Origin of the sequence: Bauldia litoralis, assembly GCF_900104485.1 — a bacterium.
In the GTDB taxonomy this organism is placed as follows: Bacteria; Pseudomonadota; Alphaproteobacteria; order Rhizobiales; family Kaistiaceae; genus Bauldia; species Bauldia litoralis.
Map to the genome: position 1 here is coordinate 1 of NZ_FMXQ01000007.1, position 223,799 is coordinate 223,799.

The window sequence follows — 223,799 nt, forward strand, 5'->3', positions numbered from 1 at the left end:
CGCTTCAGAAGCACCCGCCGCGGTGGTTTGGGCGAACGCACCGTCTGGGCTGACGGAGGCGAGGCGGCTCCTCAAGGACGGCGCGCCTCTAGACCACCAGGGATGTCCGTCCGGGTTTCCCCTTTGCGGCCTGTCCCAGGCTGACCCCTGTCCGCCTTTAGCGCAGCCTTTGGAGCCTCGCGCGGCCGGCGCGTCTGACGGCGCCGGCTGACGGCTTACGAGCCTCCGTCGATCGCGTGCGAGACGACCGGCGGACACCGCACCCCGCTCCGCCACACGAACGCCTCCGGACGGCGCCCCTCGGTGAGCGGGGATGCGACGAGGATACGGGCGGATCGGACGAGGGGGATTTGTTTTTTGTTATGCCCGGTGGTGGGGCGGGCGCTGGCCGGGCCGACGAGCCCGGCCATGACCGGGAGACGCGACCGGAAGGCCAGGCTTCTGGCGCGGGCGAGCGCCCCCTCCACCACCCTTCGGGCGGTCCCCCTCCCCCGTGAACGGGGGAGGATCGCGGTGGCGACGGGAGGCGTATCCGGCGCTGACGGTTGGTGCGGCGGCGACGGGTTCGTCCTCCCCTGCGAAGCGGGGGAAGGGGACCGCCGCGAAGCGGTGGTGGAGGGGGCGCTCGGCGCTGACGGCGCACTGGAAACATTAACCGAGGGGATGGCGTTGACGTGTGCAAGGCACTCTGTCCATCCACCCGCCGTCATCCTCGGGCTTGACCCGAGGATCGGGTACCTGCTCCGCGACGTCAGGGCGGTTACGCCAGCGATATCGCCTTCGCCCTATCGGTCTCGGCTCGCGTGGCCCCGGCCGATCCTCGGGTCAAGCCCGAGGATGACGGTGGAGGGGGGGCGAATGGAGCTGCCAGCCACCCGCGCTTGAGCAGGGATGGCGCGGCCCGATCGCCGAGATCGACGTGAGCTACGACTCGGGCGCCAGCCTGGCGGAGCTTAGCGGGTGAGCGCGCCGTGCCCGGCCAGCCTGCCACATTGCGCGTCGCCTTTGTCGGATCACCCGGCTAGGCTGTCACCGACGCCATCGATGGAGGACGCCGCCATGCGGAACGCCGCACCGCAACTCATCCTCGGCCTTGCCGGGCTGCTCATGTTGTCCGGCGGCGCGGCGGCGCAGTCGCGGCAGTTTGATTGCGGCGGCGGCGCATTCGTTTCGGTGACGGTGTCCGGGCCGAACTCCGTCGTCGCCGGGCCGCTCGACGGGCAGATGATGACGCTGTTCCAGAGCCCCAATAACCCGATGCATTTCATCAATGGCGACTATGGCGTCGTCCTCTCGCCGGACCAGACTCGGGTCCAGGTCGAGGTGCCGGAGGATGCCGGGCGGATCTGCGTCTTCGGCGCCGCGGCCAACAACCAGCCGCCGCCCGCGCCGCCCCGTCCGCAGCCTCCGCCGCCGCCACAACAGCGACAGCAGCAGGCGACCGGGCAGGGGCCGTCGCGCCAGTTCTTCTGCGGCGAGGACAGCTTCGTCACCGTCACCGTGTCCGGCCCCAATACCATTCTCGCCGGGCCGATCGACGGGATGATGATGACGATGCAGCAGGATCCCAACCGGCCGATGGACTTCTTCTTCCAGGACTACGGGCTGACCATCTCGCCCGACCAGTTGCATATCGACATCGACATTCCCGACTTCGGCCGCATCGGCTGCCAGTTCGGCGCCGGGGCCGGCGTGCCACAACCGCCGCCGCCGACGGCGACACCCCAGCCCCAGCCGCCCGCCCAGGCCGCCGGTTTCCCGATTGCGGCGCGGTCGTGGGGCGGCACGGTGCGGGCCGGTCCCGGGGTCAACTTCCAGAAGATCGCCAGCCTGCCCGAGGGCGAGCAGATCACCGTTCTGGAGCAGGTGGATGCGCCCTTCTTCCAGGAGCGGCCGTGGTTCCGCATCTCGTTCCGGGGGCAAACCGGTTTTCACTGGGGCGGCATCATCTGCCCGATCGGACGGCCGGTGCCCGGCATGTACGAGGTGTGCAACTGAGGGAGCCGGGAGGGGCGAGAGGCCCGGCGTCGGCAGGGTGTAGCGGCCGCCGCGGCTATCGCACGATCCGGATGCGCTTCGCCGCGCGGGTGATGCCGGTATAGAGCCAGCGGGCGGCATTCTCGCGGAAGGCGAAGCTTTCGTCGAACAGGATGACGTCGTCCCATTGCGAGCCCTGCGCCTTGTGGACGGTGAGCACGTAACCGAAGTCGAAGGCGTCGGAGCGGCGGCGGGCGGGCGGCGCAAGCGCCTCGGCCGTGCCGTCGAAATAGGCGGGGTTGATTGTCGCGACAGTGTTGGCCCGGCCGGTGGCGCCGTCTTCCGGCGTCAGCGCGTAGCGAAGAAGGCCCTTGCGCGGCACCCGGACCTTGTCGACCCGCCACAGGCTGCCGTTGAGCAGGCCGCGCTTGCGATCGTTGCGCAGGCACACCAGCACGTCGTCGGCGACCGGCGTCGGGCTGTCGCGTCCGAGCAGTTCGCGAATGCGGGTGTTGTACTTCTGGCGGGTGACGTTGCGGCCGACCAGCACCTGGTCAGCGCCGGTCACGGCCTCCGGGTCGATCTCGTTGCGCGAGATGACGGCGCTTTCGCCGAACACGCCATATTCCAGCCGGCCCCCCTCGCGCACGATCATCGACAGGCGGACGATCGGGTCGCCGGCGGCCTGGCGGTGGACCTCGGTCAGCATCACGTCGGGCTCGGCATTGGTGAAATAGCCGCCGCCGGCGACCGGAGGAAGCTGCGCCGGATCGCCGAGCACCAGCACCGGCGTGCCGAAGGAGAGCAGGTCGCGGCCGATCTCCTCGTCGACCATCGAGCATTCGTCGATGACGATCAGCGATGCCTTGGCGGCGGCGCTGTCGTCGTTGAGCATGAAGGTCGGGCCCGACTCGTCCTCGCCGCGCATCCGGTAGATCAGGCTGTGGATCGTGCCGGCGCCCTTGCAGCCCTTGCCGCGCATGACATGGGCGGCCTTGCCGGTATAGGCGGCGAACAGGGTGTCGCCGCTGACGCTTTCGGCGAGGTGCCGCGCGAGGGTGGTCTTGCCGGTACCGGCATAGCCGAACAGCCTGAACAGCGGCTTGTCCGCCGCCTTCAGCCAGTCGGCCACCGCCTTGAGTGCCGAATCCTGCTCGCTCGACCATTGCATGGGCGTCGGTCTAGCGGAGGCGGCGCCATCCGGCCAGCCTCGCGGCCGGCCGGCGCGTTTGCCGGGCTCAGACGATCAGGAAATCGTCGGCGTCGAGCGTGTGATTGCCGCTGACCTTGGCGAAGAGAACCTTCGATTCGCCGCCGGCGCCGTCGGCGTCGTAGTAGAGCTTCTCCGGGCCCTTCTTGCTTTCCTTGAAGATCAGGAACTGGTCGTCGGTCTTGGCCTTCTTGCCGACAACGAAATTCTTGTCGGAGATGCCTTCGTCCTTCATGCCCTTGAAGGCCTTGAAGATGTCGGCATCGAGCCAGATCGAGTCGGTTCCGCCACCCTTGCCCTTCAGGTAGTTCCAGTCCTTGATCGTATCGACATTGTTCTTGGGATTGAGCTTGGTGTCGAAGACGAAGGCGTCGTCGCCGGCCGATCCCTTCAGCTTGTCGTGGCCTCGGCCGCCATGGATCTCGTCATTGCCGCCGTAGCCGACGATCTTGTCCTTGCCGTCGAAGCCGTAAAGCTTGTCGCCGCCTTCGTCGAAGGAGCCGAGGATGGTGTCATTGCCGTCGAACAGCTTGTTCTGGACATAATTCTTCCAGTTGCCGTCGTAGACCGCGTCGAGAAATTTCGTCGCGCTGATCTTCATGTTCGAGATCTTGTAGAAATCGTCCCCGCCAAACTCCTTGACGTTGATGATGAAGATCTTGCCCTTGTCGATCTTGCCATTCTTGTTGACGTGGACATTGCCGGTCAACCGGACTTCGATGCCGTCCCTTACGATAACGAGCTCGCCGTCGTCGTTGGCCAGCCCCTGGCCCTTCATCGTCTTCGGAATCTCGTTCAGCTTGCTGTTGTCGCTTGCTGCGGTAGCGTCAAATGTCGGCATCGGTTTGGAACTCTCCTCGGGCCTGCCCAGCGCGGCCGCGAACACTCGCGATGAAGCCCAATCGTGTCAAGATTTTGCCGTCGCCGGTATTAAATTTCATGTACGGCGGCCGAGGGCGAGCGCGGCAAAATAGACGAGTGCGCTGAGCACGGTGATGCAGAAGCTGACCGGCCAGTCGCTGTAATAGGCGATGGCGATTCCCAACCATGCCTGGACGAGGGCGAGACCGCAGGCGAGCGCCAGGCCCGGCCACAGGCGGGAGGTGAGGCGCTGGGCCGCGGCGGGCGGGCCGATCAGCAGCGTGAAGACCAGCAGCACGCCGACGATCTGGACCGACTGGGCCACCGCCAGCGCCGTGATCGCCAGAAACAGCGTGCCGATCAGCCTGAGCCGCACGCCGCGTGCTTCTGCCAGTTCCGGCTGCAGGCTGGCGAAGAGCAGTGGGCGGCCGATCGCCGCCAGCGCCGCCAGCGCCGCGGCGCCGAGCACGACCAGCCAGCCGAGCATCTCGGCCGAAACGGCAAGAACGTTGCCGAACAGGATCGCCGTCGCCTGCAGGGTTGTCGACGTATTGAGATTGAGGAACAGGAGGCCGAAGCCGAGCGCCAGGGTCAGGATGATGCCGACGGCGACATCGCGGCCGCTGAGCCGCTCGCCGAGAAGGCCCATGCCGGTGCCGGCGGCAAGGGTAAAGACGAGCATGCCCCAAAGCGGCGCAACGCCGACAAGAGCGGCGCCGGTGGCCCCGGCGAAACCGACATGCGAAAGCGCATGGCCGGCGAAGGTCTGGCCGCGCAGCACCAGGAAATAGCCAACCGCGCCGGCGACCAGCGCGACGATGCCGCTCGCCGCGAACGCCCGCAGCATGAAATCATAGGTGAGCATGGTCGTGATGGTGCTCGCGTTCGATATGCTCGCCACCCGACATGACGAAGATCCGCCCGCTGGCGCGGATCACATCGATCTTGGTGCCGTAGAGGCGGGAGAGGGTTTCCGGCGTCACCACCTCGTCGACCGTGCCGAGGACCGCCGCCCCGCCGCCAAGGTAGAGGACCTGGTCGATCGCGCCGAGGAGCTGGTTCAGTTCATGGGCGCTGAACAGCACGGTCAGCCCGAACTCCTTCGACAGGCGGCGGACGAGGGTGACGATCACATGCTGCTGATGCTGGTCGAGGCTGATCAGCGGTTCGTCGAGGAGGAGCAGGCGAGGCCGGCCGATCAGCGCCTCGGCGATGAGGAGCCGCTGGCGCTGGCCGCCGGACATCGCCGAAAAGGGACGCTCGGCCAATGCCACGCCGTCGACGGCCTCGAGCGCCCAGTCGATGTCGCGCCGCGCCGCGGCCGAGACGATCGGCAGGCCGAAGCGATGTCCAGCCACCGATGCGGCGAGAAAGGCCCGGCCGGAGAGGCCGACATCGGGCGGGGCGGCGTGGGTCTGGGGCAGGTAGCCGATCGCCGCATGACCCTGGCCGACGGGTTCTCCGAACACCGCGATCCGCCCGGCCTGCGGTCGCCTCAGGCCGAGGATGGCCCGCATCAGCGTCGTCTTGCCCGAGCCGTTGGGGCCGAGCAGGCCGACGAAGGCGCCTTCCGCGATATCGAGGCTGATATCGGAGAGCAGCGACCTGCCGCCGACCGACAGGGTCAGGTGGTCGAGGGAGATCGCACTCAAGACGAGGGCGCCGACAGGGCCTTTTCCGTTGCGTCGAGCTGGTCGAGCATCCAGCCGACATAGCTCCCGCCTTCCGGCATGGTCTCGGTTATCCCGACGACCGGCAGGCCGGATTCCTGCGCAACGGCGAGGAGGCGCTCGGTCAACGGGTCAACGACCTGGCTGTTGTAGAAGAGGACCTTGACCTCACCGTCGCGGATATCGGCTTCGAGGCCGGCGATCTGGCGGGCCGACGGCTCGCTCTCGTTGTGGATCGCCCGCTGGAAATCCTCGTTGCGCATGTCGAGGCCGAGGGCTTCGGCCATCAGCCCGAAGACCGGCTCCGTCGCCGTCACCGGCGCACCGGAATGACGCTCGCGGATCGTCTCGATCGTTTGATTCAATTCCTGAAGCGATGCGACGAAGGCATTGCTGCGGCTCCGGTATTCCGCCGCGCCTTCCGGATCCATGGATGTCAGCTCTTCGGCCAGCGCGGCGGCGAGCGCCGGCATGGCGCGCGGGTCGTACCAAAGGTGCGGATTGTCGCCCTCGACCGCGCCGACCAGTCCGGCGACGTCGATGACGACGCGGTCGGCTGGGTCGGAAGCGTCGACGAGGCGCTCCATCCAGTGGTCATACTCGGCGCCGTTCATGATCACGATCCGCGCGTCGGCGACCGCCCGGGCGACCGATGCCGGGGGCTCGAAGTCGTGCGGATCCGCCTCGGCGCTGACGACGACGCTTTCGACCGAGACACGGTCGCCACCGATCGCGACAGCGACCTCGCCATAGAAGTTCGCGGCGGCGACGACCGGGATCGGCACGTCGGCGGCCTGGACGGCGAGGGGAAAGGCAATGAGAGTTGCGGCGGCAAGCAGGGATTTCATTGAGTGCGCTCCTGAGAAGAACGCAACGTTATAACATTACATATTGCGTTGCAATGGAGATTTGGCCGCCAGATTCATATCGAGAGCCGGATCACGCAGAATCGCCAAGCGTCATGCGTGACAAGAAAAAAAATTCAAAGGTTCGGGGAGAGCGTAAATCCTCATCCCGGAGCGAGCAAAAAAAGCTTCAAGCCGCCAGGTTCAGTAACATTCCAGGGTCAGTCAAACAAGAAATGGTAGTAGGTGATGTCCAGGTCTTTGTCGAGTTTGGCCACTTCCGTGTGGCCGCCATCTTCGTTGGCGTTGTAGTCGTACCAGACAATACCCTTCTTTTTGTTGTATCCAAAGTAATCGTCCTCGTCCTTTGCGCGCTTTCCTATCCTGACAATGTCCTGCGGCATGTGGCCGATGGCCTCGAAGCCACTTGTGAAGATGGTGCGGCTGAAGTGAAGGAAGTCGGCATTCGGCTTGAAGTCGACGATCGTGTCGAGGTTGCCCTCGGAATAGGGGGTTGAGTTGAAGACGAAGTGATCGTTGCCCTTTCCGCCCTTGAGGCGGTCTTCGCCCAGGCCGCCGTAGAGCCGGTCGTCCCCCTTGTTTCCGATCAGGACATCGTCGCCGATCCCACCGTAAAGGGTATCATCTCCGGATTGGCCACGAAGCTTGGACTGACCAGCTCCGTAATAGTTGAGGATGTCGTCTCCGCCGCCGCCCTTGAACTTGACGTAGGGGGCATCTACCGTGTTCTTGCTGTTGCTCGTCAACTGATCGTCGCCGCCTTTACCGTACATTTCGGAATAGACGCCGAGTATTATGTTGTCTTTGTTGTTTCCTACGTAGATATCATCTGCCATTGGATTGGCTCAAACTCTTGCGTTTCGGCGAGGGCGGCGCGTCTCTTGTAACGGATTCGAACGGCATCTGACGAGGCCGGTTCGAAGCGGCAGATTGGGCCAATTCAGGCTCTCCGGCAAGCCTTCTCTAAGCGTTCGGGCGGGCGGCAAGCGTCACGACCCGATGAAGGGTGACCGACGGCGGCCGTTGCGGGCGGCGGACAGCCAGTATCGCAGCGGACCGAGAGAGCCTGAACCTGAATTCAAATGAAGAAGGTGAGGGCGTGTTCGCGCTGCAGCGCATCGCGCCTGCGGGAACCAATACCGGTGGCCACACGGTGGTGGGCCAGAAATCTTCCGGGCGCGCCGACTTAGGGCGCGCCCGGAGGAAGCAGGAAGCCGGAGCCTAGCGGCGCCGGAACTGCGGTCGGCGGGCGCCGCCGGCCGGGCCAGTGCCTTCCGACTTGTGCCGGAAGTTGATCCGGCCCTTGTCGAGGTCATACGGCGTCATCTCGACCCGGACCCGGTCGCCGGCGATGGTGCGGATGCGGAACTTGCGCATCTTGCCGGCGGCGTAGGCGAGGATCACGTGGTCATTGTCGAGCGTCACCCGGAAATTACCATCCGGGAGCACTTCGGTGACGGTGCCTTCGAATTCGAGGAGTTCTTCCTTTGCCATGTGTTTTCTCCTTTCCGGTCAGGCTTAGCTGGTGGGATCGGCCGCGGGGCGGTTCGAATCCCTGAGGAATGCCACGGCGCCGATTTCGTCGCCGCGGTGGGGCTGGCGCTGGGGCCGCTGGCCGCCATTGCCGCCATTATTGCCGCGCCGCCGGTTACGATTGCGCGAGGCGCGCTGCGGCTTGGCCTTGTCGGGTGCGGCACCGCGCGGTTCGACGCGGTGGCCGGTCGCCGGGATATCGACCTTGATCAGCCGCTCGATCGACTTGAGGAGCGGCGTCTCGTCCGGGCTGCACAGCGAGATGGCGATGCCGGTATTGCCGGCGCGGGCCGTGCGGCCGATGCGGTGGACGTAGGTTTCCGGCACTTCCGGCAGGTCATAGTTGATGACATGGGTGATGCCGGCGACATCAATGCCGCGCGCCGCGATATCCGTCGCGATCAGCGTCGTGACGCTGCCGCTGCGGAACTTGGCCAATGCGCGCTCGCGCTGGCCCTGGCTCTTGTTGCCATGGATGGCGTCGGCGCCGATGCCGGCCTTGGCCAGCACCCGGACGACGCGATCCGCGCCATGCTTGGTGCGGGTGAAGACGAGGGCGCGGTTGATCGGCTCCTCGACCAGCAGTTCCGCAAGGCGGTTCGGCTTGTCGGCGCGACCGATATGATAGACGCGCTGTTCGATCTTCGAGACCGTCGAGGCGGGCGGGGTGACGCTGACCTGCGCCGGGTCCGTCAGCATCTCGCCGGCCAGCCGCGCGATCTCCGGCGGCATCGTGGCCGAGAAGAACAGCGTCTGGCGATCCTTCGGCAGCATGGCGATGAGGCGACGGATGTCGTGGATGAAGCCCATGTCGAGCATGCGGTCGGCTTCGTCGAGGACCAGGTATTCGACCTCATCGAGCCTGACCGCCCGGCTCTTGGCAAGGTCGAGGAGGCGGCCGGGAGTGGCCACCAGCACGTCGACGCCGCCGCTGAGGTTGCGGATCTGCTTGCGGATCGGAACGCCGCCGATGGCAAGCCGGACGCTGAGGCGCAGGTGCTTGCCGTAGGTGGTGAAGGATTCGACGATCTGGCCGGAGAGTTCCCGGGTCGGGCTGAGGACCAGCACGCGGGCCGACTTCGGCGTCAGAGGCTTCGGCGCCGCGGCGAGCTTGTTGAGGATCGGCAGCGCGAAAGCCGCGGTCTTGCCGGTGCCCGTCTGCGCGATGCCAATGAGGTCGCGCCCTGACAGGACGACCGGAATGGCCTGCTGCTGGATCGGGGTGGGAGTGGTGTAGCCCGCTTCGGAAAGCGCGCGTGAGATCGGCTCGGCAAGGCCGAGCGCGTTGAATGACATTATCAGTACTTTCTATATGCGGATTCAGCCCGCGGTTCTCGTGAACCGGGAACGCAAATCGCCGTCTGTCGGGGACATCCCGCGCGGCCTGGGCTGTCGTTTCTTGGTGTGAAGAAGCAGGCAGAAGACCGTATTTCGGAATCCGTGCAACGCGGCCTGCTGGGCGTTATCCGACGTATATCGGGCGTCCGTTTCGAAATTGCAAACGATTTCTTCCCGCTAGGCACGCTGCCGGTCGACCATCGCACTCCCGGCCAGACGATCACGTCGGATCAATGGCAGCGTCTTTACGGTCCGGCCCCGGGAATCGAGCCAGACGGGCTCCGCGAGCAGCTTCAGGGCGCGGATGCCGGCGTCGGGGAAATCGAGGCCCATCGAATGGGCGAGGGCGACTCGCTCTCCCGGCTTGGGGTTGAGGCCGGGGCGAATCACCGGCTCGCCGAGCTTGAGATGGTGGGCGATGTCCCATTCGCGCACGACGCCCGCATGCCGGGTGGCCACCCAGCAATGCATGTCGTCGCAGCGGCCATGCTTCTCGGCCGGGAAGAAGTACCCGGTGACGTAGCCGGCCTCGAACCCGGCCGCGCGCAGGCAGGCGATCAGGTATGCGTTGATGTCGACGCAGGAGCCCTCGGCAACGCCGCAGGCGAGGTCGGGAATGTGGTCGTGGCCGTCGTAGAAGCGTGTTTCGGGATGGCCATAGGTGAATTTTGCCGCGACATCCTGGGCGATCGCCGCGATGCCGGCTTCGCCGTCATCGGCGGTGGCAATCCGGCGGGCGCCGTCGACGAGGCTGTCGGCGGCGATGGTGTAGCGGTTGGGGCGATGCCCGAACAGCGCGTCGGCATAGCCCGGCCCGCCGTCGATGTAGTCGTAATGCAGGGTCACCGGCGTGTCGGCGCACGGTGCGATCAACGCGGCCATCTGGCCGGTGCCGGCTTCGCCGACCAGCGAGAAGGGCGCGCCCTCGACTGTGAAACGGACCGGAGTCTGGTGCGGCGTCGCGATGCCGACCGGCGCCAGCAGCAGGCGGTCCGCCGCATCCTCGGTGGCGACTGTGACCGTGACAGATGTGCGCACCTCGGCTTCCCGGCTCAGACGGCAAGCTGGAAGGCGAGACCGGCAAGGATCGCACCGGAGAGGCCGAGACTGAGGTAGGTGGCGAAGACGCCCGGCTTGACCAGCGACCACACCGCCGCCATCGCCGGGATCGAACTGACCGCGCCGGCGACCATGAAGGCCATCGCCGCGCCGGCGCCCATGCCCTGGTCCATCAGGCCGGCGAGCAGCGGCGGGGCGACGTAGCTGTTGAGATAGGCCGGCATGCCGACAACCGCCGCGGTGACGATCGGCAGGACGCCGTCGCCGCCGACCAGTCCGGCGATCAGGGTTGCAGGGACGTAGGTGACGAGCAGGGCCTCGAGCACATAGGCGAGCGCCAGCCACTTGAGGAGGAAGAGCGCGTTGGCCGCCAGTTCCGAGCGGAAGGCGACGCGGCGCGGCTCCTCGGTCCAGAAGCGCCAGACAGGCTTGCCCCTGAAAGGCGAGGGACGGCAGCCGCAGCCGCCGGAGGAGACGGCGCGGACCGGGTCGGCGAAGAAGCCATTGGCGATCATCGCCTTGACCGAGAAGCCGCCGAACACGCCAAGCGCCACGGCGGCGAGCGCCTTGCCGATGGCGAAGGGCCAGCCCAGTGATGAACAGCGTCGGCGGGTCGATCAGCGGCGAGGCGAGCCAGAAGGCCATGACCGCCGACAGGGGCGCGCCGACGGCGAGCAGCCCGGCAATGAAGGGAATGACCTCGCAGGAACAGAAGGGCGCCAGCCCGCCAAAGGCGGCGGCGACGAAGATCATCCGTGTCTCGCGGCCCTTGAAGGCGCTGCCGACGACCGTCTCGGCCCCGGCCGCCTTGAGCCAGGCGATCAGCAGCACGGCGAAGACGATGTAGGGCAGGGTGCCGGCGAAGGCGGTCAGCGCGAAACCGACGACATGGGCAGCGTTGGCGGGATCGAGCAGGAGCACGGCAAGAGGTGCTGCGACCACTACGGTCCACGGTGTCGCCAGCCAAGTCTTCCAGTCGCGAAGCGGGGAAGCGGAGGTCTGAACGGCGTCGCTCATGCGGCGTCCTCGCAGGATCGGGTTTCGTCGGCGCAGCACTCCTTGAGGAGATAGCCGGCCAGCGCTTGCAGATGATCGTAGGCGGCGCGGTTGATGACCTGGCGGCCGACCTTCTCCTGCGTCACCAGGCCCGCCGAGGCGAGAAAGCGCAGGTGATGGGCAAGGGTCGAGGCAGCCATGCCGGTGCGGGTCTGGATGTCGCCGACGGGAAGCCCGCCCGATCCGGCCTTGACCAGCGTCAGCAGCACCTGGAGGCGCGCCTCCGACCCGACGGCGGCGAAACCCTGGGCGGCTTCCTCGATAGCGAGATCGTCATTCGATATAACCATATTTCTAGTTATTTGGTTATTTGTGGATGTGTCAATCGATAAAGACGGCCCCTGCATGGCCGCCATGCGCGGCAAGGCGTTGCCGGAAGGCGGCGACCCGGCTATCACCCTTCCCAAAGCCGGGAGACCGGCGAATCGCGCAGTGGTCGCCCCGGCGACGGCTCCCCTCACATCCCGACGCTGGATGCACGCCCGGCCTTGTTGCCGCGCCGGCTCTGCCGTCATTGCGGGCGAACAATGACCTCTCTCTCAGCTTACCGCGAACAATGGTTCGGCAACATTCGCGGCGACCTGCTTTCCGGGCTGGTCGTCGCTCTGGCGCTGATTCCCGAGGCCATCGCCTTTTCGATCATCGCCGGTGTCGACCCGAAGGTCGGGCTTTATGCCTCCTTCTCGATCGCGGTGATCGTCGCGATCACCGGCGGCCGGCCGGGGATGATCTCGGCGGCGACGGCGGCGACCGCGGTGCTGATGGTGACGCTGGTCAAGGAGCACGGGCTCCAGTACCTGCTGGCGGCGACGGTGCTTGCCGGTCTGATCCAGATCGGCGCCGGCCTGTTGCGGCTCGGCTATGTCATGCGCTTCGTCTCGCGGTCGGTGATGACCGGCTTCGTCAACGCGCTGGCGATCCTGATCTTCATGGCGCAACTGCCGGAACTGATCGGCGTGCCGTGGCTGACCTATGTGATGGTCGCCGCCGGCCTCGCCATCATCTACCTGTTTCCGCTGCTGACGAAATCGATCCCGTCGCCGCTGATCTGCATCCTGATCCTCACCGCTGTCGCCATCACCTTCGGCTTCGACGTCCGCACCGTCGGCGACATGGGCGAACTGCCCTCGACCTTCCCGATCTTCCTGCTCCCCGACATTCCGCTCAATCTCGAGACGCTGATGATCATCCTGCCCTATTCGGCGGCGGTGGCGGCGGTCGGCCTGCTCGAGTCGCTGATGACGGCGACCATCGTCGACGACCTGACCGACACGCCGAGCGACAAGAACCAGGAGTGCATCGGCCAAGGCATCGCCAACACCGCGACCGGCTTCATCGGCGGGATGGCCGGCTGCGCGATGATCGGCCAGTCGATGATCAACGTGAAATCGGGCGGCCGCGGCCGGCTCTCGACCTTCTGCGCCGGCATCTTCCTGCTCTTCATGATCGTCATCCTCGGCGACTGGGTGAAGCAGATCCCGATGGCGGCGCTGGTGGCGATCATGATCATGGTGTCGATCGGCACCTTCTCCTGGTCGTCGATCAAGAACCTCAAGGACCATCCGCGCTCGTCGTCGATCGTCATGCTGTCGACGGTGCTCTGCGTCGTCTTCACTCATAACCTGGCGATCGGCGTGCTGGTCGGCGTGCTGCTTTCCGGCATCTTCTTCGCGTGGAAGATCGCCCAGATCTTCCGGGTCACCTCGACGCTTTCCGAAGACGGCAAGGCGCGCACCTATCTGGTCGAGGGACAGGTGTTCTTCGCCTCGGCCGACGCCTTCACCGCCGCCTTCGATTTCAAGGAGGCGCTCGAAAAGGTGACCATCGACGTCAGCCGGGCCCACATCTGGGACATCTCCAGCGTTGCGGCGCTGGACATGGTCGTGCTCAAGTTCCGTCGTGAGGGCGCCGAGGTCGAGATCGTCGGAATCAACGAAGCGAGCGTGACAATCGTCGACAAGCTTGCCGTCCATGACCAGCCGGGCGCGCTCGAACGCCTGATGGGGCACTAGGGAGGTACGCCATGTCGAGATTCATCGCGCTGGTCGACGGCTCGATCTATTCCAAGAGCGTTTGCGAGCATGCCGCCTGGATCGCCGGGCGGACCGGATCGGCCGTCGAGGTGCTGCACGTCCTCGGCCGGCGGGAGATGGCAAGTGCACCCTCCAATCTCAGCGGCAGCATCGCACTCGGCGCGCGGACCTCGATCCTCGAGGAACTGAGCGCCCTCGACGAGCAGCGCGCCAAGCTCTCCCAGAAACGCGGCTGGGCAATCCTCGACGACGCCAAGGCGCTGATCGAGGCTGGTGGGGTCAGCAACGTCACGACCCGGCTGCGGATCGGCGACCTTGTCGAGGAAGTGGCCGAGTCCGAGACCGATTCCGACATGGTGGTCATCGGCAAGCGCGGCGAGGCGGCCGACTTCGCCAAGATGCATCTCGGCTCGAACCTCGAGCGCATCGTGCGCTCGGTCCAGAAGCCGGTCTTCGTCGCCGCGCGCGCCTTCAAGCCGATCGACAAGATCCTGATCGCCTTCGACGGCGGGCCGAGCAGCATGAAGGCGGTCGACCATGTCGCCCGCAGCACGCTCTATGCCGGGTTGAAGTGCCGGCTGGTGATGGTCGGCTCCGAGACCTCGGAAACGGCGAAGCAACTCGCCGGCGCCAAGACCATCCTCCAGGCCGGCGGCTACTCCGTCGATGCGGCGATCATTCCGGGACAGGCCGAAAAGGCGATCCTCGACACGATCGAGGCCGACGCCGTCGATCTTCTCGTCATGGGCGCCTATGGCCACTCGAAAATGCGCAACCTGATCATCGGTTCGACGACCACCGAGATGGTCCGGCTCTGCAAGATCCCGGTCGTCCTCTACCGCTGATCCCAAGGATCGCGCGGCAGCGTCGGCCCGGGCCGGCGCATCGCTGCTACGGGACGCAACGATAGGCGTTCATGATCACGCCAGCGGGCGTGGCCTTCGAACTGACGAGAGCGAGGTCGCGCGCGTCGGCGCCCTCCGGGAAGAAGCGCTTTCCCCGGCCGAGCAGGACCGGACTGACGAGCAGCAGAACGTCGTCGGCGAGCCGGTGTTGCAGCAGCACCGGCGTCAGCGTCGAACTTCCCCACACGATCAGGTCAGGACCGTCCTTCTGCCTGATGGCGCGAATGCCCTCGACGATGTCCGTGCCGAGGTCCTCGACCGGCCCCCATGCGAGGCTGTCCGGCCGGTGGGTCGCAACGTATTTCCCTGCCCCGTTCAGACTGTTCGCCATCGGCGTGTCCTCGATCTTCGGCCAGTAATCGCTCCAGATATCGTAGGTGCGTCGGCCCAGAAGCAGATCGAACACCTTGCCATGCGCCGCGACGATGGCCTCGCCAACCGCCGGATCGGCATGGCGCATGGACCATCCGCCAAGGCCGAAGCCGTTGTCCCGATCTTCGTCCGGCCCACCGGGGCCCTGGATCACGCCGTCGAGCGAGATGTGTTCGATGATCCTGATCGTTCTCATGCGTCCGTCTCCCGTGTCACTATCCGATACAGAGGAGACGAACGAAGGCCGGCCGTTTCGACACCTGTCGAACTGGAGTTCGGCCCAAGCCAGGGCGTGGCGCCCGCAGGCACGTGACCGGGGCGTCAGCGATGCCGGCTGATCAGTGGATGTTGCGGATCATCGCGGCGTCGGGGAGGCAGGTGACCTTGTCGCCGTTCTTGGCCTGCCACTGGCCGACGGCGATCCGGGTCTTGAACCCGATCAGGCCGTCGGAACCGCCGACATCGAGGCCCTGGGCCTCGAACTGGCGCTGCATTTTGGCGACCTCGGCGCGATTGAAGCCGCCGACCTTGCCCCAGCCGGCGGTGAAGGACGCGTTGTTGCCGAGGCGGTCGGCGAGGTGGCCGATATAGAGGGCGTATAGGTCCGAGTAGTTGTAGTCCTTGAGGACGTAGAAATTGCCGCTGACGATGAAGGCCGGGCCGAGACGGCCGGCCGGCATCAGCAGGAAGGCTTCGCGGTCCTGCTCGATCCGGGGCAGGGGACGGCCGTCGATCATGGTCAGGCCAAGGTCGCCCCACGCCATCATGCCGCGACCCTGCTCGGGGCCTTCGAGGTGGCAGGGGACGTTCGCCGGAACGGCGACCTCGACGCCCCAGCCGCGCTCCGGATCCCAACCCTTGTGCAGCAGGAAATTGGCGATCGAGGCGAGGGTGTCCGGCACCGAATTCCAGATGTCGCGCCGGCCGTCGCCATCGAAATCGACCGCATAGTCGAGGTAGAAGGACGGCAGGAACTGCGGCTGGCCAAGGGCGCCGGCCCATGAACTCTTCATCTGCGACGCCTTGATCTCGCCGGTCTGGACAATCTGCAGGGCAGCGATCAGCTCGGGCCGGAAGAACTCCTTGCGCCGGCCCATGAAAGCGCGGGTCGCCAGCGTCCGGATGGCCGAATAGGGGAGCTTGGCGTTGCCGAAGCTGGTCTCGCGCGCCCAGATCGCCAGCGTGATCTCGCCCGGCACGCCGAAGCGCTGCTCGATGCCGGTCAGCGTCTTCTGCCACTTGCCGATCAGCTTGCGGCCGATGGCGACCTGGGTGTTGAGGTTGTTCTGGTTGAAATAGGCGCCTGGACTGCGGAACTCTGCCTGGGACTCGACGGTGTGCGGCGCCGAGGTTCCCGGCGGCACAAGCTCGGGCAGATCCCAGTCGAGCGTCACCTTGCCCAGCGCCGACTGGAAGGTGGCGCGCGATACGCCGGCGGCCTGCGCCTCCGGCCAGATGTCGTTGGCGAGGAATGTCTGGAAGTCCCGCTCGATCGCGGCGCGATCGACGGCCTGGGCGAGGGGCGTTGTCAGCACCAGCGCGACGGCGATCAGGGCGAGTCGCCATGCACCGCGTAGCGAGGCGCGCGGCAATCGGGATGCGGACCGGGGCGAGGTAGGGCGGGGCTGTCTCTGCATGGAATCAGAATAACAGACCCATCCGGGCAATCGAAAGGCAGTGACGGCGCCTCGCAGAGCCTCAGTGGAACGAGGCGACCGAATAGCCGAAGAGCATGCCGGCCATGATCCAGCTCAGGAAGCCGAGGGTCGCGAAGGCAAAGAGGGTATTGGCCATGATGAAAGATCCGCCGGTTTGTGTGGTCGGCGGAGGTTTCGCATTGTCGGCCGGTACCTGCCCTGAACGGCCGGTTGTGTCCGGTTCAGGGTCCTTACCTGAAGGTTAACGGGCGGCGTCTCCGACCACCGCCATGGACTCCTCCTGCGACTGCGCCCCGACGACGGCGAGCGCCGTCATGTTGAGGACGCCGCGCGAGGTGACCGACGGCGTGACGATATGGGCGGGCTTGGCGGCGCCGAGCAGGATCGGTCCGACATGCAACGCGCCGGTCATCTCCTTGAGGAGGTTGAGCGCGATGTTGGCGGCGTCGAGGCTGGGGAAGACCAGGAGGTTGGCTTCGCCCTCCAGCCGCGAGTCCGGCATCACCCGCTGGCGAAAGGCCACCGAGAGGGCGGCGTCGCCGTGCATCTCGCCGTCGACATCAAGGTCGGGATCGGTGCGCCACAGGATCTCCACCGCCTTGCGCATCTTGGCGGCCGACTCGATCTCGCGGGTGCCGTAGTTCGACGTCGACAGCATCGCCGCCTTCGGATCGATGCCGAAGCGGCGGATCTCGGCGGCGGCGAGGCGGGTCATCTCGGCGATCTCGTCGGCATCCGGGTCGACGGTGACATGGGTGTCGGTGAGGAAGTAGCTGCCGCGGGTGTTGATCAAGAGGCTGAGGGCGGAGAAGGCCCGCGCCTCCGGCTTCAGGCCGATGATGTGGCCGATGTCGCGGAGGTGGCGGATGAAGCGGCCGCTGAGGCCGCAGATCAGCGCGTCGGCGTCGCCACGCTCGACGGCAAGCGCGGCGATGACGGTGGTGTTGGTGCGCACCACCGTGCGCGCCGCCTCGGGGTCGATGCCCTTGCGCCCGACCTTGGAGAAATAGAGGTCGGCATAGGCGCGGTAGCGCGGATCATCCTCGGGGTTGATGATCTCGCAGTCGTTTTCCAGCGAGAAGCGCAGGCCGTAGCGCCGGCAGCGGACGTCGATGACGCTGGGTCGGCCAATCAGGATCGGCCGGGCGATGCCTTCCTCGATGGCGATCTGCGCGGCGCGCAGCACGCGCTCGTCCTCGCCATCGGCATAGACCACCCGCTTCGGCGCCGAGCGGGCGGCGGTGATCATCGGCTTCATGATCAGGCCGGAGCGGAAGACGAAGCGGTTGAGCTGGTCGAGATAGGCGTCGAAATCCGCGATCGGCCGGGTCGCGACGCCGCTTTCGGTGGCAGCACGGGCGACCGCCGGGGCGATCTTGAGGATCAGCCGCTGGTCGAAGGGCGAAGGGATCAGGCTCAGCGGCCCGAAGGTCTCCGGCTCGCCGCCATAGGCGCGGGCGACGACGTCCGACGGTGGCTCGCGGGCGAGGTCGGCGATTGCCGCGACGGCTGCATGCTTCATCGCCTCGTTGATCGCCGTCGCGCCGACGTCGAGCGCGCCGCGGAAGATGTAGGGGAAGCAGAGGACGTTGTTGACCTGGTTCGGGAAGTCCGAACGCCCGGTGCAGATCATCGCGTCGGGGCGGACGGCGCGGGCGGCGTCGGGCATGATCTCGGGGACCGGGTTGGCGAGCGCCAGGATCAGCGGCTTGTCGGCCATCTGCGCCACCATCTCCGGCTTCAGGACGCCAGCCGCAGAGACGCCGAGGAAGATGTCCGCGCCGGCGATGACATCGGCCAGGACGCGGGCATCGGTTTCCTGCGCGTAGGCCGCCTTCCACGGGTCCATCAGCGCCTCGCGGCCCTTGTAGACGACGCCGTCGATATCGGTGACCCAGACGTTGTCCGGCCGTGCGCCGAGCGAGACCAGCATGTTGAGGCAGGCGATGGCCGCCGCGCCGGCGCCCGAGGCGACGATCTTGACGTCGCCGATCGCCTTGCCGGCGAGGAAGAGGGCATTGGTCACCGCCGCGCCGACGATGATCGCCGTGCCGTGCTGGTCGTCGTGGAAGACCGGGATATTCATCCGCTCGCGCAGCTTCGCCTCGATGGCGAAGCATTCCGGCGCCTTGATATCCTCGAGGTTGATGCCGCCGAAGGTCGGTTCGAGCGCCGCCACGACATCGACGAAGCGGTCGATGTCGCGCTCGTCGACCTCGATATCGAAGACATCGACGCCGGCGAATTTCTTGAAGAGCACGGCCTTGCCCTCCATCACCGGCTTGGAGGCCAGCGCCCCGATCGCGCCGAGGCCGAGGACGGCGGTTCCGTTCGAGATCACTCCGACGAGGTTCTGCCGCGAGGTGTAGTCGGCGACCAGCGCCGGGTTCTCGGCGATGGCGAGGCAGGGCGCGGCGACACCGGGCGAATAGGCGAGCGCCAGGTCGCGCTGGTTGCCGAGCGGCTTGGTCGCCTGGATCTCGAGTTTTCCCGGACGGGGAAACTTGTGAAAGTGGAGGGCATGCTGGTCGAGGTCGCTGCCCTCGGGACGCGGGTCTGACATGAAAACCGATCCGGGATTGTTGTGCTTCGGTAGGTGACGGAGGATAGCAGACCGACTCTGGCTATGGCGCGGCAAGAACGAAATTGATCGCACACGCATGACAGTGCGCCGGATCGGACGCAATGACCAGCGATCGGCAACGGCGACGACCCCGGCCTTCGGGGGCTCCGATGTTGGCGGGCTGGCAGGACTTTGATCGGGGTGGCGAGGCGGCTATCATCTTGCCGGATTTAAGCAATTGGCGGGAAAGTACGGAGCCTCATGTCGGTTGGAGCGGGCGCGCCGGGGTCGCGGGATGCGGAAACGGTCAGTCGGAGCGGCGGACCCGACTTCCTTTGCGTCGGTGCGCAGAAAGCCGGAACCCAGTGGCTCTACGACCAGCTTGCCCCGCACCCGGACTTCTGGCTGCCGCCGATCAAGGAATTCCACCACTTCGACCTGCCGGGCTCGCGTCGCGAACTGGCAGAGGGGATGCTTCGTCGCGCGGAGGCCGATCTCGACGCATTCAACGCGTTTCGCCAGCAGAACCGGCGGCGGGCGCTGGTGGAAAGGGATGTCGCCTTCCTCCGCAAGTTCGTTGCGATGCCGCCCGGCGTCGACATCGAGGCCTATGCGGCGCTCTTCGACGACAAGGGCGCGTCGATCGCCGGCGACGTGACGCCTGGCTATTCGATCCTCGAACCGGGGGTGATCGGGACGATCGTGGCGCGCTTTCCGGACCTGAAGGTGATCTTCATCGCCCGCGATCCGGTCGACCGCTTCTGGTCGGCCTTCAACATGCGGCTCCGCCGTGGCGACCTGAAGGGGCGGGCGGATATCCGCTCCGTCGAGCGGTTCGCGGCGCGGGAAGGGGTGATGTCGCGGTCGCGCCAGTCGGTCACGGTGCGGCGCTGGCGCGAGGCGATCCCGGCTGACCGCTTCGCGCTGTTCTTCTTCGACGACCTGGTCGCCGATCCGGCGACGCTGCGGCGGGAGGTGCTGACGTTTCTCGGCGGATCGCCGGATGCGGCAGCAACGGTCGAGGCCGGGTTCAACCGCAAGGGCGACAACGAGAAGGTGCCGATGGACGCGGCGATGCAGGCCGCCATCGCAAGAATCCTTGCCGACGAGCTCAAGGCCTGCGCGGCCGAATTCGGCGGGCGCGCGGTGGCCTGGGCGCGGCGAGGCTAGCTCAGTCGGAGACCTGGGCGATCAGCTGCTCGACGCTGGGCAGCATGCGGTTGGCGACGACCGCGTAGCCGTCGGCATTGAGATGGCCGGCGATGTCGCCGCCGCCGAGCCGGTATTTCCGCAGCTTGCGGTTCAGCACCATCGTGCCGTCGAAGAAGTCCGGGTAGTAGAGGACGCCGTACTTCTCGGCGACGTCCGAGAAGTCGTGCGGCTTGAAGCCGACCAGCAGCACCGGGATGCCGCGCTGGCGCATCTGGCCGATGATGATCTCGAGGTTGTGGCTGATCGCGCTGGGCGGGGTGTTGCGGCGCCAGTCGTTGCGGCCGAGGAAAAGGATCAGCGCGTCGGTTCCCTCCGGCACCGCCTTTTCGAGCCGGCCGAGCGCATCGAAGGTGGTGTCGCCGCTGACGCCGCGATTGACGATATCGACGTCATAGCCGCGCGCCTGGAGCAGGACCTCGAGTTGCGACGGGTAGGTGCCGGGCCGCTTGATGCCGTAGCCGTAGGTATTGCTGTCGCCGAGCGCGACGATGGAAATCGTCTTCGCCATCGCCGGGCCGACGGCGACGGCCAGCCAGCACGCGAGGCAGGCGACCATCGCGCCCGCCAATCGCGCGCGCGCCAGATCGGAGAGGGAAATCTTCAGGAAACGCACCAATACGCCACGCCTAACCGCATCATGAGACAGTGCCTCGACTCGTCGGTCGCGGCCGGCGCGGATCGTAGCAGCCTCGGACGAGAGGTCCAGATCGCCCGTCGCCACAGGGCGGCGAAAAACAGCCGACGCTTGACGTTTTCCGCCAAATGGGCGATTGCAACCGCCATGATGGCTCCGACGCGCTCACGCGCGATTTGCATCTGCGGGATTATTATTCGCTAGCGACAATCGCTGGCTGGAGCCGTCCTGTCCTTTACCATCTGAGACGAGACGCCCCCCGGCCAGCGGGCAAGGGACACGTTTGGCATGGGCTTGCGCCTCTACAACACACTGACGCGGACGAAGCAGGACTTCGTCCCGATCGATCCCGGCAACGTCCGCATGTATGTCTGCGGGCCGACCGTCTACGACTTCGCCCATATCGGCAACGCCCGTCCGCTGATCGTCTTCGACGTGCTCTATCGGCTGCTCCGGCATCTCTATCCGGGAGAGGGCGGGGCGCCTGACGGGTCCCGCGTCACCTATGTCCGCAACATCACCGACGTCGACGACAAGATCAACGCGCGGGCCGCCCGCGACTATCCCGACCTGCCGCTGAACGAGGCGATCCGCGAAGTCACCAGCCGGACGGAGGCGCAGTTCCACGCCGACGTCGCCGCGCTCGGCTGCCTGCCGCCGACGGTCGAGCCGCGGGCGACGGAATTCATCAGCAAGCCCGACGCCCCGACCGACATGATCCGGCTGATCGGCGACCTGATCGACCGGGGCCACGCCTATGCGGCGGAGGGGCATGTGCTCTTCGACGTCGGCTCGATGCCGGACTATGGCAAGCTGTCCAACCGCTCGCTCGACGACATGGTCGCCGGAGCCCGGGTCGAGGTCGCGCCCTACAAGAAAGACCCGATGGACTTCGTGCTGTGGAAGCCGTCGAAGCCCGGCGAGCCGGCATGGGACTCACCCTGGGGGCGGGGTCGGCCGGGCTGGCACCTCGAATGCTCGGCGATGGCCGGCGCGCTGCTCGGCGATGTCTTCGACATCCACGGCGGCGGCATCGACCTGGTGTTTCCCCACCACGAGAACGAGATCGCCCAGTCGCGCTGCGCCCATGGCACCGACGTCATGGCCAACTACTGGCTGCACAACGGCTTCCTGCAGGTCGAGGGCGAGAAGATGGCCAAGTCGGCCGGGAATTTCGTGACGATACGGGAGTTGCTGGAGACGGTGCCGGGAGACGTCATTCGTTTGCAGATGCTGATGACGCACTATCGGCAGCCAATCGACTGGACAGAGCGTGCGACCGCCGAGGTGACCCATAAGCTAAGCGATTGGGTTGAAGCGTGTCTCAGATCGCGCCCTAAAGACCGGCGAGCGAGCCCAGACAACGATCTCGTTGATGCGCTGAAAGACGATCTCAACTTTCCGGAAGCGATCTCCTATCTCGACAGACTGTCGAAGACGGCCAAGAAGAATACGGAAGACTCTCTTCGGTTCGCCAACAACGCGATTTTCCTTGGTGTGTTCCGAGATCATCAGACTGAGGTCGTTCCACTGATCAAAGCAGCTGCCGGGCTGGCCGAGTTGGACGGGGATTTTGATATCTTGTCAGAGGTCAACCAAGCTGAGTGGTTGAGGCGCGAAAAGTATGATCTTGAGAATATCGCCCGTGTTGCCCGCGAGAGAGATCTCTTCTCTTTGTTGGCACAAGGTGAAAGGTGGTCTCGCGCCGGGGGCGTGACCGATGTTGCGCGGATCAACGATGGCATTGAAGCCCGCGCCGCCGCCCGCGCGGAGAAGAACTGGGCCGAGGCGGACCGTATCCGCGACGAACTCGACGCGATGGGCATCGCTCTCAAGGATGCCAAGGATCCCGAGACCGGCGAACTGGTGACGACTTGGGAGGTGAAGCGGTGACGCGGCCCCCTCACCCGACCGCTTCGCGGCCACCCTCTCCCACGAGGGGAGAGGGAAGGGGCGCCTGCCAGTCGACGCGGTCGCTGTTCGCGAGGAGGCTCTTTTGATGGGCGATCGGAAGTCGGCTCTTGTCGATACCGGGGGGAAGGCCGCCATTCCCTCTCCCCTTGCGGGAGAGGGTGGCCCAGCGCGTTGCGCGGGGTCGGGTGAGGGGGACACGCCGGCGCGAAAGAAGAAGACGAAGCGCATCGTTTCCGAGCCAGTCGCCTTTGCGCGACGGTTGAGGCGCGACGCGACTCCGGCAGAGAAGAAGCTCTGGCTGCTTCTGCGACGGCCGCCTTTCGATGCTGCCAAGTTTCGGCGGCAGGTTCCGATAGGACCTTATGTGGCCGACTTCCTGTCCTTTTCGGCAAGGCTGGTGATCGAAGCCGATGGCAGCCAGCACGGGGCGGATTCGCGCGACAGCCGCCGCGATGCGTGGTTTGGCCGTCAGGGATGGCGCGTCCTGCGGTTTCCGAACCGGGATGTCCTGAACAATACCGACGGCGTCGCGACGGCCATCACGCTGGCGCTCAACGAGGGAGCAACACCATGACCCGGATCGTTCTCGACCACATCAGCCTCAGCGTCGGCGACATGGACCGCGCCAGGGCGTTTTACGAAAAGGCGCTGGCGCCGATTGGCTTCACGGTGCTGATGGAGTTTCCGGCGAGCATGACCGGGACCGCCGACGTCGCCGGCCTCGGCGTCGAGGGGAAGCCGTATTTCTGGCTGAGCGCATCCGGCCAGCAGACACCCGCCACCCACATCGCCTTTGGCGTTGAGACCCGCGCCGAGGTCGATGCCTTCTACGAGGCTGCGATCGCGGCCGGCGGGACCGACAACGGGGCGCCCGGCATTCGCGAGATCTATCACCCGACTTACTACGGCGCCTTCGTTCGCGACCCCGAGGGCCACAACATCGAGGCGGTGTGCCATGCGCCGGAATGAGACGACAGGAAAGGCGGTGCGCTGATGGCCGAGGCAAAACCGACATTCGGGCTGCGGCCGATGCTGCCGGAGGATGGGCCGGTGCTGGCGGAAGTGTTTCGCGAGAGCATCGACGTGCTGACCGCCGACGACTACGGACCGGGGCAGCGCGACGCCTGGGCCGAGGCCGCCGCCGACGAGGAGGGCTTCGCCGAGCGGCTTGGCGGACAACTGACGCTGGTCGCGACGCTGCGCCAGTCGCCGGTGGCCTTCGCTTCGCTCGAAGGCGCGGACCACGTCGACATGCTCTTCGTCCACCCGGCGGTGGCGCGGCAGGGCGTCGCCACCATGCTGGTCGACGCGCTGGAGAAGCTGGCGGCGGCGCGGGGCGCGGCCCGCCTGACCACCGAGGCGAGCGACACGGCGCGCGAGTTTTTCGCCGGCCGTGGCTATGTCGCCCTCGAGCGCCAGACGGTGATGCGCGGCAGCGAGTGGCTCGGCAACACGGTGATGGCCAAGCAACTGGTGGCGCCCGCTGGCGCTGGCGAAGGGTCGGAGCAATGACCGCAGCGACGCCCCCGCTGACCGGCGGCTGCCAGTGCGGCGCGGTGCGGTTTCGCGCCGGCGTGCTCGGCCGTCCGTCGATCTGCCATTGCCGGATGTGCCAGAAGGCGTTCGGCGCCTTCTACGGGCCGCTGGTCACCGGTCACGACGTGGTCTGGACACGCGGCAGCCCGAAGCGTTTTCGTAGCTCCAACAAGATCAGCCGCGGCTTCTGCGGCGATTGCGGCACGCCGCTGACCTATGAATACGAGGGCGGCATCGAGCTGGCCATCGGCGCCTTCGACGATCCGGCGGTCGCCGCGCCGGTGGTCCAGGTCAACCCGGCCGACAAGCTGCCCTTCGTCGATACGCTTGCCGACCTGCCGTGGCGCGACGATGCGGCCGAGCCGGCCGGCGCCGCCTTCATGGCGGATATCGTCAGCCACCAGCATCCCGATCACGACACCCCGGCCTGGCCGCCGGCCGGAGGACACCACGATGGTTGAGGAACGCTACAGCGGCGGCTGCCAGTGCGGCGCGGTGCGCTATGTCCTGCACCAGCGGCCCGACTTTCCGCATATCTGCCACTGCCGGATGTGCCAGAAGGCCTTCGGATCGATGTTCGCGCCGCTGACCGGCGTGCCGCTCACCGCCTTCGAATGCACCCGTGGCAACCTGGCGATCTTCAAGAGTTCGGAAGAGACCGAGCGCGGCTTCTGCCGCGACTGCGGTACGCCGCTGACCTTTCGCCACGTCGACAGCGACGACATCTCGGTGTCGATCGGCTCGCTCGACGACCCGGAAAAGATCGCGCCGACGATCCAGTGCGGGATTGAATCGCGGCTGTCGTGGTTCGCCGCGCTGGCCGGACTGCCCGAGGACGGGACTACGGAGGCGGGGATGCCGGACCTGGCCAGGAAGATCGCCGCGTCCAGCCGCCAGCACCCCGACCACGATACCGAGACCTGGCCGCCGGCCTGAATCGGATCGTCAAGACACTGCGCCAAGCCGTTGAGTTCATACGGCGCCGACCGGAAAGAATGCGATGAGCAAGGAACGCCTTTACCTGTTCGACACGACGCTGCGCGATGGCGCGCAGACCAACGGTGTCGACTTCTCGGTCGAGGACAAGGTGCAGGTCGCGCGCCTGCTCGACGGCCTGGGCGTCGATTATGTCGAGGGCGGCTATCCCGGCGCCAACCCGACCGACACCGCCTTCTTCGCCGAGAAGCGGACGAAGCGGGCGACCTTCACCGCCTTCGGCATGACCAAGCGGCCCGGCGTCAGCCTGTCCAACGATCCGGGCCTCAAGCTTCTCCTCGACGCCAAGGCCGATGCGATCTGCTTCGTCGCCAAGACGTGGGACTACCACGTCAAGGTGGCGCTCGGCACGACCAACGAGGCCAACCTCGAATCGATCAGCCAGTCGGTGTCCGCGGCCCGCGAGGCCGGCAAGGAAGTGCTGCTCGACTGCGAGCATTTCTTCGACGGCTACAAGGCCAATCCCGACTACGCGCTGGCATGCGCCAAAGCCGCCTATGACGCCGGCGCGCGGTGGGTGGTGCTCTGCGACACCAACGGTGGCACGCTGCCGGAGGAGATCGGGGCGATCGTCACGGAGGTTACGCGGGTCGTGCCCGGTGACCACCTTGGCATCCACGCCCATGACGATACCGAGCAGGCGGTGGCCAACTCGCTGGCCGCGGTGCGGGCCGGCGTCCGCCAGATCCAGGGGACGCTGAACGGCATCGGCGAGCGCTGCGGCAACGCCAACCTGACGTCGCTGATCCCGACGCTGATGCTCAAGCCGGTCTATGCCGACGCCTATGAGATCGGCGTCAGCGACGAGTCGCTCGCCGGCCTGACCAAACTCGCTCATCGCTTCGACGAACTGGTCAACCGTTCGCCCAATCGCCAGGCGGCCTATGTCGGCGCCAGCGCCTTCGCCACCAAGGCCGGCATCCACGCCTCGGCGATCGTCAAGGACCCGAAGACCTACGAGCATGTCGACCCGGCGCGGGTCGGCAACCGGCGGCACGTGCTGGTCTCCGACCAGGCGGGTAAGGCCAACCTCGTCTCGGAAATGGAACGGATGGGGATCGCGGTCGGTCGCGACGACCCGCGGCTGGAATCGCTGCTGCGCGAGGTCAAGCATCGCGAGTCGGTGGGCTATGCCTATGAGGCGGCGGGCGCTTCCTTCGAGCTGCTGGCACGGCGCAAGCTCGGCGGCGTGCCCGACTATTTCGACGTCGAGGGTTTCCACGTCACGGTCGAGCGCCGCCACAATGCGATCGGCGAACTGGTCACGGTTTCCGAGGCGGTGGTCAAGCTGATCGTCGGCGGCGAGCGGCTGCTGACGGTGGCGGAGGGCAACGGCCCTGTCAACGCGCTCGATACGGCGCTGCGCAAGGATCTCGGCGTCTATCGCGACGTCATCGCCGACCTCGAGCTGATCGATTTCAAGGTGCGTATCCTCAACGGCGGTACGGGCGCGGTGACCCGCGTCCTGATCGAAAGCGCCGACGGCACCGGCGACTCCTGGTTCACCGTCGGCGTGTCGGAAAACATCGTCGACGCCTCCTTCGAGGCGCTGCACGATTCGCTGATCTACAAGCTGCTGCGGTCCGGGGCGAAGGCAGTCGCCTGACCCTTCACGCCGGGCTACATCAGCCCGGCGCTCTCCTCGAGGGCCGGCTGGGGCAGGTCGGCGACGGCTTCCTTCAGCGTCGGGATGACGGCGTCGACGGTGTCGCAGAAGCGGACGGGCAGGGCGACATGCTCGCCGAGGAAGTCCTTGCGCAGGTACCCGTCGTCGGCCATCCGCTTGAATTGGGCGACGAGAGGATCCCAGAAGCCGTTGATGTTGGCGATGAGGATCGGCTTCTCGTGCTGGTCGAGCTGCGCCCAGGTCATCATCTCGACCACCTCCTCAAGGGTGCCGATGCCGCCGGGCAGGGCGACGAAGGCGTCGGCCCGCTCGAACATGATCCGCTTGCGCTCGTGCATGTCGTCGGTGACGACCAGCTCGCTGGCCTCGCCGAGCATCACCTCGCGGTCCTTGAGGAACTGGGGAATGATGCCGGTCACCTGACCGCCATTTTCCAGCACCGTGCGGGCGACGATCCCCATCAGGCCGATCGAGCCGCCACCGTAGATGAGGCGAATTCCCGCCTCGGCGATATCGCGGCCAAGCGTTGTCGCCGCCTCGGCATAGTCAGCCGAGGTGCCGTTGTTGGACCCGCAATAAACACAAACATTCCGTAGTTCTGCCATGGGACTCATGTGGCATTGGCGCGGGCCGGGCGTCAAGCGCCCGCGCCTTGTGGCGTCCACGGAACCGGGATTAAATGACAGAATCGGCTGGCACTGGAGAGACCATGGACGCGCGGCGGACGACCGTTTGGATCGGGGTGATCGTTTTACTGCTGGGAGTCGGCGTCCTCGTCTATTTCGACTACGGCCTGCCGCCGAAGACCGAACCGGTCCCCGCCACCGCCACGACCAGTGCGCCCGGCGATGTCGACGAGCCCGATGCCGCAGGCGAGGTCTCGCCCTCCGAAACCGCTGAAAGCGCGCCGTCACCGGCCGAACCGTCGCCCGCCGTGCCTGTCGACGAGGCGGATGTCGAGGTGGCCGAGGGTGCCCCGGCCGATGCCGGGACGCCGGACGAGGCGGTGGCCGAGACCGTTGCCGAGGCGGCTCCGGAAGACGCGCCGATGCCGGCCGAGGAAGCCGATGGCGCCATGGCCGAAGGCCCGCCGACCGAACTCCCCAGCATGATCGAGGAAGCCGACGACGGCATGGCCGCAGCGACGCCGGCCCCGGCCGACGAGGCAACCACGGATATCGCCGACGCAGCGCCGGAGACGGCGCCCGCACCGGCCGTCACCCCTGACGCCGAGGTCGCGGAAGAGGCCCCGGCCGACGCCGCCGAGCCCGCGACCGAAGTGGCCGCCGCCGCGCCGGGAGACGCTCTTACCCCTGAGGACGAGGCCGCCGAGGTCGTCGCCGATGTTCCGTCGGCCGGGACCGAACCGGAGATGGCGCCCGCGAGCGACACCGCGGTGCTGGCGCCCGACGCGGCTCCGGACGACGCGACGCCGCCGGACGATGCACCGATGGTGGCCCCCGATACCGCGATGGCTGCCGATACGCCGGAAGGCGTCGAGCCTGACGCCGCCGTCGGGCCGGCGGAGACCGCGATGGTCGCGCCTGAGGAGACCCCGGAGGATGAGACCCCGCCGGATCCAGCGGAAGTCGGTGTGCCCGACGCTGCGGTTGATGTGCCGGACGACGAGATGGTGGCGCCGAGCTTCGATATCGTCAGGGTCGAATCGACCGGCGACGCCGTGATCGCTGGCCTGGCGCAACCCGGCTCGACCGTCGAACTGATGAATGGCGGCGACGCCGTCGCCACGGCGGAGGCCAATGCCCGCGGCGAGTGGGCCATGGCGCTGCTCGATCCGCTGGAGCCAGGAGCGCATGACCTCGCGATCCGCACCACCTCGCCGGACAAGGCGTCGGTGATGATCTCCGACCAGCGGGTGGCGGTGATGGTGCCGGAGTCGCCGACCGAGGAACCGCTTGTCGTGCTCAATACGCTCGACGGTCCGAGCACGATCGTCCAGTTGCCGGAGGCGCCGGCCGCGCCGGAACCGGCGGAAACGGAGATCGCCGAAGCCCCGGCGGCGGAAACCGTCGTCGCGGAAGCAACGCCGGAAGAGCCGGACACGGCCGCAACGCCCGACGACGGCGGTGCACCGATGGTGGCTGCCGCCGAGCCGGCTGCGGCGCCGGAAGCGACGGCGGACGGGATCGAGACAGCCGAGGCAGCGCCCGAAGCATCACCGGATGACGTCGCGGTGGCGGACGTGACGCCGGAGTCACCGGCGGACGATACGAAGATGGCCGAGACGGCCCCGGTCGCACCGGCAACCGATGCCGGTGAGGCAGCCGAGGTCGATATCGCCGCGGCGCCCGCGCCCGAGACCGAGCCGTCGGCGGGCGCACCGGCCGATGGCGACGCCATGAAGACGAACGACGCCGACGAAGCGCCGCTCGCCGAAACGACGCCGGAGCCCGCCGGGACCCCGGAGGAACCGGCCGTGGTGGCGGTCGCCGAACCGGAGCCAGAGCCCGAGCCCGAACCCGAGCCGGTCATCGTGCCGGAAGTCGTGGTGACGGCGGTCGAGGCGGAAACCACCGGCGCGCTGTTCATCGCCGGGACGGCCGAGACGCCGGAGCCGGTGCGGGTCTACATGGACGACAAGCTGGTCGGCGAAGCAAAGCCGTCGCCCTCCGGCACGTGGCTGCTCGAGATCAGGCGCGACCTGCCGGCCGGCACCTATGCGGTCCGCGCCGACCAGGTCGAGGCCGGGACCGGCAATGTGCTGGCCCGCGCCGAAGTGCCCTTCGAGCGCGAGGTCGAGGTGGCGCTGCTCAAGCCGGTCGTCGAGTCCGGTGGCTCGGCCGGCGCCGAGATATCCGGTTCGGTCGGCGGTCCCCGGACCCTGATCATCAAGCGCCGCGACAACCTGTGGCGTATCTCGCGCGAGCTCTACGGCAAGGGCATCCGCTGGTCGACGATCTACCAGGCCAACAAGGACCAGATCCGCAACCCGCGCTGGATCTATCCCGGGCAGGTCTTCATCCTTCCGCAGGGCAATATCGCCTGGGAAGACGACCCCGACGCCAAGACCGCGGCGCAGTAGCTGGCGACACGCGCAGTACCGGTTCCGCTGCCCTGCTCCTTCAGCGGGCAAGTCGGATCTCAGCTTCCTGGACTTTGAGCTCTAGTCGCTCCCTGCGCCGGCTGTGTCCGGCGCCGCTTTCTCAAGCCATGTCTCCGACGCATCGATCGCCGGAACCGGAATGCCCCTCGAACATTGTGATTGCAACGGTTGGCGGGACGAGCCCGCTCGACCGGCAATCACGAAATTCGAGGTGGACATGGCGAAAGAGCTCAAGACCGCGGCGCTGGGCGAGCAGAAGATTTTGCGCGGCACCGGCGGGGAAACCCATCAGGTCGCCGGCGGCGAAGTGCCGACGCTGACGACGCAGGTGGGGATGCCGGTCGCCGACGACCAGAACTCCCTGAAGGCCGGCCGCCGCGGGCCGACCCTGATGGAAGACCAGCATTTTCGCGAGAAGATCTTCCATTTTGATCACGAGCGCATTCCCGAACGCGTCGTCCACGCCCGTGGCTTCGGCGCCCATGGGTATTTCGAGACCTACGACTCGCTGTCCGACATCACCGCGGCCGACCTCTTCCAGCGCGCCGGCGAGAAGACCGAGGTCTTCGTTCGTTTCTCGACGGTCGCCGGCAACAAGGGCTCGGCCGACCTGGCGCGGGACGTGCGCGGCTTCGCGGTCAAGTTCTACACCCAGCAGGGCAACTGGGACCTGGTCGGCAACAACATCCCGGTCTTCTTCATCCAGGACGCGATCAAGTTCCCCGACCTGATCCACGCCGCCAAGCAGGAGCCGGATCGCGGCTTCCCGCAGGCCCAGACCGCCCATGACAATTTCTGGGACTTCATCTCGCTGACCCCGGAATCGATCAACATGGCGCTGTGGATCATGTCCGATCGGACGATCCCGCGCTCCTTCCGCTTCATGGAAGGCTTCGGCGTCCACACCTTCCGGCTGGTCAACGCCAAGGGCAAATCCACCTTCGTCAAGTTCCACTGGAAGCCGAAGCAGGGCCTGCAGTCGGTCGCCTGGAACGAGGCGGTGAAGCTGAATGGCGCCGACCCGGATTTCCATCGCCGCGATCTCTGGGACGCGATCAAGATGGGCGACTTCCCGGAGTGGGAACTCGGACTCCAGCTCTTCGACCAGGACTACGCCGACCAATTCGATTTCGACGTGCTCGACGCCACCAAAATCATCCCCGAGGAAGAGGTCCCGATCCGGATCGTCGGGCGGATGGTGCTGGATCGCTGCGTCGACAACTTCTTCGCCGAGACCGAGCAGGTGGCGTTCCAGACCGGCAACATCGTGCCGGGCATTGACTTCACCAACGATCCGCTGCTGCAGGGCCGCAACTTTTCCTACCTCGATACCCAGCTCAAGCGGCTCGGCGGCCCCAACTTCAACCATCTGCCGGTCAACGCGCCGCGCTGTCCCTTCCACCATTTCCAGCAGGACGGGCACATGGCGTTTCACAACCCGAAGGGCCGGGCGAATTACGAACCGAATTCGTGGGACAGCGAGGCGGGTGGTCCGCGCGAGGATCCGGAGGCCGGCTTCAGGTCCTTCCCCGAGGAGGTCGAGGGGGCGAAGGGCCGGTACAGGTCCGAGACCTTCGCCGACCATTACAGCCAGGCCCGGCAATTCTACCTGTCGCAGACTCCGGTCGAGCAGGGGCATATCGCCGACGCCTTCACCTTCGAACTGTCGAAGGTCGAGACGCCGGCCATCCGGTCGCGGGTGGTGTCCCATCTCCTCAACGTCGATGAGGACCTTGCCCAGAAGGTCGCCGAGGCGCTGCGCCTGAAGGAGATGCCGAAGGCGGCCAAGCCGGCGATGCCGGTCAAGTCGCTGGCCGATTCGCCCAAGCTGTCGATCGTGCTGAATGGTCCGGAGAGCTTTGCCGGCCGCAAGGTCGGGGCGCTGGTTACCGATGGCTGCGACATCGACCTGGTCGAGGCGCTCAAGTCGGCGCTCGAGGCCGAAGGCGCGCTGATCGAATTCGTCGCGCCGCGGGTCGGCGGTGTCGAGGCGAGCGACGGCACATGGATCGAGGCCAAGCAGAAGATCGACGGCGGCCCCTCCGTGCTCTATGACGCGGTTGCGATCCTCGCCTCGGCCGATCAGGTCGTCCTTCTGACGAAGATGCCGCCGGCCAAGGACTTCGTCTCCGACGCCTTCGCCCATTGCAAGTTCATCGCCTATTCCGCCGAAGCAATGCCGCTTCTCGAAAAGGCGGGCATTGCCGACGACCTCGACGATGGGTGCGTCGCGGTCGGGCAGGGCAGCGACATGGCTGCCTTCGTCAAGCAATGCCGGGAGGTGCGGTTCTGGGACCGCGAGGCGTCGCTCAAGCCGGTGTAAACCCGGGCGGAAACCGGCAGTCTGGAATTTTTCGAGATCGAGGCTGGACCATTCATCGTAATTTTGCGATGAATGGTCCATGCAATTCTCGACTCAGGACATCCAGCTCGCCGGGCAGATCAAGGCGCTCGGCCATCCGGCACGACTTGCCATCATCAGGGCGCTGATCGCCGCAGGCGGCCGCCAGTGCTGTTGCGGCGAGATCGTCCGCAACCTGCCGCTCGCCCAGTCGACGGTGTCGCAGCACCTGAAGGTCCTGAAGGAAGCCGGCATCGTCCAGGGCAAGATCGACGGACCGCGCTGCGCCTATTGGCTGGACAGGACGGTGCTCGCCTCGATCGGCGAGGCGATGACCGGTTTCGAGCGCGCGGCCGGCGCCTGCTGCCAGATGGCGGAGGCGGAGTCATGAGCACGGTCGACGCGGCGGACGCCAAGCCGAAGGTCAAGGCGGAATCGGCCTTCGCCACCCTCTATAATCTGTGGCCCTACATGTGGCCGACGGACCGGCCCGACCTCAAGAAGCGGGTCGCGGTGGCGCTGCTGGTGCTGGTCGCCGCCAAGGTGGTGACGGTCCTCATCCCCTACACCTACAAGTGGGCGACGGACGCGCTCGTAACCCCGACGCCGGGCGATGCGGCGGCGGTCGGCATGGCGGCGATCCTGACCGTGCCGGTGATGCTGGTCATCGCCTATGGCGTCGGCCGCATCCTGATGAATGTCTTCAACAACCTTCGCGACGCGCTGTTCGCCAAGGTCGGGCAGCACGCGGTTCGCCAGCTTGCCTACAAGACCTTCGTCCACATGCATCAGTTGTCGCTTCGTTTTCACCTGCAGCGGCGCACCGGCGGCATGTCGCGGATCATCGAGCGCGGCACGCGCGGCATCGAGATCATCGTTCGCTTCACCATCCTCAACACCATCCCGACGGTGATCGAATTCCTGCTGGCGGCGGTGATCATCACCTGGCAGTTCGACTGGGTGTACCTGGTGGTGATCGCGGTGACGGTGGCGCTCTACACCTGGTTCACCGTCAAGGCCTCGGACTGGCGTATCAAGATCCGCCGGGCGATGAACGACTCCGATACCGACGCCAACGCCAAGGCGATCGACTCGCTGCTCAACTTCGAGACGGTCAAGTATTTCGGCAACGAGCCGATGGAGGCGCGGCGCTTCGATGGCTCGATGGAGCGCTACGAGGCATCCGCCATCCGCATCTGGACGTCGCTGGCCTGGCTGAATATCGGCCAGATCGTCATCTTCACCACCGGCATGACCATCTGCATGGCGATGTCGGCGGCCGCCGTCCTGCGTGGCGACCAAACGATCGGCGACTTCGTGCTGATCAACGCGCTGCTGATGCAGCTCTCGATCCCGCTGAACTTCATCGGCTTCGTCTATCGCGAGATCAAGCAGGGCCTGATCGACATCGAGGCGATGTTCGACCTCCTCGACGTCGCGCCGGAGATCGTCGACAAGCCGGACGCCAAGACCCTCGTCGTTGATGGCGCCACCGTGCGTTTCGACGATGTCGTCTTCCACTACGACGCCGATCGGCCGATCCTCAAGGGCGTCAGCTTCGAGGTGCCGGCCGGCCAGACCATCGCCATCGTCGGTCCCTCGGGCGCCGGCAAGTCGACCATCTCGCGGCTGCTCTTCCGTTTCTACGACGTGACCGGCGGGCGGATCACCATCGACGGCCAGGACGTCCGCGACGTCACCCAGGAATCGCTGCGCGCCGCGATCGGCATGGTCCCGCAGGATACGGTGCTGTTCAACGACACGGTCCGCTACAACATCGGCTACGGCCGGACCGAGGCCGACCAGGCGGAAATCGAGGAGGCGGCGCAGACCGCCCAGATCGGCGAATTCATCGCCACGCTGCCGAAGGGCTACGACACCGAGGTCGGCGAGCGGGGCCTGAAGCTTTCCGGCGGCGAGAAGCAGCGGGTGGCGATCGCCCGCACCGTGCTCAAGGCGCCGCCGATCCTGATCCTCGACGAGGCGACCTCGGCGCTCGACATCCACACCGAGCGCGAAATCCAGGCGGCCCTCGACCGGGTGTCGACTGGTCGCACGACGCTGGTCATCGCGCACCGGCTGTCGACCGTCATCAATGCCCACGAGATCATCGTTCTCGACAAGGGCATGATCGTCGAACGCGGCCGGCATGACGAATTGCTGGCGCAGGACGGCCTCTATGCCAGCATGTGGAACCGCCAGCGCCAGGCGGCCGAGGCGATCGAGCGCCTGCACGAGGTCGAGGAGACCGACGCGGAGGGCTTCGTCCGTCGCGTCCCGGCTCAGCAGCCGGCAGAATAGCTGGCTTCACTTCCGGCGCTTTCCGTGCTTTCTAGCGCCGGACGGGGCGGGGACGGGAAGGTTGCGTAAATATGGAATCCGTACTCGACTCGATCAGGTCGATGCTCGTGCCGATCCGCAAGGAGGGGTGGCCGTTCATCGCCATCTTCTTCGTCATCGCCCTGCTGCTCGGCCTGCTCTGGCAGCCGCTGTTCTGGATCGGCCTGGCGCTGACCGGCTGGTGCGTTTACTTCTTCCGCGATCCGCCGCGGGCGGTGCCGCAAGGGGCGGACCTGGTGATCAGCCCCGCTGACGGGCGGATTTCCTCGGTCGCCAACGTCGTGCCCCCGGACCAGCTTGGCCTCGGCAGCGAACCGCGCCGACGGGTCTCGGTCTTCATGAATGTCTTCAACTGCCACGTGAACCGGGCGCCGGTTGCAGGGACGGTGTCGAAGATCGTCTACACGCCGGGCAAGTTCCTCAACGCCGAACTCGACAAGGCGAGCGAGGACAACGAGCGCAATGCCGTGGTTCTCGACAGCGCCCACGGGCCGGTCGCGGTGATCCAGATCGCCGGGCTGGTGGCGCGACGGATCGTCTGCTGGACGGGCGAGGGGGACGTGCTGGCCCCGGGTGAGCGCTTCGGCATGATCCGCTTCGGCTCGCGGCTCGATGTCTACCTGCCGCTCGACGCCAGCGTGCTGGTCGCCGTGGGGCAGGTCGCGACGGCGGGGGAGACGGTTCTGGCCCGCTTCGACGGCGCCGGCGAGACGCGCCTCGCCAGGGTCGACTGACGCCGATGTCGCTTTTCCAGTCCTTCGATCCCGACGACGAGCCGAAATGGCGACGGTTGCGCCAGTTGCGCGCTGTGCCGATCCGCATGGTGCTGCCGAGCGTGGTGACGCTGCTGGCGCTTTGCGCCGGGCTGACCTCGATCCGCATGAGCATCGAGGCGCGCTTCGACTGGGCGATCGCCGCGGTCGCCATCGCCGCGGCACTCGATGGCATCGACGGTCGCGTCGCGCGCTTTCTCAAGTCGACCTCGCGCTTCGGCGCCGAGCTCGATTCGCTGACCGACTTCGTCAATTTCGGCGTCGCGCCGGCGATCCTGCTCTATGTCTGGGCGCTTGACGATGCCGGCTCGGTCGGCTGGATCGCCGCCCTGATCTTCGCCATCTGCTCGGCGCTGCGGCTGGCGCGCTTCAACGTCTCGCTGGGCGGGCCGAAAAAGCCGGAATGGCAGTCGAACTTCTTCGTCGGCGTGCCGGCGCCGGCCGGGGCGATGATCGTCTTCCTGCCGGTCTATCTCGAACTGCTGGGCGCGCCGCACGGCGTCCTGACCGCGCCGCTGGTGATCGTCTACACGCTGGCGATCGCGCTGCTCTTCGTCAGCCGGGTGCCGACCTGGTCGGGCAAGCTCGTCGGCCGCCAGATCCCGCGCGACATGGTGCTGCCGCTCTTCGTCGTCGTCGTGCTCGTCGTCGCCCTGCTGGTCAGCTTCCCCTGGGAAACCATGTCGGTGCTGACATTGATGTACCTGGGCGCCTTGCCGCTGAGCTGGCGCTCGTTCCACCGGCACATGGCGAAAGACGCCGGCCATCCGCCCGAGGCGAATGGCGACGCGATCCCGGAAGGTGGGGACGACCCGGAGTCAGGGCCGCCGCCGGCTCAATAGTCGAGGACGCCGACCTGGAAGACCGTGTGGTCTATCTTGGCGTCGTTGTTGGTCATGAAGAACGGGATGGCAGCCTGGGCCCCCGAACCATCCGGATCGTAATAGCCGGTACGGCTCGCCGCATCCCAGAGGATGTGGTCGTTTCCATCCTGCGCCATCATCCCCTTGTGGAACTCAGCCTTGCTGAGCTTGTTGCCGATCGCCGGGAAGATAGCCGAACTCAGATAGATCGTGTCGCCCCTGCCGAACTTCTGAATCGTGTCGACATTGTAGTCGGCGCTCAGCGTCGTCGAGAATTGAAAGAAGTCCTTGCCGCGGGTGTCCTTGAGGTAGTCGTTGCCGTAGCCGCCGTCATTGAGGTCGTTGCCCTTGAACCCGTCGAGCACGTCATGGCCGTCCTTCCCCATCAGGCTGTCGTCGCCCTTGCCGCCCCACAGGTCCGGATCAGATTTGTCCGAACCTATGATCTTGTCGTCGCCCTTCAGCAGCTTCGACAGTTTCTCGAACGGGTCGCCGATGGCGTACCACTTGGCCACCTTCTGAACCGAGAGGTCGAGCTTGGTGAATTTGTAGGCGAGTTCGCCATTGACGAAGATCAGGATCTTCTTGACGTTTCCTCCGGTCGGAACACCAAGCAAATCGTATTTGAAACCGCTGCCGCGAATTTCAAAATCGATATCGAAGGGAATCTTGTTGTCGGGGTCGTCGTTATTGTTGAACCCCTGACTGATGACCAATTTTTTCTTGCCGAACGGGCTGAACGACGCCGGTCCAGTGTCGTTATATTCGTTCCCCAGATCGTAGATGTGCGTCCGGTCGATTGGATGCCAGGCTCTGAGTTTGATGCCCTTACCCATATTCGTCTCCTCCGACTGCCGACTGACCTGATCGATCAGGAACGGGTTCGTGTTGAGGTGCCGTTGTTATGGTCGCGGCAAGAGTATGACAGAGGGTGGCAGCCAAGGCCAAATCCGGTTGGCCTCGAGGATCGACGCGCGATCAACTGTTGAGGCGGGAGATTTCCTGAATCCGCTGGCGCAGCGGTACGTCGGGAAAACGTTCGCGGAGCATTCTCAGCGTTTCAGACATGCTCGACTGCTTCATCGCAGACAGCACGATCCGCATCTCGGCGAGGCGTTCCTCAAGCGTCACGCGACCGCGCCAGGACGGGGCATTGGTGGAAAGTGCATTTGCCATTGTCATGCGCCAAGACCTCGGTTCGAATCGGCTCACGTTAATAGTCCGGCAACAAAGGTTAACGAGCAATGAATGATCTTGTTGGCAGATGCGTAGCCGATCCCTCGGATAGTCGATAAAGCCTCAGGACTGCCGATCGTTCCCGTCGGCCGGTGCACATCCGGCCTTGCCAAATGGCATGACGCCTGCATTGCTTCCGGCCTGAAATTCGAAACGGGAATCCCCGGACCATGGACGACGCCTATCCCCGCGACATGATCGGTTACGGCCGCAACCCGCCCGATCCGCAATGGCCCGACGACGCCCGCGTTGCCGTCCAGTTCGTCGTCAACTACGAGGAGGGTGGCGAGAACAATATCCTCCACGGCGACGCGGCCTCCGAGGCCTTCCTGTCGGAAATCGTCGGCGCGGCGGCATGGCCGGACCAGCGGCACATGAACATGGAGTCGATCTACGAATACGGCTCGCGCGCCGGGTTCTGGCGGCTTTGGCGGATGTTCTCCGGCCGCAACATCCCGGTGACGGTCTATGGCGTCGCGACCGCGCTGGCGCGAAACCCGCAGGCCGTCGCGGCGATGAAGGAGGCCAACTGGGAGATCGCCAGCCACGGTCTCAAGTGGATCGACTACAGGGATTACAGCGAGGCGGACGAGCGCGATCACATGCGCCAGGCCATCGCCATCCACACCGAGACGACCGGCGAGCGACCGCTCGGCTGGTACACCGGGCGGTCGTCGATCCATTCGATCAAGCTGGCAGCGGAAGAGGGCGGGCTGCTCTATTCGTCGGATTCCTATGCCGACGACCTGCCTTACTGGATCGAGGGACCGACCGGGCCGTTCCTGATCATCCCCTATACGCTCGATGCCAACGACATGCGCTTCGCCACCCCGCAGGGGTTCAACTCCGGCGATCAGTTCTTCGCCTATCTCAAGGACTCCTTCGACACGCTCTATGCCGAAGGCGAGGCGGGGGCCCCGAAGATGATGTCGGTCGGGCTGCACTGCCGGCTTGCCGGTCGCCCCGGACGCGCGGCCGCGCTGGCCCGTTTCCTCGATTATGTTGCCGAGAAGGACCGCGTCTGGCTGCCCCGGCGGATCGATATCGCCTGGCATTGGCACGCCCATCATCGACCGGAACAGGCCAAGGCATAAACCGGCTATGCTTGCCGGCCGTTTCGTCCGGCAACGAACGGCGCATCAGAACGTTAGCAGTGGCCATTGGCTGTTTCGCCGAGGTCTTGGGAGAACGCCATGCGCATTCGTCTGGGTTGCGAACTGAGCTACGATTTCCCGCAACCGACCCCGTTGGTCGCTATCCTCACGGTGCATTATTCGCACTTTGCCAGCCTTGAAACGCCGGACCATCTGGTCACCACGCCGGCCGTGCCGATCGAGAATTACCGCGACAGCTTCGGCAACTGGTGCAGCCGCCTCGTCGCGCCTGCGGGGCGTTTCACCCTTCGGACCGACGGCATGATCCGCGATGACGGGAACTTCGACCCGGTGGGGACGGACGCCGTCCAGCATCCTGTGGAGGACCTTCCCACCGATTCGCTCACCTTCCTGCTGTCCAGCCGCTATTGCGAAACCGACCTCCTGACCGAGGAGGCGTGGCGCCTGTTCGGGGACACGCCGCCAGGCTGGCCCCGGGTGCAGGCAATCTGCGACTACGTTCATCGTCACGTGACCTTCGGATACGAATATTCGAGCCCGACGCGGACCGCCGCGCAGACGTTTGCCGAAGGGCGCGGGGTCTGCCGCGACTTCACCCATCTCGCGGTCTCCTTCTGTCGCTGCATGAATATTCCGACCCGCTATTGCACGGGCTATGTGAGCGACATCGGCCAGCCGCCGCCCGAGTCTCCGAATGACTTCGCGGCGTGGATGGAGGTTTATCTCGGCGGTCAGTGGTGGGTGTTCGATCCTCGCAACAATGCGCCGCGGATCGGCCGGATTCTGGTCGCGCGCGGTCGCGATGCCGCTGACGTGCCGCTCACCCTGACCTTCGGAGCAAATACGTTGGTCGGGTTTCGGGTCTGGACCGACGAGCAGGCCGCCCCGGCACTCTGAGTGCCAACGTTGCATCGGGAACGAAATCGTGCCCTGTGGTGTTGCCTATCGCCGGTCCCAGCGCGCCTTCCCGATATCGACGCCGACTGTTCCCCGGACGTATCCCGAAACGGAGGATTCGCTATGGTTCAGTCCTACCTCTCCCTCTTCATGAAATCCGCATACCTGGCTTTCGAGGCCCAGCAGGTCATGGCTCTGCGGATGATGCGCATCGCCGGTGGCGGAAAGCTGGCCGAGCGCGAAATGCGCCGCATGGTGGCCGAGAAAGCGAGCGCCGGGACCGAAGTCGGGATGGAGATGGTCATGGGCCTCGCCACCGGCAAGTCCGGCACGGCCGTCACCCATCGCGCCATCCGCGATTATCGCAGCCGCGTCCACAAGAACCGGCGGCGGCTCTCCCCGTAAGCAGGACCGCCCCGGCTGTCGGCTTGCGCTAGGCCGGCACCGAGTCGAGCAGCTTGACGATCGCCGGGTCGGCCAGAAGGTCCTTCCGCGTTTCATCGGCGATCGGCAGGAGCGGCGGTCGCGTCGCCAGCCAGCCGGGATCGCCGTAGCGTTCGGCGAGCACGGCCTTGAGGGAGGGGATCATGCCCCGGCTCTCGACCGCCTTGCGGACGGCGTTCATTTCGTCCTGAATCTGCTCCGCACCGGGCTCCTGCCACCGATCGAGCATGCCCCGGATGCCCTGGGCGTTGATGTTGGCGCTGGCCGAGATGCACCCGGCGGCGCCGGCTTTGAGCGCCTTGAGCAGGTAGACCTCGGCGCCGGGGAAGACGGCGAAATCCGGGAAGGCATCGATCAGGGCGATCGTATGGTCGGCGTCGCCGGCCGAATCCTTGATGCCGGCGATGATCTCGGGGAAGGCGGCGCGCAGGCGGCCGATCAGGTCGATCGACCAGCCGATGCCGGCGCCCATTTGCGGGATATGGTAGAGCATGATCCGCGGCGCCTTGGCCCCGACCTGCTCGATCACCGTCGAGACGAAGGCGTAGATGCCTTCCTGCGTGGCGTTCTTGTAATAGAAGGGCGGCAGCAGCAGGACCGCCGCCGCCCCGAGTTCGCCGGCATGGCGGGTCAGGGCGACCGCGTCGCCGATCGCGCAGGCGCCGGTGCCGGGCATCAGCCGCGAGGCGTCGATCCCACCCTCGACATGGGCATCGATCACCCGCCGCCGCTCATCCAGGGTCAGGGAGTTGGCCTCGCTGGTGGTGCCGAGAACCGCCAGCCCGTGGGCGCCGTCGGCCAGAAGGGTGCGGCTGTGCCGCAACTGCCGCTGATCGTCGACGTCACCGTCGGGACCGAAAGGGGTGGCGACCGGGGGCCACAGTCCGGCAAGGGCTGTCGTCATGTTCGATGCTCGCAGACTTGGAGATGGGCAGGAAAGGCCTGACCATACCAGACTTCGACGGGATGGTAAGACCGCGGAGCCTGCCTTCGGCCGATCGCCAGCCTAGTCGACGAACGCCACGCCCATCCGTTTCCGGGCGCGCCACCGTGTCGAGCAGCGTCGGGAGGTTCCATCGAATTGCAACTCGAACTCGCGGGGGACGCCGAGGACGGAATCGATCTCGATCTGCGCGCCGCCGCCGGAGATGTCGCGAATCCGACAATCGAGCACCGCGAATCCGGCGTTGAACGTCACGCGCCCGCCTTTCAGGCAACGCAGCCGTCTTTCGCATCTTCGTTCGCTGCCTTGGGCCGGCAGCCCGGCGGGGAGGTCGCGTGTCATTTCCAGGGTCCTGCAAGGCGGACTCTGGTGTTCAGGTCTTGCCGACCCGTTACGACAATCGTTCGGTCTTTAACGATATGCCCCGGATTTCGGGGTTCAACGACAATCCGGGAGGCCGGTAGGCGACGTGGCTGTGGATAACCCGGCGCCACCGGGGCCAGTCACCTCTCCGTCATCGAACCGAAATCCTTCTGTCGCCGTCAGGCGGTACTCAGCCCTCGCACGGGCAGGGAGCGGCTCGCAGTTGCCGACTGAGTATCTGGCCAATCGCCTCAAGCATGGCCAGTCTCCCCGCGAGATGTCGACCCAAGCCGCCGCAGGGTGGCGTCTCGATTGCCGCCCGGGCATTCGAGGGGACAGCAAACGGAATACCAGGGCTGGGGTGTTCGCGTTTTCGATCAGCCCCTTGTCATCCCCACGGAGGATCTGCGGCGCCGAAGGCCCCCTCGGCGCCGCACCCTTTTCCGGCCCCCGATTTCCACGGACCCCGACCGCTGCCATCTGGTTCCCCGGCCGCTACGTGTGTTAACCAAAAGCGGTACGAGATGCGTCAAATGCGGCTCTTGCCGACGCCGCCGGATCCGGCGGTCGGTGGTGGGATTTTCTTGCGAGGAGAATGAAGTGGTGAAGACCAGGTGGATGTGCATGGCACCGGTGGCGGCAACGGTGCTGATCGGGGGCGTGGAGTTGGCGGCGGCCCAGTCCTACGAACTGATCGAGGCGGCCCGCGAAGAGGGGACGGTCACCACGGTGGCGCTCCCCCATGACTGGTGCGGCTATGGCGACATCATCCAGGCCTTCACCGACAAATACGGCATCGAAGTCCACGAGACCGCGCCCGAGGCGAGCTCGATGGAGCAACTCGACGCGATCCGCGCCAGCGCCACGAATGCCGGCGAGGACGCGCCCGACGTGGTCGACCTCGCCCTGTCCTTCGCCCAATCCGCCCAGGACGAGGGCCTGCTGGCGCCGTTCAAGGTCGGCACATGGGATTCCATTCCGGCCGCGGTCAAGGATGCGGAGGGACACTGGTATGGCGATTATTACGGCGTGATCGCCTTCGAGGTGAATACCGATGTCGTCAAGACGCTGCCCGAGGACTGGGCCGATCTTCTCGGCGAAGAATACAAGGGCGCCGTCGCGCTCTCCGGCGATCCACGGACCTCCGCCCAGGCCGCGCTCAGCGTCTACGCCGCTGGCCTGGCCACGGGGGCCGACGATGACGGGGAGGCTGTCGCCAAGGCCGGGCTCGGCTTCTTTGCCGACCTCAACGCCGCCGGCAATTTCGTTCCCGAGGCCGGTACCGCAGCGTCGCTGATCGAGGGCAAGACGCCCATCGTCATCCGCTGGGACTATGTCGCTCTCGCCGACCGCGACAGCGTCGACGAGCCGAAGATCGAGGTCGTCGTGCCGAAGAGCGGCGTCGTCGCCCGGCCGTATGTCCAGGCGATCAGCGCCCATGCGCCGCATCCCAACGCGGCGAAGCTGTGGATGGAGTATCTTTATTCCGACGACGGCCAGCTCGGCTGGCTGAAGGGAAGCTGCCACCCGATCCGGTTCGACGATCTGGTGAACCACGACAAGGTGCCCGACGCGATTGCCGACAAGCTGCCGCCGGCCGATGCCTATGCCGATGTCGTCTTTCCGTCGATCGAGGACCTCGGCGCCGCCAACCTGACGATCAGCGAGGAATGGGACGATACCGTCGGCGCCGGGGTGAACTGAGCAACAGGCGGGACATCGCATCGCGTTGCCGCTTTCGAGCGGCAGCGCTTTCATGGCCGTCATGACCGGCGAGCAGGAACCGGCGTCACCCCCGGGGTTTGGCGTCTGGTTGCTCCTTCGTCATAATGCGCGCGAACCTGCCCGCAGCGGCAGGCCTGATAACGGCCGGGCGAGTCCTTCGCCACGCGCCATCATCCCGGGAGGCAGCAGATGAACTCGAACGGTGGCCGCAAGCCGCTTGGCGTTGGCGTGATCGGTCTCGGCATGGCGGTGACGCCGCACGCCCGCTCGCTGCGCGATCTTTCCGACCGGGTCTCGGTGAAGGGCGTCTTTGCCCGCAGCCGCGACAAGCGCGAGGCGGTCGCCGCCGAGTTCGGCTTTCCCGCCGTGGAGTCGGTCGATGCGATCATCGACGATCCGGAGATCGGCGCGGTTCTGCTCCTGACCCCACCCAACGTCCGGACCGAACTGGTCGGGCGGCTGGCTGCCGCCGGCAAGCACATCCTGATGGAAAAGCCGGTCGAACGGACGACCGAGGCCGGCGAGGCGATCGTCGCCGCCTGTCACAAGGCCGGCGTGTCGCTCGGTATCGTCTTCCAGCATCGCTTCCGGCCGAACTCGCTGAAGCTCAAGGCGCTGCTGGCCGAGGGTACGCTCGGCGAGATCGCCTGCGTGCGACTCGCGGTGCCGTGGTGGCGGCCGCAGGTCGGCTATTACGACCAGCCCGGCCGCGGGTCGCTCGAACGCGACGGCGGCGGATTGCTGATCAGCCAGGCGATCCATTCGCTCGACCTGATGCTGTCGCTGACCGGACCGGTGAGCGAGGTACAGGCGGTCGCCGGCACCAGCCTCATCCACCAGATGGAGACGGAGGATTTCGTCGCCGGCGGCATGCGCTTCGCCAGCGGCGCGCTCGGCTCCTTCACCGGCACGACCGCCGCCTATCCCGGCGCTAGCGAGCAACTCGGCCTCGACTGTGTCAACGGCAACGTGGTCCTCGAGGCAGGCGAACTGACGGTCAACTGGCGGGACGGCCGGACCGAGACCTTCACCGAGGACTCCGGCTTCGGCGGCGGATCCGACCCGATGGCCTTCCCCCATGACTGGCACATGGCGCTGATCGCCGACTTCCTCGACGCGATCGAGGCCGGTCGCCAGCCGACGTCCTCCGGGCAGGAGGGGCTCAAGGTTCACCGGCTGATCGACGCCTTCCTCGCCTCGTCGCGCGAGCGCCGGGCGGTCACTGTCGCCGGCACGGCATAGGGCCTCAGGGCTCGACGTAGCCTTCGACACGCAGCGATAGCCGCGCGCTTTGCGGATCGTGCGCGAAGTAGAGACCGCCGCGTCTTGTCGATTGTTCCGGCACGAAGTCGAAGGTGACCGTGCTCTCCTCCAGGGTCTGGTCCCCATCGGTCAGCGCTCCCCGCACCCGGACATCGGCGCCGGTCGCCTGGCCCCGGTTGGCGACCACGATCTCGACCAGGTAGCGGTCGCCGGCGGCGATCGTCGCGGCCGGCGCGACGGTGATATCCGGCGGCCCTCCCGCGGAGCCGGCGATCGCGTCCCAGACGAGGTAGCCTACCATGCCGGAAAGGATCACGCCGCCGACGGCGGCGACCGCCCATTCCCAGGTCGACGTGCCGCGTTCCTTTGCCTCCCCCGGCGCCCGGTCCGGTGCCGGCGCCTTCTTTCTCCGGTTGGCGGTGGTCTTGCGCGGCGTTGTCATCAAAGCACCAGTCGGGCTGCCGCGGCGCCGATTGCGCCGGGGAAGGAGAGAACGATCACGGCGTTGACGATTTCTCCCGGCCCGAGGCCGTCGAGGCGTCCGAAGGTCCACAGCATGAACAGGCTGACCATCGCAACGACGGCATAGCCGACGACGGTGAAGCGGGCGAAGAGTTCCCGGAGGCTCGTGCCGGGAACCACCGGCACCCGACCGCGAAACTCCACGAAATAGACGAAGGCATGCATGATCAGCAGGCTCGCCGCGATCAGGGCCAGTTCGTGGGCCGCCGTCATGGTCCGCGAAATATCCATGACTTCCTGAGTCGGTGCGATACCGAGCGACAGGAACAGCGCGCCGACCGCCATGATGAAGAGCTCGCCGAGATAGTGGGGGCGCGACAGGCGACGGGACTTTTCCCGATCGCTCTCCTGTCCGAACTGGCTTCGCGACAGCATCGCTCCCATGCTGGCCGGGACGACCTGCAGGCCGACCATGCCGATCGCCTCGCCAGGCGCAACGCCGGCACCGATCAGTCCGAACAGAAACAGGAAGAGGGCGGCGCCAAAGGCTGCGACGGCGATCGCGACCAGGGCGTCGGCGAGATGATCGACCAGCCGGGGGCTCTCGCGGAACCCGATGTAATGAGCGAGGGTGAACAGGAGGATCGGCGTCAGCACGAGGAGCAGGGCGAGTCGCATGGGATGGATGGAAAACCCCAGCGCCCACATCTCGTTGGTCATCAGCATCGGCACGGCGAACATCAGCGCGCCGCCGCCGGCCCGTCCGAGGCCGACCAGGAAAGCTCTCTCCGGCGCGCGCATCATGCCAGTCCGACACTCCCGAGCCGGCGGGCGCCAAGCCTTGGCGACGGCGCGCAATCGCCCGTCCCGGCTCACCGTCCGCCCGGCGTCCATGACAATTCGCGTCGGCGAAGAGCGTTCCGCAACAGGATGCAGCGAAGACCATGTGGAACAGCGGACGCGGCCTGGCGCGGCATTGCGTTCGCTCGACACATCGCTTTGGCCGGGGCTACAGTCACGGAACAGCGACCACGGACACCCGCGGGGAGCGGGGGAGGGAACCCATGAGCGACACTGTCAAATACCTGCTGGACGAAACCCGTATTCCGAAGACCTGGTACAACATCGCGGCCGACCTGCCGGCCCCGCTGGCGCCGCCGCTGCATCCCGGCACCAAGCAGCCGATCGGCCCCGACGACCTGGCGCCGCTTTTCCCGATGGCGCTGATCGGACAGGAGGTCTCGACCGAGCGCGACATCGAGATTCCGGAACCGGTTCGCGAAGTTTATCGCCAGTGGCGTCCGGCGCCGCTCTTCCGCGCCCGGCGTCTGGAAAAGGCGCTGAATACGCCGGCCAAGATCTACTACAAGTACGAAGGCGTCTCGCCGGCCGGCAGCCACAAGCCGAACACCGCCGTGCCGCAGGCCTTCTACAACAAGGAAGCCGGGGTCAAGCGCCTGTCGACCGAGACCGGCGCCGGCCAGTGGGGCTCGTCGCTCGCCTTTGCCGGCGCTCTCTTCGACCTCGAGGTCGAGGTCTTCATGGTCCGCGTTTCCTACGACCAGAAGCCCTATCGCCGGGCGCTGATGGAAACCTATGGCGCCCGCTGCATTCCCTCGCCCTCGGGCGAGACCAATGCCGGCCGCACCGCGCTGGAGGCCAAGCCCGACCACATGGGGTCGCTGGGCCTTGCGATCTCCGAGGCGGTCGAGGTCGCAGCCCAGCGCGACGACACCAAGTATGCGCTGGGCTCGGTGCTCAATCACGTGCTTTTGCACCAGACCATCGTCGGCCAGGAGGCGATGGCGCAGCTCGAAATGGCCGGCGACTATCCCGACGTCATCGTCGGCTGCACCGGTGGCGGCTCGAACTTCGCCGGCATCGTCTTTCCGTTCCTCGGCGAGCAGTTGCGCGGCGGCAAGAATGTCCGCATCGTCGCCGTTGAGCCGGCGGCCTGCCCGAGCCTGACGCGCGGCCAGTTCGCCTATGACTTCGGCGATACCGGACACCTGACGCCGCTGGTCAAGATGCACACGCTGGGCTCGACCTTCATTCCGCCGGGCTTCCATGCCGGCGGGCTGCGCTATCACGGCATGGCGCCGATGGTCAGCCACATCATGGATCTCGGGCTGATGGAAGCGAAGGCCTACCACCAGTCGAAATGCTTCGAGGCCGGCGTCCAGTTCGCCCGCACCGAAGGGATCCTGCCGGCGCCGGAAGCCAACCACGCGGTCAAGGGCGCCATCGACGAGGCGATCCGCTGCCGCGAGGAGGGGAAGTCGGAGACCATCCTCTTCAACCTCTGCGGCCACGGCCATTTCGACATGCAGGCCTACATGGACTACTTCGCCGGCAAGCTTCAGGACCTCGACTACGACGAGGCCGACCTGGCGATGGCGCTGGCCGGCCTGCCGACCGAAACTGCCGCCTGAGGCCGCGGATCACGAAACACGCGCGCCGCCGGCCATGGCCGGCGGCGTAGCTTCGATAGGGGGAACCGACCACCTGCTCGACGGCGTGGTTGGCTCGATCACCTGGCGAAAGGGCGGGAGACGGCGCGCGCTGGCGCCCGTCTCCCGCGATCCTTCTGCAATGATCAGATGACGAAGAAGTCGTCGTGGCTCATGTCGAGGTCGGAATTGAGGATCGCGAATTTCTTCGCACTCTTCGAGCCGTTGCCGTCGGGGTCGTATTTCAGGACGCCGTTATCGTCGTTGTAGATGATGCGGTCCTTGGAATCCTTGGCCTTGTTGCCGACGACGAACTTGTTCGACTTCAGCGTGTGGTCGACCTTGCCGACCTTGGTGAAGATCGCCTTGTCGAGATCGATGAGGTCCTTGGACGTGTCGTAGTCTGTGATGGTGTCGAGGTTGTTCTTGCTGCTCAGCTGGGTGTCGAAGACGAAGATGTCGCGACCGCGTCCGCCCGACAACTCGTCGTTGCCGTAGCTGCCATACAGCATGTCGTTGCCGCTGCCGCCCTCGATATAGTCGTTTCCGTTCAGCCCGACGATGAGGTCCTTGCCGGAGCCGCCATAGAGTTCGTCGTTGAAGGAGAAGCCGTAGAGGTCGTCGTTGCCGTTGCCGCCGTAGAGGTAATAGGCCTTGTTGTCGCTACTGGGCGACAGGAAATCGGCGCCGTCGATACCGTACTGGTTCTGGGCGCTGCCGGTGTAGACGTCGTTGTAGATCGTGCCGATATAGGTAGCCATGGTCACTCCGTTGCCCGGCCGGCGGAGGGAGACTGCCGCGGCCATCGCGATGGACGATTGACGCCGGGTGCACCGGCGCCGCTTGGGGGACTCAAATGGCGATCAACGATGTCGGAACCGTGGCATCGCTCGTCCTCCTTCGTGACATTTGCCGGCGAAAAGGGCCTTGCCCCCGCGAAAGCCGGGGGGATACCTGCGCCGGATGATCGCGCCTTGCGCGCCATCGCCGCAGATCGATGGATGACAGGCGGTTCCTGCCCGGACTTCCTGTGCATCGGGGCCGTCGCTTCCCTCGTCACGCCGAAACGGAAATCGGATGCCCGTTTGGGAGTCGGCTCATCGGAAAGTCGCTCGGCCACAAATCCGGGGTCAGACGCGCGATGGCTCTTGGTTGCCCCCGGTTCGGGCCGGAGTCAGCGTGTGGCCTCGACCCGCAAATGGCGCGGTGCCTGGCCGGTCCAGCGGCGAACGGCCCGCGTCAGCGACGCCTGGCGGGCATAGCCAAGCTCTTCGGACAGCGCGCTGAGGGCGCCGCCACCTGCAGCAAGACTGTCGAGGGCGCGGGATTTGCGAACTTCGTCGAGGAGAATCGTGAAGTTCGTGCCTTCGGCGTCGAGGCGGCGCTGGAGGGTACGGATGCTCATGCCGGCATAGGCGGCGAGCCGATCGACCGACGGTGTCCCGTCATCAAGCATCAGTCCGATGAGAATCCGGGCCGACCCGGATAGGGTCGGGTCGTCGCGCAGCGTCTTGAAACCTGGCGGAACCCGGCCACCCGTGCGATCGCGCGCCCGGGAAGGGAACGGCTTGTCGAGGATCGCCTCGCTGACGAAGACGCTTACCGAGCGGCGTTCGGTCGGCACGAGTCGATCCCCGAACCAGACGCGAAGGTGTTCGAGGCCGAATTCGGGGTGCGGCACCATCTCGACGGTTCCCACGGGATCGGCCTCGCCGGTCATCCGGCACAGCGTTCTGGTCATCTCGGCGACATACTGATGAACCAGGTGCAGCGTCGTCGGGGGAAGGTCCATCGCGTAGAACTGGCTGACGACGGCACCATTGACGGCAGGGTCGATCGTCAGATGCTCATGCGAGCAGAAAAAGGGGATCGCGGCCGAGATCCTCATCACCGCTTCACGCGGCGTCCGGGTGCCGAGCGCGACTTTTCCCAAAAGCAGCAATTCCAGCGCACTCGTCTCTGAGACGACACGGCAGCAGATGTCCGGGCCTTCAAGTTCGCTCGCCCGCCGAAGAAGGTCGAGGGCGGCGAGAAGGGGAATCGGTTGCATCGGGTCGCAGTAGGGCAGCGCCGGCAGGTCCACTTCGGCCGCCAGGCTATCGGGGCGGTGACCGTTCTGGTGAAGCCAGCGAAGAAGCGGCATGGCCGCGGCCGCCCGGATCATCGGCACGACTGAACTCAAGCGACTTCCTCCCCAGACACCTTGCCATCTTCCATAGATTTTTTGGCACGCAAAGAGAAATCGGCCCGGCGAGGATGGCCTAAGAAATGCGGAACGACGCCACTTGATGCCGATCATCTCGTCGATTGCAGTGGGGAACTGAATGAACGACGGTGTCAATTCCATTGTCGCAGACACGGCGACCCGTCTTCGCCGGGTCGGCGGAGCACGAGTGTTCCGGGCAGCCCCGAGCGGCCCCGCTGGTTCCACGGCCGGACCGCGCCGCCGCGGACTGCCGGCCGTCCGGCCAATGTGTCTTGTCGGTTTTGCGCTGGCGCTGAACGTTGCTGGCCTGGGGGCGAGCGCCTCGTTCGCTGACACCAGCACCGTCGATTCCGATGCGTTTCGGGCGATCGCCGAGGAAGCCTACGTCTACGCCTTTCCGATGATCGTCGCCTACAAGGTGCTCCACGACTACAACGTCGACACGGACTCCGGCGCCTACCTCGCGCCCTTCAACCAGATCGCCAACGAGGCGCGGGTCTACACGCCGAAGGACACGGCTGTCAGCACGCCCAACAGCGACACCCCATATTCCTTCGTCCAGCTCGACCTTCGGGCGGAGCCCATGGTGATCTGCCTGCCGGCGATCGAGCAGGATCGATATTACGACGTCCAGCTCACCGACATGTACACCAACAATCTCGGCTACATGGGCAGTCGCGCCACGGGCAATGGCGCGGGGTGCTATCTGGTGGCCGGGCCGGGCTGGTCGGGCGAAACGCCCGCACGTATCGGCGCAGTTTTCCAGAGCGACACGGATTTCGCCTTCACCATCTTTCGCACGCAGCTCTTCGACCCCGACGACATGCCCAATGTCGAAAAGGTCCAGGCGGGCTACAGGGTGGAGCCGCTCTCGTCATTCCTCGGCGTATCCGCCCCCGCAGCGGCGGCGCCCATCGATTGGCCGGCATTCAGCCCGGCGGCTTTCTCCACCGATTTTCCGTCATACCTGAACTTCCTGCTGCAGTTCGCGCCGGCCACGGCGCTGCCCGAGTCCGAAAAGGCGCTCCGGGCAAGGTTCGCCGGGATCGGCATTGGTCCGGGCGAGACCTTCGACGCGCAAACGCTGTCGTCGGACAAGCAGGCCGCGCTCGCCGATGCGATCAAGGCGGCGACGGCGAAGATCGCGGCGACCGCCGGGAGCGTGGGAACCACCATCAACGGCTGGCAGATCGGCGCGGCCGCTGGCGACCGGGAATTCTTCGGCGGCGACTGGGCGCTGCGCGCCGCCGGATCGAAGCTCGGCATCTACGGCAACTCCTCAGAAGAGGCGGCCTATCCGTTCACGCGCACGGACATCAACACCGTGCCGCTGGACGGTAGCCAGCATAATTACACGCTGACCTTTCCGCCCGGCGAGCTGCCGCCGGTCAACGCCTTCTGGTCGGTGACGATGTATGACGGGCAGACCCAGCTCCTCATCGACAACCCGATCAACCGCTACCTGATCAATTCGCCGATGCTGCCGGGACTGAAGACGAACCCGGACGGTTCGCTGACGCTCCATATCCAGCATGAAAGCCCCGGCAAGGATCGTGAATCCAACTGGCTGCCGGCGCCGGCGGGGCCGATGTTCGTCGTCATGCGGCTCTACTGGCCGAAGGCTGAAGCGCCGTCGGTGCTGCCGCTTGGCAAGGGCAGTTGGGCGCCGCCCGGCATCGTACCGGTGACCAACGCCCGCGCACTGGACGCGACGCGACCCGGGGACAAGTCGCTGGAGACGGTGATCCGCACCGACCAGCGTTATGGCGGCGATCTGTTCTTCCAGGGCCCGCGCGGCTGGGCCTACTGGAACCTGCTAGAATACCCCAAGCCGATCCAGAATCCGAACCTCTGGCCGGATACCCAATCGACCTACTTCATCTCTCAATTCTCGCTGCCGGCCGGCGCCACGCTGACGATGCGAGGCGCTTACCCCCGGGCACGGTACTTCAAGTTCGCCCTTTACAAGGCCAGGGGCGGGACGTTTGTCTCGACCGGCGAGGACATCGCGGGATGGGACATCGCTGCCGATCCAGGCTCGATCAATCCCTTCGTCGTCGGCAACGACCGCCTGGCCGAACCGCGCGACTATACGGTCAGCATTGTCGCCCGGGATGCACCGGAGAACGCAAGCGATCGCGCCGCGAATACGCTCTACGCCGGCAGCGGCGGCGGTGCTCTGCAGTTCGTCACGCGTATCTATCTCTCCGACGCCGGTAGCGACGGCGCCGGCTGGGCGCCGTGGGCGTCGGCGGTTCGCACGCGCGGGCTTCCCGATCTCGAACTGACGCTCGCCGATGGCACGCGCCTGGGCGGCGACGCTGCCGTCGCGGCAATCGCCAATCCCATCGCCGGCAACACGGCCCAGCCGTTCACGGCAGCGCAGTGGACGGCGCTGGTCAACGCCAAGGACAACGACCCCGCTCTCGACCCCGTCACAGCGCCGGCGCGCAAGGATGGAAAGTGGGAAAAATACTGGAACATCAAGTACTCGATCCTCGGGTCGTTCAAGACTCCGGAGGAGCAGGCCAGGATCCCGTATGCCGGACCGATCGACGGCGGTGGCGATCCCGACACCAACTATCTCTTCGTCCAGTTGTCGCGGGCGTTCGGGCAGGTCTTCGTGACGCGCGGCAAGATGCCGACATTCCCGGACACTTATGCGGGCGCGGCCGGACTCGGGCTCGAGATTATGCCGCCGGCGCAGGCGCAATACTGGTCGATCGTCAGTTGCGAGGCAGCACCGTCGGGCCAGATCGTCGACGGATTGTCAGACATGCAGGTGCCGCTCGATGCCGACGGCAACTACACCATCGTCTACAGCCGCAAGGAAGATCGCCCGGCCAACGCGACCGCCGGGAACGGCGTCGCCTGGATCGAATGGAGCCCCCGCGGCGAGGGCCTCGATACACCGCAGAACCGCGACGACTTCGGCATGCTGATGATGCGCGTCATGGCGCCGAGCGACGACTGGGCCCAAAGCCCCGCCAACATCACCAAGCCGGGGGAGGAGGAGCGCGTCATGGGGCCTTACTACCCGAAGGGTGCGTACACGACCAAAGCGGCCTTCGAGGCCCTGGGAGACAAGCCGTGACCCGGTGCGCATCCGCCAGGGAGCCGCGCATCCCGCCGAAGCTCGAACCGAATAGGGATATCCGACCGATGAACACGAAGCCTGGACTCACGGCCCTGCTTGCCGGATTGGCCCTGTCTCTCTCGCTTGCCCAGGGCGCCGACGCTGCCGATTCAAACATCAGCGCCGCCAACGGGCCGATTCCCGGTGACGTCACGCTCTATGCCGCCGAGCTTGCCTGCCAGAAGAAGATCCCGACGCCTGGCTACTACTCATCGCTGAACGGCGCAGAGATATCGGACTCCGAGCGCAGCGGCATGTTCCCGTGCGCGACGTTCACCGGTTCCTGGGATGGGCCGAACGCGGTCTACGCGTTCCGCAGCCTCGACGACTATCCCGGCATTTCCTACATCAACAATCGCCGACCCGGGGAGCTGTACATCGTCGGTGGGGAATTCCCGACGCCGGACGATCCGCGCCAGGTCGGGCCCTACATCGCCAAGGCCCACGCCACCACGGGCGCGCAGATCTGGCGCACATATTTCGACAATCTCAACGTCTCCGGCCGCTGGATCGCGAACGCCAATCTCAACATCCTGCCCGACGGCAACATCGCGTTTGCCTGGTCGCATTTCATCGCGCTGGTAGACGGCGATACCGGCGAGATCCTCAAGACGAACACGCTCCCGCCCGGCGACGCGCCACTCGAAGACGTCAACTTCAAGCACCTGACGATCGCGCCCGATGGCACCCTGATCCTGAAGGACCAGACACGACCGATCGGCTGCACGCTTCAAGGCACGATGGCAATCATCGCCTGCGCCCAGAAGGGCATGAAGATGCCGAACTCCGTGCTGGTCGCCGTCGATCCAGAGACGCTCGAGGTACTCGACTCGCTGCCCCTGCCGGGTCCCGCGCCGTCGCCGCATATCGTGACTCCCTACGGGCGACAGATCGCGATCTACATGGGCGTCGGCGATACCGCGCGACGCTACTTCTGGCACCCCATCCGGAAGAAGCTCACCGCCGATGACAGTTGGGTCGTGCACCCGCTGGCGGAGGGTCAGGCAGCGTTGACCGCACCGACGATTGTCGGCGACTGGGTCGCGGTCCAGACCAACGGCCTTTTCAGCAACAAGAAGGCATCGAGCGTCGTGGTCATCCATCAGGACGACGCGACCCGGACCGAGACGATCTTTCCCTTCGGCGATCTGCCTTCCGGTGAATGGAGCTTCGCGCCACCGAAGAACGGGGCCGATCCGGAGAACAACCTGATCTACTCGGCCGACATGGGCATGAAGAAGGTCGCCGGGATCAGGATCGATCCGGAGACCGGTAAGCTCGAAACCGCCTTCGTCATCGACGACATCTCGAACACCTTCCAGCCCGTTTTCGGCCCGGCCGACAAACGCGTGCTGATGCTCACCAACATCAAGCTGCCCGCCGAAAGCGCGTCGATCATCGAGGCGGTGCAGACGTCGAAATACTCGGAGCAGCTCACCTGGCGCGATGCGGCAACGGGCAGGATTCTGGCGGAATCGGACTTCTTCGAGCCCCTGACCGTCAACTCGCTGACCCCGCCCGGCTATGGCGGGCGGGTCTACTTCCCGACCGCGATGGGCAAGGGCTTCTACGTTCTGCAGCCAATGCCGCAGCCCACGAACCAATGAAAAAACCACGCTTGGGAGAGTTCCGGATGAAACGCCTGTCTTCTGTTTGGACTGCCGCATTTGTGCTTTGCGCCGCATCGATATCCGCGGATGCCGAAGAGGTCGACATGGCCGCGATCGATTGCCAGGGGCTCCTGTCGATGTCGGCCGAGGAGGTCGTCGTCACCGGCGCCTGGATGTCCGGGTATTTCAACGGCAGGGCAGACAACACGGTCCTCGATACCGAGATGATGCCCGCTTACGGCGCCGCCCTCGGCGAGTATTGCGAGAACAACCCCGAAGCTCTGGTGATGCAGGCCGTCAAGACGCTCTTCGACGAGGCCGAGTAGCGCACGAAAACGCTGCGACAGGCGGTTCGGGGAGACGAAGGATCAGCAGGAGGTTTGTTTCCTGAGCCGGGTCGACCCGCACGATGCTCTCTTAAAAAATGGAGACAATTCATGAGAAGCCGTACTGAAAATCAGCCGACAAACAAAGCTCGTCGCGATCTGCTGACCGTCGCCGGACTGCTCGTTCTGGGGCTCGGGTCAGGAGTGAATCTGGCGATCGCCGAAGACGAACTCGAACCGATGTTCATGTTCGTTCACGTCTCCGACGACCTCGAGGCCGACCTTGCCAACAGGACCCTCCGTCTGGTGAACGTCAATCAGCAGGTCCTGTACTTTTCCGATCGCCCCCAGCGCCTGGCCGGGCATCTGAAGATGGCCGACTATCTCAATGAGTGGACCGCGGCCGAAGGCGCCGACAATTTCACCGCCGATCCACCCAACGCGACGCTTTCGGTCTATGAGCCGGGACAACCCGATAACACGCTTGCCGTCGTGGAGATCTCGGATCCGGTCGTCGATGGCGACGACCTGATCTACACCTACACGCTCCTTGACGGCACGATGCCGGCGGCTGGCGGCGCGACGACCTTGTTCATCGACCGGATCGGTATCGGGGGCGGCGTTGGCGTCGGCTATCACGGCGTCGGGGTCGGGCTCCGCGGGCCGGGGGTCCTCTAGGAAACACGCCAGGAAACGTCGTGCGCGAGCAACCGCACGAGTGGGCGGCATCTTGTCCGCTGTCGCACGTCCTTCCCGGCGCTCAAGCAACGGCTCCGATCAGGAATCCAACTCGGACCCGAAACGCAACTCTTCAATTGGGAGACCTAGCATATGTTCTTTGCACGCTTCATTGCGGCGGCGGCTTTGGCGCTGTCGCTGGCCACCACCGCCGCGGTAGCCGCGCCTACGGTGACGGGTGCCAATCTGAATCTGCGGATCGGTCCCGGCTTGAACTACCGGGTCAACGTCGTCATCCCGGCCGGCTCTGCCGTCGAGGTCGTTAGCTGCGGCGGGACGTGGTGCATTGTCGAATGGGCCGGGGCGACCGGATATGTCGACGGCAACTATCTGATGCAATCCGTCACGATCGTCGTTTCCCCACTGCTCACGCTACCCCGCTAGTCACGAGGCTGACTGCATCTGAACCGGTCCGACCCGGACAGCGGTTGCGCGCAGCCAGTCACCCCTTCCAGATTCCCAAGGAGCAACTGATGAGGAAGTTACTGAAATACGGCATCGCCCTGTCGTTCGGGGTAGCGTTTGCCGGCTCCGCGCAGGCGGATATCACAGTGGCCGTCGTCGGGCCGATGACCGGTCCCTACGGCGCATATGGCGCGCAGATGAAGACCGGCGCGGACCAATGGGCCGCGGATATCAACAAGGCCGGTGGCCTGCTCGGTCAGAAAGTCGTGGTGGACGTCCGCGATGACGGATGCGATCCCGAAAAAGCGGCGACGGTTGCCGGGGAATTGGCGGGCGAGAAGGTCGCGATCGTCATCGGCCATTTTTGCTCTGGGGCGTCGATTCCCGCCTCCCGGGTCTACGCCACCGAGAACATTGTCCAGATTTCGCCGGCGTCGACCAATCCGAAGTTCACGGATGAGCGCCCCGGCGTCGGCGTCATGCGTGTTGCCGGTCGCGACGACCAGCAAGGCCAGATCGCGGGCGAGTTCCTCGCCTGGCGCTTCAAGGATCAGAACGTCGCTGTCATCGACGATGGGAGTGCCTACGGCAAAGGTCTCGCAGACGAAACGCGCAGGTTCATGAACGAGGCCGGCAAGACCGAGGTTCTGAGCACGACCTATGAAAACGGTCAGACCGATTTTTCCGAGTTGGTCAGCAAGCTCAAGACGGCCAATGCCGATGCAGTCTATGTCGGCGGCTACTTCCCAGAAGCTGCCCTGATCGTAAAAGCAATGCGCGAGCAGGGAATGAAGACCGTCCTCGTTTCCGGCGACACGTTCGCCGCCGACGCTTACTGGGACGCCGCCGGGGACGCGGCGGAGGGGACCCTGTTCACCTTCTCGCCCGACCCCCGCAGAGGTCCGGATGCGTCCTCTGTCGTCGCCGAGTTCAAGGCCGGCGGGGTCGATCCCGAGGGCTACGTACTCTTCGCCTATGGCGCACTTCAGGCCTGGGCTCAGGCTGTCGACAATGCTGACACGGTCGAGTTCGGGCCGGTGGTCGATGCCCTGCAGAAAGGAACGTTCCGCAGCGTCCTGGGAGATTTCCATTTCGACGACAAGGGAGACGTAAACCTGCCCAGTTTCGTCATTTACGAATGGAAAGACGGCGGCTACGACTACTACGTAGCGAGCCGATAGCCCGCAGTCCCGCAACGTTGTGGCGAACCCCGGTGGCAGCATCGGGGTCCGCAATCCTTCGCGGCGCGCAATCCGTGCGGCGGCCGTCGGCACCGACTGGCAGCTTTGGGTCGAAATGGGCGCGGAGCCGATCCCGCGCAAACCGGTGATCACCGCCAGCAGGTGACAACGCGCCGCAAGACTCCTTGCCCACCAAGTCGTGGGCGATCGGCGTCGAGCCGGGGCCGGGCGCCTTTGCTGTCGCTCCGTCGGAAGGAGCGACGTCGATCATCGGGACCGCGCGTCTGGTCAACGATTTGATCTTTTAGCGGAAACAGTAGAACCCACTGCGCGCACGGAGGCGAGTGAAACGACCGACCCGGCAAAAACAGAGGGTTGGCTGGGGAACTAGGATTCGAACCTAGACTGGCGGAGTCAGAGTCCGCTGTCCTACCATTAGACGATTCCCCAATCGGATCAGGCTGCCGGGAGCGCTCCCGATGTGGGAGTGACCCAGCCTCGTGCCGATCGTTGGCTATCCTATAGGCAGCCCCCCGAAACTCGTCAACCGTTGCGCTGCTTGCCAGTCTGCCGACACCTGTTAAACTTGTCGGTGAAACAGAAACGTGGAGCCGCGCTGCCGCCTGTCGGCTGGCGCGCGGTCGCAGGCAATCGAGTGAAGACGACGGGCAGCGAAACGCTGGACGCGGCGTCGCGTGTGGCTGCCGGTCCAGGCGGGACCGGCGGGGAAACGGTTCCGGCGGCGGGTGAACCGCCGCAGGCCGTGGCTTCGCTTGACGAAAAATCAGCCCCCGGACATCGGAAACCAAGGAAACGTCGGCGCAAGCGGGGACGGCCGGTCTATGCTCCCGGCACCGGTCCAAAAGCCGCTGCGGAGCGGAACGGCGCTGTCGCGGCGGCGGAAACCGCCGACGCGGCGCCCGCGTCCGGGCCCGCCCCGGCGCAGCCAAGGCGAGATCCGGCGCAGTTCTATGGCGCGCTGGATCTCGGAACCAACAATTGCCGCCTGCTGGTCGCGGCGCCGCGCGAGCGCGGCTTCCGGGTGGTCGACGCGTTTTCACGCATCGTCCGGCTGGGTGAGGGGATCGGCCAGACCGGCCGGCTCGGCGACGCTGCGATGGATCGCGCCGTCGAGGCGCTGAAGGTCTGCTCCAGCAAGCTTGCCTATCGCGGCGTCACCCGGGCGCGGCTGATCGCCACCGAGGCCTGCCGCGTCGCCGCCAATGGCACCGAGTTCATCGACCGGGTAACGCGCGAGACCGGGCTCGTCCTCGAAATCGTCTCGCAGGAGACCGAGGCCAAGCTGGCGGTCGCCGGCTGCGCGTCGCTGGTCGACCCAAATGCGTCGGGGGTGGTGCTTTTCGACATCGGCGGCGGCTCGTCGGAACTCGTCTGGATCGACCTCTCGACACCGAGGGAGGGCAAGCGCCGGCCGATGCCGGAGCGGGTGCGAAGCTGGATGTCGCTGCCGGTCGGCGTCGTCAATCTCAGCGAGCGGCACGGCGGCCGTGATGTCTCGGCGGAGCAGTTCGAGGCGATGGTCGACGAGGTCGCGAACCTGCTGCATGACTTCCCGGAGGTCGAGAATCTCGACCGCGCGGTCGCCGACGGCGCGGTCCATATGCTGGGCACGTCCGGCACGGTGACGACGCTTGCCGGCGTGCACCTCAGGCTGCCGCGCTATGACCGGCGGCGGGTCGACGGGACGTGGCTCAGCGGGCGCCGGGTTGCCGAACTGGTCGCCGAATTCGCCGCCATGGACTACGACACCCGGGTCGCGAATCCCTGCATCGGTCGGGAGCGCGCCGACCTTGTGCTTGCCGGCTGCGCCATCCTCGAGGCGTTTCGCCGCCGCTGGCCGGTGGAGCGGCTGCGGGTCGCCGATCGCGGCCTGCGCGAGGGCCTGCTGGTCGAACTGATGGCCGAGGACGACGTCTGGCGGCCCCGTTACCAGGGCGGAAGCGGGGATACCGTTCATGGATGAGAAACGCGGCAACAGCGGCCGCCAGCTCAAGGTTCGCGTCAAGAATGCCAGGCGGCGGAAGCCCTCGTCGGCGCGGTGGCTCGAACGGCAACTCAACGACCCCTATGTCGCCCGCGCCAAGGCTGAAGGCTTTCGCGCCCGATCGGCCTTCAAGCTGATCGAGATCGACGACAGATACGGTCTGTTCAAGCCGGGCGGCCGGGTGGTCGACCTCGGCGCCGCTCCCGGCGGCTGGTGCCAGGTCGCGGCCGAGCGGGTCGGCACGTCGGACGCCAACATCCATGTCGTCGCCATCGACTATCTCGACATGGAGCCGCTGCCCGGCGTCGCGATCATCAAGAAGGACTTCCTCGACGACGACGCCCCCGACGTGATCCGCGCGGCGCTCGGCGGCCATCCGGCCGATGTCGTGCTCTCCGACATGGCGGCGCCGACCACCGGCCATCGCCAGACCGACCACCTGCGCACCATCCACCTTTGCGAGGTCGCGGCCGATTTCGCCATCTCGATCCTCAGGCCGGGCGGCCATTTCGTCACCAAGGTCTTCCAGGGCGGCGCCGAGCAGGACCTGCTGACGATGCTGAAGCGGAGCTTCACCAGCGTCCATCATGTCAAGCCGCCGGCAAGTCGCCAGAACTCGGTCGAACTCTATCTCGTCGCCCGTGGCTTCCGTGGCGGGGACCCGGCCGGAGCCTAGCGCTCGCGCATGCTGGTGACGGCGTCGGGCGCGTATTTCCGGTGCCCGGACATTTCGTGCCCGGCATTCCGCGCCAGCCGCATGAAGGCGAAGGCCGAACCGATCGTCAGCATCCCGACGACGACGAAGGCCGGCGCGAAGGAGCCGGCGGTGATCGTGCCGCCGGTCGCGGCACTCGTCACCTGCACCGCGATGGCGCCAACCGAGATGCCGATGCTCAGCGCCAGTTGCTGGGCGACGCTGGTCAGCGTCGTTGCCCGGCTCATCCGCTCCGGGTCGACATCGGCGAAGGCCAGGGCGTTGACGATGGTGAATTGCAGCGAGCGGAAGAAGCCGCCGATCAGCAACAGGCCGGTCATCAGCCAGATCGGCGTCGCCGGCACGAAGGCAGCTGGCATCATGACGAACAGGCCGGCCAGCACGGCGTTGGCGATCAGCACCGTGCGGAAGCCGTAGCGGCGCAGGATCGGCGGCGCGGCGAATTTCATCGCCAGCGCGCCGATCGCCGCGGCGAAGGTGATCATGCCGGATTCGAACGGCGTCATGCCGAAGCCGAGCTGGAGGAGCAGCGGCAGCAGGAAGGGCGTCGCGCCGACGCCGATGCGGAACAGCATCGTCCCGATCATGCTGACCCGGAAGGATTCGAGCCTGAACAGGGCGAGGTCGATGATCGGCGCGGGGACGCGGCGCGAATGGACCACATAGAGGGCCAGCAGCACGGCGCCGCCGATCAGCATGGCGAAGACATAGGCGAGCGGCAGGAGGTCGAGGCCAAGCGTCGTCGAGCCACTCATGAACAGGGCGAGGCCGAGGCTCGACAGGATGAAACCCCGCCTGTCGAAGCGGCTGCGGGTCTCGCCGCGGATGTCGGGGATGTAGAGGGTCGCCAGCACCAGGCCGAGCAGCCCGACCGGGACGTTGATCCAGAAAATCCAGCGCCAGTCGAAATAGGTGGTGAGAAAGCCGCCGACCGGCGGTCCCATGACCGGGCCGATGAGCGCGGGGACCGTCAGCCAGGCGAGCGAGCCGACGAGTTCCCGCTTCTCGACGCTGCGCAGGATCACCAGCCGGCCGACCGGCACCATCATCGATCCGCCGATGCCCTGGACGATGCGGGCGGCGACGATCTCGCCGATCGAGCCGGACAGCCCGCACCAGATCGAGCCGAGAACGAAGGTCAGGATGGCGGCGCGGAAGACGATCCGGGCGCCGTAGCGGTCGGCCAGCCAGCCGGAGGCGGGGATGAAGATGGCGATCGCCAGCAGATAGGAGGTCAGCGCCAGCTTGAGGTGGATCGGGTTGGCACCGAAATCCCGGGCGATCGCCGGCAGCGCCGTCGACAGGACCGTCGCGTCGAGGTTCTCCATGAACAACGCGCAGGCGACGATCAAAGGCAGGAGGATTCGGTCGGGCATGGCGTTGAAGCGGGGGCGGGGAAGGGGCGGCGCGCCGCCCGCTCCGGGTTCGGACGGGGAAGGCAGGCGCGTCAGGAGGACTTGGCGCGCATCTCCTTGACACTTTCGGGGCCGACGAACCAGTCCTTCGCCCCGACATCCTCGAAAACGACCCAGACGGCCGAGGCGTTGACGCCCATTTCCTCGGCGATCGCCTGCGAAACCTTGCCGGCGACGGCGGTCTTGCGGGCTTCGGCGTCGTCGCCCAGGTTTTCGGCGACGTAGGTGATCTTGACCATCGGCATCGAGGTTTCCTCCTTCTTTGAAGATCGCCCGGCGCGGGTCTGCTCAGGCTCCCGTTGCGCCGGCTACTGGGGCAGTGTGGATAGCACAATCGCGTTCTGAACGGTGGAGCCGCCAGGAATCACGATCTCACCCGTATCGCCGCGCCAGATTGCCTGGGTCGAAGGCCCGCCATCGAGATTGATGGCGATGTCGCAGCCGACGCCGCCATCGCCGGTCGGCGCGGCGAGAAGCTCGGCCAGACGCAGCAGGCTGAGACCGTCGCTATCGGCCACCACGGCAACGATTGCGCCGTGACGCAGGCAGAGGGCGCTCCTGCGGTCCCGGACTCCCTGGCTGCGAATGCCGACCTTGCCGCCCGGGTCGACCAGAATTGGACCGACCTGAACCGCGCTCTTCAGCGCCCTTGGCGCTGGCGCATCCGCTCGATAGCTGATTGATGCCGCCCCGGCGCCGACATGCAGGACGCCAGAGCCGGCCCGTTCGTGCTCCATGGCAACCGTGACGCCGTCGACCACCAGCAGGCCGCTCGGCGACAGGCGGCCGTCATCGTCGCGCTCGAAGAAGCCACCATTGATGGCGAAGACATCGCCTGGCCCGGCGAGAAAATCGAGGGCGCGACTGCCGGTCTCTTCGTGCTGCTGGACGGTGCGGACGCCGAACCGCGACGTGTCGAAGGCGAAGACGTGGACCGCGAGGCCATCGGCGGGGAGGGCGATGGTCCGGTGATCGAGTCCCGGGAGTAGCTCGGAGTCCTCGGCCGCCCTGCTGCTTTCGAGGATCAGCGCGAGGGCGGGCTCGGGCTTTTCCGCCGGCTTCGTCGTCTGCGCGCTCGTGGATGGCGCTGCGACCCCCATCGCGATCAGCGCTGCGACGAGAGCAAACCGGCGACGGGGATGTGACGGTCGCGATGTCATGCCTGTGACTCCAACGCTGGGATGACTGGTCCTCAGGGGGCCGAAACGGGCAGGAGGCAGACCCTCCCGTCACGCCGGCAAGTCACACACGCGAATTGCGGCGGTGGAAAGGAGCGGTCAGGCAGTCTGCGCGGCGGGCGGCGGCAAGCGAATCTCGACGCGAAGGCCGCCTTCGGGCCGGTTGGAAAGCGTCATCCCGCCGCCATGGCCGAGAATGATCGAGCGGGCGATCGACAGGCCGAGGCCGACGCCGCCGGTCTCGCGGCTCCGCGAGGTCTCCAGCCGGACGAAAGGCTTGAACACCTCCTCGACGCGATCCGCGGGGATGCCGGGGCCGTCGTCATCGACCGTGATGATCGGCCCGGCCTTGGTATCGGCGAGCGTGACGCGGGCGCGCTTGCCGTAGCGGACGGCATTTTCGAGCACGTTGCCGATGGCACGCTTGATCGCTGTCGGCCGGCAGGAATAGGGGAGCCGACCGCCGCCGGTGAAGGTTACCTGGTGGCCGAGCGTCGACTGGTCGTCGACGACGCTTTCGATCAGGGCTTCAAGGTCGACCTGCCGCGCCGATTCCGCCGCGGCGTCGTCGCGGGCGAAGGCCAGCGTCGCCTCGGTCATCCGCTGCATGTCGTCGAGGGTCGCCGACATCCGGGTCCGCGCCTCCTCGTCGTCGAGCAGTTCGGCGCGCAGCTTGAGCGAGGTGATCGGCGTGCGCAGGTCGTGGCCGATCGCCGCCAGCATCCGCGTGCGGTCGGCGATGAATCGCTCCAGCCGGTCCTGCATCCGGTTGAAGGCGGAGGTCAGCCGTCGCACCTCGTTGGGGCCGGTCTCAGGCAGCGGCTTCGACGGGCCACCGAGGCCGAAAGCCTCGACGCTCTTGGCGAGCGCCGCGAGGGGAAGTGTTACGCGCCGCACGGTGAAGCCGATGATCAGCAGGATCGCGGCCGCCATCAGCAGCGCGGAGATGATCGTGGGCCAGGGGAACGGGACCTGCTCGGCCCGAATCCGGGTCTGGGCGTTAAGCCAGCCGCCGTCGGGAAAGGGCACCGAGGCCCGCACGTCATAGTCCGGGTCGGCATAGGGGTGGTCGCGGCCGGGGCCGTGCTTCGGTCCGTCCCGCGGTCCCCTGGTCTGCTTGCCCTTGTCGTCGACGAGGGCGATGCGCGGCGGTTCGCGCAACTGCATCTGGAACATCCGGTCGAAGGGCGCATTGGCCGCCTCCGCTCCGGGATCCGCCTTTTCGACGGCGCTGTTGTTGCTGATCCAGTAGCGGATGCGCGGCGACGTGGCGGCCACCGCCAGCGCCGGCCGCGTATCCTTCGGCGAACTGGCAAGCACCCGCACGACCGACGCCATGTTGCCGAGCAGGCCCGCCCGGTTGGCGACGCGCACCGCGTCCTCGCGGTCGCCGGTGAAGAGCAGGAAGCTCACCCCCTGCGCCACGACCAGCGCGCCGATCAGCAGCGCGACGAGCTGCCCGCCGAGACTTTTCGGCAGCACCCTCATTTCGGTCGTTCCTCGACATCGCAGGCCAGCACATAGCCGCCGCCCCACACCGTCTTGACGATGGTCGGCGCCTTAGGGTCCGCCTCGATCTTCTTGCGCAGCCGGCTGATCTGGTTGTCGATCGACCGCTCGAACGGTTCGAGCGACCGACCGCTGGTCAGGTCGAGAAGCTGGTCGCGCGACAGCACCATATGCGGCCGGCGGACGAAGACCGTCAGCAGGCGATACTCGGTCGTTGACAGCGGGATGGCGACGCCGTCCTCGCCGACGATCTCCCGCCGGGCGGTGTCGAGGGTCCAGCGGTCGAACCGGATTTCAGCATTCTTCGGCTGCTCGGTCTGGCGCGGCAGGGCACGCGAGCGCCGCAGCACCGCCTTGACCCGGGCCAGCAATTCGCGCGGATTGAACGGCTTGGTGACATAGTCGTCGGCGCCGATCTCGAGCCCGACCACCCGGTCGGTATCCTCGGCCATCGCGGTCAGGAGGATGACCGGCAGGTCGGTGGTCTCACGCACGAAGCGGCAGAGCGACAGCCCGTCCTCGCCGGGCATCATGATGTCGAGCACCACCAGGTCGATGGCATTGGTCTTGAGCAGGCGCCGCATCTCGACGCCGCCATTCGCCGTCGAGGTCCGCATGCCGGACTTGGCGAGATACTTGGCCAGCGGCTCGCGGATATCGGCTGAATCGTCGACGATCAGGATGTGTGGCGAGGTTTCCATGACGTGTTAATCGCCCCTCCAACCGGCTTCTGCGAGGCCGGTTTTGGCCCGTTTACCGGAAAAGATGTAACGCTTTGTATCAGCCCGCCTTCCTGCCAACCCTCGATACAAACCGGGGGATCTGAGCCACACGCTTTCGCTCGATCACCCCTATCTCCCGGTCTGTCCACCCCCGGACGTGTATGGAAGGAAGATTACGATGAACACACGCAGCAAAGTTCTTGTCGCAGCCTTGATGGCCTCCGCCGTCGGCATCGCGGCCACCCCGAGCTTCGCCGATGCCGGAGACGGCATGCGCAAGCAGCCGCAGCAGATGGCTCACCGCGATGACGACCGTCGCGGCGACGAGCATCGCCGCGGCGGCCCCGGCCACCACGGTGCCGGCGATCGCGACGGTCACGGCCCCCGCGGTCCGGGCGGTCCCGGCGGCATGGGCGACGGCCCGCGTGGCGGCATGCCCGAGATCCTGATCGAGCGGTTCGATGTCAATGAGGACGGAACCATCACCGCCGAGGAGATCGCCACGGTGAATGCCGAGCGCGTCGGCGAGTATGACACGGACGGAAACGGTGCGCTGTCGCTGGAGGAATTCAAGGCGCTCTGGGCCGACACGATGAACCTTCGCATCGTCCGCGATTTCCAGCAGCTCGATCCGGATGGCGATGCCTCGGTGACCCTCGAGGAGTACAGTGTCCGCTACGACACCATGCTGGAGCACCTCGACCGCAACGATGACGGCGCGATCGACGAGGCCGAACTGGCTGGCCCGCGGGGCGGTCCGGGTGGTCCCGGCAAGGGCCACGGCGGTCCGGGAATGGGCAAGGGGCCTGGTCCGGGTAATGGCCCGGGCATGGGCAACGGTCCCGGCGACGGCATGGGCAAAGGCCCCGGCAACGGTCCGGGCAAGGGTCCCGGTCCGAAGGGGCCTGCCCCGCAGAACGGCTGACGCCTGACGACGCCGTGATCGGCAACAACGAGCCGCCCGGTCCGCATCGCGGTCCGGGCGGTCTTCGCCGCAAACGGTCAGGACCTGACTCAACACGGGGACATCGACACCATGCGATACGTGCTTCTCACCGGACTCATCGCGAGCCTCGCGGCCCCGGCCGCCATGGCCGAGACCTTTTCGGCCGACGTCTGGGCCGACAACTGGTTCGCCTTGCAGGTGAATGGCGAAACCGTCGCCGAAGACAGCGTGCCGATCACCACCGAACGCTCGTTCAACGCCGAGAGCTTCTCCTTCGAGGCGGAACGCCCCTTTACGATCGGGTTGATCGCCAAGGACTTCAGGGAAAACGACAGCGGCCTCGAATATATCGGCACCAACCGCCAGCAGATGGGTGACGGCGGGGTCATCCTGCAGGTCAAGGACGCCAGCGGCGCCACCGTCGTGGTCAGCGACGCCGGCTGGGACTGCCTGGTGATCCATGAAGCCCCGCTCGACAAGTCCTGCGAGGGCGAAAGCAACCCGGTCGCCGGTGAGGGCGCCTGCGCCTTCCGGGTGACGGAGGAACCGGCCGGCTGGAGCACCGCGGATTTCGACGCCGCCGGCTGGCAGGCGGCAAGCGTTTTCTCCGAACGCGAAGTCAGCCCGAAGGACGGCTACGACCGCATCCGCTGGGACGATGCGGCGGAGCTGATCTGGGGACCGGACCTGGAAACCGACAACACCGTGCTTTGCCGGATAACGGTCGAGTAGACGGCGTTTGACCCGAACGCAGGCGCAGTGTCCCGCCCGTCACTCCAGCCCGGGGAATTCAAGATGACCAGTCTTCACCTGCGACCGCTGACAGCGGTGCTGCCGTTCATCGTTGCCGCTTGCGCCGCCCAATCGGCGGCGGCCCATGATGATCGCTGCGCGGTGATCGCGGCTTCTGTCGAAGAGGCCGGATTCTCCGACACCGTTTCAGTGATCTGCGAAGGCGGCCACGCCAGCATCGTCTCCGACACCTATCCCGACCACGAGATGATGACCGGGATCGTCGGCACCAACGAACAGGTTCCGGTGCCGGCGGTCGGCTATGCAGCGCCGATTCCGCTGGAGACCACGCTGCGCGACACCCCGCAGACCCGTGACGCGTCGCTTGGCGTCGCGGTCAACGGCGTGCCGATCTATGACTATACCGCCGGTGGCGAGATGACCGAGGCGGACCTCCACCATCATCAGACCCGTCACGACACCCTGACCACCCACCAGCTCGACGTCTGTGGCGGTCACGCGGGTCGCGGCGACGACTATCACTATCACGTCAAGCCGACCTGCATGATCGAGCAGATGGAGAATGCCGGCGATGATGCCGTCATCGGTTGGGCGTATGACGGTTTCCCGATCTACGGCGACAACAACCCCGACGGGACCGCGATCGCCAAGGGCGACCTCGACGTCTGCAACGGCCAGCCGGACGCGACATTCGGCTATCGCTATCACACGTCCGAGGATGCCCCCTACATCGTCCAGTGCCTGATGGGCGAGGTCGCCGACTTCCGTTCCCTGCCACGGGTGGCGCCGCTCAGGGGAGCCGACGCTGGGCCCGGTCCCACTCCCGGCGTTCCACCGCGCGGCGGTGTCCAGGATCTCGTCTTCACCGAGAGCGACGATGGCGAGCGCAGGATGGACTACACCTACGAGGGCGAGGCCTATTACATCCACTACAGGCCCTCGGACAGGCCCGATTGCTACGATTTCGAAACCCGGACCGTCACCAATGGCGGGGCCGTCCAGACGGGCGAATATTGTCGCTGACGCCGGGTTGCCGGCGGCGCTTCCCCGGGCCGTCGGGATTGATCGAAGGGCGGATGCGATTCCGCCCTTCGAGTTTCTCGGGTCTGGGCGCTGACCTAGAGCATCGTCTAGAGCATCGTCTCGAGCCGGGCGTAGCTCGCCTCCATGCCTTCCTCCATGCCGGTCGCCAGCATGGCTGTCCGCGCCTCGGCATCGGGGAGGGTCATGCGCAAGGTCAGCAGCGTGCCGTCGCCATCCGGCGTGAAGGTCGTCTCGACATGGTTGTCGGGGGTTGGATCGGGCAGGTGCATGCGTTCGACATGGACGATCCGGCTGAAAGGCACGAGCTCGATATATTCGCCGGTCAGGTAGAAGCCGCCGCCCTTGCCGTCGCTCCACTCGCAACGCAGCTGGCCGCCCGGCCGCGCTTCGCTGATGCAGACCGGCATCGTCCAGCCATCCGGGCCGAACAGCCATTTCTGCATGATCTCGGCCTCGGTATGCGCCCGGTAGACGGCTTCCGGCGGGGCGGCGAAACGGCGTTTGACGACGACGTGCTTGTCGCCTTCGGTCTCAAGCGTCAGTTGGTTCATGGGGTGTCCTTCGGGTTGGTAGCGGTCATCTCGGCCAGCACGTCGTCCAGCCGGTCGTAGTTGCGGGCCATGGTGTCGCGAAGCATGCCGAGCCACTGGTCGATCGCGGCGACGCCGTCGGGCGCCAGCCGGCACGGCCTTTTCGTGCCGTCGACCCGGCGGACGATCAGCCCGGCCTGATCGAGAATCTTCAGGTGTCGGGAGACGGCCGGCTGGGTCATCGCGAAGGGTTTGGCGAGTTCCATGACGGTCGCCTCGCCGAGCGCCAGTCGGGCGAGGATCGCCCGGCGTGTCGGATCGGCAAGGGCGGAAAAGGCGGTATCGAGGTTTTTCATCACGTTGTCCTTATATAAACAATTTATTATATAAAGGCGCTGTGATGTCAAGCGTCGAGACGCCGCGAATATCTCGGCGCAACGACCGCCCGGACCCATCGCCAAACCGACCGACAAGACCGCTTTGCCGAATCGTAGGGGACGTGCTAGTGACCCGCGCCAATTCTTTTCAACGGAGCGCCGCACCCGTGCCAGGTCCTTTCTGGCCGGCGGTGCCCCATTTTCCGGGAGTTGGCGATGGCCAATCTGATCGAGTCCTCCCTCATCCACGAGGCGCTCGCCTTTGACGATGTCCTGCTGGCGCCGGGCTATTCGGAGGTGCTGCCGGGCGATGCCGATCTCCGCACCCGCCTGACCCGGTCGATCAACCTGAACCTGCCGATCATCTCGGCGGCGATGGATACGGTCACCGACGCCAACCTGGCGATCGCCATGGCCCAGGCCGGTGGCCTCGGCGTCATTCACCGCAATTTCTCGCCCGAGGAACAGGCCGAGCAGGTCCGCCAGGTCAAGAAGTTCGAATCCGGCATGGTGGTCAATCCCGTGACCATCCAGCCCGGTGCGACCCTTGCCGACGCCCTGACCCTGATGAAGCACCATAATATCTCCGGCATTCCGGTGGTCGAGACCGGCGCCGGGCCGGGCCGGTTGGTCGGTATCCTCACCCATCGCGATGTCCGCTTCGCCTCCGACCCGAGCCAGCGCGTCGCCGAACTGATGACCCGCGACAATCTCGTGACCGTGACGGAGTCGGTCGATCAGGATGAGGCCAAGCGGCTGCTCCACCAGCACCGCATCGAGAAGCTGCTGGTCGTCGACGACGCCTATCGCTGCGTCGGGCTGATCACCGTCAAGGATATCGAGAAGAGCCAGCTCAACCCGAACGCCACCAAGGACGAGCAGGGGCGCCTGCGCGCCGCCGCCGCCTCGACCGTCGGCAAGGGCGGCATCGAGCGCGCCGAGCGGCTGATCGACGCCGAGTGCGACCTGATCGTCATCGATACCGCCCACGGTCATTCCGCCGGCGTGCTGGAATCGGTCCGTCGGGTGAAGGAACTGTCCAACCGGGTTCAGGTCATCGCCGGCAATGTCGCCACCGCCGACGGCGCCAAGGCGCTGATCGACTCTGGCGCCGACGCGGTGAAGATCGGCATCGGGCCGGGCTCCATCTGCACGACGCGGATCGTCGCCGGGGTCGGGGTGCCGCAGTTGACCGCGGTGATGGACGCCGCCGAGGCGGCCGCGAAGGAGGACATCCCGGTGATCGCCGACGGCGGCATCAAGTTCTCCGGCGACCTAGCCAAGGCGCTGGCCGCCGGCGCCTCCTGCGCGATGATCGGCTCACTGCTGGCCGGTACCGACGAGAGCCCGGGCGAGGTCTACCTGCACCAGGGCCGGTCCTACAAGTCCTACCGCGGCATGGGCTCGATCGGCGCCATGGCGCGCGGCTCCGCCGACCGCTACTTCCAGGCCGAGGTGCGCGACACGCTGAAGCTGGTGCCGGAAGGCATCGAGGGGCAGGTGCCCTACAAGGGCCCGGTCGCCGGCGTGCTTCACCAGTTGGCCGGCGGCTTGCGGGCGGCGATGGGCTATGTCGGCGCCGCCGATCTCGGCGAACTCCGCGCCAAGGCGCGCTTCGTCAGGATTTCCGGCGCGGCCCTGCGGGAAAGCCACGTCCACGACGTGACGATTACCCGCGAAAGCCCGAATTACCCGGGGCGGGCCTGATCCCGTCCCTTTTTCGCTACTTTTTACCCGCAATCGGGAGGGCCATGGAGCATGAGTCCCAATGAGCCTGACCGTCACTTTTGCGCCCCTGTTCGTCCAGGTGGCGCTGACCTTTGCGCTGCTTTTGCGCCTCGGACAGTTGCGCACCCGGCTGGTCCGCGGCGGCGTCGTCAACCTGCGCGACTATGCCAACGGCCACGACGTCTGGCCGCAGGACGTCAAGAATGTCGCGAATGCCTTCCGCAACCAGTTCGAGCTGCCGGTCCTGTTCTACCTCGTCACCGTCCTGGCCTTTCTCGCCGGTCGCATGTCGATGGCGCTGCTGGTCTTCTCCTGGCTCTTCGTCGTGACGCGCCTGCTCCATGCGCTGATCTATGGGACGACCAACAACATTCCCCGACGCTTCGCCGTTTACGCGGCGGGCTTCTTCATCCTGATGGCGATGTGGATCGTCTTCCTGATCAGCGTGGTTGCCCCGCAATGACTGCACTCCCGGGCTTTGCCCGATGACGCCCGCCGCACGGCTTGCCGCCGCCATCGAGGTCGTCGCCGACATGGAAACCCGCCATCGCCCCGTCGCCGGGGCGCTGAAGGACTGGGGCCTGTCGCACCGTTTCGCCGGCTCAAAGGATCGCGCCGCCATCGGCAACATCGTCTACGACACGCTGCGCTGGCGGAGTTCGAGCGCCTGGGCGATGGGCGAGGAAAGCCCGCGTGCTCTCGTTCTCGGCATGGCTGGGCGGCATTGGGGGATGGACGGGGCGAGGCTTGCCGCGCTGATCGACGGCGTCCCGCATGCGCCGGAACTGCTGACCGGTACCGAACGCGAACGCATCGACACCGCCGACCTGTCCACCGCGCCGGGCCATGTTCGGGCCGATATTCCCGAATGGCTGGCGCCGCATTTCGAGCGCAGCTTCGGTGACGCCTGGATCGCGGAAGGCGTGGCGCTGGCGCTGCGGCCGCCGCTCGACCTGCGGGTCAACCGGCTCAAGGCCGACCGTGACAAGGTAATGAAATCGCTTGGGAAACTGGGCGCGGCCGAGACGACTTTCGCGCCCGATGGCCTGCGTATCGCGGCGACTGAAAAGGACGGCCGGCACCCCAATGTCCAGGTCGAACCGGCCTTCCAGCGGGGGCTGTTCGAGATCCAGGACGAGGGCAGCCAGCTGGCGGCGCTGATGGTCGGGGCCAAGCCCGGCGAACAGGTTCTCGACCTCTGCGCCGGGGCCGGCGGCAAGACGCTGGCGCTCGCCGCCGCGATGGAAAACAAGGGCCAGATACTGGCCACGGACAGCGACCGGACGCGGCTGGCGCCCATCTTTGACAGGCTGAAACGGGCCGGGACACGCAACGGACAGGTCCGTCCCGCCGGTGACTCGCTCGACGACCTGGATGGCAAGATGGACGCCGTCCTGATCGACGCGCCCTGCACCGGCACCGGCACCTGGCGCCGCCGTCCCGACGCCAAGTGGCGGCTGAGCGAACGCAACCTCGCCGACCGGATCGCCGAGCAGTCGGCGCTGCTGACGGCGGCGGTCCGCTACCTCAAGCCGGGTGGCCGGCTGGTCTATGTCACCTGCTCGATGATGCCGGACGAGAATGACGACCGCATCGCCGCCTTCGTCGCCGCGACCGAGGGCATGACGCCGGTCGATCCGAAGACGGCGGTCGAGCGGAGCCTCGGAGCGGAGCTTGGGCCCCGCCTCGTCGCTGCCAGCCGCCTGACCGCGCACGGTGTCATGATGACGCCGGCGACGACGGGTACGGATGGGTTTTTCGTCAGTGTGCTGGAAAGGACGGGTTGATGAAGACGCTTCTGTCATCGGTTGCCTTGCTTGCCCTCACGAGCGCACCGGCGCTAGCCGAATTCCCCTTCGAGGGGGAGTGGGCCTATGACTGCGAGATCGCGGCCGGCGACCTGGTGCCGACGGTGATCGCCGACGGCCGGGTCCTGTATTACGAGAGCGAGTGCTCTATCGACAACGTAGCGGCGATCGGTGCGGGCGACCAGGCCTGGAACCTCAAGCTGAGCTGCGCCGGCGAGGGCGACGAGTGGCAGCGCAATGTCCTCTTCGCCGTCGAACTCGGTAACGAGGGCGAGCCGCTGCAGCTGATCGAGGTCGATCTCGACGACGGCTATGTGCTCGCTCGCGATCGCTGCGACCTGAACTAGATCCGCGTCGGCCAAGGGTCGCCATGCCGGTCGCGCTGCCATAAGCTTCGCGCGTGCCCGGTCCTGTCGGAGACGTTCGAATCGTGAAATCCATCGCTGCGACGCTTGCCCTGCTGTTTGCCGCCGCCGGTCCCGCGCTTGGCGCGACGCCGCTCGACGGCGCTTGGTATTTCGAATGCGGCGCCGACATTCCCGACACCGACAACAAGACCGTGATCGCCGACGACCGCATCGTCACCGGCGACGTGATCTGCGACATCAAGGAGGTGAAACGCATCGGCGGCGAGGGGCAGGTCTGGCGCCTGACCAATTCCTGCATCGAGAAGGGCGAGGCCTGGATCGAGGATGTGATCTTCGGCTTTGAAGTCGACTATGACGGCAAGATCCTGCGTCTCGTCGAGATCGGCATGGACGACGGTTACGCGCTGACTTACCTCGCCTGCAAGGACACGTCGCCGAACGATGATCAGTAAGGCCACGCCACCGCCCGTGTCGCGCTACGGCACGCTCTCGGTCCTCTTCGTCATGGCGACGGAGCAGGAATACGGGCCACATCTACAGCGCCGGATCACGCCGGTCATCACCGGCGTCGGGCCGGTCGAGGCGGCGGTCGGAGCCGCCGCCGCGCTCGGCGAACTCGACCGGGTCGGCGCGCTGCCCGACCTTGTCTGCTCGCTCGGCACCGCCGGTTCGGCGTCGCTGGAGCATGCCGGGATCTACCAGGTCTCGAGCGTCGCCTATCGCGACATGGACGCCTCGCCGATCGGCTTCGACAAGGGCGTGACGCCGTTCAGCGGCGAACCGGCGGTGATCGCCGTTCCCGACCGCATTCCCGACATCCCGGCGGCGTCGATTTCGACCGGCGGCAACATCGTTTCGGGCAAGGCCTATGATGCGATCGCTGCCGACATGGTCGACATGGAGACCTACAGCGTCGCGCGCGCCGCCCGCCGTTTCGGCGTGCCGATCATCGGGCTGAGGGGAATCAGCGACGGCCGCAGCGACCTGACCGGCCTGCACGACTGGACCGAGTTCCTTCACATCCTCGACGAGAAGCTGGCGGTCTGCCTCGACGCCTTCGCCGACTATGTCGCCGAGGGCCGCTTCCGACCCGGCGCGGGTGACGTGGGTGGCACGGGCTGAGGTCGATCGGAGTCGGGCGCCGGCCAGGAGAAGGGCTCGCCGGATGATCTTCGTTATCCTCTTTGCGATCCTCGTCGTGGCGCTGGTGGTTCACCTCACGGCCCGGCGGCTGTTCGACATGGAGATCGAGACGGCCTTCGCCGCGGTGGGCAAGGTCGCGCCCGTGGCGGTCGACCGGGCCGAACTGCCGCCGCTGGTCCGCGCCTTTGCCGAACGCGCAACCGGCGAGCCCGGCGACCTGCCGGCGCGGGTCTCCTTCACCCAGGACGCGGCGCTGAAGTTGCGGCCCGAGGCGGAGTGGACCAGTGTGACGGCACGGCAGGTCATCGGCATCGGCGCGCCGGCCTTCGCCTGGGATGCGCGGGCTGACATCATGCCGCTGGTCGGGATGCGGGTAATCGACGCCTATGTCGGCGGCGAGGGGCGGCTCCGGGTCCGGTTGCTCGGCTCCATCCCGGTGGCCAACGCGACCGGACCCGAGGTCAACTACGGAGAGCTCTATCGCTATCTCGCCGAACTGCCCTGGGCGCCGCAGGCCATCCTCGGCAATCCGGCGCTGCGCTGGCGGCAGATCGACGATGCCACCGTCGAAGTCGCGGCCGAGACATCGGACGGCGACCTCGCCCGCGTCCGCCTCACCTTCGACGCGGCCGGCGACATCACGGTGATCGAGGCCGACGACCGGCCGCGCGAGGAAAAGGGGGCGTTCCTCCATACCCGCTGGCGCGGCGAATTCACGGATTACCGCGACTTCGGCGGCATCCGCCTGCCGGCCCATGCCGAGGTCTCATGGCTGCTCGACGACGGGCCGTTCACCTATTTCCGCGGCGACCTGGTGTCGTATGAGGCAGATTAGGCCACCCGAAAGCCTTCGAGTCCCTTGGTTCTGACCCCTCTGCCGATCTTTTGTTGCCGAATACTGTAGTGCCTGTCCAAATCGACCGGCGTCGCGCGTCAGTGTGACGGCGGGGCATGAGCGCCCGCCGGACAACACAGGAGATTTGAGATGCAGTTCATGCTGATGACCTATGTCGACGAGACGGGTTTCACGAAGTTGACGCCGGCCGAGCAGGAGGCCGGGATCGCCGCCTATCGCGCCTATACCGAGGCGATCATGGCCGCCGGCGTCGCCTCGTCCTGGGGCCGGCTGCAACCGAGCGCGGCGGCGACGACGGTTCGCGAGGCGGATGGCAAGCCGCAGGTTCTCGACGGACCCTACGCCGACAGCAAGGAGCAGTTGGGCGGCTACTACATCATCGACGTGCCGGACCTCGATGCAGCGCTTGCCTGGGCGGCGCGCTGCCCGACGACCAGCCACGGCGTGGTCGAGGTGCGGCCGTTCTGGACCGAGCCGTCCTAGAGCCGGAATCATGCGCTACATCCTGCTCCTCTACCAGGACGAGACCGGGTTCTGGTTCCGGCTGAGCGATGCCGAAAGGGCGGCGGAAGGCGCGCGGTATGAAGCGTTCGCGCGGGCGCTCGGCGAGGCGGGGCAACTCGTCGCCGCCGAGCGGTTCGAGCCCTATTACACGGCGCGGACCGTGCGTCGGGCCGGCGACCGGCCGGCGGTCGGCGAGGGTGCTTATGCCGACACCCCGGAACAACTCGGCGGGGCGTTCATCATCGAGGTTGCCGACGAGGAGGAAGCGCTGGCCTGGGCGGCGCGATGCCCGACGATTGGCCATGGCGTCGTCGAGATACGCCGCCTGTGGCAGCCACCGGCCGCGCCGCCGTGACCAGCCAGGGCAACGCGGCGCGCGATACCGCCGAGATGGTCGCCCGCGACAGCTACGGCCGGCTGGTAGCGCTGCTGGCCGTGCGGACCCGCGACGTGGCGGCGGCCGAGGACGCGCTGGCTGACGCCTTTGCCGCGGCACTTGCCGACTGGCCGGCGAATGGTGTGCCGGCCAAGCCCGAGGCGTGGCTGGTCACCGTCGCCCGCCGCAGGCTGATCGATGCGGCGCGTCGCCGCCAGACCGGCGACGCGGCGGAGGGCACGCTGAGACTGCTGGCGGAGGAAGTCGACGCGGCGGCGGCCGGGCCCGGGATACCGGACCGGCGCCTTGCCCTGCTCTTCGCCTGCGCCCACCCGGCGCTCGACCCGGCCATCCGTGCGCCGCTGATGCTGCAGGTCGTGCTCGGCCTCGACGCGAAGCGCATCGCCTCGGCGTTCCTGATGTCGCCGGCGGCGATCGGCAAGCGGCTGGGTCGGGCCAAGGCCAGGATCCGGGAAGCCGGCATACCCTTCGCCGTGCCCGATCGAGCCGAGCTTCCCGGCCGGCTCGACACCGTGCTCGACGCGGTCTACGCGGCCTTCGGCGATGGCTGGGGCGATCCCGCCGGCACCGATGCGGCGCGCCGCGGCCTGTCGGCGGAGGCGCTCTACCTTGCCCGGCTGGCTGCTGCGCTGATGCCGGACGAGCCGGAAGCGCTCGGCCTGCTCGCGCTGATGCTCCATGCCGAGGCGCGGCGCGGTGCGCGCCGGAACGGGGAGGGGGACTACGTGCCGCTCGCCGATCAGGAGACGGACCTGTGGGACGCGGCGATGATCGCCGAAGCGGAGGCGGTTCTGAGGCGGGCATCCACGCGTGGCGCCATCGGCCGGTACCAGCTCGAGGCCGCCGTGCAGTCCACCCATGTCGAACGGCGGCTGACCGGCCGCGCCAACTGGGTGGCGGTGATCCAGCTCTACGACGCCTTGCAGGCGCTAACCGGCTCGCCGGTGGTGGCGCTCAACCGGCTGCTGGCAGTCGCCGAGATCGACGGCGCGGAGGCCGCGCTGGGCGAGATGGACACGCTCGCCGGGGATCGACGGCTGGTCGATTACCAGCCCTACTGGGCGGCCCGCGCCGAGCTGCTGGCGCGCGCCGGGGCGCATGGAGAAAGCCGCCGCGCCTATGCCATGGCGATCGGCCTCGAGCAGGACCCGGCGGTGCGCCGCTTCCTGCTGCGGCGGCAGGCGGGCTTGCCGGAGTGAGAGCCGGAGTGCGGGGGCCAGCTGCCGACCCGCACCGATTTGCGGAATAAACCTGCGATCTCGTAACCTTATAACCTTGATCGGCCGCGTGTTCTGACCAGAGTACGGTCATGAGCGGTTGCTGCAATCACGATGTCACCTTTGACGGCCTGTCCGCCGGCTATCGCCGTCGGCTGGTCGCGGTCATCGCGATCAACGCGGCGATGTTCGTCGTTGAAGTGATCGCCGGGCAACTGTCCGGGTCGCAGGCGCTGAAGGCGGATGCGCTCGATTTCTTCGCCGACTCGGTGACCTATGGCGCCAGCCTGTTCGTCATCGGCATGTCGCTGCGCGTCCGCGCCTCCGTTGCCTTCGCCAAGGGGATCAGCCTGATGGCGATGGGGCTATGGGTGCTCGGCACGACGCTTTACCGGGTGTTCTATATCGGCGTCCCGGAGGCCGAGGTGATGGGCATCATCGGCTTCCTGGCGCTTGCCGCCAACGTCGCCAGCGTGTTGCTGCTGATGAGCTATCGCGACGGGGACGCCAATGTCCGCTCGGTCTGGCTGTGCTCGCGCAACGACGCGATCGGCAATGTCGCGGTGATGATCGCGGCGCTCGGCGTCTGGGGAACGGCGACCGGCTGGCCGGACCTTGTCGTTGCCGGCATCATGGCGACGCTGTTCCTGAACTCCGCGATCAAGATCCTGGTCCAGTCCCGCGCCGAGATGCGCCACCTGGCGGCCGGCCACGCCTGAGGGACCGCCCGGGCGCTTGCCCATCCTCCCGCGATCGGCGAGAAAAGCCCGGCGGCCGGGACGCGCCGCGTGGAGGATGACCCGTGACCGAATTTCCGAGCTTCGACCTCTCCGGCCAGACCGCGCTGGTCACCGGCGCCGCCCGTGGCCTCGGCCGCGCCATATCGCTGGCGCTGGCCCATGCCGGGGCCGATGTCGCGCTCGGCCTGCGGGTCGCGGGGACGGGTGACGACCTCGTCGCCGAGATCGAGGCAATGGGCCGCAAGGCGCTGCCGCTGGCGATGGATGTCACCAACCTCGACGAGGTGCGGACAGCGGTCGACACCGCGGCGGAGCACTTCGGCCACATCGACATCCTGGTCAACAACGCAGGCGGCGGCGCGCCCGAGACGCCGGCCGAGGATGTCAGCGAGGCGGATTTCGATTCGACCGTCGCCGCCAACCTCAAGGGCACCTACTTCACCAGCCAGGCGGTCGGCCGCGTGATGATCCGCCAGAAATACGGCCGGATCATCAACCTCTCGTCGCAGGCCGGCCATGTCGCGCTGCCCGGCGAGTCGGTCTACTGCATGACCAAGGCCGGCATCTCGCACCTGACCAAGTGCCTGGCCGTCGAATGGGGCAAGCACAACATCACCGTCAACGCCGTGGCGCCGACCTTCTTCGAGACGCCCGGCACCGAGGAGATGCTGTCGGACCCGGAATTCCGCGCCGACGTCCTCGAGCGCATCGCCGGGCTTCACCGCCTCGGCAAGCCGGTGGAGGTCGCCGGCGTCGTCGTCTTCCTCGCCTCGCCAGCTGCGGCGATGGTCACCGGCGATTCGATCATGATCGACGGCGGCTGGACGGCGCGGTAGCCGTTGAATCGGTTTGTGAGGAAACCGGCGCATCCCCGCGGAAAGACTCAGCCGCCATGCCTGCGACGACGTGGAGCCATTGCAGACTCGCGCGCGATTGCCTAACCCGGTAGGGATCACCGCTTTCAAAGACGGGCGATCCATGACCGACACCATCCTCATCATCGATTTCGGCAGCCAGGTGACCCAGCTGATCGCGCGGCGGGTGCGCGAGGCGGGGGTCTATTCCGAGATCGCGCCCTACAACAAGGCCGAGGAGGCGATCGCCCGGCTGAAGCCGAAGGGGCTGATCTTGTCCGGCGGGCCGGCCTCGGTGCTCGACAGCGACTCGCCGCTGCCGCCGATGGCGATCTACGAGGCCGGGCTGCCGATGCTTGGCATCTGCTACGGCGAGCAGGCGATGGCGCTGCAACTCGGCGGCGGGGTCGAGGCGGAGCATAACCGCGAGTTCGGCCGCGCCTTCGTCGAGGTGACCAAGCCGGCCGGGCTGTTCGACGGCGTCTGGTCGGTCGGCGAGCGCCACCAGGTGTGGATGAGCCACGGCGACCGGGTGACGGCGACGCCGCCGGGCTTCGAGGTGGTCGGCACCTCCGAGAACGCGCCCTTCGCGATGATCGCCGACGAGGCGCGGAAATTCTACGCGATCCAGTTCCACCCCGAGGTCGTCCATACGCCGGACGGCGCCAGGCTGCTGACCCGTTTCGCCCGCGACATCGTCGGCTGCGCCGGCGACTGGACTATGGCCGCCTTCCGCGACCAGGCGATCGAGCGGATCCGGGCGCAAGTCGGTGACGGGCGGGTGATCTGCGGGCTCTCCGGCGGCGTCGACTCGGCGGTGGCGGCGGTGCTGATCCACGAGGCGATCGGCGAGCAGCTGACCTGCGTCTTCGTCGACCACGGACTGCTGCGCCAGGGCGAGGCGGAGCAGGTCGTCGACCTCTTCCGCGACCACTACAACATCCCGCTGGTCCATGCCGAGGAGGCCGACCGCTTCCTCGACGCGCTGGAGGGCGTCGGCGACCCGGAGGCCAAGCGCAAGATCATCGGCGGGCTGTTCATCGACGTCTTCGACGCGGAGGCGAAGAAGATCGGCGGCGCCGATTTCCTGGCGCAGGGGACGCTCTATCCGGACGTGATCGAGAGCGTCTCGGCGATCGGCGGCCCGTCGGTGACGATCAAGTCGCACCACAATGTCGGCGGCCTGCCGGAACGCATGAAGATGAAGCTGGTCGAGCCGCTGCGCGAATTGTTCAAGGACGAGGTCCGCGACCTTGGTCGCGAACTCGGCCTGCCGGACGCCTTTGTCGGCCGCCATCCCTTCCCGGGACCGGGGCTGGCCATCCGCTGCCCCGGCGGCGTGACGCGCGACAAGCTGGCGATCCTGCGCGAGGCCGACGCGATCTATCTCGACGAGATCCGCAAGGCCGGGCTCTATGACGTGATCTGGCAGGCCTTCGCGGTGCTGCTGCCGGTGCAGACCGTCGGCGTCATGGGCGACCAGCGCACCTACGACTTCGTCCTGGCCCTGCGCGCCGTGACCTCGACCGACGGCATGACGGCGGATTTCTACCACTTCGACATGGATTTCCTCGGCCGCGCCGCGACCCGGATCATCAACGAGGTGCGCGGCGTCAACCGCGTCGTCTACGACGTGACCTCGAAGCCGCCGGGCACGATCGAGTGGGAGTGAGGGGCCAGTGACTGTCACCATCTACGGCATCCGGAACTGCGATACGATGAAGAAGGCGCGGGCCTGGCTTGACGGGCATGGCGTCGCCTATGACTTTCACGACTTCAAGAAGAGCGGCATCGACAAGGGACGGCTCGAGGGCTGGGCGCGGGTGGTCGGCTGGGAGGTGCTGCTCAACCGGGCCGGGACGACCTTTCGCAAGCTGGCCGATGCCGACAAGGCGGGACTGGACGAGGCGAAGGCGATTTCGCTGATGCTCGAACAGCCGACCATGATCAAGCGGCCGGTGCTCGATCTCGGCGGCACGATCCTGGTCGGCTTCAAGCCCGAGATCTACGCCGCTGCGTTTGACGGCTGAGCCGAGCATCGCCAAGCCTTCGGCGTGGTTTCGCCGGGACGCCGGGCGACCTGCGCCACGCGTGCCGCCGCGCTACACTCTGCGCCGACGGGGAATCGAAGGGGCAGGGCATGAGCGGCGATCTCGAGGGCAAGACCGTACTGGTAACGGCGGCGGGGCAGGGGATCGGCCGGGCGACGGCGCTGGCCTTCGGCCGGGCCGGCGCGACGGTCCATGCGACGGACATCAACGCCGAGACGCTGGCCGGGATCGACGGGCAGCCGGGGATCGCCATCCGCCGGCTGGATGTGCGCGACGGCGCGGCGGTCGATGCGGCGGTGGCCGATATCGGCGCGATCGATGCCCTGTTCAACTGCGCCGGCTTTGTCCATGTCGGAACGATCCTCGACATGACCGACGATGAGTTCGACTTTGCCGTCGACCTCAATGTCCGGTCGATGGTGCGGACTATTCGCGCGGTGCTGCCCGGCATGATCGCCCGCGGCGGAGGTTCCATAATCAACGTCGCCTCGGTGGTCGGCAGCATCACCGGCGCGCCGAACCGCTGCGCCTACGGCATCACAAAGGCGGCGGTGGTCGGCCTGACCAAGTCGGTCGCCACCGACTTCGCCGGCAAGGGCATCCGCTGCAACGCCATCTGTCCGGGCGCGGTCGACAGCCCGTCGCTCGACGGGCGGTTTCGCGCCCAGGGCGATTACGAGGCGGCGCGGGCCGCCTTCGTCGCCCGTCAGCCGCTCGGCCGGCTGGGGACGCCGGAGGAGGTCGCCGACCTTGCCGTCTACCTCGCTGGGGCCAGCAACACGACCGGCCAGGCCCACGTCATCGACGGCGGCTGGACCACCTGACGGCCGGCAAATGGGGAACGCCGGGAAGGCGGCTGCGTTGTCGCTCCAGAAGGAGAACCCCATGACAACGGACAAACGCGGCGAACGCCAACGCAGTCTTGAAGAGCGTCCCTATCTCGGTGAGAACGGCGCACCAACCCAGGGTGGTCGCGACGGCGGCAGGCTGGCGCGCGATATCGGCAGCCGCGACGAGCGCAAGCGGACCGAGGAGCGGCCGGCCGGCGCCACGCGCGTCCGCAAGGAAGACGAACTGGACGACTGACCCCTGGAACGAGAACGGCCGCCCGGAGGCGGCCGCTTTTCGTTGGTGATGGACCGGTCTCTACCGGACGATCGACACCAAGGCGTTTTCGGTCCCGTTTGCCTTGACCAGCTTGAAGAAGGTCTCGGCATTGTCGGGATGGAGCCGGATGCAGCCATGCGATGCCGGGCTGCCGAGGCGCTTGAGGTCGGTCGTCCCGTGCACCGCATAACCGCGGTAGAAGAACACCGACCAAGGCATCGGCGCGTTGTTATACTTGCGCGACCGGTGGCGCGGGGACAGCCATTCGGCGGTCCAGCGACCGGTCGGCGTGCGGTAACTGCCGCGGCCACTCGATACGGTGAAGACGTGGGTCAGCTTCTCGTCGACATAGACATGCATGGTCTGGTCGGAGAGATCGACCCGGGCAACGATGGTTTGTGGCCCTGGCTTTTCGTTTTCCGCCGCCGGCTCGACCGTTTCGATGCTGGCGACGCGCATGCCGTCGAGAAGTTCGGCCGCGGCGGGGTTTCCGCCGACGACCGCCATTCCGACGGCAAGCAAACCGACATGCCAGCCGCGCGCGGCTGCGCGGCCCAGTCCCTTGATACGCATCGGACTGCCTCCGCCGATCGTCAGCCTAGCGGGTGACCACGACGCGGGCGTTGCCCATGCCGTACTGCTGGATCAGCGAATAAAGCTTCGCGGCGTTGGAGGGATGCAGGCGAACGCAGCCATGCGAGGCCGGACGGCCAAGGTTGCGGATCGAGGTCGTGCCGTGGATGGCGTAGCCACCGCGGAAGAACACCGAATAGGGCATCGGCGCGTTGTCATACTTGCGCGAATACCAGTTCTTCTCGAGACGCTGCGGGCGGTAGGTGCCGGTCGGCGTGGCGTAGCCGCTGCGCCCGGTCGACACCGGCCACGTATACTTGCTGACGCCGTTGACCTTGACGACCATCCGCTGCGACGAGATGTCGATCCGTGCCTCGACCTTTGCCGCGGCAGCGGGAAATGCGAAAGCGAGCGCAAAAAGCGCGACTGCAATGCCAAGAAGTCTCATGTGATCCAGCCCTTCTGTTTAAACGATCCGCGACCGTTGGCGCGGAACTCAACCCTTCCCCAAGTGCCGAGCATCATAGCAAGCCTTTCATAAACAACATGTAACTGGCCGGTCCGCGTGCTAGATCATCGTCAGGTGTAGCAAGGGGGCAACTATGGTGGTCCTGATACTTGGGCTGATCCTCTTTCTCGGCGTGCATTCGGTCCGGATGCTCGCACCGGGCGGGCGCGATGCCGCAATTGGCCGATTTGGCGAAGGCGCCTATAAAGGTGCCTATACGCTGGCATCGCTGATCGGATTAGTCCTTATCGTATGGGGATTTGGCAGGACTGCTTCAGATCCTGCCTTCCTTTACGCCCCGCCATTCTGGCTGCGCCACGCAACCGAGCTCCTGGTGCTGGTCGCCCTGGTTCTCGCGGTCGCCAGCGCCTTGCCGCCGAGCCATATCGGGCGGGCGGTCCGCCATCCGCTGCTGGTCGGAACCGCGATCTGGGCGGTCGCTCACCTTTTCGTGAACGGCGAAGTCGGCACGACGATCCTGTTCGGCGCCTTCCTGATCTGGGCGGTCGTCGACCTGATTGCCCAGCGCAGCCGGCCGCCGAAACCCAAGGCGCCGCCTTCCTGGCGGTTCGACATCATCGCCGTGGTGGCCGGCGCAGCGATCTACGGATTGCTGGTATGGCGCGCCCACCTCTGGCTATTCGGCGTCAGCCCGATTACCTGAACGCCCAACCAACACAGCGAGCATCATGTCTGCCCAGAACCAGACCCGGCGGATCACCGCCAACGACATCCGCGCCCGCAAGGGCGGCGAACCGATCGTCGCGCTGACCTCCTATCACGCGCACACGGCGCGGATCATCGATCCCTTCGTCGATTTCCTGCTGGTCGGTGATTCGCTCGGCATGGTGATGCATGGCCTCGAGACGACGCTGCCGGTGACGCTGGAAATGATGATCCTCCAGGGCCGCGCGGTGATGCGCGGCGCCAGCCATTGCCTCGTCGTCGTCGACCTGCCCTTCGGCAGCTACGAGGAAAGCCCGGTCAAGGCGTTCCAGACCGCCGCCCGGGTGCTGAAGGAAACCGGCTGCGGCGCGGTCAAGCTGGAGGGCGGCGCCCGGATGGCGGAAACCGTGCGTTTCCTGGTGGATCGCGGCGTGCCGGTGATGGGCCATGTCGGCCTGACGCCGCAGGCGGTCAACACCATCGGCGGCTTCAAGGTCCAGGGCCGTGACCCGGGCGGGGCGGAATCCATCCTCGCCGACGCCAAGGCGATCGAGGAGGCGGGGGCCTTCGCGGTGGTGGTCGAGGCGGTGGTCGAACCGCTGGCGCGCCAGATTACCGAGGCGATCGCCGTACCGACCGTCGGCATTGGCGCCTCGCCGGCCTGCGACGGCCAGATCCTGGTGCTGGAGGACATGCTCGGCCTCAGCCCATGGGCGCCGAAATTTGTCAAGCGCTTCGGGAATCTCGCCGAGCAGATCGAGGGTTCGGTGAAAGCCTATGTCAGCGAAGTTCGCGACCGGACGTTCCCGGCGGACGACAATGTGTATAAACCGAAGAAATAGCGGGCGGCGGCGGTTAGCCGGCGTTTGCAACCGGTGTTCCGCGGCGATAGTGTGCGGCCGCGTGGCGCGGGGTTTTCGCGCCGATTGTGAGGATTGATGTCCGATATCTTTCGCGAAGTCGATGAGGATATCCGCCACGAGCGGTTCAAGCGGCTATGGGACCGTTTCGGGCCCTGGGTGATCGGTGTCGCGGTCCTGATCGTCCTCATCACCGCCGGCTATCGCGGCTGGCAATATTGGGAAACCAGCCAGGCTGCTGCAACCGGCGACCGGTTCGTCGCCGCGATCAGCCTTGCCGACGACGGCAAGCATGAAGAGGCGATCGCCGCCCTCGGCGAGATCGAGGCCGACGGCAGCGGCGCCTACCCGGTGCTCGCCACCTTCCGCATCGCCACCGAAAAGGCCGCTTCCGGCGACGTCACCGGCGCTGTGGCTGCCTATGACGCTATCAACAGCCGGCCCAACGTCCCGGCCCTGGTCGGGGACCTGGCGCGACTGCGCGCCGCCATCCTCCTGACCGACAGCGCCAGTGTCGAAGAACTGACTTCCCGGATCGGCGATCTCGCCGACACCGGCAATCCCTGGCGCCACAACGCCCGCGAGATCCTCGGCTTCGCCGCCTTCCGCGCCGACGACCTCACCGCGGCGCGGACCTATTTCACCGAGATCGTGGACGACCAGGAGAGCGGGCAGGGCGCGCAATCCCGCGCCCAGGTCATGCTGTCGCTGATTGCTTCGCGCGAGGGCCAGCCGGCTGCGGCGGACCCGGGCGAAGGCTAGGCCGCCGGCAGGCACCTGCCGCCGCAGAATACAGCCGGGAACCGGGCCATGCTCGATCATGCACCGCGTGTCGTCATCATTGGACGACCGAATGTCGGCAAGTCGACGCTGTTCAACCGGCTGGTCGGCCGCAAGCTGGCGCTGGTCGACGACCAGCCGGGCGTGACCCGCGACCGGCGCGAGGGCGAAGCCTCGCTGCACGGGCTCGAATTCACCATCATCGACACCGCGGGCCTCGAGGAGGCCGACCCGAATTCGCTCGCCGGGCGGATGCGCGCCCAGACCGAAGCGGCCGTCGCCACCGCCGACCTCACCCTGTTCATGATCGACGCACGGGCCGGGGTGACGCCGCTCGACGCCCATTTCGCCACGCTGCTGCACGGGCTCGGGCAACCGGTGGTGCTGATCGCCAACAAGGCCGAGGGCAAGGCCGGCGCCGCGGGCGCGCTGGAGGCCTATGAACTCGGCTTCGGCGAGCCGCTGGCGGTCTCGGCCGAGCATGGCGAGGGCATGGCCGACCTGCATGAGGCGATCATCGCGGCGCTGCCGGAAGGCGCCGGGGAACACGCCGAGGACGACGCCGACAAGCCGATCCGCCTCGCCGTCATCGGCCGCCCCAACGCCGGCAAGTCGACGCTGATCAACCGGATGATCGGCCAGGAACGGCTGCTGACCGGCCCCGAGGCCGGCATCACCCGCGATTCGATCGCCGTCGACTGGACGTGGCGCGACCACGACTTCCGCATCTATGACACCGCCGGCATGCGCCGCCGCGCCAAGGTGGTCGAGAAGCTGGAGAAGATGGCGGTCGGCGACGGGTTGCGCGCCATCCGCTTCGCCGAGGTGGTGATCCTGGTCCTCGACGCCACGATGCCCTTCGACAAGCAGGACCTGCATATCGCCTCGCTGGTCGAGTCCGAGGGACGGGCGCTGATCATCGCGCTCAACAAGTGGGACCTGATCGAGGAACCGCAGGCGGTCCTCAAGGAACTGCGCATCGAGGTCGAGCGACTGCTGCCGCAGATCCGCGGCGTGGCGCTGGTGCCGGTCTCGGGCCTCGGCGGCAAGGGCATCGACAAGATGATGGTCAAGGCCATCGAGACCTACGAGGTGTGGAACCGCCGCATCTCGACAGCCAAGCTCAACCGCTGGCTGTCAGGGGTGGTCGAGCATCACCCGCCGCCGGCGGTCTCGGGCCGACGGATCAAGCTGCGCTACCTGACCCAGGCCAAGGCGCGCCCGCCGAGCTTCGTCGCCTTCTGCTCCCGTCCGGAAGCCCTGCCGACCGCCTGGCAGCGCTACCTGCTCAACGCGCTGCGGGACGACTTCAAGCTTCCCGGGGTGCCGCTCCGCCTGATGCTGAGAAAAGGCGAGAACCCCTTCGAGGGGCGCAAACGCAAGCGTCAGTAGGTCAGGACGTGACCAGCAGGTCCCGGGTCTCGCCATTGGGGAAGCTGAACAGCACGCCGTTGGCCGTGTAGCCGGGCGACACCATGCGGACGATGTCCTCGGTGACGGCGTCCGGTGTCTTCAGCGTGTCGGGGTCTTCTCCCGGGCGGCTCTGGGCGCGCATGTGGGTGCGCAAGGCGCCGGGGTCGAAGAGGTTGGCGGTCACCGCCGTCTGGCGCATCTCGCCGGCATAGGTCTTGACCAGGGCCTCGAGCGCGGCTTTCGAGGCGGAATAGACGCCCCAATACGGCCGGCAGCGATGGGCGGCGCCGGAGGTGACGAACAGGGCGCGGCCGGCGTCGGACTGGCGCAGCAGCGGATCGAGCGAGCGGATCAGCCGCCAGTTGGCGGTGACATTGACCGCCATGACATCGTCGAAGACCTTCGGCTCGAGATGGCCCATCGGCGTGATGACGCCGAGCATGCCGGCATTGCCGAGCAGGATGTCGAGCTTGCCCCAGCGCTCGTAGATCGCGCCGCCGAGGCGGTCGATGGCCGCAAAGTCCTTGAGGTCGAAGGGGACGAGGGTGGCTTCGCCGCCCATCGCGCGGATCTCGTCGTCGAGTTCCTCGAGGCCGCCGACGGTGCGAGCCACGGCGACGATATGGGCGCCGGCGGCGGCCATCGCACGCGCCGCGGCATAGCCGACGCCGCGCGACGCGCCGGTCACCACGGCGACCCGGCCGGACAGGGGCTTGTCGCTCATGCCGCGCCGGTCAGCAGCGTGACGGGATCGGCCCCCGCATCCTCGGATGCGACGCTCCGGCCGTTTTCGAGATCGACCAGCCGCGTCGGGTAATCGCCCGTGAAGCAGGCGTCGCAGAATTGCGGGGCGCCGGAATCGCGATGCGCCTCGCCGACGGCGCGGTAGAGCCCGTCGATGGTCAGGAAGCGGAGGCTGTCGACCTTGATGAAGTCCTCCATCTCGGCGACCGTCAGCCGCGAGGCGATGAGCTTCGACTGCTCCGGCGTATCGACCCCGTAGAAGCAGGAATGGCTGGTCGGCGGACTGGCGATCCGCATATGGACCTCCGTCGCGCCGGCATCGCGGACCATCTGCACGATCTTCGACGAGGTCGTGCCGCGCACGATGGAATCGTCGACCAGCACGACGCGCTTGCCGGCGAGGATATCGCGGTTGGCGTTGTGCTTGAGCTTGACGCCCATGTGGCGGATGGCGTCGCTCGGCTCGATGAAGGTGCGGCCGACATAGTGATTGCGGATGATGCCGAGATCGAAGGGGAGGCCCGCCGCCTCGGCGAAACCGATCGCCGCCGGCGTGCCGGAATCCGGCACCGGCACCACCAGGTCGGCCGGCGCCATCGCCTCGCGGGCGAGCTCCGCGCCGATCCGCTTGCGGACCTCGTAGACGCCGCGGCCGTTGACCACCGAATCCGGCCGGGAGAAATAGACATATTCGAAGATGCAGAAGCGCGAGCGGCGCCGGTCGAACGGGCGCAGGCTCTCGATGCCCTCCGGGGTGACGATGACCATCTCGCCGGGCTCGACGTCGCGAACGAAGCGGGCGCCGATGATGTCGAGGGCGCAGGTCTCCGAGGCCAGCACCGCCGAGCCGTCGAGGTCGCCGAGAACCAGCGGCCGGACGCCGAGCGGATCGCGGCAGCCGATCATCTTCTTCGACGAGAGGCAGACCAGCGACCAGGCGCCTTCGAGTTCCGACAGCGCGTCGATGATGCGGTCGACGAGACGGCCGCTGCGGCTGGTGGCGATCAGGTGGAGGATGACCTCGGTATCGCTGGTCGACTGGAAGATCGAGCCGCGGCGCTGCAGCTCGTTCTGCAGCGAGAGGGCATTGGTGATGTTGCCGTTATGGGCGACGGCGAAACCGCCGCCGGAAAAACCGGCGAAGAGCGGCTGGATGTTGCTCTCCATCGGCCCGCCGCGCGTCGAATAGCGGACATGGCCGATGGCGCGGTCGCCGGGCAGGCGCTCGATCACCGCGCGTTCGGTGAAATTGTCGCCGACGACGCCGAAATGCCGCTCGTGATGGAAGGCCTTGCCGTCGAAGGAGACGATGCCCGCCGCCTCCTGGCCGCGATGCTGGAGGGCGTGGAGGCCGAGCGCGGTGAGGGCTGCCGAGTCCTGGTGCCCGAAGACGCCGAAGACGCCGCACTCCTCATGCAGCTTGTCGTCGTCGGGGCCGAAGGGCAGGCCCGTCGGCATGGCAGTTGCGCTCCTGGCGGGGGGCGAATGGGTCACGCTAGTTTGCTGTTCCCGGATCGGTGTTTTCGATCAGTTGGTCGATGGCGCCGCGCTCGCTGTCGTCATAGGCCGGATCGCCGGGCGCGGCGTCCGGCGGCGCGGCATCCGACGTCGCCGGATTGGGCGCCTCTTCGGATCCGCCACCGCGGATGCGGTTGAGCAGGGACGCTTCCGCGTCTTCCGGCAGAGCCGCCATCAACTGCTCGCCGAGATTGTCGAGGAACGGCTTGGTCCGCGCGTCGGCGACCCAGGCCGGCGGCGCCGGCACCAGCCAGTTGAAGAACAGCAGGGCGATGACCAGGAGCAGGATGCCCCGCACCGCGCCGAAGATGAAGCCGAAGGCCCGGTCGATCGCGCCGACGCGACTGTCGATGACGAAATCGGAGATCTTCATCGTGATGTAGCTCGCCACGATCAGGGCGACGAAGAAGATCACCGCCGCCGAGACGATGATGGCGATCGTCCGGTTGTCGAAATAGGGCTCCACCAGCGGCAGCAGCGACTTGTAGAAATAGTAGGCGGCCGCCGCGGCTGCCACCCATGAGGCGACGGACAGGACCTCGCGGACGAAGCCTCGCACCATGGCGAGGCCCGCCGAAATCAGGACGACGACGATGACGATGACGTCGAGAACCGTAACCGGCATGAGCTCTTCCGTTCCAGGGGCGGCCGGACGGCGCGGCCACAATGACAGTTGGCTAACACGATTCTTCGTGTCGGTCCCGCGGTCTCCAAAGGGCTTGCGCGAATCAACCTATGAGTGTAAAATGATAACGATTACACCCAATGAAAGCTCGCGCTCGTTCCTTTTGCTTCGGGGAGTTCATGGGACATGAAGGCACTCGCCATCATAGTCAATATCTTCGTACCGGGAAGTGGCACGATAATCGTGGGCAAGTTGGGGCAGGGGGCGGCCCAATTCCTGCTCTTCGCCCTCGGCATCGTCCTGACATTCGCTGTTGCCGGCCCGATTGTCGGCGTCCCGCTGGCAGTCGCTGCCTGGGTCTGGGCCCTCGACTCGGCCGCCGGCGACGAAACCGTGACCTCTCGCAGCAAGGCGCCCCGCCAGACCGAAAACGCGCTCAGCTTTCTTGATCGGCGGGATCGGCATCCATCCGTCGTGCGGCAATCTCCGCGACCAATTCCACAAGCTGACCGATCCCCCTAGTCGTCATCCCGGCGACGTCCTGTCCGGCCGATGCCGCCGGCAGGACCGCCTGGGCGAAACCGAGCTTGCCGGACTCCTTGAGCCTTGACGGCGCGTGCGAGACCGGGCGCACGGCGCCAGACAGGCTGACCTCGCCGAAATAGGCGCAATCCGGCGGCAAGGGGGCGTTGAGCCGCGAGGAAACCAGCGCCGCCGCGACGGCAAGGTCGGCCGCCGGCTCGCTGATCCGCAGGCCGCCGGCGACGTTGAGATAGACATCGCAATCTCCGAGGCGGACCCGGCAATGCGCTTCGAGCACGGCGAGGATCATCGCCAGCCGGCTCTGGTCCCAGCCGATCACCGCCCGGCGCGGCGTGCCGAGCGTGGTGGGCGCGACCAGCGCCTGTATCTCGACCAGCACGGGCCGGGTGCCTTCCATGCCGGCGAAGACCGCGGCGCCCGGCGTCTTCGAATTGCGCTCGCCGAGAAAGAGTTCGGACGGGTTTGGCACTTCGCGGAGGCCGGCGCCGCCCATCTCGAAGACGCCGATCTCGTCGGTCGGGCCGAAGCGGTTCTTGACGGCGCGCAGGATGCGGAAGTGGTGGCCGCCTTCGCCTTCGAAATAGAGCACGCCGTCGACCATATGCTCGACGACGCGGGGGCCGGCGATCTGCCCGTCCTTGGTGACATGCCCGACGAAGACCACCGCCGCGCCGCTCTGCTTGGCGTAGCGGATCAGCGCCTGGGCGGAGGCGCGGACCTGCGTGACGGTGCCCGGCGCGGAGTCGGCGGCGTCCGTCCACATGGTCTGGATCGAGTCGGCGATCAGGAGGGCGGGCGTCTCCTCCAGCGCCAGCGTTGCGAGAATGTTCTCGACACTGGTTTCGGCCGCGAGCTTGACCGAGGCGTCGGCAAGGCCGAGGCGTTCCGCCCGCATCCGGATCTGGGCGACCGCCTCCTCGCCGGAGACATAGACGACCCGGTGGCCACCATTGGCGAGCGCCGCGGCGGCCTGCAGGAGCAGCGTCGACTTGCCGATGCCGGGATCGCCGCCGACCAGCAGGGCCGAGCCGCGGACGAGGCCGCCGCCGGTCACCCGGTCGAACTCGGCGATGCCGGTGCGCGTGCGCGGCGCCTCGGCGGTCGAGCCGGCCAGCCTTTCAAGCTTGATGACCCGCCCCTTGCCCGAACCGCGCTTCGGCCCGGCGCCGACGCCGGTCGCGCCGGATTCCTCGACCAGCGCGTTCCACTCGCCGCAATCGTCGCATCGCCCCTGCCAGCGCGGGCTGACCGCCCCGCAATTCTGGCAGATATACTGGACCTTGTTCCGGGCGGCGGCACGCATGGGCGATTCCTGTGTTCGCGCTATGTTCTCATGCTTGTATCCCGAAATCAATCGCCCGCCAAGGCCATCGCTGCGCACGGACGCAGCGATGGAACGCGAGGTGCTCAGTCGGCGAATTGCCGGTTCGGGAGGCTCGGGTCGGCGATCTTGCGCGCGGCCTCGGCGCCGCAGACCGGCAGCCCCGTCGGATCGAGAAGCCCGATCTGCACCAGCAGGCTCGCCTGATCCCAGTAGATGTGCTCGTGGCTGACCTTGCCGTCCTTGAAGCCGACGATCACCACCAGGGCGATCTCGACCTTCTTTCCGGTTGGCGCGACACCGGGCAGCATCCAGTCGATCGGCGTCGTATGGGTGAAGCTGATGAAGTTCTCCTCGACGATCTGGTCCTCGCCGACGGTGCGCGTGAGGGTGGTCAGCACGACGTCGGGCGGGAAGAACTTGCCGACCAGATGGTCGCGGTAGAAGGCCCGAACGCCGTCGTGACCGACGCCGCCCATCAGGGTCGGGACGTTGGTGAGGTGCGGCGCGTCGGACATGGTTGCCATGGTTGTGTCGAGGTCGCCGGCCAGTTCGGCGTCGACGTGGCGCTTGAAGGCATCGATCTTCGCTTGCTTGGACATGGGCGCGCTCCTTGTGCGGCAGTCGCCGCGGGTTGATGGCATCATGCACCCGGCAACCTGCGATCGGATTAACGCCGCAGGACAAGTCTCAGGGGCGGTAACGCCGGTGATACCGCCGGCCCAGGCTCGTCAGCAGTTCGTAGCCGATGGTGCCGGCGCGTTCGGCGACCTCGTCGACGGGGATGTTGGGGCCGAAGAGCTCGACCCAGTCGCCGCGCCGGGCATCGGAGATTTCGGTGACGTCGATGGTGATCAGGTCCATCGAAACGCGGCCGACGAGGGGGGCGGCGCGGCCGCGCAGGAAGGCAAGGGCGCCGGGGCGCTGGTCGGAGGAACTGGCGTGGCGGGGATAGCCGTCGGCATACCCCACCGCGAGGATGGCGAGGCGGCTCGGCCGGTCGAGCGCCTCGGTCGCGCCGTAGCCGACGGTTTCACCGGGCGCCGCGTCGCGGACCTGGAGGATGCGGGCTTCCAGCGTCGCAACCGGACGCATCGGGTTGACGGCGTCGTTGACCGCCGCGCCGCCATAGAGCGCGATGCCCGGCCGGACGAGGTCGAAACGGTAATCGGGCCCGAGAAAAATGCCGGCCGAATTGGCCAGCGATGCGGGCACGTCGGGCAGGCGGGCGCGAACCGCGCGGAAGGCGTCGCGTTGGCGTTGGTTGAGCGGGTGGTCCGGCGTATCGGCGCAGGCAAGATGGCTCATCACCAGCGTCAGGCCGAGGGTGTCGGCAAGGCCGGGCCCGGCGAGGAGCGCCTCCGCCTCGCCAAGGCCGAGGCCCATGCGGTGCATGCCGGTGTCGATGTGAAGGGCTGCGTGCGCGGCCGGGTTCTGCCGGCGGTGGGCCGTCCACTCCTCGATCTCGGGAAGCGATGAGAGGACCGGGCGAAGGTTTGCCTGCGCATAGGTGGCGGCGGCGCCCTCGAACAGGCCGTCGAGGATGTAGATCGTCGCCTCGGGCAGCGTGGCGCGCAGCCGCAGGCCTTCCTCCGGCACCGCGACGAAGAAGGTGTCGCAGCCGGCGCCGGCGAGAGCGCGGACCGCCGGCTCGAGACCGATGCCATAGCCGTCGCCCTTGACCACCGCCGCAGTGGCCGCGCCCTCGGCGCGGGCCGCAAGGTCGCGCCAGTTGTCGGCCAGCGCATCGCGGTCGATGGTCAGGCGGCCGCCGGCGAGGGTCTCGGGCGTCTCGGCGGTCATTTTTCTCGCGCTGCAGGGAGGCGGGGTTGAGCGATCATGATTCGCATTGTCGGCGATTGCCGCTGCGACGACGAGACGCGATTGTCGATTTCGACTGGCATAGTACTTTTGTTCATGGCAAAAGACATATGTCGAAACAACGGAAACGCCGATGCCCAAAGAGCTCTTTGTCGATCCGCTGCTGATGCGCAAAGCCGCCCGGCTGCAGTTCCCCGATATCCAGATCCACGCTTATGCGACGCCATTGGCGGAAGAAAGGCAGCGCTACGGCGACGAGACGCTGCTGCGCGTGCTGCGCGACATGATGGTGGTCCGCGAGTTCGAGACCATGCTCGGCGCCTTCAAGGGGCAGGGCGCCTATTCGGGCATCGAGTTCCTCTACAAGGGGCCGGCCCATCTTTCGATCGGCCAGGAGGGCGCCGCGGTCGGCGCGTCGCTGGCGCTTGAGCCGGGCGATCACGTCTTCGGCAGTCACCGCAGCCATGGCGAGTTCATCGCCAAGGGCCTGGCGGCGATTGCCGGGCTGGAGCCGGCCGCGCTCCAGGCGATCATGGAAGAGCACCAGGGCGGCGCCCTGCTGAAGACCGTCGAGACCCATCTTGGTGGCGGCGACGAGAAGACGACGGCGGAAAAATTCCTGCTGCTCGGCCTGCTCGCCGAGATCTTCATGCGCGCCAACGGCTTCAACGGCGGCATGGGCGGCTCGATGCACGCCTTCTTCCTGCCCTTCGGCGCCTATCCCAACAACGCCATTGTCGGCGCGTCGGCCGGCATCGCCACCGGGTCGGCTATGCGCAAGCGTCTTGGCGGAAACGGCGGCATCTCGGTCGCCTATGCCGGCGACGGCTCGACCGGCTGCGGCCCGGTCTGGGAGGCGATGAATTTCGCCAGCATGGCCCAGTTGAGCGGCCTGTGGCCGGAAGAGCATCGCGGCGGGTTGCCGGTGCTCTTCTGCTTCAACAACAATTTCTACGCGATGGGCGGCCAGACCATCGGCGAGACCGCCGGCTGGGACCGGCTGTCGCGGATCGGCGCCGGCATCAACCCGTCGGCGATGCATGCCGAGACCGTCGATGGCGCCAACCCGCTCGCCGTCGCCGACGCGGTTGCGCGCAAGCGCGCGCTGCTGGTCGAGGGCAAGGGGCCGGGCTTGCTGGATATCGAGTGCTACCGCTTCTCCGGTCACTCGACCACCGACGCCAATGTCTACCGCTCGCGCGATGAGTTGAAGGCGTGGGAGGCCAACGACCCGATCGTGCTGTTCGCTGCCACTCTCAAGGAAGCCGGCATTCTCGACGATGCGGCCGAGGCCGAAATGCGAGACGGTGTCGCCGGGCTGATGCGCGGGGTGACCCAGGCGGCGGTCGATCCGGCGATCGCCCCGCCGGTCGATATCCGCAAGGACCCGACGCTGATCGGCAAGCTGATGTTCTCCAACACCGCGATCGAACTGCCGGCCGAGCCGCAGGGCGGGCTGCCCGATCCGACCACCTCGTCGCGCGTCCGCCAGCTTGCCAAGAAGGCGCGCTACGGCCTCGACGAGAATGGCGAGCGCCACTCGCCGATGCGCGCCGTCACCATCCGCGACGCGCTGTTCGAGTCGCTGCTCCACCACTTCACCCATGACCCGTCGCTGATCGGCTATGGCGAGGAATGCCGCGAATGGGGCGGCGCCTTCGGCGTCTATCGCGGATTGTCGGACATTCTCCCCTATGACCGGCTGTTCAACTCGCCGATCTCGGAAGCCGCCATCGTCGCCACCGCCGTCGGCTACGCGATGGAAGGCGGCCGGGCGGTGGTCGAGCTGATGTATACCGACTTCATCGGCCGGGCCGGCGACGAGATCTTCAACCAGATGGCCAAGTGGCAGTCGATGTCGGCTGGCATGCTGAAGCTGCCGGTGGTGCTGCGCTGCGCGACGGGCAGCAAGTATGGCGCCCAGCATTCGCAGGACTGGAGCGGCCTCGTCGCCCATATACCGGGGCTGAAGGTCGTCTACCCGGCGACCCCCTATGATGCCAAGGGCCTGCTCGCCACGGCGCTGTCGAGCAACGATCCGGTGGTCTTCTTCGAGAGCCAGCGGCTCTACGACGCGATGGAGACGGTCCACGAGGGCGGCGTGCCGACGGAATATTACCAGTTGCCGTTCGGCGTTCCCGATGTGAAGCGGGAAGGGACCGACGTCACGATCCTGACCATCGGCCCGTCGCTCTATCCGGCACTTGCCGCCGCCGAGACGCTGGCTTCGGAGCGCGGCGTGTCGGCGGAGATCATCGACGCGCGGTCGCTGGTGCCGTTCGACTACGAGACGGTTCTCAAGTCGGTGAAGAAGACCGGGCGCATCCTGCTGGTCTCCGAGGCGTCGGAACGCGGCAGCTTCCTGATGACGCTCGCCGCCAATATCGGCCGCTACGGCCATGGCGACCTTGCCGCCGCGCCACGGGTGCTGGGATCGCCGAACTGGATCGTGCCGGGCGCCGAGATGGAATCGACCTATTTTCCCCAGGCGCATGACATCGTCGATATTGTGTGCAGCGAACTGATGCCCGAAAAGAATACCGACTGGCAGGGCTTGCGGAACTGGGACGGTCTCGACATGTCCCGGCGCGGACTGTGATCGGCTAGAGGAGAAATCTCATGGATGTACCGATTGTCATGCCGCAGCTCGGCGTCGATATCGAGGAAGCCCAGATCGACGAGTGGCTGAAGGCCGAAGGCGACGCGGTGAGCGAGGGCGACCAGATCGTCATCGTCACCACGCCGAAGGTGACGCTCGAACTGGAAGCCCCGGCGACCGGCGTCCTCAAGTCGATTGCCGTGCCGGCCGACGAAATCGCCAAGGTCGGTACGACCCTCGGCATCATCGCCAGCGACTGATCCGGGACAAACGATGCCGAGCCAGGACACGACGATCGAGGTCGCCGGGCGGCGCCTTTCCTATCTCGCCGCCGGGGATGACGGGCCGCCGGTCCTGCTCCTCCACGGCTTTGGCGCCGACAGGCTGACCTGGCTGCTTACCCAGCGCGACGTGGCGGCCTATGCCTCCACCATCGCCATCGACCTGCCGGGCCACGGCCTGTCGGACCGGGAAGTCGGCGCGGGCGACATCGCCTCCTTCACCGACCTGGTCGCAGGCTTCCAGAAGGCCCGAGGCACTGGGCCGGTGCATGTCATCGGCCATTCGCTCGGCGGCGCCATCGCCATCGACCTCGCCCATCGCCACCCGGAACTGGTCTCCTCGCTCTTCCTGCTCGCCCCGGCCGGTGTCGGCAACGGGGTCGACGAGACCTTTCTCACCGCCCTGACCGGCATGGAGACGCTCGACCAGGCAAGCTCCGTGCTCGAGCGGCTGGTGGCGCGGCGGCGGCTGATCAGCCCGCAGATGACGGCCCGGGCGCTGGCCCAGATCTCCGAGCCGGGCGTTCGCGAAGCGCTCAACAAGGTCGCCGGCAACCTGCGCGGCGCCCATCTCGACCTCGCCGACGCCGTTTCCGGTGTTGCCGGGCGCGGGATTCCGGTCACGGTGGTCTGGGGCGCGGGCGATACAGTCAATCCGCTGACAGAGGACAGCGCGAAAGCGCTCGGCGCCATCCTCCATGTCGTCGAGGATGCCGGCCACCTGCCGCATATCGAGAGCCATGCCAAGGTCAACGCCCTGATCCGCGCCTTCCTGACCGGTGGGGACGGGGCCGGGGCGTGACCAGGCTTCGCCGCGCGGCCGGCACCGAGCAGCGGCGCGACGACGCCTCGCTGCGGCTTCGGGCGGCGTGGCTCTATTTCAGCCACGGCCTGACCCAGAAGGATATTTCCGACCGGCTCGGCGTCAGCCGCGGCACGGTGATCCGCATGCTGGCCGAGGCGCGCGAGCGCGGCGAGGTGCAGATCTGGATCGGCGAGGGCGACAGCGAATGCGTCGACCTGGCATTGCGCCTCGAGGATGCCTTCGGCCTCGACGAGGCGATCGTCACCCCCGGCATCGACGACGACAGCGCCCCGAAATCGGTCGGCTCGGCGCTCGGCCGCTTCCTGTCGGAAGTGGTCAGCGACGGACAGACCATCGGCCTCGGCTGGGGCCGGACGCTGATGGCCTCGCTCGGCAGCCTGCGCGCCGTGCGGCGGCAGGGCGTCAAGGTGGTGTCGCTGGTCGGCGGCGTCGTCGAGGCGCGCGAGAGTTCGCCGCTTGAATATTCATGGCGGGTGGCCAGCCAGTTCGGGGCGGAATGCTACCTGTTCATCGCGCCTGCCTTTGTCGACTCGCCGACCACGAAGAAACGGCTGATCGAGGATTGTGGGCTCGACGCCCTCTATCGGCTGGGCCAGTCGCTGGATATCGCGGTCGTCGGCGTCGGCGGCGTTGGCGTCGGCCAGCAGTCGCAGGCGGCGAGCATGATCAGCACCGCGGAGCGCGACGAACTGCTTGCGCTCGGCGCGGTCGCCGACGTGCTGTGCAGTTTCATCGACGCCGACGGCAAGACCGTGCCGCATTCGCTCAATCGGCGGGTGATGAGCATCCCGCTTGACGATGTCGCCAAGGCAGGCCACGTCGTCGTTGCCGGCGGCGGCGCGGCGCGGGCGACGGCGATCCGCGCCGCGATCCGCCGCGTCGGCTGCAATACGCTGGTGACCGACGAGGGCGCGGCGCGGGCACTACTGGAGGGGGCAGGGGGCGAATGACGACCTATCTCGGCATCGATGTCGGCACGACGGCGGTCAAGACCATCGTCATCGACGAGGACCAGACGCTGCTTGCCAGCGCTTCGGTTCCCCATCCGATCCTCAGCCCGGTGCCGGGCGCGCGCGAGCAGGAGCCAGACGCCTGGCTCGCCGCCGTCGAACAGTCGCTCGCCGAAATCCGTCAGGCGGCGCCCGACGCCTATGCAGGAATCGCCGCGATCGGACTGTCCGGCCAGATGCATTCGCTTGTGACGCTGGGCGCCGACCACCGGCCGCTGCGCAACGCCATCCTGTGGAATGACGGGCGCGGCGCGGCCGAATGCGCCGAACTCACCGCCGCGGTGCCGGATATCGCCGAGATTACCGGCGTCATCGCCATGCCGGGCTTGAGCGCCGGCAAGGTGCTGTGGCTGAAGAATCACGAGCCCGAGGTCTTTGCCAGGATCGCCGCGGTGATGCTGGCCAAGGACTATGTCCGGCTGTGGCTGACCGGCGAGGTCGTCACTGACATGTCGGACGCCGCCGGCACCCAGATGTTCGACGAGCGCGAGCGGCGCTGGTCGGATCGGGTCGTCGCGGCGGTCGGGCTGCGGATGGACCAGTTGCCGCGCCTCGTCGAGGGCACTGAGGTCTCGGGCCGGCTTGGCGCGCCGATCGCCGACAAACTCGGTCTGAAGGCCGGCATTCCGGTCGCCGGTGGCGGTGGCGACGGTGGCACCGGCGCGGCCGGCATTGGCTGCGTCGAACCGGGGTCGGGCTTTCTGTCGCTCGGAACCGCCGGCGTCTATGTCGCCGCGCAGGACCGCTACGCCCCGAAGTCGGAGACCCTGGTCCACGACTTCGCCCATTGCATCCCCGGCCGCTGGTTCCAGATGGGCGCGCTGCTCAATGGCGCGAGTCCTCTCGCCTGGACGATGAAGGTGCTCGGCGAGACCGACACGGATGCGGCGCTGAAGGCGGTCGCAGCGGACTACGCCGCGCCGTCGCCGGTGATCTTCCTGCCTTACCTGACCGGTGAGCGGACGCCGCATAACGATCCCGATGCGCGCGGCGCCTTCTTCGGGCTGGATCAGGCCACGACCCGGACCCAGATGGTCCAGGCGGTGCTGGAGGGCGTCGCCTATTCGCTGCGCGATGCGCAGGACTGTCTCGATGCCGCCGGTGCGGTGGTCGAGCGGCCGGGCTTCCTCGGCGGCGGCTCGAAGAGCCGGCTGTGGGCGCGGATCATCGCCACGGTGCTCGGCCGGCCGCTGGTCCGCTATCGCGGTGCCGACCTTGGGCCGGCGCTGGGCGCGGCGCGGATGGCGATCATCGCCGCGACCGGCGCCTCGGTGACGGCGGTCTGCACCGCGCCGGAGGAGGAAGAGACGATCATGCCGGACGCGGCGCTGGTCGACGCCTATGCCGACAGGCAGGCGGTGTTCCGGGCTCTCTACAAGGCGGAGCGCGGCGTTCGCGAGGCGCGGGCGAGCAGCGGCGCCGCCTGAGGCTCAGCCCTCGACGGCCTTGGCGTAGAGGTCGATCAGGTAGGGCCAGCCCTTCTTGGCGGCCATGTCCTCCCTGTACTTCTCCCAACCCTCGCCGTGGCGGAAGAAATCGCGATGGACGAGCAGGACGTTGGTCTTGCCGTTTTCGCCGGGGTTGAAGCGGACATCGACGCGGCTGGCCATGGCCTCGCTGGCTTCCGGCGTGCGGTCGGCCGAGATCTGCCAGGCAAGCACGATATGGTTGGGCCGGTCGAAGGCCAGCACCGATCCCCAGACCTTGCGGTCGCCGTCGGCGCTTTCCTCGTAGCAGACGCCGTTCATCTTCGGCTCGATGCCGATGGTCTTGAGGCTGTCCTTGCCCCAGGTGTAGTCGCGGGGCCACCACGAGGCGAATTCGTCGACGAAGACCGCGAAGGCGCGGTCGACCGGCGCGTTGACCGGCATGGTCAGGTGGAGGAGTTCCTTGGTGCCGCCGACTTCGACGCCGCCGGCATCCTTTTTCCCGAAGAGCCTGAAGATCATCGTATCCCTTGCGTCGTTTTCGATCAGGAACCGAAGGGCGCCGGCAGGTGATCCTCGCGCGCCAGGTTCGAGAAGCGGGTGAGCTGATCCTCGAAGAGTAGCCGGACGGTGCCGGTAGGACCATGCCTTTGCTTGCCGATCAGGACTTCGGCGATTCCGTGGACCTGGGACATCTCGTCCTGCCACTGCTCGTATTCGACGGTGCCGGGCTTCGGCTCCTTGTTCTTCAGGTAATATTCCTCGCGATAGACGAAGAGCACGACGTCGGCGTCCTGCTCGATCGAGCCCGATTCACGAAGGTCGGAGAGCTGCGGCCGCTTGTCGTCGCGATTCTCGACCTGACGCGAAAGCTGCGAGAGGGCGACCACCGGGACATTGAGCTCCTTGGCCAGCGACTTGAGCTGGGTGGTGATCTCGGTGACTTCCTGGACGCGGCTTTCCGAATTGCGCTTCGACGAGCCCTGGAGGAGCTGGATGTAGTCGACCACCAGCAGGTCGAGGCCGCGCTGGCGCTTCAGCCGACGCGCCCGGGCGGCGAGCTGGCCGATGGCGAGGCCACCGGTCTGGTCGACATAGAGCGGCATGCGGTTCATCTCGCGCGCCGCTGCGACGACATGGGAAAACTGCTCCTCGGTGATGCGGCCACGGCGGATATCGGAGGAGGGCACGCCCGACTGCTCGGCGATGATACGCGTGGCGAGCTGCTCGGACGACATTTCCAGCGAGAAGAAGCCGACAATGCCGCCATCGACCGTCTTGGTGGTGCCGTCGGCCTGGGTCTCGCCCTTCCACGCCTTGGCGACGTTGAAGGCGATGTTGGTGGCGAGCGACGTCTTGCCCATGCCGGGACGGCCGGCAAGGATGATGACGTCCGAGGGCTGCAATCCGCCCATCAGCCGGTCGAGATCGTCGAGCCCGGTGGCAAGGCCCGACAGGTGGCCGTCGCGCTGATAGGCGGCGCTGGCCATGTCGATCGCGGTGAGCAGGGCGGTCTCGAAGGCGTGGAAACCGGTATCGGACTTGCCGAATTCGGCGAGCTCGTAGAGCCGCTTCTCGGTATCCTCGATCTGGTCGCGCGGCGACTTGTCGACCGGCGCGTCATAGGCGACGTTGACCATTTCCTCGCCGACCCCGATCAGCGCGCGGCGGATCGCCAGGTCGTAGATCGAACGGCCGTAATCCTCGGCGTTGAGGATCGTCGTCGCTTCCGCCGCCAGCCGCGCCACATACTGGGCAAGGTTGATGTCGCCGATGGCGAGGTCGGCCGGCAGGAAGGTCTTGATGGTGACCGGGCTGGCGACCTTGTTGGCGCGGATCAGTTCGCCCGCCACCTGGTAGATGCTGCGGTGGACCGGCTCGAAGAAATGCTCAGGCAGCAGGAAGTCGGAGACGCGGTAAAAGGCGTCGTTATTGACCAGGATGGCGCCGAGCAACGCCTGCTCGGCATCGACGTTCTGGGGCGCGGCGCGGTAGGTCTCCGTCCTGTCCGGTATCGTACGTGCGGCAAGCGCCATTCTCGTTCAGTCCCTGTTTCCTGCCGAGCCGTCTCGGGACGACAGCGCAACGCCGACGCTTGCGCGCGACGCTTTCCGCTGAACAACCGGAGACACGAATCCGGCCAAAGCCGGAAAGACGAGAGTACGTGAGTCGCACTCCCCTTAACGCTTTCTTAAGCGCCGACGCCAGCCCTTGAAAGGACGGTTTGGCTTCGACGGCAACAGCGCACGGGATTCACGGTCGTCCACAAAACAAGAATCTAAAAACAGCTTGGCGCTTGCCGACTCGGACGACGTGGGGTGCGATTCGAAACGGGTGCCAACCGCACCCGAGAGGCCTCACTCGCCGGCGAGTTTCAGGGCGCCACGCGCCACCGCCCGTTCGTCCTCGGCCCGCAACCTCTCCTCCGCCTCGAACATGTAGTTGCGGGTGAGCGGCAGGACATTCTGGTCGCGAGTGATCTGGATCTGGAAATTCATCAGGTCCCAGTAGCGGAACGACGTCTCCGACCCGGCGAGGTAATATTCCCACATCCGGCAGAAGCGCTCGTCGTAGATCTTCTTGGCTTCCTCGCGATGGGCCATGAAGCGCTCCCGCCACACCCGCAGGGTCTTGGCGTAGTGGAGGCGCAGCACCTCGACATCGGTGATCTTGAGGTCGGCGAGTTCGATCGCCGGCACGGTTTCGGAGATCGCCGGGATATAGCCGCCGGGGAAGATGTATTTCTGGATCCAGGAATTGGTGTCGCCCGGCCCCTCGAAGCGGCCGATCGAATGGAGCAGCATGACGCCGTCCGGCTTCATCAGGTCGCGGCAGGTGTTGAAATATTCGCGGAAGTGACCGACGCCGACATGCTCGAACATGCCGACCGAGACGATCCGGTCGAAAGGGCCTTCGAGCGTCCGGTAATCCTGGAGCAGGAAGCGGACGCGGTCGGAGAGGCCGCGTTCCTTGGCCCGGCGGTTCGAGGTCTCGAACTGCTCCTCCGACAGCGTCACGCCGGTGACCTCGACGCCGCAGCGCTCGGCGAGATAGAGACCGAGCCCGCCCCAGCCGGAACCGATGTCGAGGACCTTCTGGCCCGGCTGCAGCGCCAGCTTGGACGCCAGGTGACGCTTCTTGGCGAGCTGGGCGACTTCGAGGTTGGTCTCGCCCTCCTCGAAATAGGCGCAGGAATACTGCAGGTCCTTGTCGAGGAAGAGCGAATAGAGCCGGCCGTCGAGGTCATAGTGGTGCGCAACGTTGCGCCGTGCCCGCCGCTGGTTGTTGGCCTGGCGGAGGCGGCGCGTCGCGTAGCGGACCTTGGCGCCATATTCCATCAGCTTGGTCGGGTAAGTGTCCTTCAGGTTGCTGAAAACCAGCTCGAGGAAGTCGTAGACCGAGCCTCTGTCGAAGACGAAGCCGCCATTCATGAACTCTTCCCCGAACTTGAGGCCGGGGTAGATCATGACGTTGCGTTCGGCGCTCTTGCGGGTGAAGCGCAGGCGAATGAGGTCGCCGGTTCCGTCGCCGTAAGTCCGCGTGTTTCCGGCCGAGTCGACGACTTCAAGCGAGCCCGTCTGGACCAGCCGCCGCACCACGGTGTCAAGCATCCTGTTCATCGCTGCGCATCCTGCCCTTTGGCGTCAGGAAGATTAGCGGCTCGGCCCCCCGAGAACGCCCCCCTAAATCTAATACCGGATCGGCATCCGGCTCAACAGGCAGGCCGCACCGACATGGCGCGACCCGCCTGAAACCATGTTCTACCGCCGCTCCCCTACGCGGTCGTTTCTTCCTCGTCCGCGCCGGCTTCCGGGGCAGACTCGCCATCCTCTGCCAGCGAATCATCGCTCTCGGCGGCGGCCTCGACCTCGGTCTCGGTTTCCTCGACCTCGTCCTCGTCGTCATATCCGGGGCGGGTGACGTCTTCGCCGCGGGCTTGGCGCTCGGCCTCGTCCGCGCTGCGGGCGACGTTGATGACGATCTCGCTGTCGACCTCGGGGTGAAGCGAGATCAACACCTTGTGAAGACCGATGGTCTTGATCGGGTGTTCGAGAGCGACCTGGTTGCGGCCGACGCTGAAGCCGCCCTTCTCGACGATCTCGACGAGATCGCGGGCCGTGACCGAACCGTAGAGCTGGCCCGTCTCGCCGGCCTGGCGGACGACGATGAACGACTCGCCATTCAGCTTCTCGGCGACCGTCTCGGCCTCCTTCTTGCGCTCGAGGTTGCGGGCTTCGAGCTGGGCGCGCTGCTCTTCGAAGCGCTTGCCGTTTTCCTTGGTGGCGCGCAGCGCCTTGCCCTGCGGCAGCAGGAAGTTGCGGGCAAAGCCGTCACGGACCCGGACAATTTCGCCCATCTGTCCAAGCTTCGCGATGCGTTCGAGCAGGATGACTTGCATGAGATTACTCCTTCTTGAGTCACTGGTTCGGTGGAGCGCCGCCAAGCCGGCGGTCGCGCATGTGGATGAAGGTTTCGACGATCCCGAGGATCGCCAGCAACAGGATCGGGAAACCGAACATGATGAGGACGACATAGACCGTCACCAGGATCGGGATCCGCATGGCATTGGCGAAGGTGGTGGCGTGGAGGACGGCAAGGCCGACCAGCGCCAGTGCCGCAGCGAGTGCGCCGACAAAGGTGCCGGCCACCTGGCCGATGGCGCCGGGCGCCAGGATGGCGACGACGATTGCCGCCGCCAGGACGATGACGGCCTCTCGCGGCAGCGCCGCGGTCCAGACCGCCGGACGCGGGCGCTTGAGGCGGCCCGAGGCTTCGGTGACCCGGCTGGCGAGCCACATGTTGAAGACGAGGATGATGACGAGGATCGCCGAGACGGTGAAGGGCATCGCCGCGACGTTGAAGCGGACGAAGGGCTCGATATCGGCGACCGTCGGAGGCGCGGCGACCTCCGGCGATTGCGCCATCCAGCCGGCAAGCGCGTCGATCATCTCGTCGGTGATCGCCGCCGGGTCGTATCCGACCACGAAGCCGACGATGATGATGCCGATGGCTGCCGCCAGGGCGCCCTGGAACAGGATACGGCCGATCGGATACCACTCGACATCGGCGCTGTCGGGGTCGTCCTGTCGGGAAAGGCTGGCCAGCCGCGTCATCCAGAAGATCGGACCGGCGAAGAGCGCCAGATAGATGATCGCGGCGGAACCGGAAAGCGCGATCGTCAGGATCGCCGCGGCGACGAGGGCCGCTGTCAGGGCCGAAGTCGCGCCCCAGCCGAGCCCGGCGAGGGCGATCGGCAGGCCGCACAATGTGAAGAGGGGAAAGGCGAGGGTCGTGCCGCCGATCGGCGACAGGAAGAGCAGGGCTCCGGCGACGCCCGCGGCAATACCGACCAGAATGATCTGGGTCATGAGGTTCGCTGTCCCGCTCGTTCGAAGCGGTTAGGGGCAGGTCGCGGACCTTGTCCGCGCCTACCCCAACCCGGTTAATCGCAAGCCTTGCGGCTTACTTGATCACGTAGGGCAGAAGCCCGAGGAAACGCGCCCGCTTGATGGCGCGCGCCAGTTCCCGCTGCTTGATCGCCGAGACGGCGGTGATCCGCGACGGGACGATCTTGCCGCGCTCCGAAATGTAGCGCTGCAGGAGGCGCGAGTCCTTGTAGTCGATCTTCGGCGCATTCTCGCCGGAGAAGGGGCAGGTCTTGCGGCGACGGAAGAAGGGGCGCCGGGTCGGAAGCTGATTGATGTCGACCATTATTCGGAGTCCTTCCTGTCGCCGTCCGAATCGTCACGACGCGGCCGGTCGCGATCACCGCCGGGGCCACGCTCGCGATCGCCGAAGCGGCCGCGCGGGCGATCGTCGCGATCGCGCTTCTGCATCATCACCGAGGGACCTTCCTCGAGTTCCTCGACCTTGATGGTCATCGAACGCAGGACGTCCTCGTGGATCCGCTGCTGGCGCTCCATCTCGGCGACCGCCGCCGGCGGTGCGTCGACATTCATCAGCGTGAAATGCGCCTTGCGGTTCTTGCGGATGCGGTAGGTGAGGGACTTGAGGCCCCAAGCCTCTACCTTCGGAACCTGGCCGCCACCTTGCTCGATGACGGTCTTGAACTGCTCGACCAAGGTCTCGACCTGCTGGGCCGAAACGTCCTGGCGAGCAAGAAAAATGTGCTCGTATAGCGGCATATTCGCCTTTCCTTGTGTTACGCCGGCGCCAAGCCTCGCGAAGCCTTTGATCGGAAAGGCTCGCTTGTACTTCGAGAGCGGAGACACCGGAAGACGAACCGCCTGTCGGTTCTCGCAGGCAAACGCCCACGCTTCCGTTCAGCCCCCAGCCGGGGTCCGATTGGACGAGTTGGGTTATAAGCGAAGATTCGGCAAAAGCAAGCCGTGTACGGCGATTCGAACCTCATGGTCCGCGGCGCATTGGTATTGGCCGGCGGCGCTTGACATTAGCGAGTCAAACAGGCTCAAAGGCGCGAATTTTTTCGGCCGGGACCGGTCAGGGGCAAGCAGCAGCGCGCAATGACGACAGCTTTCACATTTCCGGGGCAGGGAAGCCAGGCGGTCGGCATGGGCCGGGCGCTCGCCGATGCTTTCCCGGAAGCGCGCGCTGTCTTCGACGAGGTCGACGATGCCCTGGGCGCAAAACTCTCGGCAATCATGTGGGACGGTCCGGCCGAGACCCTGACTCTGACCGAGAATGCCCAGCCCGCCCTGATGGCCGTGAGCCTGGCCGCGACGCGGGTCCTTTCGTCCCGCGGCGTCGCGATCGGCCAACAGGCGGCTTTCGTCGCCGGCCATTCGCTCGGCGAATACTCTGCGTTGGCCGCTGCCGGCACCTTGAGCATCGCTGATGCGGCGCGGTTGCTCCGCATTCGCGGTCACGCCATGCAGGAGGCCGTGCCGGTCGGCGTTGGCGCCATGGCCGCGCTGATCGGACTCGATCTCGACACCGTCAACGCCGTCGCCGCGGAAGCGGCCGGAGATGAGGTCTGCTCCGCTGCCAATGATAATGGCGGCGGGCAGGTGGTCGTCTCCGGCGACAAGGCGGCGGTCGAGCGGGCGGTCGAGATCGCCAAGGCCCGGGGTGCCAAGCGGGCCGTCATCCTGCCGGTCAGCGCGCCTTTCCATTGTGCGCTCATGGCGCCCGCCGCGGAGGTGATGCAGGCGGCGCTGGCTGAAGTGACGCTGCGCCCGCCGGTCGTGCCGGTCATCGCCAATGTCACCGCAGCGCCCGTCAGCGACGTCGACACGATTCGGGCCAACCTGGTCGACCAGGTCACGGCCATGGTCCGCTGGCGGGAATCGATTGCCTGGCTCGCCGACGCCGGGGTCGATACCTTCGTCGAGGTCGGTTCGGGCCGGGTGCTCTCCGGTCTTGCCAGGCGCATCGCGGACGGCGCCGTCACCATGACCGCCGGTTCGCCGGACGATATAGAAGAGGTGGCCGCGAAACTCGGGGCCAGTGGGGTGAAGAATGTTTGATCTGACCGGCAAGCGCGCCCTCGTCACGGGCGCGACGGGCAGCATCGGTGGCGGGATCGCGCGCGCGCTGCACGGGCAGGGCGCCACGGTCGGCCTGTCCGGGACGCGGCGCGAGGCGCTCGATGCGCTGGCGGCGGAGCTCGGCGAGCGGTGCGCGGTACTGCCTTGCGACCTTTCCGACGGCGCGGCGGTCGACGAACTGGTGCCGCAGGCCGAGGCGGCGATCGGCGATCTCGACATTCTGGTCAACAATGCCGGCCTGACCCGGGATACCCTCTTCGTCCGCATGTCGGACGAGGACTGGAACAAGGTCATCACCGTCAACCTGACTGCCGCCTTCAAGCTGTCGCGCGCCGTGCTGATGGGCATGATGCGTCGCCGCAGCGGCCGCGTCATTTCGATTTCCTCCGTCGTCGCCGCCACCGGCAATGCCGGGCAGGGCAACTACACTGCGTCGAAAGCCGGGCTGATCGGCATGACCAAGGCGATGGCCCAGGAAGTCGCCAGCCGCGGCGTCACCGCCAATTGCATCGCGCCGGGCTTCGTCGCTTCGGCGATGACCGACGCGCTGAACGACAAGCAGAAAGAATCAATCCTGACCCGCGTGCCGATGAAACGGCTGGGGACTCTCGAGGAGATTGCCTCCGCGGCGGTCTATCTCGCCAGCGATGAAGCGGCCTATGTCACGGGACAGACGATCCATGTCAACGGTGGTATGGCTATGATCTAAAAGGAAAAAACGAGTCGGCCGGTTCGGGTCGACAAGCTGTTTTCAAGCTGCCCCCGACGCTGGTAAAGGCCAATAAAGTGTGTTACGACCGGCCAAATTGCCGACGTCCGGGCGGCTTCTTCTACCCCCTGCCGATCGGCAGTTACGGCGACGCTGCACCGAGTATTTCGGGCCAAATTCCCGTTCCAGTGCGCATGCCAAGACCGATCACCGGCGGAGGGGCGACTCTTCGGAGTTGATCATGTTTGGGCAACTGAGGTTCTGACAGATGAGCGATATCGCTGAACGGGTAAAGAAAATCGTGGTCGAGCATCTCGGCGTCGATGCTGATAAAGTGACGGAAAAGGCCAGCTTCATTGACGATCTTGGCGCTGACAGCCTGGACACCGTCGAGTTGGTCATGGCGTTCGAGGAAGAGTTCGGAGTGGAAATTCCGGATGATGCCGCGGAGACGATCCTGACGGTCGGGGATGCCGTCAAATTCCTTGAGAAGAACGCGGCCTGACGGATCTCCAGCGGTGAAGCCGGATCCGTTTCCGGCAAGCTGGGGTCTGAACGTCATATGAGACGAGTCGTCGTAACAGGTCTTGGGATGGTCACGCCGCTTGGTTGCGGCGTCGACACCACGTGGCGGAATCTGCTCGAAGGCAAGAGCGGTGCGGTACGGGTGACCGACTTTCCGGTCGACGATCTGGCGTGCCAGATCGCGTGCCAGATTCCACGCGGCCCTGCCTCCGAGGGCAAGTTCGATCCTGACGACTGGATGGAGCCCAAGGAGGCCCGCAAGGTCGACGACTTCATCGTCTATGCGATGGCGGCCGCCGACCAGGCGCTCGACGATGCCGACTGGCATCCCGAGGACGAGGACGAGCGGTGCGCCACCGGCGTCCTGATCGGCTCCGGCATCGGCGGCATCAACGGCATCTATGAGGCCTCCCTGACGTTGCGCGACCGCGGTCCGCGGCGCATCAGCCCGTTCTTCCTTCCCGGACGGCTGATCAACCTTGCCTCCGGCCATGTCTCCATCCGCCACAAGCTGAAGGGCCCGAACCACGCGGTGGTGACGGCCTGTTCGACGGGCGCTCACGCGATCGGCGACGCCTCGCGGCTAATCGCCTTCGGCGACGCCGACGTGATGGTCGCCGGCGGTAGCGAATCGCCGGTCAATCGACTGTCGCTGGCCGGCTTCGCGGCCTGCCGGACGTTGTCCACCGATTTCAACGACGAACCGGAAAAGGCTTCGCGGCCCTACGACCGCGATCGCGACGGGTTCGTCATGGGCGAGGGCGCCGGCATCGTCGTCCTCGAGGAGCGCGAGCACGCCCTGGCGCGCGGCGCGAAGATCTATGGCGAGATCGTCGGCTACGGTCTCTCCGGCGATGCCCACCACATCACCTCGCCCTCGCCGGATGGCGATGGCGCCGAGCGCTGCATGCGGGCCGCGATGAAGCGGGCCGGCGTGACGCCGGACGATATCGACTACGTCAACGCCCACGGTACATCGACGCCGGTCGGCGACGAGATCGAACTGAAGGCTGTCGAGCGGTTGCTCGGCGATTCGGCGGGTCGCGTGTCGATGTCATCGACCAAGTCGGCGATCGGTCATCTGCTTGGCGCCGCCGGGGCGGTCGAGGCAATTTTCGCCCTGCTGGCGATTCGCGACAATGTCGCGCCTGCAACCCTCAATCTCGACAATCCGTCGGTTGAGACCGCGCTCGATCTCGTCCCCAAGACTCCGGTCAGGCGGGAGATCGACGTGTCGCTGTCCAATTCGTTCGGATTTGGCGGCACCAACGCATCGTTGGTATTTCGTCGCCACGCCTGACGGGGCTATCCCGATAACGCCATAATTGATTATAAAGTCGCTTGCCGGGGCATCGTCGACTGCTGAAAGGCTTGGGACCCGAATATGAGCGATATGAGAGGGGATAACTTCGGCAGCGACGCCGACGTTCTCTCGGCCAGACTGGTTTCCGCAAACCGCACGGCGCCCAAGAGCCCGTCCGAAGCCCTGCAGCCTGAATCTGTTCCGCCGCCGCCGCAGCGCTCGCGCGCCGTCCGGCACCCGCTCGTCGTCTTCATGAATTTCATGCTGACCATCGTCATCGTCACCGGCGTTGTGCTGGGCGGTGGTCTGATCGTCGGCAAGATGCAGTTCGAGCGCGATGGCGCGCTGGACCAGGAGCGTACGATCCCCGTCCAGCGCGGCGAGGGGCTCAGCGAGATCGCCGCCACCCTGCAGCGCGAGGGCGCGATCTCCAGCAAGTGGCTGTTCATCGCCGGCGTCTGGCTCAACCAGCAGCAGAACGCTCTGAAGGCGGGCGAATACCTGATCCCCGCCCATGCCAGCATGTCCGAGATCATGGATGCCATGGTCGAGGGCAAGAGCATCGTCTACGCGGTGACGATCCCCGAGGGCCTGACCAGCAAGCAGATCGTCGATCGCCTGCTGGCCGATGAGGTTCTGGTTGGCGAAATCACGGAAATTCCCGAAGAGGGTACGCTGCTGCCGGCCCGCTACGACTTTACCCGCGGCGACACCCGGCAGAACATACTCGCCCGGATGCAGCGTGAGCGCGATCGCCTGCTGACCGATGTCTGGGCCCGCCGCGCCTCCGACCTGCCGCTGCAGAATATCAACGAACTGGTCGTGCTGGCGTCCATCGTCGAGAAGGAAACGGCGCTTGCCGACGAGCGCAGCCAGGTCGCGGCGGTGTTCATCAACCGGCTGCGCCTCAACATGCGGCTGCAGACCGATCCGACGGTGATCTACGGCCTGTTCGGAGGCGCCGGCAAGCCGTCCGACTACGTCCTGACCCGGGCCGACCTCGAGAAGGAAACGCCCTACAACACCTATCGCATCGACGGCCTGCCGCCGGGACCGATCGCCAATCCGGGCGCCGCGTCGCTCGAGGCGGTGGCCAACCCGTCGCGGACGCGCGACCTGTTCTTCGTCGCCGACGGCTCGGGCGGCCACGCCTTTGCCGAGACCTACGAAGAGCATCTGCGCAACGTTGCCCGCTGGCGCGAGTTCAACGCCGCGCAGCGCGCCGACCAGGCCGCAGCCGAGGCCGCCGAGGCCGAGGCACTACCCGATCCTGACGCCCCGCTGGCCTTGTCGCCGGAGGAGGAACCGGCTCAATAGGCGCCGTCCGTCGCGGGGGCTCGGCGGACCAGGCACCGGCGTCGGCAGCATCCGCGCCAAACGACTCCGGGAGACGCCGCATGGCGCTCAACAGCATGACGGGCTTCGCCCGCGCCGACGGTGGCGATGCCATGCGTTGGACCTGGGAACTCCGGTCGGTGAACGGCAAGGGGCTCGACGTGCGCATCCGCCTGCCGTCGGGTTTCGAGCGGATCGAACGCGACGCGCGCGACCGGTGCACGACGAAGCTCGGCCGGGGCAACGTCCAGGTGTCGCTGTCGACCACCACGGTCGCCGGCGCCCAGACGCTGACCATCAATGAGGATGTCCTCGCCCGCGTCATCGATGCGATGGCCCGGATCGGCCAGAAGATCGAGGCGCAGCCACCGACGCTCGACGGCATCCTGGCCTTGCGCGGCGTCGTCGAGGTCGAGGATATCGCCGCCGACGAGACGGCGCGCGATGCGCTCGATGTCGAGATCCTTGCCGGTCTGGACGCCGCGTTGGTCGATCTGGCCGCGATGCGGGGCCGCGAGGGCGCGGCGATCGGCGCACTGCTTTCCGCGCGCCTCGACGAACTGGCGTCGCTGACCGCCGCCGCGGAAGCTTCCCCGGCCCGCCAGCCCGAAGCCATCCGGGCGCGGCTTGCCGAACAGGTCGCGACGTTGCTTGATGCCGCGCCGGCGCTGGACCCCGACCGGCTTCACCAGGAAGCGGTGTTGCTGGCGACCAAGGCGGATATCCGCGAGGAACTCGACCGGCTGCATGCCCACATCGCCGCGACGCGGGACCTGCTCGCCGAGGGCGGGCCGATCGGCCGGCGCCTCGACTTCCTGGCGCAGGAATTCAACCGCGAGGTCAACACCCTCTGCGCCAAGTCCAACGACCGGGCACTGACCGCGATCGGCCTCGACATGAAGGCCGTGGTCGATCAGTTGCGCGAGCAGATCCAGAACCTGGAATAGCCGATGGCCTCCGATATCAATCGCCGCGGCCTGATGCTGGTCCTGTCGTCGCCGTCCGGCGCCGGCAAGTCGACGCTGTCGCGGCTGCTGCTCGAGAATGACGGCAACCTGACCCTGTCCGTCTCGGTCACGACGCGGGCCCGCCGGGCAAGTGAGGTCGACGGGGTGCATTACCACTTTATCGACCGCGAGCGCTTCATGGCGATGCGCGACGCCGGCGACCTGCTGGAATGGGCGGAGGTCCACGGCAATCTCTATGCGACGCCGCGCGCCGCCGTAGAGACGGCGCTCTCCGCCGGCCGCGACGTGCTCTTCGACATCGACTGGCAGGGCACCCAGCAGATCAAGCAGGCCATGCCAGCGGATGTTGTCGGCATCTTCGTCCTGCCGCCGTCGATGAAGGAGTTGCGGTCGCGGCTGGAGCGGCGCGCCGAGGACGCCAGCGACATCATCGACCGTCGTCTCGCCAATGCCCGCTCGGAGATCCGGCACTGGAACGAGTACGATTATATCCTCGTCAATCGGGACCTGCAGGAGACCTTCGGCAGCGCCCGCGAGGTGCTTGCGGCGGAGCGCGGCAAGCGACAGTCGCCGCCATTTCTCCTGGAAGCCGCAGCACGGCACAGTCAGGCCGGCCAGCCGGACCTGCCGGCATTCGTCGACGGGTTGCTCGCCGAATAGGTCAGCCGTCGCCGCGCCGGCTGAAGGCATTCGCCAGTCCGACGAAACCGGCGACGTCGATCTCCTCGGCGCGCTGCGTCGGGGTGATGTCGGCCGCAGCGAGCAGGACAGCGGGATCGCCGCCCAGCGACTTGAGGCTCTGCCGCAGCATCTTGCGGCGCTGGCCGAAAGCCGCCCCGACGACGCGTTCGAGCGCCGCGGCATCGCAGGGCAGGGGCTCGGTTCGCGGCGCTACATGGATCACCGATGACACCACCTTCGGCGGCGGGCTGAAGGCGCGGGGCGACAGGTCGAAGAGAATGTCGGCCTTGGCCCGCCAGCCGGCGAGGACGGCGAGCCGCCCGTAGGCCTTGGAGCCGGGGGCCGCGACGATGCGCTCGGCCACCTCGCGCTGGAACATCAGCGTCAGTGAAAGATAGGCCGGCGGCCAGGGCTCCTCGCGCAGCCAGCCGATCAGCAGCGGCGTCGCGACATTGTAGGGGAGGTTGGCGACGATCCGGAACGGTCCTTCGGCCAGGCTCCGGTAGTCGATCTTCAGGGCGTCGCCGGCGACGATGTCGAGCCGCCCCGGATACCGCGCGGCAATCTCCTCGAGCGCCGGCAGGCAGCGTTCATCGCGTTCGATCGCCACCACCTTGCGGGCGCCGGCGGCGAGCAGGGATCGCGTCAGCCCGCCGGGGCCGGGGCCGATCTCGACCACCGTGACCCCGGAAAGGTCGCCAGCGGAGCGCGCAATCCGGTCGGTGACGTTGAGATCGAGCAGGAAGTTCTGGCCGAGGCCCTTGACCGCCCGGATGCCGTGTCGGGCGATGACGTCGCGCAGCGGGGGCAGGTCGTCCATTCAGGCCGCGTCTTCGTTGCGGCGCAGTTCTGCCGCGAGCCGCAGCGCCGTCTTGAGGCTCGACGGATCGGCCTTGCCGGTGCCGGCGATGTCGAAGGCCGTGCCATGGTCGGGCGAGGTGCGGACGAAGGCGAGCCCGAGGGTGACGTTGACCGTTTCGGCGAAGGAGAGGGTCTTGGCCGGGATCAGCGCCTGGTCGTGATACATGCAGATCGCCGCGTCGTAGCCGGCGCGCGCCGCCGGGTGGAACATCGCATCGGCCGAATGGGGGCCGGTCGCGATGATGCCTTCGGCCCGCAGCGCGGCGACGGCCGGCGCAATCATCGCCCGTTCCTCGCCGCCAAGCGTCCCGCCTTCGCCGGCATGGGGATTGAGGCCGGCGATCGCGAGCCGCGGCGCTTCGATCGCGAAGCGTTTGCGCAGGTCGCCGGCAACGATGCGACAGGTCTCGACGATGAGGTCTTCGGACAGCGCCGCCGCCACGTCGCCGAGCGGTATGTGGATGGTCACCGGAACCGCCCGGAGGTCCGGTCCCGCCAGCATCATCGTCGGACGCCCCGGCGTGCCGGTCCAGGCGGCCGAGAGCGTGCCGAGGAACTCCGTATGTCCGGGATGGCGGAAGCCGGCTTTGTAGAGCGCTTCCTTGTTGATCGGGTTGGTGACCATCGCCGCCGCCACGCCGGAGCGGATGTCGCCAACGGCGCGGGCGATCGCCTCGATCACCGCCGCGGCGTTGGCCTCCTCGGCGCGCCCGGGCGCGCCGGTAATCGCCGCTTCGAGGCGGACGACGGGCAGCGCCCGGTCAAAGCAATCGACGGCCTGGTCAGGCGACACGGCTTCGATCGGGCAATCGAGGCCGAGGTGGCGCGCCCTGTCGGCCAGAAAATCGGGATCGGCGTAGCAATAGAACGACGGCACCGGGTGGCGCTGTCGATCCAGCCATGCGGCGAGCGTGATATCCGGGCCGACCCCGCCGGGTTCGCCGATGGTCAGGGCAAGCGGCAGCTCTCCTGCCAAAGGCGACTCCCCAGCGACCTGCGGCCTACCGATACTCGATGACGGCCTTCTTGCGGAGCTCGGCCATGTACTCCTTGCCGAGTTCCTTGTTCTGCTCGAACATCAGCTTGTTCTCGGTCTCCGCCACCGCCGCGGCGTTGGTCTCAAGCGTCCGCGTCTTGCAGACGGCAACCAGCTCGATGCCGGAATCGGTCTTGGTCGGCCGCGTCGTCTTGCCGGCCGGCGTTGCCTTGATTTCCTTGCCGTCGGGCCCGTTGAGCTCTTCGGTGGTCCGCCGGCCGAGATTCTTGACGACGACGCCCTTGAGCTGCTTGGCCATCGCGACGCTGCCGTCGCAGCCCGGGAAACGGGACCGGAATGCTTCGGCCTCGCGCCGGCGCTGGTTCTCCAGGCCGCCGGAGGATCCGCTCGGCACGACGAAGATGATCTGCTGCAGGATGTATTCGGTCGTCTTGACGTCGCCGCCTTCGGAGTCCTCGAACAGGGCCGCCGTGACATCCGATCCCTTGACCGATGCGCCTTCCATCCGGATGCGCAGTTCCACGAGCTGCTGCCAGGTCATCTGCGCCTTGATCCGGCGACGCAGCGTCTCGATGTTCACGCCCTGGCCCGCGAGTTCCTTCTTGAGCTTGTCCGGCGACATCTTGGTGCGCGTGGCGATGTCCTGGATCGCGAAATCGACCCGCGATTCCGGCACCCTGACGCCGATCTTGGCGGCTTCGATAAACTGGATTGTTTCGTTGATCAGTTCCTCGATCGCGGCCTTCTCACCGCCACCGCCGGTCAGCTTGAGCAACGTCGTGCGCTGCGTGATGTCGTAGGAGGTGATCGGCTGGTCGTCGACCTTGATGCGGATCGAGCTGGCCGCGATCGCGTCTACGGCGGGCATCGCCAGCATGGCAACAGCCATGAGGGCGGCTGAGGTCAGGCTAAGGAGGTATCTCATGCGTTTCATCCCGGTCTGTTCCATCCCGGTTCCTTGATGCGCCAACGCTAGCAGCCGGCGGTCGGAACCCTGCACAGGGGATCTGTCAGATCAGCTTCAAACCGAATAAATCGGGCGAAAGCGTGAAGACCACCCCGCCGCTACTGGATCGATGTGTTGACCTGGCCCTCGGCGAGGGTGCGCAGCAGCAGTCTGAACATCACCGACCGCTCGGGAATGTCGACGCCGCGGGTCTCGCTATAGGCGATGGACAGCGACACGCAGCTGTTGTCATAGCCGACACCGACCGAATCCCTGCGCAACTGATCGGCGGAGAAGTCATAGACCGCGGAACCGAAGGCCCGCCAGCGATCGGCCAGCTTCACCGACGCCGCGCCAGTGATCTGCGACGTCGAGGTCAGCTTGCCGGCTGTCGGCTGCTCCCGCGAATAGACGTAGGTGGCCGATGCTGTCACGGCGCCGATCGTCGTCGCCCCGCCGACTTCGCCGTAGTTGACGCCGAGGTCTTCCTGATCGAAGCGGCCACGCATCATCAGCTGGGTGCCGCGGCCGGTATCCAGCGCAACCCGCCCGACGTAATCGGAAGCGCGCGACTCAAGGCCCGAATAACCGCCGACGCCGCTGATGTCGTCGACCGCGAAGGAGTTCTCGCCGGAGACCATGTAGGACTGGCCAAACAGGCTATCCAGGGTCAGTCCGCTGTCGAAGGTGCCCGCATAGTGGATGCCGTAGTTGACGCGTGTGCCGCCCTCAACCCGGTCGTAGCCCGAGAACTTGTCCTCGCGCATCAGGATCGTGTCGTCGAAGATGAGGCTCTGGGCGTCGTCATTCTCGAGTTTGCCGGCCAGCGGCTCGTCAGGACGGGCGACGATCTGCGCCATCGGCTCGAAGATGTGGGTCGAACCGGGCAGGGATGCCATGATCGGGTAACGCCACTCGAGGCCCGCGGTCGGCATGATGCGTCCCGGCGTGCTCTCGTCTGTGAACCCGGCCGGGACCGCGCCGGTCGGATCGACCGAGAAGACATCGCCGCGCAGCGAGGCGAAGGCCGTGACCACCTGGCCGCCGGGCGCGATCATCTTCCGCTCCCAGCCCAGTTCCTCGGTCAGGCGGACATATTCGCCCGCCAGTCCGCGATAATAGGTCGTGCCGTCCGAGGCGATGCCGTTATAGGCGCTCGGATCCTGGCCGTAGATGGTGAAGGGATCGTCCTCTTCACGCGACAGGACCGTCAGGTTCGAGGTCAGCGAAAGCTGGCCGCCGAGAACCGGATTGTCGAAGATGTGGTTGCCGTCGATCACCGGCGAGATCACCGCCTGTCGGCCCTGCGAATAGCGCGCCGACATGCTGTCGGTGAGGACCTGGAAATACTCGGCCCGCACGTCGAGGTAGTTCCGGTCGTCCAGTCCGGTCAGGTGGACTTCCGACGTGGTGAAGTCGGTATCGTCGTTGAGGACGTTGTAGTCGCGGGTAAAGGTCCGGTCGGTGCTGATCGTGCCGTCCCAGCCGAACGTCCAGTTCTTGTTGAGCGAGAACCGCCCGGCCGAGGTGATGGCGCCCCGGAACTCGTCCTGCGAATAGTTGCCGTGCGCGTAGACCTTGTTGCCCGCCGCGTCGGTGTAGGGGTCCTTCAGGAAGTTTTTCGGGTTGTCCTGATTGATGCCGGCCATCCGCAGCGAATACTGGCCCTTGCGGAGGCGCTGGCGCCACTCGACCTCGCCCATGAAGCCCTGCTCTTCGTAGTAGGTCGGCGTCAGCGTGACGTCGTAGCTGGGCGCCAGGGCGATGAAATAGGGCGTGCTCAGCGACCAACCCAGCGTATCGGAATTGCCGATGATCGGGGCCAGGAAGCCGGTCTTGCGCTTCACCGACGGGTCTGCGGTGGTGAAATAGGGGACCCACGCCACTGGCAGACCAAAGAACTCGAAGGTCGCGTTGTGGAAGTGGATGAGCTTTTCTTTGTCGTCGACCACGATCCGCGCCGACTTGACCTGCCAGAACGGCGGCTTGTCGGGGTTTTCCTTGCACGGCTCGCAGGCTGTGTAGACGCCGTTGACGAAGACGGTCTGGTCGCCGTTGGTGCGTTCGGCGCGCTCGGCCGCGAAGTGGGTCTGGTCCGGCGTGTCGACGCGCAGCGAGCCGACGAAGCCGTCGCGGAAATCGTCGGTGATGTCGATCTGCTCGGCATAGAGCACGACCCCGGTGGGATCGGTCATCTTCACGTTGCCGCTGGCGATCAGCTTGGCCGTCACCTCGATATAGGTGACCGTCTCCGCTTCGAGCGTGTAGCCGGTGTAGTAAATCTTGACGTTGCCGACCGCCGACACGGTCTTGCGATCGTAGTCATAGACCAGCTCGTCGGCCTCGACGAGCATCTGCGCGTCGCGCTTGATCTTGACGTCTGATGTCAGTCCGAAATCCTGGGCGTGGACGCGCGGCGCGAAGCCGGGCGCCATGAGGAGCGCACCGACGAGCGCCGGCAACAGAGCGCGGCGGAGAATTCCCGCCTTCGGCCCCGTCAGCACTCGAATGACTCCCCCGGCCCTCATCCATCCTCCAAATGCAGGAGCACAGTGGCTCCCATGAGAATAGTCACAATCGCGGGGAGCCAGGCAGCGAGCATCGGAGGCACGATGCCCCCACTGCCAAGATCCCACGCAATCTTTGAAATAACATAAAGCATGAAGCCTACGCCGACACCAGCCAAAATCATGTTCCCAAGCTCGTTCGAGCGCGAGAATCGCAGGGATACGATGGCAGCGATCAGGACCATTGCCAACAGGACAATTGGGCGCGAAAGAAGCGTGTTGTAGCGAAGCTCGTAGCGGGCCGAGGGGAGACCGGCGCGTTGGGCGGAATCGATGATCTGGGGAAGCTCCCAGAACGACGTGGAGTCAAGGTTATCAAAGGCTTCGCGGACCTGCCCCGCCGATAGCGTCGTCGGCAGCCGGTAAAATTCGCGTCTTTCGGGCTTTCGGTTCGGTGCCGTTACGGTTGCGCCGGAGATGCGCCACGCGCCCGGCTCGAAGTGTGCCTCCTTTGCATCGATCCGCTCCAAAAATTCGCCGCCGTCGCCGAAGACGAAGACGGTTACCCCGGCAAGGCTGAATCCGCTGTCGTAGGTCTTGGTCGCGCCGATGATCGATTCGCGCCCTTCGCCCGCCTGGCGGAGCCACACCGGACCGCCGTTTCCATCGTCTTTCGCGTTGCGCGACAGGACGGTCGCCGCGATTTCGTCGGAGGATTTCCGCAATGCGGTAGAAATCGGGTTGTAGACGGTCGTCGCCAGCACGCCGAAGATCAGGCCGACGATGCAGGCGGGCAGCAGGAACTGCCATGCCGAGAGGCCCGCGGCCCGGGCGATGACCACCTCCAGGCGCCGGTTGGCCAGCACGAAGGCGGCGATCGAGCCGAACAGCGTCGTGAACGGCATCACGTCCTCGCAGATGCTCGGCACCCGGTAGAGCGTGAGGACGAAGACCTGCAGCACGTCGAATTCCTCGGCGCGCAGCGATCGGGTGAAAAATTCGAGATAAGTGATTGCGAAGATGAGGAAAAAGAAGAAGACGAAGATCGCGATCACGAGCAGGGCGAACTGCCGGGCGAAGTAGAGGGCGAGGGTCTTGCCGATCATGCCGCGGACCTCAACGGGCGCTCGCGCCGACCGTCGCCACGGGAATCCGCAGCAGGCGCTTTACCCGGAGCGAGATTTTGTCGCTGAGAATCAGGAGCCGTTCCGGCGGTCGAGGCTGAATTCCGATCAGGATCAGGGTGATGCTGAGGATGACAAAGCCGAGGGGGACGACAAACAGCGCGATCGCCGCGGCGAAATTCTCGCCCGAGGCAACGCTGAGCGTGAAACTCAGCCCGGCGATCACCATCGCCGAGCCGCTGGCCATGCTGATCGTCGTCGATCGGCTCTGGCGGGTCGTCTCGGCCTGGCTCAGGAACATCAGGGGCAACAGCGCGAAGACCATCGCATTCAGCGGCGTGGAAAAACGCGTATACAGCTCCTGCGCGTAGGTTTCGGGCTTCCGGCGGTAATACTTGTCGTCCAGGTCCGGACTGAAGAGATAAGACGTCGTCCGCTCGCGCGGCCGGTAGGGCGGCGTCTCGCTGCGGCTGGAATAGGTGGACAGGTCGAAGGCGTAGGACGTGAACTGGATGATCGAGATCGTGTTGTCTTTCTCGTTGCGGCGCTGGATCGTGCCGTCGCTCATCACCAGGAACACGCCGATCTCGCTGTCGAGGACCGCGCCGCGCTCGGCGAGATAGACGATGGTTTCCTCCGCCTCCCGGCTGTCGGACATGAAGATGCCGCGCAGGGTTCCGTCCGGCGCCCGCTGGCGCAACTGGAAGATCAGGTCGTCGGAGAGCTCGACGAACTCGCCCTCCCGCAGGATGGAGGTCAGCACGTTGCCCTGGACGTTGGTGATCGTCTCGCGCCACAGCCGCAGCGCCAGCGGGGACATGTAGAGGGTCATGGCGGCCATGAAGACCGTCACGCCGATGCCGAGCATCAGCACCGGCTTGAGCAGCGACCACTGCCGCGTGCCGGTGGCGTTGATCACCGCCAGCTCCGACCCGTCATTCAGGCTGTTGAAGGTGTAGATCACGGCGATCATCACGGCGACGGGCGCGACGACGGTGGCCAGCGGCGGCAGGAGCAGGAGGGTCACCTGGAAGAAGGTGATGAGGGTCTGCCCCATTGCCGACACGAGGTCGAACTGACGCAACGCCTGGGTCAGCCACACCGTCGCCGTCAGCGCGACAAGGCTGAGGAAGAAGGCGCGAACGAGTTTGGCGAAGATGTAGCGCTCGATGAGCTTCATGACGATCCGGTCTGGCGCGCTTGCGACGCACCCGTAGCAGGCGATTATGGGCCGAAAGATGAGCGACGCAACCGGCGCACAAAGAAAGCTGCATTGCAGCACCGGAAGCGAAAATATCGGAAAATCCTTGCCTTTGCCGCGCCTTATCGGGAAGAGTGCGGGCCTCTCCAACGCAAACCTGCGCCCCGCTTCCAAAGGAAGCAGGTCCGCCAAACGCCGGTGATTCCGCCCGATGACCGTTCAAACCAGCTTTTCCTTCGCCAAGCCCGGCCGCAAACCGCTAGGCACCGTTGTCGTCTTTGCCGGGAATGACCTTGCGCTCGGTCCGCAGGCGAAGGCTCTGGGCGTCGGCGACCTGATCGCTCGCGCCGCCGCGACGGCGTCCTTCAAGGGCAAGGCGATGACGACGCTGGATCTGCTCGCACCCGCCGGTACCGATCTCGACCGGCTGGTCGTCGTCGGCATGGGCAAGCCGGCGGACCTGGCCGAATACGACTGGCTGCGCCTCGGCGGCTCGGTCGCGGGCGCCGTCAGCCGGTCGAAGTCCGTCACCGTGATGATGGAACGGCCCGACGGCCGCAAGCTCGCCGCCGGACACATCGCCGATTTCGCCCTTGGCATGCGGCTGCGCACCTATGCCTATGACAAGTTCAAGACCGGCGCGAAGAATGACGACAACGGCAAGCCCTCCGCGCTCGCGGTGACCATCGCCAGCGCCGACTCGGCCGCGGTTCGTAAGGCCTGGGAGCGGGCGGAGGCGATCGGCGAGGGTGTCATCCTCGCCCGCGACCTGGTCAACGATCCGGCCAATGTGCTCGGCCCCGTCGAGTTCGCCCGCAAGGCGAGCGAGTTGAAGAAGCTCGGCGTCGCGGTCGAGATCCTCACCGAGGCCAATCTCAAGAAGCTCGACATGGCGGCGCTTCTCGGCGTCGCGCAGGGTTCGCCCCGGCCGCCGCGCGTCGCGGTGATGCGCTGGACCGGCGGCAAGGCCAAGGAGCCGCCGGTGACCCTGATCGGCAAGGGCGTTGTCTTCGATACCGGCGGCATCTCGATCAAGCCAGGCGCCGGCATGGAGGACATGAAGGGCGACATGGGCGGCGCCGCCGCGGTGATCGGCGCGATGAAGGCGATCGCCGGCCGCAAGGCCAAGGCGCATGTCGTCGGCATCATCGGCCTCGTCGAGAACATGCCGGACGGCAATGCGCAGCGCCCGGGCGACATCGTCACCGCCAAGTCCGGAAAGACGATCGAGATCATCAATACCGACGCCGAGGGGCGTCTCGTCCTCTGCGACCTCCTGACGTATGCCGAGCAGCGGTTCAAGCCGAAGCTGATGGTCGACCTGGCGACCCTGACCGGCGCGATCCTTGTCGCCCTCGGCCATCATCACGCCGGGCTGTTCGCCAACGACGACGCGCTGGCCGATGCACTGCTCGCCGCCGGCAAGGAGACCGGCGAGCGGGTCTGGCGGATGCCGCTCGATCCCGAATACGACAAGATGATCGACTCGCGCTTCGCCGACATGAAGAACATCGGCGGCCGCTACGCCGGCTCGGTCACCGCCGCGCAGTTCCTCCAGCGCTTCGTCGAGGACACGCCCTGGGCGCATATCGATCTCGCCGGCACCGCGATGGATTCGCGCCAGACCGAGATCAACCAGTCCTGGGCATCGGGCTGGGGCGTGCGACTGCTCGACCGGATGGTGGCCGACAAGTACGAGAAATAGGCGCGGCGATGGCCGAAGTCCTTTTCTATCACCTCGACCGGCAGCCGCTCGACAGGGTGCTGCCCGGCCTGCTCGAGAAGTGCCTCGAGCGCGGCTGGCGGAGCGTCGTCCAGCTCGGGTCGGAGGAGCGGCTTGAGGCGATCGACGCCCACCTGTGGACTTGGCGCGAGGAGGGCTTTCTGCCGCATGGCACGAGCAAGGACGGTCACGCGGCCATGCAGCCGGTGTGGCTGACCGCTGGCGACGACAACCCGAACGAGGCGACGGTGCGCTTTGTCGCCGATGGCGCCGGGTTGCCCGATCCGGCCGGCTACCAGCGGGTGGTGATGCTGTTCGACGGCAATGACAATGACGCCGTCGATCGGGCGCGCGCCGCCTGGAAAGAGGTGAAGGCCGCCGGTCACGACACGACCTATTGGCAGCAGTCCGACCAGGGCCGATGGGAGCGCAAGGGATGAGCGATCAGGGCCGGGACCTCGGTTGGTTCGACGAACTCTACCAGGGCGCCGACGGCGACACCGGGCAGGTACCCTGGGCCGACCTGGCGCCGAAGGCAGGGTTGCCCGAGTGGCTGGCGGACCATCCGGGCGAGGGCCGGACGGCCCTCGATGTCGGCTGCGGGCTGGGCGACAACGCCGAGGCAATCGCCGCGGCCGGCTATGCGACGACGGCGTTCGACCTGTCGCCGCGCGCCATCGCCTGGGCCAAACAACGGTTTCCGACGAGCCCGGTCGCCTACCGCCAGGCCGACCTTTTCGATCCGCCGGCCGAATGGGTGGGCGCCTTCGACCTTGTCCATGAGTGCTTCACCATCCAGGCGCTCGACGGCGACCTGCGCCGCAACGCGATGACCGCCATCGCCTCCTTCGTCGCGCCCGGCGGCCGGCTGTTGATCATCACGCTGACCAGGGGTGAGGGGGCCGACGCCGATGGACCGCCGTGGCCGCTGATGCCGTCGGAGATCGCCACCTTCGATCGCCTCGGCTTCACCCGCGAGGAGGAGCACCCCTACGATCTGCTGCGCCACCACGGCCGCAGCGTGCCGCATCTGCGGGTCTGCTTCCGGCGCGATTAGGCGGCTCAATCCTAGTCGGCCTGCGCCGTCTCGTGCTCGGCTGACAGCTTCAGCCAGGTCTCTTCCGCCTCGGCCAGTTTCTTCGTCGCGTCGGACCGGGCGCGGGCGTGGTCGGCGGCTTTCGTGGCGTCGCCGTTATAGAGCGTGGTGTCGGCAAGACGGCTGTCGAGCGCCTGAATCTCTTTCTGAAGCTTCGCCACCAGGGACTCGGTTTCCTTGATCTTTTTGCGTAGCGCTGCCGTCTGCGCCCGCGCGTCGGCGGCGTTGCGGCGGCGGTCCTGGGCGGCGACTTTGCGGTTCTGCGGCGCCGCGCCGTTGGACGTCTTCTTCTTGCGCGGTCCCTCGACGACCAGCCGGCGATAGTCGGCGACATCGCCGTCGAACGGCTCGGTCGTGCCGTTGGCGACAAGCCAGAGACGGTCCGCCGACGCCTCGATCAGGTGCTGGTCATGGGTGATCAGGATGACGGCGCCGGAATAGTCGGCCAGCGCCTGCACCAGCGCTTCGCGGCTGTCGATGTCGAGATGGTTGGTCGGTTCGTCGAGGATCAGCAGGTGGGCGCCGTTGAAGGTCGCCAGCCCGAGCAGCAGCCGCGCCTTCTCGCCACCGGAGAGATTCTTGGCCGGCGTGTCCATTTTGGTTCGCACGAAGCCCATCGCGCCGACGCGGGCACGGGTCTGTGCCTCGGTCGCGTCCCGCATCAATTCGCGGACGTGATCGTAGGGCGTCTGGTCGGGCTTGAGCTCATCGAGCTGGTGCTGGGCGAAGTAGGCGACCTGCATGTTGTGAGCCCGCCGGACGCTGCCGCTGAACGGATCGAGCCGTCCTGCGATCAGCTTGGCGAAGGTCGACTTGCCGTTGCCGTTCGAGCCGAGCAGGGCGATGCGATCGTCATCGTCGATCCGCAGGTCGAGACCGGTCAGCACCGGCCTGGCCGGGTCGTACCCGACCGAGGCGTTTTCCATGGCGACGATCGGCGGCGCCAGCTTCTTGGCCGGCTCGGGGAAGGAGAAGGGCAGCATCGTCGAGTCGGCCAGCGAGATGATCGGCTCGAGCTTCGACAGTGCCTTCAGCCGGGACTGCGCCTGCCGGGCCTTTGACGCCTTCGAGCGGAAACGCTCGACGAATTCTTCCATATGGCGGCGCTGGTCGTCCTGCTTCTTCTTCATCTTGAGCTGCAGGGCCTGCTGCTCGCGCCGCTGGCGATTGAAGCGGTCGTAGCCGCCGCGATAGTAGGTCAGCTTGCCGGCGTCGAGATGGACGATGCTGTCGACCGACTTGTTGAGCAGGTCGCGGTCATGGCTGATCAGGAGAACGCTGCGCGGATAGCGGGCGAGGTAGCTCTCCAGCCAGATCGTCCCCTCGAGATCGAGATAGTTGGTCGGCTCGTCGAGGAGGAGCAGGTCGGGCTCAGCGAACAGCACCGCCGCAAGCGCCACGCGCATCCGCCAGCCGCCGGACAGCGCCGAGCAGGGCCCGGCCTGCGTCGCCTCGTCGAAGCCGAGACCGGCAAGGATGATCGCCGCCCGCGCTTCGGCCGAATGGGCATCGATGTCGGCCAGGCGCATCTGGATATCGGCGATGCGGGTCGGGTCGGTGGCGGTTTCCGCCTCGGCGAACAGGGAGGCCCGCTCGGTGTCGGCGGCAAGCACGACCTCGATCAGGCTGTCCTCGGTGCCGGGCGCTTCCTGCGCCACCTGGCCGATGCGGGTCCGCTTCGGCACCATGACCGCGCCGGTTTCCGGCGAGAGTTCACCGGTGATCAGCTTGAACAGCGTCGTCTTGCCGGCGCCGTTCGGGCCGACGAGTCCGGTCTTGGCGCCGTCGACCAGCGCCACGGTGGCATGGTCGAACAGGAGCCGGGGCCCGATCCGGTAGGTGAGGTCGTTGATGTGAAGCATGGCGACGGGGTTTTGCCGCGCCGCAGCAAGAAGGGCAAGTGCGATATTGAAAAGAGCGCCGCGCGGGGCTAGACCATTGCCATCGACGCAAGCGAGGGAGCCGGTTTCATGACAGCCATTGTATGCCGCCAAGCTGGCGAGTTCGCGCCGGGCCTTTCCCGTTAGGGAACCGCGACGCGCGTCGATCGGCGACGGCTTCGACAGAGCCATCGTCTTTCTTCTCGACCAGCCAGAGCCTGAACTGCCCGTGACCGACGATCGGTGGCGGGCCGCTCTTTGCAGCGCTTCGTCTGGAACGAAGCGCCAAATGGTCGAGAACAAATGAACACGTCTTCCCAGGACCTTGCCGGATTCGGCTGGTCGAATTTCTTTCAATCGCAACTCACTGCCGACGAACTGACCGGGTCCGTCCCGGTGCGCGTTACCGTGGCCCATCGCAACGGGCTCGACGTCGCCCATCCGGATTTTGCCGAACGGGTGCCGCTCCTCACCACCGAACCCCATGACGAGGAGGGGCGGGCGACCGTCGGCGACTGGATCCTGCTCGACGCCGAAAGCCACGCGCCGCAACGCCTGCTGGACCGCAAGACGCTGTTCAAGCGCAAGGCGGCCGGCGCCGACCGCCGCGTCCAGTTGATCGCCGCCAATGTCGACACGCTGCTGGTGGTGTCCTCCTGCAATCAGGATTTCAACCCGGCGCGCCTCGAACGATACCTGGTGCTCGCTCGCGACGCCGGGGTGATGCCGGTGGTGGTGCTGACCAAGGCGGATCTCGCCGAGGATACGGAGACGTACCGGAGGCAGGCAGAGAAGCTGATGCCGGGCCTCCTGGTCGAGTGCATCAACGCGCGAAGCCGCGAGGGCGTCGCGTCGCTGCTGCCGTGGTGCGGCAACGGCCAGACGGTGGCGCTGGTCGGATCGTCGGGCGTCGGCAAGTCGACGCTGGTCAACACGCTGGCCGGCGAGGCGATCCAGGAGACGCAAGGGATACGGGCGAGTGACGCTCATGGCCGGCACACCACCTCCGGCCGGTCGCTGCACAGGCTCGATACCGGCGGCTGGCTGCTCGATACGCCCGGCATGCGCGAGTTGCAGCTTCTCGACGCCGAGGCAGGAGTCGAGGACCTGTTCACCGACGTCTTCGAACTGGCCACCGAATGCCGCTTCTCCGACTGCGGGCACGAGACGGAGCCGGGATGTGCCGTGCGTGCCGCGGTCGAGGCCGGCACGCTCGACCCCGAGCGGCTGAAGCGATTCCGCAAGCTGGTCGCCGAAGAGGCCTACAATTCCCTGTCGCTGGCCGATCGCCGGGCACGCGACAAGGGCTTCGGCAAGATGATCAAGGCGGTGGTGAAGGAGAAAAAGGGGCGGTGGGAGTGACCGCGCTCCTGCCTTATACTGGTGGCAAGCACCATTGAGTGGCTGCCGGAGGCGGCCGAAGTTGAAGGTAATGCAATGATCAGACGCCTTTTCCTGGCCGCCGCCACCTTGCTTGCCGTGACCGCCGCGGCCGCCGCCCAGACCCCCGAGGAAGCCGTGGCATACGCCTTTCTCGGGCTGGCGGACGGCGCTTCCATCGAGCGCAGCGGCACGACGATGACCTGGGTCGAGACCGGGTCATCGCCGGCCGCCTTCGATGGCGATGCGATGATCGGCGGGCAGAAGGCCGCCATCCGCTTCATCGTCAAGGCGGTGGAGGAATGCCGCTTCGAGATCACGCTGGAAGGCCCGAGCAACCTGGTCCCCGGCGGCAACCGCCTGTTCGGCCGGATCGACCTCAAGAATGTCGGCGACATCACGATCGCCGAGGACGGTTTCAAGACGTCGATCGAGGGGATCGGCTTCTGCCAGACCGGCCAGCGCAACCCGACCTGCATGACGATTCACGATGCCGACCTCTTCGGGTCGCTGGACGCCGAGCGCCACAGCGAGGCGGTTGCCTTCCTGCGCGAGCAGGGCTGCGCCGCCATCAACTGACGGGGAATGCGATGACTGACTGGAAGACCGATGGCGTCAAGGTGATCCCGGGCGACCAGCTCGACACCAACACGCCCCAGACGCCCGGCATGGACCGGGCAGCGGCGATCAACTTCGCCCGGGTGGGGGCGCAGAAGATCTGGGCCGGGACCGTGTCGATCAGGCCCGACGCCAAGACCGGCGCGCATCATCACGGCGCCCTGGAGAGCGTGATCTACGTCCTCAAGGGCAAGGCGCGGATGCGCTGGGGCGACAACCTCGAATTCGTCGCCGAGGCCGGGCCGGGCGATTTCATCTTCGTACCGCCCTACGTGCCGCACCAGGAGATCAATGCCTCGACCGACGAGACGCTGGAATGCGTGCTGGTGCGCAGCGACAACGAGGCGGTTGTCGTCAATCTCGACATCGAGCCGGTGGAGAAGCCGGAGCATGTCGCCTGGGTCGATCCGATCCACAAGGCCGCGACCGATTAGGCTCTATCCGGGGTTCCATTCCGGCGGCGCGTGACGCATTCTCCGGCCGATCCAAAACCGGGGCTTTTCCGCATGCTTGCATCGATTCGCTCGGAGGCCGCGTTCATCTTCGGCGCCGTGTCGACCGCGATCTTCTTCACGGTCGGCGCAAGCTGGTTTGATGACCTCAGCAACACGCCGAAGCTCATCGGCCTGTTCATCTGGGTGTTTGCCGCGATGGTGTGGTGCGCCTTCGCCGTCGTGCGCCACGCCGACAGCCTCGCCGAACTGCTCGGCGAACCCTATGGCACGCTGATCCTGACCATCTCGGTGATCGGCATCGAGGTCGCGGTCATCTCGGCCCTGATGCTGACCGGCAACTCGGAGCCGACTCTCGCCCGCGACACCATGCTGGCGGTGGTGATCATCGTGATGAACGGCATGGTCGGCCTGTCGCTGCTGATCGGCGGTCTCCGCCACAAGGAGCAGACCTACAACCTCCAGGGCGCGCGCGCCTTTCTCGGTGTGCTGATCACGCTGGCGACCGTGACGCTGATCCTGCCGCGCTTCACGACCTCGACCACCGACGGCAGCCTGAACGTCACGCAGTCGGTCATCTTCGCGGCGATCACCCTGGCTCTCTACGCGACGTTCCTCGCCCTGCAGACCACGATCCACCGGACCTATTTCGACCAGCCGGGAGACACGGCGACGGCAACAGGGGAGGCGGCGGAGCACGTCAAGCACCACAATCTCGAAACCCGCTCGCTGCCGTATCACGCGGTGTTCCTGATCCTGACCCTGCTCCCCATCGTGCTCCTCTCCAAGAAGCTGGCGATCCTCATCGATTTCGGCCTCGATGCATTTGCCTTGCCGGGGGCGCTTGGCGGCGTTCTGGTCGCGATCATCGTCCTGACGCCGGAAGGGCTGGCGGCGCTGCATGCCGCGTCGATCAACCAGTTGCAGCGCTCGGTGAACATCTGCCTCGGCTCGGCGCTGGCGACCATCAGCCTGACCGTCCCGGCTGTTGTCGTCATCGCCCTGATGACCGGCACCCATATCGAACTCGGCCTCGACGGTACCGAGATCGTGCTCTTGATCCTGACGCTTGCCCTCAGCGTCCTGACCTTCGGCGCGACGCGGACCAACATGCTGCAGGGCGCGGTGCACCTGGTCGTCTTTTTCATCTATTTCGCCCTGATCTTCGATCCCTAGGGCGACCGCGTCAGGTCAGCCCCATTCCGGATTCGCGCTGGAACATGATCAGGTCGAGCGACGGCATCGCGTCGTTGCCGGCCGCCTCGGTGACGAGGCAATGGGCCTGTCCGCGGTGGTGGGTCTGGTGATTGAAGAAATGGCCGAGCGCCGGCGCCAGCGGCTGGGTGATGTCGCGCGGATTGGTGATCGTCCGGTAGGTGAAGGTCGAGGCGAGGGCGTTTTCGCCGAGGCCGTCGACCCAGGCGACGATCCGCAGGTCCTCGGCGCGGCGCGCGGCTTCCAGCGCATCGAGATCGGCGTAAGGGATTTCGTCGAGGCGGGTGTGAACCGGGCCGTCGCCAGTGAAGCGCTGCATCCAGATGCGGTCGGTGACGACAAGGTGGTTGAGCGTGCCGTGGAGCGAGCCGAAGAAGGCGCCGCGATCGGCACGGTAGTCCACCTCCGGCAACGCCCGCGCCGCCGCATACAGGCGCTGGTTCGCCCAGCGGTTGTAGTGGGCGAACATCAGGAAATAAGGCTTCATCGGACACACCTCTTCGGTCTCGCGATGCCCTTTCGGCAACCGAGTCTTGCGGCATTCTCTTTCTTTTTCCCCGTCGAGACGAGGGGAGGCGGGCGCATCTGAAACGCCGAACGGGTAGTCCGAATGGAGGCGCTTCGGAAGCGCCCGCCGCGGCGACTTTTGGCACTCCGCTTTCACGCTCCGGACGCCCGACCACCTTGCGATGGCTCCCCGGATCACCTCCGGGGACTTCGCCGGGAAACGGTTGCCCCGTGCCCGGCTGGCGGCCGCCCTTAAGGTGGGTCATGTCCCACGGCCGGTCTTAGTGCCGGCGGGCATACTCGCGAAGGCCTCCCGGGGCGTTCGGACCGTCGTCCTCTCCGGCACGAATGCCGGTGGTCTCGCCGCAGGCGCCGCACCCCGCTCCGCACAACAGACGCCTCTAGAATGCGCCCCTCGCGAACGGGGATGGCGGCAGTATCGCGCCGGGCCGGCGACGGGGAACAAGAAAATTGTTGTGTCCGGCCGGCTCCCGAACCGACTCCTACGTCGAGGGAAGGCACGCCGCGCGGCGGCCGTCACAAAGGCGGAAGCGCTGCCCGAAATCTGGGCAGGAAAACCGGTGGTAGTGGGCGTATGATCATTCTACCGGAGCCCGTCGGCCCCGGTGCGGGGCCATAAGCCGCGCGATACGCCTGCGTTATCCGCAGCCGAGATCCGAAACGCCGCGCGCGAGCGGCCTATTTCCTACAGATCACCATTAACCGAACGGTCGCGTCCGGCCGTCGCGGCTGCATTGCGCCGGGTTGATCCCGACCCGGTGTTTTTCCTCAGAGAGGCGAAGGAGTCTCCAATGGATCAGCCTGTCGTAAGTCAACCCGTCGAGGATACCTTCCAGGGGAAGGGCGGCCTCAAGATCTTCTACCGTGCCTGGCGCCCGCTCGGTACGCCCCGCGCTGTCCTGGTCATCTGCCATGGCGTGAACTCGCACGGCGGCCAGTATGCCTGGCCTGCCCAGCGCTTCGCCGAACATGGATATGCGGTCTATGCGTTCGACCTGCGTGGCCGCGGACGGTCCGAAGGCGAACGCTTCTATGTCGACGATATCGCCGACTATGTCGCGGACGTTGCCGCGACCATCAAGATCGCCGCGGCGAACGACCCGGGGTTGCCGCTCTTTCTTCTCGGACATAGCGCCGGCGGCGTGGTTTCATGCACCTATGCCCTGGACAATCCGTCGGGCCTGGCCGGTTTCATCTGTGAGAGCTTCGCCTTCCAGGTGCCGGCGCCGGGCTTTGCCCTCGCCGCCATCAAGGCGCTCAGCCACGTCGCGCCGCATCTGCCGGTCCTCAAGCTCAAGAACGAGGACTTTTCCCGCGACCCGGCAGCGGTCGAGGCGTTGAATGCCGACCCGCTGACCGCCAACGAGTCTCAACCGGCGATGACCGTGGCGGCGCTGGTCCGCGCCGACGAGCGGCTGAAGGAGGAATTCCCGAAGATCACCGTGCCGCTCCTCATCCTGCACGGAACCGAAGACAAGGCGACCGTCTGTCACGGCAGCGAATTCTTCCACGCAACGGCGGGGTCGACCGACAAGACGCTGAAGCTCTATGAGGGCCACTACCACGACCTGCTCGCGGATATCGGCAAGGAGGCGGTGGTCGCCGACATCGAGGCCTGGATCGACCAGCGCATTCCGGTCTGAGCCGGCGGCACCACAAACGATCAGCGGCGGCCGAAGCCGCCGCTGACACCCATGTCACGAAGCACTCTCGCGACCGATCAGGCCGCCGTCTTGTGCGTCGGCTCTTCGATGATGTCGAAGCGGTCGGCGTTCATCACCTTGTTCCAGGCGGCGACGAAGTCCTTGACGAACTTCTCCTTCGAGTCGGCGCAGGCATAGACCTCGGCGAAGGCGCGAAGCTGCGAATGCGAGCCGAAGATCAGGTCGACGCGTGTGCCGGTCCACTTGAGTTCGTTCGACTTGCGGTCGCGGCCCTCGAAGGTGCCGTCGCCGGCCGCCTCCCACCTGGTCGCCATGGTCAGGAGGTTGAGGAAGAAGTCGTTGGTCAGCGTGCCGGGCGCGTTGGTGAAGACGCCATGCTTCGAGCCGCCGGCATTGGCGCCGAGAACGCGCAGGCCACCAATGAGGACGGTCATCTCCGGCGCGGTCAGCGTCAGGAGCTGCGCCCGGTCGACGAGGCCTTCCTCGGGCATCATCAACTGCTCGCCGCTGAGATAGTTGCGGAAGCCGTCGGTGCGGGGCTCGAGTGCCGCAAAGGACTCGACGTCGGTCTGGTCCTGCGAGGCATCCATGCGGCCGGGGGTGAAGGGCACCTTGATGGTGACGCCGCCATCCTTGGCGGCCTTCTCGACCGCCGCGGCACCGCCGAGCACGATCAGGTCGGCAAGCGACACCTTCTTGTCGCCGGTCTGGGCGTCGTTGAAGGCCTTCTGGACACCTTCGAGCGCCGTCAGCACCTTGGCCAGACGGGCCGGTTCGTTGACCTCCCAGTCCTTCTGCGGGGCAAGGCGGATGCGCGCGCCATTGGCGCCGCCGCGCTTGTCGGAACCGCGGAAGGTCGAGGCCGAGGCCCAGGCGGTGGAGACGAGCTCGGAGACCGACAGGCCCGTGGCGAGAATCTTCGCCTTGAGGTCCTCGATGTCCTGGTCGCTGACCAGTTCATGGTCGATGGCCGGGATTGGATCCTGCCAGATCAGGGTTTCCTTCGGCACCAGCGGGCCGAGATAGCGGACGACCGGACCCATGTCGCGATGGGTGAGCTTGAACCACGCCCGGGCGAAAGCATCGGCAAATTCGTCGAAGTTCTCGAGGAAGCGCCGCGAGATCTTCTCGTAGGCCGGGTCGAACCGCAGCGCCAGGTCGGTCGTCAGCATGGTCGGCCGGCGATGCTTCGTCGGATCATGCGCGAAAGGCACCGACTCCGGGGCATCCTTGGCGATCCACTGCTTGGCGCCGGCCGGGCTCTCGGTCAGCTCCCACTCGAAACCAAAGAGGTTCTCGAAGAAGTTGTTGCTCCACTTGGTCGGGGTCTGCGACCAGGTGACTTCCGGGCCGCCGGTGAGGGTGTCGTCACCGAAGCCGGTGCCGGTGCCGCCCTTCCAGCCGAGGCCCTGATCCTCGATCTCGGCGCCTTCCGGGTCCGGGCCGAGCAGCGACGGATCGCCTGCGCCATGGGTCTTGCCGAAAGTGTGGCCACCGGCGATCAGCGCGACGGTCTCCTCGTCATTCATCGCCATCCGGCGGAACGTCTCGCGGATATCCTTGGCCGAGGCGACGGGGTCGGGATTGCCGTTCGGGCCTTCCGGGTTGACGTAGATGAGGCCCATCTGAACGGCCGCCAGCGGCTCGGAGAGCTGGCGCTCGCCGCTGTAGCGCTCGTCGCCGAGCCAGGTGCCCTCGGGCCCCCAATAGAGCTCCTCCGGCTCCCAGACATCGACGCGGCCGCCGGCGAAACCGAAGGTCTTGAAGCCCATCGTTTCGAGCGCGACGTTGCCCGTCAGGATCATCAGGTCGGCCCAGGAAATCTTGCGGCCGTATTTCTGCTTGATCGGCCAGATCAGGCGGCGGGCCTTGTCGAGGTTGGCGTTGTCCGGCCACGAGTTGAGCGGGGCGAAGCGCTGCTGCCCGGCGCCGGCGCCGCCGCGGCCATCGGTGATGCGGTAGGTGCCGGCGCTGTGCCAGGCCATGCGGATGAACAGGCCGCCATAGTGACCGAAGTCGGCCGGCCACCAGTCCTGCGAATCCGTCATCAGGGCTTTCAGGTCTTCGATCACCGCGTTGAGGTCGAGGCTCTTGAATTCCTCGGCGTAATCGAAGTCCTCGCCCATCGGGTCGGAGAGAGTGGAATTCCTGTGGAGCGCCTCGACATCGAGCTGCTCCGGCCACCAGTCGCGATTCCTGTGCCCACGGCTACCGCCGTTGAAGGGGCAACCGCCGGCGTTGTCGTCAGTCTTGGCGTCCATGATTTTCTCCCGAATTCCTGTCTGAAGTCCTGTTTGCGAGACGGTCCGCACGGGAACCGCTGCCGGCCGGCGATGATCCTTCCGGAACCGGACGGAATCCGGCCCGGTCACATCGCCCCCTGATGTGATGTCGCGCGTCGCCGACGGCCCTGGAAACGAGCGCGAAAAGCGACGCTGACTGGAACGGTGCCAGAGTAGAGCGATAAAATCCAATCATATTGACTGAGATCAACGATAAGATATTCTTATGACGATGATCTCGTTCAAACAGCTTCGCTATTTCGATTTTCTCGCGGCAACCGGCCATTTCGGCAAGGCGGCCGACCGGGCGGGGGTGACGCAGCCGGCGCTGTCGATGCAGATCCGGGCGCTGGAAAAGACGCTGGGCGGGCCGCTGGTCGAACGGGGCGCCAGCGGGGCGCGACTCACGGAACTTGGCGAGCGGGTCGCGGCCCGCGCGGCGACCGTGCTGGCCGGTGTTCGCGACCTCGAGGAACTGGCCTTCGCCCAGGGCGAGACGCTGAGCGGCACCCTGCGGCTCGGCATCATTCCCTCGGTCGCGCCCTTCCTGCTGCCGTCGCTGCTCGGTCGCGCCGCGACGCGCTATCCCGACCTGCGCATGTCGATCCGCGAGACAATCACCGCGACGCTGGTAGAGGAATTGGTGGCCGGCGACCTCGACGCGATCGTCGCCAGCCTGCCGCTCGACCACGAGGAGATCGAGGAGGCGGCGGCCTTCGACGACCGGTTCCTGCTGGCGGCGCCGGCCGGGTCGCCGCACGCGGCGCGATCGCCGGCGCTGGCCGACCTGATCTCGGCCGACGAGCTGCTGCTGCTTGAGGACGGCCACTGCCTGCGCGACCAGGCGCTTGCCGTCTGCCACGCCATCGACCCGGCGCGGCTCAGGAGCTTCGGCGCGACCAGCTTCCCGACGCTGCTGCAACTCGTCGCCGCGGGCCACGGCCTCACGTTGCTGCCGGAGATGGCGGTCAATGCGGGTATCGTCAACGATCCCCGGCTGCGGGTGAACCGCTTCGCGGCGCCGGAGCCGCATCGGGTCATCGGCCTGGCCTGGCGGCGCAGTTCGCCACGCCGCCGCGACTTCGTCGCCCTGGCCGAACTCCTGGGCGAGGCGGGGGCGATGGCGCCCGGCGATTGACCGTCCCGTGCTTGCCGCCTGCGCGGCCCGGCCCTAGGCTGGCTGCAACAACGAGAAACAATCGTCGGGAGGGAATCTTGAGCAGGACCATGCAGGCCGTGATCTGTCACGGACCGGAGGACTATCGTCTCGAAGAGGCGGCCGTGCCGGAGCCCGGACCGGGGGAGGTGGTGATCCGGGTCGAGTCGGTCGGCATCTGCGCCAGCGACCTCAAATGCTACCTCGGCGCGCCGCTCTTCTGGGGCGACGAGCATCGCGAGGGCTACTGCCAGCCGCCGGTAATCCCCGGCCACGAATTCGTCGGCGAGGTGGCGGCGCTGGGCCAAGGGGCTGGCGAGAAATACGGGCTGGCGGTCGGCGACCGCGCCGTCTCCGAGCAGATCGTGCCGTGCTGGAACTGCCGCTTCTGCCACCATGGCCAATACTGGATGTGCCAGACCCATAACGTCTACGGCTTCCGCCAGGCGACATTCGGGGCGATGGCCGAATACATGCTGTTTCCGGCCGGCGCGCTGAACCACAAGGTGCCGCGGACGATCCCGGTCGAGCATGCCGCCTTCATCGAGCCGCTGGCCTGTTCCATCCACGCGGTGCAGCGCGGCACCATCGAATTCCAGGACGTGGTGGTGATCGCCGGCGCCGGGCCGCTTGGTCTCGGCATGGTGGCGGCGGCGCGGATGAAGAATCCGAAGCTGCTGATCGCCGTCGACCTCAATGACGACCGTCTGGAGACGGCGCGGCTCTGCGGCGCCGACATGACGCTCAATCCGCGCAAGGTCGATGTGGTCGACGAGGTGCTGAAGCTGACCGACGGCTATGGCTGCGACGTCTATTTCGAGGCGACCGGGCATCCCGCCGCCGTCGAGAGCGGACTGCGGATGGTGCGCAAGCTCGGCACCTTCGTCGAGTTCTCCGTCATGCGCGAGCCGGTCACCGTCGACTGGACGATCATCGGCGACACCAAGGAACTCGACGTGCGCGGCGCCCATCTCAGCCCCTACTGCTATCCGGTGGCGATCAAGATGCTGGAGGAGAAGCGCCTGCCGATGGACCGCATCGTCACCCATTCGCTGCCGCTTGCCGATTTCCAGAAGGGCATCGACCTGGTCGGCGCCGGGACGGAATCGATCAAGGTGACGCTGACGCCCTAAGGGACAGGAGACCGAGCCATGACCAGCAGACTTCTCGCCGCCGCGGCCGCCGCGTGCTGTCTCGCCGTCGCCGCACCGGCCATGGCGCAGGACATCGGCGGCACCTATCGCGCCGACGGCACCAACTTCGACGGCTCGCGCTACGGCGGCACCGCCGTGATCACCGTGACCTCGAAGACCACCTGCAACATCGCCTGGGACACCGGGTCGATCGCCAAGGGGATCTGCATGCGCAACGGCGACAGCTTCGCCGCCTCCTACGTCATGGGCGACGCGATCGGGCTGGTGATCTACGACCTGCAGCCCGACGGCTCGCTCGAAGGGCTGTGGACGGTGGCCGGTCAAGATGGCGTCGGCACCGAGGTCCTGACGCCTCAATAGGCCTCGGGCATCACCAGTTCGTGCTGCTGCGTCGTGGCGGCGCCCGCCAGCCCGACAACCTCGACGACGATCATCTCGTGGTCGGACAGCGGCGTGCCGTCCGGCCCGACGGCGTCGACCACACGGCTTTCACCGACCGCCAGGCCGCGGGTCAGGAACCAGTCGAGCTTGTAGGCCCGCGGCGGCTCCGGCGACAGGCGGCTTGAGCGCAGGGTCATCCGGTCGAGCGCCCCGCCGTGGCGGTCGTAGCCGGCCGCGGCGGCCACAGTGAAGAGCGGCTCATGCTCGAAGTCGCCGCCGGTAGCGTTGCCGGTATTGAGGTCGCCGCCGACGATCACCGGCAGGTCGCCGGCATAGCCGTCGACGCAGGCGAGCAGGTCCTCGACCTGCCGCGCCCGATAGGCGCCGTCCGAACGGCTTTCGAGATGAACCGAGACGACGACGACGGCGGTGCCGCCGGCCGGGACGGTGGCGATGACGGCGCAGCGGCCGCCGACTCGTGGCTGGTCGGTATCGGCGTTGAACCAGTGGCCGTGCGCGTCGAGCCGGATCATCGCCGGCGCGAGCAGAGGTGCGGCCGCGAGCACGGCGTTGCCGTGGAAGCCCTTGTCATTGGTGGCGTCGCCGCCGCACAGCGCCTGCTCGCGCTTCGAGCCGAGACCGAGCTCGAGGAACTCGACGCCGAAGGCGCAGCCCTGGCCGAGGCGGAGGGCGATGTCCTGGGCGACGGCGCGCTGGCCGGTCCGCGCCATGCCGTCGTCGACCTCGGAGAGCAGCACCACCCCGGCCCGCTGGTCGGCGAGGAGGTCGGCGCTGGCCTCGACGAAAAGGCCGCGTTCGAGGTTCCAGGCGGCGACGGTCAGCGGAAACGCGAGGTCCTGCAGCGGCCCCTCGACCCGTGCCTCGACCCGGTTCATGCAGGCGAGATCGGCGATCAGTTTCCGATGCACCGCCTCGCTCTTCTCCAGCGTCCGAAAGGCGGCGCGTTCGGCGAGCGTCGGAGCGGCGAGGGCGGCGGGTTGCGCCGGTTTCAGCATGGACGTGGTCATGGATCGGGCCTCGCCTGGGTCTGTCGGTCAAAAAGATGGACCGCTGCATGGTCGGCTGACAAGTGCACGACGTCGCCGACGATTTCCTGGCAGCCGACGAACGGTTGGTGGCCTCAGCGGGCTAGCGATCGCAGATGACAGGCGGTTTGCCGTCCGGTGTCGGTTCGGTGACAGGGGTGGCCGCGCCGTGGAAAGCCGGGCTTTTGGCCAAATGGTCGGGGAAGGGGCGTCGCCCGGGTTTGATCTTGTGGCGGCCGGGGGCGGCGGCTATACAGCCGCCACAATCCAACCAGCGACACAACAGGAGCTACCATGGCCCTCGAACGGACCTTCTCGATGATCAAGCCGGATGCAACGGCGCGTAACCTCACCGGCAAGATCGTCGCGAAGCTGGAGGATGCCGGCCTGCGCGTCGTCGCCAGCAAGCGCGTGTGGATGAGCCGCAAGCAGGCCGAGGGCTTCTACGCCGTCCACAAGGGACGCCCCTTCTTCGACGAGCTCTGCGACTTCATGTCGTCCGGCCCGACCGTGGTCCAGGTTCTGGAAGGCGAGGGCGCCATCCTGAAGAACCGCGAAGTCATGGGCGCGACCAACCCGGCCGATGCCGCCGAAGGCACGATCCGCAAGGAATTCGCCACCTCGATCGGCGAGAATTCGGTCCACGGTTCGGATGCGCCGGAGACGGCCGCCGAGGAAATCGCCTACTGGTTCGCCGGCATCGAGATCGTCGGCTGAGTCAGCCGACGCCGATTTTCGGCTGAACCTTTTCGCGATCGCGACGTTCTCCTTCCGGAATGCAACAGACCGGAAGGAGATCACCCATGTTTGCGACCGCGCAAATCAAGGAACATATGGAAGTCGTCGGTTCGGACGGCGCCCATGTCGGCACCGTCGACCACATGGAAGGCGACGAGAAGATCAAGCTGACCCGGCGGGACTCGGCCGACCAGCAGCACCACTACCTGGCGGTCCACCTCGTCGACCATGTCGACGACAAGGTCCACCTCAAGATCGGATCCGCCCAGGCGCCGAGCCAGTTTCTCTGACGCCGACGCGAAGACCGAAACCTAATCCGACGACGACCAGCGCTTGACGGTCTGGTCGTCGTTTTCTTTTGCGGAGACCCATTCGGACGGCGCCTCGGCACCGGCGACATGCTCCTTCTTCCAGAAGGGCGCGCGGGTCTTGAGGAAATCCATCAGGAAATCGGCCGCGGCGAAGGCAGCCTCGCGATGCGACGAGGCGGCGACCACCAGCACGATATTCTCGCCGGGATGGATCCGGCCATAGCGATGGATCACCGTGAGGCCGAGCAGCGGCCAGCGGTCGGCGGCTTCGCCGGCGATCCGGGCGATCTCGGCTTCGGCCATGCCGGGATAATGCTCGAGTTCAAGGGCGGCGAGCTTGCCGTCCTCGTCGCGGCAGAGGCCGGTGAAGGTGACGATCGCGCCGACGTTGCGGCTGAGGCGGGCAAGCCTCTCCGACTCGGCGGCGACATCGAAGTCGGCCGCCTGGACCCGGACGTCGATCGGCGGCCGGTCAGCCACCGGTCATCGGCGGGAAGAGGGCGACTTCCCGTGCCTCGCCGAGCGGCGTGTCGGACGCGACATGGACGTGATCGACCGCGACGCGGATCAGCGACGGTTCGGCCAGCGCGTATTCATATTGCTCGCCGCGCGTCCTGAGCCAGTCGAGCAGGGCGCCGACGGTGGCCACGCCCTCGGGCAGGGCGACGTCCTCCTCCGGCACGCCGATACGCTCGCGGACCCAGGCGAAATAGACCAGCTTCACGAATCCTCCGACAGCAGATGGCGGATGCCCGCCCGGAAATAGTCGTAGCCGGTATAGAGGGTGACCAGCGCCGATATCCAGAGCAGCAGCAGCCCGATATAGGAGACGATGCCGATATCGGAACCCATGATCGTCAGGTTCGAAAACACCTTGTCGCCGGCGGTCCCGGCGAGCAGGAAGCCGATCGCCACCATCTGCAGCGTCGTCTTCCACTTGGCCAGTCGCGTCACCGGGACGCTGACCCGCAATTCGGCGAGGAATTCGCGCAGGCCCGACACGGAGATCTCGCGGGTGAGGATGACGATGGCGGCGAGCAGCGACCAGCCGCCGATGGTGTTGTCGGAGACCAGCAGCATCAGCGATGTGGCGACCAGCAGCTTGTCGGCAATCGGATCGAGCATCCGGCCGATCGACGACTGCATCTGCCAGGCGCGGGCGAGGTAGCCATCGAAGAAATCGGTGACGCTGGCGGCGATGAAGATGGCGAGCGACAGCCAGCGGCCGAGGTCGTCCTGGAGGTAATAGGTGAGGATGATCGCCGGTACCGCCAGGATCCGCCCATAGGTCAGGAGGTTCGGCAGCGTGAACGGACCCGCTTTATCGGATTTGGGTCGCAAGGCAGGGGTCTCGACCATCTGGAAAATTACCATGGCCGCCGGCATTTGAGGATTGCCGGGCGGCGGGAGAGGGAATCGGGTTAGGGTCGCGCGCGTCGTTCAAGTCGTTCATCCGATGCCCCCCGGAGAGCCTTCGGCCAGTGCCATGCTAAAAGCCTTTCGTCACGTCGTCCACGCCGCCGGCTATTCGGTGGCCGGGTTCGGGCATCTTTTTCGCCACGAACTGGCGGCGCGCCTCGAAATCGGGGCCGGGATCCTGTCCTTCGTCTGGCTGATCGTCCTCGGCCGGCCGTTCCGCGACTATATCATCCTGCTCATCCTGTTCTGCGTCCTGATCAGCGTCGAGGCGCTGAATACCGCCGTGGAGCGGATCGTCGACAAGCTGTCGCCGGAGATCTCCGAATTCGGCAAGAATGCCAAGGATCTCGGCTCCGCCGCCGTCTTCGCCATGCTGGCGGCGGCCGGCATCTTCCTGGTCGCCGTCACCGCCGATTCCGCCGGGCTGATCGCCTTCTAGCGCCGCTTGCGCGGTCGCCGCGCGATGGACTTCGCCGGGGAGCGGCCCTATAGGTCGCCGACCCCGGGTCCCGAAAGACGCATGAACCAGAAAGCCACCCCCCACGTCGTCGTCGCCGCGGCAACCTGCCGCCGTCCGCGCATGCTGTCGCAACTGCTCGAGTCCTACGAGACGTTGCGCCTGCCGGACGACGTGCAGGTGACCTTCCTCGTCATCGACAACGCACCGGAACTGCCGGTCAAGGACGTGGTGGACGCGTGGCGCAAAAAGACCGGGCTCGACGCCCGCTACGTGCTGGAACGCGAACCGGGCATTCCCTTCGCCCGCAACCGCGGCATTGACGAGGCGCTGGCTTATGGCGCCGACTTCCTCGCCTATGTCGACGACGACGAGGTCGTCGATCCCGAATGGCTGGCCGCCATCGTCGCTCACCAGCGCAAGGAAGGATCGAACCTCGTCGGCGGGCCGGTCCGCAGCCTGCCGCCCGAGGATGCCTCGGCGCTTGACCGCTATGTCTTCGGCGGCATCCGCCGGCGCTACGAGCGCAAGGAAGAGAAGAACGCCCGGCGACGGCGCAAGGGGACCGACGGCGGCGTCACCATCATCACCAATAACTGGCTGGCCGACCTCGCCTGGATGAAGGCCAACGACCTGCGCTTCGACATCGGCCTGCGCTATTCCGGCGGTTCCGACACCGCGCTCTACCACGCCGCCAAGCGCCTCGGCGCGACGTCGTCATGGTGTCCCGAGGCGCTGGTCTACGAGACCGTGCCGAAGGATCGCATCGGCCTCGGCTACCAGTTCCGCCGCGCCCGCGACCAGGCGGCGACCAGCTTCTGGCGCAAGGCCGCGGCCGAGCGGCGCAGCCTGCCGGTCAACATCGCCACCGCCTTCGGCAAGGCGCTGCTCGGCAGCATCCTGGTCCTGGTCTCGCCGCTGACCCTCGGCCGTACCCTTGTCGACGGTGTCCGGCTGGTCGGCTACGGCGTCGGCTATACGCTGGCGATGGCCGGCCGGCGCTCGCGCCACTACGAGGTCCTGCAGGGCGAGTAGGGGGCCGCGCGGTGGTCCGATGAAGCAGAACAAATACGACGATCCGGATTTCTTTGCCCGCTACAGCGCGATGCCGCGCTCGACCGGCGGGCTGGCCGCCGCCAACGAGTGGCCGGCTGTCCGCGACCTGCTGCCGGAGCTTGAAGGTAAGCGCGTCCTCGATCTCGGCTGCGGCTTCGGGTGGCATTGTCGCTACGCGCGGGAATCCGGCGCCCGATCGGTCGTCGGCGTCGACCTGTCGTCGCGCATGCTCGACCGCGCCCGCGCCACGACCGACGATCCGGCGATCACCTATGTCCAGTCGGCGATCGAGGATATCGGTTTCGACGCCGCCAGCTTCGACGTGGTGCTGAGTTCGCTGGCGCTCCACTATGTCGAAGACTTCGATCGGGCCTGCGCCCGTGTCGCGGCGTGCCTCGTCGATGATGGCGCCTTCGTCCTTTCGGTCGAGCATCCGGTCTTCACCGCGCGCGAGGCGCAGGACTGGCACCGCGGCGCGGCGGGCGAGATTGCGCACTGGCCGGTGGACGACTACCAGCGCGAAGGCCGGCGCCATACGCGATGGATGGCCGACGACGTGGTCAAGTATCACCGGACGGTCGCCACGACCGTCAACACGCTGGTCGACAACGGCTTCCGCATCGCGCGGCTGCTCGAGCCGCAACCGACGCCGGAGGCGCTGGCGAGCGATCCGGCGCTCGCCGACGAGTTGCGGCGGCCGATGTTCATGGCGGTGTCGGCGGTGAAAGAGCGCGCGCCCTAGCGCGGCGCTTCAGTTTCCGTTTTCGTGGAAGTGGTCGTAGATCGCTCGCGCGGTCTGCTCGGAGATTCCCTGCACCGACAACAGGTCCTCGACGCTGGCGCGGCTGACCGCCTTGGCGGTGCCGAAGTGGTGGAGGAGGGCGCGCTTGCGGGTCGGGCCGATGCCGGCGACCTCGTCGAGCGGATTGCGGGCCATGTCGATGCGCCGGCGGGTGCGGTGCGAGCCGATGGCGAAGCGGTGGGCTTCGTCGCGCAGGCGCTGGACGTAATAGAGCACCGGATCGCGCGGCTGGAGCTTGAAGGACTCGCGGCCGGGCATGAAGAAGGTTTCCTTGCCGGCGTCGCGGTCGGGGCCCTTGGCGACGCCGATCACCGGCAGGTCGGTGACGCCGAGCTCCTTCAGCGTATCGACCGCCGCGGCAAGCTGGCCGCGACCGCCGTCGATGATCAGGAGATCCGGCCAGGGGCCGACCGTTTCCGGCTCCGACTCGGCGTTGTTGCGCGGTCCCTGCTCCTTGAGCAGCCGCGAGAAGCGGCGCTGCAGCACCTCGCGCATCATGCCGTAGTCGTCGCCCGGGTTGATGTCGGCCGACTTGATGTTGAACTTGCGGTAGTGGCTCTTGGCGAAGCCTTCGGCACCGGCGACGACCATCGCGCCGACGGCGTTGGTGCCCATGATGTGGCTGTTGTCGTAGACCTCGATGCGGGCCGGCGGCGCCGGCAGCGACAGCGCCTCGGCCAGGCCGGCAAGCAGGGCCTTCTGCGACGCGGACTCGGCGACCTGCCGGCCAAGCGCCTCGCGCGCATTGTTGAGGGCGTGCTCGACAAGGTCCTTCTTCTCGCCCCGCTGCGGCCGGACGACGGTGACCCTGGCGCCGCTCTTTTCGCTCAGCGCCTCGGCCAGCAGCGCCTGCTCCTCGATGTCGTGGGACAGCAGGATCAGCTTCGGCACCGGCTTGTCGTCGTAGAACTGGGCGAGGAAGGAGCCGAGCACCGCCGGGGCGTCGAGGTCCTTGTCGGCGCGGGGGAAGTAGGCGCGGTTGCCCCAGTTCTGGCCGGTGCGGAAGAAGAAGACCTGGATGCAGGTGGCGCCGCCCTGCTGGTGGGCGGCGAAGACATCCGCCTCCTGGAAGGTGTGGGGATTGATCCCCTGGTGCGACTGGACATGCGACAGCGCCGCCAGCCGGTCGCGGTAGATCGCCGCCGACTCGAAATCGAGACGCTCCGAGGCCGTCTCCATCTCGGCCTGGATCTCGGTGCGGACGGCGTCGCTGCGGCCGGAGAGGAAGGCCTTCGCCTCATCGACGAGATGGCGATAATCCTCCTCCGAGATCACCCCGGTGCACGGGGCCGAGCAGCGCTTGATCTGGTAGAGCAGGCACGGCCGCGTCCGGCTCTCGTAATAGGAGTCCGAGCAGGTCCTGAGCAGGAAGGCGCGCTGCAGGGCGTTGATGGTGCGGCCGACCGCGCCGGCCGAGGCGAAGGGGCCGAAATAGGTGCCCTTGCGGCTGCGCGCGCCGCGATGCTTGACGATCGCCGGGGCGGCATGATCCTCGGCCACCAGGATATAGGGGAAGGACTTGTCGTCGCGCAGCAGGACGTTGAAGCGCGGCCTGAGCCGCTTGATCAGGTTGGCCTCGAGCAGCAGCGCCTCGGTCTCGGAGCGGGTCGAGACGAACTCCATCGCCGCCGTCGCCATGATCATCCGGGCGATGCGGCCGGGCTGTCCGGCGATCCGGGTGTAGCTCTGCACCCGCTTCTTGAGGCTGCGCGCCTTGCCGACATAAAGGACCTTGCCGGCGGAATCGATCATCCGGTAGACGCCCGGCCCGTTGGGCAGGCGCTTGATGACGTCGGCGATCACCGCGACGCCGACGGGTCGCGGCGCCTCCTCGGTGGCGCTGGTGGTCTCGTCGGTCATGGTCAGGTGTCGAGTTCGGCTACGTCCGGTGTTTCCCAGGCCAGGTGCTGGCCGCCATCCAGTCCTATCATCTGTCCCGTGATCGACCGGTTTTCAACGAGGTAGCGGATGGTGTTGCCGAACTCTGTCAGGACCGGACCGCGCTTGAGCAGCACCGTGTCGATGCGCGCGGCGAACTCTGCCTCGGTCTGCGCGGCGTGCCTGAGGGTCGGTCCGGGCGCGATGGCGTTGACCCGGACGCGCGGCGCCAGCGACTGGGCGAGCATTTTCGTCGCCTCCCACAGCGCGACCTTGGAGAGCTGGTAGGAGAAGTGGCGGGGGGTCGGTTTCCAGACACTCTGGTCGACGAGATTGACGACGTTGCCCTCGACGCCATCGGGCAGGGCGGCCGCGAAAGCCTGGGCGAGGAAGATCGGCGCGGTGAGGTTGACGGTCATCTGCCTCTGGAAGACAGCCGCGTCGAGGGCGCCACCGGTATCGTCCGCGAACATTGACGCATTATTTACCAACAACGAAGGTTTACCGAGAATGGCGGCGATTTCGTTCACCGCCGGCGGCAGGGCCGAAAGGTCGGCGAGATCGGCCTGGAAGAGGGCCGCGCGGCCACCGGATTTCGCGATCCCGCCGGCGACGGATTCCGCCTCGATTCGCGAACGATTGTAATGGATTGCGATCGCCCACCCATGGCCGGCGAGGTCCTCGGCGATGGCCTTGCCGATGCGCCGGCCGGCGCCCGTGACGATGGCGACGGGGGGGATTTCGGTCATGCGGGGCAGGCGTCCGGCCTCTGGAGAAGTGTCCCAAACCGGGACGCGTTAAGATTGGTAAACATAGTTAACGAATTCCTTCCCGGTTTTGAAACCGCAGAAAACCGCCGTTTGCGGCCTTTTTGCAACGTCATATTGCGCCCTGATCGCGCCTCCATGCCGCCGTATTTCCTTAACCTTTACGCCATATTGCTGCGGCTTATATCCGGGCTAGCGACCGGGGGCACTTCGTCGATGGCGGAGTTCCGGTTCGGAGCGGAAAGACGAGGAGGTTACTATGTCGCGTATGCGTATTCTTGGTGCAAGCTTGCTTGCCCTTTCGATCGGAACCGGTGCCGCTGGCGCCGCCGATATCTACAACCCGCCGGCGCCGGAGATCATCTACAATCCGACCCCGGCCTTTACCTGGACCGGCGGCTACCTCGGTGGCCTCGTCGGCTACGGCTGGGGCCAGCCGAAGTCCAAGGGCAAGTCCTGGGACGCTGACGGCTGGGTCGGTGGCGTCTACGGCGGTTACAATTTCCAGCCGAGCGCCAACTTCGTCCTCGGTCTGGAAAGCGACCTGACGGCGACGGGCATGAGCGGCAAGAGCGCCGGCGTGTCCATGAGCGACTACTGGAACGGCACCGTGCGTGCCCGCGCCGGTATCGCCTTCGATCGCTTCCTGGTCTACGGCACCGGCGGTCTGGCTGTCGGCAGCCTCAAGGTGAAGAACGGCGGCAAGTCCGATACCAATGCCCGCGCCGGCCTGACGGTGGGTGGCGGTGTCGAAGCCGCGCTGACCGACACGGTCCTCGGCAGGATCGAGTATCGCTACACCGATTTCGGCGGCGATACCTACAACACCTCGCCGAAGACCAAGGCCAGCTTCTCATCGAGCCAGGTGCTGGTCGGCATCGGCGTCAAGTTCTGACGCTCCGCTGACTGCAAGAGACAAGGAGAGCCCTGCTTCGGCGGGGCTCTTTTTTTGTCCGGGGTGTCGGCTCAGTCGGCGGCCGGCAGCTCGATCCGGGGGAGGCGGCATGCGCGCCGGTCGATCTCCTCGCAGCGCCGGAAGCCGAGGCGCTTGGTCAGGCAGACCCGCACCTCGATGACGCCCTCCCGGTTGCAGGAGACGGCAATGCCGCGATCGGAGAGGCCGGGATTGGCCTCGATGAAATCGGCCTCGATCTCGCGGCTGGTCGACACAATGTCGGTCGTGACGTCGACATAGCCATCCGGCAGCGTGACGCCCTCGAAGGCGCGCCGGACCAGCGAGAAATAGCTCTCCGGCCTCAGGCCCGCGCAGATGCCGTGCTTCTGCCACTGATACTGGACGGCCCCGGGCGAGGGGATGACGTCGGAGATGCCGGAAATCGTGCTGCTCGGCAGCCGGCGCGGCAGGCTGGACTCGCAATATTCGGGATAGCCGCGTTCATATTGCGGCCACAGGCCATGGACGACGAAGCCGGTGGGCTCGTCGGTGCATTGGGAAGGGTCGGGACGCCGCGCGTAGTCGCAATAGCTTGGCGACCAGGTCAGCGAGAGGACGTAGAAATCGAAATCGCCAGCGCGGTCAGCGGCCCCCGCTCCGCCAAACGAGGCGAGGAGCGTCAGCAGGCCGAGGAAAAGCGCGCGGGTCACGGTTTGATCGAGCGGCACCAACTGCCATAAACGTGCCACGGATCGAAGGCAGGCAGGCACGACTGGACCCGGTAGCCGAGCGAGGCGAAACCCTGCTTGGATTCGATCAGATAGACGACCTCGGAGCTGCGCCCGTCGGAGAGCCAGGCGACGCCGCGGCAGTAGCGACGACCGATGAGGCTGGTGTTGTGAACGATCTCCGGTGTTTCGCGGATGTCGGAAACGGCCTCGATGCCGACGCCCCAGGCGAAGGTATTGTTGTTGGCGTAGGAGAATTTCTGCTGGATCTTGGCGATCACCGGGCCATGGTCGCAGGTCGGGAGATACCCCTTGCGCCAATAGGCCTCGGCCGGCGCGCCGAGACCGAAAACCAGAAATAATGCGAGACAAAGAGGTTTCATGAACCGCCCCCAGAACAAGCCCGGACAATGCGATGACGCGCCGCGAGGGTCAAGACAAACGGTGCGATGCGACGTCGCGACCGTCAGGGCCATGAACCGGGCGCTGATGGCCGTTGCGATGCTTGCCGGCCTTGCCGGTCCCGTCGTCGCCCAGAACGAGCCGGTTCCCGACGGGCTGTCCTGCCCGGTGGAGATCGCCGGCGGCGAGCGAATCGCGGTCGGCGAAGTCACCCTGAACCCGGACGTTACCGGCTATTGCATCTATTACCTCGTCGGCGAGACCGACTTCGAGGCGGTGACCATGACGCTGCGCACCGCGCCGGCCGGCTTCGACTGGCGGGCGGCCTATCAGGCGCCGAAGATCGAGAGGGGCGGCATGGAACTGGTCGAGGAGGGCACCCGCGCCATGCCCTTTGGCGGCGACCAGCAGGTGGCCGAGGTCGCCACGATCAAGGTGGCGGAAAAGGACCTCGGCCCGATCAGCGAGTCCTTCTCGACGCTCTGGGTCTTCGACCTCGGCAACGGCCGTTCGCTGTCGTTGGAGGAGGAGTACAACAACGTCAGCGAGCCGATGCGGGCCGCGCTCCGCGAGGCGCTGCTGGAGACACAGGGCTGACAGCAGGCGCTGGCAGCGACGGTGTCATCATGCAGACCGGCCATCCGATCAGCTTTGCGCGCCTGACGTCCGTTCCGATGGACGAAATCGTTGCTCATATGTCCGATCCGCGCGTCGCCGAGCATATGCCTCTGCTGACGTCGGCATGGGACCGGCAAGCCGCCGTCGACTTCGTCGCCGCCAAGGAGGCGTGCTGGAAGCGCGACGGACTGGGTCACTGGGCCATTCTTCGCGATGGCATCTATGTCGGGTGGGGCGGGTTTCAGAAAGAGGGCGACGAGTGGGATTTCGGCCTCGTGCTGAAGCCGGAACACTTCGGGCTAGGCGGCCGCATTTCGCGGCAGGCAATCGCATTTGCCGTCGCCGACGAACGAATTCCGTTCGTTACCTTTCTGCTGCCACCCTCCCGCAAGAATCTCGGTGCGCTGGCGCGGCTGGGCGCAACGTTTGTCGAGGAGGTTGTCTACCAGGGCGCCCGTTTTCGGAAATATCGTCTCGAGACGGTTTGACCGACGGCCTGTGAGCGGCATGACCAGAAGGGAGTGCGATGGGCGACATCACCTTGCGTCGGGCAAGGCCCGAGGACGGCCCGGCGCTCTCGGCGCTGGCCTGGCGGTCGAAGGCTTCCAACGGCTACGACGACGCCTTCATGGCGCGATGCCGGGCCGAACTGACTGTCGTCCCCGACGACACGCCGGGGCGATCGACATGGATTGCCGAGGATCGGGCGGGCAGGGCCCTCGGATTCTTTGACCTGATTGTCGAGAACGGCTCGGCCGAGGTCGAAGGGCTGTTTGTCGAGCCCGGCAATCAGCGATCCGGGCTTGGCCGGCGCCTGTGGATAAAGCTCGAGGCCGAGGCGATCGCGCGTCGTGCGGTCGATGTCTCGGCGGACGCCGATCCGAAAGCCGTTCCCTTTTACTGCGCAATGGGTTTGACGCCGATCGGCACCCGTCCGTCGGGATCCATTCCCGGGCGTCGGCTTCCCCGGTTACGGAAGACATTCCGGCCGTAGAACCGAAACTTGTCTGACCAATTGCGGGTCGCGTGCAGCCGCTGATTGATCGAGTTGACTTGTCGGACCTTGATGTCGATGGTCGCGCTTCGGTTGCGGTAATCGCCTGCCACAAAGAGCAGGAGCTCGCAGCTTTGTCGGGTGCCGGCGAAAAAATTGTAAAGGGAGACAACGCTGATGAAACGCACTTCCATACTCAAGGTTGCCGCCATCGCATTGCTGGCGACCGGGACGACATCCGCTTTTAGCGCCGAATTCAACCTGCGCTTCCAGACCCACTACACCCCCGAACAGCTTTCGGGAAAACTCGCGCAGCAGTTCATCGACAACGTCAATGTGATGTCCGGCGGGCGTGTCGAGATCGAGATGTTCTACGCCTCCTCGGTGGTTCCCTCGGTCGAAGGCTTCGACGCGGCAGCCAGTGGCGTGCTCGATGGCGAAATGCACGGCGCGGCCTATCTGACCGGCAAGAATCCGGCCTTCCAGTTCGTCGGCGACCCGATGGGCGGATATGACACCCCGTGGCAGCTCTATGAGTTCCTCTATCACGGTGGCGGCCTTGAAGCGGCCAACGAGCTTTACAACCAGCACGGCATGCAGTTCGTCGGCTGGTGGGCCGGTGGCCAAGAAACCATGTCATCGTCCAAGCCGCTGGCCGGCCCGGATGACCTGAAGGATTGGAAGTTCCGGTCGCCGCCCGGCCTCGAGACGGAAATCTTCGCCCAGATGGGCGCTTCGCCCATCGTGATGGACTTCACCGAGGTGTTCACTGCGCTCGAGACCGGCATCATCGACGGTGCCGATTACTCCAGCCTCGCCAACAATGTCGGCATTGGCCTCTACGACCAGGTAAAGCACGCGACTTTCCCCGGCTTCCACTCGATGCCGGCCGATCACGTGACGGTCAACCTCGACGTCTGGAACTCCTTCCCGGACGACATCAAGCGCATCTTCGAGGTCGCTTCGCAGGCGCTCGCGCTGCAAACCTCGATGGCCTTCGACATCGCCAACCGGGAGGCCGTTCCCGGTCTCATCGCCAATGGCGTAACGCTCTATGACTGGAGCGAGGAGGACCGCGCGGCGTTCCGCGCCGGGGCGCAGCAAGCCTGGGACAGCTGGGCCGACAAGACTCCCGAGGCCCGCAAGCTGGTCGACGCGCATCGCGCCTTCCAGAAGAAGATCGGCCTGATCGACTAGCCCGGCCGGGTATCCGCACGACGGAAGGGGTGGGCCACCGCGGCCCGCCCCCTCCTTTTGGCGACAAGACGCACTGATCAGGGGGCAGGCATGGTCGAGCACGAACGCACGGGCTGGATGGACTGGATTTCGATCGCCATCAGCCGCGTCGCGATGTTCCTCGTCCCTTTCATCGTCCTCATCATGTTCTACGAGGTCGTGCGTCGGTACATCTTCGAGAAGCCGACGCTCTGGGTGAACGAGATGTCGTTGTGGATCGGCGGCGTGATCTACCTGCTCGCCGGCCTCTACGTGATGCAGCAGCGCGGCCACATCCGGATGTTCATCCTTTATGACATCGTGCCGCGGCCGGTGCAGAAGGTCTTCGACATCATCTCGACGCTGCTGATCTGCCTCTTCGCGGCCGCCATCGTGTGGGGCGGCTACAACGAGGCGGTGACCAAGTTCTTCCGGTGGGAGACCTTCGGCACGGCGTGGGACCCGCCGATCCCCGCAACCATCAAGCCGCTCATCCTGATCACCGTCGTGCTGATCGGACTTCAGTCGATCTCCAACCTGATCAGGGACTGGCACAAGGGCAAGATCGTGCACGAAATCGCCGACGAAGTGGCCATCGACATGCTCGTCGGCGACGCCGAAAAATCGGTGATTACCGGCGAGACCGCCGATACCAACGAAAAGAAATGATGGGCCGGGTAGGTCCCGGGGGGAAAACCTAGATGGATATCGGCCTCATTTCAGTGCTGCTGCTTGTCGGCATCGTCGTGCTGCTCGGCATCGGCATGCCGCTCGGCTTCGCCTCCGGCTTCCTGGCGGTCGCCGTCCTGTTCATGAAGTTCGGCCCGGACCTGCTCCTGGACACCTTCGGCCGCGGTCCGCTGAATATCCTCGCCGCGCGGATGTACGGGCTGACCACCGACTACGTGATCATCTCGGTGCCGCTGTTCATCTTCATGGCCTCGCTGCTGGAACGCAGCGGCATCGCGCGCGACATGTTCAACAGCCTCAACGTCTGGCTGAGCCGGACCCGTGGCGGCATCGCCATCGTCACCTCGGTGATGGCGATCATCATGGCCGCCATGTCCGGCATCATCGGCGGCGAGATTGTCCTCCTCGGGCTGATCGCGTTGCCCCACATGCTGCGCCTCGGCTACAACCAGAACCTGGCGATCGGCACGATCTGCGCCTCCGGGTCGCTGGGCACGATGATCCCGCCTTCGATCGTCCTGATCATCTACGGGCTGATCACCGAAACCTCGATCCACGCCCTGTTCAAGGCGGCGTTCCTGCCCGGCTTCGTGCTTGGCGGTTTGTATATTCTCTACATCATCGTCCGCACCCGCCTGCATCCCGAACAGGCGCCGCTGCCGGAGACCGGAAACGAGGTCACCATGGGCGACAAGATCCGGGCCCTGCCGGGCCTGCTGCCGCCACTGCTCATCGTCTTCGTCGTGCTCGGCTCGATCTATGGCGGCATCACCGGGATCACGGAGGCGGCCGGGATGGGCTGCGTCGCGGTGCTTGTGCTGATCCTCATACGCGGGGAGCTGGACTGGTCGCTGTTCAAGGACGCGATGATGCGGACCTTCAAGTCGACCGGCACAATCCTGTGGATCACCTTCGGCGCCACCGCGCTGGCCGGCGCCTACACCATCGCCGGCGGGCCGACCTATGTCGCCAATCTCATCGTCGGCGCCGAACTGCCGACCATGGGGATCCTGCTGGTGATGATGCTGATCTTCCTGTTCCTCGGGGCGATCATGGACTGGGTCGGCATCGTGCTCCTGGTGATGCCGGTCTTCCTGCCGATCATCGCGCGGCTGCCGGCCGAGGAGCTCGGGCTGACCGGGGCGCTCGGCGCGGCGCCGGCGTTCGTGTCGGTGTGGTTCGGCATTCTCTTCTGCGTCAACATGCAGGTCAGCTTCCTCAGTCCGCCCTTCGGGCCGGCGGCCTTCTACCTGAAGTCGGTCGCGCCGCCGCATATTTCGCTGCCGGCGATCTTCAGGGGCTTCATGCCGTTCATCGTGATCCAGCTCTGCATGCTGATGGCCATCCTGCTCTTCCCGGAGATCACGATGGTCTTCCGCTGAAGCTGAGTTGAAGCTAGTCTCCGCGCCGGAGGAGACCGCACGTGACAACACCGGAATGCCTGACCGCGCAGCAGATCGCGGACTATAATCGCGACGGCTACATCGTTCTCGAGCGGCAGATACCGCCCGAGACAATTGCCCGTTGCCATGAGGAAATCGCCCGCTTCCGCGAAGAGGCGCGCGGGTTGACCGCCCATACCGACCGGATCGACCTCGAGGACAGCCATCGCCCCGACGATCCCCGCATCCGTCGGATCAAGCAGCCGCATCTCAACAGCCCGGTCTTCGGCGACCTGTTGCACAGCGACGCGATCCTCGCCCCGGTCCGCGACCTGATCGGAGCGAATGTGCGGATGCGCGCCTCGAAGCTCAACATGAAGTCGGCGCGGTTCGGCGCGCCGGTCGACTGGCACCAGGACTGGGCCTTCTATCCGCATACCAACGACGACATTCTCGCCGTCGGCGTCTTCCTCGACGATGTCGGGCCGGAGAACGGCCCGCTGATGGTGATCCCCGGCAGCCATCGCGGCCCGGTCTACGACCATCACGCCGACGGCCATTTCGCCGGCACCATGTCGCTGGCGAAATCCGGCCTCGACGTCAAGGACGCGGTGCGGGCGATGGCGCCGGCCGGCTCGATCTCGATCCACCACGTCCGCGTCGTCCACGGTTCCGACCGCAATCGCTCGGACAAGGATCGCGGCGTGCTGTTCTACGAATTGTCGGCGGCGGATGCCTTCCCGGTGGCCGGCTCGATGGGCACCTTCGGCTCGCTCGAGGAATTCGACGCCCAGATGGTGTGTGGCGAGCCGACCCTCGAACCGCGCCTCGCCGACGTGCCGGTGCGGATCCCGCTTCCGTTGCCGCCGACGCAGGGGTCGATCTACGAGATTCAGAAGCAGAGCGCCGCCAAGGGATTCGAGACCGTTGAAGCCTGACTTCAGGCGAGGGCGAAAGGCGTGATCCGCCTCGGCCTGATCGGCGACAATATCAGCCAGTCGCGAGCCTGGCGGTTGCACACGCTGGCCGGCGAACTCTGCGGTCTGGAGGTCGTCTACGAAAACCTGATCCCGGCGGAACTCGGCAAGGATTTCGACGGGGTCTTCGACCATTGCCAGTCCGGAGGCTATCGGGCGATCAACATCACCCATCCCTACAAGGAAACCGTGATGGCGCGGTTGGCGACGGCCACCGACGCGGCGCTCAAGATCGGTGCGGCCAACACCGTGGTCTTCGGCGCTGACGGGCCGGCGGGGTGCAATACCGACGCCAGCGGTTTCGAGGCGGCCTTCCGGGCCAATTTTCCCGGAGAGAAACCGGGCGCTGCCGCGCTGATCGGCGCCGGTGGCGCCGGCCGGGCGGTGGGATATGCCCTCCTGATGCTCGGCGCGACGGAGCTGCGCGTCTTCGATATCGACGAGCGGAGAGCGAACGGTCTGGTCGCGGCGCTCCGGGCGGTGGGCAGCCAGACGGTGGTCGTGAACTGTCCGACGATCGACTTGGCCGCCAAAGACGCCGACGGACTGGTGAACTGCACCCCGATCGGCATGAACGGTTATCCGGGCAACCCGATCGCCGCAGAGCATATCCCCGGCAAGCGCTGGGCCTTCGACGCGATCTACACGCCGGAGGAAACGGAGTTTCTTCACTCGGCGCGGGCGGCCGGCCTGTCGGTCATGACCGGCTTCGAACTCTTCTTCTACCAGGGCCTCGACGGTTTCGCCGTCTTCACCGGCCGCGCAGTCCCCGCCGAACGGCTGCGTCGGGGACTGCGCGGGGCCTAGGACGTGGCCCGACCGGAATGGCGGGCCGGGAGCGCGTCATCTGCGCTCAGGCGTACCGCCCAACCGCCATCAGCGCCGTAGTGACAACCAGCAGGACGGCTGTCATCGTGCTCAGCACCTGCATCCGCCGGGCGAGCCGCGTCCGCTCCGCCGCCTGGGCCGGCGATGGCGCGCCCTGCATCTGGATCAGCTCGGCGATCTGCCCGAGCCGCCGCCCGATCCGCGGGAAGGCGAGGTTGGCGACGAGCGCGACGACGATCGCGATGAGGCCGCCGAGGCCGAAGATCGTCTGCGGTCCCGGATCGGCAAGCTGCCAGGCGATACCGGAATAGAAATCCCAGTAGAGAAGAAGCCCGCTGCCGACGGTGACGACCGCCGCGGCGGTCATGACCTGCGAGAAGTGGGACCGGGCCATGAACTGGCCCCAGAATTCGCCGCCGACCGCGCCGGTGGCCCGCACCACGGGCATCGTGAAGAAGGTGACGGTGATGGCCGCGCCGACCCAGAAGACGCCGGCGACGATATGCAGAAGTCTCAGGACGAGAATTGCGCCCTCGCTATCCATTTCAGTGCTCCGAAAAAGGAAAGGACCGTCGCTTCGACGGCCGGAAGGCGCGCGAGATAGGAGAGAGGCCCATGCCCGGTCAAGTGAACGAAATCACAGACCGGTGAGCAGGCCGGGTGGGTTGGAGCGGCGCGACTCAACGTTGCGGCCGCCCACGGAACGACCTGCGGCTGCGCAGGTTTTGATCACCGCCTGGCAAGAGCTCCGTCAATCGGCCGGCAACCCCTGTCGCGAAGCGTTGGCGCGGCATTTGCTCCTTGTTCCCCGAAACGAGGGCAGGGGGCTTTGGAACTTCGCTTTTTCGAGATCTATCGCAACGGCGAATATCTGCGGCTGTTGCTGGAAGGCGCCGGGGTCAGCGCCGGGCTGACCGTCGCCGGCGGCATAGCCGGGTTCATCCTCGCGACGCTGCTGGCCGCCGTGCGCTACTGGCGGGTGCCCGTGCTGCGCCAGGCGGCGACCGGCTATGTCGAATTCATCCGCAACACGCCGCTGATCGTCCAGATGTTCTTCGTCGCCTTCGGCCTGCCGATGCTGCTGGGCTACCGCTGGCCGTTCTGGGGGCACGCGCTGCTCGCGCTCAGCCTCAACTTCTCCGCCTATTTCGCCGAGATCCTGCGTTCGGGTTTCGTCTCGGTGGCGAAGGGCCAGATCGAGGCGGCCCGGGCGCTCGGCATGCGGCGTTTCCTGATCTTCCGCAGGATCGTCTTCCCGCAGGCGGCGGCGACGATGTATCCGTCGCTCAACAGCCAGTTCGTCTTCCTTTTCCTGACCACTGGGGTGATGGCCGAGATCGGCGTCCGCGACCTCACCTATGCGGGCCTCTACATCGACAGCCGAAGCTTTCGTTCCTTCGAAGTCTTCTTCACCCTGACCGTCATCTACGTGCTGATGGCAATCGGCTTCAAGAGCGTGCTGAAGCTGATGCATGACCGGCTTTTTCGTTGGCGGGCGGCGTCGCGATGAAGCAGCTGTTTCTCGACACTCTCGGCCAGCCCTTCGGCATCGTCATCTACCAACTGCTCGACGCCACCCAGTTCACCATCTACCTGTCGCTGATCGCCTTCGCCGGCGGTGGAGCGATCGGGCTGGCGGTCACCGCCGCGCGGGTCGCGCCGTCGACACTCGGCCGCAATCTGGCCAGCGGTTACATCTGGCTGTTCCAGTCCGTGCCGCTGCTGATGCTGCTCTTCCTCTTCGGGCTCGGACTGCCGAAGCTCCTTGCCATCAACATCGATCCCTGGCTTGCCGCCACCGGCGCGCTGACCCTTTACGCCAGCGCCTACCTCGCCGAGGTGTGGCGCGGCGCCGTCGAGGCGGTGCCGAAAGGGCAGTGGGAGAGCGGCTACGCGCTCGGCCTGCGCTTCCTGCCGGTCGCAGGCCTGATCGTGTCGCCCCAGGCGATCCGGCTGGCCGTGGCGCCGACCGTCGGCTTCATGGTGCAGATCATCAAGGGCACCTCGCTCGCCTTCATCATCGGCTTCCACGACCTGATGGCGATCGGCAAGCGCTGGGCCAACGCGCCGGTCGACGGCACCGAGCCCTTCATCATCTTTCCGCTGATGGCCTTCATCTATTTCGGCCTGTGCTTTCCGCTGTCGCTGTGGTCGCGGCACCTCGAGCACAAGCTTGGCAGCGCATCCGAGAAGAAGGTTTCGCCAGCGGGCTGACCGGAGACCGGTCGGCGCGCGACTTCCAACCGAAAGAAGGAGAACACGACCCATGTTGACGAAGCTGAAAGCCGCCTTCGCGGCCGTAATGATCGCCGGCGTCTGCCAGGCGGGGCCGGCGGCGGCCGACCTGTCGGATGTCCTGTCGGCGGGGACGATCAAGATCGCCATCCCCGAGAATTTCCCGCCCTTCGGCGCGCTGGGGGCCGACGGAGAATACGAGGGCTATGATGTCGATGTCGCCAAGATGGCGGCCGAGGCACTGGGCGTCGAGCTTGAGCTGGTGCCGGTCACGTCCAAGCAGCGCATTCCGTTTCTCGAGACCGACCGGGTCGATCTGGTGATCTCGACTCTCGGCGCCAACCCGGAGCGGGCCAAGTCGATCTGGTTCTCCCATGCCTATGCGCCGTTCTTCTCCGGCGCCTTCGCCAAGCCGGACGTCGCGGTGGCGGCGATCGCCGATTTCGCCGGCAAGAAGATCGGCGTCACCGGCGGCACACTGGAGGACCTGTCGATCACCAAGAACGCGCCGGAGGACGCCGAGATCATCCGCTTCGGCGACAACGCGGCGACCATATCCGCTTACGTGTCGGGCCAGGTCGACGTGATCGTCACCGGCAACATGGTGGCCCTCGGCATCGCCACCGACCATCCCGACTTCAAGCTCGAGACCAAGTTCATCATCGCCAACTCGCCGTCCTATATCGGCATCAAGACCGGCAACATCGACCTGCTCCAGTGGGTCAATGTCTTCGTGCTGAGCAAGAAGCTCGACGGGACGCTGGGCGAGCTCTCCGAGAAGTGGCTGGGCCAGCCGCTGCCGGATCTGCCGGCGCTCTGAGGCAACGTCTGGTATCGCGGCCTCGCCCCTGCCGGGGGCGGGGCCGTCTTTCAGGGAGGAAGGCTTGAGCGTCGTCCAGATACCGATCGAACCGCTGACCGACGAGTCCTTCGCACCCTTCGGCTGGCTGCTCGAGGCGGGGGGCGAGCCGCCGTTCTTCTCGCGGCCGAACCTCGATCTGTGGCGATTTCCCTACGCCGCCGATGCGCCGGCCCGGCTCCAGATCATGCGCTATCACCGGCAGCCGATGCGGTTCTCGCGGCTGGAGCGTCATCTCTTCGTCACCGAGGCGCGGGCTCCGCTGAATGGCGCGCGGGCCGTGCTGGTGGTCGCGGGCGACGCCGAAAGCGCCGGGACCGACCGACCGCCATCACCGGACACCCTGCGGGCATTCCTGATCGACGGGGCGGCCGGCGTCATGTTCTGGCCAGGCGTGTGGCACGGGCTCGACTGCTATCCGCTGGCCGCGCATGCCGACTTCATCTTCCTCAGCGACGAGGCGACCGAGGTGGAGATCGAGGCGCTGGCGGCGCCGGTCTCCGGCACCCGGACGGAGGTCGCCGATTACCAGGACAGCCATGGCCTCGTTTTCGAGATCGTCGATCCACGCCGGTTGATGGTTCCCCCGCCGACGAACAGCTGACGCGAGGCGGCGGGTGGCGGGTTCCGGCTTGACGAAGGCGCCCGGAATGGCGCTTGCTCCGGTGAAACGAAACACGCTGGAGTCCTCCCGATGGAGCTTGCCACCTGGTTCGCCTTTGCGGCCGCCTCGCTTGTCCTCCTGTTCATCCCGGGGCCCACGATACTGCTGGTTGTCAGCTATGCCCTGACCCAGGGGAAGCGGGTGGCGGTGGCGACCGCCGCCGGGGTGGCGCTGGGCGACTTTGTCGCCATGACGCTGTCGCTGGCCGGCCTGGGCGCGCTGCTGGTGGCTTCGGCGACGCTGTTCACCGTGCTCAAATGGGTCGGTGCCGCCTATCTGGTCTATCTCGGCATCCGGCTGTGGCGTTCGCGGCCGGAATTGCCCGACGCGGCGGCGCCCAGCGGTCGGGCGGCGCGCGGCATCTTCGGCCATGCCTTCGTCGTCACGGCGCTCAACCCGAAGAGCATCGCCTTCTTCGTTGCCTTCGTTCCGCAATTCATCGACCACGGCGCGCCGATTCTGCCGCAACTGGTGGTGATGGAGGCGACCTTTGTCGTGCTGGCGGCGGCGAATGCGCTGGTCTTCGCCCTGGCGGCCGATCAGTTGAGGTCGCGTATCCGCCAGCCGGCAGTGCTGAAATGGCTCAATCGTGCCGGCGCCGGCTGCCTTGTCGGGATGGGCGCTGCGACCGCGACGCTCGGCCGGAGCTAGGGCAGGACGCTCCGGGGCAGCGATTGCCGGGCCGGGGGTGACGCGCCGGGAATAAATTGGCAGGCTGGGCAGTTGGGGAGCGCCATTTCGGCTCCGGAGGCCTGTTCATTGAAAGTATCTGTTCAAGCGGCGATCATCGCGGCGGCGTTGGTTGGCCTGACGTCGTTCGCCGTCGCAGCCGGCCTGCAACTCTCGGCCTGGAAGGATGACCTGTTCGACTATCCGGCGGTCATCGCCACCGCCTATGGCGGCGACTACGTCAAGGTCGCCTATGACGAGCAGCGCGACCTCTACCAACGCGACGTGGTGCCCGAGAAGGAGACCAAGCCCGAATATGTCGATCTCGGCGTCAAGTCGGTCGAGAAGGACATGGTCGCCAAGGAAGGTCGGGTCAGCGTCAAGTTCATCGCCACCGGCAAGGTCAATGGCGGCGCCAGGGTCGTCGTCATGTATGTCCACGGCCGGCGCGGTAATCGCGGCCAGGGCGCCAATGACGGGATGTTCGGCGGCAACTTCAACCGCATCAAGAACCTGATGGTGCGTAACGACGGCGTCTACCTGTCGCCGGAATTCCCGAGCCTGAGCAGGCGCGGCGTCGCCCAGGCGAAACTCCTGATTCTCGAATATGCCAAGAACTCGCCCGGTGCCCCGATCTTCGTCGCCTGCGGGTCGCTCGGCGGGCGGATCTGCTGGGGGCTGGCCGACGACGACGAGGCCGCGAAGCATATCGACGGCTTCATGCTGATGGGCTCGACCAGCGACGACGGCTTCTTCCGCACGGAAGCCTTCAAGCGGCGGGTGCCGGTCTATATCGGCCATGGCACCGGCGACATCGTCATCAGCTGGAAGTCGCAGGAGGCCTTCTTCAAGAAGATCAAGCAGCTCGATCCGAACTACCCGGCGAAGTTCGCGCTGTTCGATACCGGCTCGCACGGCACGCCGATCCGCATGACCGACTGGCGGCTGATCCTCAACTGGATGCTCCAGGTCGACGGCGCCTGACTGGAGGCCGGTGCGCCGGACTCGACGGGGAAGCGCCTTCGCCCTATTTCAGAACGCTCGCACGTTCGTTCGCCGGCATCATGCATCATCCCGCACCTGCCAGTTCTCTCGGAAACCCGAAGCCCTCCTGCTCGATGACGGTGCCGCTGCCGGCCGCGCCGACGGTGCGCCGGGGGCTGGTCGTGTCGGCCGAGGGGGGCGGGCGACTGCCGGTCGATCTCGCCGCGTGCCGGCGGATCCTGGTGGTGCGGCTCGACTTTATCGGCGACTGGGTGCTGATGCTGCCCTTCCTTGCCAACCTGCGCGCCAGCGCGCCCGGGGCCGAGATCACGACGGTGGTCCTGACCCGGGTCTATGACCTCGCCCGCGCCTGCCGCTTCGTCGACCGGGTGGTCGCCGTCGATCCGGTCGAGGCCGGTCCGGTGGCCTTCTTCGGCCGCGACGAGGCGGACGTCGCGGACTTCGTCGCCGACTATACCGGCGGCGTCTTCGACCTGGCGCTGGTGCCGCGCTGGGACACGGATTTCAACGGCGCCCTGCGCATCGCGAATGGCAGCGGCGCTCGCAAGGTGATCGGCTTTTCCGAGGGCTGCACGGCGCAGCGGGCGGTCGAAAATCGCGGCGACGATCGCTTCTACGACGCGGTGCTGCTCGACCGGAGCAATGCGCATGAGGTCGAGCACAAGCTCGGCTTTGTCGAAGCGATCGGCGGCCGGGTGAGCGAGCGTGGCCTGCGGCTCGATCTCGATGCGGCCGACCGGGCCGCTGCCGACCGGTTCGTTACCGACGAAATCGGCGGCGACGGGCGGTTTCTCGCCGTTGCGCCCTTCGCGATCGGCCGCAAGGGACTTCCGCCCGTCGTCACGGCGGACGTGACGGCGCGCCTGGCGCGGGAACTCGACCTGCCGGTGGTGGTGATCGGCAGCCCGGTCCATGGCGAAGAGGCTGCCGCATTCGCGGCGATGCTCACGCGCCCGGCGGTCTCGGCCATCGGCCTGCCGCTCGGCGTATCGGCGGCGCTGATCGGCCGTGCGGCGGCCCTGGTCGGCATGGACAGTGGCCCGGCACACATCGCGGCGGCGCTGGGCACCCCTGTCTCGGTGGTGTTCGCCCATCCGGAAAGCGGCGCGGCCGACCATGTCGGATCGCCGGAGCGATTCCGCCCCTGGGGCGACCCGGCGCGGATCCAGATCGTCCAGCCGGCGACGCCGCTGGCGCCTTGCGTCGAGGGCTGCGAGGCCGATGCGCCGCACTGCATCACGCAGTTGGGCGCCGACTGGCTCACGCCGCGGATCGCCGGCTTCCTGGCGCGCTTCGTTCCCGAGGCGGTCGAGGGCGTGGCGACCTAGTCCTGGGCTGACCCGGGCGATCCCGGCTGCCAGCGGTAGATCCAGTCATTCTGCATCAGCATCAACCGGGGGCCGACGAGCCTGAGCGCCGTATCGCGGAGCCCGGCCATCCTGCCGGTCATGTGATAGTGCTCGCCGGTCCGCCGCGCGGCGTTCCATACCCGCATCACCCGTGGCTTGCGCTCCGCCTCATAGGCGGCCAGCGCGGTCGGGATGTTGGCCGGCGACGCCTTCAGACAATTGGCCAGCACTGCCGCGTCCTCGATCGCCATCGCCGCGCCCTGGGCGAGGAAGGGGACCATGGCATGGGCCGCGTCGCCGAGAAGGGCGGTGTTGCCCTCCGCCCAGCGGCCGCCGGGATCGACCGAGGTCAGCGCCCATTTCTGCCAGCCCTGCGGGGCGGTGACGATCGCCCGCACGGCCGCCGGCCACGTGTTGAAGCGCTCGGCGATGCGGCGATAGTCGCCGCGGGCATTCCAGCCGGGCTTGTCCCAGACCTCGTCGACGATCGCCACGACGTTGACCGCCGCACCCCGGGCGATCGGGTAGTGGACGAGATGGGCATTCGGGCCCATCCACAGGCCGACCCGGTTGGTAGGCAGGGTGTCGGGGATGTTGTCGCGCGGGATGACGGTCCGCCACGCCGTGCGGCCGACGGGCTCGGGATCAAACGCGCCGGTGATCCGCTCCCGGGTCGCCGACCAGACGCCGTCGGCGCCGATGACGGCGGCGGCCTGGATGACCTCGTCGCGCTGGCCCTTGAGCCGGACGAAGGACTCGCCGCCGCGCGGCAGCACCGCCTCGACCGTGGTGCCGAGCAGGAGGCGGATGTCGGTCGCCTTGTTGACCGCGGCGGCCAGGATGGTCTGGAGGTCGGCCCGATGGATGACGCGGTAGGGCGCGCCGTAGCGCTTGCGGAAGGCGGCGACCGGCAGCGAGGCGATGCGCCCGCCACTGACCCCGCTCATCACGTCGATAGCGTCCGGCTCGATCGCCACGTCCCGGATCGCGGCGTCGAGACCGAGGCTGTCGAGGACCCGGCCGGCATTGGGCGAAAGCTGGATGCCGGCGCCGATCTCGCTGAGTTCGGCGGTGCGTTCGCAGATGACGACGTCGAAGCCGGCGCTTGCGACCGTCAGGGCCGCGGTCAGCCCGCCGATCCCCGCGCCAGTGATGAGAATGGTCGGCCTCTCGCCCATGGCAAAAGGCGACGGGGCCTAGGCCGCCGTCTTCTCCGTGTAGAGGTGGTCGGGCGGATCCGTCTCGGCGGCGCCGAGATCAGCGCGATACCGGTAGAGCGTCGAGCAATAGGGGCAGACTTTCTCGTCGTCGTCGCCGAGATCGAGAAAGACATGCGGATGGTCGAAAGGTGGCGTCGCCCCGACGCACATGAATTCCCGGACCCCTATGGCGATCGCCGGAACCCCGGAATCGTTGTGGAAGTGAGGGATAACGTGGTCTGCCATGGGCCTGCCATTCTCTGTGCGCGCGTGTGCGGCGACATTAGCGGCAGGGACGGGCCGGGAACAAGGCCGGATAGACGCTTTCCTGCCGCGCCGCGGGGCATTATGTACGGCGCATGGCAATTCAGCATTTCTCATCCGACGGCGTCGAAATCGCTTTCCTCGACAGCGGCGAGGGCGAGCCGATCCTGCTCATCCACGGCTTCGCATCCAATCATGTCGTCAACTGGGGGGCGACCGGCTGGATCGACAACCTCAAGCGGGCCGGTCGCCGGGTCGTCGCCATGGATGTGCGCGGCCATGGCGCGAGCGGCAAGCTGCATGAGCCGGAAGCCTATTACCTCAGGCACCTGGCCCGCGACGCCGCCAACCTGATCGATCACCTCGACCTCGGCCGGGTCGACGTCATGGGCTACTCGATGGGTGGGCGAATCGCTGCCTTCCTGACCATCGAGCATCCGGAAAAGGTCCGCTCGCTGATCATCGGCGGGATGGGCATGGCGCTGGTCGACGGGATGGAGGGCGAGGACGAGATCGTCGCCGCGCTGGAGGCGCCGAGCCTAGAGGCCGCCATGGGCGGCGCGGGCCGCGCCTATCGCAAATTCGCCGAGCAGACCGGCAGCGACGTCAAGGCGCTGGCGGCCGTCATGCGGGTGGCGCGTGAGACGCTGGCGCCGGAGCAACTGGCGCTGATCGACGTGCCGGTGCTGATCGCCGTCGGCGAGAGGGACCAGATCGCCGGTTCGCCGGAAGAACTCGGCACCTTCATTCCCGGATCGAAAGTGCATGTGATTCCCCGCCGCGACCACATGCTGGCGACCGCTGACCGCAGTTTCATCGCCGAGGCGATCGATTTCCTCGCCGCGAGGCCGTGACCCGGAAACTGCCGAACACGGGCATTTGTTCACGCCCAAGGCTTGGCACGCCGGGGCTGGGCCCCTAAGTCACCTGATCGTAACAGGTCGCGGCCTATCTCTCCCCGTATTGGGGCGGGCATCGGCGCTGTGATAGGGTCGGTTTCCCGGGTTCGGGGCGTGGAGAGAACAGATGTCGTCAGTGAACAGCGATACGGCGGGCGAGAAGCTGAAGGCCGTCGATCCGGTCTGGTTCGACGTCCAGCGCGACGCCAAGCAGATCGTCGCATCCGATCCGGCGATGGCGAGCTTCGTCTTCGCGACCGTGCTCAACCATGCCCGTCTCGAGGACGCCATCGTCCAGCGCATCGCCGAGCGCCTCGACAGCTCGGTGGTCAGCGCCGAGGTCATTCGACGCGGTTTCGAGGACGCGCTGGCCGGCGATCCGGCGATCGGCGAGGCGATGCGCATCGACCTTGCCGCCGTCTATGACCGCGATCCCGCCTGCAGCCGCTACATCGAGCCGGTGCTCTACTTCAAGGGCTACCACGCCATCCAGGCCCACCGGCTTGCCCATTGGCTCTGGCACCAGGGGCGGAAGGATTTCGCCCTTTACCTGCAAAGCCGCTCGTCGGAGGTCTTCCAGACCGACATCAACCCGGCGGCGACGATCGGCAAGGGCATATTCCTCGACCATGCCACCGGCCTGGTCGTCGGCGCCACCGCCGTGGTCGAGGACGACGTCTCGATTCTCCAGGACGTAACGCTCGGCGGCACCGGCAAGGAAGGCGGCAACCGCCATCCGAAGATCGGCCACAGCGTGTTGATCGGCGCCGGTGCGAAGATTCTCGGGAATATCAGCGTCGGCTACTGCTCGAAGGTTGCGGCCGGCTCCGTCGTGCTCAAGGATGTGCCACCGAACTCCACGGTCGCCGGCGTGCCGGCGCGTGTCATCGGCGAGGCCGGCTGCAAGGACCCGGCCCGCACGATGGACCAGATGGTGGCCGACAGCGCCTCGGCCACGTAGCAACCAAACTGCCAGGAAAGTGACATTGTGACCCGACAGGAAATCGACAAGCTCGAGAAATATCTGCGCAAGCGTTTCAACAACGGCGCGATCGAAGTGCGGCAGCGTCCGCAGAAGGACGATTCCGCCGAGGTCTATTTCGGTGACGAGTTCGTCGGCGTGCTCTTCCGCGACGACGAGGACGGCGACCTGTCCTACAATTTCACGATGGCCATTCTCGAAATGGACCTGGAATAGGGCCCCTACGGGGTCCTGAAAAACCTGCCGAACAGCCGCCGCAGGCGGTCGTCCATGGTGCGCCAGTCAGCCAGATATTTCTGGTTGAAGCGGTAGAGCATGCTCAGCCCCTGGCCGATATTGACGTCGCGGATGCAGGTCGCCGGGATGTCCGGCGTGTCGGCCGCGATGCAGCGGGCGACGAAAGGCTTCACGCCGGGCGGGCCGTAATAGACGACCTCGCCGCCATAGCCGGATTCGGCGTCGAGGGCGCGGCCGGCCAGGCCGGCCGGTCCCGCAAGCTCCGGCCCCTCGAAGAAGCGCTCGTAGATGGAGTCGAGCCGGGCATCCGAATCGAGCGAATTTTCGCGGGCCGAGACGGTGATGAAGATCAGCGGCGCGTCTGGCGCCGTATCCCTGAAATCAGCCGCCCGCTCCTCCGAAAAGCCCTCAAGGGTCGGCCAGTGGAGCAGGAAATCGACCTTGTCGACCGCGCCGCCGCGTCGCGCCTTGCGTGATCGCAGCATGTTGGCGGGGACGACGACCGGCTCGCCCGCGACGATGAGCCGGACCGGCAGCGCCTGCCCGTCGAGGCCGCGCAGCGCGATGCGGTCGTGATAATCCTCGATCGCGACGCTGACGCCGTAGCCGATGCCCGCCAGCGCCACGAGGGCCAGCGCGAGATAGACGAACGGGTGCAGCCGGATCGCGGCCAGCCAGCGCGAGGCGCGGGGGGAGTGGCTCGATCTGTCTCCTAACGAAACATTAGCCATGTGCGACGTGTCCGGCGCCGCTGAAGAAACGTTGTGATTCCAATGTGTTTCGCCGCGAATCAAAAGCTCTTCCAACGGTACGCCGCTTGCAACGCAAGCTCAACGGGATCGAGGGCGTCCCGAATTGGAACGGGGGAGCGAGACGGTGGCCTGGGAGATGATGCTTCTCGTATATGCCGGAACCATCGGATTTGTCGCCGCCGGAATCACGGCGAGCTTCTACCGGATGGTGACCTCGGAGCCGGCGCGGTTCGGCCCGGCGGGGAGGAGTTCGCTGGCGTGGATGTCGGCCTTCGCCCTCGGCGCCCTGGCCGGTCCGATCATCATCGTCGAGAATGCCCGGGAGAGCCTGCGTGAAGGGCGCATCCCGCGGTCGATGATGGCCGCCGGCGTGATCATCGCCGGACTGTGGAGCGGCTGCATCGGCATTCTTGTGCTTGAAGTGGTGTTGAGCGTGCGGGACAGTCTCGCCTGAGACGTCCATTTCCGCACGGGAGACTGCCAATGCCCATCTATTCCCTCGACGGCCTGTCGCCGGACCTGCCGGCCGACGGCGCATGCTGGGTGGCGCCCGACGCTGTGCTCATCGGCCGGATCGTGCTCGGCGAAGCGGTCGGAATCTGGTTCGGCTCGGTGCTGCGCGGCGACCAGGAGGCGATCACCATCGGGGCGCGGTCCAACGTCCAGGAGCATTGCGTCTTTCACACCGACACCGGCTTTCCGCTGACGATCGGAGAAGGCAGCACCATCGGCCACCGGGCGATCCTGCATGGCTGCACGGTCGGCGACAATTGCCTGATCGGCATGGGGGCGATCGTCCTGAACGGCGCCCGGATCGGCGACAATTCGCTGGTCGGCGCCGGGGCCGTGGTGCCGGAGGGACGGGAGATACCGCCAGGATCGCTGGTTCTCGGCATGCCGGGCAAGGTGGCCCGGCCGTTGAAGGACGAGGAAATTGAACGAAACCGCTGGTCGGCAAACCACTATGTCGAGAACTGGCGGCGCTTTGCAAAGGGACTTGCCAGGGTGTAACACCCGGCCCGGCCGCCCATGCCCGCTGCCAAGCGCCGGAGCCGGCCTATATAAGGGGGGAGACCGCCGGCGCGGCGACAGCCGCGGCCGACTGTAACCTGCACGGAGTTCGTGAATGCCGCCCCAGATGAATCCGCAGATATCCGAGACCCTGCAACCACGCCCGGAAGACTACGCCTATGACCTCGACCAGGCCCTGGGGGCGGTGGTCAGCGTCACGACGATCGTGCCCGAAGACGCCTTCACCGCCGATATCCTGGGAACCGAGCGCGCCGGCAGCGGCGTGCTGATCCGCAGCGACGGCGTTGTCCTGACCATCGGATACCTGGTGACGGAGGCGGAAACCGTCTGGCTCGGCCTCAGCGACGGACGGACGGTGCCCGGCCATGTGCTCGGCTACGACCAGACGACCGGCTTCGGCCTGGTGCAGGCGCTAGCGCGGGTCGACCTGCCGGCGTTGAAGATCGGCCAGTCGTCGTCGGTCGAGCCGGGCGCCAGCGTCGTCCTTGCCGGCGCCGGCGGCCGCAGCGGCGCGGTCGCCGCGCGGGTGATCGGCAAGCAGGAATTCGCCGGCTATTGGGAATATCTGCTCGACGAGGCGATCTTTACCGCGCCGGCGCATCCGCAATGGGGCGGGGCGGCGCTGATCGGGCCGGCTGGCGACCTGATCGGGATCGGATCGCTGCGCCTCGAGCAATCGTCGGAAGGCGAGGACGAGCACCTCAACATGATCGTGCCGATCGACCTGCTGCCGCCGATCCTCGAGGACCTGCTGACGGTTGGCCGGCCGAACCGGCCGCCGCGGCCGTGGCTTGGCGTCTATGCAGTGGAGATCGATGACAATGTGGTGGTCGCCGGCACCGCCACTGGCGCGCCGGCCGAGCGCGCCGGATTGCAGAATGGCGATGTCATTCTCGCGGTGGACGGCGAGGAAGTCACCGACCTTGCCGGCTTCTTCCGCCATGTCTGGGCGATGGGAGCCGCCGGGACCGAGGTGCCGCTGACCATATTTCAGGAAGGCCGCACCGAGGATATCCGGGTGACGTCCGGCGACCGCAGCGATTTCCTGAAATCCCCGAGCCTGCATTAGGCCCCTGAAAAGGGGGGAGCCGGCCCCGGGGCGGGGGCCGGCTCGATGAACCTGATCTGGGGACGGGGGGGGACGCGACCAGGTCCAAGGCGAACTTTCGAGAGGGGGGAGCCGGCCCCGGGGCGGGGGCCGGCTCATTGAACCTGATCGGGGGGACGGGGGGGGACGTGACCAGGCCCAATACGAATTCTTGTGTCGTCTCCGTTACGTGATCATTTCCGCACGCTGCCGACGACGGTTGCGCGGCCGTCATCGATCGACACCCATTCGCCGGCATTCACGGTCGACTGACGCTTGAGGTAGCGATACGGCGTGCCATTCCACAGCGTGATGTGGCTATCGAGGTTGTCGAGGATCAGGTCCCCGCGATCGGTGAGCACCGTCAGCACCGCATGCCCGTCGCCGCTTTGCTGGCGCACCACCGTGATGAGCAGGGCGCCGATCGGCCAGCCGCTGTCGGCGAGGATCTTGCGCTTCAGCAGGACGTAGTCCTCGCAGTCGCCGCTCTCGGTCGGGTAGACCCAGACTTCCGGCTTGCCGAACAGGTCCTGGTCAGTGACCGGCCGGATCGACGAATTCACCGAACTGTTGATCTCGACAAGCATGTTCCACAACTCGGCGGTCAACTGGACACGCTTGTTCGACCGCGCATGTGTTGCGCATTCAGCGGTATTGCGGATGCAGAATTCGTGATGTCCGATCGGCTGCGCCGTCCGGCCCGTCGTCGCCATGAAGGGCGACGTGTTCGTGCCATTGGCGGCAGCGCTCGTGCAGGCGCCGATAAGTAAAGCAGCAAGTACCGAAAGTGTTTTTACTGGAACGAAACGCATAGTGTTCTCCCCAACTGAGGGCTACTATGACATTCCGAGTTTTATTTCAGTCTAAAATGATCGAGACAAAGTATATCTAATTTGCATCAAATTTTACGTATTTTTCCGCGGAGAACCAACAAAAAGGCCGCCTCGAAGGGCGGCCTTTTTCGATATCGGCGCTGATCGCTCGATCAGCGGATATTTTCGTGGATCGATTCCTTGGTCTGGAGCACCGCGAATTCGATCGCAAAGCCCTCTTCGAAGTGCCGGACGACGCGGGCCCGCAGAGAACCGATGGTGACCGGTGCGCCGATCGGCGGCTTGGCGTTGGCATGCAGCGCGGCGCCGGACAGGGAGAGATCGACGATCCGGCACTGGAGAACCCGCTCGTCGGGCAGCGTCACCGGGGCGACCGGGACTTCCGGCACGATCCGGTCGTGACGCCGGTCCTCGGGGAGGCTGAGCTCGTGGCGATTGGCAAGCCAGGTCAGCTTGGCCGCCAGCTTGTCCTTTTTCCGCAGCGTCGCGGTGATGGTGATGGCGAAGCCACCGTCGAACTGGCGGATCACTTCGCCTTCGATGCGGCCGACATGGTCGATATAGGCGACCACCCGCTCACCGAGACGCGCCATGATCGGGGTGGTGATCGCGGCGCTGCCCGGCGACATGTCGATGGTCTGGCAAGGATATTCCTTGCGATCCTCGAGCATGAAACGCCCGAGAAGGCTCACCGGAACGCGCTGGAAACGCCGACGGTCCTGACGACGCATCAATGATCTTTGGCGGAACGCCTGGGTCAATGGCATCTTTTCATGACCACGGAATCAACTCAGCCGAGTGGCTGGACGGTCAAATTAATCCGGTTGGGTTAACGACCTATGACCCGTCAGGCCGGAAAGGGTGCAATTGCTTAAGACTTCCCGCCGTCGACGACGAAGAGATGGCCGTGCCGACGCATTCCGCCGGCGACAGCCGGCGGCACCGACCCGCGTCGTTCGAGAAAGGGCCGCATGAAATGCGGCCGGTCGTCCGGCCAGACGAGACGTAGGCTGACGATTCGCTGGCGGATAATGGGATCGCTTCCGAACCAGTAGGGACGATTGAACACCGCGCAGCTTCCCAGGATGCGGTCGAAGGTCGGACCGCCGTGACGCAGCGGCAGAAGAAGGAACTCGCAATGCACCGGGCGCACCCGGTTGGCGAAGAGATTGGCGCTGATCACCGCGCCGGCTCCGTCCTCGCAGACCGCTGTCGCCAGGGTAGCGACGGCCTGCCGGTCGTCGTCGGACCACAAGTCGAGAAAACCCTGGCCCTTGATCTCGCGCCCGTAGAGCGAGCACATCCGTGTGCCGGCCAGCCGAACGTTGGCGGTTTCACGGTCGACCGCTTCGAGGATGAAGGTGTCGGCGAGGATTCCACGAATATCGCTCGGCTCGATCTCGCTGCGTCGGGGGGCCGGGCTGCCGTCCCGAACCCGGTCCCAATAGTCGTAGAGTTGTCGCGACGTTTCGTGTTTCAAATCGATGCCACCCCTGCGAACTGTCCCGAAGAAGCCGGAACTGTCCCTGAACAGGACAGATTTGCCGTCTGTCGCCGTCCGTCGGACAGGGGTTGCACGGCATGTGCCACCGGCGTGGCGCGGGGCGCGCAGGGAAAGGTTCGTGACAGGCGGCGCGGCGCGTAAGGTTAACGATTGCGGCGGCTTGCACGCCGGGAGCGGCCACCGTTATATGGTCCTGCGTTGTTCGGGGGCGGTGCGTGACACGCCCCGAATGACCCGAAGTTCACGACGGGGTGTTCAATACGGGACGTGACAGGCTGCCCGCCGCTTTCGAGTGGCGGGCAGTTTTTTTACAGGTCCGGGCTTCATTCGGCCGACATCGTCGCTAATGTCCAACCCCGATGACACATCTCCCATCCGGCGCCGTTCCGGAACGCCAGCCAATCTTCAATCTTCCCGGTGTCGTGCTCTTTCTTCTGGGCGCGCTGATCCTGATCCACGCGATACGGACCTGGGTGTTGAGCAGCGACGCCGATATCGAGATCCTGCTGCTCTTCGCCTTCATTCCGGTGCGGATCATCGACCTGACGGCATTTGGCGTGCCGTTTCCCGGCGGCAGCGCGGCGCAGGTCTGGAGCTTTGCCTCCTATGCCTTCCTGCATGCCGACTGGAGCCACCTGATCTTCAACGGGCTGTGGCTGGCTGCTTTCGGCAGCCCCGTCGCGGTCCGCTTCGGACCGGCGCGATTCCTTGTCTATTCGCTGGCGGGCGCGATCGGCGGCGCCGCGCTCCACCTGGCCATCTATCCATCCTCGGCGATTCCGATGATCGGCGCGTCGGCGGCGGTGTCGGCGCACATGGCCGGGGCGGCGCGTTTCGTCTTTTCCGGCAGCGGTTCGCTGGTTGGCATGCGCCGCGGCGATCCGTCGGCCTATCACCGGCCGGCGCCGCCGCTGACGGCGATTCTGCAGAACCGCAGCGCCCTGACCTTCCTGGCGGTCTGGTTCATCATGAACCTGCTTTTCGGCCTGTTCGGCGGATCCGGCACCATCGCCTCCGGGGCGATTGCCTGGGAAGCGCACATCGGCGGCTTTCTGGCCGGTCTCCTGCTGTTTCCGCTGCTCGATCCGGTCCGGCGCCCACAGCCCTGACATCCACAGAGCCGGGCTTTTGTTGCAGTGCAGCTTGTCATCCGGCCGAATGCACACCAAGCTTGATGACGACCAAGGGGCGGGGAGCTTTATAGCGACCGACGACCGAGGGGATTTGCGGTTGTCGGACAGACCCGAGGAGGGCGACCTGATGACTGTTGCCGATATCCTGGCCCAGAAAGGGCGTGAGGTTGCGACCATCGCCGCAGCCGTGCCGATAACGCGCGCCGTTGCCGAACTTGCGGCGCGCAAGATCGGTGCGCTGGTTGTCGTCGATCAGGACCGCAGGGTGAACGGGATCATTTCCGAGCGCGACGTTGTTCGCGCCATCGGCCAGAACGGCCCGGACATCCTCAGCAATGCCGTATCGAGCATCATGACCCACGAGGTCGTCGGCTGTTCGGACAGCGAGACGATCAACGAGGTGATGAGCCGGATGACGCTCGGCCGGTTCCGGCATCTGCCGGTGGTCAAGGACGGCCGGCTCGACGGGATCATCTCGATCGGCGACGTGGTGAAGGCCCGCATCGAGGAGGTCGAGTTCGAGGCCGAGGAGATGCGCGCCTATATCGCCACCGCCTGACGGCAGGGAATCCCGCTTACGACTTGCGCTCGACGCGTCGCATCGCCTGATCGAAGGCGAGCGCTGTTTCGGGCGTCGGCGCCACCCCGGTCGGCACCGAGCGGTAGAAGCACGACCGATAGCCCTGGTGGCAGGCAACGCCGCTGCCGGCGATCCGCGCCTTGAGCAGGATGGCGTCCTGGTCGCAATCGACGCGGATGTCGTCGATCGCCAGCACGTTGCCGCTTTCCTCGCCCTTCTTCCACAGTTTCCGGCGCGAGCGGCTCCAGAACCAGCCTTCGCCGGACTCGATCGTCCGGGCAAGCGCCTCGGCATTCATGTGCGCGACCATCAGCACCTCGCCGTCATCGGCGTCGACGGCGATCGCGACGATCAGCCCATCGGCATCGAATTTCGGCGCGAAGGCGGTGCCGGTCTCGATCGACTCGTGATCGCCGCGCGTGGCGAAACGGGGAGGGGAATCAGTCATGTCGTGCACTGCCTGAGGGCGGAGCCGCGGCGGGCCGCCTTTGTTCTGTGCGAGCGAGTTTGCCGGTCAGCCGACTCAGCCGCTTCTGACCAGTGAGACGAAGCGCTGCTGCTCGGCCGGATCGTCCCGGAACACGCCGGTGAACTGCGTGGTCACCGTCGAGGCGCCATGCTTGTGGGCGCCGCGCAGCGTCATGCATTGATGCTCGGCCTCGATCATCACTGCGATACCGCGCGGCTTCAGCGTTTCGTCGATCGCCGCGACGACCTGGCCGGTCAGCCGCTCCTGGGTCTGCAGGCGACGGGCGTAGACATCGACCACCCGGGCGAGCTTCGACAGGCCGACCACGGCCTCGCCGGGATAATAGGCGACATGGGCCTTGCCGACGAAGGGCACCATGTGATGCTCGCAATGCGACGAGAAGGGGATATCGCGGACGACCACGATATCGTCATAGCCGCCAAGATCCTCGAAGGTTCGCTCGAGCAGAGCCGAGGGATCGGCGTCATAGCCGCTGTAGAACTCGCCGAACGCCTCGGTGACGCGCCGCGGCGTGTCGCGCAGGCCGTCGCGGTCGGGGTCGTCGCCGGCCCAGGCGATCAGGGTACGAACCGCCGCCTCGGCTTCGGCGCGATCCGGCCGCGCCCACGGCCTTGGCGCGATCACGCCGTCACTTGCCGGCTTCTTCAAAGGGACATCCATCGACTGGCTCCGGGGCAATGATTGCTCCACGGCCGGTTATATAGCGACGCTTTGCGCTATTGCGAAGGGCTGGAGCAATTGGCCGCGGCCGGTTGGCGACCAATCCATTCTGGCGAAGGGGCCCGGCAGAGCATATATTCCGCCCATGATCGACGATATCTACAACAAGCAGATCCTCGAATTCGCTGGCACGATACCGCGTCTTGGCCGACTCGAAGCGCCGGATGCCAGCGCCAAGGCGCATTCGCGGCTTTGCGGATCGACGGTGACGGTCGACCTCAAGACCGACGGCGAGCGGGTCACCGACTTCGCTCACGACGTCAAGGCGTGCGCGCTCGGACAGGCGTCATCGTCGATCATGGCGCGCCATATCATCGGCGCCACGCCTGACGAATTGCGCGAAGTGCGGGAGACGATGCGGCGGATGCTGAAGGAAAACGGCGCGCCGCCGGAAGGCCGATTCGCCGACCTGCGGTTTCTCGAGCCGGTCCGCGACTACAAGGCGCGCCACGCCTCGACCATGCTGACCTTCGACGCCGTGGTCGACGCGCTGGACCAGATCGACGCGAAACGCCAGCCGGTGACGGCGGCCGCGCAGTGAGGCGGCAGGCGCGGCTGGCGAACTGGGCAACGGGCGTCGGCGTTCTGCTCGCCTCGGCAACGGTGGCGATGGCGCAAGCCGGAACGCCGCTTGGCGGCAAGAGCCCGCGATCCGATGCCCGCAACTGGAATTCCTATTTCGATCGCCTGAACCAGCCCGCCGGTGGCGGACTGCTGACGGATTCGCTGGACCGGGGCCCGCTCGACCGGGACCGCGACCCGCTCGATCCGGCGAACCTCCGGCTCCGGTCGGAAAACTCGCAGCCGGAAGGCAGTCTTGTGCCGGGGGCGGGTAACGGAGACCCGCTGCGACCGGACTGAGGTCAGCGGAGGTCGGACGGGGCCTTGTCCATGACGTCCGGCCAGAAGCCGTCGGCCTTCGAGATGTTGCCGGGAATGTCGGTTTCCCACACCCACGTCGCCCGCTCGTTGGCCTGCACGTAGAGCCGGTCGTCGACGATCTTCCAGGCATTCGGGTCGATATCGACCTTGTAGCCGAGCGACATCGCCATGGCGCAGAAGCCGCCATAGGCCGGCGCGTAGGCGACGGGATCGGCAAGGAAAGCGTCGCGGTTCTCGGCCGAGGCGAACTGGTAGGTCGCGCCGTCATGGGCCGCGGTGAGGCTGGGATCGCCGGGCGTCGGCGTTCCGCTGAAATAGGCGACCGGGTCGTAGCCCTTCAGGGTGACGCCGGCCGGGTCGAGATTGACCGGTGCGGTCGAGGCCGGATCGAAGGCGAGGGCGGAGCCGGCAAGGCCGGTTGCCACGATGATGACGGCGAGCCGGGCAAGGAACGAGCGCATGACGAGGGGCCTCCGTTGGATGATCAGGAGGCGAGATTACCCAACCGCGCCGAGGCCCGGGATCATCTCTGCGTCATCGGTCCGTGAAGGGCCGGCACGCTTCAGCGCCGGGCGCCACGCCGGATGCGCGCCGGTTCGAGCATCAGCCAGGCGAAGCGGCCGGCGTCGAGGCGATTGAAACCGATCCTGCGATATTCCAGATAACGCTGGTAGAACCCGAGCATGGAATGACCCTCCCGCGCATGGTGCGCCAGACGAATAACGCGGCAAAGCCGACCGCGTTCCAGCGAAGGAGCCCGGGCAACCCGTGGCCGACGCCCCGACATTGCTGACGCGACTGCCCCGGCTGCTCGGCATCGGGCTGATCAAGCTCTACCGGTTGCTGCTGTCGCCGCTGATCGGTCGCGAATGCCGTTATCTGCCGACCTGCTCGGAATATACCGAGGAGGCGATCGGCCGGTTCGGGCTGTGGCGCGGCTTCTGGATCGGCCTGTCACGCTTCCAGCGCTGCGGCCCCTTCGGCGCCTCGGGCTTCGACCCGGTGCCCGACGCGCTGCCGACGCGGGCGCGATGGTACCTGCCATGGCGCTACGGCCACTGGACCGGCAAGCATATCGACCCGAAGACGCGGCTGGATCTGTAGGCCCGTTCAACGGAACTTCGCGAGCGTCGGGACCTAAGCGGCGAAACGGGTCAGGAAGTCGCGAAACGAGTCCGGCGTGAAGGGTTTGGACAGGCGCGGCACGTCGTCGAAATCCGGCGGCAGCCCGGCGCGCTCGCCGTAGCCGGTGACGAAGGCGAAGGTCACGCCGAGTTCCCTGAGCAGCTTCGCAACCGGAAGGCTTGTCTCGCTGCCGAGGTTGATGTCGAGCAGGGCGAAATCGGGACGGCGGGCTTCTATCGCGGTCAGCGCGGCGGCGGTATCGGCAGCCGTTTCGATGGACGTCGCCCCGAGATCCTTGGCGATGTCCTCGGCGTCCATGGCGACGAGCAGGTTGTCCTCGACGATCAGGATATGGCCGGACAGGGCGCCAACGTGCGCAGGCTGGTTCCTGGCGCCAGCGCCAGCCGGTTCGGCGTCATGGGCATAGTTCGCCGGAATGACGAAGCGGGCGCGCACGCCGGCCAGCTCGTGGTGGATGTCGGCCTCGCCCTTGAGGTCGAAGGGGATCGAGCGCTCGATGATGGTCGAGCCGAAACCGCGGCGCTTCGGTGCCTGGACGGGCGGTCCGCCGCGCTCGGTCCAGTCGACGACCAGCCGCCCACCGGAGTCGCGGGAGAGCGCTACGGTCACCCGGCCGGTCGGGACCTTGAGCGCGCCATATTTGGTGGCGTTGGTCATCATCTCGTGGATGACCAGGGCCAGCGACGAAAAGGCGGTCGGGTCGATCAGCGCGTCATCGCCTTCGACGACAAGCCGGTCGGGGTTGCCGTTGAGGTAGGCATCGGCCTCCGCCTCGACCAGCCCACGGACCGATACCGGAGACCAGTGTCGATCGGTGATCTGGTCATGCGCCCGGGCCAGCGCCTGGATGCGGTCGCCGAGGACAGCGACATACTCCTCGGTTGTCGCATGGCCGGCGCGGCTCTGGCGGATGATGCTGCGCACCAGGCCGAGCATGTTGCGCGAGCGATGATTGAGTTCGGCGATCAGCAGGTCCTGCTTTTCCTGGGCGCGCCGACGGTCGGCCTCGGCTTCGCTGGTCAGGCGCAGGATGACCTCGAGGATCGTCGAGCGCAGCACCTCGGCGATGCGGCGCTCGTTGCCCTTCCACGGGTCGGACTCGCCGCGCACCATCTCCTGCCAGGCCTCGAAGCTCTTGCGCGGCGTCAGGCGAACGCCGTTCGGGCCGAGCTGCGCCGGCTTTTCGGGATTGCCGGCCCATACCACCTTGCTCACCACCTCGCGGCGGAAGAGGACGAGATAGTCCCGCGACTCGCGCGATAGCGGAATCGCCATCAGGCCGGCGGCGCGGCCAGAGAAGTCCGCGGCGCGGGGATAGACCTCCGCGAGGTTCCGGGTGGCGTAGATCGACCCGTCGGCTTTCTGGTTCAGGAACCGGACGATGCCCGAAAACTCCTCCGGGCTCGGTGTCTGGCCCCACAGGGCAGCGCCATCGTCGATCCATACGCCGATGCCGTCCGACGGCAGCAGCCGGGTCAGTTCGGGCGCAAGATCGATGATGCTGGCCGCCTTGGTGTCTCGCGAAACCGCGGTCATCATCCGGCCGTGCAGGGCCTGGACCCGCTGCTCGTCGACAACCTGGGCGGCCTGTTCACGGCTTTCGAGCAGCAGCGACAGCATCCGGGCAAAGAGCTCGGCCTGGCTGCGCGTGCGCAGGGACAACTGGCGCGGCGTCATGTGATGGCAGGCGACAAGGCCCCACAGGTCGTCGCCGCGCATGATCGACAGCGACATCGATGCGCCGACGCCCATGTTGGTGAGGTATTCGATATGGATCGGCGAGACGCTGCGCAGGACGCTGAAGGAGAGGTCGACCGGCTCCGCCGCCGGCGGCTGGATCAGCGAAGGCCGGTCGCCGACATCGGCGATCGAGCGGATCAGGTTGCGCTTGTAGAGCTCGCGCGCCTGGCGCGGAATGTCGGTCGGCGGATAGCGCAACCCGAGAAACGGCTCAAGGCCGTCGATCTTGTCTTCCGCAACGACCTCGCCAGTGCCGTCATCGAGGAAGCGGTAGACCATCACCCGGTCGTAGCCGATGAGCTGGCGGACGACACGGGTCGTCTCGTCGAGGACCTCCTTGACGCCACGGGCCTCGCCGAGCCGGACCATGGCGCTGCGCACCAGTTCGTCGCTGCGCTGGGTGTCGTCGCCGGACGGCTCGAATTCGACGATGATCGTCCGCCCGGTAACGTGGACCGCCATGTCGGCCACCTGTCCTGTCGCCAGTTCGAGGCCGAAGTCCCGCTCCACCTGCGTCGTCGATCGCAGTTGGGACAGCGCACGCTTCAGGCTGCTGAAGGCGGCGGGAGGGAGAAGGTCTTCGACGGACGTGCCGATCAGATCGCTCGTCGCCTTGCGGAACCAGGCTTCCGCCGTCTCCGAGGCATGAAGGACGGCGAGCGTCTCCGACAGCACCAGCAAGCAGCCGTGACTCTGGATCATGCCGAGGAGGTGGATCGGCTCACGATCGCAATTGGTCAGGTCGACGGTTTGGCCGAGGCTGTTTATCGGTTTGGCTCCAGTCATGCGCCGGCGAAAGCGGCGACGGGCCGGGCAGCCCTTTGGAAGGCGCGCTCATAGGCAGCGAATACGCCGCGCGCGGCGAGGACGGCCCGATCGGCTGCGGCGTCGTCGAGATCGAGTGTCGCGAGGCGGTCGACGAAGGTCGGCCACAGGGGCTTGCCGATGCCATGGTCGAGGAATGCGGTCGGCGCAGGGCGGTCGTCGTCCGGCAGGGTCTTGCGCAGGACGCGTCCGCCGAGGCGCGAGCCCTCCAGAACATAGGCCGCGCCGGCAATCGCCGCGGGGGAGGTCTCGTCCGGGCCGAGATCGACAGCCTCATCGCCGATCACGGAAATCCCCAGCGCCGCGAGGTCCGCGGCCAGCGCCATGCGTCGGCGCCGCTCATGCCAGTCCGGCAGCAACGCGCCGATGCCGGCCGCTTCGAGACGGCGCTCAAGCGTCGGCAACACGGATCCATGCATCGCCAGGAAGCGACGATAATGCTCCGGCCGGTCAAGCGGCCCAGCGCCGATGGCGCCGTCCAGACGGGCGTGCTCCCGGGCTGTCCCGGTTCTCAGAATTGATCTCAACTCGTCCATTACACCGGGTCGCGCTTCATTCGGTCCCCGCCTGTTAGCAAATACCCCCGCCAATGCAACCTTCGACCGCATCGGCGGCAACTGCACGGGGCAGGCCGGATGCCGGCGATCGTCCGGTTGGGGGGAGGCAGCCGGGCGGCTTATGGGAGCAATCCGTGAATCGTCCGGGCGAGGGGACCGGGCAGGTAGGGCTTGCCGATGAAAAGGCTTCCTTCGGGCATGCCGCGGCGGTCCGGCCGATGCTTGCCGGAGGTGACGACGATCTTGATATGCGGCCACCGCTCGCGAACCACGGCCGAGAGACGGACGCCGTCCATGGAACCGGGCAGGTCGATGTCGGTGAACAGGAGTTCGACATCGGCGCGCCGTTCCAGATGGACGATGGCTTCCCGTGCATCGCTCGCCTCGAGGACCTCGAAACCGGCCTGGCGGAGGTCGTCGGCGATGGTGAACAGAAGCAGCGCTTCGTCTTCGACGACGACGATGCAGCGGGATTCGGCAGTCAAGGGACGGGGTTCCTTCGAGGAGACGTCACGACAGGGGTGTTGGCGACGGCGCCGTCAACACGCACTCAACCCCGTCGGGTGCGTATTCGATCCGTACACTTCCACCGAAATCCGAAGCTAGGACGCGCTCGATCAGGAACGTGCCGAACCCCTGGCGGGTCGGCGGCGACACCTCCGGCCCGCCAATTTCGCGCCAGGACCAGGTGAATTGCGGGCCACCCGCGGCCTCGTCGTCGATGCGCCACAACACCTCGACCCGGCCGCCTTCGACCGACAGCGCGCCGTATTTCTGCGCGTTGGTGGCGAGTTCATTGACGGCGAGCGCCAGTGACAAGGCCTTCTTCGGGTCGAGCGACACCGATGGCCCGGTGAAGGTTGTCTGTTTGGCAAAGGCCGACAGCGTGCTTTCGACGACTTCCGCGACCGATGCCTCCGTCCATTTGCGGAAGGTCAGGATGTCATGGGCATTGGCCAGCGCCCGAAGCCGCTCGGCGAGTGCCTCGCGCGCCGAGTCGAGATCGGTGTTCCGCAAGGTTTTCGAGGCAATCGCCGAAACCGTCGCGAGGATGTTCTTGATCCGGTGCTCGAGTTCGTGGGTCAGCATCTCCTGGCGCGCCTCGGCCTGCTTGCGCTCGGTGATGTCCTGGATGACGCCGAACATCCTGGTCGGCGTCCCGGTGATGCCGCGTGTGAAGTCGATATGCCGCGCGAGCCAGCGGATCTCGCCGGTGTCGCCCCGCCGGATGCGGTATTCGGCGCTCGGGCTCGCTGAGCCGTCGGCCCGGTTCCGAGCGTTGGAGCGGAGGTGCTGGTCTTCCGGCACGACCATGGCCTCGAACATGGCGAGCGGGGCCTTTTCCCGGGGAGACAGCCCCCACATCTCCCAGAAAGCCTCCGAACCGGAGATCGTGCCGGCCTCGATGTCGATCTCGATCGAGGCGATGCCGGCCGCGTATTGGGCGAGTTTCAGCCGGGTCTCGCTTTGCCGGAGTGCCTGCGCGTCGCGCATCTGGTCGTCGATGTCGGTGTTGGTGCCGATCCACTGCACGAGGGTGCCGGACCGGTCGTAGATCGGGACCGCGCGGGCGATGTGATGCCGATAGACGCCGTCGTGCCGGCGCAGCCTGAATTCGACCTGGTAGAACTGGCCGGCAACGAGGGCTTCGGCCCAGCCTTTCGCGGCGGCGGCGAGGTCATCGGGATGGACGATGCCGGCCCAGCCCTCGCCATCGAGTTCGCCTTGCCTGGCACCGCTATATTCGTAGACGCGCGGATTGAACCAATCGAGCATTCCGTCCGGACGCGAGGTCCAGACATGATGGGGGACCGCATCGGTGAACGCACGGAACCGCGCCTCGCTGCGCGCGAGCGCCTGCTCGAGCGTCGCAATGCGCCGCAGCAATTCCTCGGAACGGGCCTCGTCTTCGCTCATGGCACTCGGATAGTTGCCGGAGCGGCGCTGCGTTCGCAGAAAACTCAGCCCGCACGACCGGATTGCCCAACATCGGATTCTGCCGGCGATTTCCGGCATCCGCCAGCCCAAGTCAATAGGATCGCGGCCTTGCTGTCTCCCCAACCTCTTGACGGGGCCTCGGGTTCGGGCCACTTACCGGCCGTGTCGGCCCACCCTGGGCCTCCATCCAGCGCTTACCCGCGCTCGTACGCGGGAGTGAGCAGGAGAAAGCAAATGATCAAACTGACCTTTCCGGACGATTCCGTTCGCGAGTTCGATGCCGGCGTCACCGGGCGCGCGGTGGCCGAAGGCATTTCCAAGTCGCTCGCCAAGAAGGCGGTGGCGGTGGCGCTGGACGGCGAGATCGCCGACCTGTCCGATCCCATTGCCGGTGATGCGCGGATCGAGATCGTCACCCGCGACGATCCCCGTGCGCTGGAGATGATCCGCCACGACGCCGCCCATGTCATGGCCGAGGCGGTGCAGGAGCTGTTTCCCGGCACCCAGGTCACCATCGGCCCGGTGATCGACAACGGCTTCTTCTACGACTTCGCCCGCAACCAGCCCTTCACCACCGAGGACCTGCCGGCGATCGAGGCGAAGATGCGCGAGATCATCCAGCGCAACGCGCCCTTCACCAAGGAAGTGTGGTCGCGCGACAAGGCCAAGCAGGTCTTCAACGACAAGGGCGAGGCCTACAAGGTCGAGCTGATCGATGCGATCCCGGAAGGCCAGGACCTCAAGATCTACTACCAGGGCGACTGGTTCGATCTCTGCCGCGGGCCGCACCTGGCCTCGACCGGGCAGGTCGGCAATGCCTTCAAGCTGACCAAGGTGGCCGGCGCCTACTGGCGCGGCGATTCCAACAACCCGATGCTGACCCGCATCTACGGCACCGCCTGGCACAACAAGGAAGAACTCGACGCCTATCTCCATATGCTGGAGGAGGCGGAGAAGCGCGACCATCGCCGCCTCGGCCGCGAGATGGACCTCTTCCACTTCCAGGAGGAGGGGCCGGGCACCGTCTTCTGGCACGGCAAGGGCTGGACGATCTTCCAGGAGATCGTCGCCTATATGCGCCGCCGCCTGAAGGGCGCCTATGACGAGGTCAACGCGCCGCAGCTTCTTGACAAGTCGCTGTGGGAGACCTCGGGCCACTGGAACTGGTTCCGCGAGAACATGTTCCAGGCGGAGTCGGCCGGCGAGGATACCGACGATCACCGGACCTTCGCCATCAAGCCGATGAACTGTCCCGGCCATATCCAGATCTTCAAGCATGGCCTGAAGAGCTACCGCGACCTGCCGCTCCGGATGGCGGAATTCGGCGTCGTCCATCGCTACGAGCCGTCCGGCGCGCTGCATGGCCTGATGCGGGTGCGCGGCTTCACCCAGGACGATGCCCATGTCTTCTGCACCGAGGAGCAGATGGCGGCCGAATGCCTGCGGATCAACGACCTGATCCTGTCGACTTATGCCGATTTCGGTTTCGACAAGGTGGTGGTCAAGCTCTCGACCCGGCCGGAATTGCGGGTCGGCAGCGACGAGGCGTGGGACCGGGCCGAGGAGATCATGACCAGGGTCCTCGGCGACATCGAAAAGCAGTCGGAGGGCCGCATAGAGACCGGCATCAACCCGGGCGAGGGCGCCTTTTACGGGCCGAAATTCGAGTATGTGCTGCGCGACGCGATCGGTCGCGACTGGCAGTGCGGCACCACCCAGGTCGACTTCAACCTGCCGGAACGCTTCGGCGCCTTCTACGTCGATTCAGACGGCGAGAAGAAGACGCCGGTGATGATCCACCGGGCGATCTGCGGGTCGATGGAGCGCTTCCTCGGCATCCTGCTCGAGCACTATGCCGGGCATCTGCCGCTGTGGCTGTCGCCGGTCCAGGTGGTGGTCGCCACCATCACCTCCGACGCCGACGACTATGCGCGTTCTGTGCTGGAGCGGCTGGAGGCGGCCGGCATCCGGGCCGAGGCGGATCTTCGCAACGAAAAGATCAACTACAAGGTCCGGGAGCATTCGCTGGCCAAGGTGCCGGCGATCCTCGTCTGCGGACAGCGCGAGGCCGAAGAGGGCAGCGTCAACATCCGCCGGCTTGGCGAGAAGCATCAGAAGGCGATGTCGCTCGACGAGGCGGTGGCGGGGCTGGTCGACGAGGCGACGCCGCCGGATCGCAAGCGCGCTATCGCCGCCAAGGGCTGAACGACAAAGGCCCGGGATGCGACGCCGCATCCCGGGCCTTCTGATTCATGCATTTCCGATCGACTGGTCGGTCGTCGCCTCAGGCGATGACGACGAAGTCGGACGCGGTCAGTTTCTGGCCGGCGTCGAACTGGGCGAACTTGACCTGGGCGATGCCGCCGGTGCCGTCGGCATCGTAGAAAAGAGCGCCCGTGCCCTTCTGGTAGATGATGTGGTCGTCGGCATCCTGTGCCGAGGCGCCCTTGCGGAACTCCGAGTTCAGCAACTGGCCGGGGCCGGAGAGCGCGGTGAAGATCGTCTGGTCCAGAAAAGCCTGGTCCTTGCCGTGCTCGAAGTTCTTGACCCGGTCGACATTGGTGGCCGCGTTCAGCGCGGTGTCGAAGACCAGCTTGTCGGCCTTCGATCCAAGGACGAACTTGTCGTTGCCCTCCTGGCCGTTGAGCAAGCCGGCCTTGCCGTCCTTGCTCTTGTAGGTATCGTTGCCAGCTCCGAGATAGACATCGCCCTTGATCTTGCCCGAGTTGACGACCTTGTCATTGGCAAAGTCGGTAGACAGGATGTCCCCCTTAATCTTGCCGTCGTTCGTGAGCTTGAACGAACCGCCGAGGATTCCAATCGCTGCGCCTGAAGGGGCGCCGTCGACAGTGCCGCCTTCGATCAGCCCGTCGCTCTTGTTGGTGATGGTGGTCCGCAAGCCGGTGGCGACTGAATAGATCCCGGCAACGTCGCCGACTATCGAGCCGTCGTTGACGATGTCCGGGCCAGGCTTCGATCCCGCATTCAGGACAAGCGCGTAGATTCCGGCCGAGACGCCGTTGATATCGCCGGTATTCTCGACCTTGAGGTCGCCGGGGCCGACGCTGTAGACGCCGACGCCGCCGCCGATGATCTTGCCGTCGTTCATGACCGTGGCCTTGGTGCCGGTGGCCGTCGCGATGTAGGCGCCGGCCTGTTGGCCGTTGATGACCCCGGTTTCCTTGTTGGTGATCTTCGCGTTGTTCTCGGCGAAGGCGATCGCGAACGCTTCGTAGGAGTAAACGTAGCCCTGGTTGACCAACTTGCTGTTGGCGTGGGTGCTGAAAATGGTTGCCGGGCCCGTCGCGGTGCCGACGTCGACGCCTTCCTTGATCTTCCACCGCACGCCGGGGCCGGAATAGGTGATGGCCGGCATCGTCGGCACGTAGATGTCTTTCTTCTGGATGGGCATTCTCGATCCTCCTCGTTGACGTCATGGGCCAACACCGGCGCAACGGGCCGGCGCAGGGCACGGTCAGGCATTCCAGATGGTCGGGATGCCAATGCAGGTCACCGCTGCCGCCGAAGCGGGACCATTTCCACGCCGCAAGGGCGCTCTGATGTCTCGCGCTAGTTTGCCTGGGCGAGCACTTCCACGTCGCGATTGAGACCGGGCTCTACCGCGAAATTCCTTTCGAAAATCTTGTCGTCATGTTTAGCAATTGCTGTGTATTCGCCGGCCGAAAGTACCACGGAGGGGAATGCGCCGACGCTCTCGACAACGCTTTCTCCGGCCGGCGTCACCACCGACCAGGACGTGTTGGCGAGCGCCTCGCCGCCATGCTCCTCGACCAGCTTCAGGGTCAGCCGCGCCGCCTTCTGGTAGACAGCGGCTTCGGTGAGCTTGCCGGGCTCGACGCGGATGTCGGCGCGCACCACCGCATTGGCGTCACCGTAGCGACACACGACGTGATAGATGCCCGCGTTGAGGCTGATGGTTCGCGTCGGCGGGACATTCTCGGCCAGGAGGATGCGTTCGGCGACGCCCGTCTCGTCGGATGCGTATATGTCGAAGCGCACGTCGTTCGTGGGCAGCGGCCTGTCCTTGCCGACCAGCGCGGCGAGGCGAAGCCCGCCAGCATTGAGGACGATGGTCTCGGCCGACGGCGCCTCGCTGACGGTGACATTCTTGATGAATCCGGCGCGGCCATAGGAGGCGTGGACCGCGTATTCGCCGGGCCGCAGCTTCAGCGTCACCGGGCCACCATTGGCTTCGCCGACGAGGGGGAGCTTGCCCTGGCGATTGGGTTTCTTGCGAAAGACGCGCCAGACCATGCCGGACTGGATCGGGGCGCCATCCTCGGTCAGCCGCGCCTCGATGGTCAGGGTGCCGAGGACGCGGTCATCGTCCGACGGCGCCACGCTGCCAAGCGGGTCGGCTCTTCGGGCGACGGCGTTGAGGTCGATCGGGCCGTCAGCCGGAGCCGCCGAGGGATCCAGCGGCATCAGTTGGAGGGGCTGGTCGCCGGCGATTTCCCCCAGGCCGTCGACCGCAAAAAAGTCGGCGGACTCGCCGTTCGGACCGGAAGGCGGGATGATCGACGTATCGACGGGCTCGTCGGGACTGCCGACGGCGAAGGATTCGCCCTCTGCCAGCGCGTCGCCGTCCTGGGCCTCGAGCTTGAGCGGCGAGATACGTGGAGTCGGGACATCCTTGGCGAAGGCGAGGGGCGCGGCCGCGATGCAAAAGGCCAGCGCCAGGCACAGTGCCGGGATGCGGTGAAGAATCGGTATGCGGCCTTGCCGTTCGGCGCTCGGCAACACGGGTCGCAGGACCGGTTGCGCGGCGGCCTTGGTGTTCAATCGGTCGCCCTTCGGCAAGACCTCGTCCCCCTGCGATCGTTCATCGTCTCGATTATCGAAACAGCCTGATTTCGATGGCAAATTCAAGGCCGGCCGCAAAGTCGGGCGACAGTGAGCGATACGGGTAACGAAGGCGGCCCGGAAATCCCGCCGGTGATGCGGATGCGAAGAAAAACGTCCGGCGGCCGATGGCTGCGTCAGCGGACCAGATGCGCGCCGACCGGGGAGCGGGCGGATCCAAGGGTGCGGCCGAGGGCGGTCACCGCGATGATCGCGAAAACGGCGTCGGCATTCAGCTCGAAGAGTTCCTCAAGGAACATCATGTGCATGGCCTCGAACGCGCTGCCGATGATGAGCATCACGCCCGCAGCCAGCCACGGCCACCATCCCAGCCGGACCAGCCAGCCAAGGAAGGCGGGAACATGCGCCCAGTTGGCGGCGATCTGCCAGATGACGAAGGCGCCGAGCACGACCGACAGGAGGTAGAGGAATGGATCGTTCGACATGTAGTCGAGGACGGGATTGTCGATCGGCGTTTCGAATTCGCGGAAGAAGAACAGGATGCTGAGCGCCGCGGCGCCAGACGCGACAATCCTGCCGCCATGCCGCACCCGCGGGATGAGGGCGATGAATCCGATGGCGGACACCGCCAGCGCCACGAGTTGGGCGAGTTCGAGCAACCCATCCTCGCGCGCCATCCGGCGGAAGCCGAAGGCGAGCCCGTAGCCCACGACAAGCAGATCGATCACGGCGATGCCGATCGCCATGGTCACGATGAAGCTTCGATCGAAACGCAGTTCCCGCACGGCAGCCCCTCTGTCAGGGGATTACTTGGGCGCCTAAGAGGAATTTTTCAATCGAATCGATGACTTCTTTATCGCGATTTTTCGTAGCCGGAGAATGCCGGGGGTGTCTGATCGCATCGCGGCGCATCAGGCTGCATGCCCGGTTCCAGGTTTTGCGGCGCGTGACGGACCGCTCCTGACCAACGCAAAGCGGTGGAAGTCGGGGTGCAAAGAGGAGGCTGAAACCGCCGTTCCCGGGGACGAAGACCACGGCGGAGCGGCGAAACCTCAGGCAGCGGCCGTTTCGCCCATCACGCTTTCGAACAACCCGCGTCCGTCGATCCCGCCCTGGATCGCCTCGATGAGGTTTTCCGGATGCGGCATCATGCCCAGCACGTTGCGCTTGGGATTAAGGATTCCGGCGATGCTGTCGACCGAGCCGTTCGGATTGGCCGCGTCGGTGGCCGCACCTTCGGCATCGACATAGCGGAAGGCGATACGGTCATCGCCCCGGAGAGTGGCAAGCGTCGCCTCGTCGCAGCGATAGTTGCCGTCGCCATGGGCGACCGGACAGCGGATCGTCTGGCCGGCCGCGTAGTTGCGGGTGAAGACCGAGCGGACCGTTTCGACGCGCAAATGCACCTCGCGGCAGACGAAACGCAGGCTGGCGTTGCGCATCAGCGCGCCCGGCAGCAGACCCGCCTCGCAGAGGATCTGGAAGCCGTTGCAGATGCCGAGCACCGGAACGCCGGCATCGGCCCGCTCCTTGACGGCGCGGATCACCGGCGAGCGCGCGGCGATGGCGCCGGAGCGGAGATAGTCGCCATAGGAGAAGCCGCCAGGCAGGACGATCAGGTCGGCGGGCGGCAGGTCGGTTTCGGTGTGCCAGACGACGGCCGGCGGCTGGCCGGTGATCGTGGCAAGCGCGGCGATCATGTCGCGCTCGCGATTGGAGCCGGGAAAGACGACGACTGCGGATTTCATGCCCTACCGAATAGACGATTCTGCGGGTTTCGGAAGGGGCAAAATCGCCGCGTTCAGGGATCGGTGACCAACTGGCGGGCGGAGCGCGGGCACCGGAAACAGACGGCGGATCATCGTGGGCTCAGGCCCGACAGGAGATCGGCGACGATTTCCTCGTGATGCCAACTGGTCCGGCAATGATTGCCGGGCGCGTCGAAGCGATAGGTGATCCCGGCGTGGCGGGTGCACGCAACGACGGGCCCGCCAGCGAGATTGCGGCAGCCGAAGTCCATGCGGGCTTCGTGCAGGATAAGGTCGTTGACGATGCGGCTCGCGGTCAGGCCGTCGCCGGTCGAGATGCCGATATCGTCGAAGCCGAGTCCGAAGCGCGCCAGCATCGCCGTTTCGCTGCAGCTTTCGGGATCGGCGTCCGGATCCATCGTCACCGCCACCGACGTGTCGCGGCAATCGTCGTCGATGCAGGAGACCACCGTGGGGGCGTCGCTGGTTTCGACCTGCCACTGATGGGGATCGTACCGGAGGTCGAGACCGCCGATGGCGATGACCGCATCCGGCGGCGGGTCGTCCGCCGCGGCGGCAAAGGGCAGGGCGGCAAGGGCGAGAAAGGCGATGGCAGCCGCAAGGGGCAGGGTTGGCATGGCGAACCTGTCGGTTTCACGTCCCCTCAAGGACGGTCATGCCTGCGGAATATGGCGTCAGAAAAGCGGGAGAAGGGCGGAACGATGCTGGACGGTTGATCCGTCAGACCATCTCGATCCGGTAGTCCTCGATCACCGTATTGGCGAGAAGCTTCTCGCACATGTCCTGCAGCAGGTTGGCGGCCGTCGCCGGGTCGGTCTCGGCGATGTCGAAATCGAACACCTTGCCCTGGCGGACGCCGGAAACCCCGGCAAAGCCGAGAGAGCCGAGCGCTCCCTCGATCGCCTTGCCCTGCGGGTCAAGGACGCCGGATTTGAGCGTGACGGTAACGCGAGCCTTCAAGGAACCGGCAGCCTCTTTACTGGACCAGGACGGGACCGCCGCCCTTGGGGCGTTCCTGCTCGACCAGGATGCCGAGCCGGCGAGCGACTTCGGTATAGGCCTCGACCAGCCCGCCCATGTCGCGGCGGAAACGGTCCTTGTCGAGCTTGTCCTTGGTCTGGACGTCCCAGAGACGGCAGGAATCCGGCGAAATCTCGTCGGCGACGACGATCCGCATCATGTCGTTTTCCCACAGCCGACCGCATTCCATCTTGAAGTCGACAAGCTGGATACCGGCCCCGAGAAACAACCCGGCGAGGAAGTCGTTGACCCGGATGGCAAGCGCCATGATGTCGTCGATTTCCTGCGGCGTCGCCCAGCCGAAGGCGGTGATGTGCTCCTCGGTGACCATCGGGTCCTCGAGTTCGTCATTCTTGTAGTAGAATTCGATGATCGAGCGGGGCAGCGCGGTGCCTTCCTCGATGCCGAGGCGCTTCGAGAGCGAACCGGCCGCGACGTTGCGGATCACGATCTCAAGCGGAATAATCTCAACTTCACGAATGAGTTGCTCGCGCATATTCAACCGGCGAATGAAATGGGTCGGGATGCCCATCCGGTTGAGATGATTGAAAATATGCTCGGAAATCCGGTTGTTCAGCACGCCCTTGCCGTCGACGACTTCCTGCTTCTTCTTGTTGAAGGCGGTGGCGTCGTCCTTGAAAAACTGGACAAGCGTACCCGGCTCGGGACCCTCGAAAAGGATCTTGGCCTTTCCTTCGTAGATGCGACGGCGCCGATTCATGGGGACATACCGAGGTTTGAGGAAATCCATAGGGCAGGGTGCATTCAATATAGCCGTGATTATTCAATAACGTACGGCCGACTCGTAGGGGGGCGACATCCTCTTGCGGCAGACCATATTCCATCGGCCGGGGTTGCACAATCGCCGCGAAGGAGAAGGGCCTGGAGCCACCGGGATGCGGCGACGGGCAGCGTTGATTTAGGACCGGCCGCGGGATATGCAAGGCCGCGAATGCGCGATTGAGGAGTGACCCATGACGACGTTTGACAAGCGAGAGGACGCCTTCGAGGCAAAGTTCGCGCATGACGCTGAACTCCGCTTCAAGGCCGAGGCGCGCCGCAACAAGTTGCTCGGCCTCTGGGCGGCGGAAAAGCTCGGCAAATCCGGGGCCGACGCCGAGGCCTATGCCAAGGAAGTGGTCGCCGCGGATTTTGAGGAAGCCGGCGACGAAGATGTCTTCCGCAAGGTTCGCCAGGACTTCGATGCGGGCAACGTCGAACAGTCCGACCACCAGATCCGGCGCACGATGAACGATCTGCTGGCCACCGCGATCGCGCAGATCGAGGCGGGCAAGTAGGCCGCGATCACCCCGGAGCCGGGGCTCCATGATGGGAAAGCCGACACTGGCCGCCCGGCTGCGGGCCGGCGACAGCATCTATTCCGGCTGGATCGCTACCCCGGAACCGTTGATCGCCGAGACCGCCGCGCGCCAGGCCTTCGATTGCGTCTGTGTCGACATGCAGCACGGCCTGCATGATCCGGTATCGGTCATGCGCTCGATCGGCGGCATCGTCCATGCCGGAAAGCCGGCCGGGGTGCGGGTGCCAGTCGGTGATTTCGCCATGGCAAGCCGCGCCCTCGACATGGGGGCAGAGGCGGTGATCGCACCCATGATCAATTCGGTCGCCGATGCCCGCGCGCTGGTCGCCGCGACCAAGTACCCGTCGCTCGGCGAGCGCAGCTGGGGTCCGGCGCGGGCCCTGTCGCTTCAGGGCATTCCCGACGCGGCCACCCAACTCGCCACCGCCAACGACGCGACGCTTGCCTTCGCCATGGTCGAGACAAAGCAGGCGCTCGACCTGCTCGACGAGATCCTCGCCGTCGAAGGAATTGACGGCGTCTTCATGGGGCCGTCGGACCTGTCGCTGACCCTGTCGGGCGGCAAGGAGGTCGCGCCGGCCGCCGACTGGATGGACGAGCCGATCCGTCGGATCGCCGCCCGTGCCCGCGCCCACGGCAAGATCGCCTGCGCCTTCGGCGCCGATCCGGTGCGGGCGCGGTATTTTACCGACGTCGGCTACCACTTCGTCGCGTTGGGGCCGGATGCGATCTACCTGGCCAGCGGCATCAGGACGATGCTCGAGGGGCTGCGCTAAGCCAGTCGCGGCGGGCGATCGCCCCTGTGTCCGACCTGCAACAGTCGTTCCGATAGTAAGTCGGCTGCCATCTTCCCGCTTGCGCCACGGCGTCCTTGAAGGCCTAGTCATTCCACAAGCGGACTCGGGGCGGATGGGGCAATGACCGGCTGTGGTGCGGCAAAGGCGATCAGGGGGCTGAGCGCTGGCGTCGCCATCTTGGCGATGACGTCCACGGCAGGCGCCGAAGGCTTTGGCGACATGTTCGACATAGCCTTCGGCGCCGCGGTCACCAACGACTACGTCTATCGCGGCATCTCCCAGACGGACGGCGACCCTGCGGTGCAGGGCTATGTCGAATTCGACTACGGCATCTTCTACGCCGGGGTGTGGGCGTCGAATGTCGACTTCTACACGCCCGACGCCGAGATCGACGCGACTGTCGGCTTCCGCCCGGAACTCGACAACGCCGCCTTCGATATCGGCTATGCCCACTATTTCTATGCAGCCGACACCTCGCCGGACTACGGCGAGATCTACGCGCTGGCCGAATACTATGCGACGGAGTCGCTGACGCTCGGCGGCAATGTCTATTTCGCGCCCGACTATTCACAGGGCGGCGACACGGCGACCTATGTCGAGGCATCGGTCGACTACGCGCTGTTCGGCGATGTCGGCGTCTCGGCCGCGGTTGGCTACCAGGGCTTCGCCGACAAGCTCGACCTGCCCGACTACACGACCTGGAATGCCGGCGTGTACTGGAGCTGGAACGAAACCGTGACGCTCGACCTGCGCTACACCGACAGCGACCTGTCAAAGGGCGATTGCTACGCGCTGATGTCGCGTCACGCCTGCGGCGCCCGCTTCATGGCGACCCTGTCCTTCGACACCGCCGTCTCGGCCTTCGTCAACTAGCCTGACGGGACGGCCTGGCGGGGGCGGGCTTGTGTCCTTGGCCGTCTTGAGTGATCGGCCTGGCCGCCGTCGACCGGGTCACCGGTCGGCGATAGGGCTGCCGGTCAGGCCGGCTTGGCGAGTTCGTGCTCGATCGCCTGGATGAGGATGTCGTCCTCCGGCGTCACGTCGGGGTCGAAACGGGCGGCGACGCTGCCATCGCGACCGACGACGAATTTCTCGAAATTCCAGCGGACCTCGGCACCGGGCTTGTGCTCCTTGCCGGGCGGCACGATGCGGGTCGGCTGCGCCTCGCTCAGCAGGTGATAGAGCGGGTGCTGGTCCGGTCCCTTGACGTCGAGCTTGGCGAACATCGGGAAGTCGACGCCGTAGATCGTCCGGCAGAAATCGAGAATCTCGGCTTCGGTGCCCGGCTCCTGGCCGCCGAACTGGTTGCAGGGGAAGCCGAGGACGGCGAGGCCGCGCTTGCCGTAATCGGCGTGAAGCTTCTCGAGCCCGGCATATTGCGGCGTCTTCCCGCATTTCGAGGCGACATTGACGATCAGCAGGACCTCGCCGGCGTAGTCGGCCAGCGTGGTCTCCTTGCCGTCGATGCGCGTGACGGGGATGTCGTAAAGGGGAGCGTTCATGGAAAGGTCCGTCAATGGAGGGATGGGCCGGTAACGGTGCGCGAGCGCGGTCAGTTCCCGGTGCCGAAGACGCGCCGGAAGAGTTCGTCGGTATTCTTGAGATGGTAGCCGAGGTCGAAGAGCGCCTCGAGATCGGCCTCGGTGACGGCCGCGACGACGGCGTCATCCGCCTTGAGCAGCGCCAGGAAATCGCCGCCTTGCTCCCAGACCTGCATGGCGTTGCGCTGGACGGCGGCATAGGCGTCCTCGCGGCTCATGCCGGCCTGGGTCAGCGCCAGCAGCACGCGCTGCGAATGGACGAGGCCGCCGAGTTGGTCGAGGTTGCGCTGCATCGCGTCGGGATAGACCAGCAGGTTCTCGATCAGTCCGCCGAGGCGGGAGAGGGCGAAGTCGAGCCCGATCGTCGCGTCGGGGCCGATCACCCGCTCGACCGAGGAGTGGGAGATGTCGCGCTCGTGCCACAGGGCGACATTCTCCATCGCCGGGGCCGCGGTGGCGCGCACCAGCCGGGCGAGGCCGGTGAGGTTTTCCGACAGCACCGGATTGCGCTTGTGCGGCATTGCCGACGAGCCCTTCTGGCCCTTCGAGAAGAATTCCTCGACCTCGCGCACTTCCGTCCGCTGCAGGTGGCGGATCTCGGTCGCCAGCCGCTCGACCGACGAGGCGATAACCCCGAGGGTGGCGAAATACATGGCGTGGCGGTCGCGCGGGATGACCTGGGTCGAGATCGGCTCCGGCCGCAGGCCAAGGGCGCGGGCGACATGCTCCTCCACCCGCGGGTCGATATTGGCGAAGGTGCCGACGGCGCCGGACAGCGCTGCCGTCGCGACTTCCTCGCGCGCCGCATGGAGCCGGCGACGGGCCCGGGCGAATTCGGCGAAGGCATAGGCGAGCTTGATGCCGAAGGTGGTCGGCTCGGCATGGATGGCGTGGCTGCGGCCGATACAGACCGTGTCCTTGTGCTCGTAGGCGCGGGTCTTGAGGGCCGCGAGCAGGCGGTCGAGGTCGGCGGTCAGGAGGTCGGCGGCGCGGACCAGCTGGACGCTGAAGCAGGTATCGAGAATGTCCGAGGAGGTCAGCCCCTGGTGGATGAAGCGAGCTTCCGGTCCGACGATCTCGGCCAGGTGGGTAAGGAAGGCGATGACGTCGTGCCGGGTCTCGCGTTCGATTTCGTCGATGCGGGCGACATCGAAGACCGCCTTGTCGCCGCGCTCGCGCACCACCCGCGCGGCCTCCGCCGGCACCATGCCGATCTCGGCCATGGCGTCGAGCGCATGGGCCTCGATCTCGAACCAGATGCGGAAGCGGGACTCGGGCGACCAAATGGCCGCCATCTCGGGACGGGTGTAGCGCGGGATCATCGGGACGCCTGTTCTGGAGGTCGATGCGGAGGGTCTAGCAAATCGCTGCGCGCTCCGGCAATGCGGTCACCCGTCGAGATGGCCGGTCACGGCCAGAAAACGACGGTCGAAGCCCTCGAAACCAAAGGAAAAGACGCTGACCAGCACGACGATCACCGGTTCCCCGGCTGGCGGATGGAAGAGAACGACCTCGGAAATCGCATAGTTGAAGGGGCAGCGGCGGCTTTTCGGGATCTGGGTATCGCTGGCGAGCGTCCGTGTCGCGCCGTCGGGGGTGGTCAGGGTCAGCCTGAAACCCTGGAAGGGCTTGCCGAGTTCGAGATCGGGGCAGTCCGGCGCCGGCAGGGGGTATTCCGCCAGGTGCAGCCGGTAGTCCGGCTGCGACGATGGCAGCCCGAAGTGGAAGGGCTGGAAGGACACGAAATGGGGATCGGCCGAGGTCTCGGTCAGCGGGTTGCTGACCAGTGTGGCGCCATCCACGCCGATCTGCCGGGCGGTGAGGAAGGGCAGGGCCCTCGCCTGCGCCTCGGCGCGCGTCGCCGCCAGCGTCGCTGTCTCGTCCTCGCGGGTGACGCTGATCGGCGTGCCGCTGACCCATTGGTCCGTCGCCGTGTCGATCAGGTAGATCGCCGAATAGGGGAAGCCCGATCCGTCCTGGACGCCGTATTGCTCGAAGGCGACGTAGCGGCCGTCCGGCGAGAAGCCGAGCATCGCCGATTCGGCATTGTCGGCGGCCAGCGCGGTTGCCGGCGTGAGGATCAGGGCGAGGAGGACGAGCAGGGCCTTCGGCAGGGGCATCATCGGAACTCCCTGTTTGCAGGCCGCGCCGGGACCGGCTTCAGGCCTCGTCGGCGGCCTTGCGGATTGCCGCGATGTTCGATGCATAGGCCGAGGCGTCGCCCTTGTAGACGGCGGATCCCGCGACGAGGACATTGGCGCCCGCGGCGGCCAGCGGCCCGGCGGTGTCGGGGTCCACGCCGCCATCCACCTCGATCAGGATGTCGCGATCGCCGATCCGCTCGCGGACGGCGGCGACCTTGGCGGTCGAATGGGGGATGAAGCTCTGGCCGCCGAAGCCGGGATTGACGGTCATTACCAGCACCAGGTCGACGATATCGAGCACATAGTCGATGGCGTCGACCGGCGTCGCCGGATTGAGCGCCACGCCGGCAAGCTTGCCGAGGCCCTTGATGGTCTGCAGCGAGCGATGGAGGTGCGGCCCCGCCTCGGCATGGACGGTGATGCGGTCGGCGCCCGCCTTTGCGAATTCGGCGAGATACGGATCGGCCGGAGCGATCATCAGGTGGACGTCGAGCGGCTTCCCGGTCACCGGCCGGACGGCGGCGACGACCGGCGGGCCGAAGCTGATGTTGGGGACGAAATGACCGTCCATGACATCGACGTGGATCCAGTCGGCACCCGCGGCTTCGACGGCGCGGATCTCCTCGCCCAGGCGGGCGAAGTCAGCGGCGAGGATCGAGGGGGCTATCAGGGACTTGCGGCTCATGATGTGGGGCTATCACGCGGTTCCAAAGGGTGCAATCGCTTGCGCCGTGACTCATGCGCCGAAGCGCTGGCGCCAGGTCGGGACGGTGTCGTGCGGCGCCGGGGTCGCGGCATGGACGCCCCGGGCGATGGCGCGCGCCATGCAGGAAGCGGCGACAGCGCCGATCTCGATCATGTCGAAGGCGGGGTTCCCGAGCGGCACCTTGCCGGTCGCAAGCGCGAAGACGAGGTCGCCGTCGAAGGGCGTGTGCGAGGGCCAGATGGCCCGGGCGAAACCGTCATGCGTGACCATGGCGAGACGCTTCGCCTGCGCCTTGGTCAACACGGCGTCGGTGGCGATGACGGCGATGGTGGTGTTGGCGCCGGCCGAGGGCTGGAGCTTGTGACGAAGCGCGGCGGCGTCGGCGGGGAGGGGCGAGGGGAAGCCGCGTCCGCCAAACTCGTCGCCGATCTCGAAGGGCGCGGCCCAGAAGTGGCCGGTGTCGCCGATCGTCGCCTGGCCGACCGCGTTGACCGCGACCAGGGCGGCGATGGTGACGCCGTTTTCCAGCCGCGCCGAGGCGGAACCGAGCCCGCCCTTGAGGGTGGCGGTGGTCGCGCCGGCGCCGGCGCCGACAGTGCCGATGGCGAAATCCGCCGAGACAGCGGCAAGCGCCTCGCGGCCGAGACGGGCATAGGGCGGCTCCGTGCCCCAGTCCTTGTCGCCGCCATTGGCGAGGTCGAACAGGATCGCCGCCGGAACCAGGGGGACGCGCATGCCGGCGACCGCGAAGCCGCGGCCGGCCGCGGCAAGCGCCGAGGCGACCCCGCCGGCCGCGTCGAGCCCGAAGGCCGAGCCGCCGGACAGGACCACGGCGTCGATGGTGTCGACCGTCTGCTCGGGGGCGAGCAGGTCCGTCTCGCGCGTGCCCGGCGCGCCGCCCATGACATGAACCGAGGCGACCGCCGGCTCGTCGCAAAGGATGACCGAAACGCCGGATTTCAGCGTCGCGTCGTCGGCATTGCCGACCTTGAGGCCGGCGACGTCGGTCAGGAGATTCTTCGGGGCGCTACGCATCGTCGGAGGCTATCGCAGGTCTGGTGGAACAAAAAAGACCCCGGCGTTGCCGCCGGGGCCCTGTCGCCCTTGCGGGCGATCACGCGGGTGTTGCGATCCTACATCTTCTCTTCGAGATAGTCGTAGGCGCCGCCCTTCCACTCATAGAAGACGTAGCCGGGGATGTTTACATCGCCCTTGCCGTTGAAGCTGAACTCGCCGAGGACGGTGTCGAAGCTGCCGTTCTCGAGTTCGGCGACAACCGGCTCGAAGTCGACCGAGCCAGCCCGCTCGACGGCCTGCGCCCATGCCTGGATCGCACCATAGGTGTAGAGCGAGTAGCCCTCGGTGGTGCGGCCCGCGGCCTCAAGACGCTCGACCACCGGAGCGGCGACCGGGTTCTTGCGCGGATCGGGCGAGAAGGTCATCAGCGTGCCGGCGCCGGCATCGCCGGTGATCGCCCAGTACTCGTCGGTGACCAGCGCGTCGCCGGAAACCAGCATGGTCTCCATGCCCTGATCGACCATCTGGCGTTTGATCAGGCCGGCCTCGGTGTGATAGCCGCCGACATAGAGGACGTCGATGTTGGCCGCCTTCAGCTTGGAGACCAGCGAGTTGTAGTCCTTTTCGCCAGCCGTGTAGGACTCCAGCATGGTGGCCTTCTTGCCGGCCGCTTCCATGTACTTCTGGGTCTCGTCGGCGAGGCCTTTGCCGTAGGCGGTCTTGTCGTTGATGATCGCGATATTCTTGTCGGCAAAGTTCTTGGCGAGGAATTCGCCAGCGACCAGGCCCTGCTGATCGTCACGACCGCAGACGCGCATGATGCCGTTGCCGGGGCGCTCGTCGGTGAATTTCGGGTTGGTCGAAGCCGGCGAGATCTGGATGATGTCCTCGTCCGCATAGACGTCCGACGCCGGGATCGACGATCCCGAGCAGAAGTGGCCGGCCATCAGGGCGATGCCCTTGCCTGCCATCTGGTTGGCGACAGCGACGGCCTGCTTCGGATCGCAAGCGTCGTCGCCGACCTCGAGAACCAGCTGCTGGCCGAGCACGCCGCCAGCGGCGTTGATGTCCTCGACAGCCTGCTCGGCGCCGGCTTTCATCTGCGCACCGAAGGATGCGTACTGGCCGGTCATCGGACCGGCGGTCGCGATGGTGATATCCGCATGGGCCGATCCAGCCAATGCGACGCCCATGGAAAGGGCGATACCTGCTTTGATAAGGGTCTTCAAGAGCTTGCTCCCCTGGAAGGATTGTTGGGTATTTGAAGCAGCGGAACCGGGAAAAATGCCCGGCTTGTCGGGAGGTTAGCGAGTTGCAGGGCGCTGCGCAACGGACTGATTGTGTCCGACCTTTTGCCGGCAGGATCGCTAGCGCGATCGCCAGGAAAACGGCCCGGAACGTTGGAAAAGCCAGCCATACTGGGTGGTCATCTGACCGGCGCGGGTGATCCGGAAGCCGAGGCTGCCGAGCACCAGCAGGATGACAAGGTCAACCGCGTAGAACTGCAGGGAAATCAGTGTCCCGCCGAACAGGGCGTAGTGGATGAACCGGACCGCGGCGGTGAGCAGGACGATGTAGATGACCAGGCTGCGATAGGGGCGCCAGGTCGAAGCGACGGCCCGGCCGGTGAGATAGGCGGCGCCGCCGCCGAGAAACAGCGTGACCAGCAAGAAATCACCGAGAGAAACTTCCCAGATACCGCCCATGTCAGTGCGCCCCGCCTTCGAGATATGCGGCGCGGACTTCCTCCCGCTTGAGGAGTTCGCGGCCGGCGCCGGTCATGGTGATCTCGCCGTTGACCATCACGTAGCCGCGATGGGCGAGGCGGAGGGCGTGATAGGCATTCTGCTCGACCAGGAACACCGTCAGCCCCTCCTTCTGGTTGAGGTCGCGGAGCACGTCGAAGATCTGCCTGACGATCAGTGGCGCGAGGCCGAGCGAGGGCTCGTCGAGGAGCAGGAGCTTCGGCCGGCTCATCAGCGCCCGGGCGATGGCCAGCATCTGCTGCTCGCCGCCCGACAGCGTACCGCCGCGCTGGCCCTGCCGCTTCTTGAGGATCGGAAACAGCCCGAAAACCCGGTCGATGTCGGCATCGAAATGATCGAAGCCAATCGCCGCGGCGCCCATCTGGAGATTCTCCAGCACCGTCATGCGCGGAAAGATGCGCCGGCCCTCGGGCGACTGGCTGATCGACATGCGCATGATGTCGTGGGTCGGCAGGTTGGTGATGTCCTTGCCGCCGAAGACGATGCTGCCCTCGCTGGCGCGGGGGCTGCCGCAGATCGTCATCATCAGGGTCGACTTGCCGGCGCCGTTGGCCCCGATCAGCGTGACGATCTCGCCTTCGTTGATCTCGACATCAACGCCGCGCAGGGCGACGATCTTGCCGTAATAGGTCTTGACGCCATTGACGGAGAGAAGCGCGGTCATTGCATGACTTCCTGCTCGACCGCGTCGACTTCCTCGTCCTCGACGCCAAGGTAGGCGGCGATGACCTTCGGGTCGTTGCGGACGGCGTCCGCGGCGCCGTCGGAAATCTTCTCGCCGTAGTCGAGCACGACGATGTGGTCGGAAATCTCCATGACGACGCCCATGTCATGCTCGATGAGCAGGACGGAGATGCCGTGCTCGTCGCGAATGAAGCGCAGGAGCTTGTTGAGCTGCGCCGACTCCCGCGGGTTGAGGCCGGCGGCCGGTTCGTCGAGGCACAAGAGCCTCGGCTCGGTGCACATCGCCCGGGCGATTTCGAGCCGGCGCTGGTCGCCATAGGGCAGGTCGGCGGCCGGGTCGTCCGCCCGCTCGATCAGGTCGATGTGCTCGAGCCAGTATTTCGCCCGCTCGAGCGCCGCCGCCTGTCCCTTGCGGTAGCTGGCGAGGCCGAAAATGCCGCCAATGGTGTAGTTCGAGGCGACCATCAGCTTGTTGTGCTGGGCGACGAACAGGTTCTCCAGCACGGTCATGCCGCCGAACAGCCGGATATTCTGGAACGTCCGCGCCACCTTGGCGTCCCGGGCGATCTCGAAATCCGGCATCCGGTCGAGAAGCAGGATGTTGCGATCGGCCGACAACCGCGCGCCGCTGGCGGTCAGCCGGTCCATGGTCGGCGGATCGGCCTTGTCGAGGGCGATGGCGATACGGCCCTCGGTCGGCTTGTAGAAGCCGGTGATGCAGTTGAACACCGTGGTCTTGCCGGCGCCGTTCGGCCCGATGATCGCCGTGATGTCGCCGCGGCCCACCGTGAAGGACAGGTCGTCGACGGCGACAAGGCCGCCAAAGCGCATTGTGAGGTGTTCGACCGTCAGGATCGGGTCGCTCTGCCAGCGCGTCATCCGCTGCCCTCCCCAACCAGTTCCGCTCGAACAGCCTTCGCTTTCCCCTTGAGGGTGATCGACGGGTGGCGGGTCGAGATCAGTCCGCGTGGTCGCCAGACCATGATCAGCACCATCGCGAGACCGACGATCAGCATCCGGTATTCCTGCAATTCACGCAGGACCTCGAAGGCGGTGTTGAGGAAGATCACGGCGATGACGATGCCGAGCTGGCTGCCGAGGCCGCCGAGCACCACCACGGCCAGGATGATGAAGGACTCGATCGCCGTGAAGCTCTCGGGCGAGATGAAGCCCTGCCGGGTGGCGAAGAACGAGCCGGCGAAGCCGCCGAACATGGCGCCGGTGGCGAAGGCGGTGAGCTTCGTGTTGGTGGTGTTGATGCCGAGCGAGCGGCAGGCGATCTCGTCCTCGCGCAGCGCTTCCCATGCGCGGCCGACCGGTAGCCGGCGCAGGCGCAGGGTGACGAAGTTGGTGATCAGGGCGAGCACCAGGATGATGTAATAGAGGAAGATGATCCGCTGGATCGACGAATATTCCAGTCCGAAGATCGCGGCGAAGCCCTCGTCGCTGCGATCGAAGGGAATGCCGAAAAGGGTCGGGCGCGGAATGCCGGAGATGCCGTCCGGGCCGTTGGTGAAGTCGTACCAGTTGATGATGACGACGCGGATGATCTCGCCGAAGGCGAGGGTGACGATCGCCAGGTAGTCGCCGCGAAGGCGCAGCACCGGGAAGCCGAGGATCAGGCCCCAGCCGGCGGCGAGGATGCCGGCCATCGGCAGGCAGACCCAGAAGCCGAGATCGAAATTTGTGGCCAGCAGCGCGAAGGAATAGGCGCCGACCGCGTAGAAGGCGACATAGCCGAGGTCGAGCAGGCCGGCGAGGCCGACGACGACATTCAGTCCCCAGCCGAGCATGCAGTAGGTCAGGATGACAATCGCCTGGTCCATCCAGTAGCGATCGGCAAAGGGCAGGAACGGCATGACGATGGTGAAGGCGATCGCGCCGATCAGTCCCGGCACCTTCCAGTTCGACAACTGCGTGCCGGACGGCAGCAGCCGGAACGAGGTCGCGGCGACCGAGCGGATGCCCGAGCTTCGCCCCCAGACGAAGAGGGTCAGGAAGAGACGGCCAAAGAAGACCACCGCGACGATCGCGGCGACCGGCATCCAGTTCTGGGTCAGCGACAGGCCGCCGATCGCCGTTTCGGTGCGCAGCCCGACCATCGGTCCGGCAAGCGCCAGTGCGATCAGCGCACTGATGATCGCGTCCTTCAGCGCTGCCCCGAAGGCGTCGCCGGACGGCGGATTCACCGTGAAGGGCGGCTCGCCGCGGACGGCCTCCGCGCGACGCTCGTCCTCGATCTCTGCGCCGACCGCGCTGGTGCTGAGGGCGCTTTCTTCCGTGCTGTTCGCCATCCTCAGACCTTCTCGACCTCTGGGCGGCCAAGCAGGCCGGAGGGCAGGAAGATCAGGGCGATGACAAGGATCGAGAAGGCCGCGACGTCCTTGTATTCGATCGAGAAATAGGCCGACCAGAAGGTCTCGATCAGGCCGATCAGCAGGCCGCCGAGCATGGCGCCGGGCAGCGAGCCGATGCCGCCAAGGACGGCGGCGGTGAAGGCCTTAACCCCGGCAAGGAAGCCGATATAGAAGTCGATGACGCCGTAATAGAGCACGAACATCACGCCGGCGACCGCGGCAAGCGCGGCGCCCATGACGAAAGTCAGGGAGATCGTGCGGTCGACATTGATGCCGAGCAGCGACGCCATCCGCGCATCCTGCTCGCAGGCCCGTTGGGCGCGGCCGAGCGAGGTCTTGTTGATGAGCATCGTGAAGCCCGCCATCAGGACGACCGTGAGCACGATGATGATGATCTGGATGTTGGAAATCTGGACGACGAAGCCGTCGGCGCTCTCCATCAACGTGTAGCCGCCGGTGACGATCGGCTGGACCGGCTTGACCCTGGCGCCCTGGCTGATCTGGACGAAGTTCTGCAGGGTGATCGACATGCCGATCGCGGTGATCAGCGGCGCCAGCCGGAAGGAGCCGCGCAGCGGCCTGTAGGCGATCCGCTCGACCGTCCAGCCCCAGACGGCGGTCAGCGCCATGGCGATGGCGATGACCACGAGCAGGGCGAGAATGAGCAGGAAAAACGGTGTCGCGGCGCTGATGCCGAGCACCACCACGGCGATCAGCCCGACGAAGGATCCGACCATGAAGATGTCGCCATGGGCGAAGTTGATCATGCCGATGATCCCGTAGACCATCGTGTAACCGATCGCGATCAACCCGTAGATCGATCCGAGGGTTACGCCGTTGATGAGCTGCTGAGTGAAGTACTCCATGTGCGGCTGTGTCCCCATTCGGCCTTGACTGGCCAAGACGCTCGGCTTTGGGCCGGCCTCTCTTAACCGTCTTGGTTACCAAGCCCGATCCGACAAGACAACGGGGATCGTGCCGACGGTCAGATCGGCGTGTCCTTTGGGGCGGACGAGGGCGGGGGAGGCTCGGTGTCGGCCGCGTCCGCCCGGGGGTCGAGGGTGGCGCTCTCGGGCGTGGCCGACTTGGGTGGCAGTACGCCCTGGAAGAGTTCGCGGCCCTGCGCCTGCCGGCGGGTCATCCGGTAGATCGTATAGAGCAGGAGCAGGAAATGGACCCCGGCGGCAAAGGCGAAAAGCCCCTCGGGAATGAACAGTTCCATCGCCTGGGCGGCCAGGATCGGACCGATCATCGAGCCGAGGCCGAGCAGGAGCAGCAGCCCGCCGGCGATCTTGACGAAGTCGTCCGGGGCGGCGAAGTCGTTGGCGTGGGCGACCGCTATCCCATACATCGGGTAGATCGTCGCGCCGAAGAGGATCAGCAGGCCGATCACCAGCATCGGCGCTCGGGGCTGGAGCACCACCAGCACCAGCGCCACGACGATCGCCGCAGCGGCCACGGCGACCAGCACGCGGCGACGGTCCATGCGGTCCGACAGACGCCCGAGCGGATACTGGACCAGCGCGCCGCCAAGCACCGCGCCGGCCATCAGCAGGGCGATATCGGCGACCGGCAGGCCGATCCGTATCGCATAGACCGCGCCCAGCGTGCCGAAACTGCCGTTGACCAGCCCGATCATGAAGCAGCCGACGGCGGCCACCGGCGAGTTGGCATAGAGGCCGCGTATGTCGAGCCGGGCGGTCTTGAGCGGGTTGGGGTGCTGCGCCGTCGACAGCGCTGTCGGCAGGATGGCGAAGCAGTAGAGAATGGCGCCGATGGCGAAGAAGAAAAAGGTCGATGGCGGGCTGATCACCATCAGGAGCTGGCCGATGGTCGAGCCGCCGAAGACCACCATCTGGTAAATCGAGAAGACGGTGCCGCGGTTTTCCGGCGTCGCCCGCTCGTTCAGCCAGGATTCGACGATCATCGAGGCGCCGGCGAAGCAGAAGCCGGACAGCGCCCGCAGCGTGATCCAGGCGCTGGGCGAGACGATCAGGATGTTGAGCAGGATCGCCACCGCGGCCAGCGACGCCATCGAACTGTAGCCGCGGACATGGCCGACGCGGCGGACGATCGTCGGTACCAAGATGCAGCCGGCCATGAAGCCGACCGACCATCCGGTGCCGATCAGGCCGAGCTCGAAGGTCGTGAAGCCCTCGGCGGCGCCCTGAACGGGCAAAAGCAGCCCGTGCAGCCCGCCCGCCATCAGCAGGAAGCCCGAGCCGAGAAGCAGGGCGGCAATGGGGATCAGAGTCGAGGTCATCGGGCGACACTTCAAGCAGGCCGGAGAATCCGGGTTGGGCGGGCGACCGTGTCTCCTTTTACCGGACCGAAATCAAGGCAGCGATCCCGCACACCTGACCTGTGCAAAACGCGGGGGCGCTATAGAGGGAAGTCTACATGATCCCGGTCTTGATGAAGACGTCCTCGGTGGGCTCCCCGGCCTCGATCATCCGGCGAACCATGTCCTCGCCCTCGACCTTGGCAATGGCGCCGCGAATGACATCGGCCTCGGCAACCTGGGGGATGACGACGACGCCGTCTATATCGCCGACCACGAGGTCCCCAGGCTCGACGCGCGTGCCGTTGGAGAAGGTGATGGGGCAGCGGAAATCGATGATGCTGCCGCGGTCCTTCTGGTCCTGTGCATAACCGCCGAGCGAAAACACCGGGAAATCCAGCGACATGATTTCCGGCGTATCGCGGTGGTGGCCTTCGAGGACCGCGCCGACCGCCTTCAGATGCAGGGCACGGACGCTCATCAGGCCGCCCCACAGGGCGTAGTCCGGCGAGCCGCCGCTCGCCATGTAGATTTCGCCGGACTTGAGGCCATCGAGCGCCCGGAACAGTAGTCCATAGGGCGGCGCGTCGGGATTTTCCCTGCCGCTACCGATATCGGCGACCTGGACCGGCATCGCCCGTCCGACGATCATCGTGCCGGGCTTTATGGCGGCAATCGCCGGCGGCAGGAACTGGCGGGTCAGCCCGGCGGCATCCATCACGTCGCCGATGACGGCGGTGAACAGGGTCTCCCGGATGGTCGCGAACAGGTTCGAGTCGGTCATCGTGGTCCTTTCGACGGAGCGCCGGCCTTGGGGCCGTGTTGGCTGATTGTTGCGCGCCGGACGGTATGGGAATCCGGCGCGAAGGTCACGCGGGGACTTGCGCGTCCAGCGCTTCTTTCAGGGTGAGGAGATCGCGCCAGGCGAGCCGCTTGTGGATCGGCTGGCGGAGCAGATAGGCGGGATGCAGGGTCGGCAGGGCGCGGATCCGCCGCGTGCCGGTGTCGTAGTCGCGCCAGCGGCCCCGCATCTTGAGGATTCCGTCCGAGGTGTCGAGCAATTCGCTGGCCGCCGATCCGCCGAGGAGCACCAGGAATTCCGGATCGGCGAGCTGGATCTGGCGCTCGATGAACGGCCGGCAGACCGCCGTTTCCTGCGGCGTCGGCTTGCGATTGCCCGGCGGCCGCCACGGCACGATGTTGGCGATATAGACCGCCTCCCGGTTCAGACCGATCGCGCCCAGCATCCGGTCGAGCAGTTGTCCTGAACGGCCGACGAAGGGCAGTCCCTGCAGGTCCTCGTCGCGTCCCGGGCCTTCGCCGATCAGCATCACCCGACCGGCCGGGTTGCCGTCGGCAAAGACCAGTTGGGTTGCCGTCAGGCGCAGGTTGCAGCCGTGGAAATTGTCGAGGGCGGTGCGGAGTTCCTCCAGCGTCGTCGCGGCACGGGCGATCTCGCGCGCTTCCCGGGCGGTGTCGTCGCTCGGCGCGACGGTCGCCTGGGGGCGCAGGGTCGCGGGGGCCGATGGCGTGGCGGACGGGGCGGGCGCCGATGGCTCTGGCGCCGCGGGGGCCCGGGCCGGCGCCGCGAACCGATCGACAGGCTCTTCATCGAGGGCGATGTCGACGCCCATCTCGGCATACCAGGCGATGAGTTCCGCGGGGTCGTCCAGTCTGGGGTCTGCGTTCATTTCACGATCTCGTGCACTGCGGAACGATGCCGGCCTGCCTACACTTGCCACCGTAGCCGGCAGGGCGCGGGGCGCAAGGAGCGTTGCAGTCTCCGTGGGGTGGTTCGGTGGCGCCAGACAAACAGGAGCAAGACCCGATGATACGACATTCCACGACCGCCATGGCCGTTTCCTCCGCAGTTCTTGTCGCGCTGACGGCGACGGTCGCGGCTGCCGAATCCGACGCCGTGCTGACCGGAAAGGCCGCGTATGGCGGTTGGCAGGACGACGCGCCCGGCGTCTGGCGGAAGATCGTCGTCGATGACTTGCCTTCGCCCGGCGCCAGCCGGTCGTCGAGCAACGCCCCGGGTCTCGTCAGCCGGCCGGAGGAGCCGGTCCTCAAGACGATCGACGGGTTCACCGCCGAGATGGTGGCGGACGGCTTCGATCAGCCACGGGTGATCCGTACCGCACCGAACGGCGATCTCTTCATCGCCGATAGCTCCGCCAATGAAATCAGGGTGTTGCGGATAGGGGATGACTCATCACCGCAAGAAGACAGCGTCTTCGCATCAGATCTCGACCAGCCGTATGGCATTGCCTTCTATCCGAACGGCGACAATCCGGAATGGGTTTACGTCGCCAATACGGACAGCGTGGTCCGGTTTCCCTATTCCAGCGGCGACCTCGAGGCGACCGGCGCTGCCGAAACCGTCGTTGCCGAATTGCCGACCGGCTACCACTGGACTCGCGACCTCGCCTTCTCGTCCGATGGGTCGAAACTGTTCGTCGCCGTCGGGTCCGGCTCGAACATCGCCGAGCAGGTGCGCGGCGAGCCGAATGGCGGCGTTGAAGCTTTTGCCGCGAGCCAGCCGCTGGGCGCGATGTGGGGAGCCGAAACCGATCGCGGGGCCGTTCTGGCCTTCAATCCCGACGGCACCGACAGGCGAATTTTCGCGACCGGCATCCGCAACTGTTCCGGCCTCGCGACCCAGCCCGCGACGGGCGCCCTGTGGTGCGTCACCAACGAGCGCGACGGTCTCGGCGACAACCTGCCGCCGGACTATGCGACGGCGGTCGCCGAGGGGCAGTTCTTCGGCTGGCCGTGGTTCTATATCGGCAACAACGAAGACCCGCGCCGGGCCGATGAGCGTCCTGACCTTGCCGGCAAGGTGACCGTGCCGGACGTGCTGTTCCAGCCCCATTCCGCGCCGCTCGGCATCACCTTCTATGACGGCGACACGTTCCCGTCCGACTATGCGGGCGACGCCTTTGTCGCGATGCACGGCTCGTGGAACCGCGGCAAGCGGACCGGCTACAAGATCGTCAGGCTGGACTTCGAGAATGGCGAGGCGACCGGCGCCTATCAGGACTTCGTCACCGGCTTCGTCGAGTCCGCCAAGAGCGTCTGGGGACGGCCCGTCGGTGTTGCCGTCGGCAACGATGGGGCGCTGTACTTCTCCGAGGACGGCTCCGGCTCGATCTGGCGGGTCAGCGCCGACCGCGAGGGGACGTAGGCGGACCGCAGCGCCGCCGTCAGATAACCATCTGAAGGGGCTCGGCCTTTTGTGGCCGGCCCTTTTTCTTTTGTCAGTTGTGGGTCGGGACGGGCAATTCCCCCCTTGGTAGCGGCGGCGAAGGCGCCTATATGGCCGTGGAGCATCGCGGGCGGCGGTGCGATTCCCCATCGCAAATCGTTTTCCGAGCTCGTTTTCGCCATGCAACCGATCATTTCCGTCTCGCATCTGTCGAAGACCTATGACACCGGCTTCAAGGCCCTGTCGGACGTCAGTCTCGATATTCGTCCGGGCGAGATCTTTGCGCTGCTCGGCCCCAATGGAGCCGGCAAGACCACCCTGATTTCAGTCATTTGCGGGATCGTCAGCCCGAGTTCGGGGACGGTGACCGCCGACGGCCATGACATCATCGAGGACTATCGCGCGGCCCGGTCGCGGATCGGCCTCGTGCCGCAGGAAATCACCATCGCGCCGTTTGAGACGGTCTGGGACACGGTGGCGTTCAGCCGGGGCCTGTTCGGAAAGCCAAAGAATCCGGCGCATCTGGAAAAGGTGCTGAGACAGCTGTCCCTGTGGGACAAGAAGGATTCAAAGCTGAACGCCCTGTCGGGCGGCATGAAACGGCGAGTCATGATCGCCAAGGCGCTCTCCCACGAGCCGACGATCCTGTTCCTCGACGAGCCGACCGCCGGCGTCGATGTCGAGTTGCGGCGGGAGATGTGGGAGGTGGTTCGCGGGCTGCGCGATGCCGGCGTCACCATCATCCTGACCACCCATTACATCGAGGAAGCCCAGTTGATGGCCGACCGCATCGGGGTCATCACCAAGGGCGAGATCATCCTGGTCGAGGAGAAGACCGAACTGATCCGCAAGCTCGGCAAGAAGCAGTTGACGCTGCAATTGCAGAAGCCGCTCGATGCCATTCCCGCTTCGCTCGAGGCCCATGACCTGGAACTCGCCGACGACGGCGGATCGCTGCTCTACAGCTATGACACCCAGGGCGAACGGACCGGCATCACGGCGCTGCTCGGCGATCTCGCCGATGCCGGTATCCGGTTCCGCGACCTGCAGACCAAGGAAAGCTCCCTGGAAGACATCTTCGTCGATCTGGTGAGGAAAAGCTGATGAACTTCCGGGCGATCTGGGCGATCTACTACCTCGAGATGGCGCGAACGGCGCGGACGCTTCTGCAGAGCGTCGCCTCGCCGGTGATTTCGACCTCCCTCTATTTCGTCGTCTTCGGCGGCGCGATCGGGTCGCGGATTCCCGAGATCGACGGGGTCAGCTACGGCGCCTTCATCGTGCCGGGCCTGATCATGCTGATGCTCCTGATGCAGAGCACCACCAACGCCTCCTTCGGCATCTATTTCCCGAAATTCATCGGCACGATCTACGAGCTTCTTTCGGCGCCGGTGTCCTTTGCCGAGATCGTCATCGGCTTCGTCGGCGCCGCTGCGACCAAGTCGATCATCCTCGGGCTGATCATCCTGGCGACTGCGTCGCTGTTTGTGCCGATCCGCATCGAGCATCCGTTCGTCATGGTGCTGTTCCTGGTGCTGACCTCGGTCGCCTTCAGCCTGCTGGGCTTCATTCTCGGCATCTGGGCCAAGGGATTCGAGCAGCTCCAGGTCGTGCCGATGCTGATCCTCACGCCGCTCGCCTTCCTCGGCGGCACCTTCTATTCGATCAGCATGCTGCCGCCATTCTGGCAGACCGCGACGCTGTTCAACCCCGTCGTCTACCTGGTCAGCGGCTTCCGCTGGAGCTTCTACGGGCTTTCGGATGTTTCGGTCGCCGTCAGCCTCGGGGCGACGGCGGTGTTCCTCCTCGTCTGCCTCGGCATCGTCTGGTGGATCTTCAGGACCGGCTACCGGCTGAAGGACTAGGCGCGGATCGTCCACCGGGACGGCTTGCCAACCGCCCCGGCCGGCTGCACTCTCTGCCAGTGGGCCGGTTGACGGGAGGTGACCGCCCAGGCGAATGCCGGCCAGACTGCCGCGCACCGCATCGTCGCGCCTCCCGGGAGGCGGGTGATGGACGAAGCCAAATACGGTACGCGCGATCGCCGGGGCCACTGGACGCCGTTTGACCGGCTCGACTACGGGCCGCTTTTCTCATGGCCGACGAAGCCGCTCGCCATTCTCAAGTGGATGTTCGGCTATCCGGGCTACATCCTGCCCTGGAACCTCCTGATCGCGCTGATCGCAATCGCCGTCTGGTTTCTCGCTACCCCGTCGCTGGAGACGATGAAGACCTTCGAGGTCGGGTGGGTCGCCTTCATCCTGGCGCGCAACCTGGCGATGACCTTCGTCTTTTACGGCTCGATCCACTTCCTGCTGTATATTCGCCGATCGCAGGGCACGACTTTCAAATACAACCCGAAGTGGCTCGACAACGACAACCCGACCTTCCTGTTCAAGAGCCAGACCCTCGACAACATGTTCTGGACCCTGGCCAGTGGGGTGCCGATCTGGACGGCCTACGAGGTCCTCACCATGTGGGTCTTCGCCAATGGCTATATCCCGTTCCTGACCTTCGCCGCGAACCCGGTGTGGTTCGTCGTGCTGATGCTGATCATCCCGCTCTTCCGCGAGTTCCACTTCTATCTTGTCCACCGGCTGATCCACTGGCCGCCGCTCTACCGGACCGTTCACCACCTCCACCACCGCAACGTCAACGCCGGCCCGTGGTCAAGCATCTCGATGCATCCGGTCGAGCATCTCCTCTACTTCTCCGGCGTGCTCATCCACTGGATCGTGCTGTCGCACCCCATCCACGCGATGTTCCATCTCTTCCATGCCGGCCTCGCGGCGGTGATCGGCCATTTCGGCTTTGAGAAGATCGTCGTCGGCGAGGACGATGCGGTCGATACCCACGCCTTCGCGCATTACCTCCACCACAAGTATTTCGAGGTGAACTACGCCGACGGCTCGATCCCCCTCGACCGGTGGTTCGGTACCTTCCACGACGGGTCGAAGGAGGCGGAGGACGCGATGAACAAGCGCTTCATGGAGCGTGCCGCCCGGGCGCGCAAGGCCGGCTGACGTCGCCCGCGCGAAGGCTATGGACCGACAGGGTCCAGGACGGCTAGAAGGCGGGAATGATCCCGCTCTCCGTTCTTGATCTCTCGCCGATCGTCGAAGGTGGCGACGCCGCCCAGTCGCTGGCCAACACGCTCAACCTTGCCCGCCACGCCGAGGCGCTCGGCTATCGCCGCTTCTGGCTGGCCGAGCACCACAACATGCCCGGCATCGCCAGCGCCGCGACCGCGGTCGTCATCGGCCATGTCGCGGCGGGCACGTCGACGATCCGGGTCGGGGCGGGCGGCATCATGCTGCCCAACCACGCGCCGCTGGTCATCGCCGAGCAGTTCGGCACGCTGGCCGCCCTGCATCCCGGCCGCATCGACCTCGGTCTCGGCCGCGCGCCCGGCACCGACCAGCTCACCGCGCGGGCGCTGCGGCGCAACCTCGATGCCGGCGCCGACACCTTTCCGCAGGATGTCGTCGAACTGATCCACTATTTCGGCCCGGTCCAGCCGAACCAGCGCGTCCGCGCCGTTCCCGGCGCCGGGCTCGACGTCCCGATCTGGATCCTCGGCTCCAGCCTGTTCGGCGCCCAGCTCGCCGCGATGCTGGGTCTGCCATATGCCTTCGCCTCGCATTTCGCCCCGGCTGAACTCGCAGGCGCATCGGCGCTCTACCGCGAGCGCTTCGAGCCGTCGCGCTTCCTCGACAAGCCGCACCTGATGCTGGCGCTCAACGTGGTCGCCGCCGATACGGATGCCGAGGCGGAACTGCTCTTCTCGTCGCTCCAGCAGGCCTTCGTCAATCTGCGGACGGGGCGGGCAGGGCCGTTGCCGCCGCCGGTGGAAGGTTACTTCGAGACACTCGACGGCGCGGCACAGGCCATGCTCGGCCAGGCGCTGGCCTGCTCGGTGATCGGCTCGCCGGAGACGGTGGCGGCCGGCATCGACGACTTCGTCACACGGCGCGGCGCCGACGAACTGATCGTCACCGCCCAGGTCTTCGATCACGCCGCCCGGCTGAAGTCGTTCGAGATCACCGCCAAGGCGGTCGCAAACCGATAGCCGTACCGCCCGTCACACCGTTGCGGCGGCCAGTTCCTCGTCCGACATGCCGGTGATCACCAGTTCGACCTCTTCTACGCTGGTCTTCTTCGGGTCGATGTCGTCGGCGACGATGGTGCCCTGCCGCATGACCACGATCCGGTCCACCACCTGGAAGACGTGGTGGATGTTATGGGCGATGAAGATGCAGGAGTGACCCCGGTCGCGGGCGTTGCGGACGAAGTTCAGAACGCCGCGGGTCTCGGCGACGCCGAGGTTGTTGGTCGGCTCGTCGAGGATGATCAGGTCGCTGTCGAAATACATCGCCCGGGCGATCGCCACGGCCTGCCTTTCGCCGCCCGACAGCGCCGAGATCGGGGTCGTCGTCGGGATGTTCTTGGTGATGCCGACGCGGCGCAGCAGGTCGCCGGCGACCTGGTTCATCTTGGCGTGGTCCATGCGGTTGAGGATACCGGGACCGGTGACCGGCTCGCGGCCGAGGAACAGGTTGCGGGCGATCGACAGCTGGGTGACCAGCGCCGAGTCCTGGTAGATGGTCTCGATGCCGTTGGCGATGGCGTCGGTGGTGCTGTTGATGTCGACCTTCTTGCCGCGAATGTGGATGCTGCCGCTCGACGAGGGGACAGCGCCCGACAGCACCTTGATCAGCGTCGACTTGCCGGCGCCGTTGTCGCCGAGCAGGCCGACGATTTCCTTTTCTTTGACATTGAAGGTCACGTTGTCCAGGGCCTGAACGCGGCCGTAGAACTTGGTGATGTTCTCCATGCGGACGAGGTCTTGGGTCATGATTCAGGTCCCCGCCTGGTGTCGGCGTTCGAGTCCGTAGTGCAGCGCCATCATCCCGAGAATGATCGCCCCGATGAAGATGTTATAGGCGAGCCCCGGCACGCCGATCAGGACGATGCCATTGCGCATGACGCGCAGGATGAAGACGCCGAGTACCGTGCCGATGATCGTGCCGCGGCCGCCCATCAGGGCCGTGCCGCCGATGACCACCATGGCGATGACTTCGAGCTCGTAGCCGGTGCCGCTGTTCGGGTTGGCGGCCGAGGTGCGGATCGAGCTGATGATGCCGGCCAGCGCCGCCATTGCCGAGCAGAGCATGAACAGGATGAGCTTGGTGCGGCCGACGTTGACGCCGCGCGCCGAAGCAGCGCCCGGATTGCCGCCCGACGCCTGGATCCAGTTGCCGAACTTGGTCTGGGAGAGGATGTACCAGAAGATCACGGCGACCAGGATGAACCAGAACAGCGACATGTAGAGCCGGAAGGGCCCGACGTTGAGGTCGCCGACGAGGACCGTCGCCAGCCACTGGTCGCCGGCGTTCCAGGTCCGCTGCGGGAAGCCGTCTGTGACGAAGAGCGCGGTGCCGCGCACCACCAGCAGCATGCCGAGCGTCACGAGGAAGGACGGGATCTTCAGCCGGGTGACGAACAGGCCGCTGATGAAGCCGATGAAGGCGGCGAGGAGCAGGGCCGCGACGAAGGCCAGCTCAAGCGGCAGGATACCCTGGTTGAACAGGGTCCACATCACCACGGGAGAGAAGCCGAACACCGCGCCGACCGAGAGATCGAACTCGCCGGCGGTCATCAGCAACGTCATCGCCAGGGCGATCAGGCCGAGTTCGACGGTGAACACCAGCGTGTTCGAGATGTTGAGCGGCGAAAGGAAATTGGGGTTGATCGAGGTGAAGACGACGATCTCGACCAGGAGCAGGACGAAGGGGCCGAACTCCGGCTTGGCGATCAGGCGACGGGCCAGGGATTGTTGTTCCACGATGCCTTCCGGGATGAATCTTGAGAAATATCGTCCCGTCGCGGCTTGGCCCGCCCGGGGTCTCTATCCGCAGTGGGAGGAGGGGTCTGCGGCGACGCTGCCGCCGCAGACCGGGTAACGGGAAGCGCCGGACTAGTTGCCGGAGAGGATGTCGTCGACACCCTGCGCGCCGTCCTTTTCGTAGAGATTGCCGACCAGGACATCGAAGCCGGCGGGGATGCCGCTCGAGGCCATGTTGGCAAGCGAGAGGCCGATATAGCTGGTGGCGTGGGGATCCTGCCACATGGCGGCATTGACGTAGCCGGTCAGGACCTCCTGCGTGGTGTCGAGCGAATTGCCCCAGCCGACGACCGGGATTTCGCCCGGCTTGACGCCGGTCTGGTCGAAGACGCGCTTGATCGAGCCGGTCACCAGATCGCCGAGACCGATGATCGCGGAGATCTTGTCGCGGTTGGCGGTGACGTAGTCGGACATGCGGGTGATGACCTCGGCCTGGTCAAGGGTCGCCTCGGTGACTTCCCAGGTGATGCCGAGCGGCTCGAAGACGGTCTTGATGCCTTCTTCTTCCTGAACGCCGTAGGTGGCGCCCGGGATCTCGACCGGCATCCAGACGAAATCGCCTTCCTTCACGTGGCCGTTGTCGACCAGATACTGCGCCCACTGCTTGCCGGTCTGGACGAGGTCCATGCCGACATAGGCGTCGAAGTCGACCGACGGGTCGGGGGTGTTGATGTTGATGACCGGAATGCCGGCAGCCTTGGCTTCGTTGACGACATCATTCATCGAGCCCGGATCGGGGCTGGTGGTGACGATGGCGTCGGCGCCGGTGGCGATGGCCGACCGTACGGCTTCCTGCTGCGAGGGCACGTCGCCGCTGTGGAACGAGGTGTTGACAGTGTTGCCGGTGTCCTCGGCCCACTGGTTCGCGCCCTGGAGGAAATAGGTCCAGACCGGATCGGCGGGACCACCATGCGAGATCCAGTAGAAGGTCTTGGCGGCGGCTTGCGAAGACAGCGGAACGGCCAGCGCGATCGCGGCGCCGACAAGCAGACCTGTCACTCTCTTGAGCATGAAATTCCTCCCTTTGGGTACAATTCTATTGGCCCCGCTCGGATGCGGGACGGCCGCTGGAGTGTCGCGCGTCCGTCTCGCCGCCGCAAGTAGATCAAATGATGGAAATCAACCAGCGATCGGCCGGCCTCATTCCCGGGTGAAGGTGCCGAGCCCGTTGACGTCATAGAAGTCGAGCACGACGCCCGATGCCGGGACACCGCTGTCGACGTCGAAGATGGCGCCCGCCAGCCCGTTGGCATTCTCTCCGATCGTCTCGAAGCTGAAGGTGTCGCCATCGAAATGGCTGAGGGCGAAGGTGGTCGGCGCCGCCTCCGGCCCCATCGTCATCGACAGCGTGTCGCCGGATGCCGAGACGGTGAGGGGGCCGTAGTAGCTGTTCTGGTAGGTGCCGGCATAGGCGTCGAGGTCGCGGGCCGGAGTCGGGTCGGCGGGCACGTCGGAGTAGTCGACGGCGGGCGCCGCGGCGGCATCCATTTGCTCGAAGGCCCCGCCGATGAAGCTGACCCATTCGACGGTCTGGTGGCCGTTCTGGGCGACGTCGACGAACGCCGCTCCGATCGCCTCGGCGACGCCGATCGGGCGACCGTTGGTCAGGGTGACGACGCCGAGATCCTCGCCAGGCATCAGCAGGACGTTGGTGGCGGTGCCGAGGTTGAAGGCACCCGAATGGCTGATCCGCGAGCGGCCCTCGTCGTCGTAGCTGACATTCCAGCCGAGGCCGTAGAAACCGGCGCGATTGGCAGCACTGCGCGGTTCGTGCGGGATGACCTGCGGCACATGTGGCGACACCAGCGCCGCCTCGTCGATCAGCCGGACTCCATCGAGCATGCCGTCGGCAAGCTGCAGCCGGACGAAGCGGAGCATGTCGTTGAGCGAGGCGCTGGCGCCGCCGGCCGGCGCCTCCGCGTCGGGCTGGCGGTCATAGCGCGCCACCCAGGTCCCGTCCGGCAGGCGGGCGTGGATGCGGGCGCGATCCTCGTGGGCGAGGTAGTCCGCGTGACGGTAGCTGGCGGTGGTCATCGCCGCCGGGCCGAACAGGACCTTGTCGGCAAGGTCCTCCCAACTCATGCCGGCCGCCACCGCGGCAGCGATGCCGCCCTCGGTGTAGCCGAAGTTGCTGTACTGGTACGTCGCGCGAAACGGCTCGAGCGGCTGCTGGTCGAGACGGGCGAGGATGTAGTCGCGGTCGAAGCCGAGGTCCTCGAGCAGGTCGCCGGCGCCGGTCCGCAATCCGCTGCGATGCGACAGGAGATCGACGAAGGTCGCGTTCTCGGTGACATAGGGATCGGACAGGGCGAAGTCCGGGTTGTGCTCGACGACCGGGTCGTGCCAGTCGATCAGCCCGTCGCCGACGAGCTTGGCGACGATGGTCGAGGCGATCGGCTTCGACACCGAGGCCAGCATGAAGACGGTCTCCGGGTCGATCGCACCGGGCTTGCCGATCTCGCGGACGCCGAAGCCCTTCGCATAGACGACCTCGTCCCGGTAGACGACGCCGACCGCGATGCCCGGGACGCCGGTCCGCGCCATCGCGTCCTCGACGATCCCATCGAGTTCGCCGAGCGCCGTGTCGATTGCCGCCTTGTCGAACAGCGGCGGCACCGGCGCGACCGGCGCCGGCAGGAGAGCGGGCTTCGCGTCCTGCGCGAGCGTCGGACCAGCCAGCGGAACGGCGGCAAGGATCATGGCGGCCGCAAGCGGGCGGAGCCGGGGCGAGCGGGAAGAGATGGTGATGACCACGATAGGTCTCCCTGTTGAGCGATACCCGGACATGAAGGCGGCGGGCATTTTCGGTTCAACTATAGGAGCGCACGGTTATCGAAGCGACAATGATCACGGCTGCCTGTCCGGGAGCGTTTGCCAGGATGTCCGTGTCGACGCACCGCGGCTCGCGACGTTGATTTGACTCGCCGCGTTAAAGTTGGAACACTATTCCAACTTGCAATGATGTTCCGGATCAGGGGAGTGGATCGGAAGTGGCGGGGCAGATCGACAGGGCGTTGAGCGTACTCGAACTGCTGTCCGATCAGCCGCAAGGCCGCTCGCTCGGCGAGATTGCCGAAGCGATCGCGATCCCGAAAAGCGCTACCCATCGCATCCTGGCAACGTTGATCGAGCGCGATTTCGTCGAACAGGATCGCAGCACCCAGCATTATCGCCTGTCGATCCGCCTGGCGGCTCTCGGCTTCCGTCACCTGGCCGGAATCGGGCTGGCGGAGATCTGCCAGCCGCAGCTTGACGCACTGGCCGGCTCGACCGGGGAATTCGTCCGTCTCGGCGTGGTCACCGGCGAACGGCTGAGCTTCATCGCGGAGGCGCAAGGCGCCCGAAGCGGGCTGCGCTACGAGGGGGCGTTCGGCCGGCGCGACGTTCGCCTGCACGCGACCGCGACGGGCAAGGCCTGGCTCGCGACCCTGCCGGAAGAAGACGCGGTGCGCCTTGTCCTGCAGCAGGGGTTCGGCACACCCGAAGAACTCGGCCCCCGCGTCATCACCACAATCCCTGCGCTGCTGACCGACCTGGCCCGCACCCGCCGGCAGGGCTACGCGACGGTCTATGAGGAAGCCGATCCGGGTGTTGCCGCCGTCAGCGCGGTGATCCCCGGACATGGCAAGGATGCGCCGGTCGTCGGCACGATCGCCGTCATCGGTCCGATCGTCCGTCTGACCCGCAAGCGGATGGCGGGCGTCGGCGCCGAGGTGATCGAGGCAGCGGGGCGGCTGTCGCTGATGTGGCCGTCGCATCCGTACCGGCCGACCGACGCGCTGGCGGGGGAGTAGGGCATGCGGAAAACCATGGCCTGGCTGAAACGATCCCGGCACGCCTTCTTTGCCTTCGCCGGATTGCTGATCGTCTGGGAAGCCTGGGTGCGGATCGCCGATGTGCCGGTCTACCTGCTGCCGCCGCCGAGCATGGTCGCCGTCGATCTCTTCGAGCGCTGGCCGAGAGTCCTCGACCACGCGCTGGTCACCGGTAACGAGATTGTCGCCGGCTTCCTGCTGGCGGTCGTCGTCAGCATTCCGCTGGCGATGATCATCGCCTATTCGCGGCCTGTCGAGCGGTCGCTCTATCCGGTGATCGTCTTCCTGCAGATCGTGCCGAAGATCGCCATCGCGCCGCTCTTCATCATCTGGTTCGGCTTCGGCTTCACGCCCAAGCTGCTCTTGGTCTTCCTGCTGTCCTTCTTCCCGATCGTCGTCAGCGGCATCGCCGGGTTCAAGTCGCTCGATCCGGACGTGATGGACCTTGCCCGCTCGACCGGCGCCAACGGGCTGAAGATGTTCCTCAGGATCCGGCTGCCGCAGGCGCTGCCGCAGATCTTCACCGGCCTCAAGGTCGGTGCCGCACTGGCGGCGACGGCGGCGGTGGTGGCCGAGTTCGTCGCCTCCGACAGCGGGCTTGGCTACCTGCTGCTCGAATACAATTCCAACCTCGAGACCCCGATGGTTTTCGCGGTGATCATTGTTCTCAGCGTGCTCGGCCTGCTCGTCTATTACGCCGTCGAACTGATCGAGCGGCTGGCGATCCCGTGGCACGTCTCCAATCGCGCAACGGCCGAGGAGGCGCGGACGACCTGAAGACCGTCTTCGGCACGAACCGAAAATTCAAAGGGAGGAAATAATGAAAAGACTCGTTCGGGTTGCGGCACGCCTCGGCGTCACCGCGGTTCTCTCGGTATCCACCGTCTTCGTGGCCAATGCCGCCGACGAGGCGACGCTGCGCCTCAACTGGCTGCTCGGCGGCCTTCATGCGCCATTCTATCTCGGCGTCGAGCGCGGCTACTACGCCGACGAAGACATCGACCTGACGATCAACGAGGGCAAGGGCTCCGGCGTCGCGATGCAGGTCATCGCCGCCAAGGGCGACACCTTCGGCATGTCCGACGCCGGCACGCTGATGCTCGGCGTGTCCAAGGGCCAGAACGTCAAGGCGATCATGTCGCTGCTCAACACATCGGGCTTCGGCATCATTTCGCTGGCCGACGCCAACATCAAGACGGCGAAGGACCTCGAGGGCAAGACACTGGCGGTCTCGCCGGGCGACGCCCTGACGCAGCTCTTCCCCGCCATCGTCGCCGCCAACGACCTCGACCAGGACAAAATCAAGCTGGTCTTCATGGATCCGGGCGCCAAGCCGGTCGCGGTGATGGAAAAGACGGTCGACGCGCTGCTCGGCGGCATCGACGACCAGATCTTCCTGATCCAGGCCCAGGGCTTCGACGCCGAGGCGCTGCGCTTCGCCGATCTCGGCGCGAACACCGTCGGCATCACCGTCCACACCAACGGAGACACGATCGAGGAAAACCCGGACCTCGTCGCCCGCTTCGTCCGCGCCAGCCAGAAGGCCTGGGACGCGGCGGTCGAGGATCCGGAGGCCGCGGTCGCGGCGGCGATGAAGGTCAAGCCGGACCTCAACGCCGACTCCTTGCTCAAGCAGTTGAAGGTCGATCTCGACCTGCTGCAGTCGGCCAACACCCAGGGCAAGCCGATCGGCTATGCGGCGGAAGCCGACTGGGAGCTGACCAAGGAACTGCTGACCAAGTATCGCGACCTCGATACCGACCGGCCGGCCGACTCTTTCTATACCAACGAGTTCGTCGAGTAGTCATGGCCGAACTTCGGCTTGCAGCAAGTCGGGACGATGCCGCGCCGGAGGTTTCCGGCGCGGCGTCAGCCGGCCCGGTGTCGATCGCGGTTCGCAACGTCTCGAAGGTCTTTGCCCGCGACGGGCAGGAGACAGTCGCGCTCGACGGGGTGGATCTCGACATTCGCGAGGGCGAGTTCCTGGCCGTCGTCGGCCCGTCGGGATGCGGCAAGAGCACCCTGATGCGCCTGATCGGCGGGCTGGACATGCCAACCCGGGGCGAGGTCACCATCGGCGGGGCGGCGATCACCGCGCCGGTGACCGACCTCGGCATCGTCTTTCAGAAGCCGGTCCTGCTCGAATGGCGGACGGTGCTCGAAAACGTCATGTTCCAGATCGACATGCGGGGCGAGAAGCGGCGCGACCATCTCGATTCCGCCCGGCAACTGCTCGCCGCCGTCGGGCTCGCGGACTTTGAGAACCGCTATCCGCACGAATTGTCCGGCGGCATGCAGCAGCGGGCGTCGATCGCCCGGGCGCTGATCCACGAACCGCCGCTGCTCCTGATGGACGAGCCCTTCGGCGCGCTCGACGCGTTGACCCGGGAACAGATGCGCCTCGATCTCGAGGAACTCTGGCTGTCGACCAGGAAGACGGTGATCTTCATCACCCACAGTATCGACGAAGCCGTGCTGCTCGCCGATCGCGTGGTGGTGATGACGCCGCGCCCCGGCCGGGTCGACCGCATTCTCGACATCCCGCTCGAAAGGCCCCGCGGCCTTGAGGGGCGCAAGACGCCCGAATTCCTCGCCGCGGTCGACGAGATCACCGAGCTTTTCCTTGCCAACGGCACGCTGCACGCCTCGCGTCCGGTCCTCAATCTTCTCAACAAAAAGGAGCCTTGAATGGCTATCAACCCGCTGAGCGGCATCGTCTCCGCACCCATGCTGCCGTTCAATCCGGACTTCACCATCGACTGGGAGTCCTACCGTCCCTACGTCGGCTGGATCGCGGAGCAGAAGCCGACCGCCATCGCCATCAACATGGATGCCAGCGAAGGGCCGTCGCTCAGCCGTGACGAACAGATCGCGGTGCTCAAGGCGACCGTCGAGGTCGTCGCCGGCGCCTGCCCGGTCTTCTCGGGACTGATCGCCGGCTACACGGCCGACGCGGTCGAGTGGGGCAACACGCTGAAGGCCGCCGGCGCCGAAGGCCTGGCGGCGTTCCCGCCGTTCCCGACCTTCCTTGGCAACCCGGTGCCGAGCGAGATGATCTACCAGTATCACAAGGCGCTGGCCGACGGCATCGGCCTGCCGCTGGTCGCCTTCCAGTTCCCCAAGGCCTTTGGCCCCGACTATCCGCCGGAGGTGCTGGAGCGGCTTGCCGGCATCCCCGAGATCATCGGCCTGAAAGAGGCCTCCTTCGACGTCGCCAAGACGATTGAGACGATCGACGCGGTGGCGAAACTGCCGCGCAAGATCGGCATCATGACCGGCAGCGACACCTTCATCTTCGAGGCGATGCTGATGGGTTGCGACGGGGCGCTGATCGGCTTTGCCGGAACCGCGACGGACGAGTTGATCGCCATGCAGCGGGCGGCCGCCACCGGCGACTTCGCCACCGGCAAGGAGATCTGGGACCGCCTCGGCCCGCTGGCGCGCTATTGCTGGCGTCCGCCGATCCGCGACTACCGCCCGCGGATGAAGGAGGTGCTGGTCATGCAGGGCCACTTCAAGAGCGCCGCCGTTCGTCCGCCGCAACTGCCTGTCGACGACGCCGAACGCCGCGAATTGCGCCGCCTGGCCGAGCAGGCCGGCCTGATCGGCGAAGGCGCGCAGCGCACGGCCGCCGAATAGGGCTGCGGCGAGGGCGGCTTCAGGCGCCCGGCCTGAAGCCGGAGGCCCACAGGGCGCGGACTTTTTCGAAAAGGTCGGGGCGGGGTTCGACACCGTCGAGCGCCGCCACCGCTTCCTCGACCTGCGCGACGCTGTTAAGGCCGGTGACCATGCTGGCGACCACGGGCGAGAACAGCGGGAAGCGGAGGGCGAAGCGGGTCATCGATCCGTCGATCTCGTCGGCGAAGGCATCGGCGATCGCCGAGCGCTGGTCGAAGGCGTCCGGATTTTCGGTGCGCAGCCGGTCGAGATAATGGCCCTCCGGCACCTCGTCCCAGCCGCTGCGCCTGTCGGTGAGGACGCCCTGGTAGAGCGGCCGGATGCAGACGAAGCCCTGGCCGTTCCGTTCCAGTTCGGGAAAGAATTCGGCGAGTTCCATCTCGATCGGATTGAGGAAGGAGACGAGCCCGGCGAATCGGCCGGTGTCGAGCGCCGCCCGGGTCGCCGCGGTCGTGTAGGGGAGGGTCATCAGGTAGCCGACCTTGCCCTCGTCGCGCATCGCCTCGAAGGTCGCCCAGACATCGTCCATGATCGACGCGAGCAGGGGCAGCCGGTGGTCATCGTCATTCGGCCGCGTCCGCCACATCCATTGCAGCACCGCGATCCGGTCGGTCGCCAGTTCGCTCAGCGCTTCCTCGACCCGCATGCGGAACTTCGCCGGGTCGAAGGCGCAATCGTCCCAGTCCGGCACCGGCAGCTTGATGCCGTGGTGGATGTCCTTGCGCTTCGGATGGTCGCGCAGCACCTCGGTCATCATCCAGCGGGTCTTGTACTCGTAGCTCGAGTGCAGGAAATTCACCCCGGCGGCGAGCGCCGCCTCAAGGGCGCGGGCGCCGGATTGCGAGACGGCATTGTTGCTGCCGTCCTTTGCGGCCGAGCGCATCGGGCCGAAGCAGAGCACCGAGACGTCGAGGTCCGTTCCGCCAAGTCGCCGATAGTCCATGGGATGCTCTCCGCTTGTCGTTGAACCGGCATTCCGGATGGATCCGGCGATGCCGCAGCCGCTGAAACGACGGCCGCGCGGGTGGGGCGGCGGAGTATCCCGGTCCACGCGCCATGGTGCAACCCGCGCGGCGGACAACCGCAAGCGCGCCGCACGCACCGCACGCCCCGCCGCGATGTCGGCGGCCGGAAATGATCTGATAAGGTCGGATGATTCAGGACCCGGACCGACGCGCATGAGGACGATGTGAGCACGAGCGACCTGCCGCCCCGCGAATCCATGGCGTTCGACGTCGTCATCGTCGGCGCCGGCCCGGCCGGGCTCGCCGCCGCGATCCGGCTCAAGCAGGCAGCGCCGGATCTCTCCGTCGTCGTGCTGGAAAAGGGCTCCGAAGTCGGCGCCCATATTCTTTCCGGCGCGGTCATCGATCCGGTCGGGCTGGACGGCCTGCTGCCGGACTGGCGCGAGGGGGACAGCCCGGTCAAGCAGCCGGTCACCGCCGACCGGTTCCTCTGGCTCGGTCCGGCCGGCACGGTTCGCCTGCCGAACTGGCTGATGCCGCCGCTGATGAGCAACCACGGCAACTTCATCGCCTCGCTCGGCGACCTTTGCCGCTGGCTGGCCGACAAGGCCGAGGCGTTGGGCGTCGAGGTTTTTCCGGGCTTCGCGGCGACCGAGTTGCTGACGGATGACGCGGGCGCCATCGTCGGTGTCGCGACCGGCGACATGGGGATCGGCAAGGACGGCGAGCCAAAGACCGGGTTCCAGCGCGGCATGGAGCTTCGCGCCAGATATACGCTGGTCGCCGAGGGCGCGCGGGGCTCGCTGACCAAGCAGCTGGTCGCCCGCTTCGGGCTCGACGAGGCGCGCGATCCGCAGAAATACGGGCTGGGCATCAAGGAGCTCTGGCGCATCGCCCCGGAGAAGCATCGTCCGGGGCTGGTCCAGCATTCCTTCGGCTGGCCGCTCGACAATCGCACCGGCGGCGGCTCGTTCCTCTATCACTACGGTGACAACCTGGTGGCGGTCGGTTTCGTCGTCCACCTCAACTACGCCAACCCGCACCTGTCGCCGTTTGCCACCTTCCAGCAGTTCAAGACCCACCCGGCGATCGGGTCCGTGCTCGATGGCGGCGAGCGGCTGTCCTACGGGGCGCGGGCGATCACCGAGGGCGGCTGGCAGTCGGTGCCGAGACTGGCCTTCCCGGGCGGGGCGCTGGTCGGCTGCGCCGCCGGCTTTGTCAACGTCCCGCGCATCAAGGGCAGCCACAACGCCATCCTCTCCGGCATGCTCGCCGCCGACCATGTCGCCGCCGCGATCGGCGCGGGCCGGGCGCATGACGAACTGGCCGACTACGAGGCGGCGTGGCGGGACTCGCCGATCGGCCGCGACCTGAGGCCGGTGCGCAACGTCAAGCCGCTGTGGTCGAAGTTCGGCACGATGGCCGGCGTCGCGCTCGGCGGCCTCGACATGTGGCTGAACACGATCGGCCTGTCGCTGTTCGGCACGCTGAAGCACGGCAAGCCCGACCACGCCGCGACGAAGCCGGCGGCGGCGACCCGGGCGATCGAGGCCGCTTCGCCGGACGGCAGGACAACCTTCGACCGGCTGTCGTCGGTCTTCGTTGCCGGGGTCAGCCACGAGGAGGACCAGCCTCCGCATCTGCATGTTCGCGACATGGCATTGCAGAAGGCGTCGGAGCACGACGTCTATGGCGGGCCGTCGGCGCTCTATTGCCCGGCCGGGGTCTATGAATGGGTCGGCGAAGGTGAATCGCTGCGTTACCAGATCAACGCAACCAATTGCGTTCACTGCAAAACGTGCGACATCAAGGATCCCAACCAGAACATCGACTGGGTGCCGCCGGAAGGCGGTGGCGGGCCGAATTACCGGGGGATGTGAACGATGCAGGCGGTCGTCATGGCAGGGGGCTTCGGAACGCGGCTGCGACCCCATACCGATATCCTGCCCAAGCCGCTGACGCCGATTGACGACATGCCGATCGTCGAAGTGCTGCTTCGCAGGATCGCCGCCCAGGGCGTCACGCAGGCGGTGATCTGCACCGGGGCAAAGGCGCAACTGGTTCGTGCCTATCTGGGCGAAGTCCCGGACCTTGGCCTCGACCTGACATACCATCGGGACCCCGAGCCGCGGGGGACGGCAGGGGCGCTCCGCGACATCGTTGATGACCTCGAGGACGACTTCCTCGTGCTCAACGCCGACGTCCTGACCGATGCCGATGTCGCCGGCATCATGGCCCGGCACCGCGACCGGCAGGCGGCGCTGACACTGGCGGTGTCCCGGCGCGACTGGCCGATCCCCTATGGCGTGGTCGAATGCGACGAGGAGGACCTGGTTGTCGGCATCCGGGAAAAACCGGTCGCCACCGTCGACCTGAATCTCGGCATGTACGCGCTCACCCGACGCTTCGTCGAACCGGTGCTGGCAGCGACAGAGGGGCGTCTCGACATGCCGGACCTGATCGCGTCGCTTCTGGCCTCGGACCAGGCCGTCTCGGCGGCCAGGATAGCGTGCCGCTGGTATGATGTCGGTCGGGAGTCCGACCTGCTCAAGGCGCGCGAAGCTTATGCGGCCGACCCCGCTCCGTTCCTCGGCGCGCCGGCCGTCGCCGGGTGAGTGCCGGCGGGCGTTGCCTTGTCGCCCAGCACCGGCTCCAGGTAGGCGTCCGGGAAGAACGCCTGCGCTTCCGTTCGGGTGACCGATGTCCGGGTGAGCGGAAGCAGGAGCCGCCACCTTCGAATTTTCATGAGCAGGTCCAGCCACTCACGGGTGCTCGCGTCATGGCGCAAGAGCCATGTCATCGGGCGACCCTCCAGGCGCTCCGGGACCGCTCCGATCGCCGAGGCAAGTATCGGAAGCCGGTTGGCGAGCGCGTCGCTGACGACGAAGCTGTGGGTCTCCGGCGCTTGAAAGGGGAACCAGACAAGGTGCGGTTTGACCGCCCTGACGACTCTGGCCGTCGTCCTCGCCAACTCGCTTCGACTGGATTGGTGGGCAGTGACGCCGGGCAAAGCCGGGGGGGCGTCGCCGTCATTCAATACATGAAATGCCAGCGGCAGGCCTTCGGTCGCGGCAGCGTCTGCGACCGCTGTCCAGACATCCTTGCCCTTTGACGCGATAGATGAATTGACCAGCAGCACCCGCATCGGCTCGCCTGGCCAGACCGGACGCCAGCGCGCATTCCGATCAAGGTTCCGGGGATCGATAGGCGCCGACGCGATGATCGGCAGGTCCGGCCAGAACTGGCGTATGCCGACCGCCAGATGTCCGCTGCAGGCGACGAGGCGCTCCGCGCCATCGACGAAGGCGGGCCGCGGCCGTTTCATTGCTGCGCGTGCTGCGTCACCGGCGTAGCGCACCTCGTCCCCGAGCAGATGTGGATGGACCGCCGCAAGGTGATAGTCGGTAAGCGTGATGTCGTAGGGAAGGCGCCAGGCCTCCAGCAATTCGGCGAGCCTGGCTTCAAACTTCAGCGCGTGAAAGACGTTGATGCGGGCGACACCAAGCGCATGGATGGCTGCGACCAGATCCTGCGTGTTTTCAGGCACCTTGAACGCGATTCCGGCGTGTCGTCGATCCGGATCCCGACAGAGCAGGAACTCCCGCTCCCTCAGGCCGATTCCATAGAACACGGTCGCCGGGTTGGTCACGAGTTCGGCGACCGTCTTGGCGTAGCGGACGGTCCCACCCCCGTTAAGATGGATGAACAGAAGGGTCGGCCGCGTGAAGTCGCGCTGGCCGACCCAGCGACGGAGGCGGCGGCGCGCGGCGGGGCTTCCCCATGGGGCGGGTGCCTTGGGCGCGTGGTCCTTCGATGACTTGTCTGGGGACGTGGGCACCATCAGGTCGCGTACCCGGTGCCGGGAAACCGATCCTGGTTATCCCGCCACCACGCGATTGTGCCGGCGAGGCCTTCGTCGAGCGGTGTTGCCGGCGTCCATCCGAGGCGTTCGCGCGCCAGTCGATTGTCCGAGCAAAGCCGCGAGACTTCGCTGTTGGCCGGCCGAATGCGCGCTTCGTCGGTCTCGACGGGGATATCCAGGTCCATGGCCTTGAGGATGCGCTCGACCAGTTCGCCGATGCTGACATCCTCGCCGGTGCCGAGGTTGAATTCCATGCCTTCGACCCCTTCGGCGATTGCCGCGCGCTGAAATCCGGCGACGGTATCGGCGACGAAGGTCATGTCCCGGCGCGGGGTCAACGCGCCGAGCCGGATCCGGTCGCCGCGAAGGGCCTGCTGGATGATGGCCGAGATCACCGCGCGGGGTGACTGCCGTGGCCCGAAGGTGTTGAACGGGCGCACGGTGACGGCCGGCACGTCGAACGACCGGTGGTAGCTCTGGACGAGCTTGTCGGCGGCAATCTTGGATCCGGCATAGGGCGACTGCGCGTTGAGCGGATGAGTCTCCGACATCGGGATGATCTGTGCGCTGCCGAAGACCTCGCTGGTCGACGTATGGACGATCCGGCGTACCCGGTTGTTGCGCGCCGCTTCCAGGACGTTCAGCGTGCCGACGGCATTGACCATGAAGTTGTCGCGGGGCGACGCGTAGGAATAGGGGATCGAGATCCGCGCGCCGAGGTGAAAGATGGTGTCGACGCCTTCCGCCGCGGAGTCGACGGCATTCTCGTCGAGAAGGTCGGCACGGCGAATGTCGAGGCTTTCCCTGATGGCCGCGGGGAACGTGTCGATGAACCCGAGCGTTCCGGCCGAATCGTAACGGACGAAGCAGCGGACGCTCCAGTTGTCGCGTATCAGGGCCTCGACCAGATGGCTGCCGATGAACCCGGCCGCCCCAGTCACCAATGCTCGCCGTCCGCTTCCGTCCATCGTTTCGTCGCTCCCGCGCCGTTCCGCCGCACGCTCTCGCCCAGGTTTCACCGGCGGGTCGTGGTGTATCCGCCGCTTGCCCCCGACCACGTGGTCTGTGGTAGGAGAAGGGCCTCACCCGACGCAAGGCTCCTTATCATTCCATGACCGAAATACCGACCGACATCGATGCCACGCTCGCCATGTTGCGCGACGGCGGCTATGTGCCTGACCGCGCGCTGGCGACCGTGCTGTTCCTGTCGCTCAAGATGGGACGGCCGCTGTTTCTCGAAGGCGAGGCCGGCGTCGGCAAGACCGAGATCGCCAAGGTGCTGGCCGACCGGCTGGGGCGGCGGCTGATCCGGCTCCAGTGCTACGAGGGGCTCGACATCGCTGGCGCCGTCTACGAATGGAACTACGCTGCGCAGATGATCGAGATCCGCGCCGCCGAGGCGACCGGCGACATCGATCGCGAGCATCTGGTCGACGACGTCTTCTCGGAGCGCTTCCTCATCCGCCGGCCGTTGCTGCAGGCGCTCGATCCCGATCCGGCCGGGCCGCCGATCCTGCTGATCGACGAACTGGACCGCGCCGACGAGGCATTCGAGGCCTTCCTCCTCGAGATTCTTGCCGACAACCAGGTGACCATTCCCGAGCTCGGCACCATCCGCGCCGACCATCCGCCGATCGTCATCGTCACCACCAACCGCACCCGCGAGATCCATGACGCGCTGAAGCGGCGCTGCCTCTATCACTGGATCGACTATCCGAACTACGCCCGCGAGCTGGAGATCGTCACCACCCGGGTTCCCGCGGCCGGCGAGCGGCTGTCGAAGGAGATCGTCGCCTTCGTCCAGCGGCTGCGCAAGGAGGACCTGTTCAAGAATCCGGGCGTCGCCGAAACCCTCGACTGGGCGACCGCGCTGACCGACCTCGACCGCAAGAGCCTCGACCCGCAGACCGTCGCCGAGACCCTCGGCGTGCTGCTCAAGTACCAGGATGACATCGGCCGGATCGACGCCGAGCGCGCCGGTGTGCTTCTGACGGAGATCGCGGCGGACGCCGCCGAATGACCACCGGGCAGCTGGCCGGCAACATCGTCCATTTCGCCCGCGCGCTCCGTCGCGCCGGCCTGCCGGTCGGGCCGGCCGCGGTCGTCGATGCGATCAGGGCGGTCGAGATTGCCGGCCTCAAGGCCAGGGTCGACTTTTACTGGACCCTGCATTCGGTCTTCGTCACCCGCCACGATCATCACCCGATCTTCGACCAGGCGTTCCGCCTGTTCTGGCGGACCCGCGCGCCTTTCCAGTCGGAAACGTCGCCGGAGGACGAGGATGGCGAAGACGAGCGCGAGGAGGGGATGCCGCCGGCCGCCCGCCGCGTCGCCGAAGCGATGCTGGGCGCCACCGAGGGCGCCGCGGCCAGGCGCAAGTCCGAGATCGAGATCGATGCCCGGCTGACCGTATCGGAGGCCGAGGCGCTGCGCCGCCGCGACTTCGCCCAGATGGACGCCGCCGAGATCGCCCGGGCCGAGCGCGAGATCGACAGTCTGCGCCTGCCCGACGACCGGATCCCGTCGCGACGGGCGATGGCCGCGACGAGCGGCACGATCGACCCGCGCCGCACGCTGCGCTCCAGCCTCCGGTCCGGCGGCGACATGATCATGCTTCGCTACCGCCAGCCGCGATTGGTTCAGCCGCCGATCGTCATGCTTTGCGACATCTCGGGCTCGATGAGCCCCTATACGCGCATCCTCCTGCATTTCTTCCACGCGCTCGGACGCCAGCGCCGGGTCTCGACCTTCCTGTTCGGCACCCGCCTGACCAACGTCACGCGGCAACTGCGCCATCGCGACGTCGACGAGGCGCTG

General features: G+C 66.4%; 232 protein-coding genes, 1 tRNA gene and 1 pseudogene (1 of these 234 running past the window's edge). 127 read left to right on the top strand and 107 right to left on the bottom strand.

Annotated features, from left to right (window positions below):
- The first annotated feature begins 1,059 nt into the window (after positions 1–1,059).
- On the top strand, positions 1,060–1,998 hold the full coding sequence (locus BLT60_RS16130) for an SH3 domain-containing protein (RefSeq protein WP_139167864.1): 939 nt from the start codon (positions 1,060–1,062) through the stop codon (positions 1,996–1,998).
- A gap of 55 nt (positions 1,999–2,053) precedes the next feature.
- On the opposite strand, the gene BLT60_RS16135 is transcribed toward BLT60_RS16130, so the two are convergent.
- The 11 genes and pseudogenes from BLT60_RS16135 to BLT60_RS16185 form a co-directional block, all read right to left on the bottom strand.
- A complete protein-coding gene (locus BLT60_RS16135; RefSeq protein ID WP_090877856.1) occupies positions 2,054–3,148 on the bottom strand; it encodes an ATP-dependent DNA helicase in 1,095 nt (364 codons plus the stop codon).
- A gap of 67 nt (positions 3,149–3,215) precedes the next feature.
- Positions 3,216–4,028, bottom strand: coding sequence for a calcium-binding protein (locus BLT60_RS16140; protein WP_139167865.1), 813 nt, complete (start codon positions 4,026–4,028; stop codon positions 3,216–3,218).
- Positions 4,029–4,124: 96 nt separating this feature from the next.
- The gene (locus BLT60_RS16145; RefSeq protein WP_090877860.1) at positions 4,125–4,913 is read right to left on the bottom strand and encodes a metal ABC transporter permease; all 789 of its coding nucleotides are present in this window, start codon (positions 4,911–4,913) and stop codon (positions 4,125–4,127) included.
- Positions 4,900–5,700: a metal ABC transporter ATP-binding protein gene (locus BLT60_RS16150; protein ID WP_175478485.1), complete on the bottom strand. Its 801-nt coding sequence runs from the start codon at positions 5,698–5,700 to the stop codon at positions 4,900–4,902. The genes BLT60_RS16145 and BLT60_RS16150 overlap by 14 nt, the downstream gene beginning before the upstream one ends.
- On the bottom strand, positions 5,697–6,566 hold the full coding sequence (locus tag BLT60_RS16155) for a metal ABC transporter solute-binding protein, Zn/Mn family (RefSeq protein WP_090877864.1): 870 nt from the start codon (positions 6,564–6,566) through the stop codon (positions 5,697–5,699). Before BLT60_RS16155 ends, BLT60_RS16150 begins: the two co-directional genes overlap by 4 nt.
- Before the next feature lie 218 nt (positions 6,567–6,784).
- Positions 6,785–7,420 carry a calcium-binding protein gene (locus BLT60_RS24945; protein ID WP_090877866.1) on the bottom strand — a complete coding sequence of 212 codons (636 nt, stop codon included), beginning with the start codon at positions 7,418–7,420 and terminating at the stop codon, positions 6,785–6,787.
- A 385-nt stretch (positions 7,421–7,805) separates the two neighbouring features.
- Positions 7,806–8,078, bottom strand: a complete 273-nt coding sequence (gene infA / locus BLT60_RS16165) for a translation initiation factor IF-1 (protein WP_090877868.1) — start codon at positions 8,076–8,078, stop codon at positions 7,806–7,808.
- 24 nt (positions 8,079–8,102) lie between these two features.
- Complete coding sequence (locus tag BLT60_RS16170) at positions 8,103–9,413, bottom strand: DEAD/DEAH box helicase (protein ID WP_090877870.1); 1,311 nt, start codon at positions 9,411–9,413, stop codon at positions 8,103–8,105.
- 219 nt (positions 9,414–9,632) lie between these two features.
- Positions 9,633–10,493, bottom strand: a complete 861-nt coding sequence (locus BLT60_RS16175; RefSeq protein WP_090877871.1) for a transglutaminase-like domain-containing protein — start codon at positions 10,491–10,493, stop codon at positions 9,633–9,635.
- Between the two features lie 14 nt (positions 10,494–10,507).
- Positions 10,508–11,531, bottom strand: a pseudogene (locus tag BLT60_RS25050) (permease).
- Positions 11,528–11,860: an ArsR/SmtB family transcription factor gene (locus tag BLT60_RS16185; protein WP_090877873.1), complete on the bottom strand. Its 333-nt coding sequence runs from the start codon at positions 11,858–11,860 to the stop codon at positions 11,528–11,530. The pseudogene BLT60_RS25050 and the gene BLT60_RS16185 overlap by 4 nt, the downstream one beginning before the upstream one ends.
- A 237-nt stretch (positions 11,861–12,097) precedes the next feature.
- Between BLT60_RS16185 and BLT60_RS16190 the strand changes: the two genes are divergently transcribed.
- Positions 12,098–13,582, top strand: coding sequence for a SulP family inorganic anion transporter (locus tag BLT60_RS16190; protein WP_090877875.1), 1,485 nt, complete (start codon positions 12,098–12,100; stop codon positions 13,580–13,582).
- Positions 13,583–13,593: 11 nt separating this feature from the next.
- Complete coding sequence (locus tag BLT60_RS16195; protein WP_090877877.1) at positions 13,594–14,448, top strand: universal stress protein; 855 nt, start codon at positions 13,594–13,596, stop codon at positions 14,446–14,448.
- A gap of 46 nt (positions 14,449–14,494) precedes the next feature.
- Here the strand turns inward: BLT60_RS16195 and BLT60_RS16200 are convergent, their stop codons facing one another.
- The 3 genes from BLT60_RS16200 to BLT60_RS16210 form a co-directional block, all read right to left on the bottom strand.
- A complete protein-coding gene (locus tag BLT60_RS16200) occupies positions 14,495–15,076 on the bottom strand; it encodes a dihydrofolate reductase family protein (protein WP_090877879.1) in 582 nt (193 codons plus the stop codon).
- 142 nt (positions 15,077–15,218) lie between these two features.
- Positions 15,219–16,472 (bottom strand): lytic murein transglycosylase, encoded by a 1,254-nt coding sequence (locus BLT60_RS16205; protein ID WP_244521301.1) that lies wholly within the window; start codon positions 16,470–16,472, stop codon positions 15,219–15,221.
- 307 nt (positions 16,473–16,779) lie between these two features.
- On the bottom strand, positions 16,780–19,101 hold the full coding sequence (locus BLT60_RS16210; protein ID WP_090877883.1) for an NADP-dependent malic enzyme: 2,322 nt from the start codon (positions 19,099–19,101) through the stop codon (positions 16,780–16,782).
- Between the two features lie 261 nt (positions 19,102–19,362).
- Here BLT60_RS16210 and BLT60_RS16215 point away from each other — a divergent pair, with 261 nt between their 5' ends.
- Positions 19,363–20,271 carry a sulfotransferase family protein gene (locus BLT60_RS16215; RefSeq protein ID WP_090877885.1) on the top strand — a complete coding sequence of 303 codons (909 nt, stop codon included), beginning with the start codon at positions 19,363–19,365 and terminating at the stop codon, positions 20,269–20,271.
- A gap of 1 nt (position 20,272) precedes the next feature.
- Here the strand turns inward: BLT60_RS16215 and BLT60_RS16220 are convergent, their stop codons facing one another.
- Positions 20,273–20,926: a GDSL-type esterase/lipase family protein gene (locus BLT60_RS16220; protein WP_139167866.1), complete on the bottom strand. Its 654-nt coding sequence runs from the start codon at positions 20,924–20,926 to the stop codon at positions 20,273–20,275.
- A 309-nt stretch (positions 20,927–21,235) separates the two neighbouring features.
- Here BLT60_RS16220 and cysS point away from each other — a divergent pair, with 309 nt between their 5' ends.
- The 7 genes from cysS to cimA all read left to right on the top strand — a co-directional run bounded on the left by cysS (position 21,236) and on the right by cimA (position 26,999).
- Positions 21,236–22,840, top strand: coding sequence for a cysteine--tRNA ligase (gene cysS / locus BLT60_RS16230; RefSeq protein WP_090877891.1), 1,605 nt, complete (start codon positions 21,236–21,238; stop codon positions 22,838–22,840).
- Positions 22,841–22,946: 106 nt separating this feature from the next.
- On the top strand, positions 22,947–23,435 hold the full coding sequence (locus tag BLT60_RS24810) for an endonuclease domain-containing protein (protein WP_090877893.1): 489 nt from the start codon (positions 22,947–22,949) through the stop codon (positions 23,433–23,435).
- Positions 23,432–23,830 carry a VOC family protein gene (locus BLT60_RS16240; protein ID WP_090877895.1) on the top strand — a complete coding sequence of 133 codons (399 nt, stop codon included), beginning with the start codon at positions 23,432–23,434 and terminating at the stop codon, positions 23,828–23,830. The genes BLT60_RS24810 and BLT60_RS16240 overlap by 4 nt, the downstream gene beginning before the upstream one ends.
- A 24-nt stretch (positions 23,831–23,854) precedes the next feature.
- On the top strand, positions 23,855–24,373 hold the full coding sequence (locus BLT60_RS16245; protein ID WP_090877897.1) for a GNAT family N-acetyltransferase: 519 nt from the start codon (positions 23,855–23,857) through the stop codon (positions 24,371–24,373).
- Positions 24,370–24,858 (top strand): GFA family protein, encoded by a 489-nt coding sequence (locus BLT60_RS16250; RefSeq protein WP_090877898.1) that lies wholly within the window; start codon positions 24,370–24,372, stop codon positions 24,856–24,858. Before BLT60_RS16245 ends, BLT60_RS16250 begins: the two co-directional genes overlap by 4 nt.
- Positions 24,851–25,333, top strand: a complete 483-nt coding sequence (locus BLT60_RS16255; protein WP_090877900.1) for a GFA family protein — start codon at positions 24,851–24,853, stop codon at positions 25,331–25,333. Before BLT60_RS16250 ends, BLT60_RS16255 begins: the two co-directional genes overlap by 8 nt.
- Positions 25,334–25,397: 64 nt before the next feature.
- Entirely contained in the window at positions 25,398–26,999 is a 1,602-nt protein-coding gene (gene cimA / locus BLT60_RS16260; protein ID WP_090877901.1) for a citramalate synthase, read from the top strand.
- A gap of 14 nt (positions 27,000–27,013) precedes the next feature.
- On the opposite strand, the gene BLT60_RS16265 is transcribed toward cimA, so the two are convergent.
- A complete protein-coding gene (locus BLT60_RS16265; RefSeq protein ID WP_090877903.1) occupies positions 27,014–27,625 on the bottom strand; it encodes an LOG family protein in 612 nt (203 codons plus the stop codon).
- Between the two features lie 74 nt (positions 27,626–27,699).
- Here BLT60_RS16265 and BLT60_RS24660 point away from each other — a divergent pair, with 74 nt between their 5' ends.
- The 6 genes from BLT60_RS24660 (at position 27,700) to pssA (ending at position 36,380) form a co-directional block, all read left to right on the top strand.
- On the top strand, positions 27,700–30,063 hold the full coding sequence (locus BLT60_RS24660) for a LysM peptidoglycan-binding domain-containing protein (protein ID WP_139167867.1): 2,364 nt from the start codon (positions 27,700–27,702) through the stop codon (positions 30,061–30,063).
- A 238-nt stretch (positions 30,064–30,301) separates the two neighbouring features.
- Positions 30,302–32,407, top strand: a complete 2,106-nt coding sequence (locus tag BLT60_RS16275; RefSeq protein ID WP_090878443.1) for a catalase — start codon at positions 30,302–30,304, stop codon at positions 32,405–32,407.
- 79 nt (positions 32,408–32,486) lie between these two features.
- A complete protein-coding gene (locus BLT60_RS16280) occupies positions 32,487–32,816 on the top strand; it encodes an ArsR/SmtB family transcription factor (RefSeq protein ID WP_090877907.1) in 330 nt (109 codons plus the stop codon).
- Positions 32,813–34,726 (top strand): ABCB family ABC transporter ATP-binding protein/permease, encoded by a 1,914-nt coding sequence (locus BLT60_RS16285; RefSeq protein WP_090877909.1) that lies wholly within the window; start codon positions 32,813–32,815, stop codon positions 34,724–34,726. Before BLT60_RS16280 ends, BLT60_RS16285 begins: the two co-directional genes overlap by 4 nt.
- 71 nt (positions 34,727–34,797) lie before the next feature.
- Positions 34,798–35,499, top strand: a complete 702-nt coding sequence (locus tag BLT60_RS16290) for a phosphatidylserine decarboxylase (protein ID WP_090877911.1) — start codon at positions 34,798–34,800, stop codon at positions 35,497–35,499.
- Between the two features lie 5 nt (positions 35,500–35,504).
- A complete protein-coding gene (pssA, locus tag BLT60_RS16295; RefSeq protein ID WP_090877913.1) occupies positions 35,505–36,380 on the top strand; it encodes a CDP-diacylglycerol--serine O-phosphatidyltransferase in 876 nt (291 codons plus the stop codon).
- On the opposite strand, the gene BLT60_RS16300 is transcribed toward pssA, so the two are convergent.
- Both BLT60_RS16300 and BLT60_RS24095 read right to left on the bottom strand, forming a co-directional pair.
- Positions 36,374–37,237: a calcium-binding protein gene (locus BLT60_RS16300; protein WP_090877915.1), complete on the bottom strand. Its 864-nt coding sequence runs from the start codon at positions 37,235–37,237 to the stop codon at positions 36,374–36,376. The genes pssA and BLT60_RS16300 overlap by 7 nt on opposite strands.
- Positions 37,238–37,379: 142 nt before the next feature.
- Positions 37,380–37,577, bottom strand: a complete 198-nt coding sequence (locus BLT60_RS24095) for a hypothetical protein (RefSeq protein ID WP_139167868.1) — start codon at positions 37,575–37,577, stop codon at positions 37,380–37,382.
- Positions 37,578–37,807: 230 nt separating this feature from the next.
- Here BLT60_RS24095 and puuE point away from each other — a divergent pair, with 230 nt between their 5' ends.
- The 3 genes from puuE to BLT60_RS16315 all read left to right on the top strand — a co-directional run bounded on the left by puuE (position 37,808) and on the right by BLT60_RS16315 (position 40,054).
- On the top strand, positions 37,808–38,731 hold the full coding sequence (gene puuE / locus BLT60_RS16305) for an allantoinase PuuE (protein ID WP_090877917.1): 924 nt from the start codon (positions 37,808–37,810) through the stop codon (positions 38,729–38,731).
- 99 nt (positions 38,732–38,830) lie between these two features.
- Positions 38,831–39,649, top strand: a complete 819-nt coding sequence (locus BLT60_RS16310; protein WP_090877919.1) for a transglutaminase-like domain-containing protein — start codon at positions 38,831–38,833, stop codon at positions 39,647–39,649.
- 123 nt (positions 39,650–39,772) lie between these two features.
- A complete protein-coding gene (locus BLT60_RS16315; protein WP_090877921.1) occupies positions 39,773–40,054 on the top strand; it encodes a hypothetical protein in 282 nt (93 codons plus the stop codon).
- Positions 40,055–40,082: 28 nt separating this feature from the next.
- On the opposite strand, the gene BLT60_RS16320 is transcribed toward BLT60_RS16315, so the two are convergent.
- Positions 40,083–40,997, bottom strand: coding sequence for a dihydrodipicolinate synthase family protein (locus BLT60_RS16320; RefSeq protein WP_090877923.1), 915 nt, complete (start codon positions 40,995–40,997; stop codon positions 40,083–40,085).
- 102 nt (positions 40,998–41,099) lie between these two features.
- Entirely contained in the window at positions 41,100–41,378 is a 279-nt protein-coding gene (locus tag BLT60_RS16325) for a PilZ domain-containing protein (protein ID WP_090877925.1), read from the bottom strand.
- A 645-nt stretch (positions 41,379–42,023) separates the two neighbouring features.
- On the opposite strand from BLT60_RS16325, the gene BLT60_RS16330 reads away from it, so the two are divergent.
- Both BLT60_RS16330 and BLT60_RS16335 read left to right on the top strand, forming a co-directional pair.
- Positions 42,024–43,103 carry an ABC transporter substrate-binding protein gene (locus tag BLT60_RS16330; protein ID WP_175478511.1) on the top strand — a complete coding sequence of 360 codons (1,080 nt, stop codon included), beginning with the start codon at positions 42,024–42,026 and terminating at the stop codon, positions 43,101–43,103.
- Positions 43,104–43,313: 210 nt separating this feature from the next.
- Positions 43,314–44,366: a Gfo/Idh/MocA family protein gene (locus BLT60_RS16335; protein ID WP_090877929.1), complete on the top strand. Its 1,053-nt coding sequence runs from the start codon at positions 43,314–43,316 to the stop codon at positions 44,364–44,366.
- 4 nt (positions 44,367–44,370) lie between these two features.
- On the opposite strand, the gene BLT60_RS16340 is transcribed toward BLT60_RS16335, so the two are convergent.
- On the bottom strand, positions 44,371–44,829 hold the full coding sequence (locus BLT60_RS16340; RefSeq protein ID WP_090877930.1) for an L-type lectin family protein: 459 nt from the start codon (positions 44,827–44,829) through the stop codon (positions 44,371–44,373).
- Positions 44,829–45,653, bottom strand: a complete 825-nt coding sequence (locus BLT60_RS16345) for a TIGR02587 family membrane protein (RefSeq protein ID WP_090877932.1) — start codon at positions 45,651–45,653, stop codon at positions 44,829–44,831. The genes BLT60_RS16340 and BLT60_RS16345 overlap by 1 nt, the downstream gene beginning before the upstream one ends.
- A 260-nt stretch (positions 45,654–45,913) precedes the next feature.
- Here BLT60_RS16345 and BLT60_RS16350 point away from each other — a divergent pair, with 260 nt between their 5' ends.
- Positions 45,914–47,281 (top strand): TrpB-like pyridoxal phosphate-dependent enzyme, encoded by a 1,368-nt coding sequence (locus tag BLT60_RS16350; RefSeq protein WP_090877934.1) that lies wholly within the window; start codon positions 45,914–45,916, stop codon positions 47,279–47,281.
- Positions 47,282–47,445: 164 nt separating this feature from the next.
- On the opposite strand, the gene BLT60_RS16355 is transcribed toward BLT60_RS16350, so the two are convergent.
- Both BLT60_RS16355 and BLT60_RS16360 read right to left on the bottom strand, forming a co-directional pair.
- Positions 47,446–48,060: a calcium-binding protein gene (locus tag BLT60_RS16355; RefSeq protein ID WP_175478486.1), complete on the bottom strand. Its 615-nt coding sequence runs from the start codon at positions 48,058–48,060 to the stop codon at positions 47,446–47,448.
- A gap of 413 nt (positions 48,061–48,473) precedes the next feature.
- Complete coding sequence (locus BLT60_RS16360) at positions 48,474–49,646, bottom strand: helix-turn-helix transcriptional regulator (RefSeq protein WP_090877937.1); 1,173 nt, start codon at positions 49,644–49,646, stop codon at positions 48,474–48,476.
- A gap of 124 nt (positions 49,647–49,770) precedes the next feature.
- Between BLT60_RS16360 and BLT60_RS16365 the strand changes: the two genes are divergently transcribed.
- The 6 genes from BLT60_RS16365 to BLT60_RS16390 all read left to right on the top strand — a co-directional run bounded on the left by BLT60_RS16365 (position 49,771) and on the right by BLT60_RS16390 (position 56,901).
- On the top strand, positions 49,771–52,599 hold the full coding sequence (locus tag BLT60_RS16365; protein ID WP_090877939.1) for a DUF1254 domain-containing protein: 2,829 nt from the start codon (positions 49,771–49,773) through the stop codon (positions 52,597–52,599).
- 68 nt (positions 52,600–52,667) lie between these two features.
- Positions 52,668–54,248: a hypothetical protein gene (locus BLT60_RS16370; RefSeq protein WP_090877941.1), complete on the top strand. Its 1,581-nt coding sequence runs from the start codon at positions 52,668–52,670 to the stop codon at positions 54,246–54,248.
- A 26-nt stretch (positions 54,249–54,274) separates the two neighbouring features.
- Positions 54,275–54,577: an HdeA/HdeB family chaperone gene (locus BLT60_RS16375; protein ID WP_175478487.1), complete on the top strand. Its 303-nt coding sequence runs from the start codon at positions 54,275–54,277 to the stop codon at positions 54,575–54,577.
- 111 nt (positions 54,578–54,688) lie between these two features.
- A complete protein-coding gene (locus tag BLT60_RS16380; protein ID WP_090877945.1) occupies positions 54,689–55,255 on the top strand; it encodes a hypothetical protein in 567 nt (188 codons plus the stop codon).
- Positions 55,256–55,408: 153 nt separating this feature from the next.
- Positions 55,409–55,699: an SH3 domain-containing protein gene (locus BLT60_RS16385; protein WP_090877947.1), complete on the top strand. Its 291-nt coding sequence runs from the start codon at positions 55,409–55,411 to the stop codon at positions 55,697–55,699.
- Positions 55,700–55,788: 89 nt separating this feature from the next.
- Positions 55,789–56,901 (top strand): branched-chain amino acid ABC transporter substrate-binding protein, encoded by a 1,113-nt coding sequence (locus tag BLT60_RS16390; protein WP_090877949.1) that lies wholly within the window; start codon positions 55,789–55,791, stop codon positions 56,899–56,901.
- Positions 56,902–57,277: 376 nt separating this feature from the next.
- Here BLT60_RS16390 and BLT60_RS16395 read toward each other — a convergent pair.
- Positions 57,278–57,351 (bottom strand) — tRNA-Gln (locus tag BLT60_RS16395).
- A gap of 205 nt (positions 57,352–57,556) precedes the next feature.
- Between BLT60_RS16395 and BLT60_RS16400 the strand changes: the two genes are divergently transcribed.
- The gene (locus BLT60_RS16400; protein WP_175478488.1) at positions 57,557–58,885 is read left to right on the top strand and encodes a Ppx/GppA phosphatase family protein; all 1,329 of its coding nucleotides are present in this window, start codon (positions 57,557–57,559) and stop codon (positions 58,883–58,885) included.
- Positions 58,878–59,582 (top strand): RlmE family RNA methyltransferase, encoded by a 705-nt coding sequence (locus BLT60_RS16405; protein WP_090877951.1) that lies wholly within the window; start codon positions 58,878–58,880, stop codon positions 59,580–59,582. The genes BLT60_RS16400 and BLT60_RS16405 overlap by 8 nt, the downstream gene beginning before the upstream one ends.
- Here BLT60_RS16405 and BLT60_RS16410 read toward each other — a convergent pair.
- The 5 genes from BLT60_RS16410 to BLT60_RS16430 form a co-directional block, all read right to left on the bottom strand.
- Positions 59,579–60,997, bottom strand: coding sequence for an MFS transporter (locus tag BLT60_RS16410; protein ID WP_090877953.1), 1,419 nt, complete (start codon positions 60,995–60,997; stop codon positions 59,579–59,581). The two genes, BLT60_RS16405 and BLT60_RS16410, sit on opposite strands and share 4 nt — an antisense overlap.
- 71 nt (positions 60,998–61,068) lie before the next feature.
- Positions 61,069–61,281 carry a tautomerase family protein gene (locus tag BLT60_RS16415; RefSeq protein ID WP_090877955.1) on the bottom strand — a complete coding sequence of 71 codons (213 nt, stop codon included), beginning with the start codon at positions 61,279–61,281 and terminating at the stop codon, positions 61,069–61,071.
- A gap of 63 nt (positions 61,282–61,344) precedes the next feature.
- Entirely contained in the window at positions 61,345–62,196 is an 852-nt protein-coding gene (locus BLT60_RS16420) for a phosphodiester glycosidase family protein (protein ID WP_090877957.1), read from the bottom strand.
- Positions 62,197–62,313: 117 nt separating this feature from the next.
- Positions 62,314–63,702 carry an ATP-binding protein gene (locus tag BLT60_RS16425; protein WP_139167869.1) on the bottom strand — a complete coding sequence of 463 codons (1,389 nt, stop codon included), beginning with the start codon at positions 63,700–63,702 and terminating at the stop codon, positions 62,314–62,316.
- Positions 63,699–64,424: a response regulator gene (locus BLT60_RS16430; protein WP_090877961.1), complete on the bottom strand. Its 726-nt coding sequence runs from the start codon at positions 64,422–64,424 to the stop codon at positions 63,699–63,701. The genes BLT60_RS16425 and BLT60_RS16430 overlap by 4 nt, the downstream gene beginning before the upstream one ends.
- A gap of 199 nt (positions 64,425–64,623) precedes the next feature.
- On the opposite strand from BLT60_RS16430, the gene BLT60_RS16435 reads away from it, so the two are divergent.
- From BLT60_RS16435 to BLT60_RS16445, 3 genes are all read left to right on the top strand, one after another.
- Positions 64,624–65,370 carry an EF-hand domain-containing protein gene (locus BLT60_RS16435; protein WP_090877963.1) on the top strand — a complete coding sequence of 249 codons (747 nt, stop codon included), beginning with the start codon at positions 64,624–64,626 and terminating at the stop codon, positions 65,368–65,370.
- Positions 65,371–65,481: 111 nt separating this feature from the next.
- Positions 65,482–66,123 carry a PEBP family protein gene (locus BLT60_RS16440; protein WP_090877965.1) on the top strand — a complete coding sequence of 214 codons (642 nt, stop codon included), beginning with the start codon at positions 65,482–65,484 and terminating at the stop codon, positions 66,121–66,123.
- Positions 66,124–66,186: 63 nt separating this feature from the next.
- Complete coding sequence (locus BLT60_RS16445; RefSeq protein ID WP_090877967.1) at positions 66,187–67,167, top strand: YHYH protein; 981 nt, start codon at positions 66,187–66,189, stop codon at positions 67,165–67,167.
- Positions 67,168–67,274: 107 nt separating this feature from the next.
- Here the strand turns inward: BLT60_RS16445 and BLT60_RS16450 are convergent, their stop codons facing one another.
- Positions 67,275–67,739 (bottom strand): SRPBCC domain-containing protein, encoded by a 465-nt coding sequence (locus tag BLT60_RS16450; protein WP_090877968.1) that lies wholly within the window; start codon positions 67,737–67,739, stop codon positions 67,275–67,277.
- Positions 67,736–68,074 carry an ArsR/SmtB family transcription factor gene (locus BLT60_RS16455; RefSeq protein WP_090877971.1) on the bottom strand — a complete coding sequence of 113 codons (339 nt, stop codon included), beginning with the start codon at positions 68,072–68,074 and terminating at the stop codon, positions 67,736–67,738. Before BLT60_RS16455 ends, BLT60_RS16450 begins: the two co-directional genes overlap by 4 nt.
- 237 nt (positions 68,075–68,311) lie before the next feature.
- Between BLT60_RS16455 and guaB the strand changes: the two genes are divergently transcribed.
- The 16 genes from guaB to BLT60_RS16535 all read left to right on the top strand — a co-directional run bounded on the left by guaB (position 68,312) and on the right by BLT60_RS16535 (position 80,847).
- On the top strand, positions 68,312–69,802 hold the full coding sequence (gene guaB / locus BLT60_RS16460) for an IMP dehydrogenase (RefSeq protein WP_090877973.1): 1,491 nt from the start codon (positions 68,312–68,314) through the stop codon (positions 69,800–69,802).
- Between the two features lie 61 nt (positions 69,803–69,863).
- Entirely contained in the window at positions 69,864–70,286 is a 423-nt protein-coding gene (locus BLT60_RS16465; protein WP_090877974.1) for an MAPEG family protein, read from the top strand.
- A 22-nt stretch (positions 70,287–70,308) separates the two neighbouring features.
- The gene (locus tag BLT60_RS16470; protein ID WP_090877976.1) at positions 70,309–71,610 is read left to right on the top strand and encodes an RsmB/NOP family class I SAM-dependent RNA methyltransferase; all 1,302 of its coding nucleotides are present in this window, start codon (positions 70,309–70,311) and stop codon (positions 71,608–71,610) included.
- Complete coding sequence (locus tag BLT60_RS16475) at positions 71,610–71,978, top strand: hypothetical protein (protein ID WP_090877978.1); 369 nt, start codon at positions 71,610–71,612, stop codon at positions 71,976–71,978. Before BLT60_RS16470 ends, BLT60_RS16475 begins: the two co-directional genes overlap by 1 nt.
- Before the next feature lie 83 nt (positions 71,979–72,061).
- Positions 72,062–72,451, top strand: coding sequence for a hypothetical protein (locus BLT60_RS16480; RefSeq protein ID WP_090877980.1), 390 nt, complete (start codon positions 72,062–72,064; stop codon positions 72,449–72,451).
- Complete coding sequence (locus BLT60_RS16485; protein WP_090877981.1) at positions 72,441–73,121, top strand: 5'-methylthioadenosine/S-adenosylhomocysteine nucleosidase; 681 nt, start codon at positions 72,441–72,443, stop codon at positions 73,119–73,121. The genes BLT60_RS16480 and BLT60_RS16485 overlap by 11 nt, the downstream gene beginning before the upstream one ends.
- 43 nt (positions 73,122–73,164) lie before the next feature.
- The gene (locus BLT60_RS16490) at positions 73,165–73,977 is read left to right on the top strand and encodes a DUF6544 family protein (protein WP_090877983.1); all 813 of its coding nucleotides are present in this window, start codon (positions 73,165–73,167) and stop codon (positions 73,975–73,977) included.
- A 150-nt stretch (positions 73,978–74,127) separates the two neighbouring features.
- Complete coding sequence (locus tag BLT60_RS16495) at positions 74,128–74,481, top strand: YciI family protein (protein WP_090877984.1); 354 nt, start codon at positions 74,128–74,130, stop codon at positions 74,479–74,481.
- A gap of 10 nt (positions 74,482–74,491) precedes the next feature.
- Positions 74,492–74,857, top strand: coding sequence for a YciI family protein (locus BLT60_RS16500; RefSeq protein ID WP_090877986.1), 366 nt, complete (start codon positions 74,492–74,494; stop codon positions 74,855–74,857).
- A complete protein-coding gene (locus BLT60_RS16505) occupies positions 74,854–76,098 on the top strand; it encodes an RNA polymerase sigma factor (protein WP_425285031.1) in 1,245 nt (414 codons plus the stop codon). Before BLT60_RS16500 ends, BLT60_RS16505 begins: the two co-directional genes overlap by 4 nt.
- 110 nt (positions 76,099–76,208) lie before the next feature.
- Positions 76,209–76,835: a cation efflux transmembrane domain-containing protein gene (locus BLT60_RS16510; RefSeq protein WP_090877990.1), complete on the top strand. Its 627-nt coding sequence runs from the start codon at positions 76,209–76,211 to the stop codon at positions 76,833–76,835.
- A gap of 83 nt (positions 76,836–76,918) precedes the next feature.
- On the top strand, positions 76,919–77,692 hold the full coding sequence (locus tag BLT60_RS16515; protein WP_090877992.1) for an SDR family NAD(P)-dependent oxidoreductase: 774 nt from the start codon (positions 76,919–76,921) through the stop codon (positions 77,690–77,692).
- A gap of 142 nt (positions 77,693–77,834) precedes the next feature.
- Complete coding sequence (guaA, locus tag BLT60_RS16520; protein WP_090877994.1) at positions 77,835–79,382, top strand: glutamine-hydrolyzing GMP synthase; 1,548 nt, start codon at positions 77,835–77,837, stop codon at positions 79,380–79,382.
- Between the two features lie 7 nt (positions 79,383–79,389).
- Positions 79,390–79,740 (top strand): ArsC family reductase, encoded by a 351-nt coding sequence (locus BLT60_RS16525; RefSeq protein ID WP_090877996.1) that lies wholly within the window; start codon positions 79,390–79,392, stop codon positions 79,738–79,740.
- Between the two features lie 110 nt (positions 79,741–79,850).
- Complete coding sequence (locus BLT60_RS16530) at positions 79,851–80,585, top strand: SDR family oxidoreductase (RefSeq protein ID WP_090877998.1); 735 nt, start codon at positions 79,851–79,853, stop codon at positions 80,583–80,585.
- 61 nt (positions 80,586–80,646) lie between these two features.
- Positions 80,647–80,847, top strand: a complete 201-nt coding sequence (locus BLT60_RS16535) for a hypothetical protein (protein ID WP_090878447.1) — start codon at positions 80,647–80,649, stop codon at positions 80,845–80,847.
- Between the two features lie 60 nt (positions 80,848–80,907).
- Here BLT60_RS16535 and BLT60_RS16540 read toward each other — a convergent pair whose 3' ends face one another.
- Together BLT60_RS16540 and BLT60_RS16545 are read right to left on the bottom strand one after the other, a co-directional pair.
- Positions 80,908–81,441 carry a L,D-transpeptidase gene (locus BLT60_RS16540; protein WP_244521303.1) on the bottom strand — a complete coding sequence of 178 codons (534 nt, stop codon included), beginning with the start codon at positions 81,439–81,441 and terminating at the stop codon, positions 80,908–80,910.
- 25 nt (positions 81,442–81,466) lie between these two features.
- A complete protein-coding gene (locus BLT60_RS16545) occupies positions 81,467–81,889 on the bottom strand; it encodes a L,D-transpeptidase (protein ID WP_090878001.1) in 423 nt (140 codons plus the stop codon).
- 154 nt (positions 81,890–82,043) lie between these two features.
- Here BLT60_RS16545 and BLT60_RS16550 point away from each other — a divergent pair, with 154 nt between their 5' ends.
- The 4 genes from BLT60_RS16550 to der all read left to right on the top strand — a co-directional run bounded on the left by BLT60_RS16550 (position 82,044) and on the right by der (position 85,647).
- Positions 82,044–82,613 carry an NnrU family protein gene (locus BLT60_RS16550; RefSeq protein ID WP_090878004.1) on the top strand — a complete coding sequence of 190 codons (570 nt, stop codon included), beginning with the start codon at positions 82,044–82,046 and terminating at the stop codon, positions 82,611–82,613.
- Positions 82,614–82,638: 25 nt separating this feature from the next.
- A complete protein-coding gene (gene panB / locus BLT60_RS16555) occupies positions 82,639–83,457 on the top strand; it encodes a 3-methyl-2-oxobutanoate hydroxymethyltransferase (protein WP_090878006.1) in 819 nt (272 codons plus the stop codon).
- A 96-nt stretch (positions 83,458–83,553) separates the two neighbouring features.
- Positions 83,554–84,237, top strand: coding sequence for a tetratricopeptide repeat protein (locus BLT60_RS16560; RefSeq protein WP_090878007.1), 684 nt, complete (start codon positions 83,554–83,556; stop codon positions 84,235–84,237).
- 48 nt (positions 84,238–84,285) lie between these two features.
- A complete protein-coding gene (der, locus tag BLT60_RS16565; protein WP_090878009.1) occupies positions 84,286–85,647 on the top strand; it encodes a ribosome biogenesis GTPase Der in 1,362 nt (453 codons plus the stop codon).
- Between the two features lies 1 nt (position 85,648).
- Here der and BLT60_RS16570 read toward each other — a convergent pair whose 3' ends face one another.
- From BLT60_RS16570 to alr, 6 genes are all read right to left on the bottom strand, one after another.
- Positions 85,649–86,392, bottom strand: coding sequence for an SDR family NAD(P)-dependent oxidoreductase (locus tag BLT60_RS16570; protein ID WP_090878011.1), 744 nt, complete (start codon positions 86,390–86,392; stop codon positions 85,649–85,651).
- Positions 86,389–87,870, bottom strand: a complete 1,482-nt coding sequence (gene purF, locus BLT60_RS16575) for an amidophosphoribosyltransferase (protein WP_090878013.1) — start codon at positions 87,868–87,870, stop codon at positions 86,389–86,391. Before purF ends, BLT60_RS16570 begins: the two co-directional genes overlap by 4 nt.
- A gap of 37 nt (positions 87,871–87,907) precedes the next feature.
- Complete coding sequence (locus BLT60_RS16580; protein WP_090878015.1) at positions 87,908–88,555, bottom strand: CvpA family protein; 648 nt, start codon at positions 88,553–88,555, stop codon at positions 87,908–87,910.
- A gap of 436 nt (positions 88,556–88,991) precedes the next feature.
- Positions 88,992–90,401 (bottom strand): DNA repair protein RadA, encoded by a 1,410-nt coding sequence (radA, locus tag BLT60_RS16590; protein ID WP_090878017.1) that lies wholly within the window; start codon positions 90,399–90,401, stop codon positions 88,992–88,994.
- A gap of 104 nt (positions 90,402–90,505) precedes the next feature.
- Positions 90,506–91,021: an ester cyclase gene (locus BLT60_RS16595; protein ID WP_090878019.1), complete on the bottom strand. Its 516-nt coding sequence runs from the start codon at positions 91,019–91,021 to the stop codon at positions 90,506–90,508.
- Between the two features lie 88 nt (positions 91,022–91,109).
- Positions 91,110–92,222: an alanine racemase gene (alr, locus tag BLT60_RS16600; protein ID WP_090878021.1), complete on the bottom strand. Its 1,113-nt coding sequence runs from the start codon at positions 92,220–92,222 to the stop codon at positions 91,110–91,112.
- Between the two features lie 151 nt (positions 92,223–92,373).
- Between alr and BLT60_RS16605 the strand changes: the two genes are divergently transcribed.
- Genes BLT60_RS16605 through xylB form a run of 5 tightly spaced genes read left to right on the top strand, consistent with a single transcriptional unit; the run spans position 92,374 to position 98,383 of the window.
- On the top strand, positions 92,374–94,839 hold the full coding sequence (locus BLT60_RS16605; protein WP_090878023.1) for an alpha-ketoacid dehydrogenase subunit alpha/beta: 2,466 nt from the start codon (positions 92,374–92,376) through the stop codon (positions 94,837–94,839).
- 20 nt (positions 94,840–94,859) lie between these two features.
- Complete coding sequence (locus BLT60_RS16610) at positions 94,860–95,099, top strand: lipoyl domain-containing protein (RefSeq protein ID WP_090878026.1); 240 nt, start codon at positions 94,860–94,862, stop codon at positions 95,097–95,099.
- Between the two features lie 13 nt (positions 95,100–95,112).
- Positions 95,113–95,922 (top strand): alpha/beta fold hydrolase, encoded by an 810-nt coding sequence (locus BLT60_RS16615; protein WP_090878028.1) that lies wholly within the window; start codon positions 95,113–95,115, stop codon positions 95,920–95,922.
- Complete coding sequence (locus tag BLT60_RS16620) at positions 95,919–96,896, top strand: sugar-binding transcriptional regulator (protein ID WP_090878030.1); 978 nt, start codon at positions 95,919–95,921, stop codon at positions 96,894–96,896. Before BLT60_RS16615 ends, BLT60_RS16620 begins: the two co-directional genes overlap by 4 nt.
- On the top strand, positions 96,893–98,383 hold the full coding sequence (gene xylB, locus BLT60_RS16625) for a xylulokinase (protein WP_090878032.1): 1,491 nt from the start codon (positions 96,893–96,895) through the stop codon (positions 98,381–98,383). Before BLT60_RS16620 ends, xylB begins: the two co-directional genes overlap by 4 nt.
- 3 nt (positions 98,384–98,386) lie before the next feature.
- On the opposite strand, the gene BLT60_RS16630 is transcribed toward xylB, so the two are convergent.
- The 7 genes from BLT60_RS16630 to rpsF form a co-directional block, all read right to left on the bottom strand.
- Complete coding sequence (locus BLT60_RS16630; RefSeq protein WP_090878034.1) at positions 98,387–98,905, bottom strand: SRPBCC family protein; 519 nt, start codon at positions 98,903–98,905, stop codon at positions 98,387–98,389.
- A 23-nt stretch (positions 98,906–98,928) separates the two neighbouring features.
- Positions 98,929–100,419 (bottom strand): replicative DNA helicase, encoded by a 1,491-nt coding sequence (locus BLT60_RS16635; protein WP_090878036.1) that lies wholly within the window; start codon positions 100,417–100,419, stop codon positions 98,929–98,931.
- A 321-nt stretch (positions 100,420–100,740) separates the two neighbouring features.
- Positions 100,741–102,003 (bottom strand): cyclopropane fatty acid synthase, encoded by a 1,263-nt coding sequence (locus tag BLT60_RS16640; RefSeq protein ID WP_090878038.1) that lies wholly within the window; start codon positions 102,001–102,003, stop codon positions 100,741–100,743.
- 155 nt (positions 102,004–102,158) lie between these two features.
- Entirely contained in the window at positions 102,159–102,782 is a 624-nt protein-coding gene (rplI, locus tag BLT60_RS16645) for a 50S ribosomal protein L9 (RefSeq protein WP_090878040.1), read from the bottom strand.
- A gap of 19 nt (positions 102,783–102,801) precedes the next feature.
- A complete protein-coding gene (locus tag BLT60_RS16650; protein ID WP_090878042.1) occupies positions 102,802–103,752 on the bottom strand; it encodes a hypothetical protein in 951 nt (316 codons plus the stop codon).
- 94 nt (positions 103,753–103,846) lie between these two features.
- Entirely contained in the window at positions 103,847–104,095 is a 249-nt protein-coding gene (gene rpsR, locus BLT60_RS16655; protein WP_090878043.1) for a 30S ribosomal protein S18, read from the bottom strand.
- Positions 104,095–104,529, bottom strand: a complete 435-nt coding sequence (gene rpsF, locus BLT60_RS16660; RefSeq protein WP_090878451.1) for a 30S ribosomal protein S6 — start codon at positions 104,527–104,529, stop codon at positions 104,095–104,097. Before rpsF ends, rpsR begins: the two co-directional genes overlap by 1 nt.
- A gap of 339 nt (positions 104,530–104,868) precedes the next feature.
- Here rpsF and fabD point away from each other — a divergent pair, with 339 nt between their 5' ends.
- The 7 genes from fabD to gmk all read left to right on the top strand — a co-directional run bounded on the left by fabD (position 104,869) and on the right by gmk (position 111,352).
- A complete protein-coding gene (gene fabD, locus BLT60_RS16665) occupies positions 104,869–105,831 on the top strand; it encodes an ACP S-malonyltransferase (RefSeq protein ID WP_090878045.1) in 963 nt (320 codons plus the stop codon).
- On the top strand, positions 105,824–106,561 hold the full coding sequence (gene fabG, locus BLT60_RS16670; RefSeq protein ID WP_090878047.1) for a 3-oxoacyl-[acyl-carrier-protein] reductase: 738 nt from the start codon (positions 105,824–105,826) through the stop codon (positions 106,559–106,561). The genes fabD and fabG overlap by 8 nt, the downstream gene beginning before the upstream one ends.
- Positions 106,562–106,829: 268 nt before the next feature.
- Positions 106,830–107,066, top strand: a complete 237-nt coding sequence (locus BLT60_RS16675) for an acyl carrier protein (RefSeq protein ID WP_090878049.1) — start codon at positions 106,830–106,832, stop codon at positions 107,064–107,066.
- Between the two features lie 57 nt (positions 107,067–107,123).
- A complete protein-coding gene (gene fabF / locus BLT60_RS16680; RefSeq protein WP_090878051.1) occupies positions 107,124–108,386 on the top strand; it encodes a beta-ketoacyl-ACP synthase II in 1,263 nt (420 codons plus the stop codon).
- 84 nt (positions 108,387–108,470) lie between these two features.
- A complete protein-coding gene (gene mltG, locus BLT60_RS16685) occupies positions 108,471–109,706 on the top strand; it encodes an endolytic transglycosylase MltG (protein WP_175478489.1) in 1,236 nt (411 codons plus the stop codon).
- Between the two features lie 80 nt (positions 109,707–109,786).
- Entirely contained in the window at positions 109,787–110,671 is an 885-nt protein-coding gene (locus BLT60_RS16690; RefSeq protein ID WP_090878052.1) for a YicC/YloC family endoribonuclease, read from the top strand.
- Positions 110,672–110,674: 3 nt separating this feature from the next.
- Positions 110,675–111,352 carry a guanylate kinase gene (gene gmk, locus BLT60_RS16695; RefSeq protein WP_090878054.1) on the top strand — a complete coding sequence of 226 codons (678 nt, stop codon included), beginning with the start codon at positions 110,675–110,677 and terminating at the stop codon, positions 111,350–111,352.
- 1 nt (position 111,353) lies between these two features.
- Here gmk and rsmA read toward each other — a convergent pair whose 3' ends face one another.
- The 6 genes from rsmA to BLT60_RS16725 form a co-directional block, all read right to left on the bottom strand.
- On the bottom strand, positions 111,354–112,193 hold the full coding sequence (gene rsmA / locus BLT60_RS16700; RefSeq protein ID WP_090878056.1) for a 16S rRNA (adenine(1518)-N(6)/adenine(1519)-N(6))-dimethyltransferase RsmA: 840 nt from the start codon (positions 112,191–112,193) through the stop codon (positions 111,354–111,356).
- Entirely contained in the window at positions 112,194–113,210 is a 1,017-nt protein-coding gene (gene pdxA, locus BLT60_RS16705) for a 4-hydroxythreonine-4-phosphate dehydrogenase PdxA (protein WP_342028611.1), read from the bottom strand. It abuts the gene before it with no gap.
- Between the two features lie 25 nt (positions 113,211–113,235).
- Entirely contained in the window at positions 113,236–114,156 is a 921-nt protein-coding gene (locus BLT60_RS16710; protein ID WP_175478490.1) for a SurA N-terminal domain-containing protein, read from the bottom strand.
- Positions 114,157–114,296: 140 nt separating this feature from the next.
- Positions 114,297–116,681, bottom strand: coding sequence for an LPS-assembly protein LptD (locus BLT60_RS16715; protein WP_175478491.1), 2,385 nt, complete (start codon positions 116,679–116,681; stop codon positions 114,297–114,299).
- 20 nt (positions 116,682–116,701) lie between these two features.
- A complete protein-coding gene (gene lptG, locus BLT60_RS16720) occupies positions 116,702–117,790 on the bottom strand; it encodes an LPS export ABC transporter permease LptG (RefSeq protein WP_090878063.1) in 1,089 nt (362 codons plus the stop codon).
- A 10-nt stretch (positions 117,791–117,800) separates the two neighbouring features.
- A complete protein-coding gene (locus tag BLT60_RS16725) occupies positions 117,801–118,988 on the bottom strand; it encodes an LptF/LptG family permease (RefSeq protein WP_090878065.1) in 1,188 nt (395 codons plus the stop codon).
- A gap of 232 nt (positions 118,989–119,220) precedes the next feature.
- Between BLT60_RS16725 and BLT60_RS16730 the strand changes: the two genes are divergently transcribed.
- Genes BLT60_RS16730 through BLT60_RS16740 form a run of 3 tightly spaced genes read left to right on the top strand, consistent with a single transcriptional unit; the run spans position 119,221 to position 121,789 of the window.
- A complete protein-coding gene (locus BLT60_RS16730; protein ID WP_090878067.1) occupies positions 119,221–120,714 on the top strand; it encodes a leucyl aminopeptidase in 1,494 nt (497 codons plus the stop codon).
- An 8-nt stretch (positions 120,715–120,722) separates the two neighbouring features.
- Positions 120,723–121,172 (top strand): DNA polymerase III subunit chi, encoded by a 450-nt coding sequence (locus BLT60_RS16735; protein WP_090878069.1) that lies wholly within the window; start codon positions 120,723–120,725, stop codon positions 121,170–121,172.
- Positions 121,169–121,789, top strand: coding sequence for a class I SAM-dependent methyltransferase (locus BLT60_RS16740; RefSeq protein WP_244521304.1), 621 nt, complete (start codon positions 121,169–121,171; stop codon positions 121,787–121,789). The genes BLT60_RS16735 and BLT60_RS16740 overlap by 4 nt, the downstream gene beginning before the upstream one ends.
- 11 nt (positions 121,790–121,800) lie before the next feature.
- On the opposite strand, the gene BLT60_RS16745 is transcribed toward BLT60_RS16740, so the two are convergent.
- Positions 121,801–123,690: an ABC-F family ATP-binding cassette domain-containing protein gene (locus BLT60_RS16745; RefSeq protein WP_090878453.1), complete on the bottom strand. Its 1,890-nt coding sequence runs from the start codon at positions 123,688–123,690 to the stop codon at positions 121,801–121,803.
- A gap of 321 nt (positions 123,691–124,011) precedes the next feature.
- Between BLT60_RS16745 and rsgA the strand changes: the two genes are divergently transcribed.
- From rsgA to BLT60_RS16765, 4 genes are all read left to right on the top strand, one after another.
- On the top strand, positions 124,012–125,070 hold the full coding sequence (rsgA, locus tag BLT60_RS16750) for a ribosome small subunit-dependent GTPase A (protein WP_090878073.1): 1,059 nt from the start codon (positions 124,012–124,014) through the stop codon (positions 125,068–125,070).
- Between the two features lie 75 nt (positions 125,071–125,145).
- Positions 125,146–125,667 (top strand): hypothetical protein, encoded by a 522-nt coding sequence (locus BLT60_RS16755; RefSeq protein WP_090878075.1) that lies wholly within the window; start codon positions 125,146–125,148, stop codon positions 125,665–125,667.
- 11 nt (positions 125,668–125,678) lie between these two features.
- Complete coding sequence (locus BLT60_RS16760) at positions 125,679–126,140, top strand: cupin domain-containing protein (RefSeq protein ID WP_090878077.1); 462 nt, start codon at positions 125,679–125,681, stop codon at positions 126,138–126,140.
- A 72-nt stretch (positions 126,141–126,212) separates the two neighbouring features.
- Entirely contained in the window at positions 126,213–127,334 is a 1,122-nt protein-coding gene (locus BLT60_RS16765) for a calcium:cation antiporter (protein WP_090878079.1), read from the top strand.
- Between the two features lie 10 nt (positions 127,335–127,344).
- Here the strand turns inward: BLT60_RS16765 and BLT60_RS16770 are convergent, their stop codons facing one another.
- The gene (locus BLT60_RS16770) at positions 127,345–127,860 is read right to left on the bottom strand and encodes a DinB family protein (RefSeq protein WP_090878081.1); all 516 of its coding nucleotides are present in this window, start codon (positions 127,858–127,860) and stop codon (positions 127,345–127,347) included.
- 832 nt (positions 127,861–128,692) lie between these two features.
- Here BLT60_RS16770 and BLT60_RS16775 point away from each other — a divergent pair.
- Positions 128,693–129,544 carry an alpha/beta hydrolase gene (locus BLT60_RS16775; RefSeq protein ID WP_090878083.1) on the top strand — a complete coding sequence of 284 codons (852 nt, stop codon included), beginning with the start codon at positions 128,693–128,695 and terminating at the stop codon, positions 129,542–129,544.
- Between the two features lie 77 nt (positions 129,545–129,621).
- Here the strand turns inward: BLT60_RS16775 and katG are convergent, their stop codons facing one another.
- Complete coding sequence (katG, locus tag BLT60_RS16780) at positions 129,622–131,826, bottom strand: catalase/peroxidase HPI (protein ID WP_090878085.1); 2,205 nt, start codon at positions 131,824–131,826, stop codon at positions 129,622–129,624.
- A 253-nt stretch (positions 131,827–132,079) separates the two neighbouring features.
- Here katG and BLT60_RS16785 point away from each other — a divergent pair, with 253 nt between their 5' ends.
- The 3 genes from BLT60_RS16785 (at position 132,080) to BLT60_RS16795 (ending at position 134,517) form a co-directional block, all read left to right on the top strand.
- Positions 132,080–132,985 carry a hydrogen peroxide-inducible genes activator gene (locus tag BLT60_RS16785; protein ID WP_090878455.1) on the top strand — a complete coding sequence of 302 codons (906 nt, stop codon included), beginning with the start codon at positions 132,080–132,082 and terminating at the stop codon, positions 132,983–132,985.
- Between the two features lie 77 nt (positions 132,986–133,062).
- Positions 133,063–134,136 (top strand): alcohol dehydrogenase catalytic domain-containing protein, encoded by a 1,074-nt coding sequence (locus BLT60_RS16790; RefSeq protein WP_280138931.1) that lies wholly within the window; start codon positions 133,063–133,065, stop codon positions 134,134–134,136.
- A gap of 18 nt (positions 134,137–134,154) precedes the next feature.
- A complete protein-coding gene (locus BLT60_RS16795) occupies positions 134,155–134,517 on the top strand; it encodes a hypothetical protein (protein WP_090878088.1) in 363 nt (120 codons plus the stop codon).
- On the opposite strand, the gene BLT60_RS16800 is transcribed toward BLT60_RS16795, so the two are convergent.
- A complete protein-coding gene (locus BLT60_RS16800) occupies positions 134,511–135,566 on the bottom strand; it encodes an endonuclease/exonuclease/phosphatase family protein (protein ID WP_175478492.1) in 1,056 nt (351 codons plus the stop codon). The genes BLT60_RS16795 and BLT60_RS16800 overlap by 7 nt on opposite strands.
- Before the next feature lie 312 nt (positions 135,567–135,878).
- Between BLT60_RS16800 and ndk the strand changes: the two genes are divergently transcribed.
- On the top strand, positions 135,879–136,301 hold the full coding sequence (ndk, locus tag BLT60_RS16805; RefSeq protein WP_090878090.1) for a nucleoside-diphosphate kinase: 423 nt from the start codon (positions 135,879–135,881) through the stop codon (positions 136,299–136,301).
- Positions 136,302–136,387: 86 nt separating this feature from the next.
- Positions 136,388–136,612, top strand: a complete 225-nt coding sequence (locus tag BLT60_RS16810) for a DUF2171 domain-containing protein (RefSeq protein ID WP_090878092.1) — start codon at positions 136,388–136,390, stop codon at positions 136,610–136,612.
- A 21-nt stretch (positions 136,613–136,633) separates the two neighbouring features.
- On the opposite strand, the gene BLT60_RS16815 is transcribed toward BLT60_RS16810, so the two are convergent.
- From BLT60_RS16815 to pgsA, 3 genes are read right to left on the bottom strand one after another with little or no spacing between them, the layout of a single operon-like run.
- The gene (locus tag BLT60_RS16815; protein WP_090878093.1) at positions 136,634–137,113 is read right to left on the bottom strand and encodes a molybdenum cofactor biosynthesis protein MoaE; all 480 of its coding nucleotides are present in this window, start codon (positions 137,111–137,113) and stop codon (positions 136,634–136,636) included.
- A complete protein-coding gene (gene moaD / locus BLT60_RS16820; RefSeq protein ID WP_090878095.1) occupies positions 137,106–137,357 on the bottom strand; it encodes a molybdopterin converting factor subunit 1 in 252 nt (83 codons plus the stop codon). The genes BLT60_RS16815 and moaD overlap by 8 nt, the downstream gene beginning before the upstream one ends.
- Positions 137,354–137,992: a CDP-diacylglycerol--glycerol-3-phosphate 3-phosphatidyltransferase gene (pgsA, locus tag BLT60_RS16825; RefSeq protein ID WP_090878457.1), complete on the bottom strand. Its 639-nt coding sequence runs from the start codon at positions 137,990–137,992 to the stop codon at positions 137,354–137,356. The genes moaD and pgsA overlap by 4 nt, the downstream gene beginning before the upstream one ends.
- A gap of 127 nt (positions 137,993–138,119) precedes the next feature.
- On the opposite strand from pgsA, the gene BLT60_RS16830 reads away from it, so the two are divergent.
- The 3 genes from BLT60_RS16830 to BLT60_RS16840 all read left to right on the top strand — a co-directional run bounded on the left by BLT60_RS16830 (position 138,120) and on the right by BLT60_RS16840 (position 140,307).
- Positions 138,120–138,491, top strand: a complete 372-nt coding sequence (locus tag BLT60_RS16830; RefSeq protein WP_090878099.1) for a diacylglycerol kinase — start codon at positions 138,120–138,122, stop codon at positions 138,489–138,491.
- 81 nt (positions 138,492–138,572) lie between these two features.
- The gene (locus tag BLT60_RS16835) at positions 138,573–139,544 is read left to right on the top strand and encodes a glycosyltransferase family A protein (protein ID WP_175478493.1); all 972 of its coding nucleotides are present in this window, start codon (positions 138,573–138,575) and stop codon (positions 139,542–139,544) included.
- Between the two features lie 19 nt (positions 139,545–139,563).
- A complete protein-coding gene (locus tag BLT60_RS16840; protein WP_090878102.1) occupies positions 139,564–140,307 on the top strand; it encodes a class I SAM-dependent methyltransferase in 744 nt (247 codons plus the stop codon).
- 9 nt (positions 140,308–140,316) lie between these two features.
- Here the strand turns inward: BLT60_RS16840 and uvrC are convergent, their stop codons facing one another.
- The gene (gene uvrC / locus BLT60_RS16845; protein WP_090878104.1) at positions 140,317–142,227 is read right to left on the bottom strand and encodes an excinuclease ABC subunit UvrC; all 1,911 of its coding nucleotides are present in this window, start codon (positions 142,225–142,227) and stop codon (positions 140,317–140,319) included.
- Positions 142,228–142,229: 2 nt separating this feature from the next.
- A complete protein-coding gene (locus BLT60_RS16850; protein ID WP_090878106.1) occupies positions 142,230–142,994 on the bottom strand; it encodes an SDR family oxidoreductase in 765 nt (254 codons plus the stop codon).
- A 277-nt stretch (positions 142,995–143,271) separates the two neighbouring features.
- Here BLT60_RS16850 and BLT60_RS16855 point away from each other — a divergent pair, with 277 nt between their 5' ends.
- Positions 143,272–143,907: an outer membrane protein gene (locus tag BLT60_RS16855; protein WP_090878108.1), complete on the top strand. Its 636-nt coding sequence runs from the start codon at positions 143,272–143,274 to the stop codon at positions 143,905–143,907.
- A gap of 71 nt (positions 143,908–143,978) precedes the next feature.
- Here the strand turns inward: BLT60_RS16855 and BLT60_RS16860 are convergent, their stop codons facing one another.
- Positions 143,979–144,617, bottom strand: a complete 639-nt coding sequence (locus BLT60_RS16860) for a ribonuclease T2 family protein (RefSeq protein WP_244521306.1) — start codon at positions 144,615–144,617, stop codon at positions 143,979–143,981.
- A complete protein-coding gene (locus BLT60_RS16865; protein WP_090878112.1) occupies positions 144,614–145,018 on the bottom strand; it encodes a hypothetical protein in 405 nt (134 codons plus the stop codon). The genes BLT60_RS16860 and BLT60_RS16865 overlap by 4 nt, the downstream gene beginning before the upstream one ends.
- Before the next feature lie 91 nt (positions 145,019–145,109).
- Between BLT60_RS16865 and BLT60_RS16870 the strand changes: the two genes are divergently transcribed.
- The 8 genes from BLT60_RS16870 to BLT60_RS16905 all read left to right on the top strand — a co-directional run bounded on the left by BLT60_RS16870 (position 145,110) and on the right by BLT60_RS16905 (position 151,720).
- Positions 145,110–145,634: a hypothetical protein gene (locus tag BLT60_RS16870; protein WP_090878114.1), complete on the top strand. Its 525-nt coding sequence runs from the start codon at positions 145,110–145,112 to the stop codon at positions 145,632–145,634.
- A 29-nt stretch (positions 145,635–145,663) separates the two neighbouring features.
- Positions 145,664–146,143 (top strand): GNAT family N-acetyltransferase, encoded by a 480-nt coding sequence (locus BLT60_RS16875; RefSeq protein ID WP_090878116.1) that lies wholly within the window; start codon positions 145,664–145,666, stop codon positions 146,141–146,143.
- Positions 146,144–146,181: 38 nt separating this feature from the next.
- On the top strand, positions 146,182–146,649 hold the full coding sequence (locus BLT60_RS16880) for a GNAT family N-acetyltransferase (protein WP_210185634.1): 468 nt from the start codon (positions 146,182–146,184) through the stop codon (positions 146,647–146,649).
- Between the two features lie 177 nt (positions 146,650–146,826).
- Positions 146,827–147,846, top strand: a complete 1,020-nt coding sequence (locus BLT60_RS16885) for a TRAP transporter substrate-binding protein (RefSeq protein ID WP_090878118.1) — start codon at positions 146,827–146,829, stop codon at positions 147,844–147,846.
- A 90-nt stretch (positions 147,847–147,936) separates the two neighbouring features.
- A complete protein-coding gene (locus BLT60_RS16890; RefSeq protein WP_090878120.1) occupies positions 147,937–148,533 on the top strand; it encodes a TRAP transporter small permease subunit in 597 nt (198 codons plus the stop codon).
- Between the two features lie 32 nt (positions 148,534–148,565).
- On the top strand, positions 148,566–149,936 hold the full coding sequence (locus BLT60_RS16895) for a TRAP transporter large permease (protein ID WP_090878122.1): 1,371 nt from the start codon (positions 148,566–148,568) through the stop codon (positions 149,934–149,936).
- 41 nt (positions 149,937–149,977) lie between these two features.
- Entirely contained in the window at positions 149,978–150,874 is an 897-nt protein-coding gene (locus BLT60_RS16900) for a phytanoyl-CoA dioxygenase family protein (protein WP_090878124.1), read from the top strand.
- Between the two features lie 21 nt (positions 150,875–150,895).
- The gene (locus BLT60_RS16905) at positions 150,896–151,720 is read left to right on the top strand and encodes a shikimate dehydrogenase family protein (protein WP_090878125.1); all 825 of its coding nucleotides are present in this window, start codon (positions 150,896–150,898) and stop codon (positions 151,718–151,720) included.
- A gap of 46 nt (positions 151,721–151,766) precedes the next feature.
- On the opposite strand, the gene BLT60_RS16910 is transcribed toward BLT60_RS16905, so the two are convergent.
- Positions 151,767–152,285: a hypothetical protein gene (locus BLT60_RS16910; RefSeq protein ID WP_090878127.1), complete on the bottom strand. Its 519-nt coding sequence runs from the start codon at positions 152,283–152,285 to the stop codon at positions 151,767–151,769.
- A gap of 285 nt (positions 152,286–152,570) precedes the next feature.
- Between BLT60_RS16910 and BLT60_RS16915 the strand changes: the two genes are divergently transcribed.
- The 7 genes from BLT60_RS16915 (at position 152,571) to BLT60_RS16945 (ending at position 158,501) form a co-directional block, all read left to right on the top strand.
- On the top strand, positions 152,571–153,251 hold the full coding sequence (locus BLT60_RS16915; RefSeq protein WP_090878129.1) for an amino acid ABC transporter permease: 681 nt from the start codon (positions 152,571–152,573) through the stop codon (positions 153,249–153,251).
- Complete coding sequence (locus BLT60_RS16920; RefSeq protein ID WP_090878461.1) at positions 153,248–153,955, top strand: amino acid ABC transporter permease; 708 nt, start codon at positions 153,248–153,250, stop codon at positions 153,953–153,955. The genes BLT60_RS16915 and BLT60_RS16920 overlap by 4 nt, the downstream gene beginning before the upstream one ends.
- A 52-nt stretch (positions 153,956–154,007) precedes the next feature.
- Entirely contained in the window at positions 154,008–154,796 is a 789-nt protein-coding gene (locus tag BLT60_RS16925) for a transporter substrate-binding domain-containing protein (protein WP_090878130.1), read from the top strand.
- A 64-nt stretch (positions 154,797–154,860) separates the two neighbouring features.
- On the top strand, positions 154,861–155,439 hold the full coding sequence (locus BLT60_RS16930) for an ureidoglycolate lyase (RefSeq protein ID WP_090878132.1): 579 nt from the start codon (positions 154,861–154,863) through the stop codon (positions 155,437–155,439).
- A gap of 90 nt (positions 155,440–155,529) precedes the next feature.
- The gene (locus BLT60_RS16935) at positions 155,530–156,150 is read left to right on the top strand and encodes a LysE family translocator (RefSeq protein ID WP_090878134.1); all 621 of its coding nucleotides are present in this window, start codon (positions 155,530–155,532) and stop codon (positions 156,148–156,150) included.
- Positions 156,151–156,258: 108 nt separating this feature from the next.
- Positions 156,259–157,152 carry an alpha/beta fold hydrolase gene (locus BLT60_RS16940; protein ID WP_090878136.1) on the top strand — a complete coding sequence of 298 codons (894 nt, stop codon included), beginning with the start codon at positions 156,259–156,261 and terminating at the stop codon, positions 157,150–157,152.
- A gap of 134 nt (positions 157,153–157,286) precedes the next feature.
- On the top strand, positions 157,287–158,501 hold the full coding sequence (locus tag BLT60_RS16945; protein ID WP_139167871.1) for a glycosyltransferase family 9 protein: 1,215 nt from the start codon (positions 157,287–157,289) through the stop codon (positions 158,499–158,501).
- On the opposite strand, the gene BLT60_RS16950 is transcribed toward BLT60_RS16945, so the two are convergent.
- Positions 158,498–159,700: an FAD-dependent monooxygenase gene (locus BLT60_RS16950; RefSeq protein WP_090878140.1), complete on the bottom strand. Its 1,203-nt coding sequence runs from the start codon at positions 159,698–159,700 to the stop codon at positions 158,498–158,500. The two genes, BLT60_RS16945 and BLT60_RS16950, sit on opposite strands and share 4 nt — an antisense overlap.
- 18 nt (positions 159,701–159,718) lie before the next feature.
- Positions 159,719–159,967 carry a zinc-finger domain-containing protein gene (locus BLT60_RS16955; protein WP_090878142.1) on the bottom strand — a complete coding sequence of 83 codons (249 nt, stop codon included), beginning with the start codon at positions 159,965–159,967 and terminating at the stop codon, positions 159,719–159,721.
- Positions 159,968–160,080: 113 nt separating this feature from the next.
- Here BLT60_RS16955 and BLT60_RS16960 point away from each other — a divergent pair, with 113 nt between their 5' ends.
- The 3 genes from BLT60_RS16960 (at position 160,081) to BLT60_RS16970 (ending at position 162,082) form a co-directional block, all read left to right on the top strand.
- The gene (locus BLT60_RS16960; protein WP_090878144.1) at positions 160,081–160,839 is read left to right on the top strand and encodes an alpha/beta fold hydrolase; all 759 of its coding nucleotides are present in this window, start codon (positions 160,081–160,083) and stop codon (positions 160,837–160,839) included.
- 172 nt (positions 160,840–161,011) lie between these two features.
- Positions 161,012–161,845, top strand: a complete 834-nt coding sequence (cysE, locus tag BLT60_RS16965) for a serine O-acetyltransferase (RefSeq protein WP_090878146.1) — start codon at positions 161,012–161,014, stop codon at positions 161,843–161,845.
- A 27-nt stretch (positions 161,846–161,872) separates the two neighbouring features.
- Positions 161,873–162,082, top strand: a complete 210-nt coding sequence (locus BLT60_RS16970; protein WP_090878148.1) for a DUF3126 family protein — start codon at positions 161,873–161,875, stop codon at positions 162,080–162,082.
- Positions 162,083–162,087: 5 nt separating this feature from the next.
- On the opposite strand, the gene BLT60_RS16975 is transcribed toward BLT60_RS16970, so the two are convergent.
- A complete protein-coding gene (locus BLT60_RS16975) occupies positions 162,088–162,834 on the bottom strand; it encodes a hypothetical protein (protein WP_139167872.1) in 747 nt (248 codons plus the stop codon).
- Between the two features lie 157 nt (positions 162,835–162,991).
- Between BLT60_RS16975 and BLT60_RS16980 the strand changes: the two genes are divergently transcribed.
- From BLT60_RS16980 to BLT60_RS16990, 3 genes are all read left to right on the top strand, one after another.
- Positions 162,992–163,309 carry a DUF6949 family protein gene (locus tag BLT60_RS16980; RefSeq protein ID WP_090878152.1) on the top strand — a complete coding sequence of 106 codons (318 nt, stop codon included), beginning with the start codon at positions 162,992–162,994 and terminating at the stop codon, positions 163,307–163,309.
- A gap of 29 nt (positions 163,310–163,338) precedes the next feature.
- Positions 163,339–163,866, top strand: a complete 528-nt coding sequence (locus tag BLT60_RS16985; RefSeq protein ID WP_090878154.1) for a gamma carbonic anhydrase family protein — start codon at positions 163,339–163,341, stop codon at positions 163,864–163,866.
- 115 nt (positions 163,867–163,981) lie between these two features.
- On the top strand, positions 163,982–164,956 hold the full coding sequence (locus tag BLT60_RS16990; RefSeq protein WP_090878156.1) for a S1C family serine protease: 975 nt from the start codon (positions 163,982–163,984) through the stop codon (positions 164,954–164,956).
- Positions 164,957–165,168: 212 nt separating this feature from the next.
- Here BLT60_RS16990 and BLT60_RS16995 read toward each other — a convergent pair whose 3' ends face one another.
- From BLT60_RS16995 to BLT60_RS17005, 3 genes are all read right to left on the bottom strand, one after another.
- Positions 165,169–165,786 carry a transglutaminase-like cysteine peptidase gene (locus tag BLT60_RS16995; protein ID WP_175478494.1) on the bottom strand — a complete coding sequence of 206 codons (618 nt, stop codon included), beginning with the start codon at positions 165,784–165,786 and terminating at the stop codon, positions 165,169–165,171.
- 173 nt (positions 165,787–165,959) lie between these two features.
- The gene (locus BLT60_RS17000; RefSeq protein ID WP_244521307.1) at positions 165,960–166,538 is read right to left on the bottom strand and encodes a PilZ domain-containing protein; all 579 of its coding nucleotides are present in this window, start codon (positions 166,536–166,538) and stop codon (positions 165,960–165,962) included.
- Positions 166,539–166,678: 140 nt separating this feature from the next.
- Positions 166,679–167,287 (bottom strand): PAS domain-containing protein, encoded by a 609-nt coding sequence (locus BLT60_RS17005; RefSeq protein WP_175478495.1) that lies wholly within the window; start codon positions 167,285–167,287, stop codon positions 166,679–166,681.
- A gap of 383 nt (positions 167,288–167,670) precedes the next feature.
- On the opposite strand from BLT60_RS17005, the gene BLT60_RS17010 reads away from it, so the two are divergent.
- Complete coding sequence (locus BLT60_RS17010) at positions 167,671–168,420, top strand: rhomboid family intramembrane serine protease (RefSeq protein ID WP_090878164.1); 750 nt, start codon at positions 167,671–167,673, stop codon at positions 168,418–168,420.
- A 121-nt stretch (positions 168,421–168,541) separates the two neighbouring features.
- A complete protein-coding gene (locus BLT60_RS17015) occupies positions 168,542–169,003 on the top strand; it encodes a CBS domain-containing protein (RefSeq protein ID WP_342028613.1) in 462 nt (153 codons plus the stop codon).
- A gap of 16 nt (positions 169,004–169,019) precedes the next feature.
- Here BLT60_RS17015 and hisI read toward each other — a convergent pair whose 3' ends face one another.
- A complete protein-coding gene (hisI, locus tag BLT60_RS17020; protein WP_090878167.1) occupies positions 169,020–169,472 on the bottom strand; it encodes a phosphoribosyl-AMP cyclohydrolase in 453 nt (150 codons plus the stop codon).
- Positions 169,473–169,547: 75 nt separating this feature from the next.
- A complete protein-coding gene (folE, locus tag BLT60_RS17025) occupies positions 169,548–170,174 on the bottom strand; it encodes a GTP cyclohydrolase I FolE (protein WP_090878169.1) in 627 nt (208 codons plus the stop codon).
- 145 nt (positions 170,175–170,319) lie between these two features.
- Here folE and BLT60_RS17030 point away from each other — a divergent pair, with 145 nt between their 5' ends.
- Both BLT60_RS17030 and BLT60_RS17035 read left to right on the top strand, forming a co-directional pair.
- On the top strand, positions 170,320–170,775 hold the full coding sequence (locus BLT60_RS17030; protein ID WP_090878171.1) for an iron-sulfur cluster assembly scaffold protein: 456 nt from the start codon (positions 170,320–170,322) through the stop codon (positions 170,773–170,775).
- Positions 170,772–171,095, top strand: coding sequence for a hypothetical protein (locus tag BLT60_RS17035; RefSeq protein WP_090878173.1), 324 nt, complete (start codon positions 170,772–170,774; stop codon positions 171,093–171,095). Before BLT60_RS17030 ends, BLT60_RS17035 begins: the two co-directional genes overlap by 4 nt.
- 2 nt (positions 171,096–171,097) lie before the next feature.
- Here the strand turns inward: BLT60_RS17035 and BLT60_RS17040 are convergent, their stop codons facing one another.
- Positions 171,098–171,577 (bottom strand): YHS domain-containing (seleno)protein, encoded by a 480-nt coding sequence (locus BLT60_RS17040; RefSeq protein WP_090878175.1) that lies wholly within the window; start codon positions 171,575–171,577, stop codon positions 171,098–171,100.
- Positions 171,578–171,678: 101 nt separating this feature from the next.
- Positions 171,679–171,801, bottom strand: coding sequence for a hypothetical protein (locus tag BLT60_RS24950; protein WP_280138932.1), 123 nt, complete (start codon positions 171,799–171,801; stop codon positions 171,679–171,681).
- An 83-nt stretch (positions 171,802–171,884) separates the two neighbouring features.
- Here BLT60_RS24950 and yidD point away from each other — a divergent pair, with 83 nt between their 5' ends.
- The gene (yidD, locus tag BLT60_RS17045) at positions 171,885–172,220 is read left to right on the top strand and encodes a membrane protein insertion efficiency factor YidD (RefSeq protein ID WP_090878177.1); all 336 of its coding nucleotides are present in this window, start codon (positions 171,885–171,887) and stop codon (positions 172,218–172,220) included.
- 33 nt (positions 172,221–172,253) lie between these two features.
- Here the strand turns inward: yidD and BLT60_RS17050 are convergent, their stop codons facing one another.
- From BLT60_RS17050 to BLT60_RS17065, 4 genes are all read right to left on the bottom strand, one after another.
- The gene (locus BLT60_RS17050; RefSeq protein ID WP_090878179.1) at positions 172,254–174,788 is read right to left on the bottom strand and encodes an HWE histidine kinase domain-containing protein; all 2,535 of its coding nucleotides are present in this window, start codon (positions 174,786–174,788) and stop codon (positions 172,254–172,256) included.
- The gene (locus tag BLT60_RS17055) at positions 174,785–175,363 is read right to left on the bottom strand and encodes a biliverdin-producing heme oxygenase (protein ID WP_175478496.1); all 579 of its coding nucleotides are present in this window, start codon (positions 175,361–175,363) and stop codon (positions 174,785–174,787) included. Before BLT60_RS17055 ends, BLT60_RS17050 begins: the two co-directional genes overlap by 4 nt.
- Before the next feature lie 140 nt (positions 175,364–175,503).
- A complete protein-coding gene (locus BLT60_RS17060; protein WP_090878183.1) occupies positions 175,504–175,869 on the bottom strand; it encodes a response regulator in 366 nt (121 codons plus the stop codon).
- A 25-nt stretch (positions 175,870–175,894) separates the two neighbouring features.
- On the bottom strand, positions 175,895–177,301 hold the full coding sequence (locus tag BLT60_RS17065) for a sensor histidine kinase (protein WP_175478497.1): 1,407 nt from the start codon (positions 177,299–177,301) through the stop codon (positions 175,895–175,897).
- Positions 177,302–177,556: 255 nt separating this feature from the next.
- Here BLT60_RS17065 and thrS point away from each other — a divergent pair, with 255 nt between their 5' ends.
- Positions 177,557–179,527, top strand: a complete 1,971-nt coding sequence (gene thrS, locus BLT60_RS17070; RefSeq protein WP_090878186.1) for a threonine--tRNA ligase — start codon at positions 177,557–177,559, stop codon at positions 179,525–179,527.
- A gap of 79 nt (positions 179,528–179,606) precedes the next feature.
- Here thrS and BLT60_RS17075 read toward each other — a convergent pair whose 3' ends face one another.
- The 7 genes from BLT60_RS17075 to purC form a co-directional block, all read right to left on the bottom strand.
- Positions 179,607–180,734 (bottom strand): calcium-binding protein, encoded by a 1,128-nt coding sequence (locus tag BLT60_RS17075; protein WP_090878188.1) that lies wholly within the window; start codon positions 180,732–180,734, stop codon positions 179,607–179,609.
- A 158-nt stretch (positions 180,735–180,892) separates the two neighbouring features.
- Positions 180,893–182,125 (bottom strand): hypothetical protein, encoded by a 1,233-nt coding sequence (locus BLT60_RS17080; RefSeq protein WP_139167874.1) that lies wholly within the window; start codon positions 182,123–182,125, stop codon positions 180,893–180,895.
- Between the two features lie 197 nt (positions 182,126–182,322).
- Positions 182,323–182,931: a hypothetical protein gene (locus BLT60_RS17085; protein ID WP_090878192.1), complete on the bottom strand. Its 609-nt coding sequence runs from the start codon at positions 182,929–182,931 to the stop codon at positions 182,323–182,325.
- A 267-nt stretch (positions 182,932–183,198) separates the two neighbouring features.
- Positions 183,199–183,894: a phosphoribosylformylglycinamidine synthase subunit PurQ gene (gene purQ / locus BLT60_RS17090; protein ID WP_090878195.1), complete on the bottom strand. Its 696-nt coding sequence runs from the start codon at positions 183,892–183,894 to the stop codon at positions 183,199–183,201.
- Between the two features lie 110 nt (positions 183,895–184,004).
- Positions 184,005–184,532, bottom strand: coding sequence for a hypothetical protein (locus BLT60_RS17095; RefSeq protein ID WP_090878197.1), 528 nt, complete (start codon positions 184,530–184,532; stop codon positions 184,005–184,007).
- A gap of 103 nt (positions 184,533–184,635) precedes the next feature.
- Positions 184,636–184,875: a phosphoribosylformylglycinamidine synthase subunit PurS gene (gene purS, locus BLT60_RS17100; RefSeq protein WP_090878199.1), complete on the bottom strand. Its 240-nt coding sequence runs from the start codon at positions 184,873–184,875 to the stop codon at positions 184,636–184,638.
- Between the two features lie 16 nt (positions 184,876–184,891).
- A complete protein-coding gene (purC, locus tag BLT60_RS17105) occupies positions 184,892–185,686 on the bottom strand; it encodes a phosphoribosylaminoimidazolesuccinocarboxamide synthase (protein WP_090878201.1) in 795 nt (264 codons plus the stop codon).
- A gap of 223 nt (positions 185,687–185,909) precedes the next feature.
- Here purC and BLT60_RS17110 point away from each other — a divergent pair, with 223 nt between their 5' ends.
- The 3 genes from BLT60_RS17110 to BLT60_RS17120 all read left to right on the top strand — a co-directional run bounded on the left by BLT60_RS17110 (position 185,910) and on the right by BLT60_RS17120 (position 187,926).
- Positions 185,910–186,233: a DUF1476 domain-containing protein gene (locus BLT60_RS17110; RefSeq protein WP_090878203.1), complete on the top strand. Its 324-nt coding sequence runs from the start codon at positions 185,910–185,912 to the stop codon at positions 186,231–186,233.
- Positions 186,234–186,264: 31 nt separating this feature from the next.
- Positions 186,265–187,032 (top strand): HpcH/HpaI aldolase family protein, encoded by a 768-nt coding sequence (locus BLT60_RS17115; protein WP_090878205.1) that lies wholly within the window; start codon positions 186,265–186,267, stop codon positions 187,030–187,032.
- A 141-nt stretch (positions 187,033–187,173) separates the two neighbouring features.
- Positions 187,174–187,926, top strand: coding sequence for a TorF family putative porin (locus tag BLT60_RS17120; RefSeq protein ID WP_090878207.1), 753 nt, complete (start codon positions 187,174–187,176; stop codon positions 187,924–187,926).
- Between the two features lie 104 nt (positions 187,927–188,030).
- Here BLT60_RS17120 and BLT60_RS17125 read toward each other — a convergent pair whose 3' ends face one another.
- The 14 genes from BLT60_RS17125 to BLT60_RS17190 all read right to left on the bottom strand — a co-directional run bounded on the left by BLT60_RS17125 (position 188,031) and on the right by BLT60_RS17190 (position 201,240).
- Positions 188,031–188,555, bottom strand: coding sequence for a glutathione peroxidase (locus BLT60_RS17125; protein ID WP_090878209.1), 525 nt, complete (start codon positions 188,553–188,555; stop codon positions 188,031–188,033).
- 50 nt (positions 188,556–188,605) lie between these two features.
- The gene (gene purB, locus BLT60_RS17130) at positions 188,606–189,916 is read right to left on the bottom strand and encodes an adenylosuccinate lyase (RefSeq protein WP_090878211.1); all 1,311 of its coding nucleotides are present in this window, start codon (positions 189,914–189,916) and stop codon (positions 188,606–188,608) included.
- A gap of 66 nt (positions 189,917–189,982) precedes the next feature.
- Positions 189,983–190,714: a DUF2259 domain-containing protein gene (locus BLT60_RS17135; protein WP_175478498.1), complete on the bottom strand. Its 732-nt coding sequence runs from the start codon at positions 190,712–190,714 to the stop codon at positions 189,983–189,985.
- Between the two features lie 40 nt (positions 190,715–190,754).
- The gene (rpe, locus tag BLT60_RS17140; RefSeq protein WP_090878214.1) at positions 190,755–191,423 is read right to left on the bottom strand and encodes a ribulose-phosphate 3-epimerase; all 669 of its coding nucleotides are present in this window, start codon (positions 191,421–191,423) and stop codon (positions 190,755–190,757) included.
- A gap of 51 nt (positions 191,424–191,474) precedes the next feature.
- Entirely contained in the window at positions 191,475–192,479 is a 1,005-nt protein-coding gene (locus BLT60_RS17145) for a P1 family peptidase (RefSeq protein WP_090878216.1), read from the bottom strand.
- Between the two features lie 98 nt (positions 192,480–192,577).
- Positions 192,578–193,654, bottom strand: a complete 1,077-nt coding sequence (locus BLT60_RS17150; protein WP_090878218.1) for a branched-chain amino acid ABC transporter substrate-binding protein — start codon at positions 193,652–193,654, stop codon at positions 192,578–192,580.
- Positions 193,655–193,828: 174 nt separating this feature from the next.
- Complete coding sequence (locus tag BLT60_RS17155; RefSeq protein WP_090878220.1) at positions 193,829–194,167, bottom strand: DUF6867 family protein; 339 nt, start codon at positions 194,165–194,167, stop codon at positions 193,829–193,831.
- Between the two features lies 1 nt (position 194,168).
- A complete protein-coding gene (locus BLT60_RS17160) occupies positions 194,169–194,891 on the bottom strand; it encodes an ABC transporter ATP-binding protein (protein ID WP_090878222.1) in 723 nt (240 codons plus the stop codon).
- Complete coding sequence (locus BLT60_RS17165) at positions 194,888–195,790, bottom strand: ABC transporter ATP-binding protein (RefSeq protein ID WP_090878224.1); 903 nt, start codon at positions 195,788–195,790, stop codon at positions 194,888–194,890. The genes BLT60_RS17160 and BLT60_RS17165 overlap by 4 nt, the downstream gene beginning before the upstream one ends.
- The gene (livM, locus tag BLT60_RS17170) at positions 195,787–197,205 is read right to left on the bottom strand and encodes a high-affinity branched-chain amino acid ABC transporter permease LivM (protein WP_090878226.1); all 1,419 of its coding nucleotides are present in this window, start codon (positions 197,203–197,205) and stop codon (positions 195,787–195,789) included. Before livM ends, BLT60_RS17165 begins: the two co-directional genes overlap by 4 nt.
- A gap of 2 nt (positions 197,206–197,207) precedes the next feature.
- Positions 197,208–198,134 carry an ABC transporter permease subunit gene (locus BLT60_RS17175; RefSeq protein WP_090878228.1) on the bottom strand — a complete coding sequence of 309 codons (927 nt, stop codon included), beginning with the start codon at positions 198,132–198,134 and terminating at the stop codon, positions 197,208–197,210.
- Between the two features lie 119 nt (positions 198,135–198,253).
- Positions 198,254–199,531 carry an MFS transporter gene (locus tag BLT60_RS17180; protein ID WP_090878230.1) on the bottom strand — a complete coding sequence of 426 codons (1,278 nt, stop codon included), beginning with the start codon at positions 199,529–199,531 and terminating at the stop codon, positions 198,254–198,256.
- A 133-nt stretch (positions 199,532–199,664) separates the two neighbouring features.
- Positions 199,665–200,333: an RraA family protein gene (locus tag BLT60_RS17185; protein ID WP_090878231.1), complete on the bottom strand. Its 669-nt coding sequence runs from the start codon at positions 200,331–200,333 to the stop codon at positions 199,665–199,667.
- Positions 200,334–200,418: 85 nt separating this feature from the next.
- Positions 200,419–201,240: a uracil-DNA glycosylase gene (locus tag BLT60_RS17190; RefSeq protein ID WP_090878233.1), complete on the bottom strand. Its 822-nt coding sequence runs from the start codon at positions 201,238–201,240 to the stop codon at positions 200,419–200,421.
- A gap of 137 nt (positions 201,241–201,377) precedes the next feature.
- Between BLT60_RS17190 and BLT60_RS17195 the strand changes: the two genes are divergently transcribed.
- The 5 genes from BLT60_RS17195 (at position 201,378) to BLT60_RS17215 (ending at position 206,826) form a co-directional block, all read left to right on the top strand.
- Positions 201,378–202,736 (top strand): PQQ-dependent sugar dehydrogenase, encoded by a 1,359-nt coding sequence (locus BLT60_RS17195; protein ID WP_090878235.1) that lies wholly within the window; start codon positions 201,378–201,380, stop codon positions 202,734–202,736.
- A gap of 201 nt (positions 202,737–202,937) precedes the next feature.
- Positions 202,938–203,861 carry an ABC transporter ATP-binding protein gene (locus BLT60_RS17200; RefSeq protein WP_090878237.1) on the top strand — a complete coding sequence of 308 codons (924 nt, stop codon included), beginning with the start codon at positions 202,938–202,940 and terminating at the stop codon, positions 203,859–203,861.
- Positions 203,861–204,622 carry an ABC transporter permease gene (locus tag BLT60_RS17205; protein ID WP_090878239.1) on the top strand — a complete coding sequence of 254 codons (762 nt, stop codon included), beginning with the start codon at positions 203,861–203,863 and terminating at the stop codon, positions 204,620–204,622. Before BLT60_RS17200 ends, BLT60_RS17205 begins: the two co-directional genes overlap by 1 nt.
- Positions 204,623–204,769: 147 nt before the next feature.
- On the top strand, positions 204,770–205,780 hold the full coding sequence (locus BLT60_RS17210) for a sterol desaturase family protein (protein ID WP_090878240.1): 1,011 nt from the start codon (positions 204,770–204,772) through the stop codon (positions 205,778–205,780).
- 56 nt (positions 205,781–205,836) lie between these two features.
- Positions 205,837–206,826: an LLM class flavin-dependent oxidoreductase gene (locus tag BLT60_RS17215; RefSeq protein WP_090878242.1), complete on the top strand. Its 990-nt coding sequence runs from the start codon at positions 205,837–205,839 to the stop codon at positions 206,824–206,826.
- A 12-nt stretch (positions 206,827–206,838) separates the two neighbouring features.
- Here the strand turns inward: BLT60_RS17215 and BLT60_RS17220 are convergent, their stop codons facing one another.
- The 4 genes from BLT60_RS17220 to BLT60_RS17235 form a co-directional block, all read right to left on the bottom strand.
- Positions 206,839–207,612, bottom strand: coding sequence for an ATP-binding cassette domain-containing protein (locus tag BLT60_RS17220; RefSeq protein ID WP_090878244.1), 774 nt, complete (start codon positions 207,610–207,612; stop codon positions 206,839–206,841).
- Between the two features lie 3 nt (positions 207,613–207,615).
- Positions 207,616–208,602, bottom strand: coding sequence for an ABC transporter permease (locus tag BLT60_RS17225; protein ID WP_090878246.1), 987 nt, complete (start codon positions 208,600–208,602; stop codon positions 207,616–207,618).
- A 132-nt stretch (positions 208,603–208,734) separates the two neighbouring features.
- Entirely contained in the window at positions 208,735–209,673 is a 939-nt protein-coding gene (locus BLT60_RS17230) for a sugar ABC transporter substrate-binding protein (RefSeq protein ID WP_090878247.1), read from the bottom strand.
- 129 nt (positions 209,674–209,802) lie between these two features.
- Positions 209,803–211,416 carry a serine hydrolase gene (locus tag BLT60_RS17235; protein ID WP_210185635.1) on the bottom strand — a complete coding sequence of 538 codons (1,614 nt, stop codon included), beginning with the start codon at positions 211,414–211,416 and terminating at the stop codon, positions 209,803–209,805.
- A 236-nt stretch (positions 211,417–211,652) separates the two neighbouring features.
- Between BLT60_RS17235 and BLT60_RS17240 the strand changes: the two genes are divergently transcribed.
- The 5 genes from BLT60_RS17240 to BLT60_RS17260 are packed head-to-tail and all read left to right on the top strand — an operon-like array spanning position 211,653 to position 216,116.
- On the top strand, positions 211,653–212,456 hold the full coding sequence (locus BLT60_RS17240; RefSeq protein WP_090878249.1) for an IclR family transcriptional regulator: 804 nt from the start codon (positions 211,653–211,655) through the stop codon (positions 212,454–212,456).
- 3 nt (positions 212,457–212,459) lie between these two features.
- Positions 212,460–213,254, top strand: a complete 795-nt coding sequence (locus BLT60_RS17245) for an ABC transporter permease (protein WP_090878251.1) — start codon at positions 212,460–212,462, stop codon at positions 213,252–213,254.
- A gap of 43 nt (positions 213,255–213,297) precedes the next feature.
- A complete protein-coding gene (locus BLT60_RS17250; RefSeq protein WP_090878252.1) occupies positions 213,298–214,281 on the top strand; it encodes an ABC transporter substrate-binding protein in 984 nt (327 codons plus the stop codon).
- 2 nt (positions 214,282–214,283) lie between these two features.
- Positions 214,284–215,165: an ABC transporter ATP-binding protein gene (locus BLT60_RS17255; protein WP_090878254.1), complete on the top strand. Its 882-nt coding sequence runs from the start codon at positions 214,284–214,286 to the stop codon at positions 215,163–215,165.
- Complete coding sequence (locus BLT60_RS17260) at positions 215,166–216,116, top strand: dihydrodipicolinate synthase family protein (protein WP_090878256.1); 951 nt, start codon at positions 215,166–215,168, stop codon at positions 216,114–216,116.
- Positions 216,117–216,135: 19 nt separating this feature from the next.
- On the opposite strand, the gene BLT60_RS17265 is transcribed toward BLT60_RS17260, so the two are convergent.
- On the bottom strand, positions 216,136–217,098 hold the full coding sequence (locus BLT60_RS17265; protein WP_175478499.1) for an aldo/keto reductase: 963 nt from the start codon (positions 217,096–217,098) through the stop codon (positions 216,136–216,138).
- A 246-nt stretch (positions 217,099–217,344) separates the two neighbouring features.
- On the opposite strand from BLT60_RS17265, the gene BLT60_RS17270 reads away from it, so the two are divergent.
- Positions 217,345–219,000: an electron transfer flavoprotein-ubiquinone oxidoreductase gene (locus tag BLT60_RS17270; protein WP_090878260.1), complete on the top strand. Its 1,656-nt coding sequence runs from the start codon at positions 217,345–217,347 to the stop codon at positions 218,998–219,000.
- A 3-nt stretch (positions 219,001–219,003) separates the two neighbouring features.
- Entirely contained in the window at positions 219,004–219,735 is a 732-nt protein-coding gene (locus tag BLT60_RS17275; RefSeq protein ID WP_090878262.1) for a nucleotidyltransferase family protein, read from the top strand.
- On the opposite strand, the gene BLT60_RS17280 is transcribed toward BLT60_RS17275, so the two are convergent.
- Positions 219,684–220,961 carry a glycosyltransferase family protein gene (locus BLT60_RS17280; protein WP_090878264.1) on the bottom strand — a complete coding sequence of 426 codons (1,278 nt, stop codon included), beginning with the start codon at positions 220,959–220,961 and terminating at the stop codon, positions 219,684–219,686. The genes BLT60_RS17275 and BLT60_RS17280 overlap by 52 nt on opposite strands.
- Positions 220,961–221,923, bottom strand: a complete 963-nt coding sequence (locus BLT60_RS17285; protein WP_244521309.1) for a GDP-mannose 4,6-dehydratase — start codon at positions 221,921–221,923, stop codon at positions 220,961–220,963. The genes BLT60_RS17280 and BLT60_RS17285 overlap by 1 nt, the downstream gene beginning before the upstream one ends.
- A 170-nt stretch (positions 221,924–222,093) precedes the next feature.
- Between BLT60_RS17285 and BLT60_RS17290 the strand changes: the two genes are divergently transcribed.
- Complete coding sequence (locus tag BLT60_RS17290) at positions 222,094–223,002, top strand: AAA family ATPase (RefSeq protein ID WP_090878268.1); 909 nt, start codon at positions 222,094–222,096, stop codon at positions 223,000–223,002.
- Positions 222,999–223,799, top strand: the 5' portion of a protein-coding gene (locus BLT60_RS17295) for a vWA domain-containing protein (protein WP_090878270.1). Its footprint extends 390 nt past the window's final position; the window shows 801 of its 1,191 coding nt (coding positions 1–801); it begins with the start codon at positions 222,999–223,001; its stop codon lies off the right edge, out of view. Before BLT60_RS17290 ends, BLT60_RS17295 begins: the two co-directional genes overlap by 4 nt.

Coding starts and splice junctions, on each gene's coding strand:
- BLT60_RS16200 (WP_090877879.1), bottom strand. CDS start 15,076: ATGAGAACGATCAGGATCATCGAACACATCTCGCTCGACGGCGTGATC.
- puuE (WP_090877917.1), top strand. CDS start 37,808: ATGGACGACGCCTATCCCCGCGACATGATCGGTTACGGCCGCAACCCG.
- BLT60_RS16675 (WP_090878049.1), top strand. CDS start 106,830: ATGAGCGATATCGCTGAACGGGTAAAGAAAATCGTGGTCGAGCATCTC.
- BLT60_RS16345 (WP_090877932.1), bottom strand. CDS start 45,653: ATGATGCGCGCGCCGGAGAGAGCTTTCCTGGTCGGCCTCGGACGGGCC.
- BLT60_RS16635 (WP_090878036.1), bottom strand. CDS start 100,419: ATGGCGCTTGCCGCACGTACGATACCGGACAGGACGGAGACCTACCGC.
- radA (WP_090878017.1), bottom strand. CDS start 90,401: ATGCGTGCCGCCGCCCGGAACAAGGTCCAGTATATCTGCCAGAATTGC.
- BLT60_RS16365 (WP_090877939.1), top strand. CDS start 49,771: ATGTGTCTTGTCGGTTTTGCGCTGGCGCTGAACGTTGCTGGCCTGGGG.
- BLT60_RS16735 (WP_090878069.1), top strand. CDS start 120,723: ATGGCCGAAGTCCTTTTCTATCACCTCGACCGGCAGCCGCTCGACAGG.
- BLT60_RS16355 (WP_175478486.1), bottom strand. CDS start 48,060: ATGGCTACCTATATCGGCACGATCTACAACGACGTCTACACCGGCAGC.
- BLT60_RS16690 (WP_090878052.1), top strand. CDS start 109,787: ATGGCGCTCAACAGCATGACGGGCTTCGCCCGCGCCGACGGTGGCGAT.
- BLT60_RS16800 (WP_175478492.1), bottom strand. CDS start 135,566: ATGACCACGTCCATGCTGAAACCGGCGCAACCCGCCGCCCTCGCCGCT.
- mltG (WP_175478489.1), top strand. CDS start 108,471: ATGAGCGATATGAGAGGGGATAACTTCGGCAGCGACGCCGACGTTCTC.
- BLT60_RS17205 (WP_090878239.1), top strand. CDS start 203,861: ATGAACTTCCGGGCGATCTGGGCGATCTACTACCTCGAGATGGCGCGA.
- BLT60_RS16275 (WP_090878443.1), top strand. CDS start 30,302: ATGGCGAAAGAGCTCAAGACCGCGGCGCTGGGCGAGCAGAAGATTTTG.
- BLT60_RS16960 (WP_090878144.1), top strand. CDS start 160,081: ATGGCAATTCAGCATTTCTCATCCGACGGCGTCGAAATCGCTTTCCTC.
- BLT60_RS16595 (WP_090878019.1), bottom strand. CDS start 91,021: ATGTCCAAGCAAGCGAAGATCGATGCCTTCAAGCGCCACGTCGACGCC.
- BLT60_RS16490 (WP_090877983.1), top strand. CDS start 73,165: ATGATCTTCGTTATCCTCTTTGCGATCCTCGTCGTGGCGCTGGTGGTT.
- BLT60_RS16985 (WP_090878154.1), top strand. CDS start 163,339: ATGCCCATCTATTCCCTCGACGGCCTGTCGCCGGACCTGCCGGCCGAC.
- cysE (WP_090878146.1), top strand. CDS start 161,012: ATGTCGTCAGTGAACAGCGATACGGCGGGCGAGAAGCTGAAGGCCGTC.
- BLT60_RS16380 (WP_090877945.1), top strand. CDS start 54,689: ATGAGAAGCCGTACTGAAAATCAGCCGACAAACAAAGCTCGTCGCGAT.
- BLT60_RS16245 (WP_090877897.1), top strand. CDS start 23,855: ATGGCCGAGGCAAAACCGACATTCGGGCTGCGGCCGATGCTGCCGGAG.
- BLT60_RS16560 (WP_090878007.1), top strand. CDS start 83,554: ATGTCCGATATCTTTCGCGAAGTCGATGAGGATATCCGCCACGAGCGG.
- BLT60_RS16640 (WP_090878038.1), bottom strand. CDS start 102,003: ATGAACAGGATGCTTGACACCGTGGTGCGGCGGCTGGTCCAGACGGGC.
- rpsF (WP_090878451.1), bottom strand. CDS start 104,529: ATGCCGCTATACGAGCACATTTTTCTTGCTCGCCAGGACGTTTCGGCC.
- der (WP_090878009.1), top strand. CDS start 84,286: ATGCTCGATCATGCACCGCGTGTCGTCATCATTGGACGACCGAATGTC.
- BLT60_RS16240 (WP_090877895.1), top strand. CDS start 23,432: ATGACCCGGATCGTTCTCGACCACATCAGCCTCAGCGTCGGCGACATG.
- fabF (WP_090878051.1), top strand. CDS start 107,124: ATGAGACGAGTCGTCGTAACAGGTCTTGGGATGGTCACGCCGCTTGGT.
- BLT60_RS16335 (WP_090877929.1), top strand. CDS start 43,314: ATGAACTCGAACGGTGGCCGCAAGCCGCTTGGCGTTGGCGTGATCGGT.
- BLT60_RS16570 (WP_090878011.1), bottom strand. CDS start 86,392: ATGAGCGACAAGCCCCTGTCCGGCCGGGTCGCCGTGGTGACCGGCGCG.
- BLT60_RS16870 (WP_090878114.1), top strand. CDS start 145,110: ATGAACCGGGCGCTGATGGCCGTTGCGATGCTTGCCGGCCTTGCCGGT.
- BLT60_RS17150 (WP_090878218.1), bottom strand. CDS start 193,654: ATGGGCGTCGCATTGGCTGGATCGGCCCATGCGGATATCACCATCGCG.
- alr (WP_090878021.1), bottom strand. CDS start 92,222: ATGACCGCCGAGACGCCCGAGACCCTCGCCGGCGGCCGCCTGACCATC.
- BLT60_RS16755 (WP_090878075.1), top strand. CDS start 125,146: ATGATCAGACGCCTTTTCCTGGCCGCCGCCACCTTGCTTGCCGTGACC.
- BLT60_RS16945 (WP_139167871.1), top strand. CDS start 157,287: ATGACGGTGCCGCTGCCGGCCGCGCCGACGGTGCGCCGGGGGCTGGTC.
- BLT60_RS16725 (WP_090878065.1), bottom strand. CDS start 118,988: ATGAAGCTCATCGAGCGCTACATCTTCGCCAAACTCGTTCGCGCCTTC.
- BLT60_RS16935 (WP_090878134.1), top strand. CDS start 155,530: ATGGAGCTTGCCACCTGGTTCGCCTTTGCGGCCGCCTCGCTTGTCCTC.
- BLT60_RS16605 (WP_090878023.1), top strand. CDS start 92,374: ATGCCCAAAGAGCTCTTTGTCGATCCGCTGCTGATGCGCAAAGCCGCC.
- BLT60_RS16370 (WP_090877941.1), top strand. CDS start 52,668: ATGAACACGAAGCCTGGACTCACGGCCCTGCTTGCCGGATTGGCCCTG.
- BLT60_RS24945 (WP_090877866.1), bottom strand. CDS start 7,420: ATGGCAGATGATATCTACGTAGGAAACAACAAAGACAACATAATACTC.
- guaB (WP_090877973.1), top strand. CDS start 68,312: ATGGCCAATCTGATCGAGTCCTCCCTCATCCACGAGGCGCTCGCCTTT.
- BLT60_RS16615 (WP_090878028.1), top strand. CDS start 95,113: ATGCCGAGCCAGGACACGACGATCGAGGTCGCCGGGCGGCGCCTTTCC.
- BLT60_RS16765 (WP_090878079.1), top strand. CDS start 126,213: ATGCTTGCATCGATTCGCTCGGAGGCCGCGTTCATCTTCGGCGCCGTG.
- BLT60_RS16710 (WP_175478490.1), bottom strand. CDS start 114,156: ATGAGATACCTCCTTAGCCTGACCTCAGCCGCCCTCATGGCTGTTGCC.
- BLT60_RS16730 (WP_090878067.1), top strand. CDS start 119,221: ATGACCGTTCAAACCAGCTTTTCCTTCGCCAAGCCCGGCCGCAAACCG.
- BLT60_RS16495 (WP_090877984.1), top strand. CDS start 74,128: ATGCAGTTCATGCTGATGACCTATGTCGACGAGACGGGTTTCACGAAG.
- BLT60_RS16440 (WP_090877965.1), top strand. CDS start 65,482: ATGCGATACGTGCTTCTCACCGGACTCATCGCGAGCCTCGCGGCCCCG.
- BLT60_RS16650 (WP_090878042.1), bottom strand. CDS start 103,752: ATGACCCAGATCATTCTGGTCGGTATTGCCGCGGGCGTCGCCGGAGCC.
- BLT60_RS16840 (WP_090878102.1), top strand. CDS start 139,564: ATGAAGCAGAACAAATACGACGATCCGGATTTCTTTGCCCGCTACAGC.
- BLT60_RS16320 (WP_090877923.1), bottom strand. CDS start 40,997: ATGACGACAGCCCTTGCCGGACTGTGGCCCCCGGTCGCCACCCCTTTC.
- rpe (WP_090878214.1), bottom strand. CDS start 191,423: ATGAGCCGCAAGTCCCTGATAGCCCCCTCGATCCTCGCCGCTGACTTC.
- BLT60_RS16420 (WP_090877957.1), bottom strand. CDS start 62,196: ATGACATCGCGACCGTCACATCCCCGTCGCCGGTTTGCTCTCGTCGCA.
- BLT60_RS17260 (WP_090878256.1), top strand. CDS start 215,166: ATGGCTATCAACCCGCTGAGCGGCATCGTCTCCGCACCCATGCTGCCG.
- BLT60_RS17120 (WP_090878207.1), top strand. CDS start 187,174: ATGACCGGCTGTGGTGCGGCAAAGGCGATCAGGGGGCTGAGCGCTGGC.
- BLT60_RS16770 (WP_090878081.1), bottom strand. CDS start 127,860: ATGAAGCCTTATTTCCTGATGTTCGCCCACTACAACCGCTGGGCGAAC.
- BLT60_RS16330 (WP_175478511.1), top strand. CDS start 42,024: ATGGCACCGGTGGCGGCAACGGTGCTGATCGGGGGCGTGGAGTTGGCG.
- BLT60_RS16250 (WP_090877898.1), top strand. CDS start 24,370: ATGACCGCAGCGACGCCCCCGCTGACCGGCGGCTGCCAGTGCGGCGCG.
- BLT60_RS16210 (WP_090877883.1), bottom strand. CDS start 19,101: ATGTCAGACCCGCGTCCCGAGGGCAGCGACCTCGACCAGCATGCCCTC.
- BLT60_RS16155 (WP_090877864.1), bottom strand. CDS start 6,566: ATGAAATCCCTGCTTGCCGCCGCAACTCTCATTGCCTTTCCCCTCGCC.
- BLT60_RS16910 (WP_090878127.1), bottom strand. CDS start 152,285: ATGGATAGCGAGGGCGCAATTCTCGTCCTGAGACTTCTGCATATCGTC.
- BLT60_RS16990 (WP_090878156.1), top strand. CDS start 163,982: ATGCCGCCCCAGATGAATCCGCAGATATCCGAGACCCTGCAACCACGC.
- BLT60_RS16785 (WP_090878455.1), top strand. CDS start 132,080: ATGATCTCGTTCAAACAGCTTCGCTATTTCGATTTTCTCGCGGCAACC.
- BLT60_RS24810 (WP_090877893.1), top strand. CDS start 22,947: ATGGGCGATCGGAAGTCGGCTCTTGTCGATACCGGGGGGAAGGCCGCC.
- BLT60_RS17040 (WP_090878175.1), bottom strand. CDS start 171,577: ATGCGCTCGTTCCTTGCCCGGCTCGCCGTCATCATCGTGGCAACCGGC.
- infA (WP_090877868.1), bottom strand. CDS start 8,078: ATGGCAAAGGAAGAACTCCTCGAATTCGAAGGCACCGTCACCGAAGTG.
- BLT60_RS17155 (WP_090878220.1), bottom strand. CDS start 194,167: ATGGGCGGTATCTGGGAAGTTTCTCTCGGTGATTTCTTGCTGGTCACG.
- BLT60_RS16425 (WP_139167869.1), bottom strand. CDS start 63,702: ATGAGGGTGCTGCCGAAAAGTCTCGGCGGGCAGCTCGTCGCGCTGCTG.
- BLT60_RS16830 (WP_090878099.1), top strand. CDS start 138,120: ATGCTAAAAGCCTTTCGTCACGTCGTCCACGCCGCCGGCTATTCGGTG.
- BLT60_RS16890 (WP_090878120.1), top strand. CDS start 147,937: ATGGTCGAGCACGAACGCACGGGCTGGATGGACTGGATTTCGATCGCC.
- BLT60_RS16775 (WP_090878083.1), top strand. CDS start 128,693: ATGGATCAGCCTGTCGTAAGTCAACCCGTCGAGGATACCTTCCAGGGG.
- BLT60_RS17230 (WP_090878247.1), bottom strand. CDS start 209,673: ATGCTCAAGAGAGTGACAGGTCTGCTTGTCGGCGCCGCGATCGCGCTG.
- BLT60_RS16215 (WP_090877885.1), top strand. CDS start 19,363: ATGTCGGTTGGAGCGGGCGCGCCGGGGTCGCGGGATGCGGAAACGGTC.
- BLT60_RS16375 (WP_175478487.1), top strand. CDS start 54,275: ATGAAACGCCTGTCTTCTGTTTGGACTGCCGCATTTGTGCTTTGCGCC.
- BLT60_RS16920 (WP_090878461.1), top strand. CDS start 153,248: ATGAAGCAGCTGTTTCTCGACACTCTCGGCCAGCCCTTCGGCATCGTC.
- BLT60_RS16450 (WP_090877968.1), bottom strand. CDS start 67,739: ATGAACCAACTGACGCTTGAGACCGAAGGCGACAAGCACGTCGTCGTC.
- BLT60_RS16195 (WP_090877877.1), top strand. CDS start 13,594: ATGTCGAGATTCATCGCGCTGGTCGACGGCTCGATCTATTCCAAGAGC.
- BLT60_RS17190 (WP_090878233.1), bottom strand. CDS start 201,240: ATGAACGCAGACCCCAGACTGGACGACCCCGCGGAACTCATCGCCTGG.
- BLT60_RS17165 (WP_090878224.1), bottom strand. CDS start 195,790: ATGACGCGCTGGCAGAGCGACCCGATCCTGACGGTCGAACACCTCACA.
- BLT60_RS16465 (WP_090877974.1), top strand. CDS start 69,864: ATGAGCCTGACCGTCACTTTTGCGCCCCTGTTCGTCCAGGTGGCGCTG.
- BLT60_RS16390 (WP_090877949.1), top strand. CDS start 55,789: ATGAGGAAGTTACTGAAATACGGCATCGCCCTGTCGTTCGGGGTAGCG.
- BLT60_RS16745 (WP_090878453.1), bottom strand. CDS start 123,690: ATGCTTCACATCAACGACCTCACCTACCGGATCGGGCCCCGGCTCCTG.
- BLT60_RS16455 (WP_090877971.1), bottom strand. CDS start 68,074: ATGAAAAACCTCGATACCGCCTTTTCCGCCCTTGCCGATCCGACACGC.
- BLT60_RS16610 (WP_090878026.1), top strand. CDS start 94,860: ATGGATGTACCGATTGTCATGCCGCAGCTCGGCGTCGATATCGAGGAA.
- gmk (WP_090878054.1), top strand. CDS start 110,675: ATGGCCTCCGATATCAATCGCCGCGGCCTGATGCTGGTCCTGTCGTCG.
- BLT60_RS16895 (WP_090878122.1), top strand. CDS start 148,566: ATGGATATCGGCCTCATTTCAGTGCTGCTGCTTGTCGGCATCGTCGTG.
- BLT60_RS16740 (WP_244521304.1), top strand. CDS start 121,169: ATGAGCGATCAGGGCCGGGACCTCGGTTGGTTCGACGAACTCTACCAG.
- hisI (WP_090878167.1), bottom strand. CDS start 169,472: ATGACTGATTCCCCTCCCCGTTTCGCCACGCGCGGCGATCACGAGTCG.
- xylB (WP_090878032.1), top strand. CDS start 96,893: ATGACGACCTATCTCGGCATCGATGTCGGCACGACGGCGGTCAAGACC.
- BLT60_RS16760 (WP_090878077.1), top strand. CDS start 125,679: ATGACTGACTGGAAGACCGATGGCGTCAAGGTGATCCCGGGCGACCAG.
- purQ (WP_090878195.1), bottom strand. CDS start 183,894: ATGAAATCCGCAGTCGTCGTCTTTCCCGGCTCCAATCGCGAGCGCGAC.
- rpsR (WP_090878043.1), bottom strand. CDS start 104,095: ATGGTCGACATCAATCAGCTTCCGACCCGGCGCCCCTTCTTCCGTCGC.
- BLT60_RS16190 (WP_090877875.1), top strand. CDS start 12,098: ATGACCTCTCTCTCAGCTTACCGCGAACAATGGTTCGGCAACATTCGC.
- BLT60_RS16300 (WP_090877915.1), bottom strand. CDS start 37,237: ATGGGTAAGGGCATCAAACTCAGAGCCTGGCATCCAATCGACCGGACG.
- fabD (WP_090878045.1), top strand. CDS start 104,869: ATGACGACAGCTTTCACATTTCCGGGGCAGGGAAGCCAGGCGGTCGGC.
- thrS (WP_090878186.1), top strand. CDS start 177,557: ATGATCAAACTGACCTTTCCGGACGATTCCGTTCGCGAGTTCGATGCC.
- BLT60_RS16925 (WP_090878130.1), top strand. CDS start 154,008: ATGTTGACGAAGCTGAAAGCCGCCTTCGCGGCCGTAATGATCGCCGGC.
- purC (WP_090878201.1), bottom strand. CDS start 185,686: ATGGATTTCCTCAAACCTCGGTATGTCCCCATGAATCGGCGCCGTCGC.
- BLT60_RS17125 (WP_090878209.1), bottom strand. CDS start 188,555: ATGAACGCTCCCCTTTACGACATCCCCGTCACGCGCATCGACGGCAAG.
- BLT60_RS16265 (WP_090877903.1), bottom strand. CDS start 27,625: ATGGCAGAACTACGGAATGTTTGTGTTTATTGCGGGTCCAACAACGGC.
- BLT60_RS16795 (WP_090878088.1), top strand. CDS start 134,155: ATGACCAGCAGACTTCTCGCCGCCGCGGCCGCCGCGTGCTGTCTCGCC.
- BLT60_RS17010 (WP_090878164.1), top strand. CDS start 167,671: ATGACACATCTCCCATCCGGCGCCGTTCCGGAACGCCAGCCAATCTTC.
- BLT60_RS17095 (WP_090878197.1), bottom strand. CDS start 184,532: ATGCCAACCCTGCCCCTTGCGGCTGCCATCGCCTTTCTCGCCCTTGCC.
- BLT60_RS16140 (WP_139167865.1), bottom strand. CDS start 4,028: ATGCCGACATTTGACGCTACCGCAGCAAGCGACAACAGCAAGCTGAAC.
- BLT60_RS17110 (WP_090878203.1), top strand. CDS start 185,910: ATGACGACGTTTGACAAGCGAGAGGACGCCTTCGAGGCAAAGTTCGCG.
- BLT60_RS16810 (WP_090878092.1), top strand. CDS start 136,388: ATGTTTGCGACCGCGCAAATCAAGGAACATATGGAAGTCGTCGGTTCG.
- BLT60_RS16285 (WP_090877909.1), top strand. CDS start 32,813: ATGAGCACGGTCGACGCGGCGGACGCCAAGCCGAAGGTCAAGGCGGAA.
- BLT60_RS16975 (WP_139167872.1), bottom strand. CDS start 162,834: ATGGCTAATGTTTCGTTAGGAGACAGATCGAGCCACTCCCCCCGCGCC.
- BLT60_RS16415 (WP_090877955.1), bottom strand. CDS start 61,281: ATGCCGATGGTCAAGATCACCTACGTCGCCGAAAACCTGGGCGACGAC.
- BLT60_RS16315 (WP_090877921.1), top strand. CDS start 39,773: ATGGTTCAGTCCTACCTCTCCCTCTTCATGAAATCCGCATACCTGGCT.
- cysS (WP_090877891.1), top strand. CDS start 21,236: ATGGGCTTGCGCCTCTACAACACACTGACGCGGACGAAGCAGGACTTC.
- BLT60_RS17055 (WP_175478496.1), bottom strand. CDS start 175,363: ATGGACGAGTTGAGATCAATTCTGAGAACCGGGACAGCCCGGGAGCAC.
- BLT60_RS17245 (WP_090878251.1), top strand. CDS start 212,460: ATGCGGAAAACCATGGCCTGGCTGAAACGATCCCGGCACGCCTTCTTT.
- BLT60_RS16885 (WP_090878118.1), top strand. CDS start 146,827: ATGAAACGCACTTCCATACTCAAGGTTGCCGCCATCGCATTGCTGGCG.
- BLT60_RS16385 (WP_090877947.1), top strand. CDS start 55,409: ATGTTCTTTGCACGCTTCATTGCGGCGGCGGCTTTGGCGCTGTCGCTG.
- rsmA (WP_090878056.1), bottom strand. CDS start 112,193: ATGGACGACCTGCCCCCGCTGCGCGACGTCATCGCCCGACACGGCATC.
- BLT60_RS16855 (WP_090878108.1), top strand. CDS start 143,272: ATGTCGCGTATGCGTATTCTTGGTGCAAGCTTGCTTGCCCTTTCGATC.
- BLT60_RS16510 (WP_090877990.1), top strand. CDS start 76,209: ATGAGCGGTTGCTGCAATCACGATGTCACCTTTGACGGCCTGTCCGCC.
- BLT60_RS16955 (WP_090878142.1), bottom strand. CDS start 159,967: ATGGCAGACCACGTTATCCCTCACTTCCACAACGATTCCGGGGTTCCG.
- BLT60_RS17065 (WP_175478497.1), bottom strand. CDS start 177,301: ATGAGCGAAGACGAGGCCCGTTCCGAGGAATTGCTGCGGCGCATTGCG.
- BLT60_RS17160 (WP_090878222.1), bottom strand. CDS start 194,891: ATGACCGCGCTTCTCTCCGTCAATGGCGTCAAGACCTATTACGGCAAG.
- BLT60_RS16850 (WP_090878106.1), bottom strand. CDS start 142,994: ATGACCGAAATCCCCCCCGTCGCCATCGTCACGGGCGCCGGCCGGCGC.
- uvrC (WP_090878104.1), bottom strand. CDS start 142,227: ATGACCGACGAGACCACCAGCGCCACCGAGGAGGCGCCGCGACCCGTC.
- pssA (WP_090877913.1), top strand. CDS start 35,505: ATGTCGCTTTTCCAGTCCTTCGATCCCGACGACGAGCCGAAATGGCGA.
- lptG (WP_090878063.1), bottom strand. CDS start 117,790: ATGATCGGCAAGACCCTCGCCCTCTACTTCGCCCGGCAGTTCGCCCTG.
- BLT60_RS16545 (WP_090878001.1), bottom strand. CDS start 81,889: ATGAGACTTCTTGGCATTGCAGTCGCGCTTTTTGCGCTCGCTTTCGCA.
- BLT60_RS17185 (WP_090878231.1), bottom strand. CDS start 200,333: ATGACCGACTCGAACCTGTTCGCGACCATCCGGGAGACCCTGTTCACC.
- BLT60_RS16475 (WP_090877978.1), top strand. CDS start 71,610: ATGAAGACGCTTCTGTCATCGGTTGCCTTGCTTGCCCTCACGAGCGCA.
- BLT60_RS17000 (WP_244521307.1), bottom strand. CDS start 166,538: ATGCGTCGTCAGGACCGTCGGCGTTTCCAGCGCGTTCCGGTGAGCCTT.
- BLT60_RS16405 (WP_090877951.1), top strand. CDS start 58,878: ATGGATGAGAAACGCGGCAACAGCGGCCGCCAGCTCAAGGTTCGCGTC.
- purF (WP_090878013.1), bottom strand. CDS start 87,870: ATGCCGACGGGCCTGCCCTTCGGCCCCGACGACGACAAGCTGCATGAG.
- BLT60_RS17115 (WP_090878205.1), top strand. CDS start 186,265: ATGGGAAAGCCGACACTGGCCGCCCGGCTGCGGGCCGGCGACAGCATC.
- BLT60_RS16980 (WP_090878152.1), top strand. CDS start 162,992: ATGATGCTTCTCGTATATGCCGGAACCATCGGATTTGTCGCCGCCGGA.
- BLT60_RS17050 (WP_090878179.1), bottom strand. CDS start 174,788: ATGACTGGAGCCAAACCGATAAACAGCCTCGGCCAAACCGTCGACCTG.
- BLT60_RS16255 (WP_090877900.1), top strand. CDS start 24,851: ATGGTTGAGGAACGCTACAGCGGCGGCTGCCAGTGCGGCGCGGTGCGC.
- livM (WP_090878226.1), bottom strand. CDS start 197,205: ATGGCGAACAGCACGGAAGAAAGCGCCCTCAGCACCAGCGCGGTCGGC.
- BLT60_RS17290 (WP_090878268.1), top strand. CDS start 222,094: ATGACCGAAATACCGACCGACATCGATGCCACGCTCGCCATGTTGCGC.
- BLT60_RS16875 (WP_090878116.1), top strand. CDS start 145,664: ATGCAGACCGGCCATCCGATCAGCTTTGCGCGCCTGACGTCCGTTCCG.
- ndk (WP_090878090.1), top strand. CDS start 135,879: ATGGCCCTCGAACGGACCTTCTCGATGATCAAGCCGGATGCAACGGCG.
- BLT60_RS16470 (WP_090877976.1), top strand. CDS start 70,309: ATGACGCCCGCCGCACGGCTTGCCGCCGCCATCGAGGTCGTCGCCGAC.
- BLT60_RS16410 (WP_090877953.1), bottom strand. CDS start 60,997: ATGCCCGACCGAATCCTCCTGCCTTTGATCGTCGCCTGCGCGTTGTTC.
- BLT60_RS16835 (WP_175478493.1), top strand. CDS start 138,573: ATGAACCAGAAAGCCACCCCCCACGTCGTCGTCGCCGCGGCAACCTGC.
- BLT60_RS16530 (WP_090877998.1), top strand. CDS start 79,851: ATGAGCGGCGATCTCGAGGGCAAGACCGTACTGGTAACGGCGGCGGGG.
- BLT60_RS17265 (WP_175478499.1), bottom strand. CDS start 217,098: ATGGACTATCGGCGACTTGGCGGAACGGACCTCGACGTCTCGGTGCTC.
- BLT60_RS17215 (WP_090878242.1), top strand. CDS start 205,837: ATGATCCCGCTCTCCGTTCTTGATCTCTCGCCGATCGTCGAAGGTGGC.
- cimA (WP_090877901.1), top strand. CDS start 25,398: ATGAGCAAGGAACGCCTTTACCTGTTCGACACGACGCTGCGCGATGGC.
- BLT60_RS16995 (WP_175478494.1), bottom strand. CDS start 165,786: ATGCGTTTCGTTCCAGTAAAAACACTTTCGGTACTTGCTGCTTTACTT.
- BLT60_RS16950 (WP_090878140.1), bottom strand. CDS start 159,700: ATGGGCGAGAGGCCGACCATTCTCATCACTGGCGCGGGGATCGGCGGG.
- BLT60_RS17175 (WP_090878228.1), bottom strand. CDS start 198,134: ATGGAGTACTTCACTCAGCAGCTCATCAACGGCGTAACCCTCGGATCG.
- BLT60_RS16500 (WP_090877986.1), top strand. CDS start 74,492: ATGCGCTACATCCTGCTCCTCTACCAGGACGAGACCGGGTTCTGGTTC.
- BLT60_RS16865 (WP_090878112.1), bottom strand. CDS start 145,018: ATGAAACCTCTTTGTCTCGCATTATTTCTGGTTTTCGGTCTCGGCGCG.
- BLT60_RS16880 (WP_210185634.1), top strand. CDS start 146,182: ATGGGCGACATCACCTTGCGTCGGGCAAGGCCCGAGGACGGCCCGGCG.
- BLT60_RS16550 (WP_090878004.1), top strand. CDS start 82,044: ATGGTGGTCCTGATACTTGGGCTGATCCTCTTTCTCGGCGTGCATTCG.
- rsgA (WP_090878073.1), top strand. CDS start 124,012: ATGAACACGTCTTCCCAGGACCTTGCCGGATTCGGCTGGTCGAATTTC.
- BLT60_RS17280 (WP_090878264.1), bottom strand. CDS start 220,961: ATGGTGCCCACGTCCCCAGACAAGTCATCGAAGGACCACGCGCCCAAG.
- BLT60_RS16145 (WP_090877860.1), bottom strand. CDS start 4,913: ATGCTCACCTATGATTTCATGCTGCGGGCGTTCGCGGCGAGCGGCATC.
- BLT60_RS17200 (WP_090878237.1), top strand. CDS start 202,938: ATGCAACCGATCATTTCCGTCTCGCATCTGTCGAAGACCTATGACACC.
- BLT60_RS16435 (WP_090877963.1), top strand. CDS start 64,624: ATGAACACACGCAGCAAAGTTCTTGTCGCAGCCTTGATGGCCTCCGCC.
- pgsA (WP_090878457.1), bottom strand. CDS start 137,992: ATGGTCGAGACCCCTGCCTTGCGACCCAAATCCGATAAAGCGGGTCCG.
- panB (WP_090878006.1), top strand. CDS start 82,639: ATGTCTGCCCAGAACCAGACCCGGCGGATCACCGCCAACGACATCCGC.
- BLT60_RS16130 (WP_139167864.1), top strand. CDS start 1,060: ATGCGGAACGCCGCACCGCAACTCATCCTCGGCCTTGCCGGGCTGCTC.
- BLT60_RS16580 (WP_090878015.1), bottom strand. CDS start 88,555: ATGCCGGTTACGGTTCTCGACGTCATCGTCATCGTCGTCGTCCTGATT.
- BLT60_RS16310 (WP_090877919.1), top strand. CDS start 38,831: ATGCGCATTCGTCTGGGTTGCGAACTGAGCTACGATTTCCCGCAACCG.
- BLT60_RS16535 (WP_090878447.1), top strand. CDS start 80,647: ATGACAACGGACAAACGCGGCGAACGCCAACGCAGTCTTGAAGAGCGT.
- BLT60_RS17210 (WP_090878240.1), top strand. CDS start 204,770: ATGGACGAAGCCAAATACGGTACGCGCGATCGCCGGGGCCACTGGACG.
- BLT60_RS16325 (WP_090877925.1), bottom strand. CDS start 41,378: ATGACACGCGACCTCCCCGCCGGGCTGCCGGCCCAAGGCAGCGAACGA.
- BLT60_RS17220 (WP_090878244.1), bottom strand. CDS start 207,612: ATGACCCAAGACCTCGTCCGCATGGAGAACATCACCAAGTTCTACGGC.
- BLT60_RS17145 (WP_090878216.1), bottom strand. CDS start 192,479: ATGCGTAGCGCCCCGAAGAATCTCCTGACCGACGTCGCCGGCCTCAAG.
- BLT60_RS16290 (WP_090877911.1), top strand. CDS start 34,798: ATGGAATCCGTACTCGACTCGATCAGGTCGATGCTCGTGCCGATCCGC.
- BLT60_RS17135 (WP_175478498.1), bottom strand. CDS start 190,714: ATGCCCCTGCCGAAGGCCCTGCTCGTCCTCCTCGCCCTGATCCTCACG.
- BLT60_RS16185 (WP_090877873.1), bottom strand. CDS start 11,860: ATGGTTATATCGAATGACGATCTCGCTATCGAGGAAGCCGCCCAGGGT.
- purB (WP_090878211.1), bottom strand. CDS start 189,916: ATGATCCCGCGCTACACCCGTCCCGAGATGGCGGCCATTTGGTCGCCC.
- BLT60_RS24095 (WP_139167868.1), bottom strand. CDS start 37,577: ATGGCAAATGCACTTTCCACCAATGCCCCGTCCTGGCGCGGTCGCGTG.
- BLT60_RS16280 (WP_090877907.1), top strand. CDS start 32,487: ATGCAATTCTCGACTCAGGACATCCAGCTCGCCGGGCAGATCAAGGCG.
- BLT60_RS17275 (WP_090878262.1), top strand. CDS start 219,004: ATGCAGGCGGTCGTCATGGCAGGGGGCTTCGGAACGCGGCTGCGACCC.
- BLT60_RS16135 (WP_090877856.1), bottom strand. CDS start 3,148: ATGCAATGGTCGAGCGAGCAGGATTCGGCACTCAAGGCGGTGGCCGAC.
- katG (WP_090878085.1), bottom strand. CDS start 131,826: ATGGACGCCAAGACTGACGACAACGCCGGCGGTTGCCCCTTCAACGGC.
- BLT60_RS24660 (WP_139167867.1), top strand. CDS start 27,700: ATGACAGAATCGGCTGGCACTGGAGAGACCATGGACGCGCGGCGGACG.
- BLT60_RS16540 (WP_244521303.1), bottom strand. CDS start 81,441: ATGCGTATCAAGGGACTGGGCCGCGCAGCCGCGCGCGGCTGGCATGTC.
- BLT60_RS16350 (WP_090877934.1), top strand. CDS start 45,914: ATGAGCGACACTGTCAAATACCTGCTGGACGAAACCCGTATTCCGAAG.
- BLT60_RS24950 (WP_280138932.1), bottom strand. CDS start 171,801: ATGCTCGGGTTCTACCAGCGTTATCTGGAATATCGCAGGATCGGTTTC.
- BLT60_RS16630 (WP_090878034.1), bottom strand. CDS start 98,905: ATGATCTTCAGGCTCTTCGGGAAAAAGGATGCCGGCGGCGTCGAAGTC.
- BLT60_RS16485 (WP_090877981.1), top strand. CDS start 72,441: ATGATCAGTAAGGCCACGCCACCGCCCGTGTCGCGCTACGGCACGCTC.
- BLT60_RS16445 (WP_090877967.1), top strand. CDS start 66,187: ATGACCAGTCTTCACCTGCGACCGCTGACAGCGGTGCTGCCGTTCATC.
- BLT60_RS17075 (WP_090878188.1), bottom strand. CDS start 180,734: ATGCCCATCCAGAAGAAAGACATCTACGTGCCGACGATGCCGGCCATC.
- BLT60_RS17180 (WP_090878230.1), bottom strand. CDS start 199,531: ATGACCTCGACTCTGATCCCCATTGCCGCCCTGCTTCTCGGCTCGGGC.
- BLT60_RS16360 (WP_090877937.1), bottom strand. CDS start 49,646: ATGGAATTGACACCGTCGTTCATTCAGTTCCCCACTGCAATCGACGAG.
- folE (WP_090878169.1), bottom strand. CDS start 170,174: ATGGATGTCCCTTTGAAGAAGCCGGCAAGTGACGGCGTGATCGCGCCA.
- guaA (WP_090877994.1), top strand. CDS start 77,835: ATGACCGACACCATCCTCATCATCGATTTCGGCAGCCAGGTGACCCAG.
- BLT60_RS16430 (WP_090877961.1), bottom strand. CDS start 64,424: ATGGAAACCTCGCCACACATCCTGATCGTCGACGATTCAGCCGATATC.
- BLT60_RS17030 (WP_090878171.1), top strand. CDS start 170,320: ATGATCGACGATATCTACAACAAGCAGATCCTCGAATTCGCTGGCACG.
- BLT60_RS16340 (WP_090877930.1), bottom strand. CDS start 44,829: ATGACAACGCCGCGCAAGACCACCGCCAACCGGAGAAAGAAGGCGCCG.
- fabG (WP_090878047.1), top strand. CDS start 105,824: ATGTTTGATCTGACCGGCAAGCGCGCCCTCGTCACGGGCGCGACGGGC.
- BLT60_RS17195 (WP_090878235.1), top strand. CDS start 201,378: ATGATACGACATTCCACGACCGCCATGGCCGTTTCCTCCGCAGTTCTT.
- BLT60_RS17255 (WP_090878254.1), top strand. CDS start 214,284: ATGGCCGAACTTCGGCTTGCAGCAAGTCGGGACGATGCCGCGCCGGAG.
- BLT60_RS16170 (WP_090877870.1), bottom strand. CDS start 9,413: ATGTCATTCAACGCGCTCGGCCTTGCCGAGCCGATCTCACGCGCGCTT.
- rplI (WP_090878040.1), bottom strand. CDS start 102,782: ATGCAAGTCATCCTGCTCGAACGCATCGCGAAGCTTGGACAGATGGGC.
- BLT60_RS17250 (WP_090878252.1), top strand. CDS start 213,298: ATGAAAAGACTCGTTCGGGTTGCGGCACGCCTCGGCGTCACCGCGGTT.